General features: G+C 33.8%; 154 protein-coding genes, 2 tRNA genes and 2 riboswitches (1 of these 158 only partly in view). Of the genes, 64 read left to right on the top strand and 92 right to left on the bottom strand.

The genetic code is table 11. The annotated features are described in order from the left end of the window. The 12 genes from EDB96_RS20995 to EDB96_RS03985 form a co-directional block, all read right to left on the bottom strand. Positions 1–4,090: Ig-like domain-containing protein (locus tag EDB96_RS20995; protein ID WP_166669262.1), on the bottom strand; the 4,090-nt coding region annotated here is incomplete at its 3' end. Between the two features lie 499 nt (positions 4,091–4,589). Next, positions 4,590–5,513 carry a tRNA epoxyqueuosine(34) reductase QueG gene (gene queG, locus EDB96_RS04035; protein ID WP_134139359.1) on the bottom strand — a complete coding sequence of 308 codons (924 nt, stop codon included), beginning with the start codon at positions 5,511–5,513 and terminating at the stop codon, positions 4,590–4,592. Then, entirely contained in the window at positions 5,513–6,859 is a 1,347-nt protein-coding gene (locus EDB96_RS04030) for a cytochrome P450 (RefSeq protein WP_134139357.1), read from the bottom strand. Before EDB96_RS04030 ends, queG begins: the two co-directional genes overlap by 1 nt. Before the next feature lie 11 nt (positions 6,860–6,870). Beyond that, the gene (gene ruvB, locus EDB96_RS04025) at positions 6,871–7,893 is read right to left on the bottom strand and encodes a Holliday junction branch migration DNA helicase RuvB (protein WP_134139356.1); all 1,023 of its coding nucleotides are present in this window, start codon (positions 7,891–7,893) and stop codon (positions 6,871–6,873) included. Between the two features lie 111 nt (positions 7,894–8,004). Continuing rightward, positions 8,005–9,807, bottom strand: coding sequence for a cbb3-type cytochrome c oxidase subunit I (locus EDB96_RS04020; protein ID WP_057117451.1), 1,803 nt, complete (start codon positions 9,805–9,807; stop codon positions 8,005–8,007). 30 nt (positions 9,808–9,837) lie between these two features. Continuing rightward, complete coding sequence (locus tag EDB96_RS04015) at positions 9,838–11,031, bottom strand: cytochrome c oxidase subunit II (RefSeq protein ID WP_134139355.1); 1,194 nt, start codon at positions 11,029–11,031, stop codon at positions 9,838–9,840. Positions 11,032–11,050: 19 nt separating this feature from the next. Further along, the gene (locus EDB96_RS04010) at positions 11,051–12,445 is read right to left on the bottom strand and encodes a hypothetical protein (RefSeq protein ID WP_057117676.1); all 1,395 of its coding nucleotides are present in this window, start codon (positions 12,443–12,445) and stop codon (positions 11,051–11,053) included. A gap of 27 nt (positions 12,446–12,472) precedes the next feature. Then, complete coding sequence (locus EDB96_RS04005; RefSeq protein WP_057117453.1) at positions 12,473–13,018, bottom strand: c-type cytochrome; 546 nt, start codon at positions 13,016–13,018, stop codon at positions 12,473–12,475. Between the two features lie 8 nt (positions 13,019–13,026). After that, entirely contained in the window at positions 13,027–13,551 is a 525-nt protein-coding gene (locus EDB96_RS04000; RefSeq protein ID WP_057117454.1) for a DUF3341 domain-containing protein, read from the bottom strand. Then, the gene (gene nrfD / locus EDB96_RS03995; RefSeq protein WP_012023712.1) at positions 13,544–14,944 is read right to left on the bottom strand and encodes an NrfD/PsrC family molybdoenzyme membrane anchor subunit; all 1,401 of its coding nucleotides are present in this window, start codon (positions 14,942–14,944) and stop codon (positions 13,544–13,546) included. The genes EDB96_RS04000 and nrfD overlap by 8 nt, the downstream gene beginning before the upstream one ends. A gap of 34 nt (positions 14,945–14,978) precedes the next feature. Continuing rightward, on the bottom strand, positions 14,979–18,038 hold the full coding sequence (locus tag EDB96_RS03990) for a TAT-variant-translocated molybdopterin oxidoreductase (RefSeq protein ID WP_134139353.1): 3,060 nt from the start codon (positions 18,036–18,038) through the stop codon (positions 14,979–14,981). Positions 18,039–18,070: 32 nt separating this feature from the next. Then, positions 18,071–19,402, bottom strand: coding sequence for a c-type cytochrome (locus EDB96_RS03985; protein WP_134139352.1), 1,332 nt, complete (start codon positions 19,400–19,402; stop codon positions 18,071–18,073). A gap of 220 nt (positions 19,403–19,622) precedes the next feature. Here EDB96_RS03985 and EDB96_RS03980 point away from each other — a divergent pair, with 220 nt between their 5' ends. Beyond that, positions 19,623–20,012, top strand: a complete 390-nt coding sequence (locus EDB96_RS03980) for an SPOR domain-containing protein (protein WP_134139351.1) — start codon at positions 19,623–19,625, stop codon at positions 20,010–20,012. A gap of 191 nt (positions 20,013–20,203) precedes the next feature. Here the strand turns inward: EDB96_RS03980 and EDB96_RS03975 are convergent, their stop codons facing one another. The 4 genes from EDB96_RS03975 to rimP form a co-directional block, all read right to left on the bottom strand. After that, on the bottom strand, positions 20,204–20,713 hold the full coding sequence (locus tag EDB96_RS03975) for a DUF4920 domain-containing protein (protein ID WP_134139350.1): 510 nt from the start codon (positions 20,711–20,713) through the stop codon (positions 20,204–20,206). 132 nt (positions 20,714–20,845) lie between these two features. After that, positions 20,846–23,722 (bottom strand): translation initiation factor IF-2, encoded by a 2,877-nt coding sequence (infB, locus tag EDB96_RS03970; protein ID WP_057117459.1) that lies wholly within the window; start codon positions 23,720–23,722, stop codon positions 20,846–20,848. 57 nt (positions 23,723–23,779) lie between these two features. Beyond that, a complete protein-coding gene (gene nusA / locus EDB96_RS03965; protein ID WP_057117460.1) occupies positions 23,780–25,033 on the bottom strand; it encodes a transcription termination factor NusA in 1,254 nt (417 codons plus the stop codon). 19 nt (positions 25,034–25,052) lie between these two features. Beyond that, positions 25,053–25,517 carry a ribosome assembly cofactor RimP gene (gene rimP, locus EDB96_RS03960; protein WP_057117677.1) on the bottom strand — a complete coding sequence of 155 codons (465 nt, stop codon included), beginning with the start codon at positions 25,515–25,517 and terminating at the stop codon, positions 25,053–25,055. A gap of 172 nt (positions 25,518–25,689) precedes the next feature. Between rimP and EDB96_RS03955 the strand changes: the two genes are divergently transcribed. Then, a complete protein-coding gene (locus EDB96_RS03955) occupies positions 25,690–26,514 on the top strand; it encodes a universal stress protein (protein WP_134139349.1) in 825 nt (274 codons plus the stop codon). Positions 26,515–26,609: 95 nt separating this feature from the next. On the opposite strand, the gene EDB96_RS03950 is transcribed toward EDB96_RS03955, so the two are convergent. From EDB96_RS03950 to EDB96_RS03940, 3 genes are all read right to left on the bottom strand, one after another. Continuing rightward, positions 26,610–26,792: a hypothetical protein gene (locus tag EDB96_RS03950; RefSeq protein WP_134139347.1), complete on the bottom strand. Its 183-nt coding sequence runs from the start codon at positions 26,790–26,792 to the stop codon at positions 26,610–26,612. Between the two features lie 223 nt (positions 26,793–27,015). Next, a tRNA-Gln gene (locus tag EDB96_RS03945) sits at positions 27,016–27,086 on the bottom strand. A gap of 108 nt (positions 27,087–27,194) precedes the next feature. Continuing rightward, positions 27,195–27,265, bottom strand: a tRNA-Gln gene (locus EDB96_RS03940). Between the two features lie 245 nt (positions 27,266–27,510). Here EDB96_RS03940 and EDB96_RS03935 point away from each other — a divergent pair. Beyond that, positions 27,511–30,792, top strand: coding sequence for a DUF2723 domain-containing protein (locus EDB96_RS03935; RefSeq protein ID WP_134139345.1), 3,282 nt, complete (start codon positions 27,511–27,513; stop codon positions 30,790–30,792). A 98-nt stretch (positions 30,793–30,890) separates the two neighbouring features. Then, the gene (locus tag EDB96_RS03930) at positions 30,891–31,532 is read left to right on the top strand and encodes a polysaccharide deacetylase family protein (RefSeq protein WP_134139343.1); all 642 of its coding nucleotides are present in this window, start codon (positions 30,891–30,893) and stop codon (positions 31,530–31,532) included. Between the two features lie 21 nt (positions 31,533–31,553). Here EDB96_RS03930 and EDB96_RS03925 read toward each other — a convergent pair whose 3' ends face one another. From EDB96_RS03925 to EDB96_RS03900, 6 genes are all read right to left on the bottom strand, one after another. Then, on the bottom strand, positions 31,554–31,898 hold the full coding sequence (locus EDB96_RS03925; protein ID WP_262487377.1) for a thioredoxin family protein: 345 nt from the start codon (positions 31,896–31,898) through the stop codon (positions 31,554–31,556). Positions 31,899–31,930: 32 nt separating this feature from the next. Further along, positions 31,931–33,166 (bottom strand): metallophosphoesterase, encoded by a 1,236-nt coding sequence (locus EDB96_RS03920; RefSeq protein ID WP_134139341.1) that lies wholly within the window; start codon positions 33,164–33,166, stop codon positions 31,931–31,933. A 162-nt stretch (positions 33,167–33,328) separates the two neighbouring features. Further along, positions 33,329–33,520, bottom strand: a complete 192-nt coding sequence (locus tag EDB96_RS03915) for a hypothetical protein (protein WP_057117466.1) — start codon at positions 33,518–33,520, stop codon at positions 33,329–33,331. Positions 33,521–33,623: 103 nt separating this feature from the next. Further along, the gene (locus EDB96_RS03910; protein ID WP_243839304.1) at positions 33,624–34,952 is read right to left on the bottom strand and encodes a sensor histidine kinase; all 1,329 of its coding nucleotides are present in this window, start codon (positions 34,950–34,952) and stop codon (positions 33,624–33,626) included. Between the two features lie 10 nt (positions 34,953–34,962). Further along, positions 34,963–35,637 carry a response regulator transcription factor gene (locus tag EDB96_RS03905; protein ID WP_057117468.1) on the bottom strand — a complete coding sequence of 225 codons (675 nt, stop codon included), beginning with the start codon at positions 35,635–35,637 and terminating at the stop codon, positions 34,963–34,965. 180 nt (positions 35,638–35,817) lie between these two features. Then, positions 35,818–36,030 carry a hypothetical protein gene (locus EDB96_RS03900; protein ID WP_134139340.1) on the bottom strand — a complete coding sequence of 71 codons (213 nt, stop codon included), beginning with the start codon at positions 36,028–36,030 and terminating at the stop codon, positions 35,818–35,820. 289 nt (positions 36,031–36,319) lie between these two features. Here EDB96_RS03900 and polA point away from each other — a divergent pair, with 289 nt between their 5' ends. Further along, positions 36,320–39,172, top strand: a complete 2,853-nt coding sequence (gene polA, locus EDB96_RS03895) for a DNA polymerase I (RefSeq protein WP_134139339.1) — start codon at positions 36,320–36,322, stop codon at positions 39,170–39,172. A 131-nt stretch (positions 39,173–39,303) separates the two neighbouring features. On the opposite strand, the gene EDB96_RS03890 is transcribed toward polA, so the two are convergent. Then, positions 39,304–40,329 carry a LacI family DNA-binding transcriptional regulator gene (locus tag EDB96_RS03890; RefSeq protein WP_134139338.1) on the bottom strand — a complete coding sequence of 342 codons (1,026 nt, stop codon included), beginning with the start codon at positions 40,327–40,329 and terminating at the stop codon, positions 39,304–39,306. 195 nt (positions 40,330–40,524) lie between these two features. Between EDB96_RS03890 and EDB96_RS03885 the strand changes: the two genes are divergently transcribed. The 6 genes from EDB96_RS03885 (at position 40,525) to tsf (ending at position 45,245) form a co-directional block, all read left to right on the top strand. Then, positions 40,525–41,271 carry a ferritin-like domain-containing protein gene (locus EDB96_RS03885; RefSeq protein WP_134139337.1) on the top strand — a complete coding sequence of 249 codons (747 nt, stop codon included), beginning with the start codon at positions 40,525–40,527 and terminating at the stop codon, positions 41,269–41,271. Positions 41,272–41,296: 25 nt separating this feature from the next. Then, positions 41,297–42,109, top strand: a complete 813-nt coding sequence (locus EDB96_RS03880) for a ferritin-like domain-containing protein (RefSeq protein WP_057117473.1) — start codon at positions 41,297–41,299, stop codon at positions 42,107–42,109. Between the two features lie 194 nt (positions 42,110–42,303). Then, positions 42,304–42,759 (top strand): 50S ribosomal protein L13, encoded by a 456-nt coding sequence (gene rplM, locus EDB96_RS03875; protein ID WP_057117474.1) that lies wholly within the window; start codon positions 42,304–42,306, stop codon positions 42,757–42,759. Further along, positions 42,759–43,145 (top strand): 30S ribosomal protein S9, encoded by a 387-nt coding sequence (rpsI, locus tag EDB96_RS03870; RefSeq protein WP_012023687.1) that lies wholly within the window; start codon positions 42,759–42,761, stop codon positions 43,143–43,145. Before rplM ends, rpsI begins: the two co-directional genes overlap by 1 nt. 227 nt (positions 43,146–43,372) lie before the next feature. Next, positions 43,373–44,143, top strand: coding sequence for a 30S ribosomal protein S2 (rpsB, locus tag EDB96_RS03865; RefSeq protein ID WP_057117475.1), 771 nt, complete (start codon positions 43,373–43,375; stop codon positions 44,141–44,143). Positions 44,144–44,282: 139 nt separating this feature from the next. Continuing rightward, on the top strand, positions 44,283–45,245 hold the full coding sequence (gene tsf, locus EDB96_RS03860) for a translation elongation factor Ts (protein WP_057117476.1): 963 nt from the start codon (positions 44,283–44,285) through the stop codon (positions 45,243–45,245). A 65-nt stretch (positions 45,246–45,310) separates the two neighbouring features. On the opposite strand, the gene EDB96_RS03855 is transcribed toward tsf, so the two are convergent. After that, on the bottom strand, positions 45,311–47,374 hold the full coding sequence (locus EDB96_RS03855) for a M3 family metallopeptidase (protein ID WP_134139335.1): 2,064 nt from the start codon (positions 47,372–47,374) through the stop codon (positions 45,311–45,313). Positions 47,375–47,548: 174 nt separating this feature from the next. On the opposite strand from EDB96_RS03855, the gene EDB96_RS03850 reads away from it, so the two are divergent. The 11 genes from EDB96_RS03850 (at position 47,549) to EDB96_RS03800 (ending at position 56,618) form a co-directional block, all read left to right on the top strand. Further along, the gene (locus tag EDB96_RS03850) at positions 47,549–48,211 is read left to right on the top strand and encodes a queuosine precursor transporter (RefSeq protein WP_134139334.1); all 663 of its coding nucleotides are present in this window, start codon (positions 47,549–47,551) and stop codon (positions 48,209–48,211) included. Between the two features lie 15 nt (positions 48,212–48,226). Further along, complete coding sequence (locus tag EDB96_RS03845) at positions 48,227–48,889, top strand: hypothetical protein (protein WP_134139333.1); 663 nt, start codon at positions 48,227–48,229, stop codon at positions 48,887–48,889. Further along, entirely contained in the window at positions 48,889–49,458 is a 570-nt protein-coding gene (locus EDB96_RS03840) for a DNA-3-methyladenine glycosylase I (protein ID WP_134139331.1), read from the top strand. Before EDB96_RS03845 ends, EDB96_RS03840 begins: the two co-directional genes overlap by 1 nt. A gap of 78 nt (positions 49,459–49,536) precedes the next feature. Beyond that, positions 49,537–49,633: riboswitch (TPP riboswitch) on the top strand. Between the two features lie 66 nt (positions 49,634–49,699). Then, complete coding sequence (thiS, locus tag EDB96_RS03835; protein ID WP_134139330.1) at positions 49,700–49,906, top strand: sulfur carrier protein ThiS; 207 nt, start codon at positions 49,700–49,702, stop codon at positions 49,904–49,906. A gap of 122 nt (positions 49,907–50,028) precedes the next feature. Beyond that, complete coding sequence (gene thiC, locus EDB96_RS03830; protein ID WP_134139329.1) at positions 50,029–51,852, top strand: phosphomethylpyrimidine synthase ThiC; 1,824 nt, start codon at positions 50,029–50,031, stop codon at positions 51,850–51,852. A 30-nt stretch (positions 51,853–51,882) separates the two neighbouring features. Continuing rightward, positions 51,883–52,491, top strand: a complete 609-nt coding sequence (locus EDB96_RS03825; RefSeq protein ID WP_134139327.1) for a thiamine phosphate synthase — start codon at positions 51,883–51,885, stop codon at positions 52,489–52,491. Then, on the top strand, positions 52,449–53,189 hold the full coding sequence (locus tag EDB96_RS03820; RefSeq protein ID WP_134139326.1) for a hydroxymethylpyrimidine/phosphomethylpyrimidine kinase: 741 nt from the start codon (positions 52,449–52,451) through the stop codon (positions 53,187–53,189). The genes EDB96_RS03825 and EDB96_RS03820 overlap by 43 nt, the downstream gene beginning before the upstream one ends. Beyond that, positions 53,182–53,820 carry a thiamine phosphate synthase gene (locus EDB96_RS03815; protein WP_134139325.1) on the top strand — a complete coding sequence of 213 codons (639 nt, stop codon included), beginning with the start codon at positions 53,182–53,184 and terminating at the stop codon, positions 53,818–53,820. Before EDB96_RS03820 ends, EDB96_RS03815 begins: the two co-directional genes overlap by 8 nt. Then, entirely contained in the window at positions 53,801–54,577 is a 777-nt protein-coding gene (locus tag EDB96_RS03810; RefSeq protein ID WP_134139324.1) for a thiazole synthase, read from the top strand. Before EDB96_RS03815 ends, EDB96_RS03810 begins: the two co-directional genes overlap by 20 nt. 153 nt (positions 54,578–54,730) lie before the next feature. Beyond that, positions 54,731–55,858 (top strand): 2-iminoacetate synthase ThiH, encoded by a 1,128-nt coding sequence (gene thiH / locus EDB96_RS03805; protein WP_057117487.1) that lies wholly within the window; start codon positions 54,731–54,733, stop codon positions 55,856–55,858. A 49-nt stretch (positions 55,859–55,907) separates the two neighbouring features. Continuing rightward, positions 55,908–56,618 carry a HesA/MoeB/ThiF family protein gene (locus EDB96_RS03800; RefSeq protein ID WP_134139322.1) on the top strand — a complete coding sequence of 237 codons (711 nt, stop codon included), beginning with the start codon at positions 55,908–55,910 and terminating at the stop codon, positions 56,616–56,618. On the opposite strand, the gene EDB96_RS03795 is transcribed toward EDB96_RS03800, so the two are convergent. The 4 genes from EDB96_RS03795 to EDB96_RS03780 all read right to left on the bottom strand — a co-directional run bounded on the left by EDB96_RS03795 (position 56,615) and on the right by EDB96_RS03780 (position 59,500). Further along, positions 56,615–57,409: an MOSC domain-containing protein gene (locus tag EDB96_RS03795; RefSeq protein WP_134139321.1), complete on the bottom strand. Its 795-nt coding sequence runs from the start codon at positions 57,407–57,409 to the stop codon at positions 56,615–56,617. The genes EDB96_RS03800 and EDB96_RS03795 overlap by 4 nt on opposite strands. A gap of 2 nt (positions 57,410–57,411) precedes the next feature. Continuing rightward, positions 57,412–58,050 carry a leucyl/phenylalanyl-tRNA--protein transferase gene (aat, locus tag EDB96_RS03790; RefSeq protein WP_134139319.1) on the bottom strand — a complete coding sequence of 213 codons (639 nt, stop codon included), beginning with the start codon at positions 58,048–58,050 and terminating at the stop codon, positions 57,412–57,414. A gap of 167 nt (positions 58,051–58,217) precedes the next feature. Next, positions 58,218–58,589, bottom strand: a complete 372-nt coding sequence (locus tag EDB96_RS03785; protein WP_057117491.1) for a DUF3127 domain-containing protein — start codon at positions 58,587–58,589, stop codon at positions 58,218–58,220. Positions 58,590–58,624: 35 nt separating this feature from the next. After that, positions 58,625–59,500 (bottom strand): flavin reductase family protein, encoded by an 876-nt coding sequence (locus EDB96_RS03780; protein WP_134139318.1) that lies wholly within the window; start codon positions 59,498–59,500, stop codon positions 58,625–58,627. A gap of 160 nt (positions 59,501–59,660) precedes the next feature. Here EDB96_RS03780 and EDB96_RS03775 point away from each other — a divergent pair, with 160 nt between their 5' ends. After that, positions 59,661–60,812: a sensor histidine kinase gene (locus tag EDB96_RS03775; protein ID WP_057117492.1), complete on the top strand. Its 1,152-nt coding sequence runs from the start codon at positions 59,661–59,663 to the stop codon at positions 60,810–60,812. 112 nt (positions 60,813–60,924) lie between these two features. Here EDB96_RS03775 and EDB96_RS03770 read toward each other — a convergent pair whose 3' ends face one another. Then, the gene (locus EDB96_RS03770; protein WP_134139316.1) at positions 60,925–61,314 is read right to left on the bottom strand and encodes an HIT family protein; all 390 of its coding nucleotides are present in this window, start codon (positions 61,312–61,314) and stop codon (positions 60,925–60,927) included. Positions 61,315–61,382: 68 nt separating this feature from the next. Beyond that, complete coding sequence (gene greA, locus EDB96_RS03765) at positions 61,383–61,859, bottom strand: transcription elongation factor GreA (protein ID WP_057117494.1); 477 nt, start codon at positions 61,857–61,859, stop codon at positions 61,383–61,385. Positions 61,860–62,015: 156 nt separating this feature from the next. Between greA and EDB96_RS03760 the strand changes: the two genes are divergently transcribed. Then, positions 62,016–62,432, top strand: a complete 417-nt coding sequence (locus EDB96_RS03760) for a hypothetical protein (RefSeq protein ID WP_134139314.1) — start codon at positions 62,016–62,018, stop codon at positions 62,430–62,432. A gap of 47 nt (positions 62,433–62,479) precedes the next feature. Here EDB96_RS03760 and EDB96_RS03755 read toward each other — a convergent pair whose 3' ends face one another. The 5 genes from EDB96_RS03755 to EDB96_RS03735 all read right to left on the bottom strand — a co-directional run bounded on the left by EDB96_RS03755 (position 62,480) and on the right by EDB96_RS03735 (position 68,778). Beyond that, positions 62,480–64,642, bottom strand: coding sequence for a TonB-dependent receptor (locus EDB96_RS03755; protein ID WP_134139313.1), 2,163 nt, complete (start codon positions 64,640–64,642; stop codon positions 62,480–62,482). Between the two features lie 270 nt (positions 64,643–64,912). Next, complete coding sequence (arfB, locus tag EDB96_RS03750; protein WP_134139312.1) at positions 64,913–65,314, bottom strand: alternative ribosome rescue aminoacyl-tRNA hydrolase ArfB; 402 nt, start codon at positions 65,312–65,314, stop codon at positions 64,913–64,915. A gap of 1 nt (position 65,315) precedes the next feature. Next, positions 65,316–67,430, bottom strand: a complete 2,115-nt coding sequence (locus EDB96_RS03745; RefSeq protein WP_134139310.1) for a DUF4301 family protein — start codon at positions 67,428–67,430, stop codon at positions 65,316–65,318. Beyond that, a complete protein-coding gene (gene pnuC, locus EDB96_RS03740; RefSeq protein WP_057117499.1) occupies positions 67,394–68,014 on the bottom strand; it encodes a nicotinamide riboside transporter PnuC in 621 nt (206 codons plus the stop codon). Before pnuC ends, EDB96_RS03745 begins: the two co-directional genes overlap by 37 nt. A gap of 32 nt (positions 68,015–68,046) precedes the next feature. Next, a complete protein-coding gene (locus tag EDB96_RS03735) occupies positions 68,047–68,778 on the bottom strand; it encodes a geranylgeranylglyceryl/heptaprenylglyceryl phosphate synthase (RefSeq protein WP_134139308.1) in 732 nt (243 codons plus the stop codon). 86 nt (positions 68,779–68,864) lie between these two features. On the opposite strand from EDB96_RS03735, the gene EDB96_RS03730 reads away from it, so the two are divergent. The 3 genes from EDB96_RS03730 to EDB96_RS03720 all read left to right on the top strand — a co-directional run bounded on the left by EDB96_RS03730 (position 68,865) and on the right by EDB96_RS03720 (position 70,225). After that, positions 68,865–69,461 carry a Crp/Fnr family transcriptional regulator gene (locus EDB96_RS03730; protein WP_134139307.1) on the top strand — a complete coding sequence of 199 codons (597 nt, stop codon included), beginning with the start codon at positions 68,865–68,867 and terminating at the stop codon, positions 69,459–69,461. An 81-nt stretch (positions 69,462–69,542) separates the two neighbouring features. Next, the gene (locus EDB96_RS03725) at positions 69,543–69,830 is read left to right on the top strand and encodes a hypothetical protein (protein WP_134139305.1); all 288 of its coding nucleotides are present in this window, start codon (positions 69,543–69,545) and stop codon (positions 69,828–69,830) included. Continuing rightward, positions 69,827–70,225 (top strand): group III truncated hemoglobin, encoded by a 399-nt coding sequence (locus EDB96_RS03720; protein ID WP_134139303.1) that lies wholly within the window; start codon positions 69,827–69,829, stop codon positions 70,223–70,225. Before EDB96_RS03725 ends, EDB96_RS03720 begins: the two co-directional genes overlap by 4 nt. Before the next feature lie 73 nt (positions 70,226–70,298). On the opposite strand, the gene EDB96_RS03715 is transcribed toward EDB96_RS03720, so the two are convergent. Continuing rightward, the gene (locus EDB96_RS03715) at positions 70,299–70,949 is read right to left on the bottom strand and encodes a 4'-phosphopantetheinyl transferase family protein (protein ID WP_134139301.1); all 651 of its coding nucleotides are present in this window, start codon (positions 70,947–70,949) and stop codon (positions 70,299–70,301) included. A gap of 298 nt (positions 70,950–71,247) precedes the next feature. Between EDB96_RS03715 and ahcY the strand changes: the two genes are divergently transcribed. From ahcY to EDB96_RS03670, 9 genes are all read left to right on the top strand, one after another. Next, positions 71,248–72,564, top strand: coding sequence for an adenosylhomocysteinase (gene ahcY / locus EDB96_RS03710; protein ID WP_134139299.1), 1,317 nt, complete (start codon positions 71,248–71,250; stop codon positions 72,562–72,564). A gap of 161 nt (positions 72,565–72,725) precedes the next feature. Further along, positions 72,726–73,364 carry a hypothetical protein gene (locus EDB96_RS03705; RefSeq protein WP_134139297.1) on the top strand — a complete coding sequence of 213 codons (639 nt, stop codon included), beginning with the start codon at positions 72,726–72,728 and terminating at the stop codon, positions 73,362–73,364. Positions 73,365–73,499: 135 nt separating this feature from the next. Continuing rightward, entirely contained in the window at positions 73,500–73,784 is a 285-nt protein-coding gene (locus EDB96_RS03700; protein ID WP_134139295.1) for a hypothetical protein, read from the top strand. A 10-nt stretch (positions 73,785–73,794) separates the two neighbouring features. Then, the gene (locus tag EDB96_RS03695) at positions 73,795–74,877 is read left to right on the top strand and encodes a WG repeat-containing protein (RefSeq protein ID WP_134139293.1); all 1,083 of its coding nucleotides are present in this window, start codon (positions 73,795–73,797) and stop codon (positions 74,875–74,877) included. Between the two features lie 3 nt (positions 74,878–74,880). After that, complete coding sequence (locus tag EDB96_RS03690) at positions 74,881–75,213, top strand: DMT family transporter (RefSeq protein WP_134139292.1); 333 nt, start codon at positions 74,881–74,883, stop codon at positions 75,211–75,213. A gap of 157 nt (positions 75,214–75,370) precedes the next feature. Next, positions 75,371–76,213, top strand: a complete 843-nt coding sequence (locus EDB96_RS03685) for a bifunctional helix-turn-helix domain-containing protein/methylated-DNA--[protein]-cysteine S-methyltransferase (RefSeq protein ID WP_134139291.1) — start codon at positions 75,371–75,373, stop codon at positions 76,211–76,213. A gap of 82 nt (positions 76,214–76,295) precedes the next feature. Next, positions 76,296–77,009: a 2OG-Fe(II) oxygenase gene (locus EDB96_RS03680; RefSeq protein ID WP_134139289.1), complete on the top strand. Its 714-nt coding sequence runs from the start codon at positions 76,296–76,298 to the stop codon at positions 77,007–77,009. Between the two features lie 103 nt (positions 77,010–77,112). Further along, the gene (locus EDB96_RS03675) at positions 77,113–77,358 is read left to right on the top strand and encodes an Ada metal-binding domain-containing protein (RefSeq protein ID WP_134139288.1); all 246 of its coding nucleotides are present in this window, start codon (positions 77,113–77,115) and stop codon (positions 77,356–77,358) included. Next, positions 77,345–77,953 (top strand): alpha-ketoglutarate-dependent dioxygenase AlkB family protein, encoded by a 609-nt coding sequence (locus tag EDB96_RS03670; protein ID WP_134139287.1) that lies wholly within the window; start codon positions 77,345–77,347, stop codon positions 77,951–77,953. Before EDB96_RS03675 ends, EDB96_RS03670 begins: the two co-directional genes overlap by 14 nt. A gap of 14 nt (positions 77,954–77,967) precedes the next feature. Here the strand turns inward: EDB96_RS03670 and EDB96_RS03665 are convergent, their stop codons facing one another. After that, positions 77,968–78,285, bottom strand: a complete 318-nt coding sequence (locus tag EDB96_RS03665; protein ID WP_134139286.1) for an MmcQ/YjbR family DNA-binding protein — start codon at positions 78,283–78,285, stop codon at positions 77,968–77,970. Between the two features lie 65 nt (positions 78,286–78,350). Continuing rightward, entirely contained in the window at positions 78,351–79,106 is a 756-nt protein-coding gene (locus tag EDB96_RS03660; protein WP_134139284.1) for an NUDIX hydrolase, read from the bottom strand. Between the two features lie 295 nt (positions 79,107–79,401). On the opposite strand from EDB96_RS03660, the gene EDB96_RS03655 reads away from it, so the two are divergent. Both EDB96_RS03655 and EDB96_RS03650 read left to right on the top strand, forming a co-directional pair. Continuing rightward, complete coding sequence (locus tag EDB96_RS03655) at positions 79,402–79,659, top strand: hypothetical protein (protein WP_057117515.1); 258 nt, start codon at positions 79,402–79,404, stop codon at positions 79,657–79,659. Positions 79,660–79,800: 141 nt separating this feature from the next. Beyond that, complete coding sequence (locus EDB96_RS03650) at positions 79,801–81,822, top strand: hypothetical protein (protein WP_134139283.1); 2,022 nt, start codon at positions 79,801–79,803, stop codon at positions 81,820–81,822. 54 nt (positions 81,823–81,876) lie between these two features. Here the strand turns inward: EDB96_RS03650 and EDB96_RS03645 are convergent, their stop codons facing one another. The 13 genes from EDB96_RS03645 to EDB96_RS03585 form a co-directional block, all read right to left on the bottom strand. Then, positions 81,877–84,108 (bottom strand): glycoside hydrolase family 3 N-terminal domain-containing protein, encoded by a 2,232-nt coding sequence (locus tag EDB96_RS03645; protein ID WP_134139282.1) that lies wholly within the window; start codon positions 84,106–84,108, stop codon positions 81,877–81,879. Between the two features lie 13 nt (positions 84,109–84,121). Continuing rightward, on the bottom strand, positions 84,122–85,549 hold the full coding sequence (locus EDB96_RS03640; protein WP_134139280.1) for a glycoside hydrolase family 30 protein: 1,428 nt from the start codon (positions 85,547–85,549) through the stop codon (positions 84,122–84,124). After that, on the bottom strand, positions 85,549–86,385 hold the full coding sequence (locus EDB96_RS03635; RefSeq protein ID WP_134139279.1) for an endonuclease/exonuclease/phosphatase family protein: 837 nt from the start codon (positions 86,383–86,385) through the stop codon (positions 85,549–85,551). The genes EDB96_RS03640 and EDB96_RS03635 overlap by 1 nt, the downstream gene beginning before the upstream one ends. 72 nt (positions 86,386–86,457) lie before the next feature. Further along, entirely contained in the window at positions 86,458–87,534 is a 1,077-nt protein-coding gene (locus EDB96_RS03630; protein WP_134139278.1) for a glycoside hydrolase family 16 protein, read from the bottom strand. Between the two features lie 111 nt (positions 87,535–87,645). Continuing rightward, the gene (locus EDB96_RS03625) at positions 87,646–89,121 is read right to left on the bottom strand and encodes a glycoside hydrolase family 30 protein (RefSeq protein ID WP_134139277.1); all 1,476 of its coding nucleotides are present in this window, start codon (positions 89,119–89,121) and stop codon (positions 87,646–87,648) included. A gap of 29 nt (positions 89,122–89,150) precedes the next feature. Further along, positions 89,151–90,623 carry a glycoside hydrolase family 30 protein gene (locus tag EDB96_RS03620; RefSeq protein WP_134139275.1) on the bottom strand — a complete coding sequence of 491 codons (1,473 nt, stop codon included), beginning with the start codon at positions 90,621–90,623 and terminating at the stop codon, positions 89,151–89,153. A 92-nt stretch (positions 90,624–90,715) separates the two neighbouring features. Continuing rightward, positions 90,716–92,170 carry a glycoside hydrolase family 30 protein gene (locus EDB96_RS03615; RefSeq protein ID WP_134139274.1) on the bottom strand — a complete coding sequence of 485 codons (1,455 nt, stop codon included), beginning with the start codon at positions 92,168–92,170 and terminating at the stop codon, positions 90,716–90,718. A 154-nt stretch (positions 92,171–92,324) separates the two neighbouring features. Next, positions 92,325–93,209 carry a hypothetical protein gene (locus EDB96_RS03610; protein ID WP_134139273.1) on the bottom strand — a complete coding sequence of 295 codons (885 nt, stop codon included), beginning with the start codon at positions 93,207–93,209 and terminating at the stop codon, positions 92,325–92,327. A 19-nt stretch (positions 93,210–93,228) separates the two neighbouring features. Further along, positions 93,229–94,737, bottom strand: a complete 1,509-nt coding sequence (locus tag EDB96_RS03605; protein ID WP_134139272.1) for a RagB/SusD family nutrient uptake outer membrane protein — start codon at positions 94,735–94,737, stop codon at positions 93,229–93,231. Positions 94,738–94,748: 11 nt separating this feature from the next. Further along, on the bottom strand, positions 94,749–97,871 hold the full coding sequence (locus tag EDB96_RS03600) for a SusC/RagA family TonB-linked outer membrane protein (protein WP_134139270.1): 3,123 nt from the start codon (positions 97,869–97,871) through the stop codon (positions 94,749–94,751). 1,118 nt (positions 97,872–98,989) lie between these two features. After that, positions 98,990–99,778 (bottom strand): hypothetical protein, encoded by a 789-nt coding sequence (locus tag EDB96_RS03595; RefSeq protein ID WP_134139268.1) that lies wholly within the window; start codon positions 99,776–99,778, stop codon positions 98,990–98,992. A gap of 27 nt (positions 99,779–99,805) precedes the next feature. Continuing rightward, positions 99,806–101,512, bottom strand: coding sequence for a RagB/SusD family nutrient uptake outer membrane protein (locus EDB96_RS03590; RefSeq protein WP_057117680.1), 1,707 nt, complete (start codon positions 101,510–101,512; stop codon positions 99,806–99,808). A 16-nt stretch (positions 101,513–101,528) separates the two neighbouring features. Beyond that, the gene (locus EDB96_RS03585; RefSeq protein ID WP_134139267.1) at positions 101,529–104,753 is read right to left on the bottom strand and encodes a SusC/RagA family TonB-linked outer membrane protein; all 3,225 of its coding nucleotides are present in this window, start codon (positions 104,751–104,753) and stop codon (positions 101,529–101,531) included. Between the two features lie 344 nt (positions 104,754–105,097). Between EDB96_RS03585 and EDB96_RS03580 the strand changes: the two genes are divergently transcribed. Then, positions 105,098–107,977, top strand: a complete 2,880-nt coding sequence (locus EDB96_RS03580; RefSeq protein WP_134139266.1) for a triple tyrosine motif-containing protein — start codon at positions 105,098–105,100, stop codon at positions 107,975–107,977. Between the two features lie 33 nt (positions 107,978–108,010). Here the strand turns inward: EDB96_RS03580 and EDB96_RS03575 are convergent, their stop codons facing one another. Both EDB96_RS03575 and gldJ read right to left on the bottom strand, forming a co-directional pair. After that, positions 108,011–109,297 carry a UDP-N-acetylmuramoyl-tripeptide--D-alanyl-D-alanine ligase gene (locus tag EDB96_RS03575; protein ID WP_134139265.1) on the bottom strand — a complete coding sequence of 429 codons (1,287 nt, stop codon included), beginning with the start codon at positions 109,295–109,297 and terminating at the stop codon, positions 108,011–108,013. A 116-nt stretch (positions 109,298–109,413) separates the two neighbouring features. Further along, complete coding sequence (gene gldJ / locus EDB96_RS03570) at positions 109,414–111,099, bottom strand: gliding motility lipoprotein GldJ (protein WP_057117531.1); 1,686 nt, start codon at positions 111,097–111,099, stop codon at positions 109,414–109,416. Positions 111,100–111,312: 213 nt separating this feature from the next. Here gldJ and porU point away from each other — a divergent pair, with 213 nt between their 5' ends. From porU to EDB96_RS03530, 8 genes are all read left to right on the top strand, one after another. Next, a complete protein-coding gene (gene porU, locus EDB96_RS03565) occupies positions 111,313–115,149 on the top strand; it encodes a type IX secretion system sortase PorU (RefSeq protein WP_134139263.1) in 3,837 nt (1,278 codons plus the stop codon). A 40-nt stretch (positions 115,150–115,189) separates the two neighbouring features. Then, positions 115,190–116,395: a type IX secretion system outer membrane channel protein PorV gene (gene porV / locus EDB96_RS03560; RefSeq protein WP_057117533.1), complete on the top strand. Its 1,206-nt coding sequence runs from the start codon at positions 115,190–115,192 to the stop codon at positions 116,393–116,395. A gap of 79 nt (positions 116,396–116,474) precedes the next feature. Continuing rightward, a complete protein-coding gene (gene cdd / locus EDB96_RS03555) occupies positions 116,475–116,957 on the top strand; it encodes a cytidine deaminase (protein WP_057117534.1) in 483 nt (160 codons plus the stop codon). A gap of 159 nt (positions 116,958–117,116) precedes the next feature. Next, complete coding sequence (pdhA, locus tag EDB96_RS03550; RefSeq protein WP_057117535.1) at positions 117,117–118,115, top strand: pyruvate dehydrogenase (acetyl-transferring) E1 component subunit alpha; 999 nt, start codon at positions 117,117–117,119, stop codon at positions 118,113–118,115. A gap of 6 nt (positions 118,116–118,121) precedes the next feature. Next, positions 118,122–119,789 carry a pyruvate dehydrogenase complex dihydrolipoamide acetyltransferase gene (locus EDB96_RS03545; RefSeq protein WP_134139262.1) on the top strand — a complete coding sequence of 556 codons (1,668 nt, stop codon included), beginning with the start codon at positions 118,122–118,124 and terminating at the stop codon, positions 119,787–119,789. A 115-nt stretch (positions 119,790–119,904) separates the two neighbouring features. Beyond that, entirely contained in the window at positions 119,905–121,752 is a 1,848-nt protein-coding gene (locus EDB96_RS03540) for a hydrolase/aminopeptidase (RefSeq protein ID WP_134139261.1), read from the top strand. A gap of 243 nt (positions 121,753–121,995) precedes the next feature. Beyond that, on the top strand, positions 121,996–122,526 hold the full coding sequence (locus tag EDB96_RS03535; RefSeq protein WP_057117538.1) for a carboxymuconolactone decarboxylase family protein: 531 nt from the start codon (positions 121,996–121,998) through the stop codon (positions 122,524–122,526). Between the two features lie 96 nt (positions 122,527–122,622). Continuing rightward, positions 122,623–123,501 carry a helix-turn-helix domain-containing protein gene (locus EDB96_RS03530; RefSeq protein WP_134139260.1) on the top strand — a complete coding sequence of 293 codons (879 nt, stop codon included), beginning with the start codon at positions 122,623–122,625 and terminating at the stop codon, positions 123,499–123,501. Here EDB96_RS03530 and EDB96_RS03525 read toward each other — a convergent pair. Continuing rightward, positions 123,498–124,742: a glycosyltransferase gene (locus tag EDB96_RS03525; RefSeq protein WP_134139258.1), complete on the bottom strand. Its 1,245-nt coding sequence runs from the start codon at positions 124,740–124,742 to the stop codon at positions 123,498–123,500. The genes EDB96_RS03530 and EDB96_RS03525 overlap by 4 nt on opposite strands. A gap of 114 nt (positions 124,743–124,856) precedes the next feature. On the opposite strand from EDB96_RS03525, the gene EDB96_RS03520 reads away from it, so the two are divergent. Both EDB96_RS03520 and EDB96_RS03515 read left to right on the top strand, forming a co-directional pair. Further along, the gene (locus EDB96_RS03520; protein ID WP_057117541.1) at positions 124,857–125,438 is read left to right on the top strand and encodes a tRNA-(ms[2]io[6]A)-hydroxylase; all 582 of its coding nucleotides are present in this window, start codon (positions 124,857–124,859) and stop codon (positions 125,436–125,438) included. A gap of 54 nt (positions 125,439–125,492) precedes the next feature. After that, entirely contained in the window at positions 125,493–128,252 is a 2,760-nt protein-coding gene (locus EDB96_RS03515) for an AsmA-like C-terminal region-containing protein (RefSeq protein WP_134139256.1), read from the top strand. Between the two features lie 266 nt (positions 128,253–128,518). Here the strand turns inward: EDB96_RS03515 and rpmA are convergent, their stop codons facing one another. Further along, positions 128,519–128,779 (bottom strand): 50S ribosomal protein L27, encoded by a 261-nt coding sequence (rpmA, locus tag EDB96_RS03510; protein WP_012023622.1) that lies wholly within the window; start codon positions 128,777–128,779, stop codon positions 128,519–128,521. Positions 128,780–128,803: 24 nt separating this feature from the next. Continuing rightward, complete coding sequence (gene rplU / locus EDB96_RS03505) at positions 128,804–129,247, bottom strand: 50S ribosomal protein L21 (RefSeq protein ID WP_134139255.1); 444 nt, start codon at positions 129,245–129,247, stop codon at positions 128,804–128,806. 273 nt (positions 129,248–129,520) lie between these two features. Between rplU and EDB96_RS03500 the strand changes: the two genes are divergently transcribed. Both EDB96_RS03500 and EDB96_RS03495 read left to right on the top strand, forming a co-directional pair. Next, on the top strand, positions 129,521–130,843 hold the full coding sequence (locus tag EDB96_RS03500) for a M16 family metallopeptidase (protein ID WP_134139253.1): 1,323 nt from the start codon (positions 129,521–129,523) through the stop codon (positions 130,841–130,843). A 12-nt stretch (positions 130,844–130,855) separates the two neighbouring features. After that, on the top strand, positions 130,856–132,904 hold the full coding sequence (locus EDB96_RS03495) for a M16 family metallopeptidase (protein ID WP_208326180.1): 2,049 nt from the start codon (positions 130,856–130,858) through the stop codon (positions 132,902–132,904). Between the two features lie 246 nt (positions 132,905–133,150). On the opposite strand, the gene EDB96_RS03490 is transcribed toward EDB96_RS03495, so the two are convergent. Beyond that, entirely contained in the window at positions 133,151–134,017 is an 867-nt protein-coding gene (locus tag EDB96_RS03490) for a DMT family transporter (protein WP_134139251.1), read from the bottom strand. A 99-nt stretch (positions 134,018–134,116) separates the two neighbouring features. Here EDB96_RS03490 and EDB96_RS03485 point away from each other — a divergent pair, with 99 nt between their 5' ends. The 3 genes from EDB96_RS03485 to EDB96_RS03475 all read left to right on the top strand — a co-directional run bounded on the left by EDB96_RS03485 (position 134,117) and on the right by EDB96_RS03475 (position 136,008). Continuing rightward, complete coding sequence (locus EDB96_RS03485) at positions 134,117–134,494, top strand: heavy-metal-associated domain-containing protein (protein ID WP_134139249.1); 378 nt, start codon at positions 134,117–134,119, stop codon at positions 134,492–134,494. A 299-nt stretch (positions 134,495–134,793) separates the two neighbouring features. Beyond that, positions 134,794–135,387, top strand: coding sequence for a hypothetical protein (locus EDB96_RS03480; RefSeq protein ID WP_134139247.1), 594 nt, complete (start codon positions 134,794–134,796; stop codon positions 135,385–135,387). 288 nt (positions 135,388–135,675) lie between these two features. Continuing rightward, positions 135,676–136,008 carry a hypothetical protein gene (locus EDB96_RS03475; RefSeq protein WP_134139245.1) on the top strand — a complete coding sequence of 111 codons (333 nt, stop codon included), beginning with the start codon at positions 135,676–135,678 and terminating at the stop codon, positions 136,006–136,008. Between the two features lie 111 nt (positions 136,009–136,119). On the opposite strand, the gene gldD is transcribed toward EDB96_RS03475, so the two are convergent. Genes gldD through mutY form a run of 4 tightly spaced genes read right to left on the bottom strand, consistent with a single transcriptional unit; the run spans position 136,120 to position 139,527 of the window. Continuing rightward, entirely contained in the window at positions 136,120–136,680 is a 561-nt protein-coding gene (gene gldD, locus EDB96_RS03470; RefSeq protein ID WP_134139244.1) for a gliding motility lipoprotein GldD, read from the bottom strand. A 1-nt stretch (position 136,681) separates the two neighbouring features. Then, on the bottom strand, positions 136,682–137,977 hold the full coding sequence (locus tag EDB96_RS03465; protein WP_134139242.1) for a gliding motility-associated protein GldE: 1,296 nt from the start codon (positions 137,975–137,977) through the stop codon (positions 136,682–136,684). A gap of 26 nt (positions 137,978–138,003) precedes the next feature. Next, a complete protein-coding gene (locus tag EDB96_RS03460; RefSeq protein WP_057117681.1) occupies positions 138,004–138,444 on the bottom strand; it encodes a single-stranded DNA-binding protein in 441 nt (146 codons plus the stop codon). A 36-nt stretch (positions 138,445–138,480) separates the two neighbouring features. Beyond that, positions 138,481–139,527: an A/G-specific adenine glycosylase gene (mutY, locus tag EDB96_RS03455; protein ID WP_134139240.1), complete on the bottom strand. Its 1,047-nt coding sequence runs from the start codon at positions 139,525–139,527 to the stop codon at positions 138,481–138,483. A gap of 140 nt (positions 139,528–139,667) precedes the next feature. Between mutY and EDB96_RS03450 the strand changes: the two genes are divergently transcribed. Both EDB96_RS03450 and EDB96_RS03445 read left to right on the top strand, forming a co-directional pair. After that, complete coding sequence (locus EDB96_RS03450; protein WP_007805026.1) at positions 139,668–139,958, top strand: HU family DNA-binding protein; 291 nt, start codon at positions 139,668–139,670, stop codon at positions 139,956–139,958. 410 nt (positions 139,959–140,368) lie between these two features. Further along, entirely contained in the window at positions 140,369–141,913 is a 1,545-nt protein-coding gene (locus EDB96_RS03445; RefSeq protein WP_035645529.1) for a ribonuclease E/G, read from the top strand. Positions 141,914–142,161: 248 nt separating this feature from the next. Here the strand turns inward: EDB96_RS03445 and pbpC are convergent, their stop codons facing one another. The 5 genes from pbpC to EDB96_RS03420 form a co-directional block, all read right to left on the bottom strand. After that, positions 142,162–144,537, bottom strand: coding sequence for a penicillin-binding protein 1C (gene pbpC, locus EDB96_RS03440; RefSeq protein ID WP_134139239.1), 2,376 nt, complete (start codon positions 144,535–144,537; stop codon positions 142,162–142,164). Between the two features lie 136 nt (positions 144,538–144,673). Then, positions 144,674–145,264, bottom strand: coding sequence for a transposase (locus EDB96_RS03435; RefSeq protein WP_134139237.1), 591 nt, complete (start codon positions 145,262–145,264; stop codon positions 144,674–144,676). Between the two features lie 136 nt (positions 145,265–145,400). Then, the gene (locus EDB96_RS03430) at positions 145,401–151,079 is read right to left on the bottom strand and encodes an alpha-2-macroglobulin family protein (RefSeq protein WP_134139236.1); all 5,679 of its coding nucleotides are present in this window, start codon (positions 151,077–151,079) and stop codon (positions 145,401–145,403) included. A gap of 288 nt (positions 151,080–151,367) precedes the next feature. Beyond that, positions 151,368–152,000, bottom strand: a complete 633-nt coding sequence (locus EDB96_RS03425; protein ID WP_134139235.1) for a hypothetical protein — start codon at positions 151,998–152,000, stop codon at positions 151,368–151,370. A 13-nt stretch (positions 152,001–152,013) separates the two neighbouring features. Next, positions 152,014–152,457 carry a nucleoside deaminase gene (locus tag EDB96_RS03420; RefSeq protein ID WP_057117555.1) on the bottom strand — a complete coding sequence of 148 codons (444 nt, stop codon included), beginning with the start codon at positions 152,455–152,457 and terminating at the stop codon, positions 152,014–152,016. Positions 152,458–152,518: 61 nt separating this feature from the next. Between EDB96_RS03420 and EDB96_RS03415 the strand changes: the two genes are divergently transcribed. From EDB96_RS03415 to EDB96_RS03395, 5 genes are all read left to right on the top strand, one after another. Continuing rightward, on the top strand, positions 152,519–153,382 hold the full coding sequence (locus tag EDB96_RS03415; protein ID WP_243839303.1) for a hypothetical protein: 864 nt from the start codon (positions 152,519–152,521) through the stop codon (positions 153,380–153,382). A gap of 79 nt (positions 153,383–153,461) precedes the next feature. Beyond that, on the top strand, positions 153,462–154,013 hold the full coding sequence (locus EDB96_RS03410; RefSeq protein ID WP_134139234.1) for a hypothetical protein: 552 nt from the start codon (positions 153,462–153,464) through the stop codon (positions 154,011–154,013). 1 nt (position 154,014) lies between these two features. Next, entirely contained in the window at positions 154,015–154,203 is a 189-nt protein-coding gene (locus EDB96_RS03405) for a hypothetical protein (RefSeq protein WP_134139232.1), read from the top strand. A gap of 52 nt (positions 154,204–154,255) precedes the next feature. After that, the gene (locus EDB96_RS03400; RefSeq protein ID WP_134139231.1) at positions 154,256–156,043 is read left to right on the top strand and encodes a 1-deoxy-D-xylulose-5-phosphate synthase; all 1,788 of its coding nucleotides are present in this window, start codon (positions 154,256–154,258) and stop codon (positions 156,041–156,043) included. A 35-nt stretch (positions 156,044–156,078) separates the two neighbouring features. Continuing rightward, positions 156,079–157,080 carry a DUF3078 domain-containing protein gene (locus EDB96_RS03395; protein ID WP_134139230.1) on the top strand — a complete coding sequence of 334 codons (1,002 nt, stop codon included), beginning with the start codon at positions 156,079–156,081 and terminating at the stop codon, positions 157,078–157,080. Positions 157,081–157,143: 63 nt separating this feature from the next. On the opposite strand, the gene EDB96_RS03390 is transcribed toward EDB96_RS03395, so the two are convergent. Further along, positions 157,144–158,490, bottom strand: a complete 1,347-nt coding sequence (locus tag EDB96_RS03390; protein ID WP_134139229.1) for a deoxyguanosinetriphosphate triphosphohydrolase — start codon at positions 158,488–158,490, stop codon at positions 157,144–157,146. A 257-nt stretch (positions 158,491–158,747) separates the two neighbouring features. Then, positions 158,748–159,209 (bottom strand): Lrp/AsnC family transcriptional regulator, encoded by a 462-nt coding sequence (locus EDB96_RS03385; protein ID WP_042566180.1) that lies wholly within the window; start codon positions 159,207–159,209, stop codon positions 158,748–158,750. Between the two features lie 158 nt (positions 159,210–159,367). Here EDB96_RS03385 and metE point away from each other — a divergent pair, with 158 nt between their 5' ends. Beyond that, a complete protein-coding gene (metE, locus tag EDB96_RS03380) occupies positions 159,368–161,689 on the top strand; it encodes a 5-methyltetrahydropteroyltriglutamate--homocysteine S-methyltransferase (RefSeq protein ID WP_134139227.1) in 2,322 nt (773 codons plus the stop codon). A gap of 188 nt (positions 161,690–161,877) precedes the next feature. Here metE and EDB96_RS03375 read toward each other — a convergent pair whose 3' ends face one another. Next, a complete protein-coding gene (locus EDB96_RS03375; RefSeq protein ID WP_134139226.1) occupies positions 161,878–162,465 on the bottom strand; it encodes an outer membrane beta-barrel protein in 588 nt (195 codons plus the stop codon). A 195-nt stretch (positions 162,466–162,660) separates the two neighbouring features. Continuing rightward, positions 162,661–163,242: an outer membrane beta-barrel protein gene (locus tag EDB96_RS03370; RefSeq protein WP_057117562.1), complete on the bottom strand. Its 582-nt coding sequence runs from the start codon at positions 163,240–163,242 to the stop codon at positions 162,661–162,663. A gap of 149 nt (positions 163,243–163,391) precedes the next feature. On the opposite strand from EDB96_RS03370, the gene gldA reads away from it, so the two are divergent. Further along, the gene (gldA, locus tag EDB96_RS03365; protein WP_134139224.1) at positions 163,392–164,288 is read left to right on the top strand and encodes a gliding motility-associated ABC transporter ATP-binding subunit GldA; all 897 of its coding nucleotides are present in this window, start codon (positions 163,392–163,394) and stop codon (positions 164,286–164,288) included. Positions 164,289–164,474: 186 nt separating this feature from the next. Here gldA and EDB96_RS03360 read toward each other — a convergent pair whose 3' ends face one another. From EDB96_RS03360 to EDB96_RS03290, 15 genes are all read right to left on the bottom strand, one after another. Continuing rightward, positions 164,475–165,878 (bottom strand): pyridoxal phosphate-dependent decarboxylase family protein, encoded by a 1,404-nt coding sequence (locus EDB96_RS03360; RefSeq protein ID WP_134139223.1) that lies wholly within the window; start codon positions 165,876–165,878, stop codon positions 164,475–164,477. A 104-nt stretch (positions 165,879–165,982) separates the two neighbouring features. Beyond that, entirely contained in the window at positions 165,983–167,206 is a 1,224-nt protein-coding gene (locus EDB96_RS03355) for a dicarboxylate/amino acid:cation symporter (protein WP_134139222.1), read from the bottom strand. A gap of 143 nt (positions 167,207–167,349) precedes the next feature. Continuing rightward, positions 167,350–168,003, bottom strand: a complete 654-nt coding sequence (locus tag EDB96_RS03350) for a class I SAM-dependent methyltransferase (RefSeq protein WP_057117683.1) — start codon at positions 168,001–168,003, stop codon at positions 167,350–167,352. Between the two features lie 133 nt (positions 168,004–168,136). Beyond that, entirely contained in the window at positions 168,137–169,093 is a 957-nt protein-coding gene (metF, locus tag EDB96_RS03345; RefSeq protein WP_057117566.1) for a methylenetetrahydrofolate reductase [NAD(P)H], read from the bottom strand. 162 nt (positions 169,094–169,255) lie between these two features. Continuing rightward, positions 169,256–171,931, bottom strand: a complete 2,676-nt coding sequence (metH, locus tag EDB96_RS03340) for a methionine synthase (protein ID WP_134139220.1) — start codon at positions 171,929–171,931, stop codon at positions 169,256–169,258. A 267-nt stretch (positions 171,932–172,198) separates the two neighbouring features. Further along, positions 172,199–172,612: a hypothetical protein gene (locus EDB96_RS03335; RefSeq protein ID WP_134139219.1), complete on the bottom strand. Its 414-nt coding sequence runs from the start codon at positions 172,610–172,612 to the stop codon at positions 172,199–172,201. 29 nt (positions 172,613–172,641) lie between these two features. Next, a complete protein-coding gene (locus EDB96_RS03330) occupies positions 172,642–173,646 on the bottom strand; it encodes a homocysteine S-methyltransferase family protein (RefSeq protein WP_134139217.1) in 1,005 nt (334 codons plus the stop codon). Between the two features lie 303 nt (positions 173,647–173,949). Next, positions 173,950–174,066, bottom strand: a riboswitch (SAM riboswitch). Positions 174,067–174,436: 370 nt separating this feature from the next. Continuing rightward, positions 174,437–175,489, bottom strand: coding sequence for an NAD(P)/FAD-dependent oxidoreductase (locus EDB96_RS03325; RefSeq protein ID WP_057117569.1), 1,053 nt, complete (start codon positions 175,487–175,489; stop codon positions 174,437–174,439). A gap of 95 nt (positions 175,490–175,584) precedes the next feature. Continuing rightward, positions 175,585–176,166 (bottom strand): bifunctional precorrin-2 dehydrogenase/sirohydrochlorin ferrochelatase, encoded by a 582-nt coding sequence (locus EDB96_RS03320; RefSeq protein WP_134139216.1) that lies wholly within the window; start codon positions 176,164–176,166, stop codon positions 175,585–175,587. Between the two features lie 172 nt (positions 176,167–176,338). Continuing rightward, positions 176,339–177,112, bottom strand: coding sequence for a uroporphyrinogen-III C-methyltransferase (gene cobA, locus EDB96_RS03315; protein ID WP_134139214.1), 774 nt, complete (start codon positions 177,110–177,112; stop codon positions 176,339–176,341). Further along, positions 177,105–179,195, bottom strand: coding sequence for a HEPN domain-containing protein (locus EDB96_RS03310; RefSeq protein ID WP_134139213.1), 2,091 nt, complete (start codon positions 179,193–179,195; stop codon positions 177,105–177,107). Before EDB96_RS03310 ends, cobA begins: the two co-directional genes overlap by 8 nt. A gap of 160 nt (positions 179,196–179,355) precedes the next feature. Beyond that, on the bottom strand, positions 179,356–180,600 hold the full coding sequence (locus tag EDB96_RS03305; protein ID WP_057117573.1) for a sulfate adenylyltransferase subunit 1: 1,245 nt from the start codon (positions 180,598–180,600) through the stop codon (positions 179,356–179,358). Between the two features lie 143 nt (positions 180,601–180,743). Then, on the bottom strand, positions 180,744–181,643 hold the full coding sequence (gene cysD / locus EDB96_RS03300; RefSeq protein WP_057117574.1) for a sulfate adenylyltransferase subunit CysD: 900 nt from the start codon (positions 181,641–181,643) through the stop codon (positions 180,744–180,746). A gap of 152 nt (positions 181,644–181,795) precedes the next feature. Further along, a complete protein-coding gene (locus EDB96_RS03295; RefSeq protein WP_134139212.1) occupies positions 181,796–182,506 on the bottom strand; it encodes a phosphoadenylyl-sulfate reductase in 711 nt (236 codons plus the stop codon). Between the two features lie 25 nt (positions 182,507–182,531). Continuing rightward, a complete protein-coding gene (locus tag EDB96_RS03290; protein WP_057117684.1) occupies positions 182,532–183,419 on the bottom strand; it encodes a sulfite exporter TauE/SafE family protein in 888 nt (295 codons plus the stop codon). Between the two features lie 311 nt (positions 183,420–183,730). On the opposite strand from EDB96_RS03290, the gene EDB96_RS03285 reads away from it, so the two are divergent. After that, complete coding sequence (locus EDB96_RS03285; RefSeq protein WP_057117576.1) at positions 183,731–184,513, top strand: sulfite exporter TauE/SafE family protein; 783 nt, start codon at positions 183,731–183,733, stop codon at positions 184,511–184,513. A 76-nt stretch (positions 184,514–184,589) separates the two neighbouring features. Here EDB96_RS03285 and EDB96_RS03280 read toward each other — a convergent pair whose 3' ends face one another. From EDB96_RS03280 to thrA, 4 genes are all read right to left on the bottom strand, one after another. Further along, positions 184,590–185,000: an RrF2 family transcriptional regulator gene (locus tag EDB96_RS03280; RefSeq protein ID WP_008466594.1), complete on the bottom strand. Its 411-nt coding sequence runs from the start codon at positions 184,998–185,000 to the stop codon at positions 184,590–184,592. Positions 185,001–185,269: 269 nt separating this feature from the next. After that, complete coding sequence (locus EDB96_RS03275; RefSeq protein ID WP_134139210.1) at positions 185,270–186,442, bottom strand: trans-sulfuration enzyme family protein; 1,173 nt, start codon at positions 186,440–186,442, stop codon at positions 185,270–185,272. A 128-nt stretch (positions 186,443–186,570) separates the two neighbouring features. Then, positions 186,571–186,999: an OsmC family protein gene (locus tag EDB96_RS03270; RefSeq protein WP_134139209.1), complete on the bottom strand. Its 429-nt coding sequence runs from the start codon at positions 186,997–186,999 to the stop codon at positions 186,571–186,573. A gap of 79 nt (positions 187,000–187,078) precedes the next feature. Continuing rightward, on the bottom strand, positions 187,079–188,392 hold the 3' portion of the coding sequence (thrA, locus tag EDB96_RS03265; RefSeq protein WP_134139207.1) for a bifunctional aspartate kinase/homoserine dehydrogenase I. 1,101 nt of this gene lie beyond the right edge of the window; only the last 1,314 of its 2,415 coding nucleotides appear in the window; its start codon lies beyond the right edge, outside the window; it ends in the stop codon at positions 187,079–187,081.

Raw genomic sequence — 188,392 nt, 5'->3', positions numbered from 1 at the left:
AAACAGTAAGATTTACATCTGAAGGATCTAATTTCTGTCCGTTTTTAGTATCATTATCTAAAACATTTACATTCAATGTCTGATTTGCATTTGACCCAATAACCGACGGTACAGTGTCTGGATTGGCTACAAGATCGCCTGATGTAACTGGTACAACTATAGTCACAGAATCACAGTTTGCAGGTACAGCGCCAACTTCACATATTACATATTCTACATTGTAATCTCCTTTTGGAGTCGATGGACTTACTGTAATAGTTCCGTTTGAATTTAACGTTAATCCTGTTGGTAAAGTGCCAACAATATTTATACTAACTTCACCAGAATTAGTTCCAATTACAACTGGATTGCCATTTAAGGTATCATTTGCTGTTAATACAACCGTTGTTCCTCCAATATTTCCATTAATTGGTATAATTGTATCTACAACTGCTTTTATTTTATTGTCTACTACAACCGTAGCTGCTGCTGTTTTACAGTTCGCTGTATTTTTTTCGCAGATTTCATAAGTAATGCTGTATGACCCGCTTGGTGCATCTGCCGAAAGAGTAACTTCTCCGTCTGCATCAACACTCAATACTCCGTCAGTTTTTGGTGTTACTGATGTATTTGCTGCTGTAACCGCTAAACCGTTTAATGTATCGTTGGTTTTTACATTTCCAATATTTACTGCAGATAATCCAGATGTTTTTGTTCCGAATGAATCTGCATTGGCACATAAGATTGAATTAATAACAAAACTTACATTTCCAGAAGAACATCCGTTAATTGATGCAGAAATTGTATAGCTTCCTGTAGGTGCTGTAATTGTACCTGCGTTATTGATAACTCCTGTTGATGGGGTTATTATATAATTATAAGTTGAATCATAATTGTTAATAGTAAAACTTCCTGTAAAAGTCGAACATGTCGGTTGAGTGATACTGCTCAATATTGGCGTAGATGGTGTTGTAGTTACAATTACACTTACAGCAGTTCGTGCACTTTCACATGTGTTAGTTGCTTGGCTTACATAATAAGTTCTTGTTGTTAAAATATCTGTTGAAGCTAATGAACTACCCCCTGTTAATTGAGTATACCATTTTAAATTACTTCCAGTAGTAACTGTTAAATCGTTTATTGTTTTATTATCAGCTGAACAAAATAATTGTGCTGAAGCTGTTGGAGCAACTGGTGTTGGATTTATTGTGACATCTACCGAGGTTCTTGAACTCTCACATCCACTTGCAGAAGTCTGGCTTACATAATAAGTTCTGGTTGTTAAAATGTCTGTTGAAGCTAATGCATTACCTCCTGTTAATTGAGTATACCATTTTAAATTACTTCCAGTAGTAACCGTTAAATCGTTTACTGTTTTATTATCAGCTGAACAAAATGATTGTACTGAAGCTGTTGGAGCAATCGGTGTTGGATTTACCGTAATAGTTCTCGTAGAGGTAACGTCAGAACAACCTCCTGTTCCTATTATTTTGTATGTTATTGTTGCTGTACCTGAAGAAACTCCTGTTACCACCCCTGTTGATGAGTTTACTGTAGCAATTGAAGTATTATCACTTGTCCATGCTCCTCCTGTATCACCACTTGATGAAAAAGTTGATGTTCCGCCAATACAGATATTTTGTGTTCCTGATAAAGTTCCAGCATTTGGTGCTGTCGTTACCGTAATTGTTCTTATAGAAACTGCATCTGAACAACCTCCTGTTCCAGTTACTTTATATGTTATTGTTGCTGTACCTGAGGAAACTCCAGTTACCAATCCTGTTGATGAGTTTACCGTAGCAATTGAAGTATTATTACTTGTCCATACTCCTCCTGTATTGCCATTTGATGTAAAGTTTGATGTCCCAGCTGTACAAATATTCTGTACCCCAGACAAAACTCCTGAATTTGGAGGAGTTGCAACGGTTACTACTACTGACTTTATAACAGAACATCCAAAAGAATTCGTAGCTTTTATATAATAAGTACCTGCTGTCGCTGCAGTTGGAGTTGCATAAGCAGCTGTTGCTGCCGAATTAGTCCAATAAGTAAAAGTCAAATTTGATGAACTTCCCGCTGTAACAGTTGATGAAGTTAAATCTACTGTTGAAGGAGAACATACAGATGCTGGATTATTAATTGTAAGTGTTGGCAATGGATTTGGCGTAGTTGAAACACTTGCTGAGTTATTTGCAGCATTACTATCTGTTGTTGTCGATGGTAATGATGCTGCATTTGTATAAACGCCAGACGCATTAACTTTTGCAATTATTTTTAATGTTTCTGTAGCACCTCCATTTACATCTCCTATGCTCCAAACACCAGTTGTAGCGTTATAATTTCCTGTTGTTTGAGTTGAACTTACGAATGTATAACCTGTTGGCAATAGATCATTTACTGAAACTCCAGTAGAATTATTCCCTCCTAAATTACTCAACTTCACAGTAAATTCTATATTAGAACCTACACATGGTGTTGCATTATCAACGGTTTTGGTAATACCTAAATCCGTACATAAAGTAACTGAAACAGGTTTAGATTGTGTTTGAGCTCCACAGGTTAAAGTCGAAGCAACTGAATATGAACCTGTTTTAGTAGCTGTATAGGTATCTGAATTTGCGCCTGCAATCGCTACTCCATTTAAGTACCACTGATAAGGAGATAATCCTGTTTGTGTTTTTAATAATGCTGAATTATTTGTACAACCACCACCAGAAATATAATTAAAAGTTGGATCTTCAGGCTGAACTGCAAAATTTGAGAAAAAACCTGCCATTGTAAATCCTCCTCCTTGCTGCACTATTGAAACTGTTAATTTTGCGTCACTTGATAAAGAAAGAACATCTGGGCTTCCTATTTGAGTATCTTCAAAGTTAATTAAGTACCAGCCAGTATTTCCTAATTGACGGCGAGCCGAAATTCCAGATTTTGTTTCTATATCTTGTCCGTTTACATATACTTTTGAAGAAGCATCCTTTAAAAGGACATATCCAAAGTATGGTAAAGAACCTACTCCATAATTTCTAAATTTTGCCGTCTCAATAAAATTAGATCCTCCACATTGAGATACTGGAGCAATCGTGTAAACATCTACCTCACAATCTCTTGCCGTACCCGAGTATACGGCAACAGTATTTGTTGCGAAAACTCTAGATGCAGAAAAATTAGTTTTAGAAATACCATTTCCGAATGTAAAAAAATCACCCGCATTCAACAAAGTTTTTTCAATCGTCCCTGTCAATACTCCTGTTGCAGAAAATGTATCAACTGTTACTTTTGTATTTGCTTTTGTTGCAACAACAGTTGTTTGTTCTGCTGTATCATTTCCTTTACCTCTTTGAATAAAATACTCTGTACCCAGAACTGCTTCTGGAGGAATTTGGTTATAAGCCCCATCACCACAACCATCTGGCGTGTCAATAGCAGCAGAAGTATTCATAACAGTAGGATTTGAAGATTCAACTAAAGTTCCTATTGGTGCCGTAAATAAATAACTTTGACCAGCATTTAAAGTAATCAACGTACTATTGAATTTTACTGACGTACCATTGGTAATAGCCATAATACTATAAATAGGGCGTTGATCGCCATAACCACCAAAATTCCCAAGAGATCCATCTCGATAATATCCAATTCTATATCGAATACCTATTCCTGCATCTCCAAAACTTGTTAATGCGGCGTTTCCCTTTATATCTTTATCACTTCCTTCACCGCCTAAAGCATCAGAAGCAATATTTCTTAAATTTATAGATATCGGTTTACTTCCCGTTACTATTAAACCAGCAGCATTTATAACTGTGTTTAATTTTAATGCAGGTGCATCTTTAGGTAAACCTGCAAATCTATAAACTGCTGGAGACCCTTTACTAGCAGTTAAAGAATTTGTGATTAAAGTACCGTCACTTTTTAATATTTCAATTGTAACCGGAGTTGTAGAATTTGTTGCAATAACAATTTCATTAGCTTTACTAAAGTATTGCCAAGGAGCCGGTGCAATGTAATGCTTAGTGTAAAACTGAGCCGAAGCATTGTAAGTGCAGATTAATAAAAAAACAATAAGAAAGATGTGCCTAGAAAATCTAGACAAGTTAAAAGTAAAGTTACGCATAGACAACTTGAGTTTGTGGAACAGAAATATTAAGCACTAAAAAATTGATGATTGATTTTAGTGTGTATGTGAAATACGAAAAAAAGGAATAAATGGATTTTGCAAATGCAATAAAAGTCTCATAAAGACCTATAAATAAATAATGTAGCGTTTGGACCATAGTCATGATAGGTTCAATACAAAATTGTTTTTTTAGTTTGTAAAGTAGTTTTGGAGCGACGAAAATATATATAAGGAAGAGATTCCAACGACAATTGTCGACAAAGTGCAGGTAAACTCGTCAAACAACCATATTTAACAATTGTTGAAGTCTATTTTAGAGTAAAAATGTAAAGATTTGATAATGAACAGATCAAAATTTCTTAAAGAATTATGATTAAATTAAATTCCTACAGAATTTATTGACAAAAACACATGTTTTCGTAAGAAATAAAATGAAAGCAAGGTAGATTCAAGAGATTCAAACACACTGAATATCAATATATTAGTCAAAACAAGTTTATTCTAAAAATTTAATATTACGTTTTAATCCGTCAAATTTTGTTCTTTTAATTGGAGAGTTTTTAAAAACAAGTTTAAATGTTTCTTCTGTTATTTCAATCCAATCTTTTTTGGTAAAAGAAATTAGATCTGGATTTGGATTGAACAAAGGTTCGGAGTGAGGTTTAGAAAAACGATTCCATGGACAAACATCTTGGCAGGTATCACAGCCAAACATCCATTCATCAAATTTTCCTTTCATTTCATAAGGAATATTTTCTTTCAATTCGATGGTGTAATAAGAAATACATTTACTTCCATCTACAACATAAGGTGCAACAATTGCCTGAGTCGGGCAGGCGTCTATGCAGGCTGTACAAGATCCACAGTGATCTGTTACTGCATGGTCATATTCCAATTCTAAATCTATAATTAATTCCGCTATAAAATAAAAAGAACCGACTTTTTGAGTAATTAAATTACTATTTTTTCCAATCCATCCTAAGCCGCTTTTTGCTGCCCAAGCTTTATCCAAAACTGGTGCGGAGTCAACAAAAGCACGTCCAGATACTTCTCCAATATTTTCTTGGATAGAGTGTAGAAATTCTTTTAGTTTATCTTTAATTACAAAATGATAATCCTGTCCATACGCATATTTTGAAATCTTAAAACTTTCATCATTCTGCAAAGATTCTGGATAGTAATTAAGTATAAGGGAAACAACACTTTTTCCATCCTCAACCAGTAAAGTTGGATCCAAACGTTTATCAAAATGGTTTTCCATATAAGCCATTTTCCCGTTATGGTTATTATTAAGCCATTTTTCAAGCCGAGGTGCTTCTTCTTCTAAAAATCCTGCTTTCGATATTCCGCAAGAAAGAAAGCCGAGTCTTTTAGCTTCGGCTTTTATAAAATTCGAATATTTCTCTTTAGAATTAATCATTATCTTTTAGAAAAAGTAACTTCTATTCCAACAGGTTTTAATGTAATTAACGGATTAAAGTTCACAGTACTTCCAGCAGAAATAACTTTGTACTTTTTAACTATATAAGAAATAGCAAGACACATTTCATAAATGGCAAAACCAGCTCCAATACACATTCTTGGTCCAGCACCAAAAGGATAGAAATATTGCATAGATTGCTTTCTTTGTTCTCCTAAAAATCGATCTGGATTAAAAGCATGTGGATTTTCCCAATATTTTGGATTTCTATGTAATTCATAAAAAGAAACACCAATCAAAGTGTCTTTTTTAATATTAAACCCTGCTAATGTATCGTCTTCTACATTTTGGCGATCTGTTATCCATGCAGGTGGATACAATCTCATAGACTCATTTAAAACCGCATTAGTGTAGGTCATTCTTTGAAGCTGCTCCACAACATCATCCGTCTCAGATTCAATTTTTGTGATTTCATCGAATACTTTCTGCTGTACTTCCTGATTATTTCCTAATAAGTGTAATGTAAAAGTTAAAGCATTTGCAGTTGTCTCATGTCCAGCTATAAATAAAATTTTTATTTCATCTATTAATTGCTTTACAGACATTCCCTCACCAGTATCTTCATAACGGGTTTCAAGAAGCATATTAAGTAAATCATTTACCTCAGTTCTTGAGTTGGTCCTCTCCTCAATAATCTCTTGAATTATGCTATTATTCTCTTCGGCTAGTGCAAGATGTTTTTTAACTTGACCGCTAACAGAAAACCACCAAGCTTTATGAGGAAGCCTAATTTCTTTAATTAAAAAATTTTGAACTTCTTCAATAATAAATTTAATACGATTTAATTTTTCTTCTGGTATCGAAAACTGAAATAATGATTTAGCAACAACATTAAATGCCAATTCACTCATTATTGGAAAAAGATCAACCTTTTTGTTTTCAACAAGTCCATCTAACTCCGAAATAATAGTCAATCTCATATTTTCAACCAGCTGATTCATTTTTTGTTTATGAAAAGCAGGCTGGATAAGTCTTCTTTGTTTTAACCAAAAATCGCCATCAACAGTCAAAAGCCCCTTTCCTAAATATTTAGAAAGATAAACAGATTGAAACTTAGACTTATGATAGTTTTTTTGATTCTTCTGTAATATGTATTGCGCTACCTCATTATCCCTTGATAAGATAATATGACGTGAACTTCCAATTTTTATAGAAAAAGAATCACCAAAATTTCTAAAGTATTTTTCATGATACGGTATAGGATTTCTTCGAACTCCTTCTGCATCCAAGAAAAATCTAAAAATAGAAAGCTTAGGCGGATAATTGTATTTTTTACTGATAGACATGTCTATATGAATTAAAACAATCCACCTTGAATGTTTGTATTTATCTTTCCTAAATGTTTATAGGCCTTATCTGTAACTTCTCTACCACGAGGTGTTCGCATAATAAATCCTTCTTGAATCAAAAAAGGTTCATAAACTTCTTCAATAGTTTCGCTGCTTTCACTAACCGCCGTTGCTAAAGTTGAAAGTCCTACTGGTCCTCCTTTAAATTTATTAATAATTGTAAGCAAGATTTTATTATCCATTTCATCCAAACCATGAGCATCAACATTCAATGCTTTTAAAGCATAGCGAGCGATCTCTAAATCTATAGTACCGTTACCTTTTATTTGTGCGAAATCACGAACTCTTCTAAGTAAAGCATTTGCAATACGAGGAGTTCCTCTACTACGACCAGCTATTTCAATCGCAGCATCAAGGGCAATTGGCATTTTTAATATAGAAGCACTTCTTTCAACAATTGTCGTTAAAAGTTCTGTAGTATAATATTGTAAACGTGAAGAAATTCCAAAACGAGCACGCATTGGGGCCGTTAACAAACCTGATCTTGTGGTAGCTCCAATAAGTGTGAAAGGATTCAAATTGATTTGAACAGTTCTCGCATTCGGACCTGATTCAATCATGATATCAATTTTAAAATCCTCCATTGCCGAATATAAGTATTCTTCAACAACTGGACTTAGACGATGAATCTCATCAATAAATAAAACATCTCTTTCGTCGAGATTTGTCAACAAACCAGCTAAATCACCAGGCTTATCGAGAACAGGTCCTGAAGTAATTTTAATGCCAACTTCTAACTCATTGGCTAGGATATTGGCAAGTGTTGTTTTTCCTAAACCTGGAGGCCCATGAAATAAAGCATGATCAAGAGCTTCACCTCTTTGATTTGCTGCAGCAACAAATACTTTCAAATTTTCCAAAACTTGATCTTGTCCTGCAAAATCATCAAATGACAGCGGACGCAATCTTTTTTCAAGATCTAATTCTTCTGGGTTATATCCTTTCGTAGTAGGATCTAGATTTTCATTCATCCTACAAAGATATAGAAACTAATTAGTTTTGTAAAATAGTAAAACTGAACGTTCAAAACTTTAACTAAACAAAAAAGGCTGTCATCTCTGACAGCCTTAATTATTTTATTTCTAGTGGTGTAAAACTTCTTCACCTTCTTTCATTGGTACATTTTGAGGTACAAAATCTACATCATGATTTGGGTTACTGTAGTCATACGGCCAACGGTATACGTGAGGAATTTCTCCTGGCCAGTTTCCATGGATATGCTCAACTGGAGTTGTCCACTCTAAAGTTGTTGATCTCCAAGGGTTTTGAACTGCTTTCTTACCGTAAAAAATACTACTAAAGAAGTTGTATAAGAATACTAATTGGAACGCACCTCCTACAAGAGCAAATGTTGTAATCAAAACATTTACATTTTGTAAATCATCAAATAATGGGAAGTTTGTGTTTGTATAATAACGTCTTGGTAAACCAGCTAATCCAATAAAGTGCATTGGGAAGAAAACTCCATAAGCACAAACTGCAGTTACCCAAAAGTGAATATAACCTAAATTTTTATTTAGCATTCTTCCGTACATTTTAGGGAACCAGTGGTAAATACCAGCAAACATTCCATAAAGTGCAGAGATCCCCATTACTAAGTGAAAGTGAGCAATTACAAAGTAAGTATCGTGAACGTTAATATCTAAAGTACTATCTCCTAAAATGATTCCCGTTAAACCTCCAGTGATGAAAGTAGAAACCATTCCAATTGAGAATAACATAGCAGGGTTAAATTGTAAATTACCTTTCCATAAAGTTGTAATCCAGTTAAATGCTTTTACAGCAGATGGAATTGCAATCAATAAAGTTGTAAAAGTAAATACAGATCCTAAGAAAGGATTCATACCTGAAATAAACATATGGTGACCCCAAACGATAGTAGATAAGAATGCAATAGCAAGAACTGACATAATCATCGCTCTATATCCAAAAATTGGTTTACGAGAGTTCGTAGCCATAATTTCAGAAACAAGACCCATTGCAGGTAAAATTACAATGTAAACCTCAGGGTGACCTAAGAACCAGAATAAGTGTTCAAACAATACTGGAGAACCTCCTTGATAATGTAAAACCTCTCCTGCAATATAGATATCTGATAAGAAGAATGAAGTACCAAAACTTCTATCAAAAATCAATAATAAAGCTGCAGATAACAATACTGGGAAAGAAATAACACCAATAATAGCTGTTACGAAAAATGTCCAGATTGTAAGTGGAAGTCTAGTCATAGACATTCCTTTTGTTCTTAAATTGATAACTGTTACAATGTAGTTTAACGATCCCATTAATGAAGATGCAATAAAGATAGCCATTGAAACTAACCATAAAGTCATACCTGTACCAGATCCTGGAATTGCTTGTGGTAAAGCACTTAATGGAGGGTAAATTGTCCAACCTGCAGAAGCTGGTCCAGCCTCAACAAATAAAGAACATAACATTACTACAGCAGATATGAAAAACAACCAGTATGAAATCATATTCATGAACCCAGAAGCCATATCTCTTGCACCAATTTGAAGCGGAATAAGTAAATTACTAAAAGTTCCACTCAAACCAGCTGTCAGTACAAAGAATACCATGATGGTACCGTGGATTGTAACTAAAGCTAAATAAATATCATTTGCCATTACACCATCAGGTGCAAATTTATCTCCTAATAAAACATTAAATATCTTAAAAGACTCCTCTGGCCATGCCAATTGCATTCTGAAAAGCAGGGACATTGCAATACCAATTACTCCCATAACAATACCAGTAATCAAGTATTGCTTAGCAATCATTTTGTGATCAATACTAAAAATATATTTAGTAATGAACGTGTCTTTATGATGATGTTCGTGCTCGTGATCGTGTCCGTGATCGTGATCGTGCGCTTCTGCTGACATATATGTGTACTTTAAATTTTCTTAATAATATTATTTCATCGCAACTTTAGCTACAGCCGCTTTAACTGTATCAACAACTGCTTTAACAGTATCGATTACTTTTGCAGCAGTGTCTGTAGTTGGTGCAGCTCCTTCAGCAGCTGGTTTCTCAGCAGCAGCTGCCGCTTTGATATCCTGAGCTAAAGTAGTTTTCTCACTTAACCATTTCTTGTAGTCTTCTGGAGTATCTACAACAACTTTCATTTGCATGTTATAATGTGAAGCTCCACAAATTTTATTACATAATAATAAATAATCAAATGTATAAGGATCTAATGCTGTACCTCCCTTTGCAACTAAATCAACGCTTTTTTCAGCTCTAAGCTTATTAATATGTGCAACCTTTTCAACCATAAATGGCAACTCTCTGTATTCAGCAGTAGTATAAGTTGGAACAAAAGCAAATTCAGTAACCATACCAGGAACACAGTTCATTTGTGCTCTAAAGTGAGGAAAGTAAGCTGAGTGTAGAACGTCTTGAGAACGCATTTTAAAATGCACTTTTTTTCCTTTTGGGATATGTAATTCAGAAACTACAATATCATCTTGAGAATTTTTATCAGACATATCTACTCCTAAAGTATTTACACCTTCGATTAATCTCACGTTAGCTTTTCCTAAAGTATTATCAGCACCTGCATATCTTGCAGTCCATTTAAACTGTTGAGCATATAATTCAATCTCTATAACATCTTCATCTTTATCAACAAACATGATATTGTTCCAAGCATATAATCCATAAAGAATTAAACAAGCTAAAACAACAGAAGGAATAATACTCCAAATTGCCTCTAATTTATTACTATCAGCAAAAAACAATGCTTTTTTATCTTTATTCCCTTTGTATTTGAAAGAAAACCAATATAATAAACCTTGAGTAATAACTTGAACAGTAAAAATTAAAACCCAAGTAATATTCATTAAATTATCTACTAAAAGTCCATGCTCTGATGCAGGAGTATGAAGTGCTAAATTACCCCATTTTAGTAAACCATAAATAGTAAATATATAGATGAACGCTAAAAAGCCAAACAAAATATATCCCTGAATGTTATTATCATTATCTGATGCAACTTGAGAATCGTCCGAAGATGCTCCTACTTGAGTAAGATCAAATATCTTGGTCAATTGCCATAATGCAACTGCTAATAAAACTAAAACTATAATTACCAACAAACTTGTCATCTGTTTACTTCTTTAAATATTAATAATGAAAATGTTTACTTTCTTCAATGAAAGGATTTCTTTTTGCAAGCAAAGGAGATTTAGTTAATGCAGTAAATACAACAAATATAAATAAACCTAAGAAGAAAAGAATAGATGCAATTTCAGGAACTCCAATAAACCATTTGTCTCCTACTGTACCAGGCATAATCATATTAAAGAAATCAACATAATGACCTAATAATATTACAACACCAGCCATAACAACAACCCAGTTAAGGCGTTTAAAGTCAGTATTAATTAATATTAATAATGGGAAAACAAAGTTCATAACAACCGCCCCAAAGAATGGAAGGTTATATAATTGAATTCGTGTTACGAAATAAGTTACCTCTTCTGGAATATTAGCATACCAAATTAACATGAATTGAGAGAACCATAAATAAGTCCAGAATACACTAATACCAAACATAAATTTAGCTAAATCGTGAATATGACTAGTATTTACATACTCTAAGTATCCTTTAGATTTTAAGTATATAGTCACTAAAGCAATCGAAGTAATTCCACTTACGAAGAACGAAGCAAATACGTACCATCCAAACAAAGTACTAAACCAGTGTGGATCGAAAGACATAATCCAATCCCAAGACATAATAGACTCAGAAACAATAAAGAATACTAAGAATCCAGCAGAAGCTTTGAAATTCTTTTTGTAGTAAAGATCATCGTTTGCCTCATCTTGTGCTAAACAGTTTTTTCTAGAAAAATGACGGTAGATGTTCCACCCTAATAAAAAGATGAAAGCTCTTGCTATCCAGAAAGGAAAGTTTAAATATCCTGACTTACCTGCAATAATAGCATCATAATTTGGACTATTAGGATCTGTTACACCTTCACCTAACCATACAAAAATATGGTTGAAATGTAATCCACATAAAACTAAAATTATAAAAAAGATAATTGAACCAGCTGGTAAATAAGCTGTTATACCTTGCATTACTCTAAATAAAACTGGAGACCAACCTGCCTGAGCAACTTGTTGAATAGCATAAAAAGCTAAAACTCCCATAGAAAGCAGTAAAAAGAAAATACAAGCTACATATACTGCAGACCAAGGTTTGTTTTGTAATTGGTGCAATACGTGCTCTAAATGTTTCTCGTGTTCATTAGCACCAGAAACTTCAGCGTGCTCAGCACCTTTGTGAGTGTCATGTGCAGCTTCAGCAGCAGCATGATGACCTTCTTCTTTATGAGATGCCTCCGCTTTTTCTTCATGTGCAGCACCATGAGAACCATGTTCTTCTGCAGCTAGTATTTTTTCAACTTCTTGAATATCTTTTGGCGCACTTAAAAAACCATACCCAATTCCTAATAAACCAACGGCCATTAAGATGATAGAAAAAGTTTTTAATTTACTTGAAAATGTATACATATCTATTACGATCAGTTTGTTCAACAATTATAATTGGCTTTTTAGTTTCAGAACATAGTCAGCAACTAACCAACGTTCGTGAGCACTTAATTGATTTGCATGTGAACCCATTGCATTTAAACCATAAGTCTCAACATGAAAGATACTTCCTTCAGTGATTTCTCTGTCTTTATAGCTAGGTACTCCAAGAAATTTTTCTCTCTCAACCAATTTACCTTTACCATTACCAGTAGCGCCATGGCAGCTGATACAGTAAATCTCGAAAAGCTCTTTACCTTTTCCAGAATTTCTTTCAATAGAATCCAAAGGAGATTTTAAATTAGCTTTTGCCAATTCGTAACCAGCAGTTGAATTTTCATATTCATAAGGCTCAAAACCTCTATTAATAGTTCCTGCAACAGGAAGCTGTCCTTCTTTTCCTCCTTTAAATATCTTTGCTTCTGTATATGGCTCATAAGCTACAGATTCATACATATTAGGGAAATACTGATAGTTCGGTGCCGAATTATTGTGGCAAGATGAAACTAAAATAGTTATACCAACTAAAAGTGTTATTTTATATATCCTTTTCATAGCTACAATTAATTCTTTTCTATTACTTTAACTTCAACCGCACCCGTTCCTTCAAAGAAAGAAACCAATTCAGCTTCGTTATTATTTACAGCAACTTCCATTAAGAAATGGTCATCTGTTGTTCTAACATCTGGATTTTCAGCTTCTTTAAAAGGCCATAATCTACTTCTCATATAAAAAGTAATTACCATTAAGTGAGCTGCAAAGAATACAGTCATCTCAAACATAATTGGCACAAAAGAAGGCATGTTTTGTATAAAACTAAAACTTGGTTTACCTCCAATATCTTGCGGCCAGTCATGAATCATGATGTAGCTCATCATAGTTGTTGCAACAGAAATACCAACACATCCATATAAAAAAGCACATATTGCTAATCTTGTTGGTGCTAGTCCCATAGCTTTATCCAATCCGTGAACTGGGAATGGAGTAAAAACCTCTTCAATATGATGATGAGCAGCTCTAGTTTTCTTTACTGCATCCATCAAAATGTCATCGTCATTATAAATGGCGTATATAACTTTATTACTCATGATGTGAATCTTTATTTGCTCTTTCTCTAATGTAATTATCTCCTGTTCCTTTCAAAATTGTTTTAACCTCTGCCTGAGCAATTACAGGGAAAGTTCTTGAATACAATAAAAACAATACGAAGAAGAAACCAATTGTTCCAATGAAAATTCCAATATCAACAAATGTTGGTGAGAACATTGTCCAAGAAGATGGAAGGTAATCTCTATGTAAAGAAGTAACAATAATTACGAATCTTTCGAACCACATTCCGATATTTACTACAATCGAAATAATGAATGAGAACATGATACTAGTTCTTAATTTTTTAAACCACATGAACTGAGGAGAGAACACGTTACAAGTCATCATCGACCAATATGCCCACCAGTAAGGTCCAGTAGCTCTATTTAAGAATGCATATTGCTCATACTCTACTCCTGAATACCAAGCTACAAATAACTCAGTAATATAAGCAACCCCAACAATAGAACCAGTAATCATAATAATGATATTCATCAATTCAATATGTTGTAATGTAATGTATGCTTCAAGATTAGAAACTTTTCTCATAACGATCAACAATGTATTAACCATTGCGAATCCTGAGAATACCGCTCCCGCAACGAAGTAAGGAGGGAAAATTGTTGTATGCCATCCAGGAATTACAGAAGTAGCAAAGTCCATAGATACAATCGTGTGTACAGAAAGTACAAGAGGAGTAGCCAAACCAGCTAATACTAAAGATACTTCTTCAAAACGCTGCCAGTCTTTTGCTCTACCACTCCATCCAAAACTTAAGATAGAATAAACTCTTTTATTAAATGGAGTTATAGCTCTATCACGAAGCATTGCAAAGTCAGGTAACAAACCAGTCCACCAGAAAACTAATGATACTGAAAGATACGTTGAAATCGCAAATACGTCCCAAAGTAATGGTGAGTTAAAGTTTACCCATAGAGATCCAAATTGATTTGGAATAGGTAAAACCCAGTATGCTAACCATGGACGTCCCATGTGAATAATTGGAAATAGACCTGCTTGTACTACCGAGAAGATAGTCATCGCTTCTGCAGAACGGTTAATAGCCATTCTCCAACGTTGACGGAAAAGTAATAATACCGCAGAAATTAATGTTCCGGCGTGACCAATACCTACCCACCAAACGAAGTTAGTGATATCCCAAGCCCAACCAACTGTTTTATTTAATCCCCATGTTCCGATACCGGTAGATACGGTGTAAATTATACAACCTAACCCCCAAAGGAAGGCTACTAATGCGATTGTAAATACAATCCACCATTGTTTATTTGCAGGTCCTTCAACAGGCGCTGCCACATCTACAGTTACATCGTGATATGATTTATCACCTATAACTAAAGGTTTTCTAATGGGTGCTTCGTAATGAGACGACATAATCCTTTATATTGTTTCTTAATTAATAATTTTTCTAAGTATTTCTAACTTTAACATGATAGAAAACATTTGGTTTTGTACCCACATGCTCTAATAAGTGATATGCTCTTTCGCTTTCAGCAAGTTTAGCAACTTCACTTTCTTTATCATTAACGTCTCCAAAAATCATAGCTCCAGAAGAACAAGCAGCAGAACAAGCAACAGCATTGTTAAACTCATCTTTTGCAACTACTCTTCCTTCGCGTTTTGCTTGAAGAATTACAGCTTGAGTACTTTGGATACAGAAAGAACATTTTTCCATAACACCACGAGAACGAACGTTTACGTCTGGATTTAATACCATACGACCTAAATCGTCATTCATATGATAATCGAATTCACTATTCTTGTTATATAAGAACCAGTTGAAACGACGTACTTTATAAGGACAGTTGTTTGCACAATAACGAGTACCAACACATCTGTTGTAAGCCATATGATTTTGACCTTGACGACCATGAGATGTAGCAGCCACAGGACAAACTGTCTCACACGGTGCGTGGTTACAGTGCTGACACATTACTGGCTGGAATGCTACTTGAGGATTATCCCCAGGTTTTTCCATCTCATTAAATGTAGATAATGAACTAGATAAACCAGCAATTCCTTCTTTTCTTTCGTTATCGCCTTCAAAAGTGCTTTCAGAAGAATAATATCTATCGATACGCAACCAGTGCATATCACGGCTTCTTCTAACTTCCGCTTTTCCTACAACAGGAACGTTGTTCTCAGCGTGACAAGCAATAACACAAGCACCACATCCAGTACAAGCGTTTAAGTCAATTGAAAGATTAAAATGATGACCAGTTGTACGGTCAAATGATTCCCAAAGGTCTACTGTTGTAGCCTCTACTTCTTGGTGATCTAAAGATACCATTGGTTTTTCATTCCAATGTTCTGCATCTTTAGTATTAAATACTTCTAAGGAAGTTTCTTTAATAATATCTCCTCTACCCATTAAAGTTTTTTGACCTTGAACACAAGCAAACTCATGTTCTCCACCAGCTTTAACGATAGATACAGATTGAACTCCATTAAATCCTTTATATAAAGCGTAAGCATTAATACCTACTTGCATTTCTTCTTTTAGAGATGCTTTACGTCCGTAACCAACAGCTAAACCAATAGTTCCAACTGCTTGACCTGGCTGAACGATAACTGGAACATTTTCCAATTTAACTCCGTCAGCTGTCGTAATAGTAGCATAACTACCATTTAAACCTCCGTTTGCAACAATTTCATTTGACAAACCGATTTTCTTAGCATCAGCATTTGAAACAGTAACATAGTTATCCCAAGAAACTCTTGTGATTGGATCTGGAAATTCTTGCAACCAAGGGTTATTTGCATGTTGTCCATCACCCATACCCGTTTTAGTATACAATACTAACTCAAAGTCTCCAGCTGATTTAGATCTTGCAACAGCACTTGCAGAAGCAGTAGCATCAATTGCACCACCGGCCAAAGCAGTAGCACCAACTACATAAACACCATCATGCAATACTTTATTCCAAGATGACCCAGCAGTAAACACTCCTGAATTTGCTTTTATATAATCATAAAAAGTACCCGCAGTACCATTTAATGATAATAATACGTCTTGAAATTGTTTTGTATTAAAGATAGGACGAATAGTAGGTTGAGTCAAACTATAAGTTCCTTTTGTCAATTCAACATCACCCCAAGACTCTAAATAATGAGGAGCCGGTGCAGCAACTGTAACAATTGACGCAGTTTCATCTTCTTTTAATGCAAAAGCAACAGAAGTTTTAACTTTTTTCAATCCAGATACGAAAGCAGCAGAATCAGCTAATGTATAAACTGGATTAACTCCGCTCATAATTAAAGTATGAACACTTCCAGCGTTCAAATCTTTAATTAACTGTGCAACAACTGCATTAGAACCTTTTCTAATTTGTCTTGCTCCAGCTGTAGTGAAAGCTTCACTAGCCAATGCTTGATTAATAGCTAATACTAATAATTGAGCATTTTTATCTTCAATTCCAGATACTAAAACTCCTTTTGGTCCAGCAGCTTTAAGTTGCTGAGCAGCTTTTACTACTTCAGCTTTAACTTTTTCATCTAAAGCCACAGGAACAGAAGCACCTGCAATAATATTATAAATTTGAACTAAAGCTTGTTTTTGAACAGCTGTAGTCATTGGAACACGCTTATCTGCAGCAGCTCCAGATAATGTCATATTTGATTCAAACTGAAAGTGACGAGACATTTTTCCGTTTTGAGGAATACGTCCTTGTGCATATCCAGTGTCATATCCACCACCTTGCCAGTCTCCTAAGAAATCAGCACCAACAGATACAATTAAAGAAGATTTTGAAAAATCGTAATCTACTAAAGCTCTCTCACCAAATACAGATTCAAAAGCATCTAAAGCTTCAGATGAAGAAACTGCATCATAGACAACATGCTTCGCATTAGGATTTTTAGCAATAAACTCAGCAATTAATTTTTCTGTAGATGGACTTGCTAAAGTATTAGTTAACAATACAACTTGACCACCTTTAGCTTTTGCATCAGCTAAGCTAGATTTGATTCTTAGATCAGCAGCAGACCAAGTAGAATCTTTTCCATCTACTTTAGGCTCTTTCAAACGACCGCTATCATACAACCCTAATATAGAAGCATGAATTCTAGCATTCGCAGAAAATTTAGCTCCTGCAATTTTATTGTTTTCAATTTTAATTGGACGACCCTCGCGAGTTTTCACCAAAAGATTAGCAAAATCAAAACCATCAAAAACTGTAGTTGCATAATAATCCGCAACACCAGGAATGATTTGCTCTGGTTGTAATACATAAGGGATAGACTTGTGAACAGGACCTTCGCAGGCAGCTAATGTAACAGCTGCAGTACTAAACCCTACGTACTTTAAAAAGTCACGACGTGAAGTCCCTGATGTAGATAAAGCATCAGCGTTACCCAAAAACTCATCAGTAGGAATTTCTTCAACAAACTCGTTATTTCTAAGCGCCTCAACAATAGAGCTATTTTCTAGCTCTTCAACACTTTTCCAGTATTTTTTGTTTGATGACATTGTATATATATATTAAAATCTTAATAAATCGATTAATAGTGGCATTTACCGCATTCTAAACCTCCCATTTGCGCTGCAGTTAATTTCTCTACACCGTATTTTTTAGAAAGTTCAGCGTGAATCTTATCATAGTAAGCGTTACCTTCCATCTTAACATCAGTTTTTCTGTGGCAATCCACACACCATCCCATTGTTAATTTAGAGTATTGCTTCATGATTTCAAATTCTTGAACTGGTCCGTGACAAGTTTGACATTCAATTCCAGCAACAGAAACGTGTTGTGAGTGATTGAAGTAAACAAAATCAGGAAGATTATGAATACGAACCCATTTTACAGGTTGAGTTTTTCCAGTATAAGCCTGTTTAGTCTTATCCCATCCAACAGCATCATATAATTTTTGAATCTGCGCATCATAGAAAGCTTTACTGTACTCAGGAGTAGCAGTTGTTTCAGCAACCTCAGAAATATTTTTATGACAGTTCATACAAACATTCAATGAAGGAATTCCAGCTGTTTTACTTACACGAGAAGCAGAGTGGCAATATTTACAATTGATTTCGTTATCACCAGCGTGAATTTTGTGAGAATAGTGAATTGGCTGAATTGGCTCATAATTCTGATCTACACCTACTTGCATCAAGTATCCGTATACAAAATAACCACTTGCCAAAAGCAAAAAGATAGAAGTCACTAAAACCAAAAATTGATTTTTAACGAAAGCTTTCCAGATTGGAGTTCTAGCTTCTTTTGGCGCAACTTCAATACCATTTTTATTTGCAACTTTAGTTAGAACCTTGTTCACCATGAACAACATCACAACTAAAATAGCCATTACAAGAGCAAGAGCTCCTAAAATAATGTTATTTGAAATTCCACCGCCTTGAACATCAGTACCAGGAGGCGTTGCAGCCCCAGGAGCCTTTGCAGGCTCAGCTTTTACTTCAGAAGTATAGGCTATAATATTATCAATATCTCCTTCAGACAATTGAGGAAACGAAGTCATAACAGCTTTGTTATTTTCCTCAAAAAGTTTAACAGCAACAGGATCACCTGACTTAATCATGTCAGAACTGTTATGCACCCACTTGTAAATCCAAGCCATATCATGCTTAGCAGCTACCCCTCTTAAAGCAGGACCAGTTGATTTAGCATCTAATTTGTGACATGCAGCGCAATTTGCATTAAAAAGTTCCTTCCCTTTTACTGGATCACCGCCACCTGCAGCAGGAGCAGCAGCCGCAGCTTCAGGCGCCGCCGGAGCAGCAGCATCTTGAGCAAATGAAGTTAGGGAGAAAATTAACGTCAGCGATAAGCCAAACAGCAATTTTCTTGAGATCGAATTATGGTTACCCACCTTTTTCATATAGTATAAATAATTGTCTACTAATTTTTGGTATGATTTTTTCTGTATTAGATTCAGTAAAAACACACACCCTCTTTTAAAACTTGCACAAAAATACGACTTATGAACTATTCTCAAAACCTTAAAATACCCTTAAATATCAATTTATATCAATTCTAAATAATATTAAAATTTTACACTCAAACTTTAAATAGTATTTTTGCATAAAAACCATCACATTATGAGAATTTTAAGTCCTTCAAAAAGCCTTTTATTAACAATTACAACGATTGCTTTTGCGCATAACATTAACGCACAAGACCAAAATTTAACATTGAATCAAGATCCTAAATTTGAGCAATTGTTAAATGACAAACGTAAAATTAACACGTCAATAAATACAAACGATACTTATCGAATCCAAATCTTCAGCGGGAAAAGCGATGAAGCAAAAAAAACACTGTCGGATTTTAAAAGAGAAAATTCAAACATTGACGGAACAATTATATTTAGCACTCCAAATTACAAAGTAATTGTAGGAAACTTTAAAACCAGAATAGAAGCTGAAAGAAATTTAGTTGAAATTAAAAAAAGATACAAAAGCGTTTTCTTACTCAAACCTGGAAAATAAGACACTAAAAAAGCGAGATAAATATCTCGCTTTTTTTATATTCTCAATAGTGACTACAATTCATTAAACACAAGTAAAAACAATCATTTTAAAACAAAACATCCTTTTAATTATAGACTGAAACAATATTGCACAAACTTTCATTAAATCAGCTTTATATCAAAATTTTAATACTTGAATCGCAGTAACAATTAATTTACTACTTTAATTCCATTCGCTAAAAATCTTATTTCCTCTTTTGGTGACTTGATCGCATCTATTTCATCTTTTGTCTTTTTAGCATCCTTTGCATAATGTTTCAATTCTTCCACAGAAGTAACTTTTTTCTCAGCAACACCTTCTAAAACTACATTTTTACCTCTTAGTGCTGTAGGAACAAAAAAAGCATAATCTTTCATTTTAACAAAGAAAACAGATCCATCTTCAGTCTTAAGACTCAACCAACATCCTTTCTTTGGACAGACATCCGTCACTTCGCCTTTTACAGCTACATTTTCGATTTTGTTAGTAATCTTTAAATCTTTCTCTAATTTCTCAACCGAAACCGCCTTATTAACTGAACCATTTGAAACATCTGATCCATAGTAATCTCCAACTAATGCATTACCAGCAGGAGGCGCAGCTTTCTCTACAGCTTCCTGTGAAAAGCATAAAGAAGAAAAACTAATTAACAAAACAATTGTACATATTCTTAGTTTCATATTCAATAAGTTTTATAAAATTGATTCAACTAAATTACACATTAATTCATAAAAAAATAAGCCAGCAATTAAACATAACCATAAAAAAAAGTCCCAATTTGCATTGGGACTTTACATATAATTTATTGAATATTATTTCAATTTCTTTTTAATAGCTACTTCATGGTAAGCTTCAATTACATCGTTGATTTCAATGTCATTAAATCCTTTTATTTGAATACCACAATCATAACCTTTACTTACTTCTTTAACATCATCTTTGAATCGTTTTAAAGCAACTAATTCACCTGTATGAACTACAACTCCATCTCTAATAACTCTAATTTTAGAGCTTCTCAAGATTTTACCATCTGTTACCATACAACCTGCAATTGAACCTACTTTAGAAATTTTGAAAATCTCACGGATTTCCGCAGTTCCTAAAACTTCTTCTTTCATCTCTGGTGCCAACATTCCTTCCATTGCATCTTTCAAGTCATCGATAGCAGCATAAATAATAGAATAATAACGGATATCGATTTCTTCCTTATCAGCAAGCTGTCTAGCATTTCCTGCAGGACGAACGTTAAATCCAATAATAATTGCATCAGATGCAGAAGCTAAGTTAACGTCAGTTTCTGTAATTGCACCAACACCTTTATGAATGATATTAATTTGAACTTCTTCTGTAGAAAGTTTAGAGAACGAATCTGATAATGCTTCAACAGATCCATCAACGTCTCCTTTAAGGATAACATTTAATTCTTTAAACTGACCAAGAGCAATACGACGACCAATTTCATCAAGTGTAATATGTCTTTGTGTACGTACAGATTGTTCACGCATTAATTGAGAACGTTTAGATGCAATTTGTTTTGCTTCTTTTTCATCTTCAAATACATTGAACTTATCTCCCGCAGTAGCAGCTCCATCCAAACCTAAAACAGAAACTGGTGTTGAAGGTCCTGCTTGTAAAACAGTATGCCCTCTTTCATCATGCATCGCTTTAACTTTACCATGATGTTTTCCAGCCAACATGTAATCTCCAATTTTCAAAGTTCCGTGTTGAACTAAAATTGTAGAAACATATCCTTTTCCTTTATCTAAGAAAGCTTCAACTACAGTTCCCTGAGCCGCTTTATTTGGATTCGATTTTAAATCTAAGATTTCAGCTTCTAATAAAACTTTTTCAAGTAATTCTTTTACTCCTAATCCTGTTTTTGCAGAAATATCATGAGATTGGATTTTTCCTCCCCAGTCTTCAACAAGTAAATTCATACCTGCCAATCTTTCTTTAATTTTATCAGGGTTAGCATTTGGCTTATCCACTTTGTTGATCGCAAATATAATTGGCACATTAGCCGCTTGAGCGTGGCTGATTGCCTCTTTAGTTTGCGGCATGATATCATCATCCGCAGCAATTACAATAATAGCGATATCTGTAACTTGAGCTCCACGTGCACGCATTGCGGTAAACGCCTCGTGACCAGGAGTATCTAAGAAAGCTATTTTTTGTCCATTATCTAAAGTAACTCCATATGCTCCAATGTGCTGTGTAATACCTCCAGATTCACCCGCTATAACATTTTCTTTACGAATATAATCCAGTAAAGATGTTTTACCATGGTCAACGTGACCCATTACTGTAACAATTGGCGCTCTTGTTACTAAATCTTCTTCTTTATCTTCTACAACTTCAATCGCTTCTTCGATATCTACTGTAATAAATTCTACATCGTAACCAAACTCATCTGCAACGATAGTTAATGTTTCAGCATCTAAACGCTGATTCATGGTTACCATGATTCCAAGAGACATACAAGTTCCAATTACTTTTGTAATCGGCACATCCATCATGATTGCAATTTCACCTACAGTAACAAATTCCGTAACCTTAATAGTTTTACTTCCTTCGTCAAGTGCTCTCTGCTCATCATCAGATTTCTGACGGTGTGTTTCTCTCTTGTCTCTTCTATATTTTGCCGCTTTAGATTTTCCTCCTTTACCTTGAAGTTTTTCAAGAGTTTCTCTAATTTGGTTTTTTACTTCTTCTTCTGTTGGCTCAACTTTAGCTACAATCGCAGGACGATTTCCTTTTACGAAACCAGGTCTAGCACTTCTGTTAGCATTAAAACCTCCACCATTATTATTTGGCGTAATTTTATTTGGATTTGGAGTTCCAGGTGCGTTATTACCCGTTGCAGGTTTTGGCGCTCCAGGAGTTCCAGGTTTAGGAGCAATTCTTTTACGCTTATTTTTATTTGCGTTATTACCACCAGCCCCAGGAGTACCTGGTTTATTCTGAGCCGCTTTAGGATCTTCTTTCTTTTTCTTAGGCTTATTAAATTGAGACAAGTCAATTGTCTGCCCTGTAAGAGTTGTTCCTGAAAGCTTTTGATATTGAGTAGTGATCGTTTCCTCTGAAGTTGCTGGATCAGTCGATACGATTGGCTCCTGCGCAGCTTTAGATTCTGATTTCACTTCTTTTTTCTCAGTAATAATAGGTTTTTCAACCTTTTTTGTTTCCGAAACCGGCTGTGATACTACTGGTTCAGATTTTACAGTTTCATTTTGAACTGGTTTTTCTGACTGCACAGGTGTAACAACTGCTTTTGGTTCTTCAACCTTAGTTGTTTCTTCAGAAGGAGTAATTGCAGGTTTTTTTGGATTCAAGTCGATTTTACCAACTTGTACAGGTCCTGAAACAACAGCTCTAGCTTTTATTATTTCTTGCTGTTTTTGACGCTCTTCTTCTTGTCTGCGTTTGTCTTCAATTTCTTTTTCACGTTCTACACGCAATGCTTCTTTCTCTTTTCTTTTCTCTTCTCCAACCTCTTTTGAAGCCTCCTTATTCCCCTTATCGCCCGCAAATTGACTTTGAAGGATATTAAATTCACTATCAGAAATTTTTGCATTAGGATTTGCATCAATAGCAATTCCCTTATCTTTTAGATAATCTACAGCTCTTTCTAACGAAATATTTAATTCCCTTAAAACCTTATTTATTCTTATTACTCTCTCTTCAGACATATAACCTTTTTATTATTACCTTTTTCGTTGTGTTGTTAGAGCAGAATCAGCTATCTCTTAGCTGTCAAACTCTTCTTTTAGTATTTTCATAACATCTAGAATTGTTTCCTCTTCTAAATCTGTTCTTCTTACTAAATCTTCTACTTCATGTTTCAAGATACTTTTTGCAGTATCTAAACCTATTTTAGCAAACTCTTCAATTACCCATTCTTCGATTTCATCTGAAAATTCTGTTAATTCAACATCATCCTCATCTGCAACAGTACCGGCAACATCTCCTTCACGAATAACATCTAATTCATAACCAGTTAATTGACCAGCTAATTTGATATTGTGACCACCTCTACCAATTGCTTTAGAAACCTCTTCTAATTTCAAGAATACTTCAGCTCTTTTGTTATCTTCATCAATTTTGATAGAAGAAACTTTTGCAGGGCTTAATGCTCTTGTAATAAACAATTGAATGTTGTTTGTATAATTGATTACATCAATATTTTCATTTCCTAATTCACGAACAATTCCATGAATACGAGAACCTTTCATTCCCACACAAGCACCTACTGGATCAATTCTATCATCATAAGAATCAACAGCTACTTTTGCTTTTTCTCCAGGAATACGAACTACATTTTTCACTGTAATTAAACCGTCGAAAACTTCTGGAATTTCTTGTTCAAATAATTTTTCTAAGAACTTTTCTGAAGTTCTAGACATAATAATTTGAGGTTTATTTCCTTTTAATTCAACGCTTTCAATAATACCGCGAACATTATCTCCTTTACGGAAAAAGTCAGATGGAATTTGTTTTTCTTTTGGAAGAACAATTTCATTTCCTTCGTCATCAACCAAAATAACTACTCTAGGACGTACGTGATGTACTTCTGCTGTATAAATATCACCGATAATATCTTTAAATTGTTTGTAAAGATTTGTATTATCGTGCTCATGAATTTTAGATATTAGATTTTGGCGAAGCGCTAAGATAGCTCTTCTTCCTAAATCAATCAATTTTACTTCTTCAGAAACCTCTTCTCCAATTTCAAAATCCGCTTCAATTTTTCTTGCTTCAGTCAATGTAATCTCCTCATTTTCAAAATCAAGATCCTCATCGGCAACAATTACTCTTCTTCTCCAAATTTCCATATCCCCTTTATCAGGATTTATAATGATATCGAAATTTTCATCTGAACCGTATTTTTTCTTTAATGCATTTCTAAATACGTCCTCTAAAATTGCCATAAGCGTTACACGATCAATAAGTTTATTATCTTTAAACTCTGAGAATGAATCGATTAATGCTAAATTTTCCATGCGAATTTTTTAATTAAAATTAAAATGTTACCGTAACAACTGCCTCTTTAATTTCTGTATAAGGTATTTGTTGCTCTTTTTGAACTGTTTCTTTTCCTTTTCCTACTTTTTTCGGTTCTCTTGCTTTCCAAGACAAAATTATAAAAACATCATTAGCTTCTATCAATTCTGCCTCGATTTTTTCAGTATTTGTAGTAACAATCAGCGTTCTACCAATATTTTTCTTGTATTGTCTTATTAATTTTAAAGGCGACCCTACTCCAACTGATGCTACTTCAAGCGAAAAATCCTGCTCTTCACGATCCAGATTATTCTCTATTGCACGACTAATATCGATGCAATCCTGCAGTGCCACTCCATTATCACCGTCTAAACCAACACTAATTTTAAAAGAATCCGAAACTGCCAAATCAATCAAAAAGATAGATGGTTTTTCCAGAAGAGCTTCCGTAATTAATCCGTTTACTTTTTCTTTAAATGTCATAATTTTATAAAAAGAGGGGACATTTAGTCCCCTCATTATTTAGATTTTAATAAATAACAGTGCAAATATAGTGATTTTTTTATAAATCAAATAAATAGATTGCTCTAAAAATATTTCTTATCTTTATATAAGCATTAAATACTGAATTATTCATACAATTAACCTCAAAACTATGAAACGAATTTTAGTACCTACCGATTTTTCAGAACATGCAGAAGACGCCTTAAAAGTCGCTGCTCAAATTGCCAAAAGAAACAATTCTGAGATCATTATTTTGCACATGCTTGAATTACCACATCAAGCAAACGACGCCATTCTGGGCGGAATCAGCATTCCCGAAAGTATGCTTTTTATGAAAAAAGCAAATGAAATGCTGGACGAAGTTTCTGCAAGGCCTTATCTGGACGGATTAGAGGTTACCGAAATCGTAAAAATGGACAAACCAATACACGGTATCATTCAAATCAGCAAAGATCATGATGTAGATTTAATCGTAATGGGCTCACACGGTTCTTCTGGTGTCGAAGAATTATTAATTGGATCTAATACTGAAAAAGTTGTTCGAAATTCAGAAATACCCGTTCTAGTTATCAAGGAAAATATTTCGAATTTTAATGCTACTAACATTGTTTTCGCTTCTGATTTTTCAGAAGAAGCAAAAAAACCTTTTGAAAAACTTTTAAATTTTGCAAAATTCTTTGACTCAAAAATACACCTTGTAAACATATGCACTCCTAACAGCTTTAAACCTACACACGTTGCCGAGAAAGCCATTAATGAATTTGTAGATCAGTTTAGCATCACCAATTACACAGCTCAAACCTACAATGACACCAATATTGAAAAAGGAATTATTAATTTCTCTAACAAAATAAACGCTGACATAATAGGAATGTGCACTCATGGCAGGACTGGTTTTGCACACTTTTTTAACGGAAGCATAAGCGAAGGATTAGTCAATCACGCTGTAAAACCTGTAATTACCTTAAAGATTTAAATAATAATCACAACATAAAAAGCTTCTCAAATGAGAAGCTTTTTTTTTACAACAAATTAAGAATTAAAGACTTGTAACATAATCTTCAATACATATTACAACCCTAACAACCTACGTATCTCTTCTACAGTAATACCAAGATACGCCGCAGCCGCATCGAGATTACCACCTAAAAAGTCTACTATTTTTACCACATCATCAACCCAGCCTCCCCCTTGCACTAATTTCATCTCAGAAGGATTTAACTCTGTAAAATTCAATTTTTTTAAATTGTCCATAATTTCAATCAATTAAATTATTAAATCAGTTAAGAACAAAAAACACTGCAGTATTTTTTTTGTGACATCAAATATATGTAAAATACTAATATACAGACATATAAAAATAATTTATTAATCAAAAAATGACATTTAACCTGATCAAAACCCCGATTTTACAAGTACAATCGTGGACTAAAATTTACAGCATAAAAAAAGCCTCTCATTTCTGAGAGGCTTTATGTTGGTCTACTAGGACTCGAACCTAGAAAGACTGCACCAAAAACAGTTGTGTTACCATTACACCATAGACCAGCAGCGCTGTTAAGCGGGTGCAAAATTAGAACTTTATTTAGTTTATGCAAATTTTTAAGGTATTTTTTTTGCATAAAAAAAAGCCTCTCATTTCTGAGAGGCTTTATGTTGGTCTACTAGGACTCGAACCTAGAAAGACTGCACCAAAAACAGTTGTGTTACCATTACACCATAGACCAGCAGTGCTGTTAAGCGAGTGCAAATTTAAGGCTTTATTTAGTTTGTGCAAACTTTTCGAGCAAAAAAAATGATTTTTTTTGCTTTTTTTAATTTAAAAATCCCCTATAACTACAGAAACACTTAATATACAATGCATTACTTTTTGGAGATAGTTTTGTAGAATTTTTTGTTAATGCTCGTTTCTTTACACAAAAAAACATTTTCTTTGTAGGATAGAAAACATTCAAATTTTTAACACCTAAATATGGCACAATTCAATTTCAATAAATGGAATACAATTATTGGTTGGTTTGCATTTGCAATCGCTTTAATTACTTACACTTTAACAGTTGAACCTACAATGAGCTTTTGGGATTGCGGAGAATATATCGCTACCGCTGCCAAACTTGAAGTAGGCCACCCACCGGGAGCTCCTCTTTTTCAAATGATGGGTGCATTTTTTGCAATGTTTGCGATTGATGCCCAGCATGTAGCTCTAATGGTTAACATGATGTCTGTTTTTTCTAGCGCTTTCACTATATTATTTATGTTTTGGTCTTCATCTATGATCTTAAAAAAGATTGTAGCTCGTTTTGCCGAGATTGATCAAAATAATTCGATTGTTATTTTGGGAAGCTCTTTTGTTGGAGCTTTAGCTTATACTTTTTCTGACAGTTTTTGGTTTAATGCAGTAGAAGCCGAGGTTTATGCTATGGCATCTTTATTAATTGCATTGCTTTTTTGGCTTGGCTTACGCTGGGAACAAGACATGGACAAACCAAAAGGAAATAAATGGCTTTTAATTATTTCTTTAGTTGTCGGACTTTCGTTTGGAGTTCACTTTATGGCTCTTCTAACTATTCCTTCTATCGGATTTTTATACTATTTCAAACACTATGAAAAAGTTACTATTAAGAACTTTCTAATTGCTAATGTTGTTGTTATTGGAATCTTATTATTTATTTTCAAATTACTTCTTCCATTAACCATGGCTTTTTTCGGAAAAACCGAAATCTTTATGGTAAACAGCATGGGACTTCCTTTTAATTCAGGAACCATATTTGTAGCGTTGTTATTTATCGCTTTCTTTTATTTTGGATTAAAATTTACCAAACAAAAAGGCTTAATATTTTACAACACTATAATATTATGTATTTTATTCATCCTGATTGGTTTCTCTACTTGGATGATGCTTCCTGTTCGTGCGAATGCTAATACGGTTATCAATGAAAACAAACCTTCAGATGCTATTGAGGTTTTAGCGTATTATAATCGTGAACAATATGGTGTAAATCCTTTGTTTTATGGGCCTCAGTATACTGAAGTTTTTTCTGGACTTGATGCTAAAACACCTTATTTAGATAAAAAACCTAACTACGAAAGAGATTATAAAACTGGTAAATATATTATTACCAACAATTATAAAAACGCAGAGCAAAATTCTGATGACAATCAGAAAACAATTCTGCCTAGAATGTGGAGTACAGATACCCCTCACATTCAAAATTATATCAACTTTACAAATCCTCCGAAATTCAAAATCAACCCTAATTATGATTATGAAGAGGATTTAGCTAAATACGGAATTGACCCAAGCCAGTTGAGCGAAGATGAATACAATAAGGCTACTGCTCAATTACGCAATGAAGTTGAAAAAACTGTTTCTGAATTTAGACATGCTTACGCTCAAAAACAAATTGATAACGAAGGTTATGTTAAATTCCTGCAAAGCTACAAGGACTATTTAATTATTGAAAAACCAACTACAGCAGACAATTTTGGTTTTATGTTCGAATACCAATTTGGATATATGTACTGGAGATATTTGATGTGGAATTTTGTTGGACGTCAAAATGATGTTCAAGGTAAGTATGATAATTTAGACGGAAACTGGATCAGCGGTATTAAACCTTTAGATTCTATTCATTTAGGATCACAGGACAATTTACCTTCAGACGTATTAAACAATAAAGGACGTAATGTATATTATTTCCTTCCATTTATCTTAGGTTTAATTGGTTTAATGTACCACGCAAATAAAGATCTAAAAAGCTTTTATGTTCTTTTGGCTTTATTCTTATTTACAGGAATTGCATTAAAAATATATTTGAACGAAAGACCTTTTGAACCTCGCGAAAGAGATTATGCTCTTGTTGGCTCCTTCTATGTCTTTGCGATCTGGATTGGTTTTGGTGTTTATTCGCTCTATGAAAGCATTCAAAAATACCTGGCTCCAAAAATTGCAGGACCAGTTATTATTGCAGGAAGCTTACTGGCTGCTCCTATTTTAATGGCTGCTCAAAACTGGGACGATCATGACAGATCTAACAGATATACAGCTTTAGCAATGGCAAAGGCTTATTTAAGTTCTTGCGATAAAGACGCTATTTTATTTACTATTGGAGACAACGACACATTCCCGCTTTGGTATGCGCAGGAGATTGAGCATTTCAGGACAGACGTCAAAATCGTAAATACAAGTTTATTTATGACTGATTGGTACATCGATCAAATGAAAGCCAAATCGTATGAATCTAATGCGCTTCCTATTTCTTTTACACATGATCAATATGTAGGAGATAAACTGGATTATGTTGCTTATATTCAAAAAATTGACACTCGCTGGAATCTTAATGATTTTATAGATTTTATCAAAAATCCTAAATCAACTGTTGGTTTACAAAATGGACAAACAATTCATTTCTACCCAACTAACAAAATTAGAGTGAACGTTGATAAAAATACCATCATCAAAAACAAAGTGGTTAATCCTAAATACAATGATTCTATTGTTCCTTATTTAGACATTAATATTAAAGGAGGTGCATTGTACAAAAACCGATTAATGATGCTTGATATCTTAGCTAATAACAATTGGAAAAGACCGATTTATTTTAGCGGAGGTGCTTTTGATGATGAAGATTATTTATGGTTAAAAGATTATCTGCAGTTAGACGGAATGGTTTACAAATTGGTTCCTGTAAAAAATACTCCTTCTAAAGACGGAGGTCCATTAGATATGGGACAAATAGATGCAGATAAAATGTATGATATTGTAATGAAATGGGATTGGGGTAACAACGAAAGTGAAAAAATTTACCACGACCCAGAAACAAGAAGAAACAGCATTACTTATCGCACGAATCTTTCAAGATTGATGAACCAGCTTATTGAAGAGGGTAAAATTGACAAAGCTAAAAAAGTCATTAATTTAGCTATAACCAAAATGCCTTTAGACAAATTTGGCTATTATTCTTTAGTTGAACCTTTTGCCGATGGTTATTATAAAGTTGGCGAAACTGCAAAAGCACAAGACCTTTTAAACAAATTGGTTCAAAAGTACAAAGAGGATTTAAACTATTACAGTACCTTAACTCCTTCTGACCAAACTGATTTAGCAGTAGACATCATTACAGATATTGAACGCTACAGAAGTTTGCTACATGTAATGCAGGACAATAAAGACACTGCTTTTTACAACAAACATAAAACGACATTTAATACTTATGTAAATGTTTTTGAACGTTTTGGACGCGAAAAAGAATAGATAATATACGAAAATCTTAACAATTAAAAAAATGCAGCGCTGTTTGATAAATAGCGCTGCATTTTTTAATTTTACGTACAATGTAAATTCAATTCAAGATGAGCTTTTATTGGGTAAAAACAAATTCATTTATAAAAAGGGTATTTTCTAAATATTGCTGGGACATTCCTAACAATGAAAAGAAAATATACCTAACTTTTGATGACGGACCTACTCCAGAAATTACTGACTGGGTTTTATCTGAATTAAAAAAATTTGATGCAAAAGCTACTTTTTTCTGCATTGGAAAAAACATTAAAGCCAATCTAGCCTTATTTGAAAAGCTGATTACAGATGGGCATTCTATTGGAAATCATACTATGAATCATGTAAATGGATGGAAAATTCATACCAATGATTATATTGAAAATGTAAAAAACTGCGCAGAGGTTTTAGACGAACAAGAAAAAACTCCTAATCGTTTGCTATTTCGTCCTCCTTACGGAAAAATCAAAAAAGCGCAATCGAAAGTGCTAAGAAAATTAGGCTATAAAATAGTAATGTGGGATGTTTTGAGCGCTGACTTTGATCAAAGCATCACTCCTGAAAAATGCCTTGAAAACGTAACAAAAAACGTAAAATCTGGCAGTGTGATTGTTTTCCATGACAGTATTAAAGCTTCTCCAAATTTAAGATTTGCTTTACCGCGAACACTTCATTTTTTAAAGGAAAACGGATATAAATTTGACATTATTCACTAAGACAACATCAAAAAGAAAGTTTTAGACGTTAAATTGTTCTTGAACAATTCCGATTATAGTATTCGCATCAAGCTCTCCAGACTGTCTCCAAATCATTTGCCCCTCCTTATAAATCATTAAGGTTGGAAGTCCTTTAATACGAAGTGCTTCTGCTAATTCCTGATTTTTATCTACATCAATTTTAATCACTTTAGCTTTATCACCAAGCGCTGCAGCAACATCCTTAATCACAGGATGCATAGAAACAGAAGATTCATTCCAATCGGTGTAAAAATCAATTAACACTGGAACTTGAGCATTTATTAGTTCTCCAAATTTTGACATAAAACCAAAAATTTTAAGTTTTTTAAATCTATAAAAAGAAATAAATATAATACAAATTTAGCATTTTTAACGAATTAAGCGACATTACGGCCTTTTTTTAGTTCAATAACCGTTATTTCGGGCATAATACCAACTCGTCCTGGATAAGCATGAAAACCAAATCCACGGTTAACATAAACGTATCTTCCAACATTTTCGTACAAGCCTGCCCATTGTTTATAAATATATTGTGCCAGACTCCATTTAAAATATCCTGGAATTTCAATTCCGAACTGCATACCATGTGTATGTCCAGCAAGAGTCAGGTGAAAGTTCTTTGGATGATTTTTAATTTCAGCCTCCCAATGACTTGGATCATGGCTCATTAAAACTTTAAAATCATCTTGATTGACACCATCCGAAGCTTTATTAAGATCTCCAGCTTTTTTAAAATTTACGCCCCAGTTTTCTACACCAATAAGAGCAATTTTATCCTCTCCTTTTTGAATATAAGTATGTTCGTTTAGTAAAAGTTTAAAACCGATTTGATCGTATAATTTTTTAATCTGCTGAAAATTTTCGTCTTTTTCTTTTTCAGAAGGCCATGTCACATATTCACCGTAATCATGATTTCCTAATACCGAAAACTTTCCATATTTATAATCTTTAATACGGTTAAAAGTCTCCAGCCAAGGATGCATTTCTTTTGCATGTGTATTTACAATATCTCCCGTAAATAAAATCATATCTGATTCCTGTGCATTGATCAAATCAATAGCATAATTTATTTTTTCTGGATTATCGAAGCTTCCGCTGTGAACATCTGAAATCTGAGTGATTTTAAAACCATCAAAAGCATCTGGAAGATCTGGAAAAAATATTGTTTGTTTAAAAACTTTGAAATTATATTTACCTTCAAAAATTCCATAAATCAAAGACAAAAAAGGAACTGCCGCAAGACCTAAGGCAATTTGACTCACAAATTTTCTACGATCTGGCATCATCTCTTTTCTTGGAGTATTGTAAATGAAGTAATTCAATATACTTGCTCCTATTCTAAAAATATCCTCTCCAAACATTACCAATGTCAGCACAATCTTTGGCACATAAACCAAGAGCATTAAACCCATAGTAAACATGGTCTGCTTGGTTTGCCCAACAGATCGATCAAACTGTGTGAAAGAATAAATGATAAAAATTAAAAGCAGTAAGCTTATAACTTGGTAACTTACTAAAGCCCATCTAACTTTAATTAAAGTTCGAAAAGCCTGATACGAATAAAACTCAATAAATAAGAAAAGAGCGCATAGAATTACAAAACGAAAAATCATTTGTTATAGTTTTAAGCAAAGTAACAAAGAATGGAAATTTTATAGCTTTTTATTATAAAAAATTTAACGCTATTAAAAAATAAAAAAGCTGAAAGATGGCTCTTTCAGCTTTAATCTACCAACCTTTTAAAACTATTTTAGTCTACGACAATTAGTGCCGTTTTATTTTGCTTTTGGTGCTTCTGCTTTTGTAGTTTCAGCTTTTTTCTCACCTTTTGCTTTTTTGTGTGCTTTTTTATCTTGTTTAGGAGCTTTTGCTTCTTTTGTTTGAGTTGCTGGCGCTGGAGTTGTTTGAGCATTTACCATTGAAAATGTTCCTAATACTGCTACTGCTAAAATTGCTAATTTTTTCATGATCTGATTTTTTTTGATTATTATTTCATTATTTAATAAGTCAAAGATATAATCGTAAAATGAAGACAAAATGAAGACAAAGTCTTACAACAAATTTTAACTTTTAATTAGCTTTTTCAAATAATAACGTAAAAACAGTTCCTTGGTTTAAAACAGATTCAACCTTGATTTGAACACGGTGAAAAGAAGCAATACTTTGAGCAATTGGAAGTCCTAACCCTTGTCCTTCTTGATCTGAGCTGATTCGTGCAAATCTGCTGAATATTTTTTCCAGCTGTGATTCTTCCATTCCAATTCCAGAATCTTTGACCGAAATAAAATAATATTCGTCAACAAATCCGTCTTCTATAAAAATACTGCCTTTTGGCTTATTGTATTTTATGGCATTTATAACCAAATTATAAATAAGAATATGAATTAAGGTTTTGTTGCCTGTAAAAACAAAATCGTTTTGCATTCGATTTACAAACTGAATTTCTTTGTCATCAATACGGTCTTCTAAATCTTCTTGCAAATCCAGAACTACCTCACGCAGATTAATTTCTTCATTTGCTTCATATTGATTGTTATCTATTCTAGAAATAAGCAATAAATTATTGATGATTTTTTTTAGCATATCTAATGTCTTTAATGAGCCTGCAATTTTATCGACTGCGTTGTCATTTAAAGATTCGTTCTGCAATAAGTTTTCAAGTTTGTTTTTAAGCAGTGCAATTGGCGTTAGAAGTTCGTGCGAAACATTAGAAATGAATTGTTTTTCTTTTTTAAAAACTTCTGAAATACGATCCATCATTTGATTTAAAACAAAATCAAGTTCGCGGAAATCTCTTGAACCAGCTTTTATAGGAGTATGATCAAATGCATCTGGTTCGTTTACCCGTCTGATTTTTGTATCAATGATTTTATAAAAAGGTTTGAGAAGATATTCAATATAAAACGTATCAGCCAAAAAAGTAATAAAGAGTATTACAACAAAAACCACAATAATAAAGAATCGAATAACAAAAGTTAAATCATTTACTTCACTAAGGCTGCTCCCAATTTCCAGTTGATAATCTTGGCCCTCATAAGTAAAATGATGCTGCAAAATTCGGTATTCATTTTCTTCACCTTCAATTTCACGATAATCATTGCTAAAAGTTGTTTTTTTCTGATGTGGTTTTATGGGCACGCGGGACAGTACTAAAAACTCACTGTGAAGAGTCGAAAACTCTGAAAAAGTCTCCGTGGAATCATTTGGATTTTCTATAAAATCATTGATTTCTTCTTGGTTCAAATGTTCAATAAATTTCTTCTTTTTCTCCAGCAGACTATTATTAATATGATGATAAACTACATTTTCTACCAAAATAGGCAGCATCAGCCATAAAATCAAAATCACCAACAATCTTGTCAGTGCATTAAAAATAGCTAATTGATGTTTTATCTTCACAAAAATTGATTTATTCGTTTATACGATATCCAACGTTTCGAACGGTTTCGAACCAATCTATAGGTGCGTGTTTGTCAAGTTTTTTTCTGAGATTTCGAACATGGACATCAATAAAATTAGAATCTGAATTTACTTCTAAAATATCTCCCCAAATATGTTCGGTAAGCTGCAAACGAGTAATTACCCGATTTTTATTTAAAACCAAATATTGAAAAATATCAAATTCCTTTTTCGTAAGATTGATCGGATTATCATTGAAACTTACTTTGTAATCTTGCAGCTGTAATACAAAGCCATTAATAGAAAGTGTATTTAAAGTAAAGCCGTGTATTCTTCGAATAACGGCAAACAATCTTGCGCCAAGCTCTGTTAACGCAAAAGGTTTTGTTAAGTAATCATCGGCACCTAAATGCAGACCATTAATTCTATCATCAAGCTCCCCTCTTGCCGTTAACACAATAACCGCCATTTTTGATTTTGTTTTTCTAACAGTCTGCAATACCTCAAAACCATCTCCGTCAGGAAGTCCTAAATCTAACAGCATCGCATCATAATCATTACTGCTAAACTCTTCTAAAGCATCGCTGCAGGTATGCGTGATTTTACATATATATCCTGCATTACACAAAAAATCATAAACCTCTACCGCAAGTTCACGATTATCTTCAACAATCAAAATATTCATAAAAAATGTGCTTAAGCGAAATTAAAATTAATCATTTAAAAGAAGAAAAATCTGCATTATTAAAACATTAACGAAAAAAGCTGACAAATTTCTTCATCAGCTTTTACCACCTTCATTCTTCATAATTATCCTTCCTGTTTTGCTTCCTTACAATCTTCGAAAACAAAACAAAAAGCAACATTATTTTTTCACTTTTGCAGTTTCTGTTTTTGGGGCTTCAGTTTTTGAAGCTTCTGTTTTTTCTGATTTTGCTTTTTTATCAGATTTGTGTTTAGGATGTTTTGTTGCTTTCACCTCTTTAGCTGGAGCTTCTTTTCCATTTTTTGCTGGAAAAGCTTGAACCATTGCACTTGTTCCTAAAACTGCTACTAATAACATTAATAAATTTCTCATGATTTCTAAGTATTTAAATTAATAACTTTTTATTTTACAGATCAAAATTACCTTCGAAAAATGAAGAGATCATGAAGAAATCGCCGAATAAAAAAATTTAACTTGATATTAACTCTTTGCATTTTTTCCTACCATATAATATAGAAGTTCATTTTAGCATGGTGTATTTAAAGTTTATGAATATCTGCAAAATTAAATACCCTTATATAACTTATGTGATGAAAAAAAATCTTATTAGTCTAATTTTTAAAAACCCAATTGTTTATTTTTACAGACTAATATTTTTTATATGTCAACTCAAAAACGTCTTTTTCTTCTAGATGCTTACGCATTAATTTTTCGCGGCTATTATGCCTTTATAAAAAACCCGAGAATCAACTCAAAAGGAATGGATACATCTGCAATTATGGGATTTATGAATTCCCTTTTAGATGTTATTAAAAGAGAAAAACCAGATCATTTAGCTGTTGCTTTTGATAAAGAAGGAAGTCAGGTAAGAACCGAAATGTTTGCTGAATATAAAGCCAATCGTGATGCAACACCAGAGGCTATTAAAATTGCCATTCCTTATATTCAAGAATTATTAAAAGCCATGCACATTCCGATTATTGAAATCGCAGGATGTGAAGCCGATGACTTAATTGGAACAATTGCCAAACAAGCCGAAAAGCAAAATTATAAGGTTTACATGGTAACGCCTGATAAGGATTTTGCACAATTGGTTTCTGAAAATATTTTTATGTACAAACCGGCCCGAATGGGTAACGGAATCGAAATTTGGGGAATTCCTGAGGTTTTAGCCAAATTTGAAGTGGAAAGACCTGAACAAGTAATTGATTTTCTTGGAATGATGGGCGACGCCGTGGATAACATACCTGGATTGCCTGGTGTTGGTGAAGTAACCGCTAAAAAGTTCTTGAAAGAATTTGGGACAATGGAAAACCTTTTAGAAAACACACATTTACTAAAAGGAAAAATGAAAGAAAATATCGAAGCTAATAAAGACAAAGGTATTCTCTCTAAAAAACTCGCAACTATTATATGTGACTGTGATGTTGTTTTTAATGAAGACGACTACGAACTTTCACGTCCTGATATCGAAAAAACAGATGCTATTTTTCAGGAATTGGAATTTAGAAGAATGGCTGAGCAGTTTGATAATTTATTTAAAGTTGGAGGCGGAAATGAATTAGCAAGTTCTACTCCAGCATCTGATGCCAAATTATACAAAAAGCCACAGCCTAAAAACGAAGATCAATTTGACCTTTTTGGCGGAGGCGGAACTACTTTAGACGAAAGCGCTGAAGCTGCTAGAAATTCATTTTACAATACTTTAGAAAATACTGAACATTCTTATCAAACTATTCAAGGTGATTTAGGAATTAAATTGCTTCTACAGAATTTACAAAAACAGACTTCTGTTTGTTTTGATACAGAAACCACAGGAATCGATGCTTTGCATGCAGAACTTGTTGGAATGTCTTTCTCATACGAAAAAGGAAAAGCATTTTACGTTCCGTTTCCGGAAAGCCAGGAAGAAGCACAAGCTTTAGTTGACAAATTCGTTCCGTTTTTTGAAAATGAAAATATTGAAAAGATCGGGCAAAACTTAAAATACGATTTAAAAATTCTGGCTAATTACGGCGTTACTGTAAAAGGAAAACTTTTTGACACCATGATTGCGCATTATCTGATTAATCCAGATATGCGTCATAATATGGATATTTTAGCAGAAACGTATTTAAAATATTCACCAAAATCTATTGAAACTTTAATTGGAAAAAAAGGAAAAAATCAGCTTAACATGCGTGATGTTCCTTTGGAAGATATTAAAGAATATGCTGCTGAAGATGCCGATATTACTTTACAATTAAAAGAAATATTTACCGCTGAACTAGACAAAACAGAAACTAAAAAGTTATTTGATGAAATCGAAATTCCATTAGTAAGCGTTTTAGCTGCGATGGAAACAGAAGGAATTCGTCTTGATGTTGATTTCTTAAAACAAATGTCTACAGAGATGGATGTTGAAATCAAATCTTTAGAAGAAAAAATATACGAAACTGCCGGCGAGAAATTCAATTTGGCTTCTCCAAAACAATTAGGAGACATTTTATTTGATAAACTTAAAATTGGCGGCGCAAAGCAAAAGAAAACCAAAACGGGTCAATATGCAACTGGAGAAGAAGTTTTGACTTATTTAGCTAATGACAATCCAATTGTAAAACAAATTTTGGACTGGCGTCAAATGGTGAAACTGCAAAGTACTTACATCATGGCTTTACCGGAACAAGTTGACAAAAAGACTTTACGCGTTCATACGGATTATATGCAGACTGTTGCCGCAACAGGACGTTTAAGTTCTAATAATCCGAACCTGCAAAACATTCCGATTCGTACCGAAAGAGGCCGTCAGATTCGTAAAGCATTTGTTGCTCGCGATGAAAATCACACTTTAATTTCTGCCGATTACTCGCAAATCGAATTGCGAATTATTGCAGCTTTAAGTGGTGAAGAAAATATGATTGCTGCTTTCCAAAATGGAGAAGATATTCACAGAGCTACTGCCGCAAAAGTTTTTGATGTGGCCTTAGAAGAAGTTTCGCGCGAACAAAGAAGCAACGCTAAAACGGTAAACTTCGGAATTATATATGGTGTTTCTGCTTTCGGTTTAAGCAATCAAACTTCATTATCCCGCGGTGAAAGTGCCGCTTTGATCGATGCATACTACAAAACATATCCGAGATTAAAATCATACATCCAAGATCAGGTTGAATTTGCTCGTGAAAATGGTTACGTACAGACAATCTTAGGACGCCGTCGTTACCTTAAAGATATCAACTCTGCAAATGCTGTTGTTAGAAGTGCCGCGGAACGAAATGCAGTAAACGCACCAATTCAAGGAAGTGCTGCCGATGTGATTAAAATTGCAATGATCAACATTCATAAAAAATTACAAGAAGAAAACTGGAAATCGAGAATGCTGCTTCAGGTGCATGATGAGCTTGTGTTCGATGTGCACAATGATGAACTCGAAAAAATTCAGCCAATGATTAAACACGAAATGGAGAATGCATTTAAAATGATAGTTCCGTTAGAGGTTGAAATTGGAATGGGTAAAGATTGGTTAGAAGCGCATTAATCTAATTTTAGATTTCAGATTGTTGATTTTAGATTTATAAATCTACGCAATCTTGTCCTTGCAAGGAACGAACACAAAAAAAAAGGACTATTCTTTCGAATGGTCCTTTTTTATCTATAATATTTTATTGACTAAACTTTTCTAGTCGACTCTCTTTCTTTCAATTTCGTCTTAATTACGATGGTTTCATATTCTGAAATTGTTCCTTCTGGTTCTTCTAATCTTTCGATTAATCTTTTTGCTGCAGTTTCTCCAATTTCGACACCATGCTGGCTTATTGTAGTCAAACTCGGCGACAAACGTCTTGAAGCTAAAATTCCGTCTGCGAAACCTATTATTGATATATCTTCTGGAACTCTATATCCTTTTTTCAAACTTACTCTTAAAGCTGCAACTGAATCATTTTCATCCAAAGCAAAAATTCCGTCGATTTTATGATCAAAAAGCGAATCTATTTTAGCTTTCATATCCTCTTCAGAATCTGTACGAAGAATAATTTTTTCGTTTACCGGAATATTATTGTCTTTTAAAGCTTTCAAATACCCGTCTGCTCTTAATTTTCCAACACTCAAATTATCTACAGAAGAAATCAGTGCTATATTTTTACAACCTAAATTAATTAAATGCTGTGTAGAGTTTAAAGCTGAATCGAAATCATCTACAACCACTTTATCACAGTCCACTTCGTCAGCAATACGGTCGAACATTACTATTGGAGTTCCATCATTAATTATTTCAGAGAAATGATTGTAGTCCTGCAATTTTTGAGCTTCTTGAGAAACAGACAAAATAAACCCGTCGATAGTCCCGTTGCTCAACATCTCTAAAGTATGAACTTCTTTTTCAAGAGATTCATTAGAAATACAAGTAATTACATTATATCCTTTTTTATCGGCAACTTTCTCAATACCGCTAAAAACTTTCGCAAAGAAAGAATTTAGAATATTCGGAATAATAACTCCAATGGTTTTGGTTTTACGATTCTTTAAATTCAGACCAATAACATTCGGCTTATAATTTTTGAGTTTGGCATACTCCTTAATCTTCACCTTCGTCTGCTCACTTATTTCCGGACTGTCGTTAAGCGCTTTTGACACTGTAGACACAGAAACTCCTAGTTCCTTCGCAATTTGTTTTAGAGTTGCTTTAGCTTTCATCTAATAAAAGTTTATGTAATTAATACAAATATAGTAGAATTACCGAAAATAAAACAAAAAACAACTACCAGTATTTGAAATTATATGCTCAATTCGAAATAAAATAAAAAAAGAGGATTTTTCTGAAACCGTACCTACAAAAATTTCGTTAATAAGCTTAATACAATGTTATTAACCTTAATAAAAACCTAGATTATGAAAAACGAAGTTAAAATTCATGAAGTTGATCCTTCACTGAATAGCAGAAGGAGCTTTCTTAAGCTCAGTGGATTAACATTAGTGACCACAGGTTTAGTTTTAGCTGGCTGCAGCGACAATGATAACGATAACCCAATGGAAGACACTTCTTTACCTGGAGTAAGAAATGGTGTTTTTGATTTAGGCTCTGGTGATTTTGGAGTCCTAACCTACGCTTACGCTTTAGAGCAGTTAGAAGCAGATTTTTATACTAAAGTTGTAAACGCGAGCAGTTTCAATACTGTATTTAATGATATAGAACGTCAAGTTCTAACAGATTTATATCATCATGAAGTAGTTCATAGAGATTTTTTCAAAGCTGCTTTGACTGGAGCACTTCCTGATCCAAATTCTCAATTACTTCCTTCTTTGGCTTTTACTTATGGCTCTCTAAATTTCAATAACCGTACCGAAGTTTTAGCAACTGCAAAAGCACTTGAAGATACTGGAGTTGCTGCTTATAATGGAGCAGGAAAATTGATCAAAACGGCTGACTACTTATTATTAGCTGGAAAAATTGTTTCTGTTGAGGCCAGACATGCTTCAGCAATTAGAAGTTTAATTAATCCGAATTCAAAAGATTTTGCCGGAGATGATATTGTAAATATGTCAACAGGTTTAGATGATGCTAAAGATCCATCTAAAATCCTGCCGATTGCAGCCAATTTTATTACTACAAAATTTACAGCTAAATACCTTCCTTAATCTTAACCAGTAAAACTTAGAAATTATGAACATTTTAAAATTTATAGAAACCTTTACTGACGACAATTTAATGAAAAGCACAGGCTCAAGAAGAGACAGTTTTTCGCAGTTTGGGAATATCGGAAAAAATTTAGCCTTAGCATCAATCCCATTCGGATTATCGGCTCTTACTAATAAAGCATTTGCAAAAGATATTACAGCAACACCTGCCACTCCTATTGGGGCTTTGCAATTTGCATTAACATTAGAATATCTTGAAAATGAATTTTATGCTATGGCATTAGATTCTGGAGTAATTCCGGCATCTGAAAATGGCGGACGTGATTTAAAAGTATTTCAGCAGATCGCAGCTCACGAATCTGATCATGTGAAATTTTTAATCGCAGGACTTGGCGGTACAGCAAGTGCTAATTTTGTACCAAAACCTACATTTGACTTTACAGTTGGTGGCGCTTTTGATCCTTTTAATGATTATCCAACTTTTTTAGCTTTGGCACAAGCTTTTGAAGATACAGGCGTACGAGCCTATAAAGGACAAGCCGCAAATCTTATTACTACACCAGACTTATTAACAGCAGCACTTCAGATTCATTCTGTTGAAGCTCGTCATGCTTCTGAGGTTAGAAGATTGCGAGGTTTAAAAGGATGGATATCCAATTCTGACCGAGGCGCTGGCATGCCGGCAGCCACACAAGCTGTTTATGATGGTGAGGGTGTAACGATGCAGGCTGGCTTCAATACTGCAACAGCATTTGGTGCAGCAGCTGGCTCAGAAGCTTATGACGAACCATTAACTACACAACAAGTAGTCGATATTGCCAATATTTTTATTGTCTAATATTTTTTTTCTAAAAATGCTGAACCGTCTTACTTTAATGTGAGACGGTTTTTTTTATGACTTGATTTATTAAAAAACTGAAGCCCTGATTTTCAGTACATAAAATATTCTTTTCAGGTATTTGGTTTTAAAATAATTAATTGTACTTTTGCATCCCCTTTATTGGGGATGGAATGTTTAATTAAAATAATATTATGGACGCATTAAGCTACAAAACAGTTTCAGCTAGCAAAGCCACTGTAACTAAAGAGTGGATTGTTGTTGACGCTGAAGGTCATAACTTAGGACGTCTTGCTTCTAAAGTTGCAATGATCTTAAGAGGTAAGTACAAGCCAAGTTACACACCGCACGTTGACTGTGGAGATAACGTAATTGTTATCAACTCAGAAAAAATTAACCTTACAGGTACAAAATTGAATGACAAAATTTACATGCGTCATACAGGTTACCCAGGAGGACAAAGAACTTTAACTGCTAAAGTATTGCAAGCTAAAAACCCTGCATTATTAGTAGAAAAAGCTGTAAAAGGTATGTTACCTAAAAACAAATTAGGAGCAGAACTTTTTAGAAATCTAAATGTTGTTGTAGGATCTGAGCACAAACACGGAGCTCAAAAACCTAGAACTGTTAACCTAAATGATCTTAAGTAATGGGAGTTATTCACAAAATCGGTAGAAGAAAAACCGCTGTTGCACGTGTATACGTTTCTGAAGGAACAGGAAATATCACTGTAAACAAAAAAGAATTCGCAACTTACTTTCCAACTGCAACTTTACAATACAAAGTTTTACAACCATTGTCTATGACAGAAAATGTAAACAACTTTGATGTTAAAGTAAACGTTTACGGAGGTGGTACAACTGGTCAGGCAGAAGCTGTAAGAATGGCATTAGCACGCGTAATGTGTGAAGTTAACGCTGAAAACAGAGGAATCCTTAAACCAGAAGGTTTATTAACAAGAGACCCAAGAATGGTTGAACGTAAGAAATTCGGTCAGAAGAAAGCTCGTAAGAGATTCCAATTCTCTAAACGTTAATATTACCTGTCTTGTTCAAATGGGACAAGACATTATCAATTATTTATTGAAATTAAAAAACACAGTTATTGTTGCTCTCCTATCGAGGTAGGATATAGTTTAGCATCTAAATGGGTTGAGTCTTAAAGTCGAAAGTCTTAAAGTCAATGCTCGAAGCCTAAAGCTTACAGCTTAGCGTCTAAAGCCAAAACACATTGCTAATCAACAGAACGTAAACTAGTACAAAAATGGCAAACAAAATAGAAGTAAAAGAATTACTAGAAGCAGGTGTTCACTTCGGACACATGACTAGAAAATGGGACCCAAACATGGCTCCTTACATTTATATGGAGCGTAATGGTATTCACATTATCAATCTATATAAAACTGCAGCTAAAATTGAAGAAGCTAATGAAGCTTTGAAAAAAATCGCTGCATCAGGTAGAAAAATTTTATTCGTAGCTACCAAAAAACAAGCAAAAGACATCGTTGCTGATAAAGCAAAAGCTGCAAACATGCCTTACATCACTGAAAGATGGCCAGGTGGAATGCTAACTAACTTCGTAACTATCAGAAAGGCAGTTAAAAAAATGTCTTCTATTGATAAAATGAAGAAAGATGGTACTTTCAACACTCTATCTAAAAAAGAGCGTTTGCAAGTTGATCGTCTACGTGCTAAATTAGAGAAAAACTTAGGTTCAATTGCTGATATGTCTAGACTACCTGCAGCATTGTTCGTAGTAGATATCAAAGCTGAACACATCGCAATAAAAGAAGCTCAAAAATTAAACATTCCAGTTTTCGCAATGGTTGATACGAATTCTGACCCAAGAGAGGTTGATTACGTGATTCCAGCAAATGATGACGCTTCTAAATCAATTGACAAAATTTTATCTTTAGTAACTACTGCAGTAATCGAAGGTCTTTCTGACAGAGGTTCTGAAAAAGAAGTTGAAACTGCTGAAGAAGCTGCTCCTGCTGTTGAAGCTGAAGCTGCTGCTCCTGCAACTGAAGAATAAATCAAATTTTAAATTCCAAATTTTAAATTCCAAAATCCAAGAAAAAAAATTAAAAACGTTATGTTGATAATTTATTAAAATTGGAGTTTGGGATTTAAAAGCTGGAATTTTTACTTTTAACATTAAAATTCAAAATATTATGGCAACAATTACTGCTGCAGACGTAAATAAATTAAGACAATCTACAGGTGCCGGAATGATGGACTGTAAAAAAGCTTTAGTTGAAGCTGATGGAGATTTCGATAAAGCTATACAAGTCCTTAGAGAAAAAGGACAAAAAGTTGCTGCTAACCGTTCTGACCGTGAGTCTTCTGAAGGAGCTGCTGTTTCTTTTGTTAATGCTGACCACACTAAAGGAGCTATTTTAACTTTGAACTGTGAAACAGATTTCGTAGGTAAAAATGAGGCTTTCGTAACTTTAGCTAAAGATTTAGTTGAAAGAGCTATTAACTTCTCTTCTAAAGAAGAATTCTTAGCTTCAGATTTCAATGGAATTACTGTTGCTGAAAAATTAATCGAGCAAACTGGTGTTATCGGTGAAAAAATCGAAATCGGTGGTTTTGAAATTTTAGAAGGTGCTTACGTTGGATCTTATGTTCACGTAAACAAAATTGCTGCTTTAACAGCTATTTCTTCTCCAATCGCTAATGCTGAGACTTTAACAAAGGATGTTTCTATGCAAGTTGCTTCTATGGGAGCTGATACATTATCTTACAAAGATTTTGATCCTGCTTTCGTTGCTTCTGAACTTGCTGCTCGTATTGCGGTAATCGAAAAAGAAAATGAAGAAGCTGCACGTTTAGGAAAAACTTTAAAAAATGTTCCTAAATACATTTCTTACTCTCAATTAACTGAAGAAGTTTTAAAACAAGCTGAGGAAGATGCTAAAGCTGAATTAAAAGCTGAAGGTAAACCAGAACAAATTTGGGATAAAATTGTTCCAGGAAAAGTACAACGTTTCATCTCTGACAACACTACTTTAGATCAAGAAAAAGCTTTATTAGATCAAAACTTCATCAAGGATGATAGTAAAAAAGTTGGTGATTATGTTAAAGGATTCAATGTTGAAATTACAGGTTTCAAAAGAGTTACTTTAGGTTAATATATTATTTTTTCAATAAAGAAAAGCCCGAATACTAGTTATTCGGGCTTTTTTTATTTCAGCTTTTAATTCTCGATTGGAAAATTTCTCGCTCGCATTAAAGCATCTGACTTTGGAGCATGTCCCCTAAAATTTTCATACATTTTTTCATTGTCTATCGTATTTCCAACACTTAAAACAGTATCATAAAGACGTTTAGAAACCTTTTTATCAAAAGGTCCGTTTCCTTCTAAAAATGCCTCATACGCATCTGCATTTATCACATCGGCCCATAAATAACTATAATATCCTGCAGCATATCCGTCACTTGAAAAAATATGGGCAAACTGTGGAATTCTGTGACGCATAACAATTTCAGACGGCATATTGATTTCCTCTAAAACTTGTTTCTCAAATTTATGCGGATCAATAGTTTCTGTTGTTAAATGCAGTTTCATATCCACAAAAGAACTCGAGATCGTTTCAACAGTTGCAAAACCTTCATTAAAATTGGCCGCTTGTGCAATTCTTTCTACTAAAGACTGCGATAGAGGTTCATTCGTTTTATAATGGAGAGCAAACTTATTTAATACCTCTGGAGTTGAAAGCCAATGTTCTAATAGCTGCGATGGAAATTCCACATAATCTCTAGCGACAGAAGTTCCAGACAAACTTGGATAGGTAACATTGGAACACAAACCATGCAAAGCATGACCAAATTCATGAAATAAAGTTGTTGCATCATCCCAGGAAATTAAAACTGGTTCATCTGCATTTCCTTTTATAAAATTGCAATTGTTAGATACGATTGGAAGTACTTTTCCATTTATTTTCTGCTGATCGCGATGTGAATTCATCCAAGCCCCAGAACGCTTTCCTACGCGCGCGTATGGATCGAAATACCACAACCCGATTGGTTCTCCTGTATTTTTATTATTTACTTCCCAAACGCGAACATCTGGGTGATAGACAGGAACATCAAATAATTGTTTAAAACCTAAATCAAATAATTCACCTGCTGTCCAAAACATTCCTTCACGGAGATTTTCCAATTGAAGATATTGTTTTATTTCATTTTGATCTAAATCATATTTTGCTTTTCGAACTTTCTCCGCATAATAGCGGTAATCCCAAGGCTGAATTTTAAAGTTTCCTCCTTCTTGGCTCACCATTTCCTGCATGGCAGCAACATCATTTTTTACTTTTTCAACAGCTGGTTTCCAAACAGAATCCATTAAATCTAAAGTCTTTTGCGGATCTTTCGCCATTTTATTAGACAAACTCCACTCTGCAAAATTCTCAAAACCCAATATTTTTGCCTTTTCTGCCCTTAATTTTAAAATAGAAACCAAAGTACTATTAGTATCATTTTCATTACCGTTATCACCTCGTTTAACGAAAATATCAAATGCCTTTTCTCTTAAATTTCTTTGGCTTGAAAAGGTTAAAAATGGTTCAATGGAGGATCTTGTATTCCCAATACATCCTAAAACATTCAGATTTCTTTCTCTAGCTTCTGCTATCGCTGCATTTTTAAATTCTTTAGGAAGTCCATCAAAATCAGATTCTGTTTTTAATTCGATATACTGATCGTTTTCTTCTGCTAATAATTTCTGACTGAATAAAGTAAAAAGACTTGCCAGTTCTTGATTAATCTTGGCCACTTTATCTTTATCTTCTTTATGCAGCTCTGCTCCTTCTCGAACAAAATCAGTATAATAAAGCCAAAGCAGTCGCTGCTGCTCATCTGTCAATTTCTTACTATCCTCAGATTTGTATAAAGATTCAATTCTTAAAAAAAGTTTTTCATTTTGATAGAGTTTATCATTTATTGCCGCCAATTTTGGAGACATTTCTGTATCAACAATATTGAATTCGGGAGTACTTAAATTCGATCTGTAAATTCCATAAACAGCATGAATTCGTTCTAATTTTTCACCCGAAAGCTCTAAAGCTGTAATTGTATTTTGAAATGTTGGCTTTTCGGTATTATTGGCAATTGCATCTATTTCATTCAACTTTTCCTGAATAGCAAATTCTATTGCGGGCTTAAAATCTGAGACTTTATATTTGGTAAAATCTGGAACTCCTCCGTAAGGACCAGACCAATCTTGTAATAAAGGATTATCTAACTCAATTTGTGCTTTCATAATAAATAACATTAATTAATTTCTGTATTAATTTTCTAACGAATAGAAAACAACAGATTCTCAAAATTAACCAATCGAAAGCAAACTTTAGTGTTATAATGAATTATAAAAATTGATGGATTCTAAGATTTAAAAGAAATAGTTTAATTTTGAAACATCAACACCTAAAACAACATGTTTAAAACCAGAAAAGAAATCGTTTTTGTAATTCTAGCAGGAATATTTATCACGAATGCAGTTGTTGCAGAACTTATTGGAGGTAAATTAATTCAAGTTGGTCCGTTTGTAATGAGTATAGGAATTCTACCTTGGCCAATTGTATTTTTAACCACAGATTTAATTAATGAATATTTTGGTGAAAAAGGAGTAAAAAAACTTTCCTTTATAACCGCATGCCTAATCGCTTATGCTTTTCTGATTTTGTTTATGGCGATTGTAATTCCTGCCGCAAAAGGAATCAGCCCAGTTAATGACGAACAATTTCAAGCTGTATTCGGGCAAAGTATGTGGATTATTGTGGGAAGTATTATTGCCTTTATGGTTTCACAGTTAATTGATGTCAGCGTTTTTTGGTTCTTTAGAAACCGAACGGGACATAAAAAAATATGGCTGAGAACTACAGGATCAACTGTAATTTCACAATTGTTCGATTCATTTATAGTGCTTGGAATTGCTTTCTGGCTTCCAGGGAAAATTGATTTTGATACTTTTATTTCTTCAGGATTAATTGGATACACTTTTAAACTAGCAATTGCAATTTTACTAACACCAGCAATTTACTTAGGACATCATTTGATTAAAAAATATTTAGATGAGGACCCTTCTCTCAAAAATTAAGTGTAATTTAATATCATGAAAAAAACGGGTCTCATTATATTACTTTCGTTAACTTATTTCTTTACAAGCTGTGGCAACGATTCCAAAAAACAGCCAAAAAAGGAAATGATTACTTCTGTAAATAAATTAACCCCAGTTTCAGAAAAAAAATTCAAAAAAAGCTCCTTAGAAAAATCGGCCATAAAAGATTTTACAAGGAAACAGAACAGTAATGCAAAAAATAATTCTGCATTAAAAAAAGATACACTGGTCAAACCTGAAATACAAAATCTGCAAAGCACAGCAGAAAAAAATGAAAGCAGCGATAATTTAATGACTTTCGCTAATTTAAAAAAAATACTTTCTAATAGTGAAATAGGTGAAACCTTTACTCAAAAAGAGCTGACACAAAATTTTCAAATCCCGAAAGAAGCTGTCAAAATAGTTAAAAGCATTACAAAAATTGCGGAAGACGAAATAGCCGTAAAATGGAAATCTACATGGCTCTTAGAAAAAGTTTCTGATGCAAAATTCAAAGATGGCAGTATGAAAATTGCTTTCAAATCCAATAAATTGTATACTTCAGGTACGGCAATTGGAATAAAATATGAGAAAAAAATCTATAACAACTTAATCATAATTGGCAGATCAGCCTATATTCCAACAGTAAAAGGATACAGCTGGCAAATTGGGAAGTAATGGAACAAGAAAATCTTATAAGATGCGGCTGGTGTTCTGCCAGCGATTTATATAAAAAATATCATGATGAAGAATGGGGCGTTCCAGTTTATGATGATTCTACTCTATTTGAATTTTTAATTTTAGAAACCTTTCAAGCTGGACTTAGCTGGATCACGATTTTAAATAAAAGAGAAAATTTCAGAAATGCATTTGATCATTTTGATTATCAAAAAATCGCCAATTATTCTGAAGATAAAATCGAAGAATTATTGCAGAATACCGGAATCATCCGCAATAAACTTAAAATAAAATCAGCAGTTTCAAATGCTCAGGCATTTATGAAAGTTCAGGAAGAATTTGGAAGCTTTTCGGATTATATTTGGAAATTCACAAATGGAAAACCTATAATAAACCATCCCAAAACTTCAAAAGATGTTCCGGCTACTACGCCTCTTTCTGACGAAATAAGTAAAGATTTAAAAAAAAGAGGTTTTAAATTTGTCGGTTCAACCGTAATTTACGCACACATGCAAGCCACCGGAATGGTCAATGATCACGCCGAAGATTGCTGGAAAAGAACTCAGTAATCAGTCGCAGTTTTCAGTTTTTTTTTAAACCTGAAACTTGAAACCTGAAACTTGTAAACAAAAATTACCTATATTTGCTTCACACTTTAGGGGTGTCTACAACTTGTAGGCTGAGATTTTACCCTCTGAACCTGATCTAGTTCATACTAGCGTAGGGAAAAGTAAGATGACTTCTGCACGCATTTTTTATGCGTTCTTGTAGCCATTCCTAAAGTATAACTATATACTAAATTCAAAGGGAATGGAACTAAAAATCAACCAACAAATTAAACATTTCAATGCTGAATCGCTAAGCGTTCAATCATTGCTCGATCTCGAAATTCCGCACAAACAAAACGGAATTGCCGTTGCTATTAACAACACCGTTGTTCCAAAAATTAAATGGAAAGAATTCCTCGTACAAGAAACTGACGAAATCTTAATTATTTCTGCCACGCAGGGAGGTTAGAAATAAATTTCAATTTTAAAAACCCAAATTCCAAGTAATACTGGACGTAGACGCACTGCAGTGCGCCTCTACACACACAATCTACATCAACCTGAAACTTGAAACCTGAAACAAAAAAACTCATGACTACAGAAGAACAAATATCTAGAACCCCGTTTCCAAATTCTACAAAAGTTTATATAAACGGAGAAATTCATCCCATAAAAGTAGCAATGCGCGAAATTGCTTTGAGTGACACCAAACTTTCAAATGGCGGAATTGAAAAAAATCCTCCCGTGACAGTTTATGATACTTCTGGTCCTTACACCGATCCTAATATTGAAATTGATATTAGAAAAGGATTGCCACGCTTACGCGAAAGTTGGATCCTAGATCGTAATGATGTCGAGATTTTAGATGAAATCACATCAGATTATGGTCAAAGCCGATTAAAAGATGAAACGCTAAATCATCTTCGTTTTGAGTATTTGCATCAGCCAAAAAGAGCTAAAAAAGGCGCAAACGTAACGCAATTGTATTATGCTAAACAAGGAATTATTACTCCGGAAATGGAATACATCGCGATTCGTGAAAACCAGCGTATCGAGCTTATAAATGAGCAAACAAAAGCTATGCAATGCCAGCACAGCGGTCACAGTTTTGGAGCCAATACTCCTAAAAGTAAAATTACTCCTGAATTTGTGCGATCTGAAGTTGCCTGTGGAAGAGCTATTATTCCAAACAACATCAATCATCCAGAAAGCGAACCAATGATCGTGGGACGAAATTTCTTGGTTAAAATAAATGCCAATATCGGTAACAGCGCCGTGACTTCAAGCATTGAAGAAGAAGTTGAAAAAGCCGTTTGGGCATGTCGCTGGGGCGCTGACACGATTATGGATTTATCGACTGGAAAAAATATTCATGAAACGAGAGAATGGATTATTCGAAATTCTCCAGTTCCAATTGGTACTGTTCCGATTTATCAGGCATTGGAAAAAGCAAAAGGAGTTGCCGAAGATTTAACTTGGGAAATTTTCCGCGATACTTTAATAGAACAGGCAGAACAAGGCGTTTCCTATTTTACCATTCACGCCGGAGTATTGCTTCGTTACATTCATTTAACCGCCAATCGAGTTACCGGAATCGTTTCACGTGGTGGTTCGATTATGGCAAAATGGTGTTTATTTCATCATAAAGAAAACTTCTTGTACACACATTTTGAGGAAATCTGCGAAATCATGAAACAATATGATGTTGCTTTTTCTTTAGGCGATGGTTTACGTCCAGGTTCCATTGCTGATGCGAACGACGCTGCGCAGTTTGCCGAATTGGAAACTTTAGGCGAATTGACCAAAATCGCATGGAAACATGATGTTCAAGTTTTTATTGAAGGTCCAGGTCACGTACCGATGCATATGATTAAGGAAAACATGGACAAACAATTAGAACATTGCCATGAAGCTCCGTTTTACACTTTAGGACCTTTAACGACCGATATTGCACCTGGTTACGATCATATCACATCGGCAATTGGCGCCGCTATGATTGGTTGGTACGGCTGTGCCATGTTGTGTTATGTGACACCAAAAGAGCATCTTGGTTTACCCAATAAAAAAGACGTTAAAGATGGTGTAATCACGTATAAAATTTCAGCACACGCTGCAGATTTAGCAAAAGGACATCCGGGTGCACAATATCGTGATAATGCATTAAGTAAAGCTCGTTTCGAATTCCGCTGGGAAGACCAGTTTAATTTGGCTTTAGATCCAGATACTGCTAGAGAATTTCACGACGAAACCCTTCCTGCAGACGGTGCAAAAGTGGCTCATTTTTGTTCGATGTGCGGACCAAAATTCTGCTCTATGAAAATATCTCAGGAAATTAGAGATGTCGCTGCCGCAGAAAAAGGAATGCAGGAGAAATCAGAAGAATTTATTGAACAGGGGAAAGAGATTTATATCTAGAAAATAGAATCAAGAATAAAGAGGAATGATATGATTGTAGTTACAAATCCTTTTTCTGTTGAAAATGAAACAAATATGATTCAATCTTTATTTGCCGAAGGATTGTCTTTGCTTCATATTAGAAAACCTGATTTTTCTGAATTGGAAATGGCGCAGTTCATTCATCAAATAAAACTAGAATTTAGAGATCGAATTGTTTTGCACAATCATCATGCATTGGCAGAAGATTTTGGAATTAACCGATTTCATTTTTCTGAAAAAGAAAGAAAGCAAACTCATGACTCTCCTGAAAGGTTTTCAAAACCTTGTAGGTATTCAACATCAACACATTCTATTAAAGATTTCAATTTATTAGATAGTGATTTTGATTACGCTTTTTTAAGTCCAGTTTTTAAAAGTATTTCAAAAGAAAATTATCATCCAGAAACAGATCTTTTTGAAGAGATAAAATCGCGAACAAACTATAAAACAAAAGTCATCGCTTTAGGCGGAATTGATTCGCATAATATTCAAAAAGTGCTTCAAAATGGGTTTGATGATATTGCTCTTTTGGGAAGCATCTGGAAAAATGAGAATCCTTTAAAACAATTTACATTATGCCAGCAAATCGCCCTTTCGTACTTACAATCGCAGGTTTAGACCCGTCTGGAGGTGCCGGAATTTTGGCTGATATCAAAACCTTTGAACAGCACAAAGTAACCGGTTTTGCTATTTCGACAGCGAATACAATTCAAACCGAAAATCAGTTTTATGAAATTGAATGGACGAATTTGAATTTTGTTATTCGGTCTATTGAAAACTTGTTTTTAAACTATAAAATCAGTGCTGTAAAAATCGGAATTGTCTCTTCTTTACAGGATTTAAATCAAATTATTTCGACTATAAAACTACTTTCTCCTTCAACAAAAATCGTTTGGGATCCAGTTTTAAAATCGACCACAAAATTTGAATTTATGAATATTGAAGATCATGAAAGATTAAATAAAATACTTCCCAAAATCGATTTGATTACACCGAACTATCATGAAGCCAAAATTCTGTTTCCTGATTTTAGTTCTAAAGAAAACAGCTTCTTTACAAACATTTTATTGAAAGGCGGACATAACGAAAAAGCTCTGGGAACAGATCGTTTATATTTAAAAAATGAAATTTTAGAATTATTTCCTTCAGATAAAAAATGCTTTGAAAAACATGGCTCCGGCTGCGTACTTTCTTCTGCAATTGCATCCAATTTAGCATTAACCCAAACCATGAGAGAAGCCTGTAAAAACGCCAAAATATATATCGAAAATTATTTGAGTTCAACTTCAACTTTAATCGGATATCATTATGTATAAAAAACTGCAATACATTTCGCAAGGCGAAACGATCGAAGAACAATTACGGAATATTCATCAAGCTCTTGATGCTGGATGTGAGTGGGTACAAATGCGATTTAAAAATCAAACAACTCAAAATAAGCTCACTTTGGCAGAAGATGTAAAACTTCTATGCGACAAATATCAGGTCAAATTTATTGTAAATGATGATTTACATCTTGCTCAGCAAATTGAAGCAGATGGCGTTCATCTCGGATTAACAGACACAAAAATTGATGAAGCAAGAGCAATTTTAGGTTCTGGAAAAATAATTGGCGGAACTGCTAATACTTTTGAAGACATTCAGAATCATGTCAAAAACGGCTGTGATTATATTGGTTTAGGGCCTTTTCGTTTTACTGCAACGAAAGAAAAATTAAGTCCAATTTTAGGGTTATCGGGATATTTTGACATTCTTCAAAGACTGAAGAAAGATAAAATTGAAGTTCCTGTTTATGCAATTGGAGGCATCACACTGCGAGATATAAATCCGTTAATGGAAACTGGAATTCACGGAATTGCGGTTTCTGGAATCATTACAGAAAGCGATGAAAAGGAAAAATTAATTCAACAATTAAAAGAAAAATTATATGCAAACGTCATTATTTAATATTGGAGACAAAACTTTCAAATCCCGTTTGTTTTTAGGAACAGGAAAATTTGGTTCAAACCAGGAAATGGAAGAAGCAATTCTAGCTTCAGAAAGTGAATTGGTTACGGTTGCTTTAAAACGCATCGATCTTGAAACGGATACTGATGCCATTTTATCGCATTTAAAACATCCGAATATTAATTTATTACCAAATACTTCCGGTGCACGAAATGCCAAAGAAGCTGTTTTTGCAGCGCAGCTAGCTCGCGAGGCTTTGGAAACCAATTGGGTAAAACTTGAAATTCATCCTGATCCCAAATACTTAATGCCTGATCCTATAGAAACTTTGAAAGCAACAGAAGAATTGGCAAAACTCGGTTTTTTTGTTCTGCCTTACATTCATGCTGATCCTGTTTTATGTAAACATTTAGAAAGTGCAGGAACAGCTGCCGTAATGCCGTTAGGTTCTCCAATTGGAAGTAACAAAGGTTTAAAAACAATTGATTTTTTAGAGATTATAATTGAACAAAGTAATGTTCCAGTTATTATAGATGCTGGAATTGGCGCTCCGTCTGACGCTGCAAAAGCAATGGAAATTGGTGCTGATGCTGTTTTGGTTAACACTGCAATAGCCGTGGCTGGAAATCCAAAACTAATGGCTGAGGCTTTTGCAGCAGCTGTTATAGCCGGAAGGAAAGCTTTTGAAGCTAAGATTGCTAATCAGCAAAATTATGCGGCGGCTTCTAGTCCATTGACTTCTTTTCTTTATGAGTAATTTTTTTCTAACGCAAAGTCCGCAAGGTTTTTTCGCAAAATTCGCAAAGCTTTGCGGACTTTTTGTCAAAGACAAGAACTCAAAGCTTAGCGATCTTTGCGTATTCTTAGCGCCCTTTGCGTTAAAAAACTTTTGCAGTAAAACTAAACTCACATGAATACTTTTAAATCTATTTTTGAGCAATATAATTGGGATGAAATCCAATCCAAGATATATAAAACCAGGTCAAAAGATGTTGAACGCACTTTGGCTAAAACCAAATACAATCTCGAGGATTTTTTGATTTTGATTTCTCCAATTGCTCAAAATTATTTAGAGCAAATGGCACAAAAATGCCATGAAATCACCAAAAAACGCTTCGGGAAAACGATTCAAATGTATGCACCGTTGTATTTGAGCAACGAATGCCAGAACATTTGTACCTATTGTGGATTTAGTCTAGACAATAAAATCAAAAGAAAAACGCTGACTGATGCTGAGATAAAAGTAGAAGTTGAAGCCTTAAAAAACACTGGCTTCGATCATGTTTTACTGGTCACAGGCGAAGCTAATTATACCGTAAATATTAACTATTTTCTAAATGCAATTGACTTGATTCGAAAAGATTTTTCGATTATTTCTGTTGAAGTCCAGCCTCTTTCAACAGAAGATTATGAACGTCTGCATAAAGCTGGAGTTTATTCGGTTTTGGTTTATCAGGAAACTTATCATCAGGAAGTTTATAAAAAATATCATACGAAAGGCAAAAAATCAAATTTCGACTATAGATTAGAAACTCCAGACAGAATAGGTTCTGCAGGAATTCATAAAATTGGCTTGGGAGTTTTATTAGGTTTAGAAGATTGGCGAACGGACAGCTTCTTCAATGCTTTACATTTAGATTATCTTCAAAAAAAATATTGGCAGACTAAATATTCGGTTTCGTTTCCACGTCTCCGCCCTGCAGAAGGAATTATTGAACCTAATTTTATTATGGATGATAAAGATTTGACACAGCTCATTTGTGCGTATCGCTTATGGAATGAGGATTTGGAAATTTCTATTTCAACTCGTGAGAACGAGAAATTCAGAAACAATATAATTCCAATTGGCGTTACGAGCATGAGTGCTGGTTCTAAAACAAATCCGGGTGGTTATGTTGTTGATCCGCAGTCTTTGGAACAATTCGAAATCAGTGATGAACGTTCTGCAGAAGAAATTTCAAAAATCATAAAAATGAAAGGTTACGAACCCGTTTGGAAAGATTGGGATAGAAGTTATATTTCAGATTTTAGAGTTTAGATTTCAGATTTTTTTTGCACTACTATTCATCAATCTAAAATTAAAAAAAATGAGTATAATACAAGAATTTCTTCGTTACAACAGGCAAACTATTCTGCCTGAAATTGGTGATGAGGGACAAGAAAAATTAAAAAAAGCTAAAGTTTTAGTAATTGGCGCAGGCGGTTTGGGTTGCCCGATTTTACAATACATTGCAACTGCAGGAGTTGGTTTTATTGGAATCATGGATTTTGACACCATTGAAATTCATAATCTGCACAGACAGATTTTATATACCGAAAATGAAATTGGCCAGCACAAAGCAGCTGTGGCAAAAGATGTAGTTTCTAAATTAAATCCGTTGATTGAAGCTGTTGCTATTAATGAAAAATTAACTGCTGAAAATGCCTCAAAAATTATCGAACAATTTGATATTATTGTAGATGGTTCTGATAATTTTTCGACTCGTTATTTGGTCAATGATACTTGTGTTCAGCTTAAAAAGCCATTAGTTTATGGAAGCATTTTAAGGTTTGAAGGACAAATTGCGATTTTCAATCATAAAGAAAGTAAAAATCTTCGTGATTTATTTCCAGAAATGCCAGATCCAAAAGATGTTCCTAATTGCAATTTGAATGGCGTTTTAGGAACATTGCCTGGAATTATTGGTAATATGATGGCTCATGAAACCTTAAAATTGATTCTAGAATTACCAACTTTAAAAAATGAATTGATAATTTTTAATACTTTAAACTGGAATTTTACAAAACTTAATTTCTAAAATACAACCTCATCACCAATAGTAATAATTCCAGAATTCAGGCTCACAATATTAGTTCCAAACAAAACTGAATTGTCTACATTTCTGTACTTGCTTAAAGTTTTGAGAGGTTCTTTTTTCAAACGTCCATTTTGAGGATCATTATTAACCATAACACATCTGCCGCAAGGTTTTATGTTTTTAAACTGAACTTCTCCAATGGTAAAAGTCTTAAAATCATCTTCTTCATGAGGATTTTCACTACTTATTACAATATTGGGACGAAATCTTAAAACAGTAATTTTGTCTTCTAATTTTTCATTTAAGAAATCTAAACTCTTTGTCCCAATCAACAAATACGGATAACCATCGGCAAGACTTACATTAAAAGTTTCTTTTAATCTGGAGCTTTCATGTTTGCGGCCTCCATTTTTTATAATTTTTACCAATTTACATTCAAATCCCAAATGCTGGCTGAACCATTTTGAAGTTTCGTAATTTACCTCAACAACTTCGCTTTTATCATCCCAAACATTTACTTCCAGCGAATTTTCCAAATGCTCATCAATAGAAAATTCATGTTTTTGATCTTGAAAAGTAATGCAAATTTTGCCATCTGAAATTTGCGGGTAAAACTGGCTCATAATGCGATGCTCTCTTTGCGTTAGCATTTGATTTTCGGCATCGATTAGCATCCATCGGCGGTCATTTTCAAATCCCATTTCTTCTGCAAAAGCAGACTTACAGCTTATTCCAGCCAGACTTTTTATCGGATAGATATAAATTTCTTTTACACTATAAACGACACTCATTTTTACTTACTTTTTAAAATGGACATAAATTCTTCACGGTCAATTTCGCGACAGCCTAAACTCTCTAAATGTGGATTATAAACTTGACAATCGAGTAATTTATAATTTTCTTTTTGCAAATATAAAGCTAAAGCAATAAAAGCTGTTTTTGAAGCATTTGAAACTTTAGAAAACATACTTTCTCCACAAAAAATATGTCCCAGATCAATTCCGTACAAACCTCCAACTAAAATATCATCCTGCCAAACCTCAACAGATTTCGCAATTCCGTCTTCATTTAATTTGCAGTAAGCATCGATCATATCGTTTGATATCCAAGTTCCGTTTTGACCGTCACGTTTTATCTGCTGGCAATTTGAAATTACTTCTTTGAAATTTTTATTAAAAGTAACTTTAAACATTTTCCGATTTAAGATATTCCGCATACTTTTAGATATTACCAGTTCATCAAAAAATAATACCATTCTCGGATCTGGTGCCCACCAAAGAATGGGTTCTCCTTCATTAAACCACGGAAAAATGCCACTTTTATAAGCTAGTTGTAAACGTTCTGGACTGAGATCGCCTCCAATAGCCAAAACACCTTCTTCATCTGCTTCTGTAACTGGCGGAAAAAATAAATCTTTGAATAAATAATACATTTTTTTAAATAATCAATTTTGAAAAAATTCCAAATTCCAAACTTCTGCAGCATTGTCATTTTCACTTAAGAATAAATAACAAAAGAGCTCAAAAATTAAAATTCCAAATCCCAAAACATAGTAATGAATTGGAATTTGGAATTTCAAATATTTAAATTTAAACGTTCTTAGAACGGTAAATCGTCTGGTTCGTCTTCGTTTAAGTTTGCTGCTGGAGCAAAAGTTTCTGCTGTCGGCACTGGCGGCGCTTGCGTAGGTGCAGCATCTGCTAATCTTTCGATTCTCCAACCTTGAATACTATTGAAATATCTAGTTTCTCCTTGTGGATTAACCCATTCTCTTCCTCTTAAATTGATAGAAACTTTTACTGCCTCTCCTTGTTTATAGCTACTCAACAAATCGCATTTATCTTGTGTAAATTCGATTAAAATATGTTGTGGATACTGTTCCTCAGTAGTAACAACTAATTCTCTTTTTTTGAATGAGGCACTAACTTGCTGCTCTGGGTTAACCACTTTTACTTTTCCTGTAACTTCCATCTTCGTCTATATTAATTATTGTTTCTTTCTTTCTTTTATTTTTTTGCTAAAAGTACTTTCCAAGCCGACTCAACGTCACCATTGTCGAGATATTTTTTGGCTTCTAAGTGTATTTTTTTCTGGTCATCTGAACTTAAAACTCCTTTGACAGAAAAATTTTCTTTCACAAATATACTAACTTCTTCTTTTGTAGGCAAGGCTTCAATGTTGCCTAATTTACCTAAATCATTTCCATCAAAAACAGGACTTGCTTTTACAAAATCTGGTATAGCATCTACTCCTACTCCCAGTGTTGTCAATGGTTTTGCGACTTCAAAAAGTCCTTGATTTGATCTTGAATACCAGTTATTTCCTAACCTCGATACCAAATCAATTTTATGCTGATCTATTGCGCCATTCTCGTCTAAAATTGATTCGTGAATGTGAATTTTTACAACTTCACATAAAATTAAATTTCCTGCCCCGCCTTCTTCTCCTAACGGAATAATCTGCGTTACCTTGCATTCAAATTGAACTGGAGATTCTTTTACACGATATGGTTTTACTAAATCTGAAGGAATCTGGGTTAAGCCGGCTTTTATAAATTCATTTACTCCATCTCCATATTCTGTACTTGCTAAAGACGTCTGTTGTACTAAATCGTAATTTACAACATTTATAACAACTTCTCGAGTTGCTTCGGCATTAATTAAAGTATGTTTGATTGTATTATCACGAACACGGCGCGAAGGTGAGAAAACCAATATTGGCGGATTAGCACTAAAAACGTTAAAGAAACTAAACGGTGAGAGGTTCGGAATTCCTTTTTCGCTGATTGTACTTGCAAAAGCAATTGGTCTAGGACCAATCGCGCTCTGCAGATAGCCCTGCAGCTTTGCCGTTGGAATCTCTTTTGGATTAATACTGATCATACTTTTTGATTTAAAACCAAATCTCATTTTGGTACCTGCAAAAGTATTGAAATGGTTTAATTATGAGAAATTGTTTTGCAGATAAAACAAAAAAACTTTCGCCAGTCGCAAAATATAAAATGTGTATATTTCGTTATATTTATACCACAAAATAATTGATATGTCTTTTTCTGAAAGAACAAATACAACTCGCTGGATTATCATTTCCTTCTGCTTTATCATCATTTCTCTAATCCTTTGGAATACTTATACTTTCTTCCAAATATTTAAAAATGAGGAGCGTTTAAAAATGAAACTTTTTGTAAATGCGCAAATTACAATTGTGAATGCAAACGAAAATACTGATGTAGAACTTCCGCTTCAAATCATCAACAACAATACTTCTATTCCGGCTATAGTTATTTTGTACGACAAAGTGGTAAGTGCGACAAATGTTCCTGATGAAATTCTTAGTAACAAGAAAAAAAGAGCAGCCTATTTGAATAAATTAAGAAATGAAAATGAGCCTATAACTTTTGAATATGCTCCCGGGAAGTACCAGACGTTGTACTATGGAAATTCAGGATTACTTAATAAACTCAAATATTATCCAATTGCTTTATTTCTTATTATTGTTTTATGTGTTGCTTTAATTTATAATTTTTACAAAAGCACTAAAATGGCGACCCAAAACAAACTTTGGGCTGGAATGGCTAAAGAAACTGCCCACCAAATTGGAACGCCATTGTCTTCATTAATTGGATGGGTCGAAATATTAAAGACTGAAGAAATCGATCCTTCCATAAGCATTGAAATAGAAAAAGACATAGAACGTCTTCAAACTATCACCGATCGTTTTTCTAAAATTGGATCTGTGCCAGTTCTAGAAAATCACAATATTGTAGAAGAGACAAAAAATGCATATGAGTATCTTCAATCTCGATTTTCGAAACAGGTTGCTTTTTCTTTTGAAGCTCCAAAAGAACCAATTTTTGCTATGATAAATCCAACATTACACAGCTGGACAATTGAAAATTTGGTCAAAAATGCTATTGATGCCATGAAAGGAAAAGGAACTTTAGATCTTAAAATTGAACAAGATGCTTTTAATGTAAAAATTAATGTGAAAGATTCTGGAACAGGAATTTCTAAAAAACAATTTAAAACCATTTTTGAACCAGGTTTCACAACCAAAAAGCGCGGCTGGGGACTTGGTCTTTCTTTAACGAAAAGAATTGTTGAAGAATACCATAATGGGAACATAAAGGTATTACAGTCTGAAATAGGAAAAGGAACTACTTTTCAAATCTTATTAAATAAAAAAGTGCAGTAAAAATAATTTACTGCACTTTTTATTATCTGTTTTGTCAGACTAAGCGAAGTCGAAGTCTGCGGCTCGGTCTTAAAACGAACTTATACTTCTTTGCCAGACATTCGTGAAAACATTATAAATTCGATTGAATATCTTTTGCTAATGCTTCAAATTCTTCTTTAGAAAGAGAAACTTTGTTTTGAAAACGCATTTCATCCATTTCGTTTAACGGAACTAAGTGTACGTGTGCATGAGGCACTTCAAGTCCAACAACTGCTATTCCGATTCTCTTGCATGGAACTGTTTTTTCTAAGGCTGCTGCTATTTTTTTAGAAAATTTCATTAAGCCTAAATAATCTTCTTCTTCCATATCAAAAATCTTATCGATTTCTTGTTTCGGAATGCAAAGCGTATGTCCCTTAGCATTTGGATTTACGTCTAAAAAAGCCAAATATTTATCGTCTTCAGCAATTTTGTATGCAGGAATTTCTCCGTTTACTATTTTAGTGAATATTGAACTCATGGTTTTTTGGGTTAATCGTTTAACTGTTTATTCGTTTAACCGATTTAACGATTACACTTTTAAAAAAATTAGTCTCTTGAGATTTCAAGAATTTCAAATTTCAAAATTCCGTTTGGAACTGTAATTTCTGCTACTTCTCCAACAGACTTTCCTAATAACCCTTTTCCGATAGGAGATGTTACAGAGATTTTTCCTGTTTTAAGATCTGCTTCACTTTCGGCAACTAGAGTATATTTCATCTCCATTCCGTTACTTTGATTTTTGATTTTTACATTAGACAAAACCAAAACCTTAGAAACATCTAATTGAGATTCATCTATTAATCTTGCATTTGCATATACTTCTTCCAATTTAGAAATTCTCATTTCTAATAAACCTTGTGCTTCTTTTGCTGCATCATATTCCGCGTTTTCAGACAAATCACCTTTATCTCTTGCGTCTGCAATATCTTGAGATGCCTTAGGACGCATTACACTTTTTAAATGCTCCAATTCATCTTTTAACTTTTTTAGTCCTTCTGCTGTATAATAAGATACTTTACTCATAACTTCATCGTTTATATAAATACAAAAAATCCCATCGCGACGGGATTTTCTTACCACAAATATACTATAATTTTTAATAGTACATAATTATATGTTAATCATATAGATTTCAAATCTAAATAAATTATTTTTGTTTCACTAATTCTTATTAAAATAATGAAAAAAATCTGGTTCTTTATCGCACTTTCTGCTGTATTATTCTCATGCAGCGACAACAACAGGAGCAATAACAATCCTTACATTCCTAATTATTCTGTAAATGCGTACTTGGATACCAATCTTCCAACTTACAATAAATTGATCTATCCGAGCAATCCTGTTTATGTTGCTAACTACGGCGCAAAAGGAATTATTGTAATGAAAACTGGTGAAGGGACTTACACCGCTTTTGATGCTGCATGCCCAAACCAGGCGCTTACATCATGTACCGCCATGACTATTGATGGAATTTACGCCGTTTGTTCGTGCGATAAGACTCAATATAATTTATTTACAGGACTGGGAGGAAAAGAATATCCGATGAAGCAATATCGTGTAGAGTCTTCTGGAAGTGTAGTTCACGTATACAATTAAAAAAAAGCCTGAAATTATTTTCAGGCTTTTTTTTGCATTTAACTCAATTAGAATTTCAGATTTAACCCAATTAAGAAATTGGCTCCTGCCTGCGGATAATAGTATGGATAAATATCCCACATAGCTCCGTTTGAAACATATTTTTTATTGAAAATATTATTCACCAATGCTGTAATAGTAATCGATTTAAAAATAGAATTTGGTTTTATTTCGTAGGAAGCATTAAAGTCATTTACAAAATAATCTGCCAACTTAGCTGCAGGCAGTTCAATATTGTTCATGTACTGCTCTCCAACGTATTTTTGTAATAGCGAAAGATATAATCCTTCAATAGGTTTATACACAATTACATTTCCTGCAATAACTTCTGGAGAATAGGCGATTTTAGTTGTTCCGTAGTATTCCCCTTCAACAGCTAAATCAACATTTTTATTGCTGCTCAAAGTAAAGTTTGGTCTTAAAGTAAATCTATCAGTAATCACAATTGTTGCATCAAATTCGAAACCTAAACGATAACTTTTTTCTGTATTAGCACGAATTGGCGCACCCACATCATCAAGTCTTCCCGTTAAAATCAATTGATCTCTATATCCCATATAGTATAGATTAGAATTCAATTGAAATTTCTCTGAATTAAATCTCCATCCCAACTCAAAATCATTAAGTTTCTCTGGTTTTACATTTCCGCCTTCATAATCGGTTCTGTTTGGCTCACGGTTAGCTCTCGCATAAGAAAAATACAAAGTGTTTTTTTCGTTGAAAGCATAATTCAAACCCGCTTTTGGATTAAAAAAGTTGAAGTTATCATCTACCAAACCTGTTTCTGCACTATTTGCTTTATACTTCACATTTCTGTATTGTAAATCTCCGTAGAAACTCAATTCTTCTGTAAATTGATAATTTGCTTTAGCGAAAATATTTCCATCAGTCTTAGTAGAAAAATCATCATAATAATGATCTCCTAATTCAGATTGCGAAGCGTATCTCGCCCAGATTACTTTTCCGTAGTGGTCTCCTTCATATTTATTCCAGCCTCCGCCAATAATTACATCTAATTTTTCTTCTTTATATTTTGCCGAAAAAGTTGTCCCGTAAAAATCATTATCCAACCATTTCTGACGCACTAGATCTGTTGTTGTTACAGCTCCAACTGGATTCAGATTATAATCAGACATATCTGCATCTTCCTTATAATTTTCGTAATATCCTTTTCCTTTTGTATAATGTAATGCAAAATTCGTACTCCATTTATCAGAAATTGATTCGCCCCAATGCAGTTGATAATGGTCTTGTTTGTAATTATCGGTTTCATTATCATAAAAACGAACATTTCCAGCTTCGTCTGTATATTTACCAGCTGAATTATAAGTACGATCTGTATTTAAAGTTTCGGCATCAATTCCGTTCCAAGATTGATACGTTTTTTCAGTTCCTCCAAAAACCAAAGCTTTAATTAAAGTCGTTTTGCCAACATAAGTTCCCTGAAGGAAATACGATTTTAAATCAGAACTTGCACGATCAATATATCCTTGTGATTTTATGGCAGATAAACGTCCTGCGATTTCGAAGTGGTCATTTAATAACCCAGTACTAAATTTTACCGTATTTTTTATGGTATTGAATGAACCAGCAGAGCTTGAAATTTCACCTGTTGCTTTTCTTGCATAACTATCTGTCAGCATGTTCAAACTGGCACCAAAAGCACCTGCTCCATTTGTAGATGTTCCAACTCCACGCTGTAATTGAAGACTTTCTACAGAAGAAGCAAAATCGGGCATGTTTACCCAAAAAGTTCCTTGACTTTCAGCATCATTGTATGGAATTCCGTTTATAGTTACGTTTACACGTGTAGCATCGCTTCCACGCACTCGTATTCCTGTGTAACCTACTCCGTTTCCAGCATCAGAAGTTGTTACAACTGATGGAAGATAATTCATTAAAACAGGAATATCTTGTCCTAAGTTTCTATATTTAATTTCTTTTTTATCCATATTACTAAAACTTACTGGAGTTTTTGTAGTAACGCGAACTGCAGAAACCAGAACCTCATCAAGAGAATTTACTTTTGTAGAATCTTGCTGTTGCGCAAAAGAAAAAAGAGAATAGAAGAAAGAGAATAGAAGAAATAAAATAGATTTGGTTCTGCTCATTTTTTGAACCTTGGAACCTTTGCAACTTAGTACCTCAGTACCTTTAAAGATAGTTTTCATCTGTAAAAAAATTACAAATAAAAGGGGGAATTATTCTTTTGTTAAATTAATAAATGTGTTTCACGACAATATAAAGTGTGCACGCTTAGAATTGTCGTTTTTTCCCTTAGCAACATTACTCGCTCAGGTTCTTTGGGTATGATCTCAGCTCGTTATTTGGAGCACCCCTTTGAGACAGTGCAAATATAGAAAAGTATTAAGACAAATGTATAAAGTATCAAGATTTAGTTTGAGATCTATTTCTTAGTACTTAATTCTCCAATCTTAATACTAAAAATCAGGTTTTCTTCTCGATTGTTTAAGATCCGAAACGTTCTTTTTATCTTTAATTCTCTTTTTAATTACTGATTTCGGAACTTTTGTAGCTTTTCTGACCTTAGGAACATAAAGTCCTTTTTTTATTAATTCCAAAAATCTCTTAACAACGATTTCTTTGTTTTTTAACTGACTTCTATCTTCATCACAATTTAAAATCAAGATATTTTCAGAAGTTAAACGAGTTGATAAATTGTCTTTTAAAAGTATTTTTTCTTCATCAGACAAAGCTTGAGAATTATCTAAATCAAAACTCAAAACTACCTTTGACGAAACTTTATTTACGTTTTGTCCGCCGGCGCCACTGCTCCGAACGGCTTTAAAGCCCAACTCTGATATGATTTTTTCTGTATCCATTTTATTGTGGCTGATGTGCTGCTTTCAATAAATCATTTACTGTTTTTACAGGATTAAAAGTAATTAAAGGAACTGCAACAAAAATAGTTAACCAATTTGCCATTGATCCGTTCCATAATCCTGGAAGTTCATAACTTTTTACTGGTTTTCCTTCAACACTTTTTTCAACAATAAAACCAGATTTTTGATCAACAAATTGTTTTAGATCAAATTTTTCTCCCTTATAATTTTTAATTCCGCAAACCAAATCTACAGGATTAAAATGTGTTGCATCTTCTAAAATTTGGAGCTGCCTTTTGTTTGCTAAATCGACCTGTGATGTTTCTACAATTTGCAATGAAACTTCACCTTTTTCATTCATCACCCAAAATGGTCCGCCGCCAGGTTCACCTTCGTTTCTAACCATTCCGCAAACTCTGATCGGACGGTCTAATAGTTCTTTGATTTTAGCAAGTTTATTTTCAAAAGTAAATTTATTAAAATCGCTAGTCATTTGAATATTTAACTTTTGGATTAAAACATCCACAATTTCAACCAGATCATTTTCTGTCACTTCTCCTTTTTCAATTTTTCTTAAATAATCAAACACTTTCTGTTGGACCTCGATCAAAATACCACCTAAAGCCTTTTTATACAATGTAATTTTATCGATATGATTTTGAATTACGTTGTCTATATTTTTAATAAAAATGATATCAGAATCCAAATTATTCAGATTTTCAATTAAGGCACCATGCCCTCCAGGTCTAAAAACCAAACTTCCATTACTATTATGAACAATTTTGTTTTGTATGTCTACATTAATAGAGTCTGTACTTTTATTTTGATAAGAATATGCAATATTAATAGTAGTGCCAGATTCCTTTTCAATTTTTTCTTTAACCTGATCAATTGCTGTTTCAAACAGATCTTGATGCATTTCTGAAACAGTAAAATGTAAATTGGAGACATTGTTTGCAGTTGCATAATGCACACACTCGTTCAAATGTTCTTCTATTGGATTCGCAATATGTGTTTTATATAAATGAAAAGGCAAAACAGCTTTAGGCTTATTTGCTGCATTAAGATAATCTGAAGATAATAATACTTGTATAAAGTAATAGTTTTTATAATCTCTTTCTAAAGTCTCGAAATCTGGATAAAGCTCTCGTAATTTTTTATCAATAGTTTTGAAGAAAGGAAATTTCTCCATGCCAACAATAAAAATAGCAAGTTCTTTATCTTTTTTTCTGTTGATATAAGCATTTATTGTTTCTTTCTGAATGTCGAAATCATTTAAAAAAGCTGTTAAAAATTTAAACATCCTAGTAGCTGCACCAGAAGCAGGAACAAACTTTTTAATTTTTAGATTTTCTTTATGATTGTCAAAAAAAGCTGCTTTTTCTTCAAACTCAGTTTGAGATAAACTTAAAATACCGTTGTTGATTGTTGCAGGACTTATTAAACTACTTTTTGCTATTCCATTTTTGAATATATCTAATTGTTTTAGAATATTTTCAAAAGGAATACCATGATTATATATCTCAACAAAATCCTCAGATGATAATCCTTTATCTTTGGCTAATGCTAAATTATCAATAATTGAAATCGCTTTTTTTAAACGGCTCTCTTTATCTCCAGATAATGTAATAAACGGCTTTTTCGTATCAATCAAAGTTTGTTTGAAAACAGAAAAAACTGATTCCCTTCCTTCTGGGGTATCTCGAATATCATCTTTCTCCCAAGGAACATCAATATCTGTTAAAAAGAATAAATCGTATTCGTGTTTCAAAGCGGCTTCATTTAGAAGCGGATCACAAAAACCATAATACATTTCAGAAAAAACTTTTGTTACCATCAAATTGGTATCACAAAACAGGTATTTATTTGCTGAAGCCAGTTTTTGATTTTCTAATGCAGTCTGACCGTAAGCAATTGGCATCATATCATCTGCAACACAGATATGCTTATTTTCTTCCCACTTTTCTTGTAGATAATCACGTGCAAATTCTGGAACCCATTCGGTTTCGTAATATTCTGCAAGCTGTTTTGCCAATGTGGTTTTACCTGTACTTTCAGGTCCAAATAAAGCAATTTTTATTATAGTTGTTTTTTGCTGTCTAAGATCTTTCTCCATTCTAAATAAGCTGAAATAGCCAAAATTGTAAAAATTATATATTGAAGTGACAACATTCCTAAGCCGCGATAAGCATAGAGAGGTACAACAATAATATCACCAATAATCCAAAGTGTCCAGTTTTCTATTTTTTTTCTGGCCATGTACCACATTCCCGCAAAAAATATTCCAGACGAAATCATGTCGACATAATTGTCTGGTTTAATTTCGTAATCAAAATATTTATAAATTCCGAAAACTACAAAAACGGTAACAATAAACAGGAAGATTCCAATTATTTTTTCATTAAAAGTTGTACGAGTAATCGGCAGATTGTCTTCAACAGTTCCTCCTTTTGCCCAAACGTACCACCCGTAAATACTCATTATTGAAAAATATGCATTAATAATCATATCTCCAATATAACCTGCGACATACAAAAGGTAAACTGAAATTACCGTTGCAATTAATCCTGTTGGGTAAACCCAAATATTTTCTTTTTTTGCCAACCAAACACTTAAAATACCAAAAACAAATACTAAAAACTCAAGAGCAATATGCCACAACGGCGCATTTTTATAACTATCAAGAAAAAAGTCAATCATTTTTGTGGTATTTAAAGGCGGTTAATTTTTTTTTATGAATCAAAAAAATGACTGTCATTTTCAAAAGCAGTTCCTATAACTACTAAATCTGCTCCAGCATTATAAGCTTGTTTAATTCCCTGCAAATCTACAATTCCTCCACCAACAATAACAGGAATTTCTATGTTTTGAGCAATCAGCGAAATCATTTCCAAAGGAACCGGCTTTTTTGCCCCGCTTCCTGCTTCTAAATAAATTAATTTATTCCCGAGCATTTCACCGGCTTGTGCCGTGGCAAGAGCCAGATCAAAGTTTTCACGGTTAAGAGGTTCGGTTTTACTAACGCGTGCAACAGCTGTTTCATTGCCGCTTTCTATTAAAATATAACCTGTCGAAATAACTTCCAGATTTGTCTTTTTTAGGATCGGTGCCGCTTGAACTTGATATTCTATTAAATAATCTGGATTTCTACCAGATAATAAAGATAGAAACAAAATAGCATCTGCCTGTGGGGAAATCTGCGACGGATCACCTGGAAAAATCACAACTGGCAGATTTGTTTTTTGTTTTAACTGCGCAATTAAATCTTCTAAAATAGTACTTTGAACTATGCTTCCTCCAACAAAAATATGGGTTGCAGGAGATTGATTTATTTTAAGTAATAAATGATCTAAGTTCTCCCAAACAATTTTATCGGGATCCAGAAGTATAGCCAATAATTTTTGACCATTTTTCTTGGCTTCTAAAATTTGTTGATGGATAGTGATAAGTAATTTTTGTTCCATAATGGCTGTAAAAGTAAAAAGTTTTTAACGTAGAAGAACTATTATGAATGAATTATATTTGTAATGTCTTTGTTAAGAAACAATTTATGATCGCAGCTGAATTATTAGAGAAATATGGTGCAGTAAAAAAGTCGTTTGTAAAAGGTGAAATTATCTTTGAAGAAGGAAATCTGCCAGCGTATTATTATCAGATAGTTTCTGGCGAAATTAAAATGTGTAATTATAATGATGACGGACGAGAATTTATTCAGGGAATATTTTATAAAGAACAGTCTTTTGGCGAACCTCCATTATTTTTAAACCAAAAATATCCTGCCAATTCCATTGCTGTAGAAGACAGCCAGATTTTGCTTCTTCCCAAATCTAATTTTATGAAACTGCTGGAAGAGAATCCTGCTGTCAGCATTAAAATAATCGAAAACCTTGCGCAGCGATTGTACTATAAATCAGTTATGGCTGCAGAAATCTCCACGCACGAACCCGAACATCGCGTTTTAAAACTAATCGATCACGGAATTGCTTACTTTAATTTTCAAAAAGATAAAAATGGTTATCTGATTAATTTTACGAGACAGCAGATCGGAGATTTAACGGGTTTGCGTGTAGAAACCGTTATCAGAGCCATAAAAGCGCTTGAAAAAAAAGGCGAATTGAAGATTATAAACAGGAAAGTATACAGATAAAAAAGTTCTTGTTTTATGATTTAAATCATAAAATGCAGCGGTATTGAGGGCGTATCTTTGTGGTATAAAAATCTCAATATCATGACACTATATCAAACAACCTTCGAAAATTTCAATAAAAGTTATATGGGTTCTGCTGCAATGGCAGTAATTGGTCAAAGCTGTTTAGGTGGCGCTGCGGCTATGTACGTTTTGGCTAATGGAACTTCTGTTTTTCAAATGATCCAGCTAGCTATTATAGTTTTAGCCTGTATCTTTGTAAACACTTCAATTTTGGCACAAATGAAACATAAAGTGGTTTTTAACCTTTTAATTCTGAGTGCATTTTTAAGTGTAACATTTATTCTTTTAAACACTTTTATTCTGTGAAAAAACAAATAGAGAATAGAGCTGACATTGAATTTCTAGTCCATCAGTTCTACGATAAAATAAGAGCCGATCAAGAAATCGGCTTTTATTTTAATAATATGATTACCGATTGGGATGCACATCTTGAAAAGCTAACCGATTTCTGGGAAACGAACTTATTTGCTGTACGCAAATACAAAGGAAATCCGCATGCGGTTCATAATGAAGTTGATGCTCATTTTAACGAAAATATTACAGCAAACGAATTCGGTATCTGGCTGAATCACTGGGCACAGACGTTAGATGAACATTTTGAAGGGGAAAATGTCGAAACCTTAAAAAGACGCGCCCGAAAAATGAGCACTTTCCTTTATGTGAGTATGTTTAAGCATAGACAAAAAGAAAGCGAAGTTTAATCATTGTTCTGCCATTGCGAGTAACGAAGCAATGACTAGACTGAAAACTGTCACTGAAAACTGCGACTAAAAACTACTTCTCAAAAGCATAAACCAAAGTAAAGGTTCCTTCAAAATTATCTGATTTGATTTCTTCGTAATGCACATCAAAATCTTTTACTAAATCATCAAAATGGAGACTGGACTCTGTTTGTTTTTTTTCTAAAGAAAAATCTTCAACTCTAATATGATCTTTAAAGCTGATTCCTTTTTCATTTCTGATTTTAAAGATTGCCTCTTTAGCGCCCCAAATAACGGTAAGCTTTTTAATATATTCTTCTGTAATTTTTGGTTCTAAATAATTGCATTCATAATCCGTAAATTTATCGGCAATTTTCTGAATTTTTTCGCGCTGCAATTCCATATCAATTCCTACGGTCTCATGACTTATAATTATTGCCGCAAAATGATATGAATGTGTAATGGAGATATAATTATGACAATCAAAATATGGTTTCCCAAATTCGTCATAATGCAAATCTTTATCTGTAAAACCCATTTCCTGAATCAGCATTCGAACACTCAAAAAAGCACGTTGATGCATTTGAGACTTCATTCCGTTCAATCTTTTTTGTGTCTTTTCTTTCAACACAACTTTGCTTAATAACTCTTCTAAAGATTCGGTTATTTCCCAAATTAAAATTTTAGTAGTTTCATTGAATTGTATGGTCTGAAATAGAGGCATTTCTTTTTTAATTGTAAATTATGAATGGTTAATTTTAAACCATATAAGTAATATCAGAAAATATAACCGCTGGCTCAAAAAATGTATTAGTAAATATAAGCAATTCACTGCAAAGGTAATAGTTTAAGAATCTTTTTTAAATGAACTCCTATCACTTATATGGCAAAAAATGATTTTTAGAGTAACATTCTAGAGATTAAGAAATTAAAGATTTCACAAATCTGACAGAAAGTAGTAAAAATAAAAACCTATTATGTAAATTTGCAAAAATTTTACAATATACAAATATACACTATAAATGAGTACTACAACTACGCCTTATGTGGCTTTCAAAGTAAAAGACATTTCTCTAGCGGCTTGGGGAAGAAAAGAAATTGAATTAGCTGAAGCTGAAATGCCAGGTTTAATGGCGCTTCGTGCTGAATATAAAGACGAACAACCTCTTAAAGGTGCTCGTATCGCTGGATGTTTACACATGACGATTCAAACTGCTGTTTTAATCGAAACTTTAATCGCTCTTGGTGCTGAGGTTACTTGGTCTTCTTGTAACATTTTCTCTACGCAAGATCAAGCTGCTGCTGCTATTGCTGCTGCTGGAATTCAAGTTTATGCTTGGAAAGGTCTTGACGAAGAATCATTTGACTGGTGTATTGAGCAGACTTTATTCTTTGGTGAAGACAGAAAACCATTGAACATGATTCTTGATGATGGTGGAGATTTAACTAACATGGTTATTGATCGTTACCCAGAATTGGTTCCTGGAATTAAAGGTCTTTCTGAAGAAACTACAACTGGTGTTCACAGACTTTACGAAAGAGTAAAAGCTGGAACTCTTCCAATGCCTGCAATCAACATCAACGACTCTGTTACTAAATCTAAATTTGATAACAAATACGGTTGTAAAGAATCTGCTGTAGATGCTGTACGTCGTGCAACTGACTTAATGTTGGCTGGAAAAAGAGTAATCGTTTGTGGATACGGTGACGTTGGAAAAGGAACTGCTGCTTCTTTTAGAGGTGCAGGTTCTATCGTAACAGTTACTGAAATTGACCCAATTTGTGCTTTACAAGCTGCAATGGACGGTTATGAAGTTAAAAAATTAAACACTGTAATTGCAAATGCTGATATCATCATTACAACTACAGGAAATAAAGATATCGTTCTTGGAGAGCACTTCGAGCAAATGAAAGACAAAACTGTTGTTTGTAACATTGGTCACTTCGACAACGAAATCGATATGGCTTGGTTAAACAAAAACCACGGCGCTTCTAAAATCGAAATCAAACCTCAGGTTGACAAATACAACATCAACGGAAAAGATATCATTATCTTGGCTGAAGGTCGTTTAGTAAACCTTGGTTGTGCTACAGGTCACCCAAGTTTTGTAATGAGTAACTCATTTACAAACCAGACTTTGGCTCAAATCGAATTATGGAATAACAGCGCAGCTTACAAAAACGAAGTTTACATGTTACCAAAACATTTAGATGAAAAAGTTGCTGCTTTACACTTAGCTAAATTAGGCGTTGAGTTAGAAACTTTACGTGAAGATCAAGCTGCTTATATTGGTGTTCCAGTTGAAGGTCCATTCAAACCAGAATACTACAGATACTAAATTGATTTTAGATTTAAGATTGTAGATCTTAGATTTTGAAATTCTATACATTCAAACCCGACAGGTTTTAAAAACCTGTCGGGTTTTCTGTTTTAAATCCTTATGTCTATTGTTTTTGTAAGAATTTTATTTATATATTTGATTTTTTAAATTTTATAACTATGATTTCTACAAAAGACTTTAGTTTATTACCAAACAAACAAAATTTCCAAAATCTTTGCAAAGCAATTTCAGTGTTAGATGCAATTATATGTCCGCAATGGGAATTTAGATTTTATTCTTATAACTGTAAATGGGGAGAGGGAGAGGAATTTTTTGAAATGAGAAATGAGGACGATGGAGATTTATTAAATATTCTTTTTCTTAAAGATAAATGTGTAATAAATGGTTTTTCATATCAATATCAAAACAATAAAAAAAGTGAAGTAACAAAAAACCTACCCGAAATTTATAACGAATTTATATTTGGTGAACCAGTTACTTCAAATGGTACAACATTTTGTTTATGGACAAATGAAAGTGGAAATTGGGAAGTTGGCAACATTTTGAATTACAATGATAATTCATCTGAAATTTTTGAAATTTTTGATGGAAATCCTCAAACTTACATTGATTGGGCAAGTGAATATTTTGAAGGTTACTATAAAGAAACGGGTATTCCACTAGATATTGTTACTCAAATTTATGAAGGCAAACCGCTTACAAAAGAAATGGCCTTATCAATTGCTGAAGAAGTTAGGGATTGGAAATTATTAGAAGAGGATTTAAAAGAAATAAATTATCCTTATAACTTTGAATAAAAGAAGTAATAATTTCAATAGCAATTTTATTTTATGTTTAACCCGACAGGTTTTTTAAAACCTGTCGGGTTTTCTGTTTTAAATTCGAAATTTTAAGTTTAAATTTGAAATAAAAGAACCCACCAAAATAAAATTATGATTGAAAATGTTTTATGTGAAGTACATGGCTCAAAAGAAATGACTTTTGGATGTATTCATATTGCAATGGCAATAGACACGAAAGATAAAGTCGGATTTTTCTATTCTGAAGCTGAGGAAGATCTTCCGCAAATTGCTTGGTGCGGTGAATGCGAAAAATGGCTTCTAGACAATGGTGAAGAATGGACTGAAGTTTTTCAAGCCAAAGCCGATTTTAAAATGCTATGTGCCGATTGCTTTGATGAAGCAAAAAATAACGAAACAGAAATTCATCTGCGATAAATAAATTTCCATGAAAAAGGTTGTAATTCTTTATACGTTTCTCGTTAGCTGCACTGCACTTGCACAAACCAGCGATACATGGACTGCTTTTTGGAACAAAGACACTACAAAAATTGGTTTTCAAGATAAAAAAGGTGTAATTAAAATTGAACCTAAATTTACTGGGTTTACGATTGCACGTAAATTTGAAAATATTATTGCTGTTACAGAAGAGGAAAATAATAAGTGGAAAAGCTATTACTTAACTAAGGAAGGAAAAATAGTGGGGCGTGACAGTTTATATACTTTTGATAACAGTACAGATTGCGAAAGTGAGGGTTTTATAAGATTTCGAGATCCGAAAACTGATAAAATGGGAATCTTCAACAGCAAAGGAAAAATCGTCATTCCAGCTGATTATAGTGCTTTATCAAATGTTAAAAACGGAGTGCTTACCGTTCTTAAAGATGCGAAAAAAGAAAGAGAACCAGGCGACGAACATTTTTTCTGGTCTGGCGGAAAAGAATTTCTTATCGACATCAACAACAAAGTTTTAATTGAAAATTTTGCTTATAATGACAATTTAAATTTTTATTCTTTAGAAAAATCAAAAGAACCTAATAAAGACCCAATAAGAGAAAATTTTAAGGGAGTTGATGGACAATATTATTCTTTCATAAATTTTGAAAAAGAATTTAAATTCTGGTTAGAGAACAATTTACTTAAAGATTTATCTAAAACCAATTTAGAAAAACATTCTTTTGACAAAATTACTTACTGGAAAGAACCAGACGGCTGGATAAATTCGTCTAAAACTAAATTCATCAATCAAAATTATACCTATTTAAAATTGAAACTACAGGAACTCAAAAATCCAAAAACGGATTATTTTATTAGTTCCGACGGACTAAATCAGTTTATTTTTGAATCAAGTGAGTACGAAATCTATTTCAATAATTGCAATGAATCCAAAGATTGGCTGTATCCTACTATGGACATTGTCATCAATCCAAAAAACAAAACAGATCGAGGACAAGATCATTTTGAATTTTTAAGAACTGAAAATGGCTATAAATTAATAAGTGTTTCCACAAGACAACATAATCTTAAATAAAACATGAAGAATTTCATATTCCTATTAATCGCCATTGTTTTTGAAATCATTGCTACTTCAGCATTAAAGAAATCCGAAGAATTCACTAAATTAATTCCAAGCATTATTACAATAATTGGATATTGCGGCGCATTTTACTGTTTAAGTTTTGCAATTAGAACAATTCCTGTTGGTTTCGCTTATGCCATTTGGTCTGGAGTCGGAATTGTATTAATTACCATAATTGGTGCAATTTTCTTCAAAGAAATCCCAGATTTACCCGCAATAATTGGGTTGAGTTTAATTGTAATTGGAGTTGTTGTAATTAATGTTTTTTCTAAAACTACAGCGCATTAAAGACATTCGATTTAAAGTTTGTTTCAGGTTTCAAGTTTCAGGTTATGCTGGAACGTGAAACCTGAAACTTGAAACAAAAAATACAAAAAACTAAGCAAGTTTCGGATTTTATACCTTTTAAAACCAATCGATCTTTGCCTTATAAAATTGAATGAAGATGAACACACAGGAAACCATCAATTATAATCGTATCGCCGAAGCTATAGATTATATCAAAGCTAATTTTAAAGAGCAACCCAATCTTGATGAGGTCGCCGAGAAAGTGCATTTGAGTCCGTTTCACTTTCAAAGGCTTTTTAGCGATTGGGCAGGAACAAGTCCGAAGAAATTTTTGCAGTATACAAGTCTCGAACACGCCAAAAAACTACTCAAAGAAAATCAGGCAACAATTTCTGAAACAGCTTATGAAACTGGTTTATCCGGCACAAGCAGACTCCATGATTTGTTTGTAAATATCGAAGGAATGACTCCAGCGGAATATAAAAACGGAGGAAAAAATCTCGCCATAAATTACAGTTTTGCCGAAAGTCCGTTTGGAAATATAATTGTTGCGTCAACTCAAAAAGGCGTTTGTTTTATGGCTTTCGCCGAAGATGAAACAATCGGATTTGTGGATTTAAAAAACAAATTCCCAAATGCGTCTTTCACAAGAAAATTAGATTTAGCACAACAAAATGCGCTATTTATTTTTCAAAAAGACTGGAGCAAATTATCTGAAATCAAACTGCATTTAAAAGGCACCGATTTTCAATTGAAAGTTTGGGAAACTTTATTAAAAATACCAATGGGACAGCTTTCTACTTATGGTTCCATTGCACAGCAAATTGAAAAACCAAATGCTTCTCGCGCGGTAGGAACTGCAATTGGCAGTAATCCTGTTGCGTTTTTAATTCCGTGTCACCGCGTGATTCAGTCTTCTGGAATTTTTGGCGGTTATATGTGGGGAAATACCCGAAAAACGGCAATAATTGGCTGGGAAGGCGCGCAAGTAAATCCATAAAAATAAAACTCCAAATTTCGAATCCCAAATTCCAAATTTCAATGATTAACCTTCATTGAAAATTTCATAAAATCCAATTGCTATGCAAACTATACAATCTCGAATTGCTTCTCAAAACTGGGAAAGCATCACCGAATCTATGCACCAAAGCGGTTTCTCTATCATCCCAAATCTTCTCACAAACGAAGAATGTGAAGATTTAAAATTCGACTATGACAATCCAAATTCATATCGAAAAACTGTCGTAATGGAGCGTTATCGATTTGGTTTAGGTGAATATAAATATTTCAATTATCCTCTTCCCGATTTGATTCAGAATATTCGAAATTCCATTTATCCGAAATTGGCCCCAATTGCAAATGCCTGGATGAAAGCTCTAAACATCAATACTTTTTTTCCTGAAAAACATGAAGAATTATTGAAACAATGCCATGACAATAATCAATTGAAGGCGACGGTTTTGATTTTAAAATATGGAAAAAGCGGATTTAATACTTTGCATCAGGATTTGTATGGTGATATTTATTTCCCCATTCAAATTGTACTTTTTCTTTCAGAACCTAATGAAGATTTTACAGGCGGAGAATTTATATTAACGCAGCAAACGCCAAGAGCGCAATCGAAAGCAATTGTTTTAAAACCAAAAAAAGGAGATGTTTTGGTTTTTACTACTAACTTCAGACCTGTAAGAGGAACAAAAGGATATTATCGAGTTAACATGAAACATGGTGTCAGTGAAGTTCATTTTGGTGAACGTTATACGTTGGGAATTATTTTTCATGATGCGTTGTCATAGACACCCAATATCTCCGCAAAGATTGTCGACAAAGAATCTTTGTGGAGATACGTGACGTTAGACGCACTGCTGTGCGTCTCTACAATACAAAACTTACCACTTCATGATTAATCATCAAAAAATAACCGATTCTGAATTGCTCCGTAAAATTAAAAATGCGGAAATTTGCTTTGGCGGCAACCGAAAACTAAAAATATACGGAACGCTGAAATGCTCTTCGGGAAAAAGAATGAAACGCGAAAATCGGGTTTTCTTTTCTTCTGAAAATCAAGCTCGAAATAATGGATTCAGGCCTTGCGGACATTGCATGAAATCCGAATATTTAAAATGGAAAAATGGACTTATTTAATCCCCAAATAGACGAAACTACGAATTTGCTTCCTAAGGATGGAACTGTAAATTATTACGGAAAATTGTTTTCACGAGAAGAAGCTGATTTCTATCGCGATATTTTGCTCAATACAATTGAATGGAAAAATGATGAAGCCATTATCTTTGGAAAACTAATTTTAACGAAACGAAAAGTAGCGTGGTACGGCGATAAGGAATTTGAATATACCTATTCCAACACTACGAAAAAAGCACTTCCGTGGACAACCGAATTATTAAAACTAAAAACTTCTATAGAAGAAAAAACAGGAGAAACTTTCAATTCTTGTTTGTTGAATTTATATCATTCTGGCGAAGAAGGAATGGCTTGGCACAGTGATGCGGAAAAAGATTTGAAAAAGAATGGCGCTATTGGTTCGGTAAGTTTTGGCGCTGAACGTAAATTCGCTTTCAAACATAAAGAAACTAAAGAAACAGTTTCACTGATTTTAGAACATGGAAGTTTATTGGTCATGAAAGATGAAACGCAGACCCATTGGCTGCATCGATTACCGCCAACTAAAACCACTCAAAAGCCAAGGGTAAATTTGACTTTTAGAACAATTGTCAAATAGAATTTCGAATAGTATTACTTTTTACCTATAACATTTTGGTACGAACGTATTAACGCATCTTCGAACATTTCTGGTCGTACTTTTGAAAGTTCCACAGTAGTCCATCCTTGTTTACCCCATTTATTTGGAACGGGATAAAAAATCATTTCGCTCGATGCACAAAAAACCGATTGATCGATTTCGTTTAATTTTAAAACAGCGTGATTATTCTTTTCATCAAAAGTGGCAAAGATTTTCTTTTTGACACGAAAAGAGGTTTTCTCAAAATGAGGCTCTTCGGATGCATCTGGAAACGATAATGCTAATTTTCTAAATGTTTCAATTGAGATCATGATCGTAAATTATTGATCAGACATAACAAGTTTTAAAAACCATTTATGTCTCGGTTAAATTAATTTTACCATCCCTGATTCAGTCCATTTTTTAAAACCTCATCATATTTTTCTTTATCAAAAGAATACAAGTTTGGTGCTTTGTGTGCAACGTTGCTTTTCTTTTCGTCTAGCTTCGTTAGAATTCCGATATTCGTTATTTTGCGTAAAAAATTCCTGCGGTCCAGCTTTTTGTCTAAAATAGTTTCGTACAATTTCTGCAGCTCTGGAATGGTAAATTTCTCTGGCAGTAAATTATATCCAATTGGCATTAAATTCAACTCAACCCTTAAGGTATCCAGCGCCTTATCGAGAATCTCACGGTGGTCTAAAATAAGTTCTGGAACTTCTTTATGGTCAATCCATTCTACAACTTCATATCTGTTCATCGGATTTGGAAGAATTTTTGAAAAATCAACCAATGCATAATATCCAATTGTAACAAAACGGCGCGTAAGCCATTTTCCTTTTTCTTCCTCTATTTGTAAATACTCTAAAATTTTTTTGTCAAAATGCTGCTCATTACGTTTTACTTTTCCAAAAGTCGCAAATTGTCTCAAGAAAACACCTTCTACTCCAGTTCGACTGCTTAAGACCGTATTGGCTGCAGTATCTATATCCTGATCCACTGGAATGAATCCGCCGGGAAGAGACCATTTATCTACTCGTTCTACTTTTAACAATAAAACTTTAAGCTGATTGTCGTGAAAACCAAAAATTACACAATCGATAGAAAGTCCAGGCTGGTAATTTTCATTATTGTCTATAATGTCTTTTAACATTCGAATATTTAAGGGTAAATCTTTCTTTCAATAATAGTGCAATTTACTTCATTTTTATAAAACCGAATTACTTTTGCGAAACAGAGTTGCATTTCTTAATAAAATAGAGAAGTGTATGAATCACAATTTTAACTAAAATTTAAAGTTCAAATTTAAAAAAAATAATTACATTGCGTCATAATAACACATTAAAGATCTGAATTGTTAAATTCTAATCTTAATTTATAGAAATCTACTAAAAATCAGTTTGTTTCTTCTCAAAGATAAAAATTGAAAGTTTAAAAATACAGGAGTTATGATTGCCAATCCGTTAAAAAATATTAATCAAAAAATTAGAACAAAAATCTGGAGTTCATTCGGCTTTGTTTCAAAAACATATCTTCTGGAAGCTTCTTTAAAATATAGTGAAGAACAAGAAAGAATTTTCAATGAAATGATTACCGAAACTGATGTCAAAAATAAAAAAGCAAAACAAGAAGCTTATGAAAAAGCTTTATATGCTTCTTATAAAGGAATTGGCGCTATGGATTTTATAAATACTGTCTTGAGATAATTTTCCTTCAACCTAATCATTTATAGAACCTCGCTCTCACGTGAGGTTTTTTATTTCCATAAATTTCATATTATTATAAGGCAAAATAGCGCATTATTACTTATTTTCGCTTTAAGTAAGAATACACATATAAAAAATAACATGGAAAATACCATTGAAACAGAAAGTTACAAAATTCAAAAACCAGAAAACTGGGCTTCAATAATAAATGATGATCAACTAATTGGATACATAAAAGAATCTGACTTTTCAAATAAACAGGTTGACGAAGGAAGAGACTTCTGTTATTTCTTAGATAAAATTTACTATACAAGTGATACAGAAAACAGCGAATATGCCTGCGTAGCTTATACACTTAATGAACCTTCAAATCTAGAAAGTGCTTCTGTAAAAGATGTTGTTGTCGAAGAAAATGAAACCTTCATTATACACAGAATTAGTGTTCTTAGAGACGGCGTTTTGATTGATAAAATCCCAGATACAAAGATTAAAGTTCTGGACAATGAAAATCAAAGTGAAGGCGGTGTATTGAGCAGTACTAAAAAAATAAATATTACGATTAAAGATTTACGTCTTTATGATATTCTAATTGCTGAAGATTCAAGAGTAAAAGTTTTTACTGATCGTGATTTTCTTAGAAAAGAATATTTAAAATATGTTTACGTAACTCCAAGTACTTACTGGGCTTACGGAAATTATAAATTTACTTTTATTAATGACCGAAAAGCTCCAATCGCATACAAGAAAACATTCTATAGAGATGACGCTGGAAATGTTTTGGAACCGGAAATTAATTATCTAAAAAAGGGAGAAAGATTTGTAATTGAAAAAGAAAATTACATCAACTCTTTTGATATAAACAGAGAAATTGCTCCTTATATTGATTTTGCGACAGATAGTAATTGGACTGATTTATCTAATTATATTTCACCTTTATACGACGAAATTTACTCTAACGCTTCTTTAAAAGAATTTGCTCCTAAGCTGGTAGAAAAGCTAGATGCAATTTCAGATAAGGATGAGCAGCTTCGATTTGCTATAGAATATGTACAAAACCATGTAAATTATATTTTTAATGCTGATGAAATGAATGGGCATAAGCCGCAAGAACCTGCTATTACGTATGAAAACAAACAGGGAGATTGCAAGGCTAAATCTGTTTTACTAAAAGTGGTTTTAGATTATATCAATATAGATTCGTCTGTTGTATTGGTTAACTTCAATTCAGATCATTATATCAAACATTATCTGCCTTCTCTTCTTACTTTTAATCATGTGATTGTAAAAATCAATTATAAGGATGAAACTTATTTTATTGATGCTACAGCCAGAGATGAATTTGGACTGATTGAAAATCGCTGTTTTATTTACTTTATGCATTATTTGGAAGTAAAACCAAACCAGCAGTTACAAATTAGAAAACCACATAGATTCTCTTATTATGGTATTAATGAAAAAGTAGATTTTAGTGCGCAAAACGATCAAGGGCAGTTAAAATTGACTACTACATACAAAGGAAACCGCGCGAACTACATGCGTAAATATTTTAAGAACACGAATAAAAGGGAAATAATTGACAGTTGGAACAATTTCTTATTTTATACTTTAAATTATTCTAGTGACCGAAACGGAACTGATATTAGAACGATATTTAAAGACGCTGCAATTGAAATTGTCAGTGATGATAAAATGCTGAATGAGTTTACAATTCAGTACAATTCATCTATTGAAAATCCTTATTTTACAGATGATCAAAAGAATCGTTTTTTAATGTATTTTGATCGAAATGTGGTGAAGAATAATGCGCGCGATTTTATGCATACCGATGTTCCGTTCTGGCATAATTTTGATAACGAAAAATATGAAATCAATCTCCATACAGATCAGAAAATAGATACCGAAGAGAAATTTACGCGCCAGGAAAGCAACATAAATAATCCTTATTTTGATTATACAAGCCGTAAAAAAGTAACTAAAAACAGTGCTTCTATTTTTGTAGATTTTAAACCTCTTGTTAATCTAGAAATCCCTGCAGCTGATTTTGAAAAATTCAGAACAGACCATCATACTATTGCCGACAGCAATTTTGGAATAGGAATTGATATTATAGAGCAAGGTTTACTTAATCTTATAAAATTCAACTTTAAAAAACGTCTTAAATAATTCGTATAAAAAATGGGGCTTAAGGCCCCATTTTTATTTATTAAAAGTAAATTATTACTTAGCCAGCAATTCAAAATCAGATCTTAATTTAATGTCTGCAGACGAAGCTCCAATCATTACTTCAAAATCTCCTGGCTCAGCTGTCCATTCTAATTTATCATTGTAGAAAGAGAGTTTTTCTTTATCAATTGTAAATTCAATTGTTTTAGATTCTCCTGCATTTAATTTCACTTTTTTAAAGTCCTTCAACTCTAAAACTGGTCTCACAACAGATCCAAATTTATCTTTCAAATACAACTGAACTACTTCTTCTCCAGCTGCTTTTCCAACATTTGATAATTGGAAAGAAACTTTAATCGTTTCGTTACTTTTTATTTTTGATACCGATAATTTCAAACCAGAATAATCAAATTTTGTATAACTTAATCCGTAACCAAAAGGGTATTTAGGAGAGTTTTTCAAGTCGATATAAGCCGAAACATAATTAGTTTCGCTTTCTGTTTTCGCTGGTCTTCCCGTACTAAAATGATTGTAATAAATTGGCACCTGCCCTACTTCTCTCGGGAAAGTCATTGGCAGTTTTCCTGACGGATTGTAGTCTCCAAATAAAACATTTGCAATTGCATTTCCAGCTTCTGTACCCAGCCACCAAGTATAAACAATTGTAGGAACATTGTCTGCTGTCCAATTGAAAACAAGAGGTCTTCCTGCATTAATTAAAACGACAACTGGTTTTCCTGTTGCTTGAATTGCTTTTACCAAATCTTCCTGAACGCCTGGCAAATGAAGGTCGCTTCTGCTTTTTGCTTCACCGCTCATGTCGCGTCTTTCCCCAATACTCAAAATAACAACGTCAGCTTGTTTTGCAGTTGCAACAGCTTCTGCAAAACCATCTTTGTTGGTTCCATCAACATCACATCCTTTAGCGTAAAGCAGCTTTGTATTTTTACCCACTTTATTTTGAAGACCATCCCATTGTGAAACAATCCATTTATTGTAATCAACCTCAGGAAGTTCTACAGACCAGAATCCCATATTTTCTTTGTATTCTTTTACCATTGGTCCAATGAAAGCAATAGTTTTTACATTTTTCGAAATTGGTAAAGTCTGATTTTCATTTTTTAATAAAACAATACTTTTCTGTGCCACTTCAAGTGCTGCTTTTCTGTTTGCTGGATCTGACAGCGCTTTTTCAGCACGCTTTTCATCCGAATATCTGTAAGGATCATCAAATAATCCTAATTCAAATTTCTTGCGGAGAATACGTTTTACGGCATCATCCACTAAATCAATAGAAACTCTGCCTTCTTTTATTAATTGCGCTAGATTCTGACGATACGCATTACTTTCCATATCCATATCGCTTCCTGCAGTAATGGCAGCATAAGCCGCTTCTTTCAGATCTTTAGAATAACCATGCGCTACCATTTCGCCAATTGATCCCCAGTCTGAAACCACGAAACCTTGGAAATTCCATTTTCCTTTTAAAATATCTCTTTGTAAATGAGCATTTCCTGTTGCCGGAATTCCATTAATATCATTGAATGAATTCATAAATGTTGCTGCACCTGCATCTAACGCAGCTTTAAAAGGAGGTAAATAAGTTTCAAACAACATTCTTTCGCTCATGTCTACAGAGTTATAATCTCTTCCGCCAACACCTGCGCCATAAGCTGCAAAGTGTTTTACGCAAGCCATAACTGAGTTTAAATCTCCCAGTTTATTTCCTTGAAAACCTTTAACTCTTGCATAAGCAATTTTAGAACCTAGATAAGTATCTTCTCCAGCTCCTTCCATAACACGTCCCCAACGCGGATCGCGGCCAATATCGACCATTGGTGCAAATGTCCAGTGAATACCGCTCGCTGCTGCTTCTGTAGCTGCAACTCTTGCTGCTAACTCGATTGCTTCTAAATCCCAGCTCGCTGCTTCTGCAAGCGGAATTGGGAATGTAGTTTTATAACCGTGAATAACGTCCTGACCAAATAACAACGGAATTTTAAGTCTTGACTGCATGGCTAATTCCTGATATTGTCTGGTATATTTTGTTCCAACAACATTTAACATAGAGCCTATTAACCCTTGTTTGATTTCGGATTGTTTGTTTGGATTTATTGTTATTGGTCCAGTTGCCTGATTATCTCCTGTGTACTGATTTAACTGTCCAATTTTTTCTTCAATTGTCATTTTCTTCAATAGATCGTTGACTTTCTGATCTATTGTCTGCTGTTGTGCCGACGCAAAAAGCGAAAACAGCAACAACGTAATTGTGGTTACTTTCTTCATAAGTTTAAGTTGTTTACCAAACGTAAGTAGCTACAGCACCAGCGTTTAGTGTTGTTGAGGTTTGTTTTTGGTTGTATTTAATATTAAAAGTTTCTGCTGAAGCTCCGTCATTTTCTACAATCAGAACGATTTGTCCTAACGGAGTTTTGAAAGAAACATTGTGTAAATTTCCTACTATATTACTTCCAATTCTTACTGAACCTTCTGGTACAAATTTCGAAGCATGTCCTATTATATAATATCCCACTTCTCTTTTGATATTTTGATTTTGATCAATCATCAATGCGCCTTTACAAGTAGAACATCCTCCTGGGGTGAAAGGTTTGTAAAACTCATCATTTGCTAATCCCCACGAAAGTGCATTTTTACTCCAGTTACGCATAGAACCAATTACTACATTTTTGACACTCCATTTCAAGTCAGTTTCAAAATTTGTTCCTGTTCCCGTATATTGTTCGGTAAAATACAAATCTTTATCTGGAAAAGCATTATGAACTGTTGTTAGAGCACTAATATCTCCTTCATATAAGTGAAAAGCAGAGCCTGTAACAAACGGATTTGCTTTTGGATCTTTTAAAATGGTTAGAGGATATTCGGGTTTGTTGCAATTGTGATCGTAAACAATAATTTTGGTTTTGATTTTAGCTTTCGCGAAAGCGGGACCTAAATGATTGCCTATAAAATCTGCCTGCTGTTCTGCCAGCATCAATAAACTTGGATTGTTTCCAGGATGCAAAGGCTCATTTTGAGGTGTAATAGCATCAATAATAATTCCGTGTGATTTCATTGCCTGAATGTATTTTACAAAATATTCAGCATACACTTGATAATATTTTGGCTGTAAACTTCCTCCTTTTGAGCTTCCGTTATCTTTCATCCAAACTGGAGGCGACCACGGAGAACCCATTATTTTAATTTTAGGATTTATGGCTAAAATTTCTTTTAAAACCGGAATTACATCTTCTAAATCTGGTCCTAAATTAAATTTTTCCAATTTTAAATCTGTCTCGCCTTCCGGCACATCATCATACGAAAAAACTTTCTCATTCAAATCTGATGCTCCAATACTAATTCGCAGATAACTTAAACCGATGGCATCACTTTTTCTAGAAAATAATTCCTGAAGCAAAGCTTCTCTCTTTGGCTTATCTAGTTTTATAATTGCCTGGGCACTTCCGCCGGTTAATGAAAATCCGAAACCTTCTACGGTTTGAAATTTCTCCGAAGGATTTACCTCAATTGTCTGATTTGAATTTGTCTCTGCACTAAAAACTAAATCAGGCTGTTTTTTGAGTTTTGAAGTTTCATCTGAAGTAGTAATCCAAGATTCTACTTTTCCAGAATTAGTAGTTGTACCATTTTTTGAAGATCCGCAATTGAACTGCATTGCAATTAATGGCAGTAAAGCTAGGATTTGAAGTTTTTTGATGCTGTTTTTCATTAATCTATTTCTATTAAAACAGGTAAATGATCCGACGGATATTTTAAATCTTTAGAATCACTTAACACTGCATGTTTCTGAATTGTAAGTCCGCTATTTTTTGATATAAAGATGTAATCTAATAATAATGTTACGGGTTCATTATGTTTAAAATCATTAAAAGTTCCAGATGGACCAAAAGGCTTTTCTTTTGAAACATCTTTAGTATCATCCATTACTTTTTTGATTTCGGCAATTTGCGGCGTATTAGGCTCTGAGTTAAAATCACCCATTAAAAAAACGGGATAGTTTTTAGTATTTATTTCTTTTATTTTAGAAAGAACGAGCTGTACACCTTTTACTCTGGCAACTTCTCCCATGTGATCTAAGTGAAGATTAAAAACCCAAAATGTTTTTTTCGTTTTTAAATCTTTAAAGAGTCCATAAGTGCAAACTCTATTACAAGCTGCATCCCATCCTCTTGAAACCACGTTTGGCGTTTCTGATAACCAAAAAGTATTAGATTGTTCTACTTTAAAACGATCTTTTTTATAGTAAATTGAAGATGCTTCTCCTAAACCTCCTTCTTCTCTGCCGATTCCAAATTTGTTGTATTTTGGCAAAGCCAATGCTATATCAATAACTTGATTGGGTGTTGCTTCCTGCACTCCAAAAATATCCGGGCTGTAAAAACGAATTTGAGAAGTAAAATAATCTTTTCGCTTTGGCCAGGCGTTTTCTCCATCTGAAGCAACATCTAAGCGGATATTATAGGTCATGATTTTTAGGTTTTGACCATAAAATGAGTTTACTGCCAAAAACAGCACTACTAAAACAAGTTTGTTTATCTTTTTCATGTTAAAAAAATTTTAATCTGTAAAGCTAGTTTTTCCCAAGCTTTACAGAAAAAAATCTATTTAAAAATTATGTTAATTATACACTCTTACATAATCAACTTCGAAGGTCGCACTTGTAAAATTGGGATCTACAGCTCCTCCAAAATTTCCTCCCATTGCTAAATTAAGAATGATGAAGAACTTTTGGTTAAAAGGAGTTGTGCTTGAGTTTTTGTAAGTGTAAAATAAATTATCATCTACATAAAATTTGATATTTTCTGCACTCCATTCGGCAGCATAAATATGAAATTCTGTAGTTGAGTTTGCGGCAGTTGTTGTTTTTGTGTCTGGGGTATTTCCTGAACGCCCTGGAGAATGTAATGATGAGTGAATTACATTTGGGTTGTTTCCAACTGATTCTAAAATATCAATTTCTCCGCAGGCAGGCCATCCAACAGTATCAATATTATCTCCAAGTAACCAGAATGCAGGCCAGGTTCCGCCGCCAACTGGAAGTTTCGCACGAACTTCGGCTCTTCCATATTTGAATGAAAATTTACCTTTTGTAAGCATTCTCGTTGACGTATATTGGCTTCCTAAATAATTTTCTTTAATTGCTGTAATCTTTAAGGTTCCATTTTCAATTTTTACATTCTCAGATCGATTGGTGTAATATTCTAATTCGTTGTTTCCCCAACCGTCACCTGTTCCTGTATTATATCCCCATTTTGAAGAATCTGGAGATCCGTCTACATTAAATTCATCAGACCAGATTACTTTACGGGCTACAAAAACATTTACTGAAGTTGAACTGCTCACAAACTTTGATCCGTTGTAAGCCGAAACAATTATAGGATAACTTTTAGTTCCCGATGCTGTAAATTCATAAGTTAAACTGCCTGTGGTAATCTCTTTAAGTTCATTATTTATCAATACTTTATAAAGTTGTGCATTAGTAGCACTGATAGTCAATTGTACTTTCCCGCTACCATCTCCATTTGGGTTTTCTGCAGTTTTACCAACAGGTTCTACTTGTACAGAAAGATTAGAAGGAGCAGCGTTTACCGAAGAATCATCGCCTGCATCATTGTTACTGCTGCAAGATTGAAATATAAACAATAAGATTAGTGTAAACACACCTGCCTTATTTACAAGATTGATTGTTTTCATGGTTTATTTAAGATTGGTTTGTAGTTAATTAATTGAATATCAAGATAGATATAATTTGTTTATTTTTTGCTTTTGTTACTATTAAAGTCAAAATATTTCAAACTAAAGCCTTTATTTCCAAATGTAAGTTCCTACAGATCCTCCGTCTAACGAAGTTGTAACCCATTTTCCATTATATTTTATATTGAAAGTCTGGTTTGCAGATCCATCATTTTCAACAATCAAAACTTTAGAACCAGACGGTGTAATGAATGCAACATTTTGTAAATCTCCACTTGAATTACTTTGAATTCTAACAGACCCCATCGGAACAAATTTTGAAGCATGAGCAATAATATAATACGCTACATTTCTCTGAAAATTTTCACTAGATGTAATCGTTAAAGCTCCTTTACACATTGAACATCCTCCATCTGTATGAGGTTTAAATGCTCCATCATTGGCTAAATTCCACTCTAAGGCATTTTTACTATAATTTCTCATAGAACCAATGATTACGTTTCGAACATGCCATTTTAAATCTCCTCCAAAATCTCCGGTCGACGAAGTCCATTGCTCTGTAAAATAAATATTTTTAGTCGGATAAGCATTGTAAACATTTAAAAGCGCGCTGATATCGCCCGCATATAAATGAAATGCAGAACCATCGACAAACGGAAATGCATCGGCATCTGCCAAAATTGCTTTTGGATAATTTGGATTATCACAATTATGATCGTAAGCTATAATTTTTGTCGTAAGATTTGCTGCTTTTAGCGCTGGTCCTAAATTAGCTTTTATAAAAACGGTCTGTTCTGCCGCAGACATATACATACTCGGATTATTTCCGTCGTGCAATGGCTCGTTTTGTGGAGTTACAGCATCAATTGTAATTCCTTCTGCCTTCATTGCCTGAATGTATTTTACAAAATACTTTGCGTAAACATCATAATATTTAGGCTGTAATTTACCGCCTATAAAACTGTCTTTATCTTTCATCCAAAGCGGGGCTGTCCAAGGAGTGGCCAAAATTGGTATTTTAGGGTTGATAGCCAAAATTTCTTTCAGAAGTGCAATTACTCCGTTTTTATCTTTTTCTAAACTGAATTTTGCCAAATCTAAATCTGTTTCTCCTGTTGCAAGATCATCATATGTAAAAGGTGAAGCATTTAAGTCTGAAGCTCCAATACTGATTCTTAGGTAACTTATTCCAATAGAATTTTCACCAGTTCCGAATAATTCCTTCAGAAGATCACTTTTTTTAACTGGGGTTAAATTGTTAATCACATCAGCACTTCCGCCTGTTAAAGTATAACCGAAACCGTCTATTGTTTGATATTTTTGAGAATCGATTACTTCAATATTTGTAAATGAATTAGATGTTGTGCCAAAACCTAATGTTCCAGACTGTTTTGCCAGCAAAGCAGTTTGATCTGATTTTGTCAGCCAAAAATCGACGTCGTTTGTAACCACTACTGGAGGATTTACCACAGGTGGATCTACTGGAGGATTTTCGACCGTATCATTTGAAGTAGAGCATTTTACTTGTGCCAATACGGCTGCCATAAAGAAAAATGCTTTAATAGTATTTTTGATATTCAATTTCATATTCTTGGTTATTTAGTTAGCGTGCACAATTAAAACACTACAGTTTGTATAGCATGTGCTGGAATTGTAATAGTATTTTTTGTAGTTTGATTTTCGATAGCATAAACAATCTCTTTTTCAGATTGGTTCATAACAATAGTAATCAATTGTCCGTCAGAATTTTTAAAAGAAGTGCTCAATAAAGATTTATCGCTTATTGTTTCTATTACTCTTTTGGCATTTGGTCTAATAAATTTTGAGAAATGCCCGATATAATAATACATTGGCGTATAAATTAATTCGTCTTTTGTGGTATCGGCATGGATTGGTGCAAAGCAAAAATTACCAACATGATTTGGCCCTCCATTTTGGTCTAAAAGAATATTCCAATCTGTCCATGCTACTGTTCCGTTATTAAAATCATTAATCATATTGATTCCGTAACGCTCGGCATTTCCCCAAAACTGATATTTTTTGGCGTCAAATTTTTCAATACAGCCTTCTGTAAATATTAAATTTTTGTTTGGAAATTCTTCATGAACCTTTGCTACAGATTCGAATTGAGGCGGACCTCCGTTCCAAGTTTCATACCAGTGAAATCCAATTCCCCAAGCATATTTAGAAACTTCAGGATCTGAAAAAACAAGATTTGCACGTTTTTCCAGCATGTCTCCCCTATTATGATCCCAAATAATAACCTTTTTGGAGCCTAGACCTTCTTTTTCTAAAGTTGGGCCAAGATGGTTTTTAAGAAAATCTCTTTCTGCTTCTGGAGTATAAATACAAGATTCCCAGCTTTGTTTGGCCATTGGTTCATTTTGAACTGTTAAACCCCAAATAGGAATTCCTTCTTTTTCGTATGCTTTTATAAATTTGGCATAATACAATGCCCAAGATGGAGCAAACTCAGGCAATAAAACGCCGCCGTGCAAAATATCATTATTGTCTTTCATGAAAGCTGGGGGACTCCATGGACTTGCAAATAATGTTAGTTTTCCGCCGGCTGTTTCAATTGCTTTTTTGATTAATGGAATTCTATATTTTCGATCGTGATCGATATTGAAGGTTTTCAGATCTTTGTCTCCTTCAGCAATATAGGTATAACTATCGCTGCTAAAATCACAGCTATGAATATTGGTTCTGGCTAAAGAATAACCAATGCCATTGGTTTTGTCGTAGTAAGCATTTAAAAATTCCCTTTGTTTTTTTGGAGATAATTTAGCAAAAACTTCCGCGCTTGCATCTGTAATTGCTCCTCCAATTCCGAGGAAAGTCTGATCTGTTTTTTCAGTATTTACAATTATAGATACTGTTGAAGTTTTTTGTTGTGTAGTATTGTTATTTGAAATTAAATCATTGGATAATGATAAATTCCAATTGGTATTTTCGGCAGTAGTAAAAACCTTTATTTTATTTTTTTTTTGCGATGAAGCATTGGTTTTTTGAGCTGTTACTGTTGAAGTAAAAGAGCTTAGCTGTACTAAGATAAAGGCGGATAAACATATTTTTGATGTTGTTTTCATGTTGTTTAAAAAAATAGTTTTTAAATTAAAAGTAAGAGAAGACTAATAAGGATGATTCAGATTAGCCTTCTTCTTTACTTTACTACAAAATATTAATAAACAAGCGTTTGTATAGCTCGTGGCGGAATTTTAACTACCGCTTTTTCAGCTCCAATAATCAAATTATATGTAAGTTCATTTGCCGACTGGTTCATAACAATAGTTGCCATAGTTCCATCTGCATTTAAAAATGATGTACTTAATAATGCGCTTCTGCTTACTGCAGTACTTACACGAACCGCATTTAGACGAATAAATTTAGAAAAGTGTCCGATGTAATAATACGATGGTGTGTAAATTAACTCCCCTGTTGTGGTGTCTGCATGAATTGGTGCAAAACAGAAATTTCCAACGTGATTAGGTCCTCCATTTTGATCTAATAAAATATTCCAATCTGTCCAAGCAACTGTTCCGTTATTAAAATCATTAATCATATTGATTCCGTAACGTTCTGCATTACCCCAAAATTGATATTTTGATGCATCAAATTTTTCTATACATCCTTCTGTAAACATTAGTTTTTTGTCTGGATATGCTTGATTTACTTTAGCAACATTATCAAACAGTGGCGCACCGCCAGACCATGTTTCGTACCAGTGAAACCCCATTCCCCAAACGTATTTTGATGCTTCTGGATCAGAGTAAATTACATTAGCACGGTAATTCATCAAATCGCGGTTATGATCCCAAATGATAATTTTTTTATCCCCTAGATTTTCTTTTTTCAAAGTTGGCCCAAGATAGTTTTTGATAAAATCTCTTTCAGCTTCTGCTGTATAAATACAAGATTCCCAAGTCTGAACAGCCATTGGTTCGTTTTGTGTAGAAGTTCCCCAAATCGGAATTCCTTCTTTTTCGTATGCCTTAATAAACTTCGCATAGAAATTTGCCCATGTCTGATAGTATTCTGGAAGCAGTGTTCCGCCTTTTAGTACATTTTTATTACTTTTCATAAAAGCATTTGGTGACCAAGGCGCAGCATAAGTTGTTAACTTTCCACCTGCTTTTTGAATAGCTTGTTTTATTAGAGGAATACGATATTGCTTATCATGATCAATAGAAAAAGTTTTCAGGTCTTTATCTCCTTCTTCGATATAAGAATAGCTTCCACTGCTAAAATCAGAACTTTGAATTGTTGTTCTTAGCAAAGAATAGCCAATACCTTTTTGTTTATCGTAATAAGCATCTAAGAATTCTGCTTGTTTTTCTTTTGAAAGTTTAGCAAAAATTTCGGCACTTGCATCTGTAATAGCGCCGCCGATTCCCATAAAAGTCTGAAACTTTTTTGCAGGTTCTACAAAAACCGAAAATTCTGTTTCTAAGGGCTGTTTTGCAGCCGAAAAAGTTAAGTTATCTGTAGATGTTAATCGTAACTTCGAATTTTCTGCAGTTGTGTAAACGGTTATTTTTTTACCATTGGTTGTAAATTCTTTTTTTGTTTTTGGTTGTTGTGCAAAACATGCAGCTGTAAACAAAAGGCATAAAATTTTTAGACTATTTTTTTTCATTCGCTCCCAATTATTATTGTTTTTTAATTGAAGTTTTGGAGAAATCTAAAACTGATTTTTTTAATCTCTTTTAAAGAATTTAAAAAATAGCCCATACTCATAATGATTATGGGCTACTTACAACCAAACTTAAACTTAAACTTAACTTAACTCTTTATTTTCCTCGGAATTCAACTTTTGATACTGTGATTCCATCTTTTGTAAAAGTATTACCACCAGAACGGATTAGTAAATAGATTTTTCCTGTTTCGGTGAATTTAACTACGTTTGAAACTGTTCCTGTTTTGTCGTTTTTCACACACCCAACTACAGAAAGCATTCCTGAAAAACCTGATTTTGCACAACCATCCCAAGTACTTAATCCCATCACTTTATTGTCTTTATATTCAACTCCAGGTTGTGGAGCTGATTTACCAGCGTAAACTTCAAACCAAGTTTCATCAGAACCACTAGTAGAAGAAACTTTCATGTCTATCGTATACTCTTTGTCTTTTACAACATCAATTGCTTGGTAGATTCCTTCTTGTGCCCATCCTCCTGGAGAGTGAATGGTTGCACTGTTATTAGCAAATGACCAAAATGCTGCACCTGTAGCACTAAGTTTTAGTACAGTCCATTTTGCTTGATCTTCAGCAGTGGCAAAAGAACCACCTTGCACTAAATTTCCTTTTAAAGGATCTGATGTTGCAACTACTACTTCTTTTGAAGCTGTAGCCTCAGCACCTCCTCTACCTATCGCAGTATGTACAATAGTGTAAGTTCCAGCATCTGGCAAAGAAATTTCTTCTTCCATTTTACCTACATAAGCTCCTGCTCCTGTATCCCATAATGATTTTAAAACTCCTTTTGGCTGAGCCACCAACTTATAAGTATTTACTTTTCCTTCAACAGGTGTAATCGTAAAAGATGCATCAACATTATCATCAGTTAATCCATTATTAGTAACAGAATCTTCAGGCTGACAGCTAGTTAAACTTAATACTGCTGCCATAAAAAACAATGCTAAAAAACCTTGTTTTTTTATTAAATTTATTTTCATATGATATTGTATTAACTAATTAATAATTAGGATTTTGAACTAACTTAGTATTTTCTAAATCCTTTTGTGGAATAGGCCAAACTTCATTTTTACCAGCAACAAATCCGTCACCAGCAAGAACAGTCGCTGCTTTTCCAGTTCTAACTAAGTCGAACCAGCGGTGTCCTTCACCAGCCAATTCTAATCTTCGCTCGTTAGCAATTGCATCTAATGATACTGGCACTGAAGCCAATCCAACTCTAGCTCTTACTGCATCTAATAAAGCTTGTGCTCTAGCTCCAGTTCCTCCTAATGCTTCTGCTTCCATTAAGTAAGTATCTGCTAAACGAATTGCATAAGTATCTTGCTTGTAATTTAAAGCTGTTGCTCCTCCACCTGTAGATGTGTCTGAATTTAAAGGCATAAATTTCTTTAAGAAATATCCTGTATCTTGATCACCAGGCGCATAATCTGCTGCTCCTGATGCTTTAAGAGCACGTAAATCAAAAATTGTAGAATTAAAACGCGGGTCTCCTTTTAAAGCATCGTATAAACTTTGAGTTACTGGATTAAAACTCCATCCTGAAATATAATCTGGTAATGTTAAGTCAGATCTACCATATCCTCTTGGGCCAACCATGATATTTACAGAGTTTCCTTCGTCAGCTCCGCCTCCCCAGAATCCCCAGTCTGCATTACTTTTATCTGTATGCATGATTTCAATAATAGCTTCTGAGTTAAATTTGTTACTGATTACCCATAAATCAGAGAATTTAGTTAGCAATTTGTAACCGTACATGCTAGTTCCTCCAGGTGTACCATTTACGTCTGCAAATTCGGCAGCAGCTAATGAATTTTTACCCTCATACAAATAAACTTTACCTAATAATGCCTGTACTGCTCCTTTTGAAAGGCGACCTCCCTCTGTTGGAACATCAACTTTATTAGGAAGTACAGCTTTTGCTTCCATTAAATCTTTTTCTATTTGCGCATAAATTTCTTCTGGACTAACTTGAGTAACGTTATATCCCTCAGCAGGCGAAATTGGAGTCAGTATTAATGGTAAATTTTTAAATGTTCTTACTAATTCAAAATAGAAATAGCCTCTCAGTGCTTTTGCTTCTGCTGCAAAACGTGTTTTTTTAGCATCAGACATATCTACTCCTGGCAATTTTGCCAATAAAATATTTGCTCTAGCAATTCCCTGAAAAAAATCACCCCAATAACTTCTTGGCATATTTATTTTGTCCAGTTTATAATTATCAAAAGCATGTATACCAGCACCATCACCAGGTCCACCACCTCCAGCATAAAAATCATCTGAACCAGCATTTAGCATAGTTATCATGTTTTCAAAACCTTTAGATTGTTTACCCATTATATCATAAACAGCAACCAGCGCAGAAAATGCTTCTGACTCATCTTTATAATAATTGTCTACTAACGGAAGCCCTTTTGGCTCAACTGTTAAAAAATCTTCACCACAAGAAGAGCCTAGAAGTAATAATCCAGCGGCGATGAATGAATATCTTATATTTTTAATTTTCATGATTCTTAATTTTAAAATTGTAAATTAACACCTAACATTACAGTTCTTGCTTGTGGATAATATCCTTTATCAATACCAAAAACTCCTCCACCAATCTCTGGATCATATCCTGAGTATTTTGTAAATGTTAATAAATTTTCTCCAGTCAAATAAAGTCTTGTTTTTGAAAGACCTGCCTTTGCAACTACATCACTTGGTAGATTATAACCAATTTGAACTGTTTTAACTCTCCAGTAATCTCCGTTTTCTAAATAGAAATCTGATGGGTTTGAGAAGTTTTTATTGTTATCAACCGTTGATAAAATTGGATATGTATTAGTTGATCCTTCGCCTGTCCAACGACCTAAAGCAGAAGCTGGGTAGTTAGCATCGGTGATATCTAGACGACGAAGTCCTTGGAAAATTTTGTTTCCAATTGCTCCTTGAGTAAAGATTAACAAATCAAAGTTTTTATAATCCAAATTAACTGTGAAACCGTATGTGTATTTTGGAAGTGGGCTTCCAAGGAAAGTTTTATCATCATCTGAAATTTTTCCATCACCATTAAGATCCTGCCATCTAAAATCTCCTGGTCTTGCACCTGGTTGAATTAAACCGCCTGTAGCATTTGTGTAAGCATTAATTTCTGCTTGATTTTGAAAAATTCCTTGGGTTTTATATCCGTAAAAAGAGTTGTAAGATTGTCCTACTTGTGTTCTTGTTACAGCACCCATATTTTGGAAAGAGGCATCTCCAGAAATGAACTGGATATCTTTTCCTAAATTAGTTACTTCATTTTCTAAATAAGAAATATTTCCACTTAAACTTAAACCAACTTTACCAATTTTTTTACGGTAAGAAAGTTCTAAGTCAACCCCCTTGTTCTCCATGTCAGCAATGTTTGCAGACGGTCTACCAGTACTACCAACGTGACCAGGTAAGTCAATATCTTGTAAAATACCTGTAGATTTTTTAACATAAAAATCTGTTGTTAATGATAAGTCATTGAAGAAAGTGATATCAAAAGCAACGTTTGCCTGACTAGTTTCTTCCCATTTCAAATCTGGATTCGCAGGTGCATTTGGACTATTACCAACAACTACTGAACCTTGATCTCCTATAGTATAATTTCTTCCTGAACCAATAGTTGCTAAGTATTTGAAATCTCCAATAGCATCACTACCTGTAATACCATATCCTCCTCTAAACTTTAACTGAGTTACTACCTTATTTTGTGGCCAGAAATTTTCTTTAGTTGGCACCCATCCTAATGAGAATGAAGGGAAAGTTCCATATTTGTAATTTTGACCAAAACGAGAAGAACCATCACGACGTACAATACCTGTAAATAGATATTTTTCCTTGTAATCATAATTCGCTCTTGCAAATAATGAAGTTACTTTATGCTCATAACCATTGTAAGCTGAAGCAGTAATATTGTCTTGTGGATGATCGTTCGGGAAAGTTGCATCATCAAAATTAGTGTACGGAATATTAAAATAAGTCACCGTAGATCCAGATGTAATATTATCGACATAAGCACCTTGTCCTACTAAAACTGAAAAGTTATGATCTTCGATTTGTTTTGCATACGAAATAGTATTTTCAATATTCCATCCAAAACCTCTGTTTGAATTTCTGCTTAAATTATTTTTCGCATTAATTGTAGATGAGTTAAAGTAATATACTGGAGTAAAACTTTCTGAACCCCAATATGCTAATTTACCTCCTAAGGTACTTCTAATTTTTAAGCCCTTAATAGCTTCTAATTCTAAGTAAGCATTTCCAACAAAATTATCAGACCATCCATAATTACCCAATTTTGTTTGGATATATGCCAAAGGGTTACTCATCTCTTGAGTTACTACTTGAGAAATTCCATAAGGATTTCCGTTTGGATCTCTTAAAACATAATTTTGATTGTACGGATATCCAGCTGCAACAGTTGGATCTGTAACAATGGCAGGAGTAGTTGGATCTAAATTGATTGCAGAACTTAATGGTCCACCATATTCATTATTTGTGTTTCCTATTCCAACATTTTTTTCATGTGAATAACCTAAAGTTTGCCCAAAAGTTAATCCTTTTACAATTTTGTGTGTTGAGTTTAAACGGATGTTTTTTCTATTGTAGTTAGAAATTGGAGTCGCTACAATACCTTCTTGATCTAATAAACCAAAAGAAACGTAGAAAGTAGAAACATCATTTCCTCCTGATAAACTTAATTCATGACCAGTTCTTTGGGCATTATCATTAAAAATTTGTTTTTGCCAATCAGTTCCTGCTCCGTAAGAAGAAACGTTTTTATATGGAAGATCATAAGGTTTACTAGTATCTGTATATCCATTAGCATATCTTTCATTCATTATAGTCGCATACTCAGTAGCATTCAATAAATCCAGTTTTCTTGCTGCAGCAGAAAATCCAGTGTAACCATTATAATTTACACTCATTTTACCAGATTTACCTTTTTTAGTTGTGATAAGGATAACACCCGCTGCTGCTCTAGCACCATAAATAGCTTGAGAAGCCGCATCTTTTAAAACCTCCATCGAAGCAATATCAGATTGATTCAAATAACCAATACCTCCCGAATCAACAATTACACCATCAACAACCCATAAAGGCTCATTATTTCCAAAAGAAGTAATACCCCTTACTCGTATCGTAGAAGAAGATCCTGGTTGTCCTGCGTTTGCTGCAATGGTAACCCCAGAAACTCTACCTTGAAGAGATTGTTCAACTCTTGTAATTGGTAAATCTTCCAAATCTGATGCTTTTACACTAGAAATTGCACCAGTTACAACAGATTTCTTTTGAGTACCATATCCTACAACAACAACTTCATTTAAAGATTGTGATTCTGGTTTTAATTGAATTGAAATTTTAGTTCTTCCATTTACAGCTTCAGTTACTGTAGTATAACCTATAAATGTAATTGTTAAAGTTCCGTTTGAAGGTACTTGCATTTGAAACTTTCCATCAAAGTCAGATGCAGTAGATTTGGTTGTACCTTTTAATAAAATTGTTGCACCTGGAACAGGCATACCACTTTCATCATTTATTATTCCACTTACTGTGACATCTTGAGCCACAGCTATAACCGAGAATAATAAAGATGAAATACAAAAAACAAGTAATTTTGTTAATTTCATTTTTCTAAAAATTTTGGTTAATTAATTAGTAATTTGATGCAATACTAAAACTAAATTTTCACTTTTCACATTTAAAAATCATTACAAAAACACATCAAATTAAATATTTTAATATTATAAAAACACATCAAAAAAAACATAAACATTTGATTTATAAATATTTAAGAAAACAAAAAGTAGTACTAAAGAAAAGTTAATATTATCAATAAACACTACATATAGTTAAAATGACCAAAACTTACTAAAAAGCATCATAAACTACAACGAGATAGTACTGTTAATATCACCATAACTTATTATTTTCTAAATATTTACAATAACTTAACAAACAAATTTTGAAAAAATTAGCAAACCGAGAATATGATATTTTTACAATACTTTTTTTACATTATTAGCAATCATTTTTTAAATAGGTAAATTCTTACTTTCATGTATTTTACAGGAAATAAGCTTCAAAAATGATAGGGATTATGGAAGTAAGTAGAAAAATTTTGACTGTAAAATTCACTGTAAGGAGTTATACTATTTTGAGCTTTTTTAAAAAGTGAATTAAATTCTAGTTGCTTTAGATCTAACTCAAATTGATCTATAAATGCCATAAAAACATTGATTTTATGAAGAAATATAATCACTTGGCATTGGTTTGCTTTGACCATTTAACGTACGTTATAGCTAACAAAAACAGGCATAGAATGGATGTTGTTTTAATATTAGAAGTTTTAACTGGTCTAGCTATCGATATTCGACAGATATTACATTCTTATTGAGAAAAAAAGTCTTAAACGTTTGTTTTAAGACTTTACATGAAGATAGAATCGTTTTTAGTTAATTAGTAAAAATTACAAAGTATTCAATCGATAAATGATCCTAAAATCGGCCTATTATTGAAATAGTTCTCTTTGAATACTTTAAAATTTAATTAGCACCCGAAATTTGAAGTAAAAAAAATAGCCCATAATCGAAATTATGGGCTACCCAGGCAATAAACTTAACTTAAACTAACCATAGTTTAAATCTTCTAAATATTTCATTTTAAAGAATGAAATATAAATGTTTGAAAAATCGAAAAAGGAATTTTTTAATCTTCCTTTTTCGAAAATAACTAACATGAAATATTATTATTGAGGTTTGAAAACAAATGTCCAACCTGTTCCATATGTTTCACTATTATTTAAGTAAAGAATCATTTTATCTTGTTCAAGACTTACGATAGTGTAAACACCATCAGCATTTCCGGCAGCCGAACCTAACATTTTCGAATTTATGATAGTTAACTGCTTATTTTTGATATCCAATTTAAAGCTTCCTTTTGTTGGTGCAGCACTTGTTGTTTCATAATGGTTGTAATTTGCTGCTCCATTTAAATCAAAATGCATTTTCCCAAGCGCATCGCTTGGAGCACAACAATCTCCAGCATTCCACCACGCGGTCATAGCGCTTTCTGCACTTCCGTTTGGAGACATAAACCACCATAATCTTCCAGAACCTTGCGTACCATCAAAAACCCAAGTTTTACCAGCAGCCGTATTAGTTCCTACTAAATCATACCAGTCTTGGTCTAAAGGGGTATCTAACTGATTAATTTGAACATCAATTGTCTTAGTAAAAAATTCAGCGCCTAGAGTTCCAACAAAGGTAAATGTTGCTTTTCCCGGGATAGGATAAACAAACGTCACTTCATTTGTTAGTGCTTTATCTAAACCGTAATCCCAATATCCAGTCACGCCTGGAGTTGTCATATTAAGGGTGATCTTATTCCCTCCTGGAGTGCTTTGAGTAGCTACTAATTCAACTCCAGCAACGTCAGTAGAATTCGTTAAATGCTGTTCATCTACTATTGGATCACATGCTGAAAAAGTCAACGTAAAAAGAGCCAAAAGAAGATATAATATTTTATTGATTTTCATATTTATCTATATTAATATTGTTAAATTTTACCACCCTGGATTTTGTGAATAAACTCCATTTGATAGTCTAAGTTCTGTTTCAGGCATAGAAACCAAACCCTTAGTCTCTGGTCTATATTTTACGCTGTAAACTGCTGAAGTACCTGAATTTCTAACTGGAATTGTGCTATTATATGCGTTATCAACATCTCCCCAACGAATTAAATCAAACCAGTGTAATCCTTCAAACGCAAATTCATGCAAACGCTCTGCTTTAATATTTTCAAGCGAATACCCAACTGGATCAAGCTTTGCTCTTGCTCTAACTGCATTTAAACCTGCAGCAGTTTTAGTAATTTCTGAATGCATCAATAATACATCTGCGTAACGCATGAAGATAAAATCTTGTGCATGCATTAATTGCATATCAGTATTTGACCAGTTGTACAATTGAACAAACATTCCGACAGTAGTTCCACCTGCATTAGGATATTGTAACGAAATATATTTTTTATTGAAATATCCTGTCTCATGGTCTCCTTTATCTTGCGCATAAGCAGCCGTTCCTTGATCGGCCTTACCTACTTCAAGTATAGAACCTCTTTTTCTTGTATCACGTTCCTCCCAGTTACTATATAAACTTGGATTTACTGTACACCAGCCCCATCCTTCTCCAAATGGCACCAATGAATTACCGCGTAATGCAGAGAACAGACATAATCTATTAGTATAAATATTACCATTTGTCCAGCTCCAATCTCCAAAAGAGAATCTTTGAACGAACATTGTCTCATAATTTCCGGTTCCAAACGTCGGGCTGATACCATCTTGTCCTACCCAAGATAAACCTTCAGTTGCAGCCCATGGCAAAACATTATTTCCAGAAGCTTTATTAACATAAGAGTAAGGCCAAAGGTTTCTAAAATCTGGAACAAGAGCATGACCACTATTAGTCATACAGTCAGTTAAATAACTTGCTACTTGTGTTGCATTTAAAGAACCTCCTTCTGCTAAAGGTAATTCTTCAGTGGCTTGTTTCTCCATATTTGTCATATAGCCTGTGTAAAATAAAAACACACGTCCTAAATAAGCTTCTGCAACCCATTTATTAGCATGACCATATCTTGATGTTGGAATACTTGTAAAAGGAGTTGCCGGCATTGTTTCGATTGCCTTTTTTAGATCTGAAGCAATCTGTGCAAATGTTTCAGTGTAAGTATTTCTTGGGCCGTCTTTTTTTCCATCAATAGTTATGATTAATGGAACTCCTCCAAAAAACTTAGCCAATCTAAAGTAGAAAAACGCTCTCATAAAATAAGCCTCACCAATTGCTTGTTGCTTAAATTGATCAGCTTCAGCAGCAGTATTGAAATAAGTACTAAAATCCGCAAGAGGAGTTTTCTCTATAATTGCATTTGTTCTAGCAATACCTCTGTAAGATTGAACCCACATATCTAAATATGTATCATCTACAGGATCTTCAAAATTATCAACCCATTTGGCTGTTTTATCATCAGGACCTCCTCCTCCTAACATCATATTATCCATAAGATTAGCTGCAATCTGCTCTTCGCTATGCACGTTGTTTGTATAAATAGCGTTGTAAACTCCAGCAGTTGCTTCTTCAATATCTTGAGGTGTCTTGTAAAAATTCTCTAAACTCTTTTCTGTTAAATTATCAGTATCAAGATAATCATCACAGCTTGCTACAATAAATACAGCCGAAATCGCTACTAAATATTTTATTTTTTTCATTGTAATTGTATTTATATTAAAAATCAGCACTTAAACCAAACATCACCGTTCTAGCTTGTGGATACAAACCTAAATCAATTCCTGAAGCCCATGGAGCATTTGTATTATCTCCTGACCAACGAACTTCTGGATCCATACCATCATATTTAGTAAATGTATATAGGTTATTTACTGCAACATAAAATTTAAGATTTGAGATAAACTTGAAATCTTTAAATACTTCGTTGAAATTATAACCTAACGTTAAGTTATTTATTCTCAAATAATCTGCATTTTGCATATAAATATCTGACACATAATTGCTATTTCTATTTGAAGTAGCACTTAATCTAGGCATTTTAGTAGATGTACCTTCTCCATGCCAGCGATCAAAAACATCAGAAGTATAATTTTGAGCAGGACTATCTGCAAAAGATCTATATGACTGCATAACTTGCATACCAAATTTACCAGCCATAGTAGTGTTCAAGTAAACATTCTTGTATTCAAAATTTAACTGAATCCCTAATTCAAAATCTGGATTTGGATTTCCTAAATAAACTTTATCACTTTCGTCAATAATACCATCATTGTTCTGGTCTACAAAACGAACATCTCCAGGACGTTGATCGCTAAAATATGGCTGCCCGTCTGGACCAACATACTCATTAACTTCTTGTTGATTCTGTAAAATTCCTGCTGTTTTAAAACCGTAGAAATAACCTAATGGGAAACCTACCTGACCTCTTGAGATTTCTCCTGTTCCTTGCGATAATACGTTAGAAGGTCCGTGCAATATTCCGTCAGCATTTGCAATTCTTGTAACTTTATTTTTATTGAATGCTCCACTTACAGTAGCTCCATATTTAAAGCCCCCAATTTTATCACTCCAATTTACAGAAAACTCAAAACCTTTATTTTCGATATCTCCACCATTAAAATAAGGTGGTGCAGCTCCATCCGTTCCTCTTCCTGCTGCTAGAACTAACCAGTCTTTAGTAGTTTTGTTATACCAATCTAAAGTCACGTTTAATTTAGAATCAAATAAACTTGCATCAAGACCGAAATCTAATTGCTCCGATGTTTCCCAAGTTAAATCTGGATTGGTAACTCTAGCTGGATAAGCTGTTGTTCCAGAAACTGGTTTTGTATCTCCAAAAAAGTATCCAGGAAAAACGTAAGCAATATTTGAAGAATAATAAAAGTTAGGAATATCTTGGTTACCATTTTGTCCCCAGCTTCCTCTTACTTTTAATGAATTAAGCCATTTAGAAGAACTTTCCATAAAATCTTCTTTTGTAATTACCCAACCTGCAGAAACAGAAGGGAAATATCCCCATCTTTTTCCTTCTGCGAAGTTAGAAGAACCATCAGCACGTATTGTAGCTGAAAGAAGGTATTTTTCTTTATAATCATATTGTGCTCTAGCAAAATAAGACATAATACCACCTCCACCAGCTGAAGTATCCATTCCGTTAGTTCCAATATCATTAATTGTTTTTGGAGCTGTATTGTTTAAATATGCGTATCGCGGATCTTCACCAAATGTCAAATTATTCCTTGAACCACTAACATTATTGTTCACCAAATATTGAATCAACTCAGTTCCTGCAACGGCAGAAATATTATGGTTTCCAAATTGTTTTTTATAAGAAACAGTATTTGTCCAAGTTGAGTTAGCCCCAATGTAAGAATACTGAGATGCACCATTGATATAATCTTGATAGAGTACACCCAAATTATATGTTGGATTCATAGATCTTCCATATCCAAACCAAGAATCAATACCATAAACCGTTCTAAATTTCAAATCTTTAATTGGTTCAATTTCTAAGAAAGCATTTCCTGTAATTCTATTATCTTTTGGATAATTATAATTACTTCTGTAAAACATTACTGCTAAAGGATTTGTTTGTCCCGTAGAAATGCCATCTAAAGTTGGGGTAAATCCAAATTTATCGATATTTCTATCAATAGAAGTCTGCCAATAAGCTGGCTGTAATGGGTTTGCAGTTAATGCATTATGCAAATCATTCCCATAAATATTACCATTAGAAACTCCTCTATTTTGAGAATTAGTGTAAGTAACATTTTCTCCTACAGTAATGATGCTATGACTATCATTCTTTTTCAATACCATTTGAGTATTTAATCTAGTTGTAAGTCTTTTAAAACCTGCATCAACTAAATCTCCACCAATAATACCATCTTGTTGAAAATAAGAAACTCCGAAAGCATAAGTTATATCTTCACTGCCTCCAGTAATGTTAAGAGAATGATTCATGATCGGAGCATCTTTTTTACTCATTTCATTAATCCAGTTTGTCCCTGTCCATCCATTTTGTAATTTCTCCCAAATCTCATTTCCTAATTGAGTACCAGCGCCAGGAAATTGAGTATTTAACCATGAATTATTAGTCAAAAGTTTTTGCCAATCTTGACGAGGCAATCCATCGTTTACTCTTCCTTCATCAATAATGTACATATACTCTTGTGCATTCAAAGGATCTAAATTTTTATAGATATTTTGAATACCGAAGTAACTGTCATAACTAATTCTTGCAGCTCTTCCTTTTTTACCTTTTACTGTCGTAACTAATACAACTCCATTAGCTGCTCTAGATCCATAAATAGCAGCAGAAGCCGCATCTTTTAATATGTCAATAGATTCAATATCTGAAGGGCTCAAATAATCAATATTACCAACAGAAATACCATCAACGATATACAATGGATTAGAGTTTCCATTCGTACCCAATCCACGGATAGTTACCTTAGTACCAGCCCCAGGCGAACCATTAGTTCTTGTAATACTAATACCAGGAGCAATACCTTGAAGCGCCTCCATAGCAGATCCTGTATTTAGTTCCTTAATCGTTTCTCCTTTAAGATTTGTAGAAGCACCGGTAATGAGGCCTTTTTTCTGAGTACCATAACCTACTACGACAACTTCATTTAAATTTTGAGATGTTGCAGTAAGAATCGCATTAATCTTTGTCCTTCCATTAATAGTCTCATTTAGTGTCTGAAATCCAACGAAACTAATAACTAAGACCCCATTTGAAGGAGCACTAATCTGAAATTTTCCATCAAAGTCAGATGCAGTAGCTTTATTCGTTCCTTTTACTAAAACCGTCGCTCCTGGGACGGGTAATCCACTTTCATCATTTATGGTTCCATTTACCGTCACATCCTGAGCAAATGCGACAGCCGAAAACAGCAAAGACGAAACACAAAAAATAAGTAATTTTGTCAATTTCATTTTTCTAAAAATTTTGGTTAATTAATTAGTAATTTAATGCAATTATAATGTTAAATTTTAATAAACTTGAATTAAAATTCTTTACAAAAACACTTCAAACTAAATAATGTTACACTACAAAAACACAACATTTTTTTTTTAATATATTAATTTACTGTATTTTAGCTTTAACAAAAAATTGTTATAAAAATGTTAATTAAAAAAAACGTATATTACATTAGTTTAACAACAACTATAACGTTATAAATTAAAAATAATTTAAAAAAATAGAGTCATTGAGATTGAAAAATAAACAATCAAATGACATTATAAAGCATTTCTAATAAAAATACATTTAAAATTTTATGAAATTCATAGTTAGACCTTTTGCACTTACATTACTATTTTTCATACAAAACATAAGTTTTTCTCAGGTAAAAAACATTGGAATTCCAGATATTAAAAATTACAAAAGATCAGAATACAAAGGAGGAACTCAAAACTGGAGTATAGACCAGGATAAAAACGGAAATATCTACTTTGCAAACAACAGTGGTTTGATCCAATTTGATGGATCTAATTGGCATAAATATTCATTACCTAATAAATCTGAAATACGAAGCTTAAAAATTGATCCTTCAGGAAGAATTTTTGTTGGAGGAAACAATGAATTTGGTTATTTTAAAATTGATGAAAAAGGAATATTAAAATACCATTCCCTCTACAATCTATTAAGTCCTATTGATAAAGAAAACATTAATCTGATTTGGAGAATTCATCTCTTTAGAGGAGAAGTTATATTTCAATCTTTTTCAAAAGTATTTTTCCTGAAAAACGAAAAAATAACTACTTTAAGCGCACCTCACAAATTCCAGTTTTCATTTTTAGTAAACAATCGTCTTTATTTCCAAGACAAAACATTGGGAATGCTCGAATACAAAAACAGGAGACTGACAGCAGTAGAAGGCACAACTCTTTTTAATGATAAAGAGATTTGGTCTCTTTTTCCTTTACCAAATAATCGATTATTATATGCAACTTTAGAAAAAGGGCTTTTTGTTTCAGAAAATGGCACAATAAAACCTTGGGCAACAGAAGCAAATGATTTCATCAAGAAAAATACTTCTCTTGGCGGATCTATAATTAAAAACAAATTTATAGTGCTAAATTCTGTATTAGACGGCGCCATTATTTGTGATTTAAACGGAAAGATACTTCAGCATTTAAATAGACAAAAAGGCATTCAAAACAATACCATCTTAGCATCATTTATAGATAATAAAAACAACATCTGGCTTGGTCTTGACAATGGTATTACATTTATTAATGAGAATTCTCCTTTTTCTTATTTTGATTACAGTTATAATATAGGAACAGTTTATGCCTCAACAACATTTGAAGATAATTTATATGTTGCCACCAATCAAGGTTTATTTTATCATCCGTGGGGGAAATCGTTTAAGGACAGCCCATTTACAAGAGTCGAAGGAACAATTTCTCAAGTTTGGAATATTCAAGTTTTAAACAATGTCCTTATCTGCGCCAGTAACAGCGGCGCATTGGTAATTGAAAAGAACAGAGTATCAAAAATATTAGATAATAAAGGATATTTTGGATTCAAAAAAATTCCAAATCATGAAAACTATATTATTGGAGAAAGCTATAGCGGATTTTCTGTTTTCAAAAAATCTGCAACAGGTTATGATTATTTACATCAAGTAAAAGGATTTGATGAAACTACAAATAACTTTTCTGTAGAAATAGATGAAAACTATTTATGGCTTAAGAAAAACCCTTTCCTCTACCAAGTAAAATTATCAGACGACTTGAAGAGGTTTGATTTTATGAAAAAACATACTAATATTTCTGAAAATCATAAAGGAATCAACAGCCTGCAAAATATTAATGGTAAAGTTTATTTTCAAGTCCGCAATCATTTTTACAGATATTCAGTTGAGCAGGAGGCTTTTTTTGAAGATAAAAAGATTAGTAATTTATTTAAAGGAATTCCAACTATTAATACATTGATTGAAGATCCTTCAGGAAATTTATGGTATGCATTTAATGAATCTCTAGGAGTATTGGTTAAAAACCACAATGGAACTTACGCTAAAAAACAAGCTATATTTTCAAACTTGACAGGAAATTTAGTAAACAATTATGTATCTGTAAATGCTATTGATCCTCAAAATATTTTTATAGGTTTAACGGATCGTTTAGCCCATTACAATTCTACCATTTCAAATGCATTCATGACAAAACCGAAAGCATTCATTGAAAGTTTTTCTTTTCCTGGCGATACTATTTTGACAGGTAATCTAACAAACCAGGCAGAATCGTACAGTATACCATATAAATCCAATCGAGTAAAATTTACTTTTGCGTCGCCAATATACGAAAATCAAGAAAATGTAATGTATTCTTATAGGTTGGAGCCTTTTGAAGAAAACTGGAGAGGATGGTCGTCTACCGCCATAAAAGAATATACCAATTTGAGAGAAGGAAATTATGTAATGAAATTAAAAGCCAGAAACAGCTACGGCATAGAGTCTAATATTGCTGAAGTTGAATTTACTGTTTCTCCGCCATGGTACAGACATTTCCTTGCTTATCTATTTTATCTAATTCTCATTTTACTGGGTGCTTACTTAATATCTATCAGAATTAAACTAAAGATCAGAAAAAATAGATACTACGAAACAATTGAACAACGAAGATTATACCTTGAAAGAGAATCTAAAATAAGACATGAGCAACATGATTTGGAGAAAGAAATTGAAAAATTAAAAAATGATAAACTTCAAATTAAAATCTTAGCAAAAGATAAAGAACTAGTAAACAACTCATTACAAGTCGTAAAAAAGAACAAAGTATTAAATGGAATTATTCATAAACTTAAAGACATTGATACCAGCATATTAGACGACAATACTAAATCTGAGTTTAGCAAATTACACAAAAGTATTGTAAAAGAAGTTAATACAGATAAAAGCTGGAAAGACTTAGAAAAACACATTAAAAACGTTCATTTTGAGTTCTTAAAGCGCCTTAAAGGCCAATACCCTACTATTTCGCCAAGAGAATTAGATTTGTCGACTTATTTACTAATGAATATGTCAACAAAAGAAATAGCCGAAATTATGAACATTTCAACTGGGGGAGTTGAATTAGCTCGTTATCGTCTGAGAAAAAAATTAGGATTAAATAAAAAAGAAAACCTAATTGGGTTTTTAATGAGTATTTAAAAAGAAAGCCATCCGAATTGGATGGCTTCTTTTTTATGAAATATATTCTAAAGTTCGCTCTAAGGCCATTCCTCTAGATCCTTTAATTAAAATGGTGTTTGAATCAAACTTAAATGATTTTATAAAAGCCGCAAAAGCATCAAATGTTTCAAAAAACTGTATGTTTTCTTTTGAAACTTGATTAGCATAAAACGATTTCCCTATTAAAAAACATAATGCTTGATCTTGATCCGCTAAAGAATCAACTATAACTTTATGCTCGTACAAACTCTCATCCCCGAGTTCAAACATGTCTCCAAGAATCATCATTTTATTATTTTTATCTAATTGAAGAAAGTTAGCAATCGCAACTGCCATACTGCTTGGATTTGCATTGTAAGCATCTAAAATGATTTCATTTTTGCCTCTCTGCATCATTTGAGATCTGTTATTCGCTGGAACATAATTCTCAATTGCACTCTTTATATCGCTCTCATTTACTTCAAAATATTTCCCAATAGCTACAGCTGCATTGATGTTATTTGCGTTATAAAGCCCTATTAAATGCGATTCTACTGCGAAATTGTTATAGCTTATGGCTACAAATGGATTTGCTGTTATTTCTTGAATATTTAGATCTGCATTTCCTTTTTTGACACCAAATGTAAATGCTTTAATACCTTTTGATTTCTCTATCTGAATAGGATCTTCAAGATTGACAAAAACAGTCTTTTGATTTGCTGCGAGATATTGATACATTTCGCTTTTACCAGCAATTACTCCTTCAACCCCACCAAAACCTTCTAAATGGGCTTTCCCAAAATTTGTGATATAACCAAAATCTGGCTGCGCAATTTGGCACAAAAATTCAATTTCTTTTTGGTGGTTAGCCCCCATTTCGACAATTCCGATCTCTGTTTCTTTTGTAAATGAAAGCAAAGTTAATGGCACTCCAATATGATTATTTAAGTTTCCTATTGTAGCTTTTGTTTTGAACTTTTTGGACAACACAACATTAATCAATTCTTTTGTTGTCGTTTTTCCATTACTGCCGGTTAATGCAACAATTGGAAGCCCTAGATGAGTACGATGAAACTTCGCTAATTCTTGAAGTGTTTCTAAACTATTCTTAACCAAAATAGTTCTATCATCAATAAAGTAAGATTCATTATCAATTACTACAAATAAAGCTCCTAAATCTAAAGCTTCTTTAGCAAATGTATTAGCATCAAAATTCTCTCCTTTAATGGCAAAAAATATTGAATTCTTTTCAATCTTTCTTGTATCTATAGAAAGAGAACTGCATTGTAAAAACAGGTTATGAATGTCTTGAATATTCATTTATAAATTTTTTAATAGGTCATAAAAGTAGAAAAAAAACAATAAAAAAATTCCAAATTCCAGACTGATATTCAGCTTTTGGAATTTGGAATTTTTTATACTTGAATTTCTAAATCTTAATTTCTAGGAGATTTTCTCTTTTCAGATTTTGAACCAACTCTAGACATTGCACATCTAAATCCAATATAATCAGTTGCCATATCTTGAGGGAAATATCTTCTTTGAGCTGGATCTAACCAATAAGCTCTATCTCTCCAAGAACCTCCTTTGTAAACTCTTACTTTATCATCGATTAAAGTAGTACGTTTACTAGAGTTATCATATTTTCTAATCATCTTACCTAAACTGTCTGTTGTTACATTATGTTTAGGAGAATTGTACATTGCTTGATCAGCTTTAGCGCCAGACTCTGAATCTCCAAAGTCAAAATATCTAGAAGATTGTTTATCACCATCTCTGTAATTGATATTATTACTTGTACTGAAATTCGTTCTTAAATATGTTTCTTGTTCGTCAACTGGAACTTGAGCAATTTCTCCTGGAAGATTTCTTGCTATAACTTTACCGTTGCTTAAAGTATCATATTTAATGTTAGAAGTTGAAACGATTTCAACTTTACCGTCTTTACCAATTTTGTTTTTAGCATATTGATTTCCTCTATAGTAGTTAAAATCATTTGCTTCATTATCAATAATAGGTCTGTAAACATCGGCAACCCATTCTGCAACGTTTCCAGCCATATCATAAAGACCGAAATCGTTTGGAGCGTAGCTTTTCACAGCATTTGTAATATCTGCTCCGTCATCTGACCAACCTGCAATTCCACCGTAATCACCGTTTCCTTGTTTAAAGTTAGCTAATTGATCACCTCTGTTTTTACGTTTGCTAGAACGTGTGTAATCTCCAGACCATGGATATTTCTTTTGACCTTTGTAGATATTGTATTCTCTTTGTCCAACATCAGCTGCAGCAGCATATTCCCATTCTGCTTCAGTAGGAAGTCTGTATTCTGGCAAAATGATTCCAGAAGAACGTTGAGCGTAAACATTTTTCTCTTCAGGAACTACACCGTCTTTACCAGCTTTAGGTCTTTTCCCTCCAGGATTTTTCTTTAACACAATCTCTTCGCTACCACCACGTGATGTACTTGGAGACATTAAATAACCTTCAGTGTTAAATGCATTATCAGCACTAACTTCATTCGTTTTAGCACCTTTTTTAAGATACCCGTTTTTCTCTAAAACAGCTTCGTTTACACGGTCTGTTCTCCATTTACTAAATTCAACTGCTTGAATCCAGTTAACACCAACTACAGGATAGTTAGCATAAGATGGGTGTCTTAAATAGTTGTTTGTCATCGTTTCGTTATATCCTAAACGATTTCTCCAAACAAGAGTATCTGGCGATGCTCCTTCGTAAATATTTTTGTAATTTTCTTCCGTTGGCGGGAAAACTTTCTTTAACCATTCTAGGTATTCTAAGTACATACCATTCGTAACTTCGGTTTCGTCCATGTAGAATGACTGAACGTGTTGTTGAGTTGGTGTGTTATTCCAATCATGCATAACATCATCCTGTACTTTACCCATAGTAAACGTACCTCCTTCAACAAAAACCAAACCAGGACCAGCCTGTTGTTTTTTCCCTGCATTTCTAGCAGCAGTTCCATTCTGACTATCTACATCCCAGCCAGTTGCTCTAGAAGCGTGAGAGGAACTAGATTTTTTGCTACAACTAGCCATGCCCAACATCAATACCATTGACATCATTAATTGCAAGGCTACAATTTTGTTTACTTTCATACTCATTCTTAGGTGATAAATTTAGGTGCTGCAATATAATAATTAACATTTAATTAGCAACATCTGTTCTAATAATTTTATTTAGCTGTTTTTTTACCAGAAAATAACCTTTAGTTACGAACGCAAAAATATACTTTTTATTATTACTGTAACATGAAATACTATATTTTTACTTAATAATTATTTTTTAATTAAATTTCGCTTTTCAAACCAATGAAACAAGTAATATTCATCTTTATTTTTTTGATTCCAATTCTCTCATTTTCTCAGTTAAATGGGGACGTCACGATCAATTGGCAGAACAAAAAGGAGATCAATTACGGCGAAAATAAAATTATTATTCCAACCTTTACCGGAAGCAGTTTTCGCTTCGATATTACAAAAAAAAGCATAACGTTCCTCCAAAATCTCAACCAATCCAACGTCTCAAACGGCAGCTCGATACAAATTAACAATATTATTTACGAGTCGGTTTCAAGAGCAGAATTAGGAGATTTAACAACCGCAAACATACCTGAAAAACCGAACGAATCTTTATTAATTACAAATTCGCGTGATCTAAAACAATCTTTTCTTTCATTATATCCAATAATAAAGGATGGAAGTGGTTTTAAACGTATTAGGTCATTTTCTTATACTATAAACAATTCAACAGCAAGAACAAACAATTCTTCATCCTTTCAAAAAACTGCTGCAATTTCAAATTCTGTTTTAGCATCTGGAGATTGGTATCGGTTTTATGTTCAAAAATCTGGTGTATATAAAATAAGCAAGTCCTTTTTACAAAGCTTAGGATTTGATCCTTCGAGAGTTGATCCGAGAAGAATAAAAATTTACGGAAACGGTGGCAAAATGCTTCCTCTGGCCAACAACATCTATTATCCAGATGATTTAACTGAAAATGCAATTCAGATTATTGGTGAAGATGACGGCACTTTCAACAATGAAGATTATATTCTTTTTTATGCCGAAGGAGTTGAAAACTGGAACTCTGAAAGTCAAACCAACCTAAATTTGTACGACACTAAGTCTTATTACTATGTAACTGCGTCTGGGACTGAAGGAAAGAGAATTCCTAATTTAAATCAGCCAACGGCGAACAGCACTTTAGAACTGAACACGTTTGATGACTATCAATTTCATGAAATCGACCAAACTAACATTGTTCATTTAGGTCGTCAATGGCTTGGAGAATCTTTTGATATTAATCAGGAACAGGAATTTTCATTCAGTTTTCCAAATCTCGACACTTCTACACCAATAAAAATTGAAGTAAATGCTGCTTCAGCGGCTTTTACCCCTACTTCATTTATTGTTTCTGCCAACGGACAAAATGTTGGGACTATAAATTTTTCGTCATTAATAACAAATTCCGACACTAAATACTACACTGGAAAATTACCCACAAACACAACTTTTACAGGAACCGATAATATAAAAATAAAACTTACCTATAATAACAATGGAGTTCCAGGGTCAAAAGGCTACTTAGATTACATCAATTTGACAGCAAAACGAAAACTTTTAGGAACTGGAAAGCAATTTTTGTTTCAATACAACAATGCAGGATCTATAAGTGGAGTTGTTAATTACACGATTGGAAATGCGGCGGGAGTAAGTCAGATTTGGGATATTACAGACCTATATAATGTATCAAAAATTGAAAATGCAAATCAATCAACTTTTAGCTTTAAAGCCAATTTAGGAGAAGTTAGAAAATATGTAACAGTTGATGCTGCGGATTATTACACTCCTTTAAAAGACAACCAGTCAAAAATCGCAAATCAAAACTTAAAAGGCACAATTTTTAGAAATAGCCAAAATGCTTTTCAAGACATCGATTATGTAATTGTATCTCCAAAATCTTTGATATCTCAAGCAGAAAGACTGGCTAGTTTTCATCGCATCAATTCAAACTTAAATGTAAAAGTTATTTCACTAGACAATATTTATCAGGAGTTCTCTTCGGGAAAACAAGATATTGCAGCTATTCGAAATTGCGTTAAATATATTTACGAGAATGCTTCTTCTTCAGAAAAAAGAATAAAGTATTTAAATCTATTTGGTGATGCTTCGTATGATTACAAGGACCGAATTTCTAACAACACCAATATTGTACCTATATATCAATCGTTAATAAGCAATACGGTTGGAGAAGCTGGATTTGCTTCTGATGATTTTTTTGGCTTTATGGATGCTGATGAAGGAATTATAGCTTACCCTTTTGGAGGAATTGATATTGCAGTGGGAAGAATGCTTGTTTCAGACAATTCGCAAGCACAGGAAATGGTCAACAAAGTTTTAGAATATCATGATGCAAAATCGTACGGAAACTGGAGAAACAATTTTGTTTTAATAAGCGATGATTCTGATAAATCTGGAGACGAAACATTACAGTCCCGCCAAAACGGATTGGCCGATGTGATAGCCACAGAAAAACCTTTTTTTAATATCGAAAAAATACTTTTAGATTCTTACACACAAGAAGCTTCTGCCGGTGGAGCGCGATATCCTAAAGCAAGAACCGATTTTTTTAATGCTTTTGAAAAAGGCGCATTAGTTTTTAATTATTTGGGACATGGAGGCGAAGACGGATTAGCAAGTGAACGAATTTGGGAAAAATCAGATGGGCAGAATTTAAACAATCAATACAAATATCCTTTATTTGTTACAATTACCTGTGAATTTTCAAGATTTGACGATCCAACAAGACCTACAGCTGGAGAATATGTATTTTGGAACCCAAAAGGAGGTGCAATTTCTATGCTGACAACAATTCGTGAAATCGGCCAGCCAAATGCAGAAGATTTCAATGACATATTAAGCAAAAATCTTCTTTCGTACGGCTCAAATCAATACAATAGCATTGCAGAATCTTTAAGAATTTCAAAAAACGAAAGACCAAGTTCTGCCAGCAATGTTGTTGTATATATAGGTGATCCTGCTTTGATGTTAGCAATTCCAAAACCTAGGATTAATTTAACAAAAGTAAATGATATTGTGATTTCTCAAGCTATACCTGATTTAAAATCACTGTCAAAAATCAAAATATCAGGAGAAATTACAGATGAAAACAATACTCTTTTAAGCAATTATAATGGAGAATTAGCTACCGCCATTTTCGATAAAATGATTACAAATTCAACTTTAAACAATGACGGTTTCAGCCCTCCAATACAATTTAAAACCTTAGGAGAAACGATTTTTAGAGGAAATGCATCTGTCACAAATGGACAATTTGAATTTAGTTTTGTTGTTCCGAGAGACATTAGAATTCCTGTTGATAATGGTCGAATTAGTTTTTATTCTAAAAAAAATGAGGCTCTTGAAAACCAAACTGGCTATAATAATAGCATTAAAATTGGAGGAATTAACGAAAATGCACCTCAGGACAATATAAGTCCAAAAGTTAAGTTATATATGAACGACGAAACTTTTGTATCTGGAGGCATTACAAATGAGTCTCCTTTCCTTTTAGCCTTTTTAGAAGACGAAAACGGAATTAATACAGCAAGTGGAATCGGGCATGATATTGTTGCAATTTTAGATGGAGATGTAAGCAATCCTTATATTTTGAATGATTATTATCAAACAAAATTAGACGATTACACAAACGGGAACTTACGCTTCCCTTTTAGAAATTTAGCCCCAGGATTACACACCATAAGCTTCACTGCTTGGGATGTTTATAATAATCCTGTTACCAGCGAAATTCAATTTACAGTTGTTGGAGATGAATCATTGACATTATCACACGTTCTTAATTACCCAAACCCTTTTTCAACTTATACACAATTCTGGTTTTCGCATAACAGACCATACGAACCGCTGGAAGTACAGGTTCAAGTTATGACTATTACAGGAAAAGTGGTTTGGACTAAAAATCAAACAATAACAACAGAAGGATTTTTATCAAGAGAAATAACATGGGACGGAAAGGATGATTTTGGAGACAGAATCGGAAAAGGAGTATATATTTACAAACTCACGGTAAAATCAAATTTAACAAATAAAAAAGCAGAAAAATACGAAAAGCTTGTCATCCTATAATATTATATATATTTGCATCACCAAAACATTAGTCCCATAAATGAAAAAAATATCACTTTTATTAATTTGTTTTTTTATTTTCTGCAGTTCAAAGGCCCAGGAATCAAGACCTATAGTAACTGGAGTACCTTTTCTATTAGTAGCCGCAGATGCTAGAGCAGCCGGTTTAGCCGACCAAGGTGTCGCTACTTCGTCCGACGTTTTCTCACAACAATGGAATCCCGCTAAATACGCATTTGCAGAAGATGCTCAGGGTCTTTCTATTAGTTACACACCGTATTTGACGGATCTTGCCAACGACATTTCATTAGGTCAGTTGACTTACTACAACAAAATCAACGAAAAAAGTGCTTTTGCTGCAAGTTTTCGTTATTTTGGTTTTGGAGGAATTGAACTAAGATACACTGGAGATCCTAACGAAGCTGTACGAGAAGTAAATCCAAACGAATTTGCCTTAGACGGATCTTATTCACTAAAATTAAGTGAAAAATTCTCGATGGCAGTTGCAGGACGTTTCATAAACTCTAACCTAAAAGTCGCTTCAGAAGAAGTTGATGCAACATCTGCCAGTTCTTTTGCTGTCGATGTAGCTGCTTTTTATCAATCAGAAGAAATTGCTTACCAGGATTTCAACGGAAGATGGAGAGCCGGAATTAACTTTCAGAATTTAGGTCCAAAAATAAGTTATGACAATGATGATGTAAGTTCAAACTTTCTGCCAGCTAATTTAAGATTAGGTGGAGGATTTGATTTTATTTTTGATGACTACAACAAACTTACTTTAAGCGCCGAACTTACCAAACTTTTAGTTCCGACTCCTCCAGGGATAGGAACTGCCGTAGACGCAAATGGAGATGGAGATTTTGATGATCCAGAAGACATCACACAACAAGAAGCTACAGATGCTGGATATAGAGACTATAATGATATTGGATGGTTTCAAGGAGTATTCAAATCATTTGGTGATGCTCCAGGCGGATTTAAAGAAGAAGTAAAAGAAGTTACCTATAGCGTAGCTGCAGAATATATGTACCAAGATTCATTTGCAATGCGTTTAGGATACTATCACGAAAGTCCAGAAAAAGGAGCTAAACAATTTTTCTCTTTAGGAGCAGGATTTAAATACAACATTATGAAAATTGATGTATCTTATCTATTCTCGGCTTCGAAAATAAAAAATCCATTAGAAAACACACTCCGTTTCTCTTTAACGTTTAACTTTGGTGACAAATACGAAACTTATTAAAGAGCTGTATCAAAATAAAAATAACTCAATCCAAATTCCGGCATTTTAGGAATTTGGATTTTTTTTCCCTTAAAAACAGATGAAAGAGATCAATATAACAACTTCATTTACAATATTTGATAGTTTAAAAGAACTTCCAGAAGAAATTCAGGATTTAATGAATCAAGCAGTCGAAATTAGAAAGAAGGCTTACGCGCCCTATTCAAACTTTAGAGTTGGAGCCGCTTTACTTTTAGATAACGGTAAAATTGTTTTAGGTTCCAACCAAGAAAACGCCGCTTATCCCTCTGGACTTTGCGCAGAAAGAGTTGCAATTTTTCATGCAGGAAGCATTTATCCTGAAGCCAAAATAACAAAAATGGCTATTACAGCAGCTTCAGACACAAACCAGACCACTGCCCCTATTCCGCCATGCGGTTCTTGCCGACAATCAATTGCTGAATACGAAATAAAACAGGACACCCCAATTGAAATCTATTTTATGGGCGAAATTGGCGAAGTTTATAAATCTTCATCACTAAAAAATTTACTCCCTTTAATGTTCGACAAAAAGTTCTTGTAAAAAAAAGCCAAAAAGTAGCTATTTAATTTTAGTTCTTAAATGTAATGTCTTATTTTTGCATCCCGACCTTTCGGGCGCAAATTTGTGGGAGGAAACTATTTTGCGTTACAGGCACAATAATCGATAACACAAACAACTTTAGCAAAAGAAAGAATTCAGATGAAAGAAGTTACAAAAGAGGTATATTTAAAGTGGTATGAGGACATGCTGCTTTGGAGAAAGTTTGAAGACAAACTTGCAGCATTATACATTCAACAAAAAGTTAGAGGTTTTCTACACCTATATAATGGTCAAGAAGCTGTATTAGCTGGTGCATTGCACGCTATGGATTTGACCAAAGATAAAATGATCACTGCTTACAGAAACCACGTTCAGCCAATTGGTATGGGAGTTGATCCTAGAAATGTAATGGCAGAACTTTTAGGAAAAGTAACAGGAACTTCTAAAGGTATGGGAGGTTCTATGCACATTTTCTCTAAAGAACACCGTTTTTATGGTGGTCACGGAATCGTTGGTGGACAAATTCCAGTAGGAGCAGGTTTAGCTTTTGCTGATAAATATTTCAACACTGGTGGTGTTACCATGACTTACTTTGGTGATGGAGCTGCAAGACAAGGTTCTTTACACGAAGCTTTCAACATGGCTATGTTATGGAAACTTCCAGTTGTATTTATTGTTGAAAACAACGGATATGCAATGGGAACTTCTGTAGAAAGAACTGCAAACCACACTGACATCTGGAAACTAGGTTTAGGTTATGAAATGCCTTGCGGACCGGTTGATGGAATGAATCCAGTAAAAGTTGCTGAAGCTATGCATGAAGCTATCGAAAGAGCGCGTCGCGGAGATGGACCAACTTTCCTAGAAATGAAAACATACCGTTACAGAGGACACTCTATGTCTGATGCACAATTGTACCGTTCGAAAGAAGAGGTTGAAGAATACAAAAAAATCGACCCAATTACTCAAGTTCTTGATGTAATTAAGGATCAAAAATATGCTACTGACGAAGAAATTGAAGTAATTGACCAAAGAGTTAAAGACTTAGTTGAAGAGTGTGCGAAATTCGCTGAAGAATCTCCATATCCAGACTTACAACAATTATACGATGTAGTATACGCACAAGAAGACTATCCATTTACACCTCATAAACTATAATTAATTATGGCTATTAAAGTAACAATGCCTCGTTTGAGCGATACTATGACGGAAGGAACGGTAGCGACTTGGTTAAAAAAAGTAGGCGACAAAATTAGCGAAGGAGATATCCTTGCTGAAATTGAAACAGACAAAGCAACAATGGAGTTCGAATCTTTTAACGAAGGAACTCTTTTACATATCGGAATTCAAGCTGGAGAAACTGCTCCAGTTGATTCATTACTTGCAATCATTGGTAAAGAAGGAGAAGATATTTCTGCTCTTTTAGCTGGTGGTGACGCTCCTGCTGATCCCGAAGCTTCGGGACCAAAAGCGGAAGCTAAAGAAGAAGCTCCTATTGCAGAAGCAAAAACTGAAACTGCTGCTCCTGCAAAAGCAGCTACTGAATTACCAAAAGGTGTTGTAGTTGTAACTATGCCACGTTTGAGTGATACAATGACAGAAGGTACAGTAGCAACTTGGTTGAAAAAAGTTGGCGATGCTGTGGCTGAAGGAGATATTTTAGCAGAAATTGAAACAGACAAAGCTACAATGGAGTTTGAGTCATTCAATGCTGGAACATTATTATACATCGGAATTCAAGAAGGAAACACTGCTCCTGTTGACAGCTTATTAGCCATCATCGGACCTGCAGGAACTGACATTTCTGGAATTGCTGAAAATTATACTGCTGGAGGCGCTTCAACTACAAGTGCTCCTGCTGCAGAAGAAACAAAAGCTGCTCCTGCTGCCGAAAAAGCAACAGAAGCAACGGCTGATACATCATCAAATGGAGGAAGAATTTTAGCTTCACCTTTAGCTAAGAAAATCGCTTCTGACAAAGGAATTCAATTAAGCCAAGTTAAAGGTTCTGGAGAAAACGGACGTATCGTAAAAAGCGATATCGAAAACTTTACTCCATCTGCTCAAGGACAACCTGCTGCAAAACCTGCTGATGCAAAACAAGAAGCTTCTGCTCCTGCTGCACCAAAAGTATTTGTTCCTGCTGGAGAAGTTTACACAGAAGAGATCAAAAACTCTCAAATGCGTAAAATTATCGCTAAACGTCTTGCAGAATCTTTATTTACTGCACCTCACTACAACTTAGTGATCGAAGTAAGTATGGACGAAGCAATGGGTGCAAGAGCAACTATCAACACTGTTCCTGATACAAAAGTATCTTTCAACGATATGGTAATTAAAGCTTGTGCTTTAGCATTGAAAAAACATCCAAAAATCAACTCTCAGTGGAAAGAAGATGCTATCATCATCAACCACCACGTAAATATTGGTGTTGCTGTAGCTGTTGAAGACGGATTAGTAGTTCCTGTATTGAAATTTACAGATGCTATGAGTTTATCTCAAATTGGTGCTTCTGTAAGAGACCTTGCAGGAAGAGCTAAAAACAAAAAATTAGGACCACAAGAAATGGAAGGAAGTACTTTTACAGTATCTAACCTTGGAATGTTTGGTATTACTGAATTTAATTCTATTATCAATCAGCCAAACTCTGCAATCCTTTCTGTAGGTGCAATTGTTGAGAAACCAGTAGTTAAAAACGGCCAAATCGTAGTTGGAAACACAATGATGTTATCATTAGCATGTGACCACAGAACAATTGACGGTGCAACTGGCGCTCAATTCTTACAAACATTAAAACAATACATCGAAAGCCCGGTTACAATGTTGGCATAATATACACATGTCAGCCCGAGCTAAGTCGAAGGTTATATTTAATAAAATCCCGTTTTGTTTATTCAAAACGGGATTTTTTGTTTAATTTTCATCCTCAAATTCAATACTTCATAAAATGAAAAAACTAATCCTCGCAGCTTTATTCCTGACAGTAATTGCCTGCCAGAAAAAAGACCAAACGGAAAAAGCAGCCGCTGTTACAGACGAACACAGCTATTCTAAACCAGAACTTGCTGTTGTAAAACATCTTGATCTAGATATTAAAGTCGACTTTGACACACAGACTATTTCAGGAAAAGCTTCTTGGCTAATTGACAATATCAGCAAAGGAAACGAAATTATTTTCGACGAAAACACTTTAAATATTACAAAAGTAACCCTAGGCGACGAAGAAAAAGAAACCAAATTTGAACTTGGAAAGGATACTGAATTTCACGGAAAACCGCTTCATATTACAATTGAACCAAATACTACCAAAGTAAACATCTATTACAGCACAACAAAAGATGCTGTTGCTTTACAATGGCTGAAGCCTGAACAAACTGCAGACAAAAAGAAACCATTTTTATTTTCGCAAGGAGAAAGCGTTTGGTCAAGAACATGGATTCCATGTCAAGATTCTCCAGGAATTCGTTTTACTTACAATGCAAAAGTTACCGTTCCAAAAGATTTATTAGCTGTAATGAGCGCAGTAAATCCGCAGAAGAAAAATGATACAGGAGTTTACACTTTTAAGCAGGACAAAGCAATTCCGTCTTATTTAATGGCGATTGCCGTTGGAGATATGGAGTTTAAAGCAATTGACAACAGAACTGGCGTTTATGCTGAACCATCTGTTTTAAAAAGTGCTGCTTATGAATTTGCTGAATTAGGCAAAATGGTTATTGCTGCAGAAAAATTGTATGGCCCTTACCGCTGGGGGCGCTACGATGTTTTGGTTTTACCACCAAGTTTCCCTTATGGCGGAATGGAAAACCCAAATCTTACTTTTTTAACCCCAGGAGTTATTGCTGGAGATCGCTCGTTAACTAGTTTATTGGCACACGAATTAGGCCACAGCTGGAGCGGAAATTTAGTTACAAATGCAACTTGGGATGATATTTGGTTAAACGAAGGTTTTACAACTTATGTAGAACACCGAATAGGAGAAGCTATTTTTGGGAAGAAAGAATTTGAAATGCAAAATGTCATCACCCGTAAAGAACTAGTTGACAATGTAGCAGAATATGGAAAAACAAGTCCTGACACAAGATTAAAAGTATCTTTAACAGGAAGAAATCCAGATGACGGAATCAGTATGATTCCTTATGTAAAAGGTTATGCATTTTTAAGAGTTATAGAAAATGCTGTTGGACGTGAAAAATTTGATGTTTTCATTAAAAACTATTTCGATGCACATGCGTTTAAATCAATTACAACAGAAGATTTTGTAAAATATCTAAATGAAAACCTGATAAAAGGAGACAAAACTTTAGCAGACAAAATCAAATTGGAAGATTGGATTTACAAACCTGGAATTCCGTCAAACATTACTCCTGTAAGTTCTGCCGATTTTGACGCAATTGATAAAATTCAAAAAAGCTGGAGAGAAACCGGCGTAAAGGGATTAAGCAAAAAAATAACAACAACTGCAGAAAAACAGCATTTTATAGATCATCTTCCAGCAGATATTACAGTAAAAGAAATGGAAGCAATTGACAATGAATTCAACTTTACAAAAGGAGGCAATTTCATTATCAAACGTCAATGGTTTGTTCAGGCATTAATCCACCAATACAAACCAGCATATCCTGCAATTGAACAATTTTTAATTGGCATAAGCAGAACTGGATCTGTCATGATGCTTTATAAAGAAATGGTTAAAACCCCAGAAGGAAAAATTTGGGCTAAGCAGATTTTTGAAAAAGCAAAAGCTGGATATCATGCTACTACAATTCAAGCTGTTGAAGGTGTTTTGAAATAAATTTTTTAAACTATCATTTTAAAAGAGGCTGTCACTTTACGGACAGCCTCTTTTTTTATATGCACTATTTGTCATTTCAACGGAGGAGAAATGACAAGATTATGATTTTTTCGTTTAAAATAATTGTCAGGGAAAATTGTCCATCACATAGCGTAGATTCTCCATGTTCCAAAATCTGTAATCGTCGCACCTTTGTAATGTCAAAAGACAACAACAAATAATAATATTTAAAATTTAAATAAAATGACACGATTAACAGCATTAAACCCAGAAGAAGTAACAGGAAAAACTAAAGATTTATTCAACGCTGTACAAGCAAAATTAGGTGTAGTTCCGAACATGATGAGAACAATGGGAAATTCACCAGCAGTTTTAGAAGGATATTTGAATTTGAGTGGTGCATTGAGCCACGGAAAACTAAGCGCAAAAACCGGCGAATTAATTGCATTAGCAGTTTCAGAAAGCAATTCTTGTGATTATTGTTTAGCAGCTCACACCTTTATTGGAGAAAAATTAGTTAAGGCAGATCCAGCGGTTTTAAAAGCAGCAAGAACAGGAAATTCAACAGACGCTAAAACAGAAGCAATTTTACAATTAGCTAAAACTTTAATCAGTAAAAATGGTTTAGTAAACGATGAAGATGTCAATAAAGCTAAAAATGCAGAAGTTTCTGATGCAGAAATCGCTGAAACTATTGCTCATGTCGCTTTAAATGTTTTAACAAACTATTTCAATAACGTTGCTAATACTGAAATTGATTTTCCAGCAGTATAATTAAAACACCAGCACACTATAACAAAAAACAATTTATAAGGATAGTTGTGAATTTATTTCATAACTATCTTTATATTTTCAAAAATACTATTACATATGAGTTCTTCAAATGTTTCAACTTTGATAAATCCGCAAAATGGCAATTTAGCTTTTAAAATTCTTGCTTTTGATGACAACAGCCATTTCGACCATTTGCAACGAAACAACTACTACTCTTTAATTTGGGTAACCAAAGGAAAAGGCAAAGTAAAAGCTGATTTTGCAGAACATCAATTTGAAGAAAACTCTCTTATAGCCTTTTCACCCTATCAGCCTTTTATGCTTTGCGTAAACGAACCAATTGAAGGAATTGCGATTCATTTTCACCCAGATTTTTACTGCATTCACATGCATCAAAAAGAAGTTTCATGTAACGGCGTTTTATTCAATAACATTTATCAGCCACCTTATGTTCGTGTTACAGAACAAGCGCTGCTAACTTTCAAAATGGTTATTGAGCAAATGAAAGCTGAAATTCAAAATGCTGAACTGGCACAATATGAACTGCTAATTTCGTATTTAAAGATATTTTTAATTACAGCTTCAAGACTAAAAACAGAGCAATTAGAAGAGCTGAAATCGGTTCCAGATTCAAAAGAACCTGCTATTCTTCAAAATCTGATAGATGCCATTGAACTTAATTTCAAAACCAAACATTCGGCTGGAAATTATGCAGATCTGCTAAATATTTCACCAAAAGCATTAGCAAAACTCTCTAAGAATTACTTCAATAAAACACTAACGGACTTAATTTCGGAAAGAATAATTATTGAAGCTAAACGAGAATTGTACTTAACCAATAAAACCGTAAAAGAAATAGCCTACGAACTAGGTTATGATGACGAACATTATTTCAGCCGTTTCTTTAAAACTAATGCCGATGTTTCGCCTCAGATTTATCGTGAAACTGTAGGGTTTGGAAAAATGGAGGCTTAATTTTTATTTTTGGCTTCAATCCATTTTGACATATACATGGTGCTTTTATACGCGTGATGCTGTAGTAAACTGCCCATAAAATTATGAAGCCGATGATTTGTGGAATCGATTAATAATTTATTGACCAGATTAGTTAATTCGTCTGAATAATTATTTTTTTGATAACATTCATTAATAATCGCAACAGCATTTTTCTGAGACTCTTTCCACAGATTTTCATCTTTATAAAGTGCAATTGCTTTTTTTGCAAATTCCTGCGGATCATCTTCAACAAAACCATTCCATGGTAGATTACCATGCATAGCTTCAGAACCAATTGTTGTTGTTACACTTGGCGTTCCGCATTGCATTGCCTCTAACAACTTCCCTTTCAAACCTGCTCCAAAACGAATTGGAGCCAATACAACCCTCGCCTTTTTCACCACTTCATCAGCATCTGCTGCCCTTCCCATTATAAAAAAACCATTTTTAGGCTGATGCAATTGCAACACTTTTTGTGAAGGATAAGCGCCATACACTTCTAAAACAGCTTCTGGGAAATCTTTTTTTATAGAAGGCCAAATCGCTTCTTTTAAATATTGAACAGTATTCCAATTCGGTTCGTGAAGAAAATTTCCAATAAAAACATAATGCTGACGATCATCAAATACAGGCAATTGTAATAGATCATCTTCAGTCATTTTATCCACTAAAAAAGGAAGATAAAAAAGCAAGTCAGAACTAATTCTAAAATTTTCTTTGAGAATTTTCATTTCGAATTCAGAAATAATTAAAGATAAATCAGACCGTAAAATACTAGCAATTTCACGTTTAGCAACTTCTTCAGAAAACAAATCAGTCATTTCAAAAGTTCGTTTTTCCTTAAAAGCTTTTTGCCTTGCTGTTCTCAAACAATGCAGATCTTCAGTATCTAAAATTCTGATGGCTTTTGGGCAGTTTTCGATTACTCTCCATCCAAATTGTTCTTCAATCATAAATCTATCAAACAACACAACATCGGGATTTAGTTCCAACAAAAACGAATCAAAAGTAGCTGAATTAAGTTCTATGCTCTTTTTAATTACTCCAAACTCAGATAAATCAACCATAAAATCACTGTCCTGCGCTGCGCTGGCAAATGTTATTTCAAATCCGTTTGCTGCGAAAATTGAAATCAACTGCATCATTCTCCCGCCTGCCGCAGAAGAATTTGGCTCAGGCCACACAAACCCAAGAATTAAAAGTTTTTTTAACTGATTCATTGTAATTTATTTCAACTTACAAAATAATGCTTTTTTCAGCGCAATAGCACGATATTTAGTGATTATTAGTGATAAAAAACACTAATTTTGCACGGAACTAAATGCTGGGAAATTATGTTGGGATTAAAATTAGCTACAGACCCTCGCTGGGTAAATATCGTCGAGTCAAACATCGAAGAAATTTTAACGGATCATGCTTGGTGCGAACAAAAAGCAGCTTCAAACGCAATCAGCATTGTTACCTATAACTCTGAATTAGAGGAATTAGTAACCGAAATGCTCGTGATTGCCAGAGAAGAATTAGAACATTTACAAATGGTTCATGATGTGATAAAGAAACGCGGACTTACTTTGGGACGTGAAAGGAAAGACCATTATGTAAATGAACTTTTTAAATTCATGAAAAAAGACGGCAGCCGAAGAGATGCTCTTTGTGATCGATTGTTGTTTTCTGCAATGATTGAAGCTAGAAGCTGTGAGCGTTTTAAAGTACTTTCTGAAAATATTAAAGATGAAGAATTAGCTAAATTCTATCGCGACTTAATGATTTCTGAAGCCGGACATTACACTACTTTTCTAGGTTTTGCCAGAAAATATCAAGACAATATAGACATCGATAAACGATGGAAAGAATGGATTGAATATGAAGGTTCTATTATTACCAATTATGGTAAAAAAGAAACTGTACACGGATAAATCACGCTCTTTTTTTGACCCCATTTTTTTATATCTAAATACCATAAATTCGCTATGCAAAAAAGTAAATCCAGATCAATCGTATTTAAAATTGCGAAGTATTTCGGAATAACTTTCGTCGTTATTTTAGGATTATTATTTTTAACGCCTATCGTTTTTGAGGATCAAATTAAAGAACAGATCAAAAAAACAGCTAACGAAAGATTGAGCGCAGAACTTAATTATTCTGATGTTTCGGTTTCATTTTTTCGTCATTTCCCATCACTAACACTAACTTTAGACGATTTAAGTCTTAATGGATCAGCACCATACAAAAACGAAAAATTCATTACTGCAAAAGAGGTTTCTTTTGGAATAAATGTTGCCAGTTTGATTTTTAGTAAGTCTGTAAAAATCGATCAGATTTATTTATCAGATTCTTTCATCAATGTTAAAGTGAACCCAAACGGAGAAGCGAATTACAACGTTTATAAGTCACAAAAACAATCTACTCAACCAAAAGACAGCTCTGAAGCCGCTTTAAAACTCGAAAGAATTGAGATCTTAAACAGTAAAATTATTTACGACGATAAATCTACAAAAGTACATTTTGATGCTCTTGGATTTAATTATTTAGGAAAAGGAGACTTAAACAAAGCTGTTTTCGATTTATACTCAAAAGCTAAAATTGAAAAATTAAATATCGTTTATGAAGACGAACCTTATTTAATGAATAAAAAAATTGATGCCGATTTAATTACCAAAATAAACATCAACTCTCTTTCTTTCTTTTTCCAGCAAAACAACCTTAAAATCAATCAGCTTTTGGTCGATCTTAAAGGAAAATTTGACATTTTGAAAGATGGTTATAATATGGATTTTGTCATTAAATCCGACAACAGTAATTTATATGACGTATTCACAGCCTTTCCTCCAAAATACATAACATGGCTTTCGCAGACTGAAATAAAAGGAAAAGCAAATCTTCTTTTTACTTTGAAAGGTAAATACATAACCTCACAAAACATTGCACCAGATCTTAATTTAGACATAAAAATAAATGATGGATTTGTGAATTACAACAAAAGTGCCTTTCCTGTTTCAAACTTAAATTTGGACATTAAAACAAAAGTTCCGTCTCTCAATCCCGATTTAGTAATTGTTGATGCTAAAAACCTTTCTTTAAACATCAATCAAGATTATTTAAAATCAAAGTTTTTGGTTAAAGGCGTGAACACACCAGATATTAACGGGCAATTTAATGCTAAAATCGATTTAGAAAAATTAACCAGAGCGCTTGGAATTCCTAACATTCAACTAAAAGGAGCTTTAGTAAGCGATGCAAAAGTTAACGGGGTCTTTGATCAAAAAAACAAACACTTTCCGATTACAAACGGTAAAATAGATTTGAAAAATGGCTATTTAAAAACGCCATATTATCCAAATCCAATTACCAATATTACGATTAACTCTAAAATTGAAAATCAAAAAGGTACTTTTCAAGATTTAAAAGTGAATTTAAAACCAGTTCAATTTACGTTTGAAGGCAAACCTGTTTTCGTTCAGGCTGACTTAAGTAATTTTGATGATTTGACTTATGATGTAAAAGCAAAAGGCGAATTAGACGTAAATCGCATCTATAAAGTCTTCTCGCAGAAAGGACTTGACCTAGATGGTTTTGTAAAAGCCGATTTGGTTTTGAAAGGAAAACAAAGCGACGCTGAAAAAGGAAATTACAGCAAATTACACAATAAAGGAACTCTTGAATTAAGAAATATCGGAATTGCTTCAGAATATCTTCCAAAGAAATTTATTATCAAAGAAGGCATTTTCAAAATCAATCAAGATAAAATGTCATTTAATAATTTCTTAGCTGCTTACGGACAGTCTGATTTTAAAATGAATGGGTATCTTCAGAACGTTTTCAATTACGCTACAACAAATACAGGCATCTTAAGAGGTTCTTTTAAAGTTACAGCACGATACATCAATGTTGATGAATTTATGTCTGCTACAGATCCAAATACTTCTGTAGCGCAAAATCCTGCACCTAAAACAGAAACAAAACCAGCAGCAAATAAACAGACTGGCGTAATCATTATTCCAACAAATCTAAACTTACAATTATTCGCAAGTGCCGAAAAGGTAAATTTTGACAAGTTGAATCTTCAAAATGCAGCTGGAAATTTAAGCATGAAAAATGGTAAATTAACCATGCAGAATACTGGTTTCAACTTAATTGGATGCAATGTTTCTATGAATGCCAATTATCAAGCGGTAACGCCTCAAAAAGCAAATTTTGACTATTCTATTAAAGCTGCTGATTTTGATATTAAAAGAGCTTATAATGAAGTAGAAGTTTTTAGAAAAATGGCCAGCGCAGCAGAAAAAGCACAAGGAATTGTTTCTTTAGATTATCAGCTAAAAGGCCGTTTAAACGGAAATATGGCGCCTGTTTATCCTTCACTTGTTGGTGGCGGAACACTTTCTGTAAAAGATGTAAAAGTACGAGGTCTTAAAATGTTTAATGCCGTAAGCAAACAAACCAACTCGGAATCTATGAAGAATCCGGATGTTTCAAAAGTTGACATTAAAACTACCGTTAAAAACAATATCATAACCGTAGAACGTTTTAAATTTAAGTTTGCCGGCTTTCGACCAAGAATTGAAGGAACAACAAGTTTAGACGGAAAAATGAATTTAAAAATGCGTTTAGGACTACCTCCTTTTGGCATATTTGGAATTCCCTTAACCGTTACTGGAACACAGGACAATCCTAAAGTAAAAGTGGGAAGAAAAACTGAAGACCTGGAAGAAACTAAGGATACTGAATAATAAATTCCAATTTAAAAATTCCAAATTCCAATTTAAAAAAATACCCTATAGCCTTTGTCAAAGTTTAAAACTTTGACAAAGGTTTTTTTTTCGCTGCATTGTCATTGCGAGGAACGAAGCAAACACACTCATACTAATTGATTTTGCACATGAGATTGCTTCGTTCCTCGCAATGACCAATCTTTGTCGAGTTCACGGGAACAAATATTAAAAACAAAAAACCCGTTCATTTCTGAACGGGTTTTGTAAAAAGTAATCTTTGATTATTATGCCTCGAAAGGAATAATAGATACATAAGATTTGTTATCTCTTTTCTTTTGGAACTTAACAACTCCAGCAACTCTTGCGTGAAGAGTGTGATCTTTACTAATGTAAACGTTTTCACCTGGATTGTGTTTTGAACCTCTTTGTCTAACGATGATGTTTCCAGCAATAGCAGCTTGACCACCATAAATCTTAACGCCTAGACGTTTTGATTCTGATTCTCTACCATTCTTCGAACTACCGACACCTTTCTTGTGAGCCATGACGTATGAGTTTAAATATTGTTATTATTCTTTAATAGCTTCTTTTTTTGCTTTTGGAGCTGCTGCTTTTTTTGCTTTTGGAGCTGCTTCAACTTCAGTTGCTGGTGCATCTTCTGCTACAACCGCTTTTTTAGCTGCTGCTTTTTTAGTTCCACCTGCTGCAGTAATACCTTCAATTACAATTTGTGTAAGATATTGTCTGTGACCATTTCTCTTTTTGTATCCTTTTCTTCTTTTCTTTTTGAAAACGATAACTTTATCACCTTTTAAGTGTTGTAACACTTTAGCTTCTACTGAAGCACCTTCTATAGCTGGGGCGCCTAAAGTTACGCTTCCGTTATCGTCTAATAAAAGAACTTTGTCAAATGAAACACTTGATCCTTCTTCGTTAGACAAACGGTGAACATAAACCTTTAAGTCTTTGCTTACTTTAAATTGTTGCCCTGCTATCTCTACGATTGCATACATACCAAATTGATTTATTGATTTTTAAGGTTGCAAATATACAATTAAAAATTTATTGTGCAATCTCTAAAAGCAAAAATATTTTCAACCCAAAAAGCACTGTATTTCAAGTACTTTAAATCAAAAAATAGATTTTATTTAAAGTAAAAGATTGTTAAAATAGCCGTAAATTAAAAACAAATCTTTAATTGATAATTAAAAAAAACTATTTTTGATGTAACTAAAATCAACTCTGGTCTACCTACTCTTGTTTGATATATAAAATTATTAATCTTTATGAAAAAATCAATAATGATGTTAAGTGCTGCATTAATGCTCGGCGGAGTGGCTCATGCTCAAAAAGTAGCTTTTGAAGAATACAATCTAGATAATGGGCTGCATGTTATTTTACACAACGATCCTTCTGCTCCAGTTGTTATCACATCGGTAATGTATCATGTGGGGTCAAAAGATGAACGTCCGGACAGAACGGGATTTGCACACTTTTTTGAGCATTTATTATTTGAAGGAACTCAAAATATTAAACGCGGTGAATGGATGAAAATTGTTACCGCAAATGGCGGCGTTAATAATGCCAACACATCTGATGACAGAACGTATTATTATGAAGTTTTTCCTTCTAACAGTTTAGAACTTGGTTTATGGATGGAATCTGAAAGATTAATGCATCCTATTATTAATAAGATTGGTGTTGAAACTCAGAACGAAGTTGTAAAAGAAGAAAAAAGAATGCGTTACGACAATCAGCCGTATGGGAACATTCTGCCTGAGGTTAAAAAGAACATGTTCAAAAAACATCCTTACAGATGGACAACTATTGGATCTATGCAAGATCTAGACGCCGCAACTCTAGAGGAATTTCAGGCTTTTAATAAAAAATTCTACACTCCAAATAATGCCGTTTTGGTTGTTGCTGGAGATTTTGATAAAACAAAAACAAAAGAATGGATTCAGAAATATTTTGGACCAATTCAAAGAGGAGAAGAAGTTAAAAAGCAAACTTATATCGAAGACCCAATTACACAGCCAATTAAAGCTACTTATGAAGATCCAAACATTCAGATTCCGATGATTGTTGCTTCGTACAGAACACCTTCGATGAAAACTAGAGATGCTCGAGTTTTAGACTTAATTTCTTCTTATTTAAGTGACGGAAAAAGCTCTAAATTGTATAAGAAGATTGTTGATGACAAAAAGATGGCTTTACAGATTGGCGCTGTAGGATTTAGTCAGGAAGATTATGGAATGTATATTTTGTACGGTTTACCAATGGCTCCAAATACAACTGCAGATATCTTAAAAGAAATGGACGAGGAAATTGTAAAAATTCAAACCGATCTTATTTCTGAAAAAGATTATGAAAAATTACAAAACAAATTCGATAATAACTATGTAAATGCAAATTCTAGCGTAGAAGGAATTGCAGAAAATCTTGCTTCTTATTATTTGCTTTATGGCGATGTGAATTTAATTAATACTGAAATCGACATTTACCATTCTATTACGAGAGAAGAAATTAGAGAGGTTGCCAAGAAATATTTAAATCCAAATCAACGCTTAATTCTAGATTATATTCCTACCCCTAAATCTCAAAACTAAGAATATCGAATCATGAAAAAAATATATACTTTTTTAATCCTTTTATTCCTAACTGGAATTATGCAAGCACAAGATCGTCCACAACCCAAACCAGGCAATGCGCCAGTAGTCAATATCAAAAAACCGCAAACCTTTGTTTTAGCAAATGGCATGAAAGTTTTGATAGTTGAAAACCATAAATTACCTCGGGTGAGTTTTACGCTTACTCTAGATAATGCGCCATTTACTGAAGGCAATAAAAAAGGAGTTGATGAATTAACAAGCAGTTTAATCGGAAACGGGACTAAAAAAACAACAAAAGAAGCTTTTAATGAAGAAATTGACTTTTACGGAGCAAGTATAAACTTTACTTCGCAAGGTGCTTATGCAAGCTCATTATCAAAATATTCTGGACGCGTTTTAGAGCTTTTGGCCGAAGGTGCATTACAACCCAATTTTACACAAACAGAATTCGATAAAGAAAAAGCAAAACTACTTGAAGGCCTTAAAGCAGACGAAAAAAGTGTTCCTGCAATTTCTAACCGAGTTGTTGATGTTTTAGCCTTTGGAAAAAATCATCCTACAGGAGAATATCTTTCTGAAGAAACTGTAAAAAATGTAACTCTTGCAGATGTTCAAAATAACTATAGTACATATTTTGTTCCAGAAAATGCTTATTTAGTTGTTATTGGAGATGTCAAATTCAAAGAAACAAAAGCAGCGGTAGAAAAATTGTTTAGCGGATGGAAAAAACAAAACGCTCCAAAAAACAATTACCCTGATCCTGTAAATCCTTCAAAACTACAAATTGATTTTGTAGATGTTCCAAATGCTGTTCAATCTGAAATCTCATTAGTTAACACTCTTAATTTAAGAATGAGCGATCCAGATTTTTTCCCTGCTGTTATTGCAAATCAAATTTTAGGAGGTGATTTCAACAGTTATTTGAACATGAATTTACGCGAGCAGCACGCTTGGACATACGGAGCAAACTCAAGTATTGGAAGCGGAAAATATGTAACTAAATTCAAAGCATCGTCTGCAGTTAGAAACACCGTTACAGACAGCGCTGTTGTTCAATTTATTAAAGAAATAAAAAGAATACGTTCTGAAAGAGTTGATCCAGAAGTATTAAGAAATGTAAAAGCAGGATATATAGGAAGATTTGTAATGCAGGTTGAAAAACCGCAGGCTGTTGCCCGTTATGCTTTAAACATTGAAACAGAAAAACTTCCAGCTGATTTCTATGAAAAATATATCCAAACAATTAACAATGTTACGGCCGACGATATTTATCGCGTTGCAAACAAATATTTTCTACTAGACAATATGCGTATTGTAATTGTTGGGAAAGGCTCTGATGTAATTTCGAGTTTAGAAAAATTACAAATTCCGATCTTCTATTATGATAGATTTGGAACTCCAATCGAAAAACCTTCTGTAAAAAAAGAAGCTCCAAAAGATATAACAGCAAAAACAGTTTTTGAAAATTACATTAAAGCAATTGGAGGAGAAAAAGCTGTTACTTCTGTAAAAACACTTTTTATGAATGGTTCTACAACTATTCCGCAAGCTTCTACTCCATTGACTTTTATTTCAAAATTAGATTCAAAAGGAAAAATGATGGTTTCGCTTTCAATGGGAACCATGAATTTAATGAAACAAGTTGTAAACGAAAAAGGCGCTTATGTTGAACAACAAGGACAAAGAAAAAATCTGGAAGGCAAAGATTTAGCCGACATGAAAGCTAATGCAGCTCCTTTTGAAGAATTACAGCTCGTAAAAAGAACTGATTTAAAAGTTGAGGGAATTGAACCAATCAACGGAAGTGATGCTTATGTAATTAAAGACGGGCAAACAACTTATTACTATGATGTTAAATCAGGTTTAAAAACGGCAGAATCTAAAATTCGTGAACAAGGCGGTAAATCAGCAGCGCAAATCACTAATTTTAACGATTACAGAGAAGTAAAAGGAGTTAAAGTTCCTTATAATTTAGTCCAAAATGTTGGCTTTGAATTAGACATTAAAATGTCTGATATCAAAATTAACGAAGGAGTTTCTGAAGCAGATTTTTTGTAGTAGAGGTTGAAAGCTACAAAGGCTCAAAGGAACAAAGGTTTTGAGCTACTAAGTCACTTAGGTTATAAGATTTTTTAAGGGCTTTGTCAAAGTTAGAAACTTTGACAAAGCTTTTTTTTATTCATCACGTTTGTCAAGCTGAGCGGAGTTGAAGCCATTTACGCTCTTCGACTTCGCTGAGAGCGACAGACTAAACTTCAATACATTTTACATTTTACAAATAACTTTTCACTCATAACTCAAAAATCACTTTTTAGCCGACAAATAAACTCCAATCAAAATAATAAATGCACCAAAAAACTGAATCGGAGTCAGCATTTCGTTATCTAATAATCCCCAGAAAAAAGCGACTATCGGAATTAAATAAGTTACCGATGTTGCAAATACAGGCGATGACATTTGAATCAATTTAAAGAAAAGGATATTCGCAATTCCAGTTCCTAAAACACCCAGAATCATTATAAAAAATATCGAATGCTGGGTCTCTGCCAAATGTATTTTTTGACTGATATCGGTTGTGCTTAAGATAATTAATGCCGGTAGAAAGAGAACGGCAAAATTCCCAGTTGTAATGCTTATGGAATTCAAATCGTGTAAATATTTTTTAATCAAATTGACGTTGATTGCGTAACTCAAAGTTGCGATAACTACCAATAAAACACACACATAATTCTGGCCTGACTGCGCAGAATCTCCAGTTAAAACCAAAAGCAGACAGCCTACAAGCCCCACAAAAACCCCTAAAACTTGTCTTTTTTGAAACTGAATTCCGAAAGCAATTATTCCTAAAACTAAAGTATTTAAAGGAGTAAGCGAATTTAAAATAGCAACTATTGAACTATCGACTTGAGTTTCTGCAATAGCAAAAAGATAAGCCGGCATAAAAGTTCCGAAAAGCGAAGTTACTGCAACAAACTTCCATTGACGGCGAGAGATTTTTTTTAAACTGTTAAAACCTATAATCAGTAAAAATAAAGCAGCAAAAATAATTCGGAATGATCCGACTTGAATCGCAGTCAAACCAACTAGTCCTCTTTTTATTAAAATAAAGGAGCTTCCCCAAATAAGAGAAAGAATCAATAAATATATCCACTTTAACTGCTTTGTATCCATAAATCGCATTTTACTGCAAATTTGTAATAATTTTGCGAACTAACCTTTGTCTTTTTATTAATTTTGCAAAAAAGAAATCGCAATTTAAATTTATATATAATGAAAATTTCAAGAATTTTAATCGCCGCAACAATTGCCGGTTTAGCATTTGTTAGTTGTAAAAAAGAAGAAGATAAAAGTCTTCAAGTTGTAAACGCAGAAAAAAGCGCTCCAAAAGAACACAAACCAATTGCTCCTGAAAATTTACAAACAGCAAGTTTTACAATAGAAGGAATGACGTGTGCTGTTGGATGCGCTAAAACAATAGAAGAAGAATTAGCAAATCTTGACGGAGTTGATAAAGCTTCTGTAGATTTCGATAAAAAAACAGCAACAGTAAGTTTTGATAAAACCATTCAAAATCCTGAATCTTTAACTAAAGTTGTTCAAGATACTGGAGACGGAAAAACATATAAAGTTTCGAATTTTAAGTCTTAAATTATAAATATGACAATTAAAAAAGGCGCTCACATTTGAGCGCTTTTTTCATATATATTTTTTAAGAAATACTTTAATTCACTAGCGTGACGCTCGCGCCAGCAAGAGGGGTCGATATGAGTTTGTAAACAAATATCCTGTGGCTGGCTGGAATAATCCAGTAAATTTACATGATTGGTATGAACATCAAATGATTTATGAAATGCAAATGAAAAGTCTTAACTTTAGATTTGTAACTGATCCATATCGTACCCACGTAATAGAATCTTATAATGCTTTTAAAAATAAAGTAAATTTATATGATCAAAAAAAATAAGTTAATTATTATCGCTTTGATATTTTTGTTTTATAGTTGCAAGAATAAAAAAACAACAAATGAAATAGAAATTGTTTTAACAAAATATAGTATATACTTAAAAAGCTCTTCAGATTCCGATTCTGATTTACCTCCATACTATGATATAGCTTTTGATTTAAAAAACAATTCAGAACAAGACTTGGTTTTTATATCTCAAGCAAACAAATATGATAAAACTAAGTCAAGTTTATATTTATTAGATACTCTACAAAATACAATAATACCTATTTATTCTGGTTCAAGAAGTATTGTAAAACATAATAGTTCTTGCGAAATTGATGCAAGTATTAATATCAGAGATTACAAAAAATATTTTAATTTAAAAGATACTTTTTTTAATAAATTTGATTACACATCAGACAAATTACTGCTTGATAAGATATTTCTCGATATGATGAATCGATCAGTAATATTTTATAAACAAGATTCTTCTGATGTTGAACAATATAAAATGTTAAACAAAAATGTAATCCCTCTAAAAAAAGATAAAATAATTAAAATTCGAAAAGATTGCTTATTGTATAAACCTCAATAGAAATTTATGAGCAAATTAAACTATGTTTCAATCCTAAAAAATTAGATTAGATATTTACACTAAATTCTAATTAATAATCAAAAAAAGCGCTTAAATTTGAGCGCTTTTTTCATATATATTTGTTAAGAAATGCTTTAATTCACGAGCGTGACGCTCGCGCCAGCAAGGGGGATTTATGAATATCACTGTTAATTCTGGAGGAGGTTTAGATGTTGGAATTACTTAGCAGAGATTCAAGGAAATTATAATTACACACCTATTGTCGTTCCTTTACTAAAACTATAGCTTATGAAAACTAAAACATTTTTCAGATACGCCATTTTTATAACATTTTCATTTATTATAGGCTACTTTATATTTAAAGCTAAAAGTAATTCTGAACATTTCGTGAAAAATAAAATTAATTCTAAAATTATACGAATTTATAATTATGAAAATAAAACTTTAGAATTTTACTACGATGAAAAATATTGCATTACGACAACCGATACAAAAGGAGATACTTTAATTATTGGAGATTCGATCAATAAAGAAAAAAACACTTCTAAGTTTAAAATTTTCAGAAAAAACAAATTTGGCAACTACGAATATTTTGATGAATATCAAATTTCAGGTTTATAAAAAACATTTAAAAGTTACTAAGTTCTCTATAACAACAAAGTTCCATATTATTTTTTTTAACATTAAATCGTAACAAAAAAGGAATCCAAATGGATTCCTTTTTATTATGAATTATTTCCACTTCAACGTTTCCATCAGACGCTGCATGTCGTTTTTAACATAACTCGCGGCAGGCATAATAGAGTCAAAGTTTGGTTTTGCGTAAAAATAAACCGAACCTATTAAAAAGTGTCTGGTGCTGTCTGTAACGTAGAATTGCGAATTAGTCGCTGCATTTCCATCAACTTGATAAAACATTCCATAAACCTTCTTTTGCGGATTTATATAAGGTTGTTCTAAAATATCGTCGGCTTTAATTACGTGTTCGTAAGTCAGTTTTTGGGCGTCACGTAACAGCTTATCAATATTGCCATTTACAGGCTTATATGTCAAATAGATAGTCGCTTTCATTTTTGGATAAGTAATCGCAAAACCGCAATCTTTTTCACCTTTTATAACGGCGTCTTCATTCATTTGAAAAGCAAACGGGCAGTTGTTCTCAAAATTCACATATTTTGCTTCTGCATAATCTAATCGCAAAAAACTAGCTGGTTTTGGCAAAACATCTTTTTTACAGCTTAAAACCGTTAGTGCAAGCAAAATTGCAGTTATTGAAAGTATTCTATTAGGCATTTTAATTTATTGTTACTTTAATTTGTTTTACACGCTTTTTATCAACTGTTTCTATTGTGAAAATACAGTTTTCAAAAGGTACTTTTTGATCTTTTTTCGGAAAATTACCTAAAATCTCTAAGATAAATCCAGCCAATGTCTCTGCTTCTCCTTTATGAGATTCAAAAACATCTTCGTCAACATTTACAATTCTATAGAAATCTTTCAGATTTATTTTTCCTTCAAAAAGAAAGTTATTTTCATCAATCTGTGAGAAGTTCAGATTTTCATCATCAAACTCGTCGCTGATATCTCCAACTATTTCCTCGATTACATCTTCTAGAGAAACTAATCCTGAAGTTCCTCCATATTCGTCGACCACAATTGCTAAATGACTTTTCAAACTCTGAAAATCTTTTAAAAGATTGTCAAGCTTTTTATTCTCAGGAACAAAAAAGGCTTCTCGAATCAATGAATTCCAGTTAAATTCTTCTTTATCAATATGAGGCAGTAAATCTTTTACGAAAAGCACTCCTTCTATCTGATCAATATTATCACGATAAATCGGAATTCTCGAAAATCCTTTTTCAATTATTTTAGGATAAATAGACGCAAAAGATTCTGATATTTCTAATGCAAAAATATCAATTCTCGGACTCATTACCTGTTTTGTATCAGTATTTCCAAAAGAAACAATTCCTTCTAAAATTTTTTGTTCTTCGGTTGAAGTTCCTTCTGAATCTGTCAGTTCCAAAGCCTGCGAAAGCTGATTAATCGAAAAACTATTCTTTTGTTTTCCCAATTTATTCTGCAAATATATAGTAAGAGCACGCATTGGCAAACTGATAGGAGATAGTATCTTATCTAAAAAAGCCAGCGGATATGCCACTCGTTTAGCAAAACGCACACTGTTTCTGCTCGCATAAACTTTAGGAAGTACTTCGCCAAATAATAAGATAAAAAAGGTGACTAAAACTACCTCGAGTGTAAATTTAAAAGCAGGTGAACTTATAGTAGAAAAGATATTCTGTCCGATATATGCAAATAAGATAACAACACCTATATTGAAAAAGTTATTGGCAACCAGTAATGTAGCCAGGAGTTTTTTCGGCTTATCTAATAGGTTTGAGATAATTTTACCTTTTGCCTGATTATCATTTAGGGTATCATCGATTTCTTGCTGTGATAGAGAAAAGAGAGCTACTTCAGCACCTGAAACTATTGCTGAAAGAAACAACAAAATAAATATTCCGACGAAACCAATAATTAAATTAGCGTCTAGATTTGTTGTAAAAAATAAACTGGGCTCCGGGTCCAAATTGCAAAAAATTAGTTAAACATCCTTTAGAAAGGCAGATCATTAATAGGAAGCCCTTCATTAGCAGCATCAAAGTTAGTATTTTTTGTTGATTCTGCATCTTGATTTTGTTTTGTATGCGCAGTTTCTTTTTTGGTAGTCAGAAAAGTAAATTCCGTCACTTGAATCTCTGTGGTATATTTGGTAGTTCCGTCTTCTGCCTGCCACTGACGAGATTTTATTCTTCCTTCAACATATATCTTATCTCCTTTAGAAAGATATTTTTCGCAAATTTCTGCGGCTTTATTACGTACAACCAAGTTATGCCACTCTGTAGAAGTGATCTTTTCGTTGGTTGTTTTATTGATATAAACTTCATTGGTAGCCAGCTGAAAACGTCCGATGCAATTTCCGCCATCAAAATAATGCATCTTCACATCATCGCCTAAATGGCCAATGAGCATCACTTTATTTAATGTTCCGTTCATAGTTTTTGGTGGTATTTCTACCAAAGATACATTTTTTTAGCAAATTATTTCCTGCTTTTCTATAAATTTATAAATCACAATTGGAAAAGGAAAAGTTTTTAATTTTTCAGGATCAACTCCATTTTCTATTTTCTCTTTTACCTTAATTTTCCAAAACTGTATATGAAGATGCTGATGCGAAAGTTTATGTATTAATGTTGATTCTGCACAATCTTCTATACCTATAATGGTATAAGAAGGAAACATTTCTTCTTTTGCGATTTTTGAAACTACATCAAAATCTACTATAGACTCAGTCTCTAAGAGTGGAAACTCGTATAAATTATGCCAAATACCCTTATCAGTTCTTTTTTGAATAAGTGTATTTCCTATAGCATCTTCCAATATCAAATAATTAAAATAACGATTTGACACTTTTATTTTTTTTGATTTTACAGGAAGTTGATTTACTTTTCCCTTTTGCAAAGCAAGACAGCTATCACTAAAAACACAAATCGAGCAATTTGGACTTTTCGGCACACATTGAAGCGCACCAAATTCCATAATCGCTTGATTGAATATGGCTGGATTATCTTTAGGCATTAATTCTTGCGCCAAAGCAGCAAACTCTTTTTTGGCACCGGGATTGGCAATATCGGTTTCAATATCAAAATAGCGCGACAAAACACGGAACACATTTCCGTCTACAACAGGAACCGATTCATTATAAGAGAAAGATGCAATTGCAGCCGCTGTATATTCGCCAACACCTTTAAGCTTTAAAAGATCTTTATACGAATCTGGAAAAATGCCTTTTAAATCATTACTTATATATTGAGCCGTTTTATGAAGATTACGAGCCCTAGAATAATACCCTAAACCCTGCCAAAGCTTTAAAACTTTTTCTTCTGAGGCATCTGCCAAATCTTTTACAGTAGGAAATTCCTTGGTAAATGCAAAAAAATAAGGCATTCCTTGAGCAACTCGCGTCTGCTGAAGCATAATTTCTGAGAGCCAAATTTGGTACGGATCGACCGTTTTTCGCCATGGTAAATCACGCTTGTTTTGTAAATACCATTTTATCAATATGTTAGAAAAATCCATTGCAAAATACTTAGATTACAAAAGTAAATGTTTATGTAATTAAAATTTAACGAATTAGCTTGATTAATTATTTTTTTAATTCCTATATTTGCAAACTCAAAAAAATAGTACACCATTTATAAAATAAAATAGGAAAGAAAATGACGAAAGCAGATATCGTAGCGAAGATTTCAGAGAAACTAGGTCTTGAAAAAGGAGATGTTCAAGCAACAGTAGAAACTTTTATGGAAGAAGTTAAAACTTCTTTAGAAACTGGAGACAATGTTTACCTAAGAGGTTTTGGTAGTTTTATTGTAAAAACTAGAGCTGAAAAGACTGGAAGAAACATTTCTAAAAACACAACAATTAAAATTCCAGCACACAACATTCCTGCGTTTAAACCTGCGAAAGTATTTGTAGAAGGAGTTAAAACAAACAACGAAGCAAAATAATATTAATTAACATAAATCAGACACGATATGCCAAGTGGTAAAAAAAGAAAGAGACATAAGGTAGCTACTCACAAACGTAAGAAAAGAGCGAGAGCTAACCGCCACAAAAAGAAAAAGTAGTTTTAAACTACTTTTTTCTTTTTAAACGTTCATTGAAATTTGGGAAATTTCAAAAATTCCAAAAAATAAAATCCAAAATCCAAAAATTAAGAAATCAATATTGATTCAATTGGAATTTGGAATTTAAAAATTGAAATTTAAACTTTCCCTCCCGGGTTCAATACCTGTTAAAATATTGTTTAATCCATCTGTAGATAAGATTTTAGATCTTAGATTTTAGATTTTAGACGCAAGTCTATACTCTTCTCTCTATATTCTATTTTCTGAAAAAACAGATAAAAATTTACAGTGTGAATAAAGAATTAATCATTAGATCTAGTTCTGAAGCCGTAGATTTTGCCTTATTAAAAGATGGAAAACTAATTGAATTACACAAAGAAGAAGAAAAAAGCAACTTTCAGGTTGGTGATATTTTTATTGCCAAAATCAGAAAACCAGTTGCTGGACTTAACGCTGCTTTTGTAAATGTCGGTTTCGAAAAAGATGCCTTTTTACATTATCACGATTTAGGTCCAAACTTAGCTTCCCAACTGAAATTCATAAAACTTGTAAGCGCAGGTAAAATAAAAGATTTCTCCCTAAAAACCTTTCAGTTTGAAAAAGAGATTGACAAAGATGGCATCATTACTGATATTTTAAGTGCCAATCAATCTGTTTTAGTTCAAGTAGTTAAAGAACCTATATCTACCAAAGGCCCAAGAATAAGTGCTGAGCTTTCATTGGCTGGAAGATTTATCGTTCTAGTTCCTTTTTCTGATAGAGTTTCTATTTCTCAAAAAATAGAAGACAAAAAAGAAAAGGATCGTCTAAAAAAACTTGTTCTATCGATCAAACCTAAAGGATTTGGTGTTATTGTTCGTACAGTAGCCGAAGGCAAAAACGTAGCCGAATTAGAAAAAGATTTGCAGAACCTGCTTGGCAGATGGTCTGCAATGTGTAAAAAATTACCAACTGCTCATCATCCATCAAAAGTATTAGGAGAGCTTAACAGAGCTTCTTCAATATTAAGAGATGTATTTAATGATACCTTCAGCGGTATTCAAATAGATGACGAAGAGTTGTACCATCAAACGAAGGAATATCTGCAAGAAATTGCACCTTCAAAACAATCGATTGTAAAGTTTTATCAATCAAATGATACTCCAATTTTCGAGAAATACAATATAGAGAGACAAATCAAAACTTCTTTTGGCAGAACTGTTTCCATGAGTAAAGGTGCTTACCTTATTATTGAACACACTGAAGCTCTTCACGTTATAGACGTAAACAGCGGAAACCGTTCAAACAAAGCAACCAACCAAGAAGACACGGCCATGGAGGTAAATATGATTGCTGCAGCAGAAATCGCAAGACAACTTCGTCTGCGTGATATGGGCGGAATAATCGTAGTTGATTTTATCGATATGTCTAATCCTGAAAATAGGAAAGTTTTGTTCGACTTCTTGCGAGAAGAAATGAGCGACGATAAAGCAAAGCATAAAATATTACCGCCGAGTAAATTTGGTTTAGTCCAGATTACAAGACAGCGAGTAAGACCAGAAGTTAATATAAAAACTAGAGAAGAGGATCCAAATAAAGTAAATGGTGAAATTGAAGCACCAATATTAATAATTGACAAGATCACTTCTGATTTAGAAAGACTTCTAAAAACCCACAATAAAGTTGTACTCAACACACATCCGTTTGTGGCTGCATACCTCAGCAAAGGTTTTCCATCATTACGTTCAAAATGGTTTTTTGAACATAAGAAATGGGTGAAAATCATACCTCGTGACGCTTACACGTACTTAGAATACCATTTCTATGATAAAAAAGGAAATGTTATTTCAGAATAAAAATCAAAACCGCCCCGATGCATCGGGGCGGTTTTTTTATGCATCATTGCGAGGAACGAAGCAATATCACTTAGTCATTATACCTAGAATGTCACCCTGAGCGATCCCGAGGCTTCGGGAGAAGGGCACTCCAATTGGCACGCAGGCTTCGACTTCGCTCAGCCTGACATACAATAAGCTTTCATCTTTTATAAAGAAGCAAAATTTGGAATTTGGGATTTCAAAAAATTGGAATTTCTTTTTAAATTTTATTCCCTAACAATCTCAATCCTTCTTCTAATTTCATTTCCAGAAGCATCTACAACCGTAATATAATGAATTCCCGTTGTTGGCGTAATTGGCAGTTCATGAAATGTTTTTGTTGTTGCTTTGTAAACATCATCAACATACCAAAACAATTCTTTATCCCTTTCAGAATAAGCTACTTTTAAAATTACGGGCTGTATATTACTATTAAAATCTTTCGTTAAATAGATTTTGCTGTTGGCTTTTGGGTAAATAAAATCCATTGTTGTGGTTTGTGTTCCTTCGCATCCTTCCTTAAATGGTGGCAAAGGTAAATATTCAATGTGCTGGCTTTTATAATACCATGCCATTACGGGCGGCAGGACAAACCAGTTTTTAGTCACAATATTTTCGACACTTTCACAGCTGCTGTTTACCTGAAATTGCTCTGTTTTATCTAAATGAATGGTTTTATGATAAGGACAAACTTTTGTTGATTTCCCTTTTTTTGAAACCCATTGTTTAATTTTCGGACAGTTTTCTTTTGCCAAATAACCGCTTAAACGGCAAACTTCAACTTCTTCTAGATCTTTATACGGTGTATCAAACCAACGTTGCCTTGGCAGTAAATTAAACACGTCAAATAAAATCGGTGCCGCACTTGTCACTCCCGTTAAAGTTGGCCTCCCCTCTCCCGTTGCGTTTCCAACCCAAACTCCCACTACATATCTGGAATTGGTTCCAATTGCCCAAGCATCTCTATTTCCGAAACTTGTTCCCGTTTTCCATGCAATTTTTAAAGAACTGTCATAAAACTTCCAAGCTTCATCTCCTTCTGGCCTGTTGACTTCTTCCATTGCATTGTATGTAAGCCAAATTGAACCCGCACCTAAAATGTTTTTCTGATTCGTTTCTGAGCCAAAATCAGGTTCAAAATCATTTTTATAATTTAATTCTAAAAACTCGTTGGTTCTATATTTTCCTTGATTTTTAGTATAATAATTTAATGTTGATGATAAGTTCGCATAGGTTCTGCATAAATCCCATAAATTACTTTCGGCACCTCCCAGAATAAGCGACAAACCATAATGGTCGGGCGTTTTGTTAATGTTTTTTAATTTAAACTTTTGAAGTTCTTCATAAAACTTATTTACCCCAAAATCTTGAAGCATTAAAACAGCTGGAATGTTTAATGAGCGTGATAAAGCACGATGCGCCGGCACAGCGCCATCAAACGTGAGATTAAAATTTTGCGGTGTGTAACCTGAAATTTGGGTCGGAATATCGGCAATTAATGTATTGGGTAATAATTCGCCATCATCGAGCATTGCACCGTATAGAAGCGGTTTTAAAATGCTTCCTGTGCTTCTAGGGGCATCAATAATATCAACATCTTTTTGATGGTCAATATCTGAAGGAGAATTTCCAATATAACTCATTACATTTCTATTCTGCACATCTATTACCAAAATAGCCAGATTATGAACTTCATTCTGTTTGTACTGATTGTAATAATATCTCGCAATTTGATTTACCCTGTTTTGCAACGCATAATCTAAAGTTGTTTTTACTCGCGTTCCTTCTTCATTTTTAGCCACTCTCTGCAATAAATGAGGTGCTATTTGAGGCAGATCATAGGGTTTTTGAGGCAGAGGCTCTTCTATTGCAAGTTCATAGGTCTGCTTGTCAATTATGCCTTCTTGATGTAATTTTAGTAAAAGCCGGTTTCGCTTATTTAGTAATTTAATCTGATTTTTTCCTGGATAAATTAAACTTGGGGTATTGGGTAAAACCGCCAAAACAGCATTTTCACCCCAAGACAATTGATTCGACTGTACACCGAAATAACGCCACGATGCCATTTCTAATCCGACTACATTTCCTCCAAATGGCGCATGAGCAGCATACATGTCAAGAATTTCATTTTTAGAATAACCCAATTCTAATCGGGTAGCGAGAACAATTTCTATTAACTTTTCAAAATAGGTTCTGTTTTTTCCTTTTCTCGATAGTCGGATAACCTGCTGTGTTAAAGTACTTCCGCCGCGAACAACTTTCCCCGCTTTTCTGTTTTGTTTGAAAGCATTTATCATTGCACCCGGATTAAAGCCTGGATGTTTGTAGAAGTATTCATCTTCAAAATAAACAATACATTTTTTGAATTTATCCGGCACGCTGTCTTGCGCAGGAAAACGCCATTGTCCATCGCGGGCAATTTTCGCGCCTAGTAATTCTCCTTCTTTACTTTCAATGACAGTTGAGTAAGGTTCTTTAAATAAAGTTCGGGGTATCGAAAAATAGTAAATCAGCAAGAGCAGAAATGCAATTGCTGATTTTATTTTATTTCTTTTTATCCAATTTAGAATGCGTTGGAAAAACGCTTTTAATTTGTTTTTCACAATTATATTGTTCTTATCCTAACAGGTTTTAAAAACCTGTTAGGTATCAATTTATTTAGATTCCTAAAAGAAAAACCGAATACTTATAATATCTAACAGGTTTTTAAAACCTGTTAGGACACTCAAATGTAATTCTCTATTGATCAAGTAAATTTACATCATTAAGTACACCTTCGTAAATTAACTTTCTTTCATCATGACAAAATATAAAATTTTCTAAATCTTCGAATAATTCTATAATAAACTCTCGATTAATACTACTTCGCTTGTCTGATAAATAAGAACGATAAGATGAATGATTATAGGTTTGAAATTCTTTAGAAAAATTGTGTTTTAAAGGATTTAAATGAACATATAGGATTAACTGTTTCAAATACTCTTCGTTTTCAATTCTATTTCTTTGTAAGTGTTCCTGAAACAAACTCCCTGTTCTATTATAAGCCTTATTTATACTTTTAGAATAAGAGTTGAACAAATTCGAAAATGGCAGATAAATCTTTTCTCTAAATTTTTCTGGCAAATCGTTTTTATCTTTTATTCGAAGAACAATATGGAAATGATTTTTAAGCAAACAATAAGCATAAATATCGGCAATTGGCAAAATATATTTTTTAATCTTTTCTAGAAAATATTGATAATTCTTCTCTTCAATAAAAATATTCTCTTTGTTATTTCCTCTGTTATAAACATGATAATATTGTCCTGCCTCAAAAATATCCTTCTCCAAACTGCTAATCTTTTTATTATTATCCTAACAGGTTTTGGAAACCTGTTAGGTGTTTAGTATTCTACTATTTTGGTTGCCATATAGATACCTAACAGGTTTTGGAAACCTGTTAGGATACGTAGTTCTTATTAAAACTTTATTTTACAACCTCAACCCAGAATCCTTTTGTTCTTGCTAGGAATGTATTATCATACATTGCTTCACATTGCAATCCAGGTAAATAATAATTTCCTAAATAAGATGCGTTTAGCAGAATTCTAAAAACTTTTGTTTCTCTAGATTTCATTCCGAAATAGAAATTTGTTCTATCATCGCGAATATCAATATAGTCGGCAATATTGTTTACTGCATCTCCGTAATCGGTGAAACGTGTATTTACAATCTCGAATCCTGAAGGCAGAATCTGTGATAGCGCTACGTTTTGAATACTTTCGTTTCTCTGGTTTTTAATGGTAACCTCAGCAACAAATTCTGTTCCTTGATTAATTTTCGAAACATTGATTACACTTCCTTTTCTGTTTTTGAAAACTATAGAAGCCGAGACATCATTTTGTATTACATTTTCCTGTCCGATTGGTAATATTCCTGAATTCAGTACACGAACATAAACCGTGTTATTTTTATTGTTTTTCAGCGTAATACTATTAGCTCCAGTTGAAACAGAAATACTACGATCTGCAATTGTTTTTTGTGTATTTATATTTTCTCCTTTACCATTTTTACTGAACTGGATATTAATTCCTTTTGGACCGTTGCTTATCGCAAATTTAGACATTGAATATAAGCAATAAGCCGTTGTCTGCGTACTCATCCATTGATTGGCTGACATTTCTTTGGCCAATTTAGAAGCCATTACAAATGCTTTTTGTTTTTGTCCTAAAAGCAGCATCGTCTCTAAAGCCATGGCTCTATTTCTTTCACTTGAACCGTAATAGTAATAATTGTAACCGTCTGAATCACCATCAATGCTTGTTTTCAAAAACAAACTTTGTCCTGCCGATTTTTGTCCCGCTAAAACATATGCTGCAGCCAAGCGAAGCATACTTTCATTCGAAATACCTTTTGTTTCTCGCAATCTGTTCATTGAAGATAAATCGGCATTTCCTGCTAAAGCTAAAGTGTATAAACGATACGACTGCGCTAAATCATTTCCGTATTTCGGTTCAAAACGCCATTGTTTTGCTTCTTTTTGCTGATACGAAAGCCATTTTGATTTGAAATTAATTGGCAGCACATATCCTTTTTTCTCTGCTTCAATCAAGAAATGTCCAGCGTAAGAAGTTCCCCAATCATCTGCAATTGTATTTCCCTGCCAGTACGGCAATCCACCGTTTGATAATTGGAAATTTCCTAGTCTTGCTATTCCTGCCGCAATATTTTTTTGAATAATTTCTTTACGTTTGCTATCTATATCAGCAACATCGCTTAAAAATAACTGCGGGAAAACAGATGATGTTGTCTGCTCTACGCAACCGTGCGGGTATTGAATTAAAAACTGCAGTCTTCCATTCAAATTCATTGAAGGCATTGACGAGACTTCTAATCTTGCTTTATTACTTCCCGCTACGCCAAATGTTTTCCACGAAAGTGTTTTAGAACTGTTTGGAGTCAAAATAACATCGGTATAAGTACTAGTCAACGGATTTGGATTTGTCATATCAATTTCAACATCATAAGTTGACTTTTCACTTCCTGATGTTGCAATTACCTGTACTTTAGCTATTCCGGTTGCAGATCCAACCACTAAATTAAAGTATGCCATTTTCTCATCGGGCTGAGAGAAGTTCAATCTCTGAACTGCACTTCCCATAACCTTCAATCCGTTGCTGGTTTTGATCTGAATGGAAACATTTTTTATTTTATTTTCTGTAGCAAAAACCGTTACTGGAAGAGTCACTTTTTCTGATGGAGAAATTTTTCTCGGCAATGAAGCCAAAACCATTAACGGACTCTTAACTGGAGTTGCTTTTTCTACACTTCCGTATGCACTAGTATTCGCATCTCCCGCAACAACCATTGTTCTAACAGAACCAATGTATTTCGGTAGTTTTAATTGATGAGATTTAGTCTGGCCTTTTTCCAATTTAAATGGACCATAATACAATACAACTGGTTTAAAACGGTTGGCTTTTTTAGCTTTTCCGCCGCCTAAATCCTGATCTCCACCAATACTGAAAATCTGATTTATTTTTCCGCCGTAAGCACCAATTACATCATCGTAAATATCCCAGGTTTTTACTCCAAGCGCTTCACGAACATAAAAACTATCCCAAGCATTTGGCGTTTTAAAACGTGTTAAATCCAGAAGTCCTTCATCGACAACGGCAATTGTATACGTCATTTCTTTACCTGACTTTTCTCCTACTTTAACCGTAAAAGGCTGTTCTGGTTTTAAGACATCGGGCATATTAATTGTCGGTGCCAAAATGGTGTTTTTATCCACAACTTCAATTGGAACAATTCCGTACATACGAATCGGCGAATCATTTTTAGTCGAAGCGTGCGGCTGTAACAACGTAATATTAAAATAGACATTTGGAGCCATTTCTCCAGTTATCGGAACTTCGACTTTTGTTTCTCCATTTTTAGTTTCAGCCCAAATTGTCTTTACTACTCTAGATCCGTTTTCGATAGAAATTAAAGCACGTCCGCCTTCACTTGAAGGGAAAGAAATCTGCGCTTTTTCTCCAACTGCGTAATTCTTTTTATCTGTAGAAAAAACCAGCATATTTGCTGTTGAAGCATCTCTATTACGAGTTTTTCCAGACCAAATTGGCCAGTCGATATTTACGGTTAAAGCTGTTGCATGTCCTTCGTTTGTATCTTCTACACGAATCAAATAGCGTCCCCACTCTTCATCTGTCAAAGTAAATTCGAAACTTCCTCGCCCATTTGAATCTGTACTAATCATTTTGGTTTTGTACGAAGTCGTGGCATTGGATGAATTATAATTAGACAAGTTATCGCTGGAAGAATCCCACCACCAGCGCCAGTCTACTTTGTAAATCCTCACTTCTAGATTTCGAACCGATTTTGGTCTTCCGTTTTCGTCAACCGTAATCACATCAAAACGATTGGAGGCTCTGGTTTCGAGCATATTGTATTTGTTTAGTTCAGGCGACTTTATTCCGACATAAGTTTTGTATGGAGAATAAGTTGTTGAAATAACATCTGTACTAAAATCACCTCCTTCTTCGTATACTTTTGTAATGAACGAAGCGCGTAACATTCCCGGCGCCTGACCCTGTAATCTTGGCTGAATATTTACAGAAGCTTTTCCGTTTTCGTTTAATTTTCCAGAGAAAACATTAATTTCTTCTGTGCTGAATTGACGAACCAAATCATCAAAAGTATATTTTTCATACCCTTTAAAAGTAGTGGTTTGCTGAGAGAATTTTGCCTGCATTTCTACATTTAAATTCTTTGCAATTGCACCGTGAAGCCACGTTACTTCTAGATTATCTGTATTTGGATAAGATGACGAAAGTGTTTTTCTGGTAAATGTATTTTTAATTTTTAAACGATTAGGTTTGATCGTTTCGATTTTTATACTCTTATAAAATTTAGCACCTCCAACACTTACCATCGCTTCCCAATTTCCTGTTGGCGCATCTTGACTGGTTGGAACTATAAATGCATAATGGTTTAAATCGTTTGTTTTTTGAACAGTTTGATAAACTGTTTTTCCATTCGGATCGTTTAATCTGAATTTAATTGGATGCGATTTTGGAAGTTTATTTGCTGCGTCATTCAAAATAAAAGACAAATACAAATTATCTCCCGGGCGCCAAACACCTCTTTCTCCGTAAATAAATCCTTTTAGACCTTTTTGTAAAGTCTCACCAGCAACATCAAAATTACTGACAGATAATGAAAGTCCGTCATCAAGTTTTACATAAGTAGATTGATCGCCTAAAGTTACGATGGCAAAATAAGCGAATTTGTCCAGTTGAAATGATGCAATTCCTTCACTGCTTGTAGCTTGTGTACTTATTTTTTGCTGTTGGAAATTGTATAAATCAACTCTTGCATTTGATACTGGTTCTGTTGTTACAATATTATTTACGGCAAATAAATACGATTTATTTTCACCTCTTTTCGCAATTACCCCTAAATCTGTAGCCAGAATATTGGTTGCAATTTTAGCATTGTAATAATACGAACCCGAACAAGGATCCTGACTTTCTCGCCACTCATAATCATCATAATAATAATCGTCGTAAGAGTTGCCGCTGTAGTTTACATCATTTTCATCAACTTCTTCTTCCTCTGTTTCATCCTGATCACCGTCTGAGGTTTCACATTTATAAAGAGAATATTTCTTTTTATACTCAAACTCCACCCTGTAAATTGCTCCCGGTTCTGGTTTTATAATTTTAGATAAATCTAAAGCATACGTATTCCATTTGGAAAGGTTTACAAGTGTGCTTTCTTTAAGATTCAGCGTAGTTTTGGCAATTGGCTGCGCAACTTTTTTGAGATTTTGTCCGCCGTTTAATTCATTATACTGCAAAAACTGCAGAATATTATTTTTGTAAATCTTATATATCTTTACATCAACAGCACTTAAATTTACGGCTTCGAAATTCAGTTTTAAATTATTCGAACTCGGCAGAATTGTACCATTTTTAATGAAACGAATGCTTGGTTTGATCTGGTCAAAAGAGATTTTCTCAGAGTAATTCGCTTCCATCTTTTTGCCGTATTGGCTCTCAATTCCCTGAAAAACCTCCAAAAGCAATTCACCTGTAATAACTTGTTCTGGTTCTTCATCTTCAACAACCTCCACAACATTATCCGTCGACACTGTATCGATCGCAACCGCTGCAGAGTCAACTACAACTGATGCCGAATCAACCGCAGCAGAAGCTGCCTCTTCTGCTGCAACTGCAGCAGGTTCTTCTTTTTTAGGCGCATTTTGATTTGTAAAATATACTTTTAGTAAATTTCCCTGTGTCGAAAATTTTAAATTATTCGTGTTTTGAATCGAAACTAAACCGGCAAAATCCTGTCCTTTTTCAAGCGGTTCAGAAAAATTAATTAAAACCGATTGGTTGTTTCCGTCCGGAACTTCAACTTTTACAACTTTAAATTCGTTGATGCTGGTAACCGGAAAATCGATTTGCCCTTTCTGATCGATGTCAAAATCGTTTCCGTCATACAAAATTTCGACATTTGACGCTTCAGAAAAACGCTGAATACTATCAATTATAAAACGAAATTCTTTGGCTGGACCAGTCGTTTTCTCAAATTTAATTTTAAGATTATTCCCTTTTTGTTTGGCTTCTACCAATTTTTGAGCCGTTTCCAAATCAATATTATCTGCTGTTTTTAAAACACAGTTTAAATATTGATATTCTTTGCTGTACGATTGTATATCGCCAGTATTTATGGTAAAATCCTGTTTAACGGTTTTAACTGTAAAGTTGAATTTAGAAAGTTCTGCCTCTTTTTCTTTCGGAATCGCCGTCAGTTTATCTAAGTTTAAGGTAACTTGATATTCTGTTCCTGCTTTTAATTTTTTCTCCGGAATAAAAGCAATTGTGTTGGTCGAAAGTGCCACGACTTTTCCGTTCACACTTGGCGAAATATCAAACAAATCGTCATCTAGTTCCTGATTGGGCTTCCAATCGTTTTTATCAAAAGCCAAGACCACTCTAATATCAGAATCAGAAGAAACGATTCCGCCTGTAAAACTGGTTATGTAATCTTTGAATAGTGAAAAATCTGAATTGAAATCGGCAGCCGATTTTCTGCCGCAGGATTGAAAAATAAAAAACACAAAAAATACGAGACTGAAACCTTTTACTTTCACTTTTATCTACAGTTAATGGTTAACAAATGAAGAATTAATTCTTTTTACTTTAGTAAGATTACAAAGCAAATCCAGAATTAATTTAAGATAAAAGTAAACTATTTTTTATTTTATTTAAGAAGAAAATTCCCTAGTAATGATTATTTAACTTTTGTTGAAGTTTAAACGCTCATATTGCTTTAATAAGGAGCTAAATCCAGCTGTCCGCTATATCTTTTTCTTGCTAAAGAAGCAAGAAAAAGGATGCCGCTCCCATCTGGGCTAGGACATTTATTTTCATAAGACTATTTAAAGTTCAGTCACGAGTTCAGATAAAACTTTATCCATTTCAAGAAAATGATCTTCGGTATTTGAAGAATAAAAAAGTTGATTATTACTCATTATAACAATTACCTCATCATCATAATTTCCATAGAAATTTATTCCTTCTGCCCACTGCTTAAAGGAAACACCTTTATTTTTATAATTCTCAACAATAAAGCTTAACCCTTCATTGTCTATTTCATAAAAACATTCAGCAGTAAATTTTAAAGCAAAACTGGCTTGCAGATAAGCCATAGCATTAAAAAAATCCGATAATTTTTCTGTTTCCAAATTCCATTCCTTTTCATCATAACTCATGTAAACTGGCGGATTAAGATTTGATAAATTATCTTTATGAATTCCCCAAACACGAGCGTGCTGGTTTTCGGTATAAAATATCAGATAATCATTGTGATTATAGAATTGAAATCTTTCCGGAATTATTAAGGAATCTTGTGTTTGATTTAAGTTTTGGATTTTACCTAATTCCGAATAATAATCAACAAAAACTTGGGGAAGATTTCCAAAAATATCTTTTATAATTTGAATTTCATCACTAGTAAAACCATTTGGTCCACTAATGTGAAAAAGCTTTTTGATTGTTGAGAAATCAGTCATACTATTTTACTAATTACTTACGTCTCTCCAGAAAAAAACGCTTCATTAAATCGGCAGCTTCATTTGCCATAACTCCAGAAACAACAGTCGTTTTAGGATGCAGTTTTGTTCCCATATTCAGAAAACCGCGTTGTTCGTCGCGAGCGCCAAAAACAATTTTAGAAATCTGGCTCCAATACAAAGCTCCTGCACACATCTGGCAAGGTTCGAGCGTAACGTACAAAGTACAATCTTTCAAATATTTTCCGCCAAGAAAATTTGCGGCTGCGGTTATCGACTGCATTTCGGCATGCGCTGTAACATCATTTAGCAGTTCTGTCAAGTTGTGGCTGCTTGCAATTACTTTATCGGCCACTACAATTACAGCTCCAACAGGAATCTCGCCTTTTTCAAAAGCCATTTCAGCTTCCTGCAAAGCTTTTTTCATGAAATATTCGTCGGTGAAAGGATTTATCATAATTGCAAAAATAAGGTTTTAGTATTTATTTTTTATTACATTTATTTCCTGATATTCAAATATGGAAAGCAAACACAAAATAACTGTTCCTAAACCTTGTCACGAAAACTGGAACATTATGACTCCTAATGACAATGGTCGTTTCTGCATAAGCTGTTCTAAAACCGTTGTAGATTTTACGTCGATGCTTCCTGATGAAATTCAGTCCTTTTTTATTCGAAATCAAAACAAAAATGTCTGCGGGAGATTTAAGAAATCGCAATTAGATTCGATTACAATTCAAATTCCAAATCGGGTTCTACATTCTCAAACACGCTATCATAAAATGTTTTTATTGGCTTTGTTTATTACTATGGGAACTACTTTATTTAGCTGTCAAAATAAAGACGGAAAGAAACAAAAAATTCAAAATGTGGAAGTTGTAAAAGATACCACAACCGAATTAGTAACTCTTGTTGGAGAAGTTCCACTTGACCCAAATGATTCTATTCATTCGCATGTTCCGCCGCCCCCTCCACCAAAAGCAAATCAGGTTAAATTTGTAAAACCAGTTTCTACTGAGTGTAGTAAAACAACTAAAACCAAAGTAAAATCTTCCAATACAATCAAAGAAGAGGATTCACAATTTGTTACTGGAGCTGTAATGCAAAAAAATGCAGAATTCCCAGGCGGCATTGATCAATTCTATACTTTTTTTGCGAAAGAATTTAAAAAACCCGAAGATTCGAATATTACAAACACCAGACTTGCATTTGCGGTAGAAAAAAATGGTTCTGTATCTTATCTTCAATGTTCACCTATAGTTGAAGAAGCATTAGAGAAGGAAATTATCAGAGTTTTAAGTTTATGTCCTAAATGGCAGCCAGGAGAATCAAACGGAAAAAAAATTAAAATGCAGTATTCTTTGCCAATAGCACTTCAATAAAAACATCAATTTCATAAATTTAAAAAATAAGAATATACTTATATTTTATTATTTGCGTTCTTATTGCAAATGCTAATTTATGAACGCACATTTTAAAATAGTTATCCCAAAACCCTGCAATGAGGATTGGGATAAAATGACTCAAGATGCAACAGGAAGATTCTGCCTTGCATGCAATAAATCTGTAATAGATTTTACAAACAAACTGCCAGAAGAAATTCAGCACTTTTTCCTTAAAAATCAAAATAAAGAAATTTGCGGGCGATTTAAAAACTCACAATTAGATACTCTAAAAATTCAAATTCCAAGTAGGGTTTTATTCTCTCAAACACAGTATCACAAAATGTTTTTGCTGGCTTTATTTGTTGTTATGGGAACTTCTTTATTTAGCTGTGCAACTGTAAATGGAGATAAGCAAAAAATTGAAAAAGTTGAAGTTGTAGAGTATAATAAAAAAGACAACAATAACTCGATACCAATTACTGATGATGTGCTTTTAAAAATGATACAAAATGACACTATTCAAATTGAGCCTCAATATGGGCAACATTCAATGGGACCTAGTTATAGGGGCATGCTTCGAATTGGGAAAGAAAAAATAAATTCAGAATCCCAAAACGAATCAAATTAACATGAAATCAAATTTCAAAATAATAATCCCAAAACCCTGCAATGAGGATTGGGATAAAATGACACCAGATGCAATAGGAAGATTCTGCCTTGCCTGCAATAAATCTGTAATAGATTTTACAAACAAACTGCCAGAAGAAATTCAGCACTTTTTCCTTAAACAATCTTTTTTGATTTTTGAGGTTAGATAAACATTCAGTAAAAAAATAAATTTAAAACCGTAAATTTGCTTTTTACCTTACAATGAAAAGCAATTTACTTTCAAACATATACAATCCTGCCGATTTACGTCTTTTAAAAGAGGAGCAGCTTACTCAGGTTGCTCAGGAACTGCGTCAGTTTATTATTGATGTGGTTTCGGTTAAAGAAGGTCATTTGGGCGCGAGTTTAGGCGTAATTGAATTGACAATTGCACTGCATTATGTTTTTAATACGCCCGAAGATTTATTGGTTTGGGATGTTGGACATCAAGCCTATGGACATAAAATTTTAACTGAAAGAAGGGAAATTTTTCATACCAATAGACAAATCGACGGCATTTCTGGTTTTCCTAAAAGAAGTGAAAGTATTTACGACACATTCGGCGTTGGACATTCTTCGACTTCTATTTCTGCAGCGCTCGGAATGGCAATTGCCTCTAAACTAAAAGGTGATCTAGACAAACAGCATGTTGCTATTATTGGAGATGCTTCTATTGCCAGCGGAATGGCGTTTGAAGGTCTAAATCATGCTGGAGTTACCGATGCTAATTTATTAGTGATTTTAAATGATAATGCAATTGGAATTGACCCAAGTGTTGGTGCGCTTAAACAATATCTTACCGCGGTTAAAGAAGGAAAAAATCCGAAGAAAAATAACATGATCAAGTCTTTGAATTTTGATTATTCGGGTCCAATTGACGGTCATGATTTCCCTACTCTGATTAAAGAGCTAAAGAGGTTAAAAGATATAAAAGGACCAAAATTTCTTCATATTGTTACTACAAAAGGCAAAGGTTTACAACAAGCCGAAGAAAATCAGGTTAAATATCATGCTCCTGGCAAATTTGATGCTTTAACTGGAGAAATTCATTTAAAACAGGAAGAAAATCTTCCGCCTAAATATCAGGATGTTTTTGGTTTGACGATTTTGGATTTAGCCAAAAAGAATGAAAAAATTATCGGAATCACTCCTGCAATGCCATCTGGAAGTTCCTTAAAATTTATGATGGATGAACTGCCAGATCGTGCTTTTGATGTTGGAATTGCAGAACAGCATGCCGTAACGCTGGCGGCAGGAATGGCGACACAGGGTATGATAGTATATTGCAATATTTATTCTACATTTTTACAACGTGCTTACGATCAGGTAATTCATGATGTCGCTTTGCAGAACTTACCTGTAATTTTTTGTTTGGACCGTGCAGGATTGGTTGGCGAAGATGGCGCTACGCATCATGGCGTTTTTGATATTGCTTATCTGCGTTCTATTCCGAATATGATCATCTATGCACCGCTTAACGAAATTGAACTCCAAAATATTCTATATACAGCTCAATTAGGATTAAACCATCCTATTGCTATTCGTTATCCGCGAGGCCGCGGCGTAATACCAAATTGGGAAGTAGAAAATTTCGGACATTATAAAAAAATAAATTTCGGAAAGGCAGAATGCCTAAAAGATGGTACGGAAGTTGCGGTGCTTTCGGCCGGAACAATTGGAAATAATGTTATAGAAGCCTTGAAAGAATGCCCTAATTCTGAAGCCATTGCCCACTATAATTTTAGTTTTATTAAACCATTAGACATCAATACATTAAACACCATATTTTCAAATTTCAAGACTATAATTACAATAGAAGACGGCGTTAAAAAAGGTGGTTTTGGAAGTGCAATTTTAGAGTTTGCTGCATCTAATAATTTCAAAAATGATATTGAAATTTTGGGTGTTCCAGATGAATTTATTGAGCACGGAACAGTTGCTCAACTGCAACAATTGTGTAAAGTTGACGTTAAAAGTTTAATAAATCTTTTTTCTAACGGTTCAAAATAATTATTTTGCGATACCAAAAAAAAAAAAATTACCTAATGAAATTATTGCGTTCTACCCTTTTGCTATTATTGCTTTTGAGTACCTCTCATAACTTTGCCCAGATTATACAAACTACCTTGAGTCCGAATCAAGCACCTAAACCGCCTTCGAACTGGACAAAAAAAAATCAACTTGGTTTTGATATCTCCGAAATTGCTTTTGTCAACTGGAGTGCCGGGGGAACAAGTTCTATCTCAGGTTTATTTAAAGGTGAATTTGGAAGAACATACGCAAAGAAAAATCATAAATGGGTAAACGAACTTATCGTAAAATATGGTTTAAACAAACAAGATGGAACTGAATTAAGAAAAACCGACGACGCATTTCAATTTAACTCTACTTATGGTTTTAGAAAGGACACTGCCTCAAACTGGTATTATTCTTCTAAATTAAACTTCAATACGCAATTTACAAACGGTTATAACTATCCCAACAGAGATATTGCAATCTCTAAGCCTTTTGCACCAGCTTATATATTTTTGGGAGCTGGAGCTGAGAATTCAAACAAGGAAAAAAATAGAGTTTTTTACTTCTCTCCTATTACGTTAAAAACTACGTTAGTACTTGATCAATATCTTGCTAATCAAGGTTCTTTCGGGGTTAAAAAAGCAGTTTATGCAACAGATCCACTTGATCCCGAAAATCAGATATTAATCGAGGAAGGACAAAAAGTAAAAGCAGAATTTGGTATACTTTTTACGGCATACATGAAAAGTGAAATTTATAAAAACGTTTTTTATGAAAACAGATTAAGTTTATATACCGATTATTTGAATAAATTTGGTAACGTCGATATAGATTACGACACTCGTTTAGACCTTGTCGTTAATGCATATGTGAAAGCAAATATCGGTGTTCATTTAATATATGATGATGATATTAAAACGAAAAAAGATGTTGTTGACCCAGCTACAGGAACAAAAAGCCAAGTAAACGAAGGTCCGAAGATGCAGTTAAGACAGGTTCTTGGTGTAGGACTTGTTTATGCTTTTAAATAATAAATAGCCCAAAAGCAAAAAAAATATCCTCTAAATCATTTAGAGGATATTTTTTTTAAAACATTAATTATTTTTTCTTCCGTTAATAGTTTCAAATAATTCTAATGCATTTCCGTCTGTCAATAGAGAAACATAATGACAAATATGAAGCAGACGTTCGTACAAATTACCTTTGTCTAAATCATGTTTTTCTGGCAGCATTTTTAAAAGCAATTTATCATAGTTGGAAGCTGTCCCTTCAAATTTATTATTGAAAGCTGTAATAAATTTATCCAATAAGGTCTGGATAATCTGATATCCTACAATTTCTTTTTCGATCACTTCGCGGCTTTGGTAGATTTTATCAACGCTTAGTTTGATAATATCATTCATCTGCGCTTTGTACTTGCTTTTGTCTGTTAAAGCATAAGGGAATTTTCCTTGTAGAATTGCTTCTTCATTTTCGATAAAAACATCAACTGCGTCGTTTATCAAAGTTCCAATTGCCAAGGCTCTTAAATAACTTATACGATCTTCTTTTGTGGTTAATGACTTGTATTTAGAAACTCCAATATTATCTTTCACGAGTTTAATTAAATATTCTAAGGCAAAATCTTCTGAAACCAAACCAAGATTTATTCCGTCTTCGAAGTCAATAATAGTGTAACAAATATCATCTGCAGCTTCGACTAAATACGCCAGCGGATGTCTTTCAAAACCAATATCTTCTCCAGATTTATTGGCAATCATTCCCATATCTTTGGCTACTTCTTCAAAAAATAATTTATCTGTTTGAAAGAAACCATACTTTTTATCGGCGATATCGTTGGTTGGTTTTTTTGGAAGACTTTCTTTTGGATATTTCATAAAAGCCCCCAAAGTTGCATACGAAATACGAAGTCCGCCTTCAATTCCAGGACGGCTTGCCGTAAGAACCGAAAAGCCATTTGCATTTCCTTCAAAATCAATTAAATCCTGCCATTGTTTATCTGTAAGCTGATTTCTGAATTTCTGTCCGTTTCCAATAGAAAAATATTCTCCAATCGCTTTTTCTCCAGAATGTCCAAAAGGCGGATTCCCAATATCATGCGCTAATGAAGCTGCAGCCACAATAGCTCCAAAATCATTCATATGATAACCGTGAATTTCTTTTAAATAAGGATATTTTTCGATGATCTTTTTTCCAACCAAACGCCCAAGCGAACGTCCGACAACCGAAACTTCTAAACTGTGTGTTAAACGAGTGTGTACAAAGTCGGTTTTAGAAAGTGGAATAACTTGTGTTTTATCTTGTAAACTTCTAAAAGCAGCAGAAAATATAATTCGGTCATAATCTACCTCAAAACCTAAACGAGTATCATCTTGTTCTACACGTAATCTTTTGCTTGTGTCTCCTTGACGTTTTAATGATAAAAGTTGTTCCCAGTTCATTTTATAATTTTAGATTGCTGATTTTAGATTTTAGATTGAGAATCTAAACGTCAAAAATACGTTTTATTTTAGGATAAAAATATGCCACGGATTAAATTGGTTTAAAAGATTAATTGTTTTTGTCTGGCACCAATTTCGCTAATTTCCACAAATCATTGTGCTTAAATTAATTCGTGAAAATTCGTGACATTCGTGGCAAAAAAATCAAGTAGAATTTATAAAATCATTTTAATCTGTATAATCTGTGGCAAAAAAAATCAAAACTCTAAAGCAGTACTGTGCTTAATTTCTCCCATAACAAAAATACTGTTCGTGTTCCCGATGTTTTCGATTGTCGATAATTTATTCATTACAAAATCCTGATAACTAGCCATATCTTGTACCAAAATTTTAAGCATAAAATCGTAATCGCCAGCAATGTTATAGCATTCTATAATTTCTGGAAGTGCCACAATATCTTTTACAAAATTACTTCCCACATTTTTGGCATGTTCTTTTAAGCGTACATTACAAAACACTGTCATACCTCTATTCATTTTTTTCTTGTCTAAAAGCGCTACATATTTAGTAATATATCCGTCTCTTTCAAGTCTTTTTATTCGTTCGTAAACTGGAGTAACCGTCAGAAATAGTTTACTCGCAAGGTCTTTTGTATTGATATTGGAGTTTTCCTGAAGGTGTTTTAGAATCAGCAAATCGGTTTTATCTAGGTTTTCCATAGTTTTTTTTACGGTTAAAGGTTCATTAAAGACAATTTCGCAGTAAAATAATCTTCAAAATATAAATTAAAAAATACATTTTACTTAAAATAAGCTCAAATTTAAGTATTAAAACCCAATGAAATACATTTGTACAGTAAAAAATACTGAATCAAAAAATGAAAACAAACAACTTAGGTTACCCAAGAATTGGCAGCAACAGAGAACTTAAAAAGGCCAGTGAATTATATTGGGCGGGAAAAATTTCTGCAGATGAACTTATTGATGCGGGAAAAGAAATTCGAATTAGAAACTGGCATTTACAGTCAGAAGCCGGAGTCGATTTAATTCCGTCTAACGATTTTTCTTTTTACGATCAGGTTTTGGATTTGACTTTGACAGTTGGCGCAATTCCACAGCGTTATCACGAACTGGCTAAAACAAATTCATCACTTGATTTGTATTTTGCAATGGCAAGAGGCGCGCAAAAAGACGGACAAGATGTTGTAGCAATGGAAATGACAAAATGGTTCGATACCAACTATCATTACATTGTTCCTGAATTCACAAAAAACCAAAAGTTTGAATTGTTTTCAGAAAAAATAATCAATGAATTTAAGGAAGCGAAGGACTTAGGAATTGCGACAAAACCCGTTTTGATTGGACCAATTTCATATTTGCTTTTAGGAAAAGAAAAAGAAGAAGGCTTCAGCCGAATTGATCTTATTGACGCTTTACTTCCGGTTTATTTCGAAATATTTGAAAAATTACAAGCCGAAAATGCTGAATATATTCAGCTCGACGAGCCTTTCTTAGCTTTGAATTTAACGGACAAAGAAAGAAATACTTTCACGAAAGTGTACAACGAAATCAACAAACGTTTCCCGAATATTAAAATCATTTTAGCGAATTATTTTGACTGCTTCGGCGAGAATCTGGAAACAGCTTTGGCTTTACCAGTTGATACTTTTCATTTAGATTTAGTTCGATGCCCGCTTCAATTAGATGATATTTTAGAATCTGGGAAATTGGCTTCAAACGTAAATCTTTCTTTGGGAGTTGTCGACGGAAGAAATATCTGGAAAAACGATTTCAAAAAATCATTAGAATTAATTAAAAAAGCGACCGATGCTTTGGGCGAAAACAGAATTCTGGTTGCACCGTCTTGTTCTTTAATCCACAGTCCGTGCGATTTAGATTTAGAAACAAACGATCAGACTTTAACTCCAGAAATCAAACAATGGTTAGCTTTCGCGAAGCAAAAAATCAACGAAATTGTACTTTTAAAACAATTCGCTTCAAACGAAGTTGACGTTAAAAACTCTGTTGATTATGAGCGAAATGTAATTGCAAACGAAAACCGTAAAACTTCAAAATTAATTCATAATAATCAAGTTAAAGCGCGTGTTGCTGGAATTACAGCTTCTGATGACCAACGTAAAAGCACTTTTGCCACCAGAAGAAAAAGCCAAATCGAAGCTTTAAATTTACCTTTATTCCCAACTACAACTATTGGATCTTTTCCGCAGACAGCTGAAGTGAGAAGCTGGAGAGCGAAATTCAAAAAAGGAGAATTAACAACAGAACAATACAACGATTTAATCGAAAAAGAAACCGAAGCTACGATTCGTTTTCAGGAAGAAACCGGAATCGATGTTTTGGTTCACGGAGAATTTGAGCGTAACGATATGGTGGAATATTTCGGAGAACAATTATCTGGATTTACGTTTACCAAAAACGGCTGGGTTCAGAGTTACGGAAGCCGCTGCGTGAAACCTCCAGTTATTTACGGTGATGTTTCAAGACCAAACCCAATGACGGTAAAATGGTCGAAATATGCACAGTCTTTAACTCCAAAATGGGTAAAAGGAATGCTTACAGGACCTGTAACTATTTTGCAATGGTCGTTTGTTCGTAACGATCAGCCACGTTCTGAAACTTGTACGCAAATCGCTTTGGCCATTCGTGATGAAGTTGTAGACTTAGAAAAAGCCGGAATTAAAATCATTCAAATTGATGAGCCAGCCATTCGAGAAGGTTTGCCTTTAAGAAAAGAAGAATGGGCAAACTATTTAGACTGGGCTGTAAAAGCGTTTAGAATTTCTGCATCTGGAGTTAACGACGATACGCAGATTCACACGCACATGTGCTACAGCGAGTTCAACGACATCATTCAAAACATTGCCGACATGGATGCCGATGTTATTACAATCGAATGTTCACGTTCGCAAATGGAACTTCTAGATGCTTTTGCCAACTTTAAATATCCAAACGAAATTGGACCTGGAGTTTACGATATTCACTCTCCGCGTGTGCCTTCGAGTACAGAAATGGTGAAATTACTAGAAAAAGCTTCTGCCGTAATTCCTGTAGATCAGCTTTGGGTAAATCCCGATTGTGGTTTAAAAACACGCCATTGGGACGAAACCAAAAAAGCTTTAATCGAAATGGTTGCGGCGGCTCAGGAAATGAGAGCAACAGTTGAAAACCCTGTGAGTTAATACTTTTTATTTAGATTATATTTTTGTTTCAATGCCAGTAAGAGAAGTCGAAAATCTTGTAGTTATGATTTGTTTCGACTTCACTTTTACTGGCATTGTTTTTTAGAAGCAAAAGATTTTTATAACAACTTTTAGTAAACCAAAAAGCGCTCCCATTTGGAGCGCTTTCTATTTACATGAACCTAAAACTAGAAGTTTTTAGAAATCCCTATGTTTACTGTTTTTCCAAAATTGACGAAAAATTTACTGTAATCAACATCATCGCCGCTTGTATCATAGTTTAATGTTTCATATCCTAATCCGCCAATACTAAAGTTTAACCCAAAACCTTTTTTCATATTGATAAAAAGCGCTGGAGTTATGCCTGTATAAATACCATTGCCTTCATTTGTAGAAATGGGTGATCCATTCCCATAACTTTTATTTTTTTGGTTCTGATAGCCAATTCCCAAATCAGCGAAAACAGAAAAAGTTTCATTTAATGGAACTGTATAACGCACAAATGCACCTGCTTTATATGCATTATATTTCCCTTCAGACCCGTCATGAGTAGTTTTTGAAGACGTTAAAGAAAATTCAGCTCCCACTGTCCAGTTGTCGTGAAACTGATAACCCACTTTTGGAGAAAAGGCAATTGCATCTGTTTTTGTAGGAAAAACTTCGCGCTCAATTTTTTCAGAATTATAGCTAATATTTCCTCCAACTAAAAGTGTTCCCTTTTGGGCATTTGCAAAGCTAACCATAGCTAATGCAAGAATAAGTAGCATTTTTTTCATATGTGATATTTATTAAGATTTCACATACAATAAACAATTAAAATACCAATGTAGAATCGCAACTATCTCCTTAACAATTAATTAAAAACAAACCATTGTAAACAAGTTTAAAATTAAATCATCACAAAGAAATAGTTAAAAAAAAAGCATCCGCGATGGCGGATGCTTTCTGAAATTGAATATATAAAACTTAGATTAGAAGTTTTTAGAGATTCCAATATTAAATGTTTGACCGAAGTTAAAGTAGAATTTGTTAACATCTGGACCGTTATTATCATAACTTAATGTCTCGTATCCTAAACCACCAATGCTGAAGTTTAAACCGAAACCTTTTTGCATGTTAATGAAAAGAGCTGGAGTTACACCAACATACATTCCATCTGCTTTAGATTTTGCAAAAGCATTTCCTGGACCATATTCTTTATATTTTGCATTTTGGAAACCTGCTCCCATATCTGCAAAAACAGAGAAAGTTTGGCTTAATGGCATTGTATAACGAACAAATGCACCTAATTTGAATCCGTTATTTTTTTCTTCAGTTACACCATCATCATCATTAGAAGAACTTACAGTAAATTCACCTCCAACTGTCCAGTTTTCGTGAAATTGGTAACCAACTTTTGGAGAAAAGCTAAATTCGTTTACTGTTCTTTCGCTGTTTGCAAATTCAGTTTTTTCAGAAGTGTATCCAATGTTACCACCTACTAAGATTGTTCCTTTTTGCGCATTTGCAAAACTACAGATAGCCAATGCAGCCATCACTAGAATTTTTTTCATGTTTTTGGGTTTAAATTTATTTTAGCATTCCCTTAACAATAACGATGCCGTGAATAAAGGGCTGTTCGATTTTTTTATATTTACTTTAAAAGATAAAATGTAGCAATCGAAACTATTTCTGTTTACTTTTGCAACAAATAAAAAAGTCTATGTCGATAGAAGTAAACAGCATATCAAAAAGTTACGGAGAGCAAAAAGCTTTAAATGGAATTTCTTTTAAAATTGAGAAGGGAGAAATCGTAGGATTTCTTGGACCCAACGGAGCTGGAAAATCTACTTTAATGAAAATTTTGACCACGTATTTACTTGCCGATAGTGGCTCAGCCCTTGTAAATGGTCATGATGTCATGTCAGACACTAAAGCAGTGCAGCGTTCTATTGGGTATCTTCCAGAGCATAATCCGTTATATTTGGATTTGTATGTTCGTGAGTATTTGGCTTTTAATGCCGATGTTTATAACGTGCCAAAATCTAGAATTGAAGAAGTAATCGAACTGACAGGACTGACACCAGAAAGCCATAAAAAAATTGGTCAGCTTTCTAAAGGATACCGTCAGCGTGTTGGACTTGCAAATGCTTTACTCCATAATCCAGATGTTTTAATTTTAGATGAACCAACTACTGGACTGGATCCTAACCAGTTAATGGAAATTCGTAATGTCATCAAAAATGCAGGAAAAAATAAAACTGTTTTTTTATCGACACACATTATGCAGGAAGTAGAAGCGATTTGCGATCGTGTCATAATTATTGACAAAGGGCAAATTGTGGCAGATAATAAATTAGACCATTTAGTTACTGCAAATAAAGAGCAAGTAATTGAAGTAGAGTTTGATTATAAAGTAGAAGAACAGCTTTTAGCTAAACTGCCTAACATAAGTTCTTACGTTAATACCCATGACATGACATGGGAACTGACTTTTGTTACTGATAAAGATATGCGTCCCGCTATTTTTGATTTCGCCAACGAAAATGGTTTAAAAACTCTACAATTGAATCAAAAAAATAAAAACCTAGAAGCTGTTTTTAGAGAGATTACGAAGTAAGTTTTCAGTCTCTCACCGATAGCTATCGGGACAGTTTTTCAGAGAAAAGCGGATAGTTTAATAAAAACTATCCGCTTTTTTAATTTACTAAATCTTAAAATCAGCAAATTACATTTTAAAACTCAAATTAATTTTAGGTAATAACCCATTTCTTTCAAACAGGCTCTCCTATATTTATATTGACGGTTATATTTGTGAAACTATTTCGACCATTTCTTTCATTACAATTTTAATATCATTTTCAGTTGTTCGCCAATTTACAAACGAAGCTCTAATTCCTTTTCTATTTTCATACAATGTAGGCGTCATAAAAACTGTGCCTGTATCATTTAGCCTTGTTAAAAACTCACCAACTTTATCCTGATTTTCATCTCCTTTCAAAGTAAAACAAACATTATTTAATCGAATTGGAGCCATAAGTTCAAAATCGTCAATTTCTATAATAGCATTTCCAAAATGAAGTGCCAGCAAAGTACTTTTTTCAACAATATCACAAAAGCCTTCTTTTCCATAAGCAACCAATGAAAACCAGACTGGTAAAGCTCTTAAACGACGTGAATTTTCTGGAAGAAAATTTAAATAATTAAAGTTCTCCAAAGCATTACCTAAATAAGGAGCATTTGAGTTCTGAAATGTTTCAATCTGCAGGTTTAAGTGTTCTTTTTTTACTAAATAAAAAGCGCTTTCATAAGGCACATTCAGCCATTTATGACAATCAATTGTAATACTGTCTGCGCCTTCCCAGCCTTCAACCAGATGTTTATATTTATCCGAAACTGCAGCAAAACCCCCAAATGCAGCATCAATATGCCACCAAAAATTGTATCTTTTCTTTAAATCTGAAATAGCTTCAAAATCATCAAAATCAGCGGTGTTTACCGTTCCAGCACTTGAAATTAGAATAAAAGTTTTTCCGTTTAATTCTTTTATTTTTTCTTCTAAATCGATAATGTCTATTGCCTCACGATTCCCTTCAATTGTTTTCACAACTGTGTAATTTTGACTTCCAATTCCCAACATCGATAATGATTTTATGGAAGAAGAATGAGGAGTTGCAGTTAAAATATTAATGGGTTCTGAAATTCCGTTTTTAGCAAAATCCTTTCCAAACTGTTTTCCAAACCATTGTCTGGCAACACCTAAACAAGTAAAGTTTGACATGGTTGCGCCGGTTACAAATCCTCCTAAAAAAGCATCTGGAAGTTCTAATAATTGAAGCAGCAAATTAATAGTTTCAAATTCTATCAATGCCGAATTTCCGCCTTGAGATGTTATCGATTGTGTATTTTGATCGTAAACCGATGCCAGCCAATCACCAACAATAGAAGCAGGTGTGGATCCGCCGGTTACAAATCCCCAATAACGAGGCCCTGGAGACGAAACCAATAAAGGTACTAATCTTTCATTAAACTCTTTTAAAGCTTCTGAAGAACCTAAACCTAATTCGTTTAAGTCTCGTTTGGGATCGATTCTGTTTTTATTTGAAGTTGGAATATTCTCCAAATTATTCAAGAAATCAACGCCTTGTTGTTTGGCTTTTTCTAAGATATTTTCAAAATCATTTAGATCGTGTTGTAGTATTGAATTCATATTTATATAATTTTTGATCTCAAACTAATTGACAGGCTGAGCGAAGCCTAAGCCTTTAGTTGAAATAATATATTTACGGTAAAAATGTGGAACTTATAATAACGTTACCATTTCGTCTTCTCAGAGAATCTCGAAACCATCATCGAACAAATTACATCACCATTTGCATTTAACAAAGTAGCAATCGGGTCAACCAAAGTTCCTAAAATCATAGCAACTGGAAGCGCTTGTTCCATCGGAAAACCATAAACGGTTATGGCTAAGATTTCGCCAATATAACCTCCATTCGGAATTCCACCTTCGACAATTGAAACTACAACTGTTATTCCGAGTGCTAAAAGAATGGTCATAGGATCTGAGAAATCTTTCCCGAACATGGCAAACAAAAAAGTGATTTTTAAAATAGAAGACATACTCGAACCGTCTTTATGCAAAGGCGCTCCTAGCGGAATCACCAAATTACGAACATGTGCCGGAATTTTCATTTTTTCTGCTGCTTCAAGATTGGCAGGAATTGTGGCAATACTGCTGCAAGTTCCTACTGCGGTTAAAGATGGCGTTATGTTATTACTCCAAAAAACTTTAAAAGCTCTTTTTCCGCCTGACACAAGTGCGTATAAACTAAAAAACACAAAAAAGTAAAAGACACAGGCCGCATAATAAACTGCCATAGGTTTTGCATAAACTCCCAACAATTGTGGCCCGAAAACACCAACTTGATAGGCAAAATAAGCTCCCAAACCAATTGGCGCCAATTTCATGATGATGTTTAAAAGTTGTTTCATGACCTCGTTTCCAGAATCGAGAAAACTCTTGAAAGCATTTCCTTTTTCGCCGGACTGCAATGTTGCAAAACCAATTAGAAAAGAAAAAATAATCAATGCCAGCATACTTTTTCGCGACAATAATTCGAAGAAATCATTTGCCGTAAGCAGTTTTGCAATTTGATCTCCTGCAGATCCTGATTGAATTTCCTCAAACGGAACTTTGGCAATAGCGATATCCTCATGAATAGGAAAAAGATAAACGGCGCAAATCATTACAATTGCCGAAATAAGAATTGTCGCCAGAAAGACCAAAACCATAATAAAGAAAAGTTTTCCGAGCTTTTCTGTTCTCTCCAAATTAGCAATCGACGAACCAATTGTAAAAAAGATAAGCGGGATAATGGCCGTGAAAAGTAAGTTCAGAAATATATCCCCAATCGGTTTTATGATCAAAACTTTTTCTCCGAAAACCAATCCAAAAATACTTCCTATTATGATACCTCCAAGAAGCATTAAAATACTGCTGTAACTCTGTAAAAAATTGATTTTCTTAACTTCCATAATTTTAAACGATTATAATTCAGAATGATTAATAAAGAATGAAAGTACTTAAAAAAAGATTGCGAAAATTGACTAGTCATTTTTTTTGCCACAGATTAGTAGGATTAAAATGATTTTTTAATCTCTGTGAATCTGGCAAGAAATTATTTCTCTAGAACAATAGTCGTAAAAGCTCTGTCAACCAATTCTCCTGTTTTGCTTTTTACTTTTTCTGTCTGTGTTTCTGTATACACAATCTTAAATGGTGATTTTTCAATTAGTTTCTGCGCTTTTTCTGTGCTGTACAATTCAAATTCGAATTGAGTAAATGGAAGTTTCTTCATAAAATCTTCCTCTGCAAATGTTAAGCAGAAATTTCCATTTGATTTTAAAACCCTGTAAATTTCTAAAAGTAATTTCTCTGGCTCCTGCCAAAAATAAATGGTATTTACCGTAAATATTTTATCGAAAGATTCTTCTTCAAACGGAATTACATTTCCGTCATAAAGTGAAAAGAAAGCTTGTTTTTGAGACACAAAATTTCTGTTAATCTGGCGCGCTTCCTGAAACATCAGCTCGGACATTTCTAATCCATAATATTTTAGTTTTTCCGCCTGTTCAAACAAAAATTCAACATGACCAGCGTTTCCGTGGCCTAATTCCAGAATTTTATTTTCTTTGGAGATATTTAAATTTTGAATTGAATGGCGCGTCATATTGATGTTTGTTTCGTTCATCATATTTGCCATTTCGATTCCTTTTTCTCCCGATGGATTTTTTAATTGAGAGGCTATTGCTTGTAATTCTTCTTGTTTCATGATCTTTAAAGTTAAATTCCAATAAAAAAAATCCAAATTCCAAGCCTTGTTTATCATTGCGAGGAACGAAGCAACCGCATTAAAAAAGCACAAAAGCTAAACACTTGAGATTGCTTCGTTCCTCGCAAAAACCTTAAAAAACCTGACTCGCTATCTGGCGGATATTCTCAGATTTCCCCATTGAATAATAATGCAAAAACGGAACTCCCGCTGCTTTTAATTCTAATGACTGCTGAATTGCCCACTCGATTCCGACTTGTTTGATTTCAGCATTATTCTTGCATTTATCTACAGCATCGATCAAATCTTCTGGAAGATCAATTCTGAAAATCTGCGGTAAAACCTGTAAATGTCTTTGAACAGCAATAGGCTTAATTCCAGGAATAATCGGAATTGTGATGCCCATTTCTCTTGCTTTTTCTACAAAGGCAAAATATTTTGAGTTGTCAAAAAACATTTGCGTTACTACGTAATCTGCTCCTGCGTCAACTTTTTCTTTTAATCTTTTTAAATCTGATTGTAATGATGGTGATTCTAAATGCTTTTCAGGATAACCTGCAACTCCAATACAAAAATCGGCTTTATTATCAACATCCATTACTTCATGAAGATATTTTCCGCAATTCAAATCATTAATTTGTCGAACCAAATCGATTGCATAATGATTTCCTCCCGCTTTTGGTGTAAAAGACTGCTCATCTTTCATGGCATCTCCGCGAAGTGCCATTACATTATTGATTCCCAAATAATGACAATCTACCAGCATATATTCTGTTTCTTCCTGCGTAAATCCGCCGCAAAGCAAATGTGGAACCGTATCTACATTGTATTTATGTTTAATAGAAGCGCAAATTCCAAGCGTACCCGGACGCATACGAGTCAATTTTTTATCCAAAAGTCCGTTACCGCGATCAATGTAAATATACTCTTCGCGAGAAGTTGTTACATCAATAAACGGCGGTTTAAACTCCATTAAAGGATCGATATTATCATATAATTCCTGAATGCTTTTCCCCTTTTGAGGCGGAATAATTTCAAATGAGAATAATGTTTTTCCTTTGGCGTTTTCTATATGCTCTGTTACTTTCATTTTTTAAGTTATGGGTTATGAGTTAAGTGTTTTGAGTTTTTAGTTCGTGTAAAAAATCTGAAATCAAAAACTTAAATCATTTTATTTGTTGTTTCAAAGTTTCAAGTTTCAGGTTTCAAGTTGCTATAGAGAACTTGAAACCTGAAACAAAAATAACTTTCGTTAATCTGCAATATTAGGATTTAACCATTTCATGGCGTAATCTGTTGGAACGTTTCGTCGTTTGGCGTAATCTACTACCTGATCTTCTTTTATTTTCCCTAGTCCGAAATACCTGCTTTTTGGGTTTCCAAAATAGTATCCCGAAACCGATGAAGCCGGCCACATCGCCATGCTTTCTGTAAGCGTCACTCCAATTTCTTCAGCTACATTCAAAAGCTTCCAAATCGTTGGTTTTTCCAAGTGATCGGGACAAGCTGGATAACCTGGAGCTGGACGAATTCCTTTATAATTTTCTTTAATTAATTCTTCGTTTGTTAGCGATTCTTCTCTATCGTAGCCCCAAATTTCTTTACGTATTTTTTCGTGAAGATATTCGGCGAAAGCCTCAGCAAAACGATCGGCAAGTGCTTTTACCATAATCGAATTGTAATCGTCTAAATTCTTTTCATATTCCGCAGCCCATTCGTCAACGCCAAAACCTGTGGTTACACAAAAAGCTCCCATGTAATCCTCTATTCCGCTGTCTTTTGGCAGAATAAAATCGGCTAAAGCAATGTTTGGTGCGCCTTTTGTTTTTTGCGACTGCTGGCGAAGCGTTAAGAATTTTTCCAGTACTTTTCCGTTTTCGTCACGTAATTCGATATCGTCATCATCAACCTGATTCGCAGGGAAAATTCCGTAAATACCTTTTGCTTTTAGTTTTTTCTCTTCTAAAATTACCTTCAACATCGCCTGAGCATCGTTAAACACAGATGTTGCTTGTTCGCCCACAACCTCATCGGTTAAAATCGCAGGATATTTTCCGTACAATTCCCAAGTTTGAAAAAATGGTGTCCAGTCGATATACGGAACCAAAACATCAAGTTCTATTTCAATGGTTTGTGCTCCAATTACTTTTGGTTTAGTCGGTGTGTATTCAGACCAATCCAATTGTAATTTGTTTTTACGGGCATCTTCAATCGTGAGGAAATTTTTATCTCTTGAACGATTTAAAAATGTTTCTCTAAAAGAATCGTACTCTGCACGAATATCTGCCGCATATATTTTTCGGTTATGATCTAACAGGTTTCCTGCAACCGTAACAGCACGCGAAGCATCGTTTACGTGAATTACCGTTTCTCTGTATTGCGGTGCAATTTTCACGGCTGTATGTGCGCGCGAAGTTGTTGCCCCGCCAATCATAATCGGGATTTTAATATCTTGTTTGTCTAATTCTTTGGCTAGATACACCATTTCGTCAAGCGAAGGTGTGATCAGTCCGCTTAATCCGATAATGTCTACATTATGCTCAATCGCCGCTGCAATAATTTTTTCTGGAGGAACCATAACTCCAAGATCTACAATCTCGTAATTGTTACAAGCCAAAACTACCGAAACGATGTTTTTCCCAATATCGTGAACGTCACCTTTTACAGTTGCCATTAGGATTTTTCCGTTTCCTTGTTTATCTCCAGCTTGTTTGCTTGCTTCAATAAATGGCAATAAATAAGCAACTGCTTTTTTCATTACACGAGCCGATTTTACCACCTGAGGGAGAAACATTTTCCCGCTTCCAAATAAATCTCCAACTACATTCATTCCCGTCATCAAATTGATCTCGATAACTTCGATTGGTTTTGTTGCTGCCAAACGGGCTTCTTCAACGTCTTCTTCAATAAAAGCATCAATTCCTTTTACCAATGAATGTGTAATACGTTCCTGAACCGTTCCAAAACGCCATTCCTGAACTACTTTTTCATCGCTCTTTGCTTCACCTTTTACATTTTCTGCAAAGTCCAGAAGTCGTTCTGTCGCATCGTCACGTCTGTCTAAAATTACGTCTTCAACGTGTTCTAATAAGTCTTTCGGAATATCATCATAAATCGTCAACATTTCGGGATTTACGATTCCCATCGTCATTCCGTTTTTAATGGCGTGGTATAAAAATACCGAGTGCATCGCTTCACGAACCGTATCATTTCCTCTAAAAGAAAACGAAACGTTACTTACACCACCACTAATATGTGCATGAGGCAGATTCTCGCGAACCCATTTTGTTCCTCTAAAGAAATCCAAAGCATTTAAGCGATGTTCTTCCATTCCCGTTGCAACTGGGAAAATATTCAAATCAAAAATAATGTCCTGCGGAGGAAACCCTACTTTGTTCACCAAAATATCATACGAACGCTGGCAAATCTCTACTCTACGATCGTAATTATCCGCCTGACCTACTTCGTCAAAAGCCATGATAATCGCCGCCGCTCCGTAACGTTTGATTAATCTCGCGTGGTGAATAAAAGCTTCTTCTCCTTCTTTTAACGAAATCGAGTTTACAACGCTTTTTCCTTGTACTACTTTAAGACCTGCTTCGATGATTTCCCATTTCGAACTGTCGATCATAATCGGCACTCTCGAAATATCTGGTTCTGCAGCAATTAAATTCAAAAATTTAGTCATTGCTGTAACACCGTCAAGCATTCCTTCATCCATATTAATATCGATGATTTGTGCTCCTCCTTCTACCTGCTGTCTTGCAATATCAAGCGCCTCGTCATATTTCTCTTCCTTTATTAATCTTAGGAATTTTCTTGAACCTGTTACATTCGTACGCTCACCAACGTTTACAAAAACACTTTCGGGCGTAATAATCAATGGTTCTAATCCTGATAATACAAGGTCTCTTCTTTTTTCTGTCATTTCTTTCTAAGTTACTGAGATTCTAAGATGCTTAGATTCTAAGTTTTTATTCTATATTTTTTAGGCTTTTAAACCTATAATCATTTTATTTTGGGCGTGCCCTCCGGTCGGGCTATCCGTTGCAAGTCCTCGCTCTTCCTTCGTCAGGCTGTGGGCTTTCCACTTCTATCCCTCACGCAACATTCGGTTTCAAAACACGTTTTGCGTTTTTCGAATTCCAATTTTCATTATTTATGAAATGAATTCTTGATATATATTTCGCTCCTATTAAACTTTTGTTGTATCTAAACCTACTAAATTCGAAATTGCTCTAAAAGTTGCCATTTCAAAACTTAGTTTATGAGAATCAACTACATGATAAGAACCTCCAACAATTCTAAATTTAAAAGAATTTTTACTATCGCTAACGATGGCTTTTATTGTTGTAGCAATTACATCTAAGTATTCTATTGGGATTTCTTCATCTGAAACTTCCCAGCTAATTTTTTTAGCTCCGCCCCAATCTCTCTTATTTTCAACAATAATTTTTACTTCACCATATTTACAATATCCGGAACTTTGCTGCTTTATTTTTCCTTCGCAATAATAAGATTCTTCAGAAAATTCAAAATCGGCAAAAGCTTGAATTAATTCTTTGTATGAAGACGGATTTAAAACAACTCTATGTAGTAGAAATTCCATACTTATCTTTTAAAAAATTCACCAAACTATTACGCTAAAACCGGCGCCACTCTTGGCTTATAATCCTTCGCAACCTCAGCCATTAATCTAATATGATCTGGAGTTGTTCCACAGCAACCTCCAATGATATTAATCAAATTGTCCTCTAAATATTCTTTTATAAAAGCCTGAGTCTGCTCTGGCGTTTCATCGTATTGTCCGAATGCGTTTGGCAATCCTGCATTTGGATGTGCCGAAACATTAAAGCTTGTATGTTGCGCTAATGTTTTTAAATATGGTTTCAACAAATCGGCTCCTAAAGCGCAATTGAATCCTACACTCAATAACGGAATATGCGAAACTGAAATCAAAAATGCTTCAACTGTCTGTCCAGAAAGTGTTCTTCCTGAAGCATCTGTAATTGTTCCTGAAACCATGATTGGAATATCTAGATTACGTTCTTCTTTTACTTCTTCGATTGCGAAAAGTGCCGCTTTTGCGTTTAATGTGTCAAAAATCGTTTCTACTAAAAGTAAATCGCAACCACCATCCATTAACGCTTCAACTTGTTCTTTGTACGCAATTCGCAAATCGTCAAACGTTACGGCTCTGTAACCCGGATCGTTTACGTCTGGAGACATACTAGCCGTACGGTTTGTTGGGCCAATTGAACCAGCAACGAAACGTGGTTTTTCTGGATTTTTTGCGGTAAACTCATCGGCTACTTGTCTTGCAATTTTTGCTGATTCATAGTTTAGCTCGTAAACCAAATCTTCCATGTGATAATCGGCCATACCGATTGTCGTTCCTGAAAAGGTATTGGTTTCTACGATATCTGCACCAGCTTCGTAATAAGCAGCGTGCACATCGCGGATCGCCTGTGGTTGTGTTAAGGATAATAAATCGTTGTTTCCTTTTAATGGATGTGGAAAATCTTTGAAACGCTCTCCTCTAAAATCTTCTTCGGAGAAATTATAGCGCTGCAACATTGTTCCCATTGCTCCGTCAAGGATTAGGATATTTTTCTTTATTGCTTCTTGTATCGTAATTGCCATATCTTTTTTTCTTTAGCTTCTAAGATACTGAGGTTCTAAGATGCTAAGTTTTTTTATTATGATTGTGAAGTTTAACCTTCGATATTTTTTTCACACTAATTCCAAAAGTGCAATATTGCATGCTAATTAGCCCCGATGGAAGCAAATATCCTTTTATTCTGGGGTTCAGAATAAAAGATATTTGTGTACAGCGGGAACTATTGACTGCAAAAATGCGCCAATGGTTCGCTCCTGATACAGAATCTGTTTCAGTAATTATTGTAAGTTGTCAGGAAAAGTTTGAGAAATACGAGTTATGTATTTGTGTTATCTATCTTTAATACTGGAAAATGTCGTATAAAGTAGAATTTAGCACCTTCTTTATGATAAAGGGTTGCTAAGGTTTCATTGGGTCTATCCCTCCGCCTTTCGTGATAACTAACAGTAATTTTAAGAACAGTGCAAAGGTATGAAATAGGCTTTCGATTTGCAAATGTTTTTTTCTAAGGTTCTGAGAGGCTAAGTCGCTAAGGTTCTAAGTTTTTCTTTTAGGATTTTTAATTTAAACAATCGAGCTCCAGAGGAGCGCAATATTTATAGAAAACAATTTACCAACTCAACAAAAGCTCCAGCGGAGCGACATATATTTCGCTCCGCTGGAGCTTTATTCATGAAATGCGCATTTCTTATCTACAAATATTTCATCCCTCTGGGATTTTTTATGTCAATAAAAAAGCCCAAACTAAAAGTTTGAGCTTTTCTATATAAAGAATCTTAGTCCCTTAGAACCTTAGTATCTTAGCACCTCCAATTAAACTATCGCCTTAACAACTGCTTTTGGAGCTTCTTTACGAGTTCCGTCGAAACCGTCTACACCAGAAACTGTTGTATATTTTAATACATACTTTTTACCTGGATTGATGATTCCGTAAGCAGCTTGACACATTAAAGTTGCTTCGTGGAATCCGCAAAGGATTAATTTTAATTTTCCTGGATATGTGTTTACGTCTCCAATGGCAAAGATTCCCGGGATATTTGTCTGGTAATCTAGTGCATTGTTTACTTTGATTGCATTTTTTTCGATTTCTAATCCCCAGTCGCCAATTGGACCTAATTTTGGAGTTAATCCGAAAAGTGGAATGAAATAATCACACTCGATTTTACGGTGTGCTCCGTTTTCTTCGATATCTAATGATTCAACGTGTTCAGCTCCATTGATTCCGATAACTTCTGCAGGCGTAATTAATTTAATTTTTCCAGCGGATTTTAATTCCTGTACTTTTTCTACAGAATCTAAAGCTCCTCTAAATTCGTTTCTTCTGTGAATTAAAGTTACTTCTGAAGCTACATTTGCCAAGAAAATACTCCAGTCTAGTGCTGAATCTCCTCCTCCTGCAATTACTACTCTTTTATCTCTGAATTTCTCTGGATTTTTGATGAAGTATTTAACTCCTTTATCTTCATAAAACTCGATATCTTCAATAAGTGGTTTACGAGGCTCAAAACTTCCTAAACCTCCTGCGATTGCGATAACTGGCGCGTGAAATTTAGTTCCTTTGTTTGACGTTACAATGAAACTTCCGTCTTCTTGTTTTTCGATTGTTTCTGCACGCTCACCTAATGTAAAACCTGGCTCAAACTGTTTAATTTGCTCCATTAATCCATCAACTAGATCTCCCGCCAATACTTCTGGAAATCCTGGAATATCATAAATTGGTTTCTTTGGATATAATTCTGAAAGCTGTCCTCCTGGTTGAGGCAGAGCATCTAAAATGTGGCATTTTAATTTTAATAATCCTGCCTCGAATACGGCAAATAAACCTGTTGGGCCTGCTCCAATTATAAGTATATCTGTTTTAATCATTATGTTGTTGTTTATAATCATTCTTAATAGTGCAAAGAAACGAATAATTTATTCTACTGACAATGATTTTTATCATTCATTTCTAAGCGATATTTTTACTCTCTATTTTTGAGTGAAGCGGTGATTTCATTCATCTTCTTCACTTTTTCTTCAAAATTGCCTTTTAAGGTTCTCCTGTATTCATTTAGGTTTTCTACCATTTGATTAATATCGTCGGGAATTATTTCTTCGAAAAATTCTCTTAGCCTTTTGGCAGTTGTCGGCGATTTTCCATTGGTCGAAATGGCGATTTTTACATTTCCTTTCGTTACGATGCCACCTAAATAATAATCACATAAGTCCGGCGTATCGGCGATATTGCAAATCAAATAACGCTTTCTAGATAAATCGTATATTCTTTTATTGACTTTTAAATCGTCTGTACAGGCAATTACCATGTGACGTTTTTTGAGCATTTTCTTTTTGAACTTTGCTTCCGTCAATTTAATTGATGGATGCCTTTCTGCTAAAATTTTAATTTCTAAATGAAAATCGGGCGCTACAACCTCAACATTTGCATTTGGACTCGATTTTAACAAAAAAGAAAGTTTTTCCAGACCTACATTTCCGCCTCCCACAATCAATACATTTAAATTGTGAAGTTTTAGAAATATTGGATATAATTCGTTTTGTTCCATGTTAATCATTTTTCATCTATTCAAAATTAGATGATTTACCCATCAAATGTTCCTAACGGCACATTTTATTGGGAACATTTTTTATTCTACCGATGAAATGTTCCTAACGGAACAATCTCTTCACGTACATTCGGTTAAAAACGGATGCTCCAATGTTGATTCCTGCGAAATTTTATCTTGTGATTTCTTTTGATAGAAATTCTTCGTAAAATCCTTTTAATTTGTTGCTTTCGCGGACAACTTCTCCAAGAACAATAATTGCTGGTGAACCTAATTCTTTTTGTTTTACAACTTCTAAAATCGAATCAACTGTTCCTACGCCAACTTTTTCTTCTGCTGTTGTTCCGTTTTGGATGATGGCAACTGGTAAATTTCCTTTGTTTTCTTTTTGAAACAAATCGATAATTTGAGGTAATTTGTGCATTCCCATCAAGATCACAACTGTTGCAGAAGATTGTGCTGCCAAAGCAACATCTGCAGATAATTTTCTATCTGAAGTTGTTCCTGTAATAGCCCAAAAGCTTTCTGAAACGCCGCGTTTTGTAATCGAAATTCCTTGACTTGCAGGAACTGCAACTACCGATGAAATCCCTGGAACAACGATTGTTTCAATTCCGAAACTTTCTGCAAAATCAATTTCTTCGCCGCCTCTTCCAAAAATAAAAGGATCTCCGCCTTTTAATCGGACTACATTTCCGTAAGTCAAAGCGTTATCAACAATCAATTGATTAATTTGATCTTGCGTGTAAGCATGATTTCCGATTCTTTTGCCAACAAAAATCTTGATTGTATTTTTAGGCGCATAATCCAGAATTTCTTCATTGGCCAAAGCGTCATATAAAACCACGTTGGCTTCAGCCAATGCTTTTACAGCTTTCAGCGTAAGTAGATCAGGATCACCCGGACCTGCACCGACTAAAGTTATTTTGGGTTTTATATTAAGCATTTGCTAATTCTTGAGCTCTGAAAGTTTCAATTTTATCAAAGAAAACTACTGCCTGAGCAATGTAATCTTTAGCGAAAGCTTCAGAAGGTTCATTTTTATTGATTTGGTAAACCAAATCTTTAAAAGTTGAGTTTAATTCTATTTTATTTTTTTCAATAAAAACGGTATCAAATAAGTCTACAATTCCTGCGTGATTATTTGTTTTTTCGTTTTCAGACAATAACAAAGCTTTTGCTCCATTTACAAATCCTGCATAAGCATGATAAATAGCATCTGACCATTTTTTCTCGTCGAAAGATTCTTGAGCCAATAGTAATTTCTCTTTAGCTTCAAACAATAAAGTTGCTACTAAATCGATCACTACTCCCGCACATTCTCCAACTCCAACTGCTTTTACGTAATTGTCTGCATTACCCCAATCTACAAAATCAGCTTCTGTTAAATTGGTAACATCTGCGAAAGGTTTTAGAATTTCATAGAAATATTTCTCTCCTTTTGCATCATAATAATTCAAGAATTTTTCTCCGTTTGCATTCGCATCATAATCATTTAAAATGGTACGCAATGCATCTGGCCCTCTGCGGCTTGGAATTTTAATTACTTTATCAGCAAAACGTCCTTCTCCGTTTCCTAATCTTCCTCCGCCTAATAAAACCTGTAGAGCCGGAGCTACCAGTTTCCCTGAATTAATAGACATCCCTTGGAACCCAATTGCAGACATATTGTGTTGTCCGCAGGCATTCATACAACCTGAGATTTTAATTTCGATTTCGCGGTTGTTTAAATACTGAGGATATTCGGCATTTAAAACTCTTTCTAATTCTTCTGCAATACCGGTACTACTTGCAATCCCCAAATTACAAGTATCAGTACCCGGACATGCCGTAATATCTCCTGTAGAATTATATCCTAAATGAACAAAGTCCAATTTGGCTAATTCCTGATAAAAGAAAGGAAGATTCTCTTCTTTTACGTGACGTATTACAATATTTTGACGCAATGAAAAACGTAATTCGTTTGCTGCGTAATTTTTAATTAAAGCCGCTAATAATCTTGCCTTATCAGTATAAAAATCTCCTAGTAAAACTTTGATACCAATGGCATAATAACCTTCTTGTTTCTGCTTAATTACATTCGATTTTTTCCATGCTTCATAAGCTGCAGTATCTTCGATTGTAACTTGTGGAGCTTCAAATAATGGTTCTGGAATTGGACCTTCAAAAGCGGTTGTATCAATTTCATACGTTTCAAAAGCAATGGCTTTTTTCTCTTTTTCAACCAAATCAAGAAAAACATCTTTTCCTATTTCTTTAATTAAGAATTTCATACGCGCTTTCATTCTTTTAGCACGCTCACCATATCTGTCAAAAATACGGATGATCCCTTCTGCTGTTGGAATGATTTCATTTACTGGAACAAACTCTGAAAGTAATTCAGCATGTGCTGGCTGAGATCCTAAACCTCCCCCAAACATGATTTTAAAACCTTTTTGTCCGTCTTTAATTTTCGGAATAAATCCTAAATCGTGTAAATAACTCAAAGCGGTATCTTCGTCTGAAGAAGAGAACGAAATTTTGAATTTACGTCCCATTTCCTGACAGATTGGGTTTCTTAACAGATATTGAAAAAGTCCGTGTGCATAAGGCGAAACATCAAATGGTTCATTTACATCTACACCAGCCAATTCGCTTCCTGTAATATTTCTAACGGTGTTTCCACAAGCTTCACGAAGTGTGATATCGTCTTTAGCCAAATCTGCCCAAAGCTCTGGTGTTCTGTCTAAACTTACGTAGTGAATCTGGATATCCTGACGCGTTGTAATGTGTAAACGTCCAGTAGAATACTCATCTGAAACTTGTGTAATACGCACTAATTGCTCGCTGGTAACTTTTCCATAAGGCAATTTGATACGGATCATCTGAACGCCTTCCTGACGCTGTCCGTAAATACCACGCGCTAAACGAAGACTACGAAAACGCTCATCATCAATTTTTCCTCCACGGAATAAATGAATCTTTTTTTCTAATTCGATAATCTCTCTTTGAACTATCGGATTTTCTATTTCTGTTCTAAAACTTTCCATTTCTTTTACGCTTTAGGCTTTAGGCTATACGCTTTAAGCTTTATTAACTTTGTGTTTTTTTTGCTTTAGGCATTAAGCAATAAGCTTTAGGCTCTTGCATACCTTTTTATACATCTTTTGCTAAAAGCTTATTGCCTAAAGCTTATAGCTTACAGCAGGTTTACCTGATAAATCCTACTCCTGCTGTTGTGTTTGTCGCTGTATCAATTAAGATAAAAGCTCCGTTTGATTTGTTTTCATTATAAGAATCAAAATATAACGGTTTGCTTAATTTAATGCTTACTTCTCCAATTTCGTTAATGGCTAATTGTGAAGCTTCAGTCGTTCCTGAATAATCAGTTGCAATTGTATTTTTAATACTTTCTACTTTTGCCAAAACTCTATTCGTATTATGCTGTACTAAATACTTTGTTCCTGGAACCAGTTTTTTACTATCCATCCAGCAAACTGTCGTCGTAATATCTTTTTCAATTTTTGGAAGTTCATCTGATTTTACAATCATATCTCCTCTCGTTACATTGATATCATTTTCTAATTCGATTGTAATCGATGAACCTGCAACAGCTTCATCAAATGTTTTATCGAAAAAGTGAATTTTAGATACTTTTGATTCGGTTAAAGAAGGAAGAACCGTTACAGCATCTCCAACTTTAATTGAGTTCCCGTATAATTTTCCGGCATAACCTCTAAAATCGTGGTATTCTTCTGTTTTTGGACGAATCACAGTCTGAACTGGGAAACGCGCTTTTCCAGCTTCAAAAACATCAGAAGCATGTAATCCTTCCAAATGTTCTAAAACAGTTTGCCCATCGTACCAAGGCATATTTTCTGATTTGTCAACCACGTTTCCACCGTTGATTGCGCTTAAGGGAATATAACTTACGTTTTGTTCCTTAAAAGTACTTTTTGCATTTAATGCCTGAAAATCCGCTTTGATTTTATTGAAAACTTCTTCTGAGTAATCCACTAAATCCATTTTGTTGATGGCAACAATTACCTCTTTTACTCTCAATAAATTATTGATAAAAAAGTGTCGGTATGTCTGCTCGATAACGCCTTTTCTAGCATCGATTAAAATAATAGAAACCTGAGAAGTAGAAGCTCCTGTAACCATGTTTCTGGTATATTCTACGTGACCTGGAGTATCGGCAATAATGTAACTTTTCTTTGCAGTCGAAAAATAAATATGCGCAACGTCAATTGTAATTCCTTGTTCTCTTTCTGCTACTAAACCGTCTGTCGCTAACGAAAAATCAAGATAATCATAACCTTTTTGTCTGCTGCTTTTCTCGATTGCTTCAATTTTATCTGTAGTCAATGATTTTGTATCGTACAATAATCTTCCGATCAAAGTACTTTTTCCGTCATCTACACTTCCTGCTGTTGCTATTTTTAAAACGTCCATTCTAATATTTTTGTTTCAGGTTTAAAGTTTCAGGTTTCATGTTCTCTCGAAACTTAAATCTGTATGTTTTTGTTTTTTTTGATTCTACTTTTAAATTTCGTTCCTAATTGCATTTACAATTAACAATTCATAATTAACAATTATTAAAAGTATCCCTGTTGTTTTCTCTTTTCCATTGCAGCTTCAGAACGTTTGTCATCTATTCTGGCTCCTCTTTCAGAAATTGTTGATGATCTGATTTCACCCACAACTTCTTCAATTGTTGCGGCATAAGATTCAACAGCAGCTGTACAACTCATATCTCCAACGGTTCTGAAACGAACAATTCGTTCTTCGATTTGTTCGTCTTCTTCCTGATACACAAAAGGAGAATGCGACCAGATTAAACCGTCTCTCAAAAAAACTTTTCTTTTATGTGAAAAATAGATTGATGGAATCTCGATTTGTTCTTTTTCGATATAACTCCAAACATCCAATTCTGTCCAGTTTGAAATTGGGAAAACACGAACGTTTTGTCCATTTTCTATTTTTCCATTTAAAATATCAAACAATTCTGGTCTTTGATTTTTTTCGTCCCATTGTCCGAAATCATCACGAACTGAGAAAATACGTTCTTTAGCTCTAGCTTTTTCTTCATCACGACGTGCGCCTCCAATACAAGCATCAAACTTAAATTCTTCAATTGCATCTAAAAGTGTTGTAGTCTGCAAACTGTTACGGCTTGAATATTTACCAGTTTCCTCAACCACTTTTCCTTCATCAATAGCATCCTGAACATTACGAACGATTAGTTCTAAACCTAATTCCTCAACCAATTTATCTCTGAAAGCAATTGTCTCAGGAAAATTGTGCCCCGTATCAACGTGTAATAGAGGAAACGGAATTTTTGCAGGAAAAAATGCTTTTTGCGCTAAACGCACCAACGTGATAGAATCTTTTCCTCCTGAGAAAAGTAAAACCGGTTTGTCAAACTGTGAAATTACTTCTCTGAAAATGTATATTGCTTCACTCTCTAAAGCGTTTGTTTTTAATACTGAACTCATTGTTTTTTTGTTTGATATTTTGTTGTGAAAATTTTGTTTCAGGTTTAAAGTTTCAAGTTTTTAACCTGATCTAAAATCTTCACTCTTTACTCTATAATCTATTTTCTATTCTCTAAAAAAAGTCTTGCCTCTTGCTTCTTTCTTCTAAAACTCTACTCTTTCTTAGCACTATGAAGCCCACACTCCTTATGGCTAGATTCCCACCACCATCTTCCGGCTCTGATATCTTCACCAGGAAAAATTGCTCTTGTACAAGGCGCACATCCAATACTTACGAAACCTTGTTTGTGTAAAGCATTTTGCGGTACATTGTTTTCTTGAAGATAAATTTCAACTTCTTCTAAAGTCCATTTTAAAAGCGGATTGAATTTTATGATTTCGAAGTTTCCATCGTACTCAAACAAGTTTAAATCTTGTCTGTTTTCTGACTGCTCAGCTCTTAAACCTGTAATCCAAACTGAATTTCCTGCCAAAGCTTTTCTTAACGGAACCACTTTTCGAATAAAACAGCATTCTTTTCTGTTTTCAACTGAATCGTAAAAGCTGTTTGGTCCTTTTGTTTTCAGAAGATTTTCTACTGAAGCAGCTTCTGGAAAAAAAACTTCGATTGGTCTTTTATACTTTTTTAAAGTTTTGTGAAAAACGTCGTAAGTTTCTTGAAACAATCTTCCGGTGTCTAAAGTAAAAACCGTAATATCAGTATTGCTTTTTGCAATAAAATCTGTAATTACCTGATCTTCCTGACCAAAAGATGTTGAGAAAATTACTTTTCCCGGAAATTCTTTTGCTAAAAAAACTAAGGTTTCGTCAAGCGAAAGATCTTTAGTTTTTTCTAATAATTCTTGTACAATAATCGCACTCATAATCTCTTTCTCCCTATCTAAAGAATTATAATAATTTAGATAATGTTTTTAAACTCAATAATATAATTAGAACTCCAACCGCAATCATCATTGGTTTTCTTTTAATTTTGTTTACCAAATATGCTGCTAACGGCGCTGCAATAACTCCTCCTAAAATCAATCCGATGATTACCTGCCATCCGTGGATGCCTCCAAAAAGCATGAACGTAATGCCGCTTGCAAATGAAATTGCAAACTCAGCTGCATTAACCGAACCAATTGTATATCTCGGATTTCTTCCTCTTCCTAATAATGTTGAAGTTACGATTGGCCCCCAGCCTCCGCCTCCAACTGAATCCATGAAACCACCAAAAGCGGCCAAAGCACTTAATTTTTTAGTTTTCTTCTTTACAATTGTTTTTTTCAATGCTTTTCTAATGATTACAATCGCTAAAACAATCATGTAAACTGCAATAAATGGCTTAATAATATCACCGTTAATTATGTCCGACAATAAGTAAGCTCCTGTAATTGAACCTAAAACACCTGGAATCAATAAATGTTTTACCAGTTTTTTATTGATATTCCCAAATCGGTGGTGTGAAAGTGCCGATGCTCCCGTTGTAAACATTTCTGAAACGTGTACCGCAGTACTGCTCACCACTGGCGGAACTCCATAAGCCAATAAAAATGATGTTGAAGTTGCTCCGTAACCCATTCCTAAAGTTCCGTCTACCAATTGAGCAAAAACTCCAATGGCAAAAAACACTAAAAATTCTTCATTAAATCCTTCAACAAATCCATTCCACGAAAACTCAGCATGATGATTGTATATTAACACGGTTAATAAACCTACTAACAAAACAACAGGAATTCCAATCCAAAGCTTTTCTTTTAAAGAATCGGCCGTATTTATTTTCAGTTCTTTTTCCATATTAAAAATAATTCTTTTTGTTTTCAAAACCTATTACCCTATCGGGTTAATAGATTACTTTGCAAAAATAATACTTATTTCTAAAATACAAAGTAATATTTTTATTTTTTTAAGCCATAATTACTAATTCATTGCATTCTAAAAGAGGTATTTAGAACTTTGCTTGAATAATTTCACAAATAATGCTATTTTACAAGATATTCAAACATTATAAGCATCCAAAAAACTTGTATATTAAATACGTTTTTCAATCTCTACAATATCTATAGGATAATTATAAAAATGTCGTATTTTAGCGCCAAATTTTTTTTATGGATTTTCAGATTGGTCTTGTAATCGCAGGTTTAGTAGTTGGATTTATAGTTGGATTAACAGGTGTTGGAGGTGGTTCTTTAATGACCCCAATTTTATTATATTTCAATATTCCTCCTACAACAGCTGTAGGAACAGATCTGTTATATGCCGCTTTTACGAAAGCTGGCGGAATATTTGTACACAATAAAAAAGGAAATATAAACTGGAAAATTACAGGATGGCTGACATTAGGAAGTGTTCCCGCTGCTTTAGTAACGTTGTGGATACTCAACAGTATTAAAACAGATATTGAAACGATAAATCGTGTAATTAAGTACAGTTTAGGCTGGGCATTATTGTTTACTTCTGTTGCTATTATATTTAAAAATAGAATTTTAAAGTTTTCTCAGAAACATGCCGGCGATAAATTTCACAGCGAAAGCCATACTCAAAATATGCTGACTGTTGGCATTGGAGTATTATTGGGAGCGACTGTAACTTTAACTTCTATTGGAGCTGGCGCTTTAGGAACTGTAACTTTGTTTTTCCTTTATCCGCTTTTACCAACTCCTCGATTGGTAGGAACTGAAATTGCTCACGCTGTTCCATTGACTTTAGTTGCTGGAATCGGACATGCTTCTATGGGAAATTTAGATTTAGCGCTTTTAGGCCAATTATTAATGGGATCTCTTCCAGGTATTTATATTGGAAGCAGTTTAAGCGGGAAAGTTCCTGATTTATTTTTGAGAAATGCGATTGCTGTAATGCTTTTTCTAGCGGGATATAAATTGATTTTTTAGAACTGTAATACTCAACATAAAAAATGACCATTTTAGAATTGTAAAATGGTCATTTTTTATTTTTAAAAAGAAAATTCTAAAAAGCAATATCTGCTAAAGAATTACTTTCTAATATTTTAAGTGTATTATCTCTAACTTCTGTCATTAAACGCCTAGCGGCACAAGTAGATTCATCATCGCAATCATCACATCTTTCGTAGAAATTATGACTCGCGCATGGTAATAATGCAATTGGCCCTTCTAGAATTCGGTAGACTTTTGCCATGCTGATATCTTTAGGGTCTTTGATCAGGTAATAACCGCCGCCCTTTCCTTTTTTAGCTCCAAGAAAACCAGAGTTTCTTAAAAGCAATAAAATACTTTCTAAAAATTTAATCGAAATATGTTCACTTTTCGCAATTTCAGCAATTTGTACAGGTTCGTTATTTTCTCTCCTGGCTAAATATGTAAGAGCTTTAATTCCGTATTTTGTTTTCTTTGAAAGCACTAATGTATAATTTTAGATTGTAGAATTTAGATTTGGGATATTCAGATCAAACTCTTACAAATTATTAAACAACAAAAATATGCTTTTTGTTTGAACTATCACAAAAGAATAAAGTTAAATTCTACTAATTCTATCAAATTACTTCGTTAATTTATTTCTTTGAATGACAAAAATATGATTTTAAGAAAACATAATCAAAAAAGACGATTTCAACTGTATTAAATTTACAGCTAAAAATCGTCTTTACTATTTGAAATTGAAATATATAATTAAGCTAATGCTTGTTTCAAATCTGCAATTACATCTTCTACAGTTTCTAAACCTACGGAAACACGAACAAGACCTTGCGTGATTCCAACCGCTAATTGATCTTCTTCGGATAATTTACTGTGTGTTGTAGAAGCTGGATGCGTTACAATTGTTCTGGTATCTCCAATATTTGCAGACAATGAACAAAGTTGTATCGAATTCAAGAATTTTCTTCCTGCTTCAATTCCACCTTTAATTTCAAATGCGATGATGTTCCCGCCAGCTTTCATTTGCTTTTTTGCAATTTCATATTGCGGATGCGATTTCAAAAACGGATATTTTACGCTGTTTACATTTGGATGACTTTCTAAAAACTCAGCTACTTTTAAAGCATTTTCGCAGTGTCTGTCCACACGAACTGCCAATGTTTCTAAACTTTTTGATAAAACCCAAGCATTAAATGGCGATAAAGCTGGACCTGTATTTCTAGAGAACAAATATATCTGTCTGATTAATTCTGCATCTCCAACAGTTACTCCGCCTAAAACTCGTCCTTGTCCGTCAATTAATTTTGTTGCTGAATGGATAACCAAATGTGCTCCAAATTTAATTGGCTGCTGTAAATAAGGTGTTGCAAAACAGTTGTCTATAATTAAAATCAAGTTGTGTTTTTTTGCAATATCTCCTAATAATTGTAAATCAATAACATCAACACCAGGATTTGTTGGTGATTCGGCGTATAATATTTTGGTGTTTGGTTTAATAAAACTCTCGATTGTTTCTGGCTTATTGATCTCAAAATATGAAGTTTCGATATTCCATTTTGGAAAATAAGTCATAAACAAAGCGTGAGTAGAACCAAAAACACTGCTTGCAGAAACAATATGATCTCCAGAGTTTAATAATGCAGCAAAAGTAGAATATACTGCTGCCATTCCCGTTGCAAAAGCATAACCAGAATCTGCACCTTCCATTTTGCAGATCTTATCCACAAATTCTGATGTGTTTGGATTACTGAAACGGCTGTAAATATTTCTTTCTTTTTCTTCTGTGAAAGAAGCGCGCATATCCTCTGCATCTTCAAATACGAAACTTGACGATAAATACAATGGCACCGAATGCTCTAAATACTGTGATCTTTCTAATTGTGTTCTTATGGCTTGTGTTTCAAAACCAAATTCTTCTTTATTCATTGTGTTGTTTTTTGTTTTTTTTGAAAAACTATTTCGCAAAGATTCACAAAGTGAACACTAAGTTTCGCAAAATATTTTTCCTTTTCAGCTAACTGAGAATTATCTAATTCTCAAATTGACTAATTTAATTAACGTAATTCTTCGTTGTTTAAAACGACTTTATATTTAATAGTTGCTGTTGGCTCAACTGTTTTGGCAACCGAACAGTATTTCTCGAAAGAAAGCTGTGCTGCCTTTTTTGCTTTTTCAGGATTGATTTCTCCTTCTAAATAAAAAACCACATCGATTTCTTTAAAAGGTTTTGCTTCTTCGATTTGAACTCTTGTTCCTTCAACCTCAGCATTAAAAGAAGTGATTTCCTGACGCTGCTTCTTTAAAATTGAAATCATATCAATTGCACTGCACCCTGCAACGCCCATTAGCACTAACTCCATTGGACTTGCACCTAAATCGCTTCCGCCAAATTCGGCTCTGCTGTCAACGTCAACTATATGTCCGCGTTCATTTTTTAGTTTAAAATGAAATGCGTCATTTACTCTGTTTAAAGTTACTTTCATTGTGTTGTTATTTTTTTTGTTTTGTTATAGCCTTGTAAATCTAAAATCTCAAGTCTAAAATCTGCAATCTAAAATCGTATTACCCTTTATCCGACAATCTCAAAATATCTCCGAAAACTCCTCTTGCCGTTACCGCAGAACCTGCACCAGCTCCTTGAATCACAATTGGACGATCTCCGTAAGATTCTGTGTAAATTTCAAAGAAAGAATCAGAACCTTTTAGTCCGCCTAAGGCTGTATCCGAAGGTACTGAAACTAATTTAACTTCTAGATTTCCTTTGTCATTTTGTAAATCACCAGACAATTCGCCGATATATCTTAGTACATGATTTGGCTGTTGGTCTGCTTTTATTTTAGCGTAAATCGGATCAAATTCTTTTAATTTCGTCAAGAAATCAGCTGCACTTCCTTCACGTAAATGCTCTGGAATAAGATTCTGAATAGAAATTTCTTCAAATTCGTTTTGTAAATCTAATTCTCTAGCCAAAATCAATAATTTTCTTCCAACGTCATTGCCGCATAAATCCTCACGCGGATCTGGTTCTGTGTATCCGTTATCAATTGCTTCCTGCAAGATTTCGCTGAAAGGAACATCTTTTGCAGAGAAATTATTGAATAAATAACTCAATGTTCCTGAGAAAACACCTTTAATTTTTGTGATATTTTCTCCCGAAAGATGCAGTAATTTAATGGTATCAATTAACGGTAAACCTGCACCCACATTGGTTTCGTATAAATAATTCTTTTGGTTTTCTGCCAAAGATTTTCTCAATTCTTTATAAAAACCATAGCTTAATGTATTCGCTACTTTATTCGAAGAAATCAAATCGAAACTGCTTTCTACAAGCGGAATATAGTTTTCTACGAAAGGCGCACTTGCCGTGTTATCGATCGCAATTAAGTTTTCTAAATGGTGTTCATTCGCGTAAGCAATAATATCTTTTATAGTGTATGCTTCGCCTTTTGTTTCGATTTCATTTTTCCAGTTTGCAGTTACACCATATTTATTTAAAAGCAGCTTTTTTGAATTTGCAATAGCAAAAACATTCAGCTTAACGTCTTTACGTTTTTCAATTGCTGCAGCCGATTCTAAAATTTGATTGATTAAAGTCCCCCCTACTAACCCGTGGCCAAAAATCGCGATGTTTATTTTCTTAGAAACACCAAAGATTTCCCCGTGAATTACGTTTAAAGCTTTGTTTAATTCTTCTTTTTTAACAACCAAACTCACGTTTTTACCCGTTACGGTGTTGTTAAACAAAATCGGAACAATTTTATTTTTGATTAAGGCTGTATATGGTTTGTGGAATGTACTTAAATCCTGTCCGATAATCGAAATTACCGATACATTGTCTGTAACTGTAATTTGGTTTACGTCTTTCGAATAAAAGTC

It is taken from the genome of Flavobacterium sp. S87F.05.LMB.W.Kidney.N (assembly GCF_004366435.1).
Classification (GTDB): domain Bacteria; phylum Bacteroidota; class Bacteroidia; order Flavobacteriales; family Flavobacteriaceae; genus Flavobacterium.
The sequence above is the reverse complement of the archived record's forward strand: the minus strand, read 5'-3'. Positions and strand labels throughout refer to the sequence as shown.

What these genes read in the sequence shown, in the direction of transcription:
- queG (WP_134139359.1), bottom strand. Translation starts at nt 5,513, where the DNA reads ATGATTAATTCTAAAGAGAAATATTCGAATTTTATAAAAGCCGAAGCT.
- EDB96_RS04030 (WP_134139357.1), bottom strand. Translation starts at nt 6,859, where the DNA reads ATGTCTATCAGTAAAAAATACAATTATCCGCCTAAGCTTTCTATTTTT.
- ruvB (WP_134139356.1), bottom strand. Translation starts at nt 7,893, where the DNA reads ATGAATGAAAATCTAGATCCTACTACGAAAGGATATAACCCAGAAGAA.
- EDB96_RS04020 (WP_057117451.1), bottom strand. Translation starts at nt 9,807, where the DNA reads ATGTCAGCAGAAGCGCACGATCACGATCACGGACACGATCACGAGCAC.
- EDB96_RS04015 (WP_134139355.1), bottom strand. Translation starts at nt 11,031, where the DNA reads ATGACAAGTTTGTTGGTAATTATAGTTTTAGTTTTATTAGCAGTTGCA.
- EDB96_RS04010 (WP_057117676.1), bottom strand. Translation starts at nt 12,445, where the DNA reads ATGTATACATTTTCAAGTAAATTAAAAACTTTTTCTATCATCTTAATG.
- EDB96_RS04005 (WP_057117453.1), bottom strand. Translation starts at nt 13,018, where the DNA reads ATGAAAAGGATATATAAAATAACACTTTTAGTTGGTATAACTATTTTA.
- EDB96_RS04000 (WP_057117454.1), bottom strand. Translation starts at nt 13,551, where the DNA reads ATGAGTAATAAAGTTATATACGCCATTTATAATGACGATGACATTTTG.
- nrfD (WP_012023712.1), bottom strand. Translation starts at nt 14,944, where the DNA reads ATGTCGTCTCATTACGAAGCACCCATTAGAAAACCTTTAGTTATAGGT.
- EDB96_RS03990 (WP_134139353.1), bottom strand. Translation starts at nt 18,038, where the DNA reads ATGTCATCAAACAAAAAATACTGGAAAAGTGTTGAAGAGCTAGAAAAT.
- EDB96_RS03985 (WP_134139352.1), bottom strand. Translation starts at nt 19,402, where the DNA reads ATGAAAAAGGTGGGTAACCATAATTCGATCTCAAGAAAATTGCTGTTT.
- EDB96_RS03980 (WP_134139351.1), top strand. Translation starts at nt 19,623, where the DNA reads ATGAGAATTTTAAGTCCTTCAAAAAGCCTTTTATTAACAATTACAACG.
- EDB96_RS03975 (WP_134139350.1), bottom strand. Translation starts at nt 20,713, where the DNA reads ATGAAACTAAGAATATGTACAATTGTTTTGTTAATTAGTTTTTCTTCT.
- infB (WP_057117459.1), bottom strand. Translation starts at nt 23,722, where the DNA reads ATGTCTGAAGAGAGAGTAATAAGAATAAATAAGGTTTTAAGGGAATTA.
- nusA (WP_057117460.1), bottom strand. Translation starts at nt 25,033, where the DNA reads ATGGAAAATTTAGCATTAATCGATTCATTCTCAGAGTTTAAAGATAAT.
- rimP (WP_057117677.1), bottom strand. Translation starts at nt 25,517, where the DNA reads ATGACATTTAAAGAAAAAGTAAACGGATTAATTACGGAAGCTCTTCTG.
- EDB96_RS03955 (WP_134139349.1), top strand. Translation starts at nt 25,690, where the DNA reads ATGAAACGAATTTTAGTACCTACCGATTTTTCAGAACATGCAGAAGAC.
- EDB96_RS03950 (WP_134139347.1), bottom strand. Translation starts at nt 26,792, where the DNA reads ATGGACAATTTAAAAAAATTGAATTTTACAGAGTTAAATCCTTCTGAG.
- EDB96_RS03935 (WP_134139345.1), top strand. Translation starts at nt 27,511, where the DNA reads ATGGCACAATTCAATTTCAATAAATGGAATACAATTATTGGTTGGTTT.
- EDB96_RS03930 (WP_134139343.1), top strand. Translation starts at nt 30,891, where the DNA reads ATGAGCTTTTATTGGGTAAAAACAAATTCATTTATAAAAAGGGTATTT.
- EDB96_RS03920 (WP_134139341.1), bottom strand. Translation starts at nt 33,166, where the DNA reads ATGATTTTTCGTTTTGTAATTCTATGCGCTCTTTTCTTATTTATTGAG.
- EDB96_RS03915 (WP_057117466.1), bottom strand. Translation starts at nt 33,520, where the DNA reads ATGAAAAAATTAGCAATTTTAGCAGTAGCAGTATTAGGAACATTTTCA.
- EDB96_RS03905 (WP_057117468.1), bottom strand. Translation starts at nt 35,637, where the DNA reads ATGAATATTTTGATTGTTGAAGATAATCGTGAACTTGCGGTAGAGGTT.
- EDB96_RS03900 (WP_134139340.1), bottom strand. Translation starts at nt 36,030, where the DNA reads ATGAGAAATTTATTAATGTTATTAGTAGCAGTTTTAGGAACAAGTGCA.
- polA (WP_134139339.1), top strand. Translation starts at nt 36,320, where the DNA reads ATGTCAACTCAAAAACGTCTTTTTCTTCTAGATGCTTACGCATTAATT.
- EDB96_RS03890 (WP_134139338.1), bottom strand. Translation starts at nt 40,329, where the DNA reads ATGAAAGCTAAAGCAACTCTAAAACAAATTGCGAAGGAACTAGGAGTT.
- EDB96_RS03885 (WP_134139337.1), top strand. Translation starts at nt 40,525, where the DNA reads ATGAAAAACGAAGTTAAAATTCATGAAGTTGATCCTTCACTGAATAGC.
- EDB96_RS03880 (WP_057117473.1), top strand. Translation starts at nt 41,297, where the DNA reads ATGAACATTTTAAAATTTATAGAAACCTTTACTGACGACAATTTAATG.
- rplM (WP_057117474.1), top strand. Translation starts at nt 42,304, where the DNA reads ATGGACGCATTAAGCTACAAAACAGTTTCAGCTAGCAAAGCCACTGTA.
- rpsI (WP_012023687.1), top strand. Translation starts at nt 42,759, where the DNA reads ATGGGAGTTATTCACAAAATCGGTAGAAGAAAAACCGCTGTTGCACGT.
- rpsB (WP_057117475.1), top strand. Translation starts at nt 43,373, where the DNA reads ATGGCAAACAAAATAGAAGTAAAAGAATTACTAGAAGCAGGTGTTCAC.
- tsf (WP_057117476.1), top strand. Translation starts at nt 44,283, where the DNA reads ATGGCAACAATTACTGCTGCAGACGTAAATAAATTAAGACAATCTACA.
- EDB96_RS03855 (WP_134139335.1), bottom strand. Translation starts at nt 47,374, where the DNA reads ATGAAAGCACAAATTGAGTTAGATAATCCTTTATTACAAGATTGGTCT.
- EDB96_RS03850 (WP_134139334.1), top strand. Translation starts at nt 47,549, where the DNA reads ATGTTTAAAACCAGAAAAGAAATCGTTTTTGTAATTCTAGCAGGAATA.
- EDB96_RS03845 (WP_134139333.1), top strand. Translation starts at nt 48,227, where the DNA reads ATGAAAAAAACGGGTCTCATTATATTACTTTCGTTAACTTATTTCTTT.
- EDB96_RS03840 (WP_134139331.1), top strand. Translation starts at nt 48,889, where the DNA reads ATGGAACAAGAAAATCTTATAAGATGCGGCTGGTGTTCTGCCAGCGAT.
- thiS (WP_134139330.1), top strand. Translation starts at nt 49,700, where the DNA reads ATGGAACTAAAAATCAACCAACAAATTAAACATTTCAATGCTGAATCG.
- thiC (WP_134139329.1), top strand. Translation starts at nt 50,029, where the DNA reads ATGACTACAGAAGAACAAATATCTAGAACCCCGTTTCCAAATTCTACA.
- EDB96_RS03825 (WP_134139327.1), top strand. Translation starts at nt 51,883, where the DNA reads ATGATTGTAGTTACAAATCCTTTTTCTGTTGAAAATGAAACAAATATG.
- EDB96_RS03820 (WP_134139326.1), top strand. Translation starts at nt 52,449, where the DNA reads ATGCCAGCAAATCGCCCTTTCGTACTTACAATCGCAGGTTTAGACCCG.
- EDB96_RS03815 (WP_134139325.1), top strand. Translation starts at nt 53,182, where the DNA reads ATGTATAAAAAACTGCAATACATTTCGCAAGGCGAAACGATCGAAGAA.
- EDB96_RS03810 (WP_134139324.1), top strand. Translation starts at nt 53,801, where the DNA reads ATGCAAACGTCATTATTTAATATTGGAGACAAAACTTTCAAATCCCGT.
- thiH (WP_057117487.1), top strand. Translation starts at nt 54,731, where the DNA reads ATGAATACTTTTAAATCTATTTTTGAGCAATATAATTGGGATGAAATC.
- EDB96_RS03800 (WP_134139322.1), top strand. Translation starts at nt 55,908, where the DNA reads ATGAGTATAATACAAGAATTTCTTCGTTACAACAGGCAAACTATTCTG.
- EDB96_RS03795 (WP_134139321.1), bottom strand. Translation starts at nt 57,409, where the DNA reads ATGAGTGTCGTTTATAGTGTAAAAGAAATTTATATCTATCCGATAAAA.
- aat (WP_134139319.1), bottom strand. Translation starts at nt 58,050, where the DNA reads ATGTATTATTTATTCAAAGATTTATTTTTTCCGCCAGTTACAGAAGCA.
- EDB96_RS03785 (WP_057117491.1), bottom strand. Translation starts at nt 58,589, where the DNA reads ATGGAAGTTACAGGAAAAGTAAAAGTGGTTAACCCAGAGCAGCAAGTT.
- EDB96_RS03780 (WP_134139318.1), bottom strand. Translation starts at nt 59,500, where the DNA reads ATGATCAGTATTAATCCAAAAGAGATTCCAACGGCAAAGCTGCAGGGC.
- EDB96_RS03775 (WP_057117492.1), top strand. Translation starts at nt 59,661, where the DNA reads ATGTCTTTTTCTGAAAGAACAAATACAACTCGCTGGATTATCATTTCC.
- EDB96_RS03770 (WP_134139316.1), bottom strand. Translation starts at nt 61,314, where the DNA reads ATGAGTTCAATATTCACTAAAATAGTAAACGGAGAAATTCCTGCATAC.
- greA (WP_057117494.1), bottom strand. Translation starts at nt 61,859, where the DNA reads ATGAGTAAAGTATCTTATTATACAGCAGAAGGACTAAAAAAGTTAAAA.
- EDB96_RS03760 (WP_134139314.1), top strand. Translation starts at nt 62,016, where the DNA reads ATGAAAAAAATCTGGTTCTTTATCGCACTTTCTGCTGTATTATTCTCA.
- EDB96_RS03755 (WP_134139313.1), bottom strand. Translation starts at nt 64,642, where the DNA reads ATGAAAACTATCTTTAAAGGTACTGAGGTACTAAGTTGCAAAGGTTCC.
- arfB (WP_134139312.1), bottom strand. Translation starts at nt 65,314, where the DNA reads ATGGATACAGAAAAAATCATATCAGAGTTGGGCTTTAAAGCCGTTCGG.
- EDB96_RS03745 (WP_134139310.1), bottom strand. Translation starts at nt 67,430, where the DNA reads ATGGAGAAAGATCTTAGACAGCAAAAAACAACTATAATAAAAATTGCT.
- pnuC (WP_057117499.1), bottom strand. Translation starts at nt 68,014, where the DNA reads ATGATTGACTTTTTTCTTGATAGTTATAAAAATGCGCCGTTGTGGCAT.
- EDB96_RS03735 (WP_134139308.1), bottom strand. Translation starts at nt 68,778, where the DNA reads ATGGAACAAAAATTACTTATCACTATCCATCAACAAATTTTAGAAGCC.
- EDB96_RS03730 (WP_134139307.1), top strand. Translation starts at nt 68,865, where the DNA reads ATGATCGCAGCTGAATTATTAGAGAAATATGGTGCAGTAAAAAAGTCG.
- EDB96_RS03725 (WP_134139305.1), top strand. Translation starts at nt 69,543, where the DNA reads ATGACACTATATCAAACAACCTTCGAAAATTTCAATAAAAGTTATATG.
- EDB96_RS03715 (WP_134139301.1), bottom strand. Translation starts at nt 70,949, where the DNA reads ATGCCTCTATTTCAGACCATACAATTCAATGAAACTACTAAAATTTTA.
- ahcY (WP_134139299.1), top strand. Translation starts at nt 71,248, where the DNA reads ATGAGTACTACAACTACGCCTTATGTGGCTTTCAAAGTAAAAGACATT.
- EDB96_RS03705 (WP_134139297.1), top strand. Translation starts at nt 72,726, where the DNA reads ATGATTTCTACAAAAGACTTTAGTTTATTACCAAACAAACAAAATTTC.
- EDB96_RS03700 (WP_134139295.1), top strand. Translation starts at nt 73,500, where the DNA reads ATGATTGAAAATGTTTTATGTGAAGTACATGGCTCAAAAGAAATGACT.
- EDB96_RS03695 (WP_134139293.1), top strand. Translation starts at nt 73,795, where the DNA reads ATGAAAAAGGTTGTAATTCTTTATACGTTTCTCGTTAGCTGCACTGCA.
- EDB96_RS03690 (WP_134139292.1), top strand. Translation starts at nt 74,881, where the DNA reads ATGAAGAATTTCATATTCCTATTAATCGCCATTGTTTTTGAAATCATT.
- EDB96_RS03685 (WP_134139291.1), top strand. Translation starts at nt 75,371, where the DNA reads ATGAACACACAGGAAACCATCAATTATAATCGTATCGCCGAAGCTATA.
- EDB96_RS03680 (WP_134139289.1), top strand. Translation starts at nt 76,296, where the DNA reads ATGCAAACTATACAATCTCGAATTGCTTCTCAAAACTGGGAAAGCATC.
- EDB96_RS03675 (WP_134139288.1), top strand. Translation starts at nt 77,113, where the DNA reads ATGATTAATCATCAAAAAATAACCGATTCTGAATTGCTCCGTAAAATT.
- EDB96_RS03670 (WP_134139287.1), top strand. Translation starts at nt 77,345, where the DNA reads ATGGACTTATTTAATCCCCAAATAGACGAAACTACGAATTTGCTTCCT.
- EDB96_RS03665 (WP_134139286.1), bottom strand. Translation starts at nt 78,285, where the DNA reads ATGATCTCAATTGAAACATTTAGAAAATTAGCATTATCGTTTCCAGAT.
- EDB96_RS03660 (WP_134139284.1), bottom strand. Translation starts at nt 79,106, where the DNA reads ATGTTAAAAGACATTATAGACAATAATGAAAATTACCAGCCTGGACTT.
- EDB96_RS03655 (WP_057117515.1), top strand. Translation starts at nt 79,402, where the DNA reads ATGATTGCCAATCCGTTAAAAAATATTAATCAAAAAATTAGAACAAAA.
- EDB96_RS03650 (WP_134139283.1), top strand. Translation starts at nt 79,801, where the DNA reads ATGGAAAATACCATTGAAACAGAAAGTTACAAAATTCAAAAACCAGAA.
- EDB96_RS03645 (WP_134139282.1), bottom strand. Translation starts at nt 84,108, where the DNA reads ATGAAGAAAGTAACCACAATTACGTTGTTGCTGTTTTCGCTTTTTGCG.
- EDB96_RS03640 (WP_134139280.1), bottom strand. Translation starts at nt 85,549, where the DNA reads ATGAAAAACAGCATCAAAAAACTTCAAATCCTAGCTTTACTGCCATTA.
- EDB96_RS03635 (WP_134139279.1), bottom strand. Translation starts at nt 86,385, where the DNA reads ATGAAAAAGATAAACAAACTTGTTTTAGTAGTGCTGTTTTTGGCAGTA.
- EDB96_RS03630 (WP_134139278.1), bottom strand. Translation starts at nt 87,534, where the DNA reads ATGAAAACAATCAATCTTGTAAATAAGGCAGGTGTGTTTACACTAATC.
- EDB96_RS03625 (WP_134139277.1), bottom strand. Translation starts at nt 89,121, where the DNA reads ATGAAATTGAATATCAAAAATACTATTAAAGCATTTTTCTTTATGGCA.
- EDB96_RS03620 (WP_134139275.1), bottom strand. Translation starts at nt 90,623, where the DNA reads ATGAAAACAACATCAAAAATATGTTTATCCGCCTTTATCTTAGTACAG.
- EDB96_RS03615 (WP_134139274.1), bottom strand. Translation starts at nt 92,170, where the DNA reads ATGAAAAAAAATAGTCTAAAAATTTTATGCCTTTTGTTTACAGCTGCA.
- EDB96_RS03610 (WP_134139273.1), bottom strand. Translation starts at nt 93,209, where the DNA reads ATGAAAATAAATTTAATAAAAAAACAAGGTTTTTTAGCATTGTTTTTT.
- EDB96_RS03605 (WP_134139272.1), bottom strand. Translation starts at nt 94,737, where the DNA reads ATGAAAATTAAAAATATAAGATATTCATTCATCGCCGCTGGATTATTA.
- EDB96_RS03600 (WP_134139270.1), bottom strand. Translation starts at nt 97,871, where the DNA reads ATGAAATTAACAAAATTACTTGTTTTTTGTATTTCATCTTTATTATTC.
- EDB96_RS03595 (WP_134139268.1), bottom strand. Translation starts at nt 99,778, where the DNA reads ATGAAAATCAATAAAATATTATATCTTCTTTTGGCTCTTTTTACGTTG.
- EDB96_RS03590 (WP_057117680.1), bottom strand. Translation starts at nt 101,512, where the DNA reads ATGAAAAAAATAAAATATTTAGTAGCGATTTCGGCTGTATTTATTGTA.
- EDB96_RS03585 (WP_134139267.1), bottom strand. Translation starts at nt 104,753, where the DNA reads ATGAAATTGACAAAATTACTTATTTTTTGTGTTTCGTCTTTGCTGTTT.
- EDB96_RS03580 (WP_134139266.1), top strand. Translation starts at nt 105,098, where the DNA reads ATGAAATTCATAGTTAGACCTTTTGCACTTACATTACTATTTTTCATA.
- EDB96_RS03575 (WP_134139265.1), bottom strand. Translation starts at nt 109,297, where the DNA reads ATGAATATTCAAGACATTCATAACCTGTTTTTACAATGCAGTTCTCTT.
- gldJ (WP_057117531.1), bottom strand. Translation starts at nt 111,099, where the DNA reads ATGAAAGTAAACAAAATTGTAGCCTTGCAATTAATGATGTCAATGGTA.
- porU (WP_134139263.1), top strand. Translation starts at nt 111,313, where the DNA reads ATGAAACAAGTAATATTCATCTTTATTTTTTTGATTCCAATTCTCTCA.
- porV (WP_057117533.1), top strand. Translation starts at nt 115,190, where the DNA reads ATGAAAAAAATATCACTTTTATTAATTTGTTTTTTTATTTTCTGCAGT.
- cdd (WP_057117534.1), top strand. Translation starts at nt 116,475, where the DNA reads ATGAAAGAGATCAATATAACAACTTCATTTACAATATTTGATAGTTTA.
- pdhA (WP_057117535.1), top strand. Translation starts at nt 117,117, where the DNA reads ATGAAAGAAGTTACAAAAGAGGTATATTTAAAGTGGTATGAGGACATG.
- EDB96_RS03545 (WP_134139262.1), top strand. Translation starts at nt 118,122, where the DNA reads ATGGCTATTAAAGTAACAATGCCTCGTTTGAGCGATACTATGACGGAA.
- EDB96_RS03540 (WP_134139261.1), top strand. Translation starts at nt 119,905, where the DNA reads ATGAAAAAACTAATCCTCGCAGCTTTATTCCTGACAGTAATTGCCTGC.
- EDB96_RS03535 (WP_057117538.1), top strand. Translation starts at nt 121,996, where the DNA reads ATGACACGATTAACAGCATTAAACCCAGAAGAAGTAACAGGAAAAACT.
- EDB96_RS03530 (WP_134139260.1), top strand. Translation starts at nt 122,623, where the DNA reads ATGAGTTCTTCAAATGTTTCAACTTTGATAAATCCGCAAAATGGCAAT.
- EDB96_RS03525 (WP_134139258.1), bottom strand. Translation starts at nt 124,742, where the DNA reads ATGAATCAGTTAAAAAAACTTTTAATTCTTGGGTTTGTGTGGCCTGAG.
- EDB96_RS03520 (WP_057117541.1), top strand. Translation starts at nt 124,857, where the DNA reads ATGTTGGGATTAAAATTAGCTACAGACCCTCGCTGGGTAAATATCGTC.
- EDB96_RS03515 (WP_134139256.1), top strand. Translation starts at nt 125,493, where the DNA reads ATGCAAAAAAGTAAATCCAGATCAATCGTATTTAAAATTGCGAAGTAT.
- rpmA (WP_012023622.1), bottom strand. Translation starts at nt 128,779, where the DNA reads ATGGCTCACAAGAAAGGTGTCGGTAGTTCGAAGAATGGTAGAGAATCA.
- rplU (WP_134139255.1), bottom strand. Translation starts at nt 129,247, where the DNA reads ATGTATGCAATCGTAGAGATAGCAGGGCAACAATTTAAAGTAAGCAAA.
- EDB96_RS03500 (WP_134139253.1), top strand. Translation starts at nt 129,521, where the DNA reads ATGAAAAAATCAATAATGATGTTAAGTGCTGCATTAATGCTCGGCGGA.
- EDB96_RS03495 (WP_208326180.1), top strand. Translation starts at nt 130,856, where the DNA reads ATGAAAAAAATATATACTTTTTTAATCCTTTTATTCCTAACTGGAATT.
- EDB96_RS03490 (WP_134139251.1), bottom strand. Translation starts at nt 134,017, where the DNA reads ATGGATACAAAGCAGTTAAAGTGGATATATTTATTGATTCTTTCTCTT.
- EDB96_RS03485 (WP_134139249.1), top strand. Translation starts at nt 134,117, where the DNA reads ATGAAAATTTCAAGAATTTTAATCGCCGCAACAATTGCCGGTTTAGCA.
- EDB96_RS03480 (WP_134139247.1), top strand. Translation starts at nt 134,794, where the DNA reads ATGATCAAAAAAAATAAGTTAATTATTATCGCTTTGATATTTTTGTTT.
- EDB96_RS03475 (WP_134139245.1), top strand. Translation starts at nt 135,676, where the DNA reads ATGAAAACTAAAACATTTTTCAGATACGCCATTTTTATAACATTTTCA.
- gldD (WP_134139244.1), bottom strand. Translation starts at nt 136,680, where the DNA reads ATGCCTAATAGAATACTTTCAATAACTGCAATTTTGCTTGCACTAACG.
- EDB96_RS03460 (WP_057117681.1), bottom strand. Translation starts at nt 138,444, where the DNA reads ATGAACGGAACATTAAATAAAGTGATGCTCATTGGCCATTTAGGCGAT.
- mutY (WP_134139240.1), bottom strand. Translation starts at nt 139,527, where the DNA reads ATGGATTTTTCTAACATATTGATAAAATGGTATTTACAAAACAAGCGT.
- EDB96_RS03450 (WP_007805026.1), top strand. Translation starts at nt 139,668, where the DNA reads ATGACGAAAGCAGATATCGTAGCGAAGATTTCAGAGAAACTAGGTCTT.
- EDB96_RS03425 (WP_134139235.1), bottom strand. Translation starts at nt 152,000, where the DNA reads ATGACTGATTTCTCAACAATCAAAAAGCTTTTTCACATTAGTGGACCA.
- EDB96_RS03420 (WP_057117555.1), bottom strand. Translation starts at nt 152,457, where the DNA reads ATGATAAATCCTTTCACCGACGAATATTTCATGAAAAAAGCTTTGCAG.
- EDB96_RS03415 (WP_243839303.1), top strand. Translation starts at nt 152,519, where the DNA reads ATGGAAAGCAAACACAAAATAACTGTTCCTAAACCTTGTCACGAAAAC.
- EDB96_RS03410 (WP_134139234.1), top strand. Translation starts at nt 153,462, where the DNA reads ATGAACGCACATTTTAAAATAGTTATCCCAAAACCCTGCAATGAGGAT.
- EDB96_RS03405 (WP_134139232.1), top strand. Translation starts at nt 154,015, where the DNA reads ATGAAATCAAATTTCAAAATAATAATCCCAAAACCCTGCAATGAGGAT.
- EDB96_RS03400 (WP_134139231.1), top strand. Translation starts at nt 154,256, where the DNA reads ATGAAAAGCAATTTACTTTCAAACATATACAATCCTGCCGATTTACGT.
- EDB96_RS03395 (WP_134139230.1), top strand. Translation starts at nt 156,079, where the DNA reads ATGAAATTATTGCGTTCTACCCTTTTGCTATTATTGCTTTTGAGTACC.
- EDB96_RS03390 (WP_134139229.1), bottom strand. Translation starts at nt 158,490, where the DNA reads ATGAACTGGGAACAACTTTTATCATTAAAACGTCAAGGAGACACAAGC.
- EDB96_RS03385 (WP_042566180.1), bottom strand. Translation starts at nt 159,209, where the DNA reads ATGGAAAACCTAGATAAAACCGATTTGCTGATTCTAAAACACCTTCAG.
- metE (WP_134139227.1), top strand. Translation starts at nt 159,368, where the DNA reads ATGAAAACAAACAACTTAGGTTACCCAAGAATTGGCAGCAACAGAGAA.
- EDB96_RS03375 (WP_134139226.1), bottom strand. Translation starts at nt 162,465, where the DNA reads ATGAAAAAAATGCTACTTATTCTTGCATTAGCTATGGTTAGCTTTGCA.
- EDB96_RS03370 (WP_057117562.1), bottom strand. Translation starts at nt 163,242, where the DNA reads ATGAAAAAAATTCTAGTGATGGCTGCATTGGCTATCTGTAGTTTTGCA.
- gldA (WP_134139224.1), top strand. Translation starts at nt 163,392, where the DNA reads ATGTCGATAGAAGTAAACAGCATATCAAAAAGTTACGGAGAGCAAAAA.
- EDB96_RS03360 (WP_134139223.1), bottom strand. Translation starts at nt 165,878, where the DNA reads ATGAATTCAATACTACAACACGATCTAAATGATTTTGAAAATATCTTA.
- EDB96_RS03355 (WP_134139222.1), bottom strand. Translation starts at nt 167,206, where the DNA reads ATGGAAGTTAAGAAAATCAATTTTTTACAGAGTTACAGCAGTATTTTA.
- EDB96_RS03350 (WP_057117683.1), bottom strand. Translation starts at nt 168,003, where the DNA reads ATGAAACAAGAAGAATTACAAGCAATAGCCTCTCAATTAAAAAATCCA.
- metF (WP_057117566.1), bottom strand. Translation starts at nt 169,093, where the DNA reads ATGAAAGTAACAGAGCATATAGAAAACGCCAAAGGAAAAACATTATTC.
- metH (WP_134139220.1), bottom strand. Translation starts at nt 171,931, where the DNA reads ATGACAGAAAAAAGAAGAGACCTTGTATTATCAGGATTAGAACCATTG.
- EDB96_RS03335 (WP_134139219.1), bottom strand. Translation starts at nt 172,612, where the DNA reads ATGGAATTTCTACTACATAGAGTTGTTTTAAATCCGTCTTCATACAAA.
- EDB96_RS03330 (WP_134139217.1), bottom strand. Translation starts at nt 173,646, where the DNA reads ATGGCAATTACGATACAAGAAGCAATAAAGAAAAATATCCTAATCCTT.
- EDB96_RS03325 (WP_057117569.1), bottom strand. Translation starts at nt 175,489, where the DNA reads ATGATTAAAACAGATATACTTATAATTGGAGCAGGCCCAACAGGTTTA.
- EDB96_RS03320 (WP_134139216.1), bottom strand. Translation starts at nt 176,166, where the DNA reads ATGGAACAAAACGAATTATATCCAATATTTCTAAAACTTCACAATTTA.
- cobA (WP_134139214.1), bottom strand. Translation starts at nt 177,112, where the DNA reads ATGCTTAATATAAAACCCAAAATAACTTTAGTCGGTGCAGGTCCGGGT.
- EDB96_RS03310 (WP_134139213.1), bottom strand. Translation starts at nt 179,195, where the DNA reads ATGGAAAGTTTTAGAACAGAAATAGAAAATCCGATAGTTCAAAGAGAG.
- EDB96_RS03305 (WP_057117573.1), bottom strand. Translation starts at nt 180,600, where the DNA reads ATGGACGTTTTAAAAATAGCAACAGCAGGAAGTGTAGATGACGGAAAA.
- cysD (WP_057117574.1), bottom strand. Translation starts at nt 181,643, where the DNA reads ATGAGTTCAGTATTAAAAACAAACGCTTTAGAGAGTGAAGCAATATAC.
- EDB96_RS03295 (WP_134139212.1), bottom strand. Translation starts at nt 182,506, where the DNA reads ATGAGTGCGATTATTGTACAAGAATTATTAGAAAAAACTAAAGATCTT.
- EDB96_RS03290 (WP_057117684.1), bottom strand. Translation starts at nt 183,419, where the DNA reads ATGGAAAAAGAACTGAAAATAAATACGGCCGATTCTTTAAAAGAAAAG.
- EDB96_RS03285 (WP_057117576.1), top strand. Translation starts at nt 183,731, where the DNA reads ATGGATTTTCAGATTGGTCTTGTAATCGCAGGTTTAGTAGTTGGATTT.
- EDB96_RS03275 (WP_134139210.1), bottom strand. Translation starts at nt 186,442, where the DNA reads ATGAATAAAGAAGAATTTGGTTTTGAAACACAAGCCATAAGAACACAA.
- EDB96_RS03270 (WP_134139209.1), bottom strand. Translation starts at nt 186,999, where the DNA reads ATGAAAGTAACTTTAAACAGAGTAAATGACGCATTTCATTTTAAACTA.